The sequence below is a fragment of the Paenibacillus sp. EZ-K15 genome (genome assembly GCF_002573715.1).
GTDB lineage: Bacteria > Bacillota > Bacilli > Paenibacillales > Paenibacillaceae > Paenibacillus_AQ.
In genome coordinates, this window is sequence record NZ_PDHM01000012.1 from 347,397 (window position 1) to 578,082 (window position 230,686).

The window sequence follows — 230,686 nt, forward strand, 5'->3', positions numbered from 1 at the left end:
CCTTGCAATCGTGGGCGGATCAAGGAGTACTGCTGCTCAATGCAGTGCTTACGGTTCGCGAAGGCGAGCCGAACTCGCATAAAGGGATCGGGTGGGAGAAATTCACTGATACGGTTATTGCGAAACTGAATGAACGTGATCAGCCAATGGTTTTTATATTATGGGGCAGTTACGCACAGAAGAAAGGTTCCTTCATAGACCGAAGCCGGCACAAGGTGCTTGAGTCCAGTCATCCGAGTCCGTTTGCAGCGCATAAAGGATTCTTCGGTAGTCGTCCATTTTCAGCATCGAATGCTTTTTTAATGCAAAAGGGTATGGATCCGGTGAATTGGGACATCCCGAGCACACCGGGCGATGGAGATGAATAATCCGCGAGAGGTGACCTTCATGAAGCATTGGATTGGTCGTCATGTTGTCATTCAGCGTTTAGACGGGGCGAAAAGCACGGTTGAAGGTGTGCTGAAAGGGTGGGATCCCGTTCAGGAAAAAGTGATTCTAGGTCCGGGTGAGCTTGTTATACCGTTTCGTGCCATTCATAGAATTATGCCGAGAAACGCATACCCGGCCTTGAACTCCATCGGTTATGTCGTGAATCATACCATTCAATTCGATAATGCCGTCTATTTTGGATCTTCCGTGATGATATGGAGGGGCAATCGACTGGTGTCATCACAGGCCATCCTGACTACTCACGATGAGGATACCGTTACCCTGTCAAATGGCATGATATTGCGCAAGGACGAGCATTATTTTGTGGTTCGATCTCTGCGCGGCAATGCGTGATTCGTTATATAAAGGATGTCCCCAGCAGCCATCGTGAAGTTGGCGGGGACATCCTTTTTTGTACAAATGGCAGTTGTATGTCTCCAGTAACTCGAGTTCATTATACGTCTTCTACTTTTTCGGCAAGGAACAGCTCGTAAATCCGTACCACGATAATTTTGACGATCATGTAGGCGGGAATGGCGAGCAGGATGCCAAGCAGCCCGAAGAAATCGCCGCCTACAAGAATGAGGACAATCGTAGTTAGCGGGTGAATATCCAGCTGTTTCCCGTAGATGACTGGTGTCAGAATATTATCTTGGATCTGCTGAGCGATGACAATGACGACAACAGACCATATCGCAATCGAAGGAGATTCGATAAATCCGATGATCACGGCAGGAATGGTCGCCAGCAGCGCTCCGATATACGGGATGAAATTCAAGAAGAAGGAGATCACCGTCAAGAGCAAAGAATAGGGCAGCCCGATGATCAGAAATCCGATATAGATCATTATGCTAAGTATAAGATTCAGGATCACTTTGCCGATAATAAAATGGCTGAGTGCTGTATCGATCTCACTCAGTACTTCCTTGCCGTCGCGGCGGTATCGTCTTGGCAGGACGCTGAGCAGCCTAGGCGGAAGCTTGCTGCCTTCCTTCAGCATGTAGTACAGAATGATCGGAATTGTAGCAATAATAACAAGAACGCTGGATACAACGGTAATCAGATTGTTGATGGAGTTGCTGATCCAGGTAATGATCCGATTCATGTACTCCGTTAGTGTGGTAGACAGCTCGGATTCCGTTGGTATAAAGCGTGACCAGTATGGATTCTGCTGCAGCTGGTCAATCTGTTGCTGCACACCCTCTACCAGAAAGGGGGCATTACTGATAAAATTTTCGATCTGCTCGCGCAGTGTCGGCCACACCACAATGCCGAAGATGGCACAGAGACCGGCAAACACGAAATACAGCATCAGGACGCCAATGGATCGTTTGATTTTCCGCCGCTCCAGGTAATCCACAATCGGTCTGAGCAGATAATAGAAGAAGCCGGCCATCGCGACGGGAACAATCAGCATATTGAACATGGAGACGATTGGCCGGAACAAGAAGCTGATTTCGGATCCGAGATAAATGATCAAGAGCAGTGCGATTATGCCAAAGCATGTCCTGAAATATTTGCTCTGCATCATGGGCAATCCCTCCATACAACGAATAGGTAAATACATAGGTACGATGTAACATTTGTATTTAACCAATTTTGAGGGATTTGAAATCACCAGTTTATGTTATCAGTTTCGTATGGTGACCCGGGTATGAATCGGCACGAGGGAGGCAAGCTCAATGACATCCTCGTTGTACATCCGAATGCAGCCATGGGAAACGTAGCGGCCGATGGATGAAGGGTCATTCGTGCCATGGATGCCATAATGGGGTTTGGACAACCCTAACCAATAGGCTCCAAAAGGCCCCCCGGGATTCGGCTGTTTGTTGACGATGGTGTAATTGCCGGGCGGCGTCTGCGTAGCCATTTTACCGATGGCGACCGGGAATGTACGTACCACGATGTCGCCGTCGAGCAGGTGCAGCTGAAAGTCGGATAAATCGACAATAATGCGGTATTGGGGCATCTTAATCCATCTCCTTCATGATTCATGCTATGAATCAGGGGGAAGGCCGGCCCCTAAATCAACCTAAAATAGGCAAATTACACCTTCATGACTTGGTAGAAATTTCATCCATTGATAACGGCCTGCCGATGTTATATTTAATATGTTAAGCAGTAACAACGTTTACATCAGGAAGGGGAAACCGATGTCTCCTGCTAGGTTTTATCAAAAATATATTAAAAATAATATGTTTACCAAAATGCTGCTGTTAATCTCCCTGATTGCGGTGGTTACCATTGTCACCTTATCTTTTCTCATGTATTACTTCTTGTTTCAATCGGCCGTTCGCAGCGAACTGGACATTCAGCGAAGCGCTGTTGAGCGGGTGGAACGGCAATTGAATCAAAAATATGAGAACGCGCAGTCCTATGTAAATGACTTATACCGCAACAGTTCTCTAGGCATTGACACTTCCTATTTCCTCATGAACTCGTTTAATGAGTACATGGCCAAGCGAATGGATCGGATCGCGGGCGGCGGACAGTCCAATTCAGACAGTGTGGTCGCATACTTCAAGCAGAGACTGGACGATGACCCGGATATTGAGAATATTATGCTGTACAGTGCCGAGAAGCAGTATGTGTATGTTTACAAGCAGGGCAGCATGACGAGGCTCTATCAGGCGAACGCCACGCATTCTTATATCCCGGACGTGATGGCGATGGAGAGCCAAAGTGTCACGTTGCCGAATCTATGGGTACGTAAGCTAGCCGGAGATGTAAATTTGCCGTTATTTTCGATCCGAAGCCCGATTAATGATATGACCACATACAAGAACCTGGGGCAGCTGGTTATTTTATATCGAACGGAAGCGCTGAATGCCGTCCTGAACAGCGGGGATGATCCATTGAAGGGGTCCGTACTGGTTCTGTCGGGTGAGGGCCGGGTGATGTTTGATTCCTCTGGTAAATATTACGGCCAGAAGTATCCTTATGCCGACCGCCTGCTGAATTCCAAAGAAACTGTGAACCTAGACGAGGAATCGTATATTACAACGGCAGCCCACAGCCAGGCAGGTTATACGGTAGTTGGCATTACACCTAAACGTGAGATCGCTGAATCTTTCCATGGCGTGCAGAGCACCATCATGATTGCTGCCCTGCTGTGCATCGTGATTGCGGTATCCATTCCTTCGCTGATGATCGTCAACTACTCCAAGCGCACCGATAACATTATCCGTTTTATGCGCAAGGTAGAGAAGGGGGAATTCGTTGCACGGATGCAGGATACCAAGGAGGATCAGCTTGGGCAAATTGCGGGCAGCTTCAATGAAATGCTGGATGAACTTTCCCGGTATATCGACAAGGTGTATAAGGCAGAGATTAACCAGAAGAACGCGGAGCTGTCTGCACTGCAAGCGAGAATTAACCCGCATTTTTTATACAATACGCTTGAAGTGATTCGGATGAGAGCTCTCTCGCAGGGGGCTCAGGATGTCGGTGATATGATCTACAGCTTGTCGATGCTGTTCAAGAATATCGTTCAGCATAAGTCCCACTACACATTGAAGGATGAGCTGGAGGCGTGCAGGCTCTACCTGGAGCTGTTTCGAATTCGCTATAAGGACAAGTATATTTATAAAATGCACTGTGAGGAACAAATCAAACATGTGCCGATGATGAAAATGTCGCTGCAGCCACTGATTGAAAACTACATCGTTCATGGGCTGCGCAGCGACCAGGATGATAACTGGCTAATGGTTAACGCGACGCAGCAGGATGATGATGTCGTAATCGAGATCAAGGATAACGGGAAAGGGATCGAGCCAGAGCAGCTTGAGGAGATCAAATCCCGGCTGGAAATGGCCGAGTCGAGTGAAGAATCATTTGGACTGCGGAGTGTGAATGAGCGATTAAAGCTGACGTTTGGAAGTTCGTACGGAATGGACATCCAGAGTGAGCCGGGCAGCGGTACAACGGTGACAGTCAAATTTCCGGTGACAGAAGGGAAGCTGAATAAGGATGTATAAAGTGTTTATCGTGGACGATGAACCATTTATTATAGAAGGATTGGTTGACGTCGTGGATTGGTCGAAGTATGGCATTGAGGTGGTGGGGCATGCGGGGAATGGCCGTCAGGCGCTGGAGAAGATGGCGGTCATTCCGGTTGACATTCTCATCACGGATATCTCGATGCCTGTCATGACGGGACTTGAATTGATTGAAGGCGCACGAAAATTGAACCGCAATTTGAAGGTAATCATCCTGAGCGGCTTCGACGATTTTGCCTATTTGAAGGAAGGCATGCGTCTGGGGATCGAGAATTATTTGCTCAAGCCGATCAATCTGAAGGAATTGGAAGAAACGATTGCCAGCACAACGGATAAAATGAACAAATCCAGAAGAGAAATGAGACTGGACGAGTACGACATTAACGTATTGCGGAGCAATATTCTGTACCGCTGGATCACGGACCGGATTGAGCCGGAGGAACTGGAGGAGCGCACGACCCTTCTGGGGCTGAACCTGAATTTGCCGTATGTCATGGCGTCTATCCTGAGAGCGGATTTCACGCCGCTTGCGAACAGCCTGTATCAATTAATGGATCAGGAGCCGGGTGTCCTGTATTTCCGGGACAACGACGGCGATCACGTGGTGATTTTTATGATGAAAGATCCGGACACGGAAAAAGCGAGAGCCATTCGGCTGCTGCAGCAGGTGCGCGAGCAATGCTATGAAGAGGAGCTGTCCATCTCACTTGGCAGCGTGGAAAGTCTCGGCGGAAATTATAAGGACAGTTATCTTCATGCCAAGGAGGCGCAGGAATACTATCTTGTTCTGGAGCAGCCCTCCTACGTGGATTATGTTGATGTTCAAGCCAAGAAGGGGGAAGCGGCGGAATCCTATTCCGTGCAGTGGCCCGAGTATGCCAAAGGCATCGCCGGTAGGGACAAGCAGGTACTGTTTGATTTGATCGATAGTGATTTTGATGGGCTTCGCCATACGCAGGGGATGATCCCGACGACACTCAAGAGTATCGCCGTCGAGATGGTCATTCGCCTGAAACTGGAGCTGAACGATATCCAATACACGGCTGCCCCTGATTTTGTGAAAAATACGATTACTGATATTATGGATTCCGTATCGATCGACGATCTGATTACGGCCGTGAAGGACGGGGTCGGCGGGCTGGTTGATTCGCTCAACAATGATGTGAAGAGCCCTGTCATCCAGCAGATTCTGCATCATATCCAGCACCATTATAATGAGGATTTGTCGCTGAAGGTGTTAGGCGCTCAGTATCATATCCACCCCGTCTATCTGGGGCATCTGTTCCATAAAGAGACGGGAGAGAACTTTACGGAGTATATTAACCGGTACCGGATTGAAAGAGCGAAGGAGCTGCTCCGAAACTCTTCAACGAAAGTACAAGATATCGCAAAAAATGTAGGTTATTGGGAAACCGGTTATTTCTATAAACAGTTCAAAAAATTTGTCGGCGTATCGCCGAGGGATTTTCGAGGAATGCTCTGATTGATTTAATCAGAGTTTTTTTCTTTATTTTCACCATAATACCTTTAATTTTTCGCCTATGTGAAACTGCTTTCATGGGATAACCTTATAAGTGTAGAGACACAAGGATTCAAAAGGGAGGATAAACATGAGTAAATCGAAAAAGAAATGGCTCCTGCCCCTAACGCTTTTATTGTCCGCATCCATGCTGTTGTCGGCATGCGGGGGCAACAAAGAGAGTGCAGGGAACGGCGGGGGAACTGCCGAGAAACCGGTTGAGCTGATCTGGTACACCATCGGAACACCTCAAAAGGATGTTGACAAGGTTGAGGAAGAAATCAATAAATACACTGCTGAGAAGATTGGTGTAACCGTTGACATGAAAATGATCGACTTCGGTGATTACAACCAGAAGATGCAAGTAATGGCAGCTTCCGGCGAACCGATGGATATCTTGTTCACAAGCTCATGGGCGTTTGACTATGTGCAAAATGCACGTAAAGGCGCATTCATGGAAATGGACGAGCTGATTGAAAGTCATGGACAAGGCATTAAAGACGCGATTGACCCTGCGTTCCTGGAAGGTTCCAAGGTTGATGGTCACAACTATGCGATTCCTGCAAACAAAGAGCTTCCTGCTCAAGAAGCATGGCGCTTTAATAAAACATTGCTTGATAAGTACAACCTCGATATTTCGAACGTGAAATCGATGGAAAGCTTGGAGCCACTGCTGAAAACGATTAAGGAAAAAGAACCGAACGTCGTTCCTTTGGCACTTAGCAAAGACTTCGGTCCATTGCTTCCGTTTGACTACATCATCGAAAAAATGCCAATGGCCGTTTACCTGGATGACAAGGAAGATCTGAAAGTTGTGAACTTCCTCGAAATGCCAGAAACAATGGACATGCTTAAATTGATGAACAAGTACTACAAAGCGGGATACATTTCCCCAGAAGCAGCTACAACAACTTCGACGCAAGATCTGATGACTTCCGGCAACTGGTTCGCAGACCGTGCGGCAACGCAGCCGTTCGCAGACAATCTGTGGAGCCAAAGCTACGGCTATCCGGTAGTGTCCACTCCGGCTGGCGATGCAACGATCTTCAACTGGTCGGTAATGGGTTCGATGCAAGCGATTTCCGCTAACTCGAAATACCCTGAGAAAGCCATGGAGTTCCTGAACCTGCTGAACACAGACGTATATCTTCGTAACCTGGTTGACTCCGGTATCGAAGGCGTACACTACAAAAAGCTTAGCGAGAACGTAATGGAAAACTTGCCAGAATCGAAAAACTACGACATGCCTACCTTCGCGCTTGGTAATGTCATGCTGACTTATTTGAATCCTGAGGATCCTGAGAACAAATGGGAAGAGTTCAAGAAGTTTAACGAGTCCGGCCAGCCTGCTCCGCTTCTCGGTTTCAACTTCGATCCAACCAAAGTATCCACAGAGCTCGCAGCAGTCAACAACGTAAAAGAAGAGTTCTGGGCGCCGCTGATGACAGGTACCGTCAATCCTGAAGAGTTCCTGCCAAAAGCGAATCAAAAGCTGAAAGCCGCTGGTCTGGACAAGATCATCGCTGAAGCACAAAGCCAAATTGATGCTTGGAAAGCAAGCAAGTAATAACAATGCATGAAGCGGTCTCTCTTGTCCCAAGGACAGTAGATACCGCTGCAGCATGAACAAGGACGGGGCGGCGGATGTTCACCGCCCTTCTTTTGTTCATTCATGCACATCACGAGGAGGGGTAAGCGTGAGAGCGATCGGACAGTTTTTCAAAAATATTATGACGAATAAGGCCATGCTGTTCATGGTTTTGCCGGGGACCCTATGGTTTCTCTTATTCTCATATTTGCCCATGTTCGGGACCATTATTGCATTTAAGGAATACCGCTTTAGCCGGGACGGCTTCTGGGCAAGTATCGTTAATAGTGAATGGGTAGGATTCCAAAACTTTAAATTCCTGTTCAGTACCAACGATGCTTACATCATTACGCGCAACACCGTACTTTATAATTTCGTGTTCATCATTTTGGGTCTCATTCTATCCGTAGTACTGGCTATCGTGTTGTCCGAAATTGTGAATAAGAAATTGGCGAAAGTCTATCAAACGGGTATGTTTCTGCCGTATTTCTTGTCCTGGGTTATTGTAGGTTATTTTGCATTCAGTTTCCTGAGCATGGATAAAGGGATGCTCAATCAGATCCTGGGATGGTTTGGCATGGAGCCGGTTCAATGGTATTCCGAAGCCAAGTATTGGCCGATATTCCTGACGTTAATCAGTTTGTGGAAATCCGTTGGTTATAACAGTGTCGTTTATCTGGCGGCAATTATGGGGATCGACAAATCCTTGTACGAAGCGGCGATGATTGACGGCGCGAACAAATGGCAGCAGATTAAAGCCATCACGCTTCCGATGCTGAAACCGCTGATGACCATTTTGACTCTTCTTGCGATCGGTAAAATCTTCTACGCTGACTTTGGTCTCTTCTATCAAGTGCCAAGGGATTCGGGAACCTTGTATTCCGTAACGAACGTTATCGATACCTATGTATATCGTGGTCTGAAGACTACAGGCGAGATCGGAATGAGTACTGCTGCGGGTCTGTACCAGTCGGTAGTCGGATTTATTCTCGTTATGGTATCGAACTATATCGTTCGTAAATATGACAAGGATAATGCATTGTTCTAATCGATCAATCTACCAAGAAGGGGGTATGTGACGTGTTCAAATCTAAAAGCAAGATGAAAGATTTCCATCAGCTTTCATCCGGGTGGAATGTCGTGTTCAACCTGATTGCCGGTATTTTCTCGTTCCTGTGTGTATTTCCGTTTTTGTTCGTCATGATCATTTCATTTACGGATGAAGGCGCCCTTGCCCGCAACGGATATCAAATCTGGCCGGAAAAATGGAGTCTGGAAGCCTATAAATATGTATTCCAAACGGGCGATACACTCCTTCGTTCCTATGGCGTTACGATCTTTGTAACGGTAGTGGGGACGTTGATCAGCTTGTTTATTATCTCGTTGTATGCTTATGCCATCTCTCGTAAAGGGTTCAGATATCGGAACTTCTTCGCGTTCTTTGCATTTTTCACGATGCTGTTTAACGGGGGTCTGGTACCGACTTATATCGTTGCAACACAATTGCTCGGTCTGAAAGATTCCATCTGGGCTTTGATCCTGCCATTGGCACTCAACGCCTTCTATATTATGATACTTCGTACGTTCTACAGCACCAGCGTTCCGGATGCCATCATTGAATCCGGTAAAATCGACGGTGCGAGCGAGTTTAAAATTTTCTACAAGCTGGTATTGCCGCTATCCTTGCCGGGTCTGGCAACCATCGGGTTGTTCAGCACCTTGGGTTATTGGAATGACTGGTTCAACGCATTGCTCTACATTGATGATCCGAACCTGGTTCCACTGCAATCCATGCTCATGCGGATTGAGACCAGCATGCAGTTCATCTTGCAGAACTCTCAGAATTCATCCCTTAGCATGGCCGCTCTGCAGAGCATGCCGCAGGATACTTCGAGGATGGCGATGGTCGTTCTGGCAACCGGACCGATTATTCTGGCCTATCCGTTCTTCCAGCGCTATTTCATTCAAGGTCTGACCATCGGCGCGGTTAAAGAATAAATTCTTCATGTACCGGAGGGTATGAGATGACTTATAAAGATTCCAGTAAACCCATTACGGAAAGAGTGGAACATCTTCTTGGCCTGATGAACCTGAAGGAAAAGGTTGGGCAGCTGATTCAGCCGTTCGGCTGGAAGACCAATGAAGTGAATAAAGGTCGGATTACATTAACGGATTCATTTAAAGAGCAAGTGAAAAATGGCGGCGTCGGATCCCTTTACGGGACCCTGCGCGCCGATCCATGGACCGGTGTAACACTTGAGACCGGTCTTTCTCCGCGTGAAGGAGCAGAAGCCGTCAATCACATCCAGCGGTACGCCATTGAGGAATCACGTCTGGGTATTCCGATTCTGATCGGGGAGGAATGCTCGCATGGGCACATGGCCATCGGCGGCACGGTTTTCCCGGTCCCGCTGTCCATTGGAAGCACATGGAACGTGGATTTGTACCGGGATATGTGCCGTGCCGTGGCGCTCGAAACGCGCAGCCAAGGCGGTGCCGTCACCTATTCCCCGGTCCTCGACGTCGTGCGCGATCCAAGATGGGGCCGTACCGAGGAATGCTTCGGCGAAGATCCATACCTGATCAGCGAATATGCGGTCGCATCGGTTGAAGGCCTTCAAGGCGATTCATTGGACAGCCCGAACAGTGTTGCGGCGACATTGAAGCATTTTGTGGGTTATGGGAGTTCCGAAGGCGGGAGAAATGCGGGTCCCGTGCATATGGGAACACGTGAATTGATGGAAGTGGATATGCTGCCTTTCAAGAAAGCCGTGGAGGCAGGAGCTGCATCCATTATGCCGGCCTATAACGAGATTGACGGCGTGCCTTGCACCGTCAATACCGAGCTCCTTGACGGCATTCTCCGCAAGGAGTGGGGCTTTGACGGCATGGTAATTACCGACTGCGGTGCCATCGATATGCTGGCCAGCGGCCATGATACTGCTGAAGACGGAATGGATGCCGCTGCTCAGGCACTTCGTGCCGGTATCGATATGGAGATGTCAGGCGAGATGTTCAGTAAGCATCTCCTGAACGCGATCGAGTTAAACAAACTTGAGGTTGCCGTACTGGATGAGGCTGTTCGCCGCGTATTGACCTTGAAGTTCAAGCTCGGACTATTCGAGAAGCCTTACGTGGATCCGCAGGTAGCGGAAGAAGTTATCGGCAGCCAGCAGCATATCGAACTTGCCAGACAGCTTGCGGCGGAAGGCATCGTCCTGCTCAAGAATGAAGGCCAGGCGCTGCCGTTATCCAACGAAAGCGGTGTGATTGCCGTCATTGGACCTAACGCCGATCAAGGATACAATCAGCTCGGAGATTATACGTCTCCGCAGCCGCCGGCAAGCGTGACCACCGTACTGGGTGGAATCCGCGCGAAACTGGAAGATGAAGCTGAACGTGTATTATATGCACCGGGCTGCCGCATTAAGGATGACTCCAGGGAAGGCTTTGATTTCGCATTAGCTTGCGCGAATCAGGCAGATACCGTGGTCATGGTACTGGGCGGTTCCAGCGCACGCGACTTTGGCGAGGGCACGATCGATTTGCGCACAGGGGCATCGAAGGTTACGGACGACGCTTTAAGTGACATGGATTGCGGTGAGGGCATCGACCGGATGACACTGCAGTTATCCGGCGTTCAATTGGAGTTGGCCCAGGAGATTCATAAGCTTGGCAAGCGGATGATCGTTGTGTATATCAATGGCCGGCCAATTGCGGAGCCGTGGATCGACGAGCATGCGGATGCCATCCTGGAAGCATGGTATCCGGGCCAGGAGGGCGGACATGCAGTAGCGGACATTTTGTTCGGCGATGTGAATCCGTCCGGTAAGCTGACGATGTCGTTACCAAAGCATGTCGGACAGCTTCCGGTTTACTATAACGGCAAGCGGTCGCGCGGTAAGCGTTACCTCGAAGAGGATTCCCAGCCGCGTTATCCGTTCGGATACGGGCTCAGCTATACCGAGTTCAGTTATTCGGATATTCAAATTACACCAGAAGTGATCGGAACTGGCGAAACAGCTGTTGTCTCCGTGAATGTTACAAACAGCGGCGACAGGGAAGGATCCGAGGTTGTACAATTGTATGTGAGCGACGTGGCCAGCAAATATACGAGACCGGCTCGTGAGCTGAAGGGCTTCCGCAAAATTTCGTTGCAGCCTGGAGAGCGGTGCAAGGTGGAATTTACCGTCGGTGCGGAACAGCTTCAATATATCGGTCAAAATTACAAGCAAGTGGTTGAACCTGGCTTGTTCCGTATCATGGTTGGCAGACATGTGAACGATACGCTGAGTGCAGATCTGACTGTACAGGAGGGTTAAGGAATGGAACGCATTCGACGTTTTATACGCGAACTTTCGGAGCGGCAGTGGCTTGAGTCAGTAGAGCTTGGAGAGTGGAACATTACCCGAGCCACGTACATGGTTCCGGGCGTGTATGAAGATAAAGCCCCTTATACGGAAGGACAAGACTTCAACCGATTCCCGAGCACACAGGGGACAACCTATTTCTTTCGGAGGAACCTTGAATGGCCCACGCACTGGGTGGACGGAGCGATCGGACTTGTGTTCCACTCCGGGGGCGAGGGCTTACTGCGCATAAACGGAGTATCTTATCAGGGTTTGGATCGTAATCATACCTTCGTCAAGCTTGATCCGAAACGCACCGGCTTGAATATGGAGCTTGAGATCGAGTTGTACGATCCGATTCCGGAGCCGGTGGACCCGCTGAATCAGCAGGCTGTCATTCAGCCTCCGATTACTAAGGTGCAAAGCTTGCTTGTCAAGGTGAACGTGTCCGTTCAGAGCCTGATGTACACCGCGACCGTGATTCGGGATTCACTTATCCTGTTGCCGGATAGCGATATGCGGCGCATCCGCTTAATGGAGGCGCTGTATCAGGCGATGGACCGCTTTGTCAGCCTGGATGACGCCGCCATCCGGGACGGCGCTCAGGTAACCGGGATTGAGCATGATCTGAAACGGACCGTTACTGCCATTGGCGGCCATGCTGAAGGCACGGAGTTTATGGTGGGTCAATCGCATATTGACATTGCTTGGCTGTGGCCCGTCCGGGAAACCGTACGTAAAACAAGCCGGACCTTCTCCACCATGGATGCGCTGATGAATGAGTATCCCGAATTTAAGTACGCGCAGAGCCAGCCTTTGCTATACCAATTCCTGAAGGATCATGATCCTGAGCTGTACGAGAGAGTGAAGGCTAGAATCAAGGAAGGACGCTGGGAGCTTGTCGGCGGGATGTGGGTCGAACCGGACCTGAACATTCCGAGCGGGGAGTCCCTCATGCGTCAATTGCTATACGGGCAACGCTTCTATCAAGAAGAGTTTGGGCGGACATCTCATATTGAATGGCTGCCGGATACATTCGGATATTGTGCATCGCTGCCTCAGATCTTGAAGCATGGCGGCATTCGTTATTTCATGACAACAAAACTCGGCTGGAACGATACGAATGTGTTTCCTTATGACCTGTTCCATTGGGTTGGGATCGATGGAACACCGATGTTATCTTATCTCAATCACGGCGTGAACGAGAACACGCTGCCCAAAGATGTTCACGAGCATTGGCAGTCATACCGCCAAAGAGCCGTTCATCCGGAGCAGATGCTGCTGTATGGACACGGTGACGGTGGAGGCGGCGTAACCCGCGAAATGTTGGAATATATCGACCGTGCCGAGCTTATGGTCGGTCAACCGGCCAGCAAGTATAGCACAGCTGCCGAGTTTTTCGGCGGGATTGAGGATGCACAGCCGAAGCTGCCGAAATGGCGCGGGGATTTGTACCTCGAGCTTCATCGCGGCACCTATACAACGCATGCGCGGAACAAGCGTCATAACCGGAAAGCGGAAATCCTGTACCGCGAGGCGGAGTTATGGAATTCGGTGGCATTTTCGTCGATGAGCAATGAGCAGCAGCAGGCGATTATGAGGGAGCTGCATGACGGCTGGAAGTTGATTTTGCTGAATCAATTTCATGATATTATCCCGGGCTCTGCCATTACGGAGTCTTACGTCACCTCTGAGAAGGAATACGCAGAGGTGTTCCAAAAAGGAAATCATAGCCTCCGTCTTGGGCTTCAGGTATTGGCGGATCAGGCCGATACAGAAGGGGAAGGCATTCCGTATGTCGTCTTTAACGGACTTGGATGGAGCAGAGATGCCGTCATTTCGATTGAAGGAGAGCATGGCCTTGCGCCGTATGATTCGGATGGAGCGCTGCTGCAGTACGATGCGCAAACAGAAGGAAACAGTAAAACCACTCACCGCTTGAATGTTCATGTTCAAGGCATCCCGGCTTTGGGATACAAGACCATTTGGTTGAAGCCTTTGGCAGGAAACAAGGCGGTGGCGGAGAATTCTACTACAGTGTTCGCAGATTCCTGGGAAACGGATTATTATAAGGTCAGCTTTAATGGGCGCGGGGAAATCACGAGCCTGTGGGATAAAGAGGCCAATCGGGAAGTGGTCAAGCCGGGCGAAGCCGCGAACCGCTTCCACTTCTTCCATGACCGTCCTACGCTGTGGGACGCATGGGATATCGATACCCGTTACGAGGAGCAATTAGCCGGAGAGGCGGAGCTGATCGAGAAGAAGCTCGTGCAAGCGGGTGAGGTGCAGGATGTGCTGCGTTTCCGCTGGCGTATCCATAACTCGGAGATTATCCAGGATATGATTTTTTATCATCATGACCGGCGGATCGACTTCAAGACGCAAGTCAGCTGGAACGAATCACACAAACTGCTGAAAGTCGGCTTCCCAATCGGGGTCGTTGCCGATAAGGCTACGTATGAGATTCCGTTCGGAACCATCGAGAGACCGACCCATCGCAATACAAGCTGGGAACAGGCGCAATATGAAGTCTGTGGCCACCGTTTCGCGGATGTGTCGGAGCATGGATACGGCGTCAGCCTCATCAACGACTGCAAGTACGGGTATGACATTCAGGATAGCACGATCCGGTTATCCCTGCTGCGCGCACCGAAGTGGCCCGATGTCACGGCAGACTTGGGTGAGCATGAGTTCACGTATTCCTTATACCCGCATAACGGAGACTGGAGAAGTGCCGGAATCGTCCGTAAAGCAGCCGAGCTCAATCATGAGCTTCCTTACGTAAGAGCTAGATCGAATCAGGGTTCTCGGCCTGCTGTTCATTCATTTATTCCGTTCGAGAGCCATCATGTAATCCTGGATACCGTCAAACGCGCAGAAGACGGCTCAGGATATATCCTTCGGATGTACGAATCCGCGGGAGGCAGAGATGAAGTTGCACTGAGCTGGCCTTATCCTTATGAAAGCGTCCATTTATCCAACGCCTTGGAAGAAGAACTCGAACAACTGGATACCGCGGAAGGAAGGTTAACCCTTCCATTCATGCCGTATGAGATCAAAACCATCAAATTGACTACACATCATACTTAATTAAAGGAGCCAGAACAACCATGGAACAATTCAGACTCCCCAAAATACCAATGCCGGAGCTTGAGCTGCCGCAATCGATTCAGGCGGTTCTGCAAGAGGCTGAAGAAAAGCTTGCGCACCGTCCCAAGCTGCTTCAGCTGTTCAAGAACTGTTTCCCGAACACGCTGGAGACAACAACCAAACTGATGGAGGATGGCACAACATTTGTGATTACCGGTGATATCCCGGCCATGTGGCTGCGCGACTCGGTAGAACAGGTGATCCATTACATTCCGTTTGCGAAGAATGATCTGCAGCTGCAGCGGATTTTAAGCGGATTGATCAAACGCCATTTTCAATATATTCATATCGATCCTTATGCCAATGCCTTTAATGAATCGGCGAATGATTGGCATTGGAACACAACCGACGAAACTGAAATGTCCCCATGGGTTTGGGAGCGCAAATTTGAGATTGATTCGCTATGCTTCTCTGTTCGCTTGGCCTACCTGTACTGGAAGGAAACCGGCCTTACGGATGTGTTTGACGCCAACTTCAAGTCGGCTATGATCAAGATTATTGAGCTGTTTAAAACCGAACAGTACCATTTCGAGAAATCACCTTACCGATTCACGCGGGATAACGGAATTCCAACGGATTCCTTGCGCAATAACGGGCTCGGCATGCCTGTGAATTATACGGGCATGATCTGGTCCGGCTTCCGTTCAAGTGATGACGCTTGCGATTTCCACTACAATATTCCAGGCAACATGTTCGCCGTTGTCGCCCTGCGTCAAATGCAGGAATTCGCGGAATGGGTATTCCGGGATATGAAGCTGCTGGATGAACTGAAACGACTCGAAGCCGACGTGGATCACGGAATTCAGTTGTACGGCATTTACCGTCATCCGGAGTTTGGACCGATTTACGCCTATGAAACAGACGGTTACGGAAATTACTGCTTGATGGATGATGCGGGAACACCTGGATTGATGTCCATTCCTTATCTGGGGTATTGCTCTGCAGATGATCCGATCTACCAAAACACCAGACGGTTTGCACTCAGCAAAGAAAATCCTTTCTATTACGAAGGCGCTGTTGCCAAAGGAATCGGCAGTCCGCATACGCCGCCGGATTATATCTGGCATATGGCCTTGTCCATGCAGGGAATTACGGCACAGACGGCAGAAGAGAAGCTGCAGATGATTGCATTGCTGGAAGCAACCGATGCCGATACCGGATTTATGCATGAAGGCTTCCATGCCGACGATCCGAAAGTTTTCACCAGATCTTGGTTTGCCTGGTCCAACAGCCTCTTCTCGCAATTGGTGTATCAGGCGATGAAAGCAGGGATTCTATGAGCGGGCGTCTGATTGTATTTTATGATCCGTCCTTTCCGGCAGCAGAAGCTGCCGGTTTGCCGGCTAGCGCGGCGGCTCTGAATGCATTCGATGTCGTGTGCCGCGCTGAGAATTTGGCTGAAGCACTGGAATCTGCAGGAGGACAGGGCGCAAGCTTTGTCAATTTGCATGCGCCTTACTTCCCGAAAAGCGCCTGGAGAGCGATCCTGGACTTTCTGAGAAATGGCGGCGGCTTGGTCAGCATTGGCGGCGCACCTTTCAAGCGTCCTGTCCGCATGGAGGACGGCGCTTGGGTGGTGGAGCACGAACAGACGGCATACCATCAGCAACTCCACATACATGAAGTGCTGCCAGTGGACAGCGGACGCGTCGACCATTTGACTTCCAGTGACGTTATTCCGCTTATGGAGAGCAGCCGGGAGCGGTTATCCATAAGCGATACGTGGAATCTGGTTCCGCATGTCACCAAAAGCAGTGATTTGCCGCATCAGATGGGATCGGCCGGGCCGATGGATACGCGGATTTATCCGCTCCTTAAGGGGAGCACGGCGAAGGGAAGAGAAGTCGCGGCTCCTGTCGTTCTGTGGGAAAATGTCGGCGGGCCATTCTTGGGCGGACGCTGGCTGTTTGTGAATCAGCCTCTCTCTGCTTCTTTCTGGGAACAGGATGGAGGCGAAGAGGTGCGCAGCTGGGCGGCATTCTGTGCGAAGGGGATTACCGAGCTGTGGATCAAGCCGAATTATGCGACCTACGAGTCCGGCGAGCGTGCGATCCTGACCCTGCAGGCACAATGGCTTGGCCGGAAACTTTCCGAACAAGAGCCGCAGAGCTGGACGTTCCGCATCTCCGTCCAAAACGACCAAGATGAATCCTTATCATGGAATCATTCCGTGAAGGTGGATGTGACCGGACAATTTCATGTACAGCGCATTCCGGTTATGCTGGATATCAAGCCGGGGTCCTATCGGGTAGTGTGTGAAGCCGAAGGGCCGGATGGAGAAATCCGCAGGCTGAAACAAGGGTTCTGGGGAGCAGATTCCGAGCTTTTGCAGGCGGGTACGCCTGTAACCTGCAATCGGGATTACTTCATCAAGGATGGTCGCCCACTGCCTGTTGTCGGGATGACTTACATGACGTCCGATGTCGCGCGTAAGTTCCTGTTCCTTCCGAATACGGATGTGTGGGATCGCGATATGGCGCAAATGCGCAATGCGGGCATCAATTGGATTCGTACCGGGATCTGGACCGCGTACCGCAATATTATGCAGGTGGACGGGCATGCATCCGAAGAGGTTTTGCGTTCGATTGACGCCTTCCTGTTAACGGCGAAGAAGCATGATTTGCAGGTAACATTCACGTTCTTCTCCTTCACGCCGGAGACTTGGGAAGGCCAAAATCCTTACCTCGATCCGCGAAGCGTGGAAGCGCAGAAGCGTTTCATACGTTCCATCATTAGTAGACATAAAGATACGAAGAATGTGGACTGGGATCTGATTAATGAGCCATCCATGTTCGATCCGCCGCAGATTTTCTCGGACGGCCCGCGTTCCGCCAAGGATCCGTTTGAGAAACAAGCTTATATCGACTGGCTGAAAAAGCGTCATGGGTCGATTGAGCGTCTGCAGGAACGATGGAATATGACAGCGGATCAGCTGCCGGGTTTTGACTCCGTGGTTCCACCGGAACCTCAAGTCATTAATTTTGATGTTCAAGACATGCATCAAGGGAAAAAAGGCACGCAATGGCTCGATTATGTCCTGTTCTCGATGGACATGCATAACCGCTGGGCCAAGGAATTATATGACGATATCAAAGAGGTATGCCCGGATCATATGGTTACCGTTGGACAGGACGAGGCACTTGGGGCACAGCGTCCATCTCCGTTCTTCTATGCCGAAGCCGTAGACTATACGACGGTTCACTCCTGGTGGTTCAACGACTATTTGATCTGGGACGGCATATTTGCCAAAACGCCGGATAAACCGAACCTGATTCAGGAAACAGGCATCATGTACGTGGAGACACCGGATGGCCGAGCGAAGCGAAGCGAAGCCGAGCTTCGGAATCTGCTGGAGCGCAAGTATGCTTACGCCTTCTCCACAGGAGGGGCAGGAGCCATTCATTGGATCTGGAACACGAATTTCTACATGGATAATGCCAATGAATCGCATATCGGAGCTGTCCGCGCTGACGGCACGGAGAAACCGGAAGCGGATGTGTCGTATGATTTCGGTGCCTTCATGGAAGACATCCGGGACATGTTTAAAGGCCGGAAGCTGGAAGAAACCGCGGTAATTTTCCCTTATTCGAACGATTTCTCGAACCGGAAGCTTGCTTTTGAAGCAACGACCAAGGCGACGCGCGCGCTTGCTTACGAGCTGAACGTGCCGTTCCGTGCTGTCGGGGAGTATGATTTAAGCTCGCTGCGTAACCATCCGGTGAAATTCATCATTCTGCCGAGCGCGCACAATGTCGATGACCAGGCGTTTGCTGAGTTGATGGATATCGTGAAGGAAACGGGAGCTACATTGCTTCTGACGGGTCCGATCGGTCTGGACGCATATTGGCATCAGGTCGATCGAATGACAGAGGAGCTGGGCGAGCGGAAGCTGGCGAATGTGCGCCGGGAAGAAAGCTTGCGCATTGGGGACCGTACATGGTCTGCATCGTATGGGCATCGGAAGATTGCCGAGCTGAGCAAAGAAATTCAGACAGGCAGCGGGGCGAAAGCGGCCGATATGGCTGGCGATTCCATCGTGGACGTGAAGCTTGGGGCAGGACGTCTTCTCTGGAGCCCGCTTCCTGTTGAATTGAATGATCGAATCGACACCATTTCGGCTCTATATCGGTATGCATTGGAGCTATCTGCTGCCGACACAGGGCTGATCTGGAATCAAGGCGGAGAACATTCCGGCGTATATGGACGCAAGGTAACGTTTGAAGAAGGAGCTCTCTTTGTATTCGGCTCGGAGCAATCGTGGGATACGAACGTTGAGGTGAAGGATCCTTCCACAGGACTCATCTATTCATTCGTGCTGGAAGCGGATCGTTCGATCTTGTTTGCAGTAGATGCAAGCGGTGACCTGTTATCGGTGTACCGTCCGGATGAGGTCGAAATCACAGTATCGAAGGGCTAACATAAGGGGGACTAAGCAGAGATGGATCAATCCAGAAAAGCACATATTATTTCGCATACTCACTGGGACCGCGAGTGGTATTTACCGTATGAAAAGCACCATGTGCGGCTGATCGAGCTCATGGACAGCTTGCTTGAGACGATGGAGAAGGACTCGGAATACCGCAGCTTTTTCCTTGATGGCCAGACGATTATTATCGAAGATTATTTGCAGGTAAGACCTGAGAAAAAGGAGCAGCTTGAGAAGCTGATCACGGACGGACGCATCATTATCGGTCCATGGTACATTCTGCAGGATGCCTACCTGACGAGCAGTGAAGCTAACGTGAGAAATATGCAGATAGGACACCAGGATGCCGAGCGATATGGCACGGTTGCCAAAATCGGTTATTTCCCGGATACATTTGGACTTACAGGCCAAATTCCGCAGTTGATGCTGCAGTCCGGCATTGATAATGCCTTCTTCGGCCGGGGCGTAAAGCCAACGGGCTTTAACAATACCGTCTCCGACAGCGGCTATGAGTCTTCATTCTCAGAGCTGATGTGGGAAGGTCCGGACGGCTCCAAGGTGCTGGGCATCCTGTTTGCCAACTGGTACAGTAACGGTAACGAGGTTCCCGTTGATGAAGCGGAAGCGAAGGCATTCTGGGACCGCAAGCTGGCGGATGCCGAGAAGTATGCTTCCACACCAGAACTGCTCTATATGAACGGGTGTGACCATCAGCCGATACAGACCGATCTTCCGGAAGGCATCCGTACAGCGAAGAAGCTGTATCCGGATACGGAGTTCATTCACTCCAATTTTGACGATTACCTGACAGCCGTTCGGGAGAAGCTGCCGCAAGATCTTTCCTCCGTAAAAGGAGAGCTGCGCAGCCAGCGTACCGATGGATGGGGTACGCTTGTGAATACCGCTTCGGCACGCGTATACCTGAAGCAGATGAACCAGCGCGGCCAGACCTTGCTGGAAAAAGTGGCCGAACCGCTTGCATCCTACGCCAGCCTGCTCGGCAAGGAGTATCCGCATCATCTGTTCACCTATGCGTGGAAGACGCTGATGCAGAATCATCCGCATGACAGCATCTGCGGCTGCAGCGTGGACGAAGTTCACCGCGAGATGGTGACCCGCTTTGAGAAAAGCGCACACGTGGCTGAAAATATCGTGGACGATAGCGTTCGCGTCATTGCCGATGCGGTTGACACAACGGCCTTCGAACAATGGGGATCCGATCCGCTGCCGCTTGTTGTATTCAATACGACGGGATGGAACCGCAGCGGTACGGTCAGCATCGAGCTGGATGCGAAACGCCTTTATTTCCGGGAAGGTTACTCTTTGGAGGAAACCAGCCGCCGGATGAAGGAAATCGACTTGTCCGGCCGTGTGCTGGTTAACGCTCAAGGCCAAGCTGTACCTTGTACCGTTGAGGATTTGGGTCTTCAGTTCGGATACGATCTGCCGGACGACCGTTTCCGCCAGCCGTATATGTGCCGCCGTGTGAGACTCACCTTCGAGGCAAACGCGATCCCAGCAATGGGCTTGACTACTTATGCTTGGGTGAAGAGCGAAGTGAAGCCTGCCGAGGTAGCATCCTTAATTAGCAAGGCCAATGTGATGGAGAATGAGCTGATCAAGATCGAGATCGCTGAGGACGGTTCCTTCTCCTTGACGGATAAAAAGAACGGACAAGTATACCGGGATCTGGGCGTCTATGAAAATACCGGAGATATCGGTAACGAATATATGTACAAACAGCCGGATGGCGAAGCAGCATTGACCACGAAAGGTCAAACCGCCCAAATTTCGGTTCTGGAAGATACGCCTTACCGCGCATCGATTGAAATCGTTCATAACTGGTCCATTCCGGCTATGGCGGACAGCAAGCTGGATGAAGAGCAGCATGAGCTCATCTATTATCCGAACCGCAAGGCGCAAAGATCGAGCGATATGGTGCCATTGCGTATTCGTACCGTTGTCAGTCTGAACCGTAGCGGTAAAGGCGTGGAGATCGAAGCGACAATGGATAATCAAGCGAAGGATCATCGGGTGCGTGCATTGTTCCCGACGGATCTGCAGGCATCGTCCCATAACGTGGATTCCATGTTTGAAGTGGCAACGCGGGATAATGAACCTGCTGCCGAATGGGAGAATCCAAGCAATACGGCTCATCAACAGGCATTCGTTGATGTCTCGACGGCTACTGCAGGATTGACGGTAGCTAACCAGGGCTTGAATGAATATGAAGTCCTGCGTGACGGCCGGAATACCATCGCTGTTACATTGCTTCGTTCCGTAGGCGAGCTCGGCGACTGGGGGTACTTCCCTACGCCTGAAGCTCAGTGTATCGGCGTTCATACCGTACGTATGGAGGTCATTCCGCATCAGGGAGACGGCATGAAGTCAGGCGCATACGCCGAGGCTTACCAGTTCCAAATCCCATGGACGGTTGCACAGACCGGGGTCCATGCCGGCGCTGTCGCATCGACTTCCGCACCGTTTGAATGGAGCCATGAAGAACTTGCGTTCTCTTCCCTGAAAGTGAATCCGAAGACCGGGGATCTGATGCTGCGCTGGTTCAATATGGCAGGCACGGACACAGAGCTGAAGCTGAAATCTTCTCTACCTTCCCAGGGCGCGTATAAGAGCTCTATTCTGGAAGTAGAGGGAGCGGTTCAAAGCTTTGATGGCGATGGAAACTTCACGCAGCCGGTTAAGCCTCACGAAATCGTAACACTGGGCGTTAAAGTTTCGGTCAAGTAAGCATTTATTATGATATAGTGCTGGGAATGTTGTTGTACATCCCGGTCCAGCAAAGCCCGATTCCGAAATTACAGGGATCGGGCTTTACTGTCTTGCCTAATGATAGGCAGATTCCTGAACGTTCTGAAATATATAATGAAAAGGCTGCTCTCCCCAGGTCTTTGCGGACGGCTGGAGGGCAGCTTTTTATTTTACTCGGCTTTAATTATTGATTTCTCCCTTGGGTTTGGTCTTTCTCGTAAGCAATCAGGGTGATATCTTTGCCTGTAAGCTCGGCAATCTTGGTCTCGGCGTCTTCAATCGCTTTCAAGGTACCTTCATTCCCATTGAGTGAGGCAATTTTATATTCCTCCGAATGGATGTCCATGTGAACTCCCCCCCTTAGATGGTTGATAACAAATATAATGATAAGTTATCCTATACAAGATGGTTACATACCTGGTATTCAAGGAATTGGAATGAAATTGAGGAATGGAGCGGAGTATGGTTCCTAAACTCCAAATTTAAAAAAGCCAGACACATGAAATGTGTTTGGCTTTTTGCGCTCTTATTTTTGGATGAGGACGGGCGTGCTCATTTTCACCTTGTCGTAAAGCCAGCGTACGTCTTTATTATGCATCCGTATACAACCTGCCGACACGTACTTGCCGATCGAGTTCGCGTTGTTGTTTCCATGAATGGCGTACGCGTAGCTAACTCTGCCGTTCACTTTCACATTAATGCCGAGCCAGCGGTCCCCAAGCGGATTGCGCGGGTCTCCTCCCTTGATGCCTTCCTTGTAGTAAGGTCTGTTCTTCACTTTTTCGTGGATTTTGAACAGGCCTTCCGGCGTATAGGAGGGCTTTTTGCCTGTAGCGACGGGAAATGTTTTTATGACCTTACCTTTTTCGTAATACGTCAGTTTGTTGGTGGATTTATCAATGACGATAAACTGTGCGTACTTGGTGTACTTACTGTCCAGCTTCTGTCCGGAAGCGCCTTGGGATACGGCGGGGAAAAAGAAAACCAGCAGTAAGGTGAAGATTAGTATGCGGCTGATGCCCTTAATGATGTCCGATCACCTCTTTTCGTTCTCCCCCATATATATGCAGCTATTCGCGAATGTTGACGGAAATGTGCATAAGATGAAAAATAGAACAAGTTGTTTTCAAAGAGAGATATAAGGGCGCGGAGGGGACATTCTATCGAATACCGGGTCGTGGCTTGGCTGTACGCAAATGACCTCCTGAAGGGATTTCTTCAAGAGGGTTTTCGTGTTCATTATGGCAACCGCTTGAAAACGACACTAATGTTGTTTATGATGAAATGAGTTAAAAAACGACACTTATGTCGTTTATATTGAGGTGAAGTTCGTGGAATCGATATTGATGTTAAAGGGCGGAAAGAGGGATGACTTATGTGTCCACGGGTTAGTGAGGAATATAAACGGGAGAAGAAGTTTGAAATATTGACGGCAGCCAGGCGTGTCTTTATCAGAAAGGGATACACCCGCACCGTGATGCAGGACATTATGGATGAAGCGGGCATGTCCCGCGGAGCCGTGTATGCGTATTTTGATAATGTGGAGCATGTGTTTATAGAGGTTCTGCGTTTTGACGACCAAGAGACGCTCGGTTTTTTTGAACCGGATCCGCAATATCCGATATGGAATCAGTTGATGGACTGGGTTCAGAAACAGCAGGGTGATATTTCGCAAATCCAGCATTCGCTTGTATTGGCCAGGGCGGAATTTTTCCTGTCTTCCTCTTATGTTCATGCCAAGAAGGAGTATCCCTATATAACCGAACGTTATCAGCTGACCGTTGCGGCCATGGGCCGGGTCATTCGGAAGGGCAAGGAGCAAGGGGAGTTTCAGCCACGATTGGAACCGGAAGCCATAGCACGTTATATGATTTCGTTTCTGAACGGACTGATGCTGGATACCTTCCAGCTCGGACCGACGGTGACTTGCGTGCCGGAGCAGCTGGAAACCTTTATACATTCTCTTAATGCAATGTTAAATCCGATAACACTAGAACCATGATGATGGAAAGGGTGCTTTTTGAATGCTATTTGATTCTGCTAGACTTGCTTGTCGAAAAATGACGATGAACGACGCGGAGCTGTACCATTCCTGGCGCAATGACCTAGAAGTGATGCAATCCACCAGTCCCTGCCTGGATACTTACCAACTGGAGGAGACAAAGGACTTCGTTCAGCATGTGATCCTGGGTTCTTCCTCCTCGAAGAGCTATCTGATCCAGTTGAAGGAAACCGGCAGACCGATTGGCATCATGTCATTGATTCATATCGATTACAAGAACCGGAACGCGGAATGTATCATCGACATTGGCGAAAAGAACTATTGGGGCAAGGGGTACGGCTTTGAAGCGATGACGCTTTTGCTTGATTATGCTTTTTTGGAGCTGAATCTGCACCGGGTAAGCTTGCGGGTATTTTCTTTCAACCATAACGCGATCAAACTGTATGAAAAAATCGGATTTGTCCAGGAAGGCAGCTCCAGACAGAGTTTGTACCGGAATGGCGTCTGGCATGACATCGTGCATATGGGTATATTGCAGAGCGAGTATGCGTCAAAAGGTTGATTTTCCTTCCCTTCCATAATAAGGTAGGTATGTGAAGACAATGAGGGAATGGGAGAATAATATCATGTCTGAAAATGAAGTGTTATTGATTCAAGACCTGCGCATGAAATATGATAATCGTTATGTGCTGAACGGTATCGACTTGGAAGTACGCCGCGGCGAGATGATTGGATATATCGGACCGAACGGGGCGGGGAAGAGCACGACGGTCAAGATTATGCTTGGGTTGGTTGAGGGGTACACGGGGATAGTCCGCATATTCGGTCAGGATATTTCCGATGGGAATATCGATTATAAACGGAGAATCGGATATGTGCCCGAGGTGGCGGAATTGTACGATCAGTTAACGGCTGCCGAGTATTTGACTTTTATAGGCGAGTTGTACGGACTTACATATGATGCAGCGGATTATAAGGCGAAGCAATTGATGGATTGCTTTGATATGGAAAAGGCCTATCACTCACGGATTGCTACGTTTTCAAAAGGAATGCGGCAAAAGGTGCTGCTGATCTCGAGCCTGCTGCATGACCCTGATCTATTGTTTCTGGATGAGCCCTTAAGCGGGCTGGATGCGAATAGCGTGATGGTGGTCAAGGAAGTATTGGCCCAACTGTCGGCCCAGGGCAAGACGATTTTTTATTCCTCACATATCATGGACGTCGTTGAGAAAATCAGCAGCCGGATCATTCTGCTCGCTGACAGCCGGGTAGTGGCGGACGGAACGTTCAAAGAATTGCAGCAGCATTCCCATGAGGGGTCCCTGGAAGAAGTGTTTAATCAGCTGACGGGGTTCCATGACCATGCCCGTATTGCGGAACGGTTCGTATCGATCGTTCGGGAGGGAAGCTGATATGGCGGGATCGGAATCATCGTTTCGGATGCTGAAGATACTGGATCGATTTCAAGGAATCATCTCGAGAATGGGTGTCGACTATGAAACGCTGCGCCGGATACTCCATGTCAAATTGCTGATGGATTCGAGGCGCGCACCTGTCATATTATCTTCAAGCAACCGGAAGAAAGAAGAGCAGGACAAGAACCTGTTTGTCAGCTCCCTCTGGCTGTATGGCTTAATCGGGCTTGTCCTGACGCCGTTTGTGTTCTGGAGCGATCCGGAATATTTAATGCCGATGAGTATCCTGTCTGCGATCCTAATGTTCCTGATTATGAGCTCCATGATTTCAGATTTCTCTTCCGTGCTGCTGGATGTGCGCGACCGCAGCATTTTGATGACGAAGCCGATCGACGGTCGAACGGTCGGATTGGCGCGATCGATTCATGCAGGAATTTATTTGCTGCTGCTAACCGGGGCTCTCTCAGCAGGCTCACTGGTCGTGGGATTGATCAAGCATGGCGTGCTGTTCTTTCTGATCTATATCCTGGAGTTAATACTGATGAATATGCTCATTCTGGTGAGCACCTCCTTGGTTTATCTGTTGCTGCTCAAGTATTGGGATGGAGAGAAACTGAAGGATCTGATCAATTATGTACAGATTGGACTTTCCGCCACGCTGGCCATCGGCTATCAGTTTGTGATACGTTCCTTCGATCTGATTGATTTCAATTTGGTATTTAAGCCGGCCTGGTGGCAGATTCTGCTTCCGCCGGTGTGGTTTGCGGCTCCGTATGAGTGGTTGTTTGGCGAGGGGAGCGGGTGGCTGGCTGTTCTCTCGATGCTGGCTGTATTTGTCCCGATAGTGCTTATGATCGTCTATGTCCGTTATATTCCTTCGTTCGAGCAGCATCTGGAGAAGCTGGCTCACAGCGAAGCGGGAAAAGGGCGGGAGCGCGGGCGATTAGACAGATTCTTAGCCAAAATGGTATGCGGGTCGCGCACGGAGCAAGCTTGTTTCCGATTATCTGCCAGCATGCTGAAGAATGAGAGAGAATTTAAGCTTAAGGTGTATCCTACACTCGGATTGTCCGTGTTACTGCCTTATTTATTCTTTGTCTCCACGATGCGTAACTCCTCATTGGCGGAAATCAGCCAGGGATCGTCGTACTATGTACTGCATAGTATGCTTATCATGATTATCACCGTCGTTATGATGCTGAAATTCTCCGGCAAGCCCAAGGCCTTCTGGTTATTTGGCGCAGCCCCGATGCAAAGCATGAATCCTTTGTACAAAGGGGCTTTAAAGGCTTTTGCCGTCAAAATGTTCGTGCCGCTGTTCATTGTGAACGCGATCGTGTTTCTGATCGTATTCGGTTTCCGTATAATACCGGATATTCTCATCATACTCCTTACCGGATTGGTGTTGATTCCCTTAACAGCCAAGACAATTCTGCGCAATCCACCGTTCTCTCAAGCGTTTAATATGGCGCAGCAGAAAGACGGCTGGTGGGTGTTGTTATTCTTTTTTGTTATTGGCGGACTCTGTGGTTTACATTATGTAAGCAGCACGATTCCTTATGGTATGTTGGCATATATCCTCACGCTGCTCGTTGCGAATGGCTTGGCATGGACCAAGCTGTATAAGTAAATTGGGGAAGGCATCCGATTGGATGCCTCTTCTTTTATTTTGTTGGATTGTATACTTGCGTTTAAAAGCGGTTGAACAAGAACGTAGGTTCGTATATAATGGAGATATAGCAAATTAACTTCCTATTTCACTCTTCACTTCATAAATCCATGATGGATTCCCCCACTAATGTATTTAATTACCTGTTGTTATGCCTTCCGGGCCTTATATAATCAACTTAGATGATGTCAGGATGTTAAATAGTAGGATCTGAGTTTATTCTGGCTTAGTCATATTCACAAGGTCGTGGATTCTTGATAACTAATGCTTGGTTTTCGTTTGGTATACGGATTGAACGTTTCAGTGGTTTAATTCGTTTTGGTGTATAAGAAGTTCTAAGCTGCTCTGTTTTAGAATTTTTGAGCCAAACCGGAGCTATAAACGACGTTTAATGTTTTTGCATTTTCCATCACAGTTTCCAGACATATAAGAAGTGGCAGGCGCCATCGGAATTGACCTCAAGAACATGCATCATTAGGACGACTCGATAGAAACTGAGGGTCTGTCGGTATAGCGTTTATTTATGGACGTTATAACCATCAGTGTAATCAGGTTACATCGGGAAGTGGCGTAGCACACATTTAACCATTTCTTATGGTGCAGGGAGGAAATCTTTGAATGGAAGTTATTTGGTTTATGGTGTTTTCAACATTTGAAACACTGGCGATTTATTCACTAATCATGACATTGCTTAGATTTAAGACAACAGAGTACATATGGCAGGCGTTGATTGTCATGATCCTTGCCAATTTGCAAAGTTTCGTTATGCGCAACGAGCTTCAATTGGATTTTCTCGCCCCTCTCATTACCGTGCTGATCTTCGTTTTCTTGTTTTCTGCCATTATTAAGATCCCGGTTATCTGGTCGGCGATATGTACCATCATTGGATACATGCTTTATGCGTTGATACAAACGGCCTATTTGACAACGATATTCGGATCGATTGACTCCATTCAGACTGATCATGCTAATGGTTATATTCTTCAAATCCTGTCAGGAGCGACAGGACTATTGATCTCCTGGATTATGTACAAATTTGGTATTGGGTTCAAGTACGATCTGGAAAAGCTGCGCATTAAATTTGAACATATTCTATTGATCGTTTTAATTATCGTGGTGTTGATATTAATTGCCATTCTGTTTTATCTCAATCGTTTATGGCTGCATCTTCTCTTCTTTGGAATAACATTTGGAATCTTCTTGTATTATGCCATCAATACAGAGGAGCGGGATTCTTATGATCATAGAAGGATTATCAAAACGGATAGCGGAGGGGATCAAACGCCAGGTACCTGACCATAAGTCCTCTGTTCCTGTTTTGAAACATGCGATCGCCATCATTTTAAATGTATTGTTTATAGTGGTCTTCACGCTGCTTGTTTCGATATTCACGGGTAACGTGAAGCAGGCGGTCATTGCCTTGACGGGTTTTGCGGTACTCAGGCAATTTTCCGGAGGATATCACCTCAAGACAGGGGCTGGCTGCATTGCATTCACGACCGCATTATTCACTTTGGTGTCTTTTGTGGAGATGGAAATTGCAGGTGTTCTCATTATCAATGTCCTCAGTCTGTTGCTGGTGATGCTGTTTGCTCCTAGCCGAATCGAGAGGCAGTCCCGAATACCGAGGAAGCATTACGTAAAACTCCGCATAATTAGCAGTGTCATCGTTATGTTTAACTTTGGACTTCAGTCCCCAACATTGGCTGTCATATTTTTCGTCCAGGCTATCAGTTTATTACGCTGGAAAGGAGGACAAGCCCATGTTATGGATCCATAGGATTAGACATCGGTTGTTTTCGTTTATCGCATCTGCACTGACGATGGTAGCCGTATTCGTAGTGAATACAGCAAGTCCCGTATTTGTATACAGCGGAGAGACACCGGAAGAACTTTTAAAATAGTCTTCATTTAATTGTAAGGGGACTGGGGTAATTTAAGGTTATGGAATAGATAAACGGTGGATGAATGTGGGTTATGGTTTCCGGTGCCTGTCCAGGTACCGGTTTTTTATATGGATAAATGGAAGATAAGCCTGTAATGTTTCGTTTGATTTTTCGTTAGTATAATCTGTCCTGGAGGCCCGAGAAAGGAAGGGGACGCCTGTTTCTTGATCTCGAACGAAAATTGCTGAGAAACTTGGTCAACCATCTGGTGCTTCGCATCCATATGACTTTGTCCCCCAATCCGTCCCCAACGGGACCCCATGAACCCAAATAGACAATAGTATTAGAAAATGAAAAACCCCTGACGCCAATGGCATCAAGGGTTTTCCGCTATGATCTGTAGTGGGCTCGAACCACTGACCCCTACCCTGTCAAGATAGTGCTCTCCCAGCTGAGCTAACAGATCATGAAATATTTAAAAAGGTAATTCATATATTACCAGCAGACAAGGTGGCTGTCAATGGTTTTCTCGTTATAAAAAATCACATTCCGGTTCAGACTAAATATAGCATGATTATGCCAATGGAGGAGCGTGAATGGCATGGCAGGTGGGAAATCCCATCATTTTAAACGAGCCGGACTAGTACTCTCGTTGCTGGGGGTATCTGTACTGGGGAACGGTTGCAGTATCCCGGAGAGAACGTCGGTGCAGCTGGAGCCGCTCCATGGGCCTGCAGCGCCTGTAATGCTTGATGTTTACGGACGTTCAATAGATCAGGACGTATATTCTAAGAAGGGAAGCGGGGCACTGGAGCCGATATCCCCGATGGATTCGGTGGATACCTTACGCGATCTCCAACCATAAAGGGATGCAGTAACGATCTATAACAGATCGGTCATACCAATGTCCTTACTTTTTGCTCGAACAGCGAGCAGAGCAAACCGCCGGCAGGCAAGCTGGCGGTTTGCTGTAAAACGGCTGATGCTATTCCTCATCCCACTTGCGGGAATAACCTTTTTTAATCGCCCAAAAGATTGGGTAGATGATGATGGCTGAGATGATAACAGCCCAAAATATCGTGGTTCCCATGCCCATAAAGGCCATGCTCCTTTCAAGAAAACGTTAGCTTATACTATACAGGAAAATGAATATTTTGTATAATAGCTCGATCTGCGATATTACAAGGAATTGATTCTACATAAAGAGGTGTTGAAATGGCAGCAGAAATCATAAATGTATCAACCGAAGAACAGTTGCAGCAGGCGCTGGATATCCGGAAGGATGTTTTCGTGCTTGAACAGAAGGTTCCGATTGACCTGGAGATTGATGATTACGATCGTCTGGACTCCGATGCGCATCATGTCCTAATCAAGTCGGAGGGACAGTACGCGGCAACCGGACGTATCACCTATTACAATAAGGATTCCGCCAAAATGCAGCGCATTGCGGTACGTAAGCCATTCCGATCCAAAGGGATAGGGCGTGTGCTGATGATGGCATTGGAAACGCAGGCTCGTGAATTGAAACTGCAGTATTCCGTGCTGGATGCGCAGGTGCAAGCGGAGGCATTCTATCGCAAGCTGGGGTATGAGACGATTTCGGACGAGCCGTTTGATGATGCTGGCATTCCCCACGTTCGTATGAAAAAGGAACTGTAGGCTTCTTAACTATAAAGGTGGACGATGATCCCATCGTTCTAAAAAGGAAAGACCTCGAGTATCGACTCGAGGTCTTTTTAGGCATGAATTAAAAGCTTGGCATATTATCCAGGTTGTTGCTGGGATCGCCATCCGCATTGGAACGAAGATGTTCATCTCCGTCACGTCCACGGAATACGTTCACGTTTTTGATTTCTTTATTCTTGGCCATCTGTTGTGCTGTCTTGTAGTCCACGACACTACCGTTATCCAGCTTAAGTTCGATGATGTCGCCGTCGCCATTTTTACGGACGCCTACGACTTCTTGTTGTGTATTATCCATATAAATCGCCTCCCGGAATTAGTGTTCCCGGGAACCCTCATAAACTATTCATCTATATTGAACTACAATTCGTATACCCGCTGCTGCTCCACAAATTCCATGATTCCGGTCTTGCCAATGAAAGCTTCGACCTCATCACTGTAATGCATGAGATAGGTGCGTTCCTGAATTTCTTCAGGCAGGCTGAGCAGCTCATCCAGCGTCGTATGAACCTCACCCGGGCCTTGCAGCTGACATTCATGCAGAATCACTTCACAATCCCGCTCATTTACCAGTTGGTTGAGCAGGATCGGATCGAATACCATATCAGCACTGTAAAATATCCGATCATTCAGATAAAGCGAATAGCTGTCCTTGCCGGGAATATGCTGCGTATGGATCAGCTCTACCGAGATGCCTGATGAAATATGGGCCTTCACTCCCGGTTTCAGAGGGTGTACGTCAAATACATCATGCAGGGAGGAGATATGTCCCTGTTGATATAATCCACCTTTGAGTGAATGTTCCCATATCGGTTCCACCAGCGATTCAGCAATGTAAAGCGGGAGTTTGCGGTTGTATTTCATTTTCATCATAAAGGCAAGCTCTTCGAGTCCGCCCACATGGTCGGCATGAATGTGCGTGATAAGCACGGCATCGATATCGTTAAATGTCTTATTCAGCTGATGAAGTGCCATTGGAGCGGTGATGCCGCAGTCGATGAGAAGTGTGAAATTCCCGTCATGTACCAGTGCGTTATTGTTATAGTAGTTCTTGGCAAACGCACTGCCAGTGCCAAGCATTTGCAATTTCAGTGTCAATGGATGAAACCTCCTGATGATATGATGTGTAGTCCAGTATGCTAATGTATATTTTAACGAATTCCACATTGATTTACACGGATTATATGATCGAATCAGCCCTGGAATGCAGTATAATTCGTGATAGGCACAAACCTTACAGCATGAGAAAAAATTTTACCACAAAGTGCAAAATTGTCCGCAACTTGTTTTTTGACATGTAGTATACACATATAACAACAAGATGAGCCAATGGAGGGAAATGATTATATGAAGTGGAAAAAAGTGATGGCATGTATGTTAATGCTCTCTTTAATGGGTGGCAGCACCCTTTTGTTTGCAGATTCCGTCAATGAGCGAGTCCGTGTCTGGCTGAACGGTCATGAATTGAAGGATGGTGGATATTTAATTGATGGCAAAACCTATGTGCCGGTTCGGGAATTCGACGGGGCTGTGGATTGGAATCCCGCGAATGGACAAGTTCAAGTCATCAAGCCGAACGTGCATATTTTTCTGTTTAAAGGAGATACTGTATTCGGCAACGTGAACAAGGGTAAGCTGAAATTCAATGTTTTTAGCCAGGTGGACAGCTTAAACAACGATATACACTCAGTGAAAGTAGCGATTGAAGATCCTTCGGGCAATATCAAAGATATTCAATCCGAGGTTGTAAAGGACCGCAAGGATAACTTTTGGTTCCGAACCTATGACTTCACGTACGATTTTAAAACAACAGGTAAGTATTCGGTTGGTTTTTATGTAAAAGTAAAAGCCGATTCGGATTTTGTGAAAATTGCTGAAAAAGTCATTACAACGCTCAATTAATGGGTTCTTTGGCTGTCTGGCAGAAATTGACCTGGAGAAGCTATCCGTGATACGATACGAAAGTATGATAATTTAACCGAAGTGAGGTTTTTTCAATGAGTGAACACAAACATGAACACGGAGATGCTTGCGGCTGCGGTCACGATCATGACCACGACCACGAACATGAAGAGTTTGTGCTGACATTGACGGATGAAGAAGGAAAAGAAGTAGAGATGGTTCTTGTGGAGACATTTGATGTCGGCGAGAAACTCTACGCGCTTTTGCTTGAACGCGAAAATCCGGAAGCGGACGGCGTCATTCTACGTATGGAAGAAGAGAACGAGGAAATGGTTCTTTACAATATTGAGGACGAAGAAGAATGGAATGAAGTAGAGGCGGTTTACAACGAACTGGTCGCTGCTGCAAACCAGGAATAAGACTCCTAAGCAATAAACCCGGTGCGAACCTCTCGCACCGGGTTTATTGTATTTACAGCTGCCATTTTAGAATATAGGATCCGTTTCCACGATGACTTTAACATTTTGGATACTACGGTCCTCAGGACCTTTCACCGGAAGGCCTACCTCGACATGATCGATAATGTAATCGATGTTTTCCTGGGAAATCACTTCGCCCGGAAGCAGAATCGGAATGCCTGGCGGGTAGACATAGATGAATTCGGCAATAATGCGTCCTGCCGATTCCTTGAAAGGTACAACCTCTGTATCCCCGTAAAATGCATCGCGAGGGATAAGCGACAACTGCGGAATTTCTGGTGTTTTCACAACCAGCTCGTTAATCTCATTCACATGCATGTACTGATCCGAAAGCTCGCGGAGCGCTGTCAGCAAAATATCGATGGCCTCCTGATTGTCTCCCGGTGTAATGAGGCACAGAATATTGTACATATCACTGAGCTCAACCTCAATATTGTAGTGATCCCGCAGCCAGTTCTCGGTTTCATATCCTGTAATGCCGAGATGGCGTACATGGATCGTCAATTTGGTCGGATCATAGGAGTATGTTGCTTCTCCGCCTAATATTTCTTCACCGAAGCTGTACAAACCTTCGATTTTATTGACTTCCTGACGTGCATATTGCGCCAATTCAATCGTCCTTGCTGCCATTTCCCGTCCATGCAGCGCCAAACTGCGGCGTGAAGTATCAAGCGATGCCAGCAGGATGTAGGAGGTGGAGGTTGTGGTCAGCATGCTGATGATCGTCTGTACGCGATAAGGATTGATGTATCCGTTCTTGGTATTCACGTTCAGTACGGAGCTCTGCGTCATCGAGCCGCCGAGTTTGTGCACGCTGGTCGCAGCCATATCGGCCCCGGCTTCCATTGCCGACATCGGAAGATCTTCATGAAAATGGATCAATACGCCGTGCGCCTCATCCACGAGAACGGGTACGTTGTAGCTGTGAGCCAAATCCACGATTTCCTTCAGATTGGCGCTTACGCCGAAGTATGTCGGGTTAATGACCAATACGGCTTTGGCGTCAGGGTGACGTTTTAATGCTTTCCGGACCGAGCTGATGGTGATGCCGTGATCGATCCCCACATTGGCATCCTGGGCAGGCGATACGAATACAGGCTTGGCCCCGGTAAAAATGATGGCGGAAAGCACGGATTTATGGACATTGCGCGGTATGATGATTTTATCGCCAGGCGAACATACCGACATGATCATAGTCATGATCGCTCCACTTGTTCCTTGGACACTGAAGTAGGTGTGATCGGCACCGAATGCATCGGCGGCCAGCTTTTGGGCTTCCTCGATGACGCCTGTAGGTTGATGTAAATCATCCAGCGGTGCAATATTGATCAAATCTATAGAAAAGGCGTTATCCCCTATAAATTCCCTAAATTCGGCATCGGTGCCGAGGCCCTTCTTATGTCCCGGAATGTGAAATTGCACGGGGTTTTTGGCCGCATGTTCTTTAAGTGCGGTGAAGAGCGGTGTACGACTGTGGTCCATGGACGTTGTCACAACCTTTCCCTATGTTTATTTTCTTATGATTTGTTGATTTCTGTTTTTATATAAACAAAATTGAGTATAGCAAAATAGGGGGGGAATGCAAGGAGAATGAACGGCTTTTTTTGCTTTGTCCCGCAACGCTTCATACTTTAGACATATTAAGGAGGAGCAACAAGATCTTCATCGTTCCTTCATTAAAATATCATCCATAAAAAAAACGTCTATCGACGTACTTTCTCAGAAGACAGACCGCGGTTAAAGGAAGTTTTTCTTGCGATTATAGAATTGTTCAGCTTCGCTGAAAATTTATAAATTCTATAATCTTAAAAAAAGAGCTGCACCAGCAGCCCTTTTCATCAATATATCATGCTCATTAAAACGCCATTTTATAAAGCGGCAGCAGCGACTCAAACGTCTCCTGCACCTTCTGCACCAGCTCGTCCCCTTCAAGCTTGACGGCTTCCTCGCGCGGGATGCGCAGTCCGCACATGACTTCAGCTTTTTTCACCTGCTTCAGCTTCTCAATCAGACGCGTGAAATCCTCCTCGCTCATATCCTGATGAGGGGTGCCGGACGGGTTCATGTGATCCATGGACCAGTAGAAATTCTTGGGCAGCGCCTTTGCTGTTTTCTTCAGCTTGGCTTCCAGGTTGCTGGCAAACACGGTCTTATTGGGACTTTCGTAAATAATCGCGAAGATGACAAACAGATGGGTTCCGAACATGCCTACCTCAAAATGAGGCAGTGCTTTGTACCCGCGTTTGCTTGCAGCCCAAGCGACCCAAGTGTCAATGGGAGGATTGACAGTGCGTCTTGCATGCTTGGCGACATGCACAAACATCTCTTCCCCAGCCAAGACGGATACATAGGGTGCCAACTCAGCCCCTAGCGCCTCCAGCTTGGGTCTTACCCGTTCAATGAGAACCTCCATACGGGCCTCAAGCCCGGGAACGGAGAATACGTCGAAATCTTGATCTGTAAATCCGGTAACCGTCATTGGATGTGATGGCCTCCCTGTTGTAGATAATATCGTTACTAAACTCGGTTTTTGGATAACTTATTATACCATAAGGCGAATGGACATCACGCATTACCCAGAAAAGCTTCACCGTATGTTCATGTGGGCTAAAAATAGTCAATAAACCAAGTTACCGTTACATAAGATGGAGTATAAGATATAGATAAGACAACATCAAAAGCAGCCATGGGGGAAATCTTCACCGCCGTTTAATGATCGGTAGTAAACCGGAGGAGGGAGTGCCGTGAATAAGAGCGAGGAAGTGGAGTATTGCAACCTGGAGCTCCGGTTTGATCGCCGGCATATCCAGGACCTAATCAAGGAATTGATCCAGGAAGGATATTCTCTTTATTGGAGCGAGAATGATACGCAGTTTGTCATCTCAATCCGAACAGGTCGCAAGCTGGTAAAGCTGCGGTTTCAACGAACAGGAAGCGGTTTTAAACTAGTAGGCGATTATATGATCCGTGATCCCAAACTCGCGGAATGGATGGAGAAATTGATCGAGAATACCCGTGGCCATGCTGTCGTCAAACGTTTCAAGGACCGGCAAATATTGATCGAGAATATTTTGTTCGGTGAGGTCATAAGGCTCGTGGAAATATCTGGTTACCGGCAGCGGGTGCTGTTTCAGAAGGGGACGCCGATGACGGAGCAGGAAATGCTGCGGTTGTTTGAATCGGATGTAGGGGAACAGCGATTGCTGCTGTCCAGACTGGAAACCGACGATGAGCTTGAGAAGCTCCATGCGGCACTGCAAGAGGGGAACGAAGACAAAATTTTGGCTTGCAAACAAAGACTCCGTGAGCTTTCCTTGGAGCTGATGAGGCTGGAGTGGTAACTACTTCAATCCGGATACAAGTTTAAAGCACGAACAACACTCCGAAACAGAAGGGGTGTTTTCGCGCGTGTTCTGATTTTGTGACAGGGGTTCACTTGTCAAATGAAAAACGTTAATATAAGATTATTGCAAATCATCTCGGATAGGGATGGGTTGTTTAAAAATATATTGGAGCAAAGGATGGAGAACCAGATGTCAAAACAACAAATCGGTGTGATTGGCCTTGCTGTAATGGGAAAAAACCTGGCCCTGAACATCGAAAGCAAAGGCTTCACCGTTTCTGTATATAACCGCTCTCCGCAAAAAACGGAAGATATGCTGAAGGAAACCGAAGGCAAGCAAGTGAAGGGGACATTCTCGATCGAAGAATTCGTGGATTCCCTTGAGACTCCTCGTAAAATCCTGATCATGGTACAAGCGGGACAAGCTACCGATGCTACGATTGAACAGCTGATTCCACATTTGGACAAAGGCGATATCATCATCGACGGCGGTAACGCTTATTTCCCTGATACACAGCGCCGCAGCAAAGAACTGGCTGAAAAAGGCTTTAACTTTATCGGTGCTGGGGTTTCCGGCGGCGAAGAAGGCGCGTTGAAAGGCCCGTCGATCATGCCTGGCGGACAAGAAAGTGCCTACAAGCTGGTTGAGCCTATTTTGACAGCCATTTCCGCTAAAGTTAACGAAGAGCCTTGCTGTACATATATCGGACCAGACGGTGCCGGCCATTATGTAAAAATGGTTCACAACGGTATCGAGTATGGCGATATGCAGCTTATTTGCGAAGCTTACCAATTGCTGAAGGACGTACTTGGCCTTGATGCGAAGGATCTGCACGGAATCTTCACAGAGTGGAACCAAGGTGAACTCGATAGTTACCTGATCGAGATTACGGCTGACATTTTCTCCAAATATGACGAAGAAACCGGCAAGCCGATGGTTGACGTGATTCTGGATACGGCGGGTCAAAAAGGAACAGGTAAATGGACAAGCCAAAGCTCCCTGGATCTGGGTGTGCCGCTGTCCATGATCACCGAATCCGTATTCTCCCGTTTCCTGTCCGCGATGAAAGAAGAGCGTGTGGCAGCAAGCAAAATCCTGAACGGTCCTAAAGCAGCTGCATTTGACGGCGACAAAGCCGAGTTCATTGAAAATGTGCGCAAAGCGCTGTTTGCAAGCAAAATCGTATCCTACGCTCAAGGCTTTGCACAGCTTCGCGTGGCATCCGATGAGTACGGCTGGAACCTGCAATACGGCAACCTCGCTAAAATTTGGCGCGGCGGCTGCATTATCCGTTCCCGTTTCTTGCAGAACATCACGGATGCATATGAGAACAATCCTGAGCTGAAGAACCTGCTGCTGGATCCGTTCTTTACCAATATTATTGAATCCTATCAAGATGCATGGCGTAAGGTTGTTGCTTCCGCAGTATCCTTGGGCATCCCGGTTCCTGGGTTCTCCAGCGCGCTTGCATACTACGATAGCTATCGCACAGCAAACCTGCCAGCGAACCTGCTGCAGGCTCAGCGTGACTACTTTGGAGCTCACACGTTTAAACGTGTGGACAAAGAAGGAACCTTCCACTATAACTGGATGGATTAATCCTGCCTTTTATGGCAGTATGAATCCCATCCTCCCTGGATGGATTAATCCTGCTCTTTTACGGGAGTGTGAATGCCAATCCCCCTGGATGGATCAATTTCACTCTCGGATGTAGGATGAATTCCGTTCGCCGGAGGAGTAGCCGGAGATTCAACCGTGCGGGCTTGAGAAGGGGAGTGCGCCTCCGCCAGCTCAGGGAGTCCGTGCATGGCTTCTAAGAGACAGGTGCGGATGTCGTGGTTCTTCGTATGGATGTGGTTTCCGCTTCCGAGCAAGAGCAGCGCGGCTTCGCAATAACTGTTGTAATTTTGCAGCAAACGTGGCTTTGAAAGATCCAGCAGTGCAGGATCCTTCAGAGCCACTTTTTTTTGGACAAAATGAAGCACCCAAATTACATCTTCGCGGCATAGCGGGTAGGATGGGTCGAGGATCAGGCGGATGCGCTTAGCAGCCGAAGAGAGGCCGGTTGGACGAAAAGACATAATGGATTTCACTCCTTTCTTCTAATCTTGTATTCTTGTAATTAGTATATGACAATAGGGAACCAGATAGACTCGATAAAATTGGAGCATTACTTGGGGTTACTCGCATAAGAGCAACATAACAGTAATTTAGAGAGTTAGGTCCATTGTCGAAAGATTTGGGGCTGTGGTATGATATGAGCAACCTTTACAGTGAAGCAGCAAATGGGGTGTCAAATTGGATAAGATAGGTAAGAACATTATTCTGATCGGGATGATGGGCACGGGCAAGTCAACCGTAGGTCGTCTTCTGGCAGAAACGCTCGGCTACACCCTGATCGATCTGGATGCGGAAATTGAGAGGATGGAAGGCAGAACGATTTCCGAGATGTTTGAAGCGGATGGAGAGCCGTATTTTCGTGAGGCTGAATCTGTCGCACTTCGCAGCGTGTTGCAACGAAAAGGCATTGTTGTAGCGTCCGGCGGAGGAGCTGTGCTTCGTTCCGAGAATTGTGACCAGATGAAACGTGATGGCTGGGTCGTTGCTCTAACAGCGGATGCTGCTAGCATCGTCGAACGGGTACGGGGTGATGCCAATCGGCCGCTGCTTGCGGGTGATGTCGAAGATAGAGTTCGGCGTATCCTGGATGAACGAAAGGACAAATACCTGTTTGCGGATGTCATAGTGGATACGGTTGGCCGATCTGCAGGGGAAGTGGCGACTGACATTTTAACGCATTACCGCGGCTAAGATGGTCAGCAAACGGGTTTGGCGTGATGATTTTGAATCAGTCTCTATGGGTGAATCTGGGGATCGCATTCGGATTGGAATAAGCAAAAAAAGGCGGGGATAACGATCATCCCTCACCTTCCATAGCTGGTTTATTCTTCATCGTCATGCCACTGAAGCATGCCGCCCTTCATGTTGATTATATTAGTCAAGCCCTGGTGATTCAAAAATTCGCATACGTGTTGACTGCGTCCGCCGCTGCGGCAGATGAAGACAACCTCTTGATCGCGTGGAATTTCGTCCAGGCGATTCGGGATCTCGCCCATCGGAATATGCTTGGCACCGCTGATCATGCCGGCGGCAACTTCCTCATCCTCGCGGACATCAATCATGTATACATTTTCGCCGTTTTGAAGCCGGCTTCTAAGCTCCGTTGTTTCCATTTGAGGGATCGGTTTCATCATATAGACCTCTTTTCTGATAATTAATGATTAAGATCGTAACGATCTGAATTTCCAGTTCACATGAACTATGATAACCAAGCGATTCTTTCCCTGTCAATTTATCCAAGGGAGATTTCAAGGTTGGTTTATCGTAACATAATATATACAAGGAGAGATACATACGATGGATGTAATCGTCAAGCCTACGCCTATACTAAACGGAGAGATTGGAGCGTTATCCTCCAAGAACTATACAACCCGTTACCTGCTGGTGGCTGCACTTGCGGAAGGAACGAGCACGATCTATTACCCAGCTCATAGCGAGGATAGCGACGCCATGAGACGCTGTATCCGGGATCTCGGAGCCGTGATCGAGGAGGACGAGGAGAAGGCGGTTATTACGGGCTTTGGCAAATCGCCCCGGGATGTGAAGGAACTGAATGTCGGTAATGCCGGTGCCGTATTGCGTTTCCTGATGGGCGTTACAGCATTATCTAAAGAGGTTACTTTCGTCAATACCTACCCGGATTCACTGGGCAAACGTCCTCACGATGATCTCATTGAGACGCTTGGTCAATTGGGTGTGGAAGTGGAGCATAACGAAGGCAAACTGCCGATCACGATTCGTGGCGGTCAGCCTATGGGCGGAAAGCTCACTGTTTCTGGCGAAGTGAGTTCGCAGTACTTAAGCGCATTGCTGTTCTTAACGCCACTGCTTGCTGAAGACAGCGAGATTACCGTTACCGGAGATTTGAAATCCAAGGTCGTTATCGGTCAGACCCTGGAAGTGCTGGAGCAGGCGGGCATTACCATTCACGCAGCGGATGATTATACATTCTTCCGGGTTCCTGGTGCTCAATCCTATGAAGCGAAGACTTATACGGTTCAAGGTGATTATCCGGGCTCTGCTGCCGTCCTGGCGGCGGCTGCGGTTACGCAGTCGGATGTAACCATCCGCAATCTGTCAGAGGACAGCAAGCAGGGAGAGAGGGCCATTATTGACGTCCTCCGGATGATGGAGGTTCCGCTCACACATGAGAACGGAAATGTCCATGTACAGGGCAATCGTACCCTGAAGGCATTGGAATTTGACGGAGATGCAGCGACGGATGCGGTGCTTGCGATGGTGGCGGCAGCTGTGTTTGCGGAAGGGACCTCCCGATTCTACAATGTGGAGAATCTCCGCTATAAGGAATGCGACCGGATTACGGATTATTTGAACGAATTGCGGAAAGCCGGAGCCAACGTTGAGGAACGCCAGGCTGAGATCATCGTTCACGGTCGTCCGGAAGGCGTCGAGGGTGGCGTTGAGATCAATGCCCATTATGATCATCGGGTGATCATGGCCCTGACGGTGGTCGGGCTTCGCGCACATCAGCCGATCCGGATTAAGGACGCGCATCATGTGGCCAAGTCGTACCCACAATATTTTGATCACATGAAGGCGCTTGGAGCCAACGTGGAATGGGTAAAATAAAGAAATAGCCAAGCAGCTCGTCTATTACGAATGGAGAGGTGGTCATGAAGCGTGGCATTTGAAAATCCTCCGCGCGAAGAAATCGCGGATATTTTGCGAAACGCAGGCAATATTGCTGTTGTCGGTCTGTCTGATCGGCCGGATCGTACATCCCATATGGTTTCTGCTGCTATGCAAAAGCGCGGGTACCGGATTATCCCGGTTAACCCTAGTGCAACAGAAATACTCGGGGAGAAAAGTTATCCATCCCTGAAGGACATTCCGGAGCCGATCCATATCGTCAACGTATTTAGACGCAGTGAATACTGTGCCGATGTGGCGCGGGAAGCTGCCGAGATTGGCGCCAAGGTGCTTTGGCTACAGCAGGGAATTATCAGTGAAGAGGCGGCGGCCATCGCGGAGAAGAGCGACATGATCGCCATCATGGACCGCTGCATTAAGGTGGAGGATTCCATCGCTTTGGGCGGGCGTTAAGATTTAATTGGTGAATTGGAAGTATGGGCAAGCCTTATGTTGAAGCAGCCATGGCAGACTGGACACGATCCGGCTTGCCGAGGTATTGCTTGTGAGGCTTGCTTTTCTTTGTGGCATTTGCCCTGATTTCTTTTTGACAAAAACAGGCGCAGCGCTTACCATCAAGGATAGAAAGGAGGGCTCGCCTTGAATTGGTTGGGATCATTACAACAGCTGGGCAGAGCAGTTATGCTCCCTACAATGGCGCTTCCAGCGGCAGCTCTCCTGCTTAGCGTGGGAAGTCTGCCATGGTCGGCGTGGGGCTTCGGAACCTTGGGCGAGATTGCTCAGGCTGCGGGGCACGGCGTGTTTTATTACATGCCGTATTTATTTGCCATTGGTGTCGCGTGGGGACTTTCGAATCAGGGAGGACCCGCAGGGCTTGCCGCTCTGGCTGGCATGTTCATCTATGATCAGGTTATATCCCGTCTGGGAGACGGGAGTGTACAGCCCTCGACCTTGATTGGTATTATTTTTGGGGTAATGTCCGGTTACGTTTACAACCGGTTCAAACATATTAAGCTTCCCGAAGCGATACAGTTTTTTGGAGGCTCCCGATTTGTACTTTTATTCATGGGATTGTTCTCCACGATATTTGCATGGGTCATGCTGGGGATGGCCCCCATTGTACAGCGCGGATTAGATGTTTTTTATGATCTGACCGTACATATGGGCGCGTTCGGATTATTCCTTTACGGAATTTTGTACAGGGTGCTGACGGCATTCGGTCTGCATCACTTGTTGAATAACGTGTATTGGTTTCAGTTGGGCTCGTACGAGACGGAAGACGGAACCGTCGTTCAAGGGGATCTGCCCCGATTCTTTGCGGGTGATCCAACAGCAGGCGACTTCATGGCCGGGTTATTCCCGATTATGATGTTTGCTCTGCCGGCGATTGCATTTGCCATTATTCAAGAAGCACGTGAAGATTTGAAGCCGAAGGTAAAAAAAACGTTTATGCGGTCCGCGCTTGTCTGTTTTTTGACCGGGGTATCAGAGCAGATTGAATTCGCGTTCTTATTTGCGTCTCCTTATCTGTATGTGCTCCACGCCTTGATGGCCGGGTTCGCGATGGTGCTTACCTATGCATTTGATATCCATCACGGGTTCTCGTACTCGGCGGGATTTATCGATTACGTACTCAATTTTCACTTGTCCAAGAATGCCTGGATCATCATACCGATCGGGGCTGTATACGGCATCGTTTACTATTTTCTGTTCCGATGGGCCATTCGCACCTTCGAAATCCCGACACCGGGGCGTGAAGAAGGTTCGGCGCTAGAAGGCCGGGCAGGAGACATTCCCTATCAGGCACCGCTTATTCTGGAGGCGCTTGGGGGAAAAGACAACATCGTTCAGGTTCAATCCTGTATGACGCGTCTTCGATTAACCGTATATAATGACCGCCAGATTGATTCGGACGCACTGAAATTGCTCGGTTCAGCCGGTATCATCAAGCTGGGCGGCGGTAACGTTCAGGTGGTGTTCGGGACGTATTCCGAGCTCATCCGCGAAGAGATAAATAAGCTGATGCAGCAGGATTTACCGCGCGTTCTGTTCAGCGCGCCCGTGCAGGGACGCATGCTTCCGATTGACGAAGTGCCGGATGATATTTTTGCCGCCAAGCTTGTCGGTAACGGCGTGGCGTTCATTCCGGAAAAAGGAGAACTTGTATCTCCGGTATACGGTACCGTGATGCATGTCTATCCGACGATGCATGCCATTGGCATTTCAACGCCGGATGGACTCGAGGTATTGATTCATATCGGGATCGATACCTCTCAACTGAAAGGACCGTTTTCAGCTGTGGTAAGCGAAGGGGATACCGTTGAGCCGGGGCAATTGCTGGTCAAGTTCGATCTGGCTTATTTAAAGACACATGCCGCATCACTGGCCACACCCATGGTGATCACGAATCCCGATAAAGTAAGATCTTGGAGCTTTGCTCCATTCAAGTCCGTTAAGAGAGGACAGTCATCTGTCATGTCCGTCGTATTAAATGAGAGTAATGCTGGGGGTAGAGAATCATGATACAAGGCATTGGCGCAGCAACAGGCGTAGCGATTGGTAAGGCTTTCGTACTGCCGCACTGGGAGTTGGACCTTCCAGATTCCGAAATGGATGCTGTCGATTTAGCCAAAGAGTTCGAGCGCTTATATGAAGGCATACGAACCTCCAAGAATGAAATTGAATATATCAAGAACGAATTCAAGGAAATGGTGGGACACGAGGAGTCGCAGATCTTTGATGCGCATCTGGCCATACTGGAGGATCCCGTGTTCATGAACGAAATTCAAGGGATCATCGAGCGCCAGTACAAAGCTGCCGAGGTAGCGGTTAAAGAGGCGATCGATCATTTCGTATCCATGTTCGATTTGCTGGACGACGAGTATATGAAGGAGCGGGCGCTGGATATTAAGGATGTTGGCAATCGGCTGCTCAAGCATCTTCTCGGTGCTCCGGAAGTCAAACTTCCGGCTGATACGCAGCCTTATATTTTGGTTGCGAAGGAGCTCTCTCCGTCTCAGCTCGTGCACCTTAACCCTTCCCACGTTCTTGGCATTGTGACGATGACGGGTGGCAAGACCTCTCATTCGGCGATTATGGCCCGCGCTCTCGGCATACCGCTCGTATCCGGGATTGAGAACAAGCTGGATCATCCGATCCAGACCGGACAGCATTTAGTTGTAGATGGAGATGAAGGCTTGCTGTATTTGGAGCCTGACACGCTGATCGTGGAGCGTTATGAAGGGATCCGAGAGCAACAACGGAAAAAGAAAGAACAGCTGCAACTCCTGGCGACGGTTGATGCGGTTACGAAGGATGGAACATACTTTAATCTGGCCGCGAATATGAACTCCATAAAAGAAATGGAGATTGCGCTCAAGAACGGCGCGCAGGGAGTTGGATTGTTCCGGACGGAATTCTTATATATGGATCGCCACAACTTTCCTTCGGAAGAAGAGCAGTTTGAAGTGTATAAGCTGGTTGCCGAGAACGCAGGTCAGGCTTCGGTCGTGATCCGTACGCTGGACATTGGCGGCGATAAGCAGCTGGATTATTTCGGGCTGCCGGAAGAAGAGAACCCCTTCTTGGGGTATCGCGCCATTCGAATCAGTCTGGATCGCACAGAGCCGTTCCAGACCCAGCTGTCCGCTATTCTGAGGGCCAGCGCTTTCGGTAACGTCAAAATCATGTATCCGATGATATCCTCGGTAGAAGAAGTCAGGCAGGCTAATGCCGTGCTGCGGCGTGCGATGGCCGATTTGGACCAACGCGGCATAGCATACGATCCGAACATTAAGGTTGGCATCATGATTGAGGTACCGGCAGCAGTCACCATTTCGGATTTGTTGGCAGAGGAAACTGATTTCTTCAGCATCGGGACCAATGATCTGGTTCAGTATGTGCTGGCGGTGGATCGCATGAATGAGCAGATCGCGCACATGTACCATCCGTTTCATCCAGCGGTTTTGCGCATGCTTCGGACGACGGTGGAGGCTGCGCATGAGGCAGGCATACCGGTCAGCGTGTGTGGAGAAATGGCAGGGGACGAGCGGGCGATTCCAATATGGCTGGAGCTTGGCGTTAAGGACCTAAGCATGTCTCCGCAATCCTTGCTTCGCGTGAAGCATCGCATCTTGAATACCAATGCGGCAGAAGCGAAGGGGGAGGCAGCGGATTGCTTCAAATTGCGTACCAGCGACGCTGTCGAAGAGCGTCTTAGCGCCTTTGCCGAACGCAGCAGTTATCTGAACGGAAAGAATGGAACGGACAGCACGGCCTCTTAAAAGGCTTCTAGTAATGAGATAACGTTCCAATTTTTCATGTTTCTTTTTTTGAGTGGACAAGCTATATTCATATAAAAAAACAGCTGCCTATCTCACCAGGAGCACTTCTTGGTGAAATGAGCGGCTGTTTTTGTGTGGTGCAGGGGAGCTTTAGCCTTGCTGTGCCAGAGCATCGCAAAAGGCTTTGCCGTACGGCGGCAGATCCGGAGGACGGCGGGCGGAAATAATATGGCCATCGGTTACGACCGCTTCATCCTTCCAGATTGCACCGGCATTTTCCATGTCGTCCCGGATTCCCGGTGTGGAAGTCACCGTAATGCCGTCCAGGATTTTGGCAGAGATGAGCACCCATCCGGCGTGGCAGATCTGTCCGATCGGCTTTTTGTCCGCATTCATCTCTTTAACGAGTTGCAGCACTTTATCATAACGGCGCAGCTTGTCCGGCGCCCAGCCGCCCGGAACGAGAATTCCATCATAATCCTCGCTGTTCAGCTCTTCAAACGAATACTCAGCTTGAGCGGGAACACCATATTTACCTGTGTAAGTTTTTCCTTTTTCCAATCCGGCGAGATGGACTTCGGCCCCTTCTTCCCGGACTCGGTAAACGGGATACCATAGTTCCAGATCCTCAAATTCTTCGTCTACAAGCGCTATCACTTTTTTTCCAGCCAATCTCATGATCGATTTAGCCCCTTTCTCTGCAGATTTCTTGATATATCCGTAACATGATCGAATAGGTCTCTTAAGACTGTACTCATTGTAACAAATATGGACAGGGGTTTCATAGGAGCGACCAAAGAACAAACATTTGGAAACATATCTGGTAAATAAAGCATTATCACAAATTAGCAGGATTCTCTGGTATGATAGTCGAATAGAACTAGTTCAGGTGACGGATTTGTGACATAGGGCTGTTAGTATTAGATTACGTGATAGGATTTGGGGTGGGCATTTTGTTCAAAACCTGCAACTGCGGACAATGGATGAAGTTGGAATTAAGGAAGCTGATTCATGAAAGAAAGACTCGAATATGTCATGTTCCTGTTTATGCCTGTCAGGCTTGTATGAAATATGAGCTTCTACCTCTTATTAAACCGGATTTACTTCGCTATCTCGCATCGATTAGCAATGAAACCGGACGAATACGCGTTTCGTTCGCAGATGTTAATGAGTCTGCATACGTACTTCGAGAAGTGTTCCGTACATACGATGATGATTCGTCGGTAGAATGGCAGGCACGCTGCATGGAAGTCTTTGACGAGCGAATTAATTTGCTGTTGGATCTATTTCGTTATGCCCAGAGCATGGGCGACGGTGACTGGATGAGACAAATTGAGGGGCGTCTTGAGCAATTAAGCACCATCAAATCTCTCATTCCTGAAAATTCGGGCAATTATGCAAGATAATTTTCAGAAAATTTTCGCGGTTGTTGGATTTTTCACGCACTTTTTGTTAGGATAGAGGATAGGAACTTCAATACAATGAAGGGAATGTATATCCTATGGCGACGTTGACGAAAATGACTACTATAGAAGAGTTACGCAACACGCTTGAATCTTCGGAGCAGAGGCCCTTGCTGTTGCTCAAACATAGTACCAGATGCCCAATTAGTGCCGGAGCTTATAAGGAAGTGCAAACTTACCTGGAGGACCAGCCGAACGAGCGGATTGACTATGTATGGATCGATGTCATTGCCGACCGTCCGGTGTCGAGTCAGGCTGCGGAAACTCTAAGCATACAGCACGAATCGCCACAAGTTATTCTTGTAAAAGAAGGAGCGCCAGTCTGGCATACATCCCATTCCCATATTACGGCTGAAGCGCTGAAAGCTCAATTGGACGGCATCTAATGCCGTGTCGTTGCACAAAGCAGTAATTTGTCGTATCATAAATTCAATTGGTATTGAACGAATGAAAATCTATTGGCAATGGAGAGAAGGAATTTGACGGTAACCATTTACGATGTTGCGCGCGAAGCAGGCGTTTCCATGGCGACGGTATCACGGGTTGTAAACAATAACCCGAACGTTAAGCCTCAGACCCGGAAAAAAGTATACGAAGCGATTGAACGTTTAGGGTATCGTCCGAATGCGGTAGCCAGAGGTCTGGCCAGCAAGAAGACCACAACCGTCGGCGTTGTGATCCCTGATATTTCGAACTCGATCTTTGCGGAGATTGCCCGTGGTATTGAGGATATTGCTAACATGTACCACTATAATATAATTTTGTGTAATGCCGACAAACGTAAGGAAAAAGAAATCCGCGTTATCAACACCTTGCTTGAGAAGCAAGTGGACGGGCTGTTGTTTATGGGTGGAACGGTGACGGACGAGCATATCCAGGCGTTCCAGACATCGGCTGTGCCGATTGTTCTTTGTGCGACAAGTGATGAGAGAGGTTCTTATCCTTCGGTCGACATTGATCATGAACAAGCTGCGTTTGATGCGGTAAGCACACTGATCCGGCACGGGCATCGTGAGATTGCCATGATCAGCGGAACGCTGCAGGATCCGGCGAACGGTTATGCACGCTTCCAAGGCTACAAGAAGGCACTGGAGACAGCTGGCATTGAGTATCAAGAGGACCTGGTGCGGATTGGTAACTATCGCTATGAGTCCGGCGTGGAAGCTATGAAATACTTCTTGGGACTTAAGAAGAAACCGACGGCTATTTTTGCTGCTACCGATGAGATGGCGATTGGCGCTATTCATAGCATTCAGGATGAAGGCTATAAAGTGCCGGATGATTTCTCTATTATCAGCGTTGATAATATCCGGATGGCTTCAATGGTTCGTCCACAGCTGACAACGGTAGCTCAACCGATGTATGATCTGGGAGCTGTAGCTATGCGTTTGCTTACCAAGCTAATGAAGAAGGAGAATGTGGAGAATCCTCGCGTGATTCTGCCGCATGAAACGATTCTTCGGCTTTCGGTTAGTCATGTGAACGAGTAAGAAGTGTGAATAAAAGCTGTTTAGACATCTATTGATATGAAGAAAGCTCCTGATTTTAAGGGGCTTTTTTCTGGTGGGATTTATGTGTGGTCTTGAATTCAGGAGGGATATCGGTATGACAACACAGGTTATCGGCCTAATCGGGGCCATGGACGAAGAAGTGGAATTGCTGCTCAGTCAACTGGAGAATAAAGAAACAGCAGTCCGTGCAGGGGTTACATATGCTTCAGGAACGATTCATGGCAAGAGAGTCGTTGTATGTAAGAGCGGGGTGGGTAAAGTGAATGCTGCGGTTACCACGCAAATCCTGATTGACACCTATGGCGTTTCCAAAATATTGTTTACCGGCGTAGCGGGTGCGCTGCATCCGGAGCTGAATATTGGCGATATCGTCATCTCTTCCTCCTGTATGCAGCACGATATGGATGTGACGCCGCTGGGCTTTGCGCGCGGGGTGATTCCGTATCAGGAAGTGTCTGATTTTCCTGCGGATCCGTCGTTGATCGAGCTGGCAGAGGAAGCGTGCAAAGAGCAGGCGGTGAATCATTACGTCATCGGGAAGGTTCTGTCCGGCGACCAGTTCATTGCCAGCCGTGAAACGGTACGGACGCTCTACGAGGAACTGAACGGGGCTTGCGCGGAAATGGAAGGTTCTGCTGTTGCCCAGGTGTGTTATATGAACATCGTGCCATATGTGGTGATCAGATCTATGTCAGATAAGGCTGACGGTTCTGCCCATGTCAACTTCCCTGAGTTTACAGTGAAAGCTTCCAAGCGTTCACACGAAATCGTGAACTACATGCTAGGCAAACTCTAGTAACAAATTTGAGCAAGCGGTCTGTATGCATATTCAGTTATGCGCCCGCAGATAACAAACTCCCCTGTGGTAAATTCTCGGGGAGTTTGTTTTTTTGTTTATTTTATTGGGTATCGACTTAATACATAAACCGCTGTCTGAAACGGATGCGATCGAATTGTTCTTGTGATGAAAGCGGCACGTTCCGTCCGATTCTGACCATGAGACAGTTGGCAGGATGGGAGCAGATTTCCGGATCATCGGTTGCGTACCACTCCATATTCACGATTTTCATTAACCGTTCCATCATTTTGCGGTAATCCCATACGTTAAGGCCGCTTCCTTTAAGATCCCAATGCCAGTAGTACTCGGTCGTAAACACGATGTAACGCTCCATCTGTTCTTCTTCAAATGCAGTCTTGATCATCTGCTGCCCAAGTCCCAGAGAACGGTAGTCTTTCGCTACCTCGATGGCACCAAGTTCAATCAAATCTTCCATATTGCCCTCAGACCAGCGTTCCTGCTCATCCGGGTGATGAAATGTTACATACCCAACGATCATATCTTGGTCTCTCGTGATGATGATTCTGCCTTCAGGCAGGCCTGCAATTTCCACCAATGCCTCATGCTGCTCCGCAGGACGACGAAAAGCCTTGAGATCAGGGTGCATGGTTAGCTCGGATAGTTGCTCGGGAGGTACAGGTCCTTCGATGATCAGGCGGCGGTCTTCAGGGAACAAAACATGAGACTGGTATACCTTGCAGTGTTCCATCCGTTACGCTCCTTTCAATTCCATACCCTACTTATAGCAAAAAAATAAAAAAATGAAAAGCAATGACAGGCAAACAAGAGCTATGATATAATCTTTTCGACATAAAATCTTCACATTTGTGTTGTACTTAACGATATGTTTCCTTGCGAATTCTAAGGGTTAATGACTCGATGACTGCGACAACGTGACGACCCACCGCAATGTGTAAAATGTATGTTTCATTCAATCATTTTGTAAGCGCTGTCCACTATGAGGAGACCGATTTGAGAATGAGGAGGATGTTATCATGAATCAAACGCATAGCGAAATATTGCCAAGTGAAGTTTCACATTCCAATATGAAGAGTTACGAGCAGGCGCGCTCCGAGTTTTCATGGGACGAAATCGAGAGACATTTTACTTGGTATGAGACGGGCAAAGTAAATATGGCGTATGAAGCTATTGATCGTCATGTAGCAGAGGGGCGAGGAGACAAGGTAGCTCTCCTGTACAGTGACGCCAATCGCGAGGAATCTATTACTTATGCGCAGTTGAAAGAGAAATCCGACAAGTTCGGTAATGTACTCCGCAAATATGGCGTTGGCAAGGGTGATCGGGTATTTATCTTTATGCCGCGCGGCCCTGAGCTCTATGCCGGTTTGCTGGGCATTCTGAAGGTTGGCGCCGTGGTCGGCCCATTGTTCGAGGCGTTTATGGAAACGGCGGTAAAGGACCGTCTAGAGGACAGTGGTGCTGTTGCACTGATTACGACGCCTGCACTGTTATCACGTGTGAAGCGAGACGAGTTGCCTGAATTGAAACATATTTTTGTTGTTGGCGAGATTGAGGAGGAGGACCCGCGGCTAGTAAGCTACCACGAGGAAGTAGAGGCTGCATCAAGTGAGCTGGAGATTGAATGGCTTGAGCGTGAAGATGGATTGATCATGCACTATACATCAGGCTCTACCGGGAAACCGAAGGGCGTGTATCACGTGCAGAATGCCATGATTCAGCATTATTATACGGGCAAGGTTGTTTTGGATTTAAGGGAAGATGATATATATTGGTGCACGGCGGACCCGGGCTGGGTAACCGGTACGTCCTACGGTATTTTTGCACCGTGGTTGAACGGGGTTACCAATGTCATTCGCGGAGGCCGTTTCAGTCCACAGGATTGGTACAGCACGTTAGTGAACAACAAGGTAACGGTATGGTACAGCGCTCCGACCGCTTTCCGCATGTTGATGGGTGCCGGTTCCGATCTTATCGACCAATATGATTTGAGCCATGTACGGCATATTCTATCTGTTGGTGAGCCGCTTAATCCCGAGGTGGTACGTTGGGGACACAAGGCTTATAAGCATCGTATCCATGACACATGGTGGATGACAGAGACCGGCGGACAGCTGATCTGTAATTACCCGGGCATGGCGATCAAGCCAGGATCCATGGGGCGTCCGGTGCCGGGCATTACAGCTAAGATTTTAGATGATCAGGGGAGAGAAGTGCCTCCGTACACGATGGGTAATTTGGCCATCAAGACACCTTGGCCGTCCATGATGAGAAAAATTTGGAACAACGAGGCGAAGTATGAAGAATACTTCCGAATTCCGGGCTGGTACATTTCAGGTGATTCGGCATATATGGATGAAGAAGGATACTTCTGGTTCCAGGGCAGAATAGATGATGTGATTAATTCGTCCGGTGAGCGAATCGGACCGTTCGAAGTGGAGAGCAAGTTGGTTGAGCATCCCGCTGTCGCTGAAGCCGGCGTGATTGGTAAGCCTGATGTAACCCGTGGCGAGATCATTAAAGCCTTTATCTCCTTACGTGAGGGGTATACACCTACTCAGGAGCTCAAGGATGAAATCTACCGTTTCGTAAAGGAAGGACTTTCCGCTCATGCCGCACCTCGAGAAATTGAGTTTAAGGAAAAACTTCCGAAGACGCGCTCCGGTAAGATCATGCGCCGCGTACTAAAAGCGTGGGAACTGGATCTTCCGACAGGCGATTTGTCCACGATTGAAGATTAAACCGTGATCAAGAACCGGGCTGACAATGGAGATGGTGACCACCATTTCCATTGTCAGTCTTTTTTTAGAGAAAGCTTAAACTTCCGAGGTTAACCTCCTTATCTCGCAAGTGGAATATATGTATAAGTATCTGCTTTACCTAAAAAATAAAGCCAGCCCTTCTAACAGATGATCTCTGTAGAGGGGCTGGCTTTTTATTAGTATACCAATCTATTTTTTCTCGAAATATACGGCCGGTGAAGCAGCAGATTCACCGATTGGATTAACGGCAGTTACTCTAAAGGTACCGCCGATTGGGTTACCCGAGGAGTAGTAGAACTCCGTGCTCTTGCTTGAGCCAAGAAGCTGGTAATTGCCATCACTGTTCGGACTGATGTAGATGTTGTAGACCATTACTTCTTCCTCTGGAGCATTGCCGCTCCAGGTGGCCTGGAAGCCCTCAGGGGTAGCCGCAAGGGTCGGCTGACCTGGTGCAGACGGTACGGTAGTAGCACCTTCATTCCCAAGTTCCAGGTCGTCATTGGGATCTCCCTCCGTGATGCCGTCACCAGGATTATCGATGTCGTCATCCGGATTCGTGTCGTTATCGCCTGGAACTTCGAATCCAGGTGCTGTACCGCCCACAATAGCGCTTGGTTCAGATGTTTTGCCGGCTACGTCAACGGCAACAACGTAATAGGAAGTAAACATTCCGTCAGCTCCAAGTCCCGAGAAGACAAGGCTCTCGTCGCCGAGCACCACCTGCCCTTGATGTGTAAACGGACTGCCGTTAACGGACTTAAAGAGCCGGTATCCGACAACATCAGGAGATCCGCTGGCATTAAAGCTGATGGACCCGCTGCCCATCGAATAATGTACGTTTTTCGGTGGGGTAGGGGCTTTGCCATCATCTGTTCTTGGGTCAACCTTGCTTGGCATCCCTTTCTTCGCGTCCTGCGGAAGATAAGATTCCAGCGATCTCTTTTCACCTTTCATGACCTTCAAGGCGTTCTGCAGTTCTATAATCAGCTCATCAAGGGGCTTCTCACGCTTGATTACGATTTGTTCTCTCAACATATCCAAAGGCGTCGCTTCCTGTGGAATGTAATTTACGCCCCGATAGGTGATATATTTCGCTTTTGCGATACCGTCATCGCTTTCGGTAGGCACAAACTTCACATTAAACAGATCCGTTACGAATCTGTCCGTTAAGGCCGTCGGCAGCTTGCCGCTGTAAGCGGAAACCGTCTTGGACGTTATGCCTTCAGGCTTCTCGAACGTTTTGGTCGGGAACAGCTCCGGTTTCACGTCCGTCACTTCGTTCATGATTTTGGCCCAAATGGCCTGGGCGTGCTTGCGCTGGTCTCCAACAAGCGTATTTTTTTGTTCCTTATATCCGACCCATACGCCTAGCGTAACGTCAGGCGAGTATCCCATGAACCAGACATCCCCATAGTTCTGGGTGGATCCGGTTTTACCAACAACCGGAACTTCATTGAATTTCTTGTACGTGTCTCTGACCTTGCTGCCTGTTCCGTTCGTAATGACGGTACGGAGCATATCCGTCATGAGATACGCGGTTTGTTCAGAGAATACCTGTTCCGGTTTTACTTCGTGTTTATAGACAATATTACCTTTGGAATCCACGATTTTCTCAATCATGAAAGCGTCCGTGAATTTGCCTTGGTTGCCGATGGCACTGTATGCATTGGTGAGTTCTTCCACTGTTACCCCGTAATGCAGCCCCCCCAGTACACCGGTGGAAGCATTATAATCGTCTTTCTCCAAGGTAGTGATACCCAGCTTCTTGGAAAACTCCCAAGCCTTCTCGATGCCGACCGTATTGTTAAACAACTTGAGCGCCACCGTATTGGTTGAATTGTTCAGTGCCTGTCTTGCCGTCATCAATCCCCTATACCCGCTGTACGAGTTTTTAGGAATATGGAACACTTTGCTGTAGTCCTTTAAGATGATCGGTGAATCGTCCACCACGCTGGCAGGCTGAATCGCCCCCGAATCAAGTGCCGGTAAATAGGCGGCTATAGGTTTCATGGCAGATCCAGGTTGTCGTTTCATTTGCGTAGCGTAGTTCATTTGTTCTGTGTTAAAATCCCTGCCCTCAATCATACCGAGAATGGCGCCGGTTTTGTTGTCGATCATCATCGCGGCGGTTTGCTCCATTCCTTTTTCCGCGCTGTCAGGCACGTAGTTGCTGTCATTCTCTGCGATGGAGCGCATGGTTTTGTATAATGTCCGGTCGATGGTGGTGTAAACACGGTAACCGCCTGTGCTGAGCTGAGCTCGGGATGCATCCATCAGATCGGAGTTCGCTTGCGTGCCTTTTGCGTTCTCTTCGGCTTCCTCGCTCAGTTGCATCAGGATATTCGATGCTTGGCGTTCTACTTCCATCATGAGATAAGGATAAGTCACATAGGCCTTCTGCGTCCGAGGAGCAAGCGATTTTTTGACATCGAATGCCTTGGCCTCTTCATACTCGGCTTGCGTTATTTTACCTTCTTCCAGCATGCTTGCCAGCACGCGGTGCTGGCGGTTTATTGCACGGTTGAATGATTTCTCGTCAAATTCCCCCTTGCCGTTGAAGGCAGAGTAGGAGGACGGTAGCTGCGGAAGACCTGCCAAATATGCAGCTTGAGCCACATTCAGATCATTCAGATTGTTAATGTTAAATATACCTTTTGCTGCAGCCTTGATCCCGAACAGTTGGTATCCGCTGGAACCGTTGCCGTAAGGAACCTTGTTCAAGTAGGCTGTTAAAATTTGGTCTTTACTCAAAAAGCGTTCCATACGCATGGCCAGCAGCATTTCTTTGACCTTGCGGTTATCGGTTTTGTCGCGACTTAAAAAAGTGAGCCTGGCCAGCTGTTGCGTCAACGTGCTGCCGCCGGTTTGAACCGACTCGTTCAGCACGCGTTCCTTCACGGCGCGAGCGGTACCTTTTATGTCAACACCCTTATGTGTATAAAAACGGTTATCTTCTATGGATACGACGGCATCCTTCACAAGCTGGGGAATATCCTTGAATTCCACAGGTCGTCTGTCTTCTTCGGTTCTAAGCTGCCCGATCGGTGAGCCATCCGCGAAGTAGGCGAAGCCCGTTATAGCATTGTCGTTCACCGTATTCTCGATGAGAGCCCTGGATCTTACTGGCTCATTCTCAACAATAGAGGTTACGTAGCCACCTATGGCTCCTCCGGCGAACAAAACGCCCATCAGACCTACCACAAAGAGCCATCCGATGACGGATCCGAGCACCCGCAGAAAGGACCGTTTACGCGGTTTCTTCTGTTTTTCAGGCTCTTGTTTTTTCTCCTCAACCATGAATGTATACTCCTCCTTTTAACGCACCTATTATAGCATAAATCGAAGGTTTTGAATCATGTGTCCCTACATAGCGTGTCCTTTTTTGAGGAAGATTGACTTTTTCGGGAAGCATATGATACAAATAATGCAAAGTTCATATCGTGAAAAGCTTTGAAGGACCCCAGTAGAAGGCGGAACCTTTCGTTTCCAGAGAGTCGGTGGGTGGTGTAAACCGATAACGAGCCCCTTTGAATTACCGTCCGGAGCTGACCGGGGGAAACAGAGCCGTGCACCTGTACGGTTGTTACAGTAGTCCGGTTCCGGGATGACAACCCGTTATGGCAATGAAGTGAAAATCCGTTCCTGAGGTAACGGATTTTAATTAGGGTGGTAACGCGAGCGCTCCTACTCGTCCCTTGGGATGAGTGGGAGCTTTTTTGCGTTCAAAATTAGAGGGAGGTGTATGGAAACATGAAATGGGATGTGTTATCGAACGTCCAGCAGCAGGAGGTGGAACGCCAGATGGAGGTGATCTCCCGTGGAGCGGTGGAGATCATTCCGGAAGAAGAGATGAGGCAGAAGGTGATGACATCGGTTGTAACCGGCGAGCCGCTGCGCGTGAAGCTGGGAATGGACCCGTCAGCGCCCGATCTTCACGTCGGGCATACCGTCGTGCTGCAGAAGCTGCGTCAGTTCCAGGAACTCGGACATGAAGTACAGCTCATCATCGGGGACTTTACTGGCAGGATCGGAGATCCGACAGGCAAATCCGAGACGCGCAAGCAGTTGTCGGAAGAGGATGTGAGGCGTCATGCGGAAACGTACAAGAAACAAATATACAAAGTATTGGATCCTGAAAAAACGAAGGTATATTACAACTCCGAGTGGCTTGCGCCGATGACTTTTGCTGATGTGGTCAGCTTATCGGCAAAGGTTACGGTGGCACGGATGCTGGAGCGAGATGATTTTACTAAACGTTACCAGGGCGGGCGTCCGATCAGCATCCACGAGTTCTTTTACCCGTTGATGCAGGGTATGGATTCCGTGGCGCTAAAGACCGATGTCGAGCTTGGGGGAACGGACCAGAAGTTTAACTTGCTGATGGGGCGAACTCTGCAGAAGGAGTATGGTACAGAGCCTCAGGTTGCGATCACGATGCCGCTTATCGAAGGACTTGACGGTATACAGAAGATGAGTAAGAGCTTGGGGAATTACATCGGTATCGATGAAGAACCAAATGAGATTTACGGTAAATCCATGTCCGTTCCGGACGAACTCATGCTTAAGTACTTCGGCTTGGCCACCGATATGGCAGGTGAGGAGGTAACCAGACTGGAGAAGGGGCTTCGGGACGGAAGCGTTCATCCCCGGGATGCCAAGATGAGTCTCTCGCACACTCTCGTTCGGATGTATCATGGGAGGGAGACTGCGGATGCCGCACAGCAGCATTTTGTGACCGTGTTCCAGCAGAAGGCACTTCCCGAAGACATTGAGGATTATATTGTACCTGAAGGAGAACTGGATGAAGGAAAGATGACACTTATCAAATTGCTGACACTGCTCGGTTTTGCCGCTTCAAATGGTGAGGCCAGACGCAGTATCCAGCAGGGGGCCGTAAAATGGAATGGAGAAAAGTGCAGCGACACCCACGATGAGATCGTTCCTCAAGACGGGGATGTGGTTCAAGTGGGCAAGCGTAAATTTGCCAGACTGAAGCTTTCTTAAGAAGATTGAACTTGCGGAGGATTCAGTTAGATATCAAAAAAAACCTGAAGGCCGAGGCCTTCAGGTTTTTTGGGTTCCGAGTTAATCTTAACGGTTGTAGAATTCGACGATTTGTTTCTCATCGATATCTTGGGAAAGTTCGGAACGTTCTGGAAGACGGATGTATTTCCCTTCCATTGCTGCTTCATCAAACTCAAGGTAAGCTGGAAGATGTACGCGGTTAGCCAAAGCTTCCTTGATGGAAGAGAGGCTGCGGCTTCTTTCACGAAGACCGATTACATCGCCAGTGCTTACAGCGTAAGAAGCGATATCGACTTTCTTGCCGTTCACAGTCACGTGACCGTGAGCTACCAATTGACGAGCACCCGCACGGGAGTTGCTGAAGCCAAGACGGTAAACCAGGTTGTCCAGACGGCTCTCAAGCAGGAACATAAAGTTCTCACCAGCGATACCTTTCATGCCAGTTGCTTTGTTAAACAGGGTTTTAAATTGCTTCTCGCCCAAGCCGTACATGTGACGCAGCTTTTGCTTTTCTTGAAGCTGCATACCGTAGTTGCTAATTTTTCTCCGTTGGTTAGGACCATGCTGACCTGGAGGGAAAGGGCGTTTAGCCAATTCTTTACCTGTACCGCTCAGGGAGATTCCCAGACGACGGCTTAATTTAAATTTAGGACCGGTGTAACGTGCCATGTTATATAGACTCCTTTTTAATTAAAGTTTCATTAGGGCTCTATTTGCGCCGTATTTGTTTGCTCTAACCGTAATCTCCGGAAGATCTGCCAGGAAAGTTCAGCCGCTGTCCTGTCAGTAACAAATAACGTGAGGGTGACACAACCCGCCCAAATTCATGGAATGCATTGCATTCTTACTCAACAATAAATATTATATGAAGTAATGATATAAAGTCAAGTTCAACCTGTAACTTACTATAACTTGGTTTTTGTCTAATTTTGTCGATAGGACCATGGACCTAAAAATATTGTGAAAAACGCATAAATTTTAATGCAAAAATGGGTAGAAAAGAGTAAGATGATATTGGATTAAGTAGTCTCATTTATCTAGTTACATATCGTAACATCTTTTTGGTGTTTATCATGACCCTCCCAATATGTTGAACAGCTGGGTTACCGCTATTCATGCGGCAGCCAAATGGATCCTTACATTATGAATCGGAACGCCAGTCTTGGATAGGCCTTTTATAATGGTGCAAAGGAGCGCCCAATATGTCAGAAGATCAACGGAAAGTGTATGAAAGCTCTCCCGGTTCTGCAGTTATGTTTAATGATGCTGGGCCAATTCCTGGAAACGAGCCGTGTTTTTGGCTTCAGAGCTTGGATATTACACCTCATGATTTCCCTTATATTCAGCCTCTCATATCAGACAGCTATCTGGAGTGGCTAAGAGAAAGCGCAGGCACACAGGCGATGAAGAAATTCAGCTGGGCCCTTCTTTCTCATGAGGGAGCTTGGCTGACAGGGGCGTCCGAAATAACGCAATACCTTAACGCAAGTGAAGATGAGACGTTATCGCTTACTTTGAACTCCAAAGAAGCCGCCCAAGGGATGGGAAAGGGTTCTTTGGAGGGAAGCGTGCTGTGCGCTGTCCCGCTCTTCACTCGAATTCATGGCGATGTATTTGCGGTGATGGTCAGTGTTTCCTCGCATGCGATGGAGCCGGAACAGTCACTTATGCTGACAGAAACTCACGCGTTATTGTTTCGTTCCTGCTTCTATCGGAAGCTGGAATACGTATTTGCCGATGATCTTGAGAAAGTCCACAACCAAGCTGAGCGTGAGGTGCACAGACGTTCCATCATGTTTCAGTATGTAAAGCGGATGCATGTGCAGATTAATGTGGACAGTGTGTTGGTGGAGGCTATCGACAGTGTTCTGGCACTGTATCCCAAGGCCAAAGTCGAATTGTTTATGTCTCAGGACCATGAGAGCGGACATCCGCTGGTGCGTCCTCTGCTGCTTCATCATTGGCAGAGAGAGGTTTATGTCCGCACATTTATGGAGGGTACCCTCACGATTGATGAACATGAGGAACCCGATTCAATCGTGGAAATCGGGATTCCCATGGGAGGCAAGCAGGGCGTTTATGGCGTGCTCCATGTCGAAGTGGACAAGTCTGAGCTGCCCGATATGGATCTGGAATTGCTCGGGATGATGGCCGATGCTGCAGGCACCGCCTTTGAGAATGCGAAACTGTACGAGCAGTCCAATCTGATGATTCATGAGCTCCGTATGATTAATGAACTGACACAGCGGTTGAACAAAAGCTTGCATTTGGCGGAGATATTTCAATTTGCCAACCATGAGCTGCTAAAGATTCTTGAGGCCGATTACTGCTGCATTTTGATTTATAACGAGGAGCTTGGCGGTCTTGAAGTGGTATCCTGCAACGCCGAATGGCTTGCCAAGGAGGTCTTTGAGAAGGATTATGGTTTGGGCGGCCTAGTCTACCATTCGAAGGAACCGCTCATCCTGTCAGACTATAACGAAGAACGTCCGGCGGAATCCCGGCTAATGGAGAGCACTCATTCCAACTCGATGATTGCTACTCCGCTTACCGTAAACGGTGAGGTGCGGGGGGTTGTCCTTCTCACCCATGCGAAGCGGCATTATTTTTCGTATGACAGCTATCGGTTGCTTCAAGCCCTGACAAGCCATATTGGTCTGGCTATCGGCAATGCCTTTCTGCATGCGGAAGTGAGAAGAATGGCGAACCGGGATATGCTGACTGAACTGTATGCGAGACATTATCTTGATGAAATGATCCATGAATGTCAGACTCGCGATTTTTGCGGTTCTCTCATTGTTGTGGATATTGATGCATTCAAGCAGGTTAATGATACGTTCGGTCACCAGCGGGGGGACAAAATTCTGAAACAGGTCAGCAGTATCGTGAAGACAACGATTCGCCACAGCGATATTCCAGCCCGCTGGGGCGGCGAGGAACTTGCCGTGTATTTGCCGGGACTCGGCATTCAGCAGGCGATGCAGGTCGCCGAACGGATTCGCATAAGGGTATCGGAAGAAACCGACCCGCGCGTAACGGTGTCCTGCGGAATTTCCGAATGGAACTGGACCAATGACAAGATTAGCGTGGAGTCCCTCTTTTATCGAGCGGATATGGCTCTTTACGAAGCGAAGAATGGCGGCCGCAACCGGATTGTCGTGGAGAGGGCCGAGGCTGAAATCGGATTAGATTAAATACCCTGCAGCTATTTAGTGGCTGCAGGGTTTTTTCTGTCATCTGCATAATGTCATGGACCGCGGATAGCCTAAGAGAAAGATCAACGAGGGGCTGATGATTATGAGAATAAGAAGATCACGGAGCGTCATCGGAATGGTTTTGTTTGTCTTTTGCTTAACCGGATGTGCCTGGCAAGATCAATTGTCTGCCGAAGAGTCGTTTAACCGCGCCCTGTCGGGGCTGTCTGGCGTTGATAATTTCTCATTTCGGGGAGAAGCGGCGATTCGGAGCGGAGAAAACGGACCGTTTCAGCAAAGTTTAGCATTTGAAGGCAATCTGCAGCATCATACGGATCTGACACTATCCTCAAGGAACAAGGGCACAACCATACCTAATGATAAGGATAAGGTATCTGCCGATTCGGTATATCAAGCGGATGGACTTACCGTGTCCCTGAAGCGCAAGGAAGGCAAGTGGAGCACGCTCTCATCAGGACATGTCGAGGAAATGTGGATAACCCGCTTGAATCCGCTAGAACTGCTGGAGTATATCGGAAATTCGGAGAAGACGGTGACCCAGGAGTTGGGGGCGGCAAGAGGAACCAAGGTGCTGCGCATCGAGCTGTCTCCCGAGGCGGCAGCCCATATGGTCTATGGATCGCTGGATAAGCAGATGAAGACGCTGGCGGAACGGATCGAACGCAAAGGGGATCCGCTGTACAGTGAAGATCCGAAGGTACGCAAACGACTGAAGGCCGTGTGGGAGCGGGACTATAATGAAATGAAGAGCATGTTGAGCAAGGCGGACACTGTTTCGGTTTCTCATGTAACGATTAACAAAAAAAAACAGCTTCCTACCAAACTGACTATGGAACGAACGTTGTTTTTTGTTGATGAACAAGGCAAAACCCGCACGGAAACGCTGCTGTCCGATGTTACATTTACTGGTTATTGAAGGGATCGCCATGAAAATTTTTTTAACGATGAACGCTGACTTAAGGCTGTTCGCATGCTACAATAATGAATAAATTTACCGCTGTTCAATTCATAACGTAGGGAACAGTCATCATAAGGAGGATATGACATATGCGTGATCCCAGAATTCAAAAATTGGCTCAAAATCTCGTGAACTATTCGGTAGATATGCAGCCGGGCGAAAATGTGCTCATCGAAATGATTGGATCGGAGCGCGATCTGCTGAATGCCATCATTGAGGAGGTTTCGAATCAAGGTGGCCGCCCGTTCGTGCAATTGACAGATCGCACGGTTCAACGTGCCATGCTGAAGAACGCAAATAAGGAGCAGCTTGAGCTGTGGGCTGAGCTGGATCTTGAGCGAATGAAGAAAATGGATTGTTACATCGGTATCCGCGCAGGCGAGAACGTCAACGATATGGCTGACGTGCCTGAGGAAAACATGAAGCTGTATAATGCACTTTATTCGCACCCCGTACATAGCGAAGAGCGCGTCAAGCGTACGAAGTGGGTGGTTCTCCGCTATCCGAACGCCAGCATGGCGCAGCTTGCCAACACCAGCACCGAGGCGTTTGAGGATTTCTACTTCGATGTGTGCAATCTGGATTACTCCAAAATGGACCGCGCCCAGGATCCTTTGGCCGAGCTGATGAGAAAGACCGACAAGGTTCGCATCGTGGGACCGGGAACGGATCTCAGCTTCTCGATCAAAAACATCGGTGCGGAGAAATGCTCCGGTCAGAAAAACATTCCGGATGGCGAGGTATATACAGCGCCTGTTCGTGATTCAGTTAACGGAACAATCGCTTACAATACACCGACTCTCTACAATGGCGTAACCTTCGAGAATATTAAATTCCGCTTTGAAAACGGGAAAATTGTTGAAGCAACCGGCAGCGACACCAAACGTTTGAACGAGATTTTGGATGCGGATGAAGGTGCAAGACATATCGGCGAATTTGCCATCGGCTTCAACCCATACATTTTGACACCGATGAAAGATATTCTGTTTGATGAGAAAATCGCCGGAAGCCTGCATTTTACGCCAGGTCAAGCATATGATGTAACAGACAACGGCAATCGTTCCTCGATTCACTGGGATCTCGTTTTGATCCAGCGTCCGGAGTACGGCGGCGGGGAAATCTACTTTGATGATCGCTTGATTCGGAAGGATGGTATATTTGTTATTCCAGAACTGGCAGCGTTAAATCCGGAAAATCTTAAATAGATTGGAAAAAATGTTGCATAAGAAAACGGATTCAATGTATCATGAAGGTGCAGTGATGAGCTTTATTCAGATCCTAAAGTTACGGAGGGATTCGTATGTCCAATAACAATCAATCTATCGTAGAAATTTCGCAAACCGCTAGCCAGTTCTCATCCTCCATCGTTTTGCAGGCCGAGAACAAGTACATTGATGTTAAGAGCATCTTGGGTCTGTTCACAACGCTTGTCAACAGCCAAAGCTATGAACTGCATGTTCATGGACCTGATGCTGATGCAGCTAAAAAAGCAATGATCGACGTATTCACCAAGCATGGTTTGAATGTATCCGTCGTGGCTGAATAACAGTCGCCAAAAACACCCTTCCATAGAATGGAAGGGTGTTTTTTCGTAGAGAAAGGGTCTATTTTGTTCAGGTCCTTGTATTGAGAAACGATTTCGACTAATATTAAAGGTAGTAACTGTGCTGTGATTTTTGACATAGGGGGGAAGATCATGACTTCATCTGATTTACAGGAACAGCTGAATTTAAAAGCGATCAGTCTTCTTCATGAAGATGCAGATAAAATCCTAAAGCTTATTGAAGTACAGATGGAGAATCTGGCGACCCGTTATTGCCCTCTCTATGAGGAAGTGCTGGATACCCAAATGTACGGTTTTTCAAAAGAGGTTGATTTCGCGGTGCGGGCCGGGCTTCTTCCGGAAAGTACGGGAAAGCAGCTGATCAGCAAGCTTGAACGCAATCTGGCGGTCCTGTACGAAGCCATGAATCAATCCAAATAGCCTGTATTCGTACAGGCGCATACATAGAGAAACGCATGTCGCACTCAGGCGGCATGCGTTTTTTTCTTGTGAATTATCGCACACGTTGTAGGCAGCTGTGTGGGCTTACCTTTCCTTACATTACATTTAGACGAGGAAGAACGAGACGCCCAGTATGACGTATACGGCGAGCAGCAGAAGGCCCTCATACCAGTTAGATGCACCGTCTTGCGTAATGGATCTGGCAATGAATACGGCGACACCGATAGCAACCAGCTCCAGCGTGGTAAACACGAGATCCATCGTATCCCCAAGGAAGAAGCTGATGAACACGAGCACGGGAGCAACAAACAGGGCAATCTGCAGGCTGCTGCCGACGGCAATTTCAACGGCGGCGCCGATTTTGTTCTTCATGGCGAGCATAATGGCTGCACTGTGCTCGGCTGCGTTACCGATAATCGCTACAAGGAATGCCCCGATAAACAGCTCGCTGAGGCCATACTCGTGGCTGATAGGCTCAAGCACCCCGACAAGCCATTCACTGACAAATGCAACCATCACCGTAGCGACAACGAGGTACAGTATTGAGCGTTTCTTGGACCAGATGGGACCGTGCTCATGCGGCAGCGCATCCTGATCATTATCGTCGCTGACATCCGCCAAATAGTTCTTGTGGGTGATCATCGAGAACCCCAGCCATGCGATGTAGGCCACGATAAGAATTCCCGCCACAATGAGGCTGAGCGTCTTGGTCTCACTCTCCGTAATGGAGTGGGTATTCAGAAAGACAGCAGGGATAAACAGCGCAATAATCGCCAGTGTCATCAGGGATCCGTTCAGACCTGCCAGCGTCACGTTGTATTTTTGGATTTTAAATTTGAGGCCCCCGGCAAACAGGCTGAGTCCGAGGACGAGCAGCAGGTTGCCAATAATGGAGCCGGTGATGCTTGCTTTCACCATATCGTACAAGCCTTCCTTGATCAGCAGGATGGCAATGATCAGCTCCGCCGCGTTACCGAAGGTGGCGTTCAGGAATCCACCGAGCCGTTGACCGGCGTAATGCGCGACGCTTTCGGTTGCTTTGCCAAGGAAACCGGCGACAAAAATAACTGAGATGGCAGACAGAATGAATTGGAGCGTGAAGTTCCAATTCGCAAAATGCCCCAGCGCACTAAGCAAAAAAGTGAAGATGAGCAGCGCGGGGTTTAGCCATTTTTTCATAATCGACACCTACCTTATGGTTTATGTATTGATGAGTTCTTGCGAGCGGAAACGACGATTCTCGTATCGCTTTTTACAATATACCCAAATTTTTCGGAAAATTATCCTTCTTTTCAGAAAGGAGCATTTGCTTTTTAGGCCCGTTACCATTTACAATAACGGATAATGAGGTGAAGGAGGAAATGGCATGACGGAACAACTTCAACTGGATAACGGTTTGATTCGAATATCGGATGATGTCGTCTCGAAAATTGCCGGATTGGCTGCCTTGGAAACCCCAGGTATTGCAGCAATGTCCGGTGGATTGTCCGAGGGCTGGGCTAAGCGACTGAGCGGCAAAAATGTGCAAAAGGGTGTTACCGTAGAAGTAGGTCAGCTGGAAGCGGCGATTGACCTGCGGATTATCGTGCTTTATGAGACACCTATACATGAAGTGTGCCGCATGCTTCAACAGAATGTCCGCGAAGCTGTCGAGAGCATGACAGGACTTCGTGTGGTTGAGGTCAATGTGAAGGTCGAAGGCGTAGCTTTTAAAGACGATGAAATCGACGATATTCAGCTTCGAGCCAAATAAGACGTACCATAGGGGATTCGTTCCCCGCTGATGATGAAAAAAACCGAGAAAAAAGACTACCCGATTGCCCGGTAGTCTTTTTTAATTACGGATTTAACTTGCTCCTCTTTCATCGGACGGTTGCTGTCCCTGGATATGCTAAGCACGATTCCCATGCTCAGCATCATAACCAGCAGCGAGGATCCGCCATAACTGATGAATGGGAGGGTAACGCCCGTTATCGGGATGGTATTGGTAACCCCACCGATATTGATGAAGGCCTGTATGGCGATTAGTCCCATGATGCCGACGCCGGTCAAGGTTCCGAACGGATCCGAGCAGCGAAGCGACACAATGATCCCTCGCAGGATAAAGTATAAGTAGAGCAGGAGGAATATCGCAGTTCCGATAAAACCGAATTCTTCGCCGATGACCGAAAAGATAAAGTCATTGTAAGGATTCGGCAGGTAATGAAGCTTCTGCACGCTCTCCCCGTAACCAGCTCCAGTGACACCGCCCTGTCCGATGGCGATCAGCGATTGCACCAAATTGTAGCCCGTGTCCGACTCATCGTGGAACGGGTCCATGAAAGCCTCGATCCGGCCCATCTTGTAGTTCTTGGAAGCCTGCTCCTGATCTCCGCTGGAGTTAAAGAGTGCACCGACGCCCAGAGTGAGTACCAGGCCAAGCGCGACAAGCGAGATACATCCCAGGATATGCTTGAGGCTGGCGCCGCCAGCATAGATCAGCAGCCCGCTCGTAGCCACGAGGATGAAGCAGGAGCCTAAATCCGGCTGAAGCATGATAAGTCCCGCTACGACCCCTACAATAATGAGTACGGGGAAGAAACCGCCCTTCCATTGACGGATTCGTTCCCCTTTTTTGGTAATCAGCGCTGCCAGATAGACAATGGTCGCAATTTTGGCCAGTTCGGTCGGCTGGATGCCGAATTTCCCCAGGTTAAACCAGCTTGTGGCTCCGTTGGTTGCGGAACCGATGATCACCACAAGAATCAGCAGCATCAAGGTTAGAAAAAACACCGGTATGAATAGCTGCTTGTATTTCTTATAGTTGATATTCATGGCAACAAACATAACCAACGTGCCAAGGACGGCAAACGCGACTTGCCGCTTCGTAAAATGCAGCGGATCGTTATTGAATTTTTCATTGAAAACGGCCAAGCTGGAGCTGGAACTGAACACCATGATCAGTCCGAATCCCACTAACAGCAAGGTAAGGATCAGCAGTTGAAAATCAGGCGTCCCTCTCTTCGGCTGAGGTTTGGTCGTATTCATAATGTTCGACCTTACGCTTCCAGAAGAGCTTTGAGCTCTTGAAGCTTCTTGGTAGCCACATTCATAACGGGCTGTGGAGCCATGGATTCATACTCAAGTCCGTGCGGGAACGTGGCTCTACCCAGGTATACCGCTTCGATTTTGAGGATGGCGTCCGGTTTTTCGAGCTTGCCTTCAACAGCGCGGGTGTTAATGCGCAGGAAGTATTCAGCCTGATTTTTTTTATCTTCGATTTTCAAGTCATATGTAGCGCGGTAGTATTCCCACTGCCAACGAATGAAGCCTACTTTCTCGGCACATTCATCAAGGTAAGCTAAATCGCTGTGCAATCCGTCCAAGCCTGTATTTTCAAAAATCATGTGGTTGTAACCCCCTTAATAGTCCTTGCAAAGTTCTTTAATATGATAGTATGTTTCAGGAACTTGTGCAAGCCTGTACGGCCCGTCACGCTTCAATTGAGACCTTTTATCCAGGGTGAGATTTTGATAACGACAGGCATTCTTCTTTTCTGCTAAAATAAATGGAAGTGAAAACGCTGTGAAATGTACGCTTTCCATCCTGGTGGTTATATATTCATAGGACTTCACTTTAAGCGAAGGGTGGATATGGCCGATGAATCGCGTCGTTTACCGCACGGATTATTATGTAGTGGAAGAGAACGGGCAGAAGGAAATTGTCGTGATTGACCGGATTCCGGAATCGGCAGCGGTTGTGGCCGTTCATCAAGGGTATCTGCTCTTGGTATGCCAGCACCGGGAAGCGGTTCATGAGATCACCTGGGAGCTCCCCGGCGGAACGGTGAAACCGGGTGAGGAACGGAAGCTTGCCGTGAAGCGGGAGCTTGAGGAAGAGGCAGGCGTGCTGTGCAAGGACCTGTCCTACATGGGCAGTGCTTATCCGATGGCTTCTCTGGCCAACCGGAACGTTCATTTTTATTTCACCGACGATTTGAAGGTGTCCGGCAGCCAAGAGTCGAATCAAGATGAGGACGAAGATGTTAGAGCTGTGTGGGTCCCGCTCAGGGATGTATATCGCAAGATCAAGGAAGGCGGCCGAATGGATGCCATGGTTGGGCACGGACTGCTGCTGAGCAAGCTTTACGGATTTCTTGCGATCGATTGAGCCGCATATGGCGGGGGAGGATGATGGAACTTGACGAAGGAAGCATTTTGGGAACAATGGTATCCACGGATGGTGGAGTGGCGTCGTCATTTACATATGCACCCGGAACTTTCATTCCAGGAGAAGGAAACTTCGACATTTATAGCAACCCGGCTGCAGGAGCTTGGCTTGGAGGTCAAGACAGGTGTGGGCGGGCATGGCGTTATAGGAATTCTAAAAGGGGATAAACCTGGCAGGACTGCTGTGCTACGTTCCGACATGGATGCGCTGCCGATTGAAGACGGCAAGAGCTGCGAGTACAAATCTCGGGTGCAAGGCGTGATGCACGCTTGCGGGCATGATGGGCATACCTCCATGCTGCTGGGGGCCGCTGCTTATTACAGCACGTATCCGGAAGAAGTTCGGGGCGAAATCCGTTTTATGTTCCAGCCGGCGGAGGAAGTCTGTCCCGGCGGTGCGATAGAGATGATCAAGGATGGAGCGCTTGACGGAGCCGACGTCGTTTATGGTCTCCACTTATGGACGCCGTTTCCGGTAGGGACCGCAGCGAGCGCGCCGGGTCCGCTGATGGCTGCGGCGGATGAGTTTTTCATTGATATTACAGGGCGCGGGGGACATGGCGGTATGCCGCATGTGACAGCCGATGCTCTGGTAGCGGGGGCAGCGCTTGTTATGCAGCTCCAAACCATTGTAAGCCGCACGGTAGATCCACTGCAGCCTGCCGTGGTTACGGTAGGAACGATGCAGGCCGGAACGGCGCAAAACGTAATTGCTTCCTCTTGCCGGATCACGGGAACGGTGCGCACCTTTGACGAACCTACCCGGACATTGATCCGGGAGCGGATCGAACATATGACCCGGACGGTTTCGGAAACCTACGGCACGAAGGCAGCGGTCCGATATCTCGTCGGTTATCCACCCTTGGTGAATGATGAGACCGAAACCGCGCGGTTCTTCCGTACGGCACCGAAAGTATTCGAAGCGGATCAGGTCAAGGTCTCGCCCAAACTGATGCCAGCGGAGGATTTTGCTTATTACTTGATGGAAATTCCAGGCTGCTTCATTTTTGTTGGAGCCGGTAACCCGGACAAGGGGGCAATCTATCCGCATCATCACCCGATGTTCGACTTTGATGAAGATGCTATGCGTTATGGGGCGAAGCTGCTGGTCGAGATGGTGTCGAGTTATCAGAACGGGGACTAGACTTTAAGAAAATCGCCATCATCGCGCATGAACGCTCGTCATTTGGAAATCCTATTGATCATAGGGGAAGTTCAAATCCATGGATATGGATGTGGGCTTCTTTTTTTTAACCTCCGCTATATGCGGTCTGTCTTCTGAGAAAGTACGTCGATAGACGTTTTTCTTAACCCAGGCCATGAAAAATAGAGAACCAAATGTTACGAGGAGGGATTAGAGTGAATAACAAGCCATGCATCGTCCAGCGGGATCGGACCATCTTGCTTGAGACCGCTCATGCGGATGCTGAGGCCGCACGCGAACAACTGGCCCAGTATGCGGAATTGATCAAAAGTCCTACGTCTTTTCATACATATCGCCTGTCCCCGTTATCCTTATGGAACGCCGCTGCCGGAGGATTGACGGCTGAGGCGATTTGTTCGAGCCTTCAGTCGCTATCACGTTGGGATGTACCGGCAGCCCTGCTGGAAGAGGTTATCCAGCTCGTTGGGCGTTACGGACAGCTGTCGCTGCTCCCGCATCTCACACAGGATCGTTCATTGCTGCTACACAGCAATAGTGAAGCCCTGATGCAGGAGCTCATGTCCAAGCGTTCCCTGATGGAAATCGGCGTTCGGTTGATTTCGGCAAACGAGGCAGAGGTGCCCTCAGACCGGCGTGGCCTATTAAAGCAGGAGTTGACCCGGCTTGGCTATCCTGTGCTGGATCAGGCGGGATATTTGGACGGGCAATATCTGAACATCCTTTGGCGAGGAGAAACACCGGGCACGGAGAGAGGCGAAGGTTTAAGCGGCGGCTCAAACGATCAGCGATTCAAGCTTCGCGACTATCAGCAGAAGGCTACCGAGTCCTTTCGGGATATCGGCGGAGAAGGAGGGAACGGGGTGCTTGTCCTGCCCTGCGGTGCCGGGAAAACGGTGATTGGCATCGCTGCCATGCTCGATCTGCAGTGCGAGACCCTGATTCTCACCTCCAACACAACGTCTGTAAGGCAGTGGATCGACGAGCTGCTGCAGAAAACCACGCTCTCCGCGGAGGAGATCGGTGAATACTCCGGTCAGCGCAAAGAGGTGAGGCCGGTAACGGTCGCTACCTATCACATCTTGACCCACCGACAGGGCAAGGGCGATGAACAACAGCATATGAAGCTGTTTAATGAACGTCGCTGGGGCTTAATCATCTATGATGAAGTCCATCTCCTCCCCGCCCCGGTATTCCGTGCGACGGCCGATATTCAGGCAACCCGCAGGCTTGGACTGACCGCCACCTTGGTTCGCGAGGATGGAAGGGAGCATGACGTGTTCTCGCTGATCGGCCCCAAACGATATGAAATGCCGTGGAAAAGGCTGGAGGAGCAGGGCTGGATTGCTTCGGTGGACTGCACGGAGATTAAGGTGCCGCTGCCGGATGAGATAAGAGAAGCCTGCAAGACGGTAGGCAAAAGGGAACAGTATCGGCTGGCTGCCGAGAATCCCTCCAAGCTCCGTGTGATAAGGCAGCTCGTAGAACTCCACAGGGATGCACAGACGCTGATCATTGGGCAATACCTGGATCAGCTTCATGCCATTGCCGAAGAGCTGCAGGCCCCTCTCATTACGGGGCAGATGACGCAGGATCAGCGCAATGAATGGTATAAGGCTTTCCGGGAAGGAGCCGTCCGTGTACTTGTCGTTTCGAAAGTGGCTAACTTCGCGGTTGATCTGCCCGATGCTTCCGTCGCGATCGAGGTTTCGGGCAGTTACGGCTCACGGCAGGAGGAGGCGCAACGCCTTGGACGCTTGCTGCGGCCGAAGCAGGGGGAGAATCGGGCTTATTTCTATGCGTTGGTGACGGAGGACAGCCGAGAGGAGATGTTTGCGATCCGGCGCCAGCTGTTTCTGATTGAGCAGGGATATGAATATCACGCGATTCAAGCGAAGCATCCGGCCACCCTTGACCTCATAGTGATGCGGCATACGCATCGCTTGCAGATTCCTGACGGGAAGGAGGCCTCGTGGAGATGATGGAACGGCAGGACGTGGCGGAAGCCACAAGCTTAGAGCATCTTCTTCCGAAGGAGCGATCGGTCCTTCATCATATTTGGAACCGCTTTGCCGGGCAGAGCTTTGATGACGACAAGCTTCGCTCGCTTCGCGTTCAACGCCTGAGCGGTGTGGAAGTACAGCTCGCCTTCTTATCCTTGAGGCAGCAGCGATGGGTTCAAGCGGTCAAACAGGGCTGGGGCGAGAGGCTGTATTTCATTCCTTTTGATAAACTTCAGATTCTCCAGGAGGCCTTTGGCAATCTCGAGGCGGATTCCGTTCCCGCTGCTGCCGTGAAGCTCCAGCATGAGGGAAGAAGCTGCATAGCAGTTGACATGTTCAATGTGCTTGTCTATATGGCCAAGAACCAGGTGGCTATAACCGCTAAAGGGGTTCTACATAAGAAGTTTATTCAGAAGCTGGGGAGCATCGTGGGATTAACGCCATCCGATGTCGAGGGGCTTACTCTCCAATATGATCACGCTGATGTTTACCCGCCGCATGTTGTGATCGTATTGGATCTGCTATTTTCATTTGAGCTGGTCGCCCTGGAGCAAAGGGAGCTTAGGCTGAACATGACCGCGTTGCGTCATTGGCTCGCACTCTCACGCGAAGCGATGGACCGATTGGTTCTTTTGCACATGATGGAACGCTATGTTCCGGGTTCGGCCGAGTATCAGCATTTCACATGGCAGATTTGCCACTCATCACGGATCGGAGGGATGTGGTATTATGCTCAGCACATGTTAGCAAAGGGCGAGGAACCACTGAACGGGGATCCTCTTAGGGGAAGGGAGTTGTCCGCGGGGGATGCGGCTTCATGGCTCCGTTTATTGACCGGTTGCGGTTACACCGATCTTGGGATGGATCACGATGGTCAATTCCTGTTCCGGTGGCGTTTGGATCCCTGCTCCTTGTTGAGTGGAAGCAGTAAGGATGACACCGGATCTTCGCGGCTGTTTATTCAGCCGGATTTTGATATATTGATTCCGCCTGACGTGCCTTATATGGTCAAGTTTACGGCTGCCCTATGCACGGAGCGCATCTCGGATGACGTAATGACGGTTTATCGTCTGACCAGGGATTCGGTAGCTCAGGCGGCGACTGCAGGAATGGGGCCGGAAGCGATCACGGCTTTTTTCACGGAGCATGCAGCGGCAGGAATTCCAGAGAATGTGTACGCGGCCCTTTGTCAGTGGGGCAAGGAGCTTGAGCGCGCGGGGAGGAATGAGTCTTTACGGTATGCCGGCGCAGCTCCGAAAGATGAAACGGAATTCGGGGCCGGTGATGAAGGAGATAACCGTTACGCTTTGCCGCGTTATCCAGGCTGCCCTTCCAGCGGATTGATTCGCCCAGCTCGCAGTGAGCTTGTTCTTGAATGGGACGACAGCCTTCCGGATAAAGCGTCAATCGTTCCGGATTTAAACCGGATTCCCATCATGTGGACACGGGATTGGCGCTCTTATCACGGTTCGACGGCCAAGCAAATGATGGAGCAGGCGCTTGAATTGTCAGCCAAATTAGAGATTGCGGTCGATGGAAGCCGGATGGAGTTTATTCCATTTCAGCTCGAGCGGCAGCCATGGAAAATTTCGGGAGCATTATACGATCTGGATTCCGATTCCGAAATGACGGGAATTGTGGTGCAGTTAGGCGAAGGGGAATGGAAGGAAATGCGGCTTGTGATTCCGTAAAAGCGTATGAATTCCCCCTTCTTAAGATACGAGCGTTATGCTATGATGAAAGAGTCCACAAAAATAAAGCGTGGGCCAAACTATTAGAAAAGCGGGATGAGTTCATGAGCGTATCGGAAATAAACACGGTCGATATGGCCGAGGTGCTCACCTATGCCTATGAAATAGGCGACATGATTAATGCTTCCGTCGAAGTGGCGGATTATCTATATTGGAAGCAGGCAGTTGAAGGTGATCCTACGATTCAGGCTTTGATCAGAAAGCTTGATTCCAAGAAAGAGCTGTTTGAAGAGACTCAGCGGTTCGGTCACTTTCACCCGAATTACCATTCGGCCAAGGATGAAGTGGCCGCAGTGGAGGCGGAGCTTGAGGCTTACGAGCCTGTAGCCCGGTTTAAGCAGGCGGAGAAGAATCTGGACGATCTGCTGCATTCGATGTCGGAGAAGATTGCTTTTTCGGTTTCGGAGAGCATCAAGGTACCTGGCAACGATCCTCTTCCCAAGAAGGGGTGCGGCAGCGGCGGAGCTTGTTCGTGCGGATAATAGGCATAGACTAGAGATAGAGACGAAAGTGAGGCGAGGAGCTTAGGATGTTGGCTGAACGGACCGGTTTTATTATATGGGTCAGCGATGTGAAGGCAGCAAGAAATTTGGAGAAATACGGCAGCGTGCACTATATATCACGCCGCATGCATTATGTTGTCATGTACGTCAATGCTGACCGCGCCGAGGAAACAATGAAGAACATCCGGAGATTGTCCTACGTTCGTAAGATCGAGCGCTCCTTCCGGAATGAGATCAAGACGGAGTACAGCAGCAAAGGGCCGGATAAAGCGAAGTTTTACGGTCCTTAGCATGATGTGCCTGATCAAGACTCTAACGTTAACGCATAAGTTAGCATAAAGAGCGTAAAGCGGCCCCCACGGGGGCCGCTTTTTTTAAGATATTGGAAGGTGTAAAATTGGAGCATGGGACTTCCTGGTATCGCAAGGGAAATCCGCTTTTTTATAAAGTTTATTATGGATTGATGGCGATAGATTGGCATAAATCGGAATCTTGTTTGATAAAATAGTAGAAGTAAGGTACAATTTACATTTTAATCAAGCCATCATTCCAGGCGACGTCAGCGCCTAACGCACAGGATACAACTAGAGATATTTCTAAATTTTCGGTGATTGTTCACAAGAAGCGAGGTTTCAATCTTGTGAATGCCAGTGGAATGATGTAATATGTTGGGTATATATACATAGATACAAAGACCCATTTGGTGGAGAGTGATATTCCATGCGCGACAAAGGGACTGAGCGGTGGAGCACCTATGAGCCGTTTTATATTACGTTAAATGATAAAAAGGTAGCCGACATCGTCATTACCAATCATGCGAAGAGCCGTTATACGGACCGGGTTCAGGGTAACGACACCTCCCATGAGGAAATCGGGACTTGGATGTGGGAGTGCCTGAAGCAGGACCGGATCGTGCCGTATTACCGCAACGAACAGGATGTCTATCTGATTGACGACGACCTGGTGGTTGTGGCGGAGTTTTCGGAACTGGAGCATGAACGTGATTTGATTGGCAACCCGCTGCATCGGATGATTATTGTAACTTTTTTGGGACGTATGTCAGAAACCATTGAGCTTCGAGACCTGAAGTCGTATTACTCATGGCTTCGCCATTCACGTCGTATGACACTGATTAAGAATAGCCGGAAACGTAAATAAAGAAATAGAGTCATCATATGGCATGCGAGCGTAAGCGCGGATGTCTTTTTTGTATGCTCCGCTCTGATCCGTTACAATGATAATAACAAAGAGAGGCAGCGAGAGGGGAATCGATGCTATGAACTTTCATCAGCTACATATTTTTTACACGGTAGCAGAGCGTGGGAGTTTTTCCGCTGCTGCCCAGGCGCTTCATATGAGCCAGCCCGCTGTGACGATGCAGGTACAATCGCTGGAGGAATATTTTGGGACAAAGCTCCTCATTCGTTCCACCAAGCGCATGGAATTGTCCGAGGCCGGGAGGACGCTGCTTCCTTTTGCCCGCAAGAGCCTGGAGCTGTCGCAGGAGACGGACGCAGCGATGGCGGCATTCTCAAATAAGCTTCAGGGAAGACTGCAACTGGGGGCTAGCCTGACCATCGGGGAGTACGTGCTGCCTCGATTGCTGGGGCCCTTCGGCCGGGAGTATCCCGATATATCCATCATGCTTAAAGTCATGAACACCACGCAGATTCTCGAGGAAATCGCTGGCCATCAATTGAATTTTGGGCTGATTGAGGCACCTGTCGAGCATCCGGATATGGTCCTGGATTCGGTTATGGAGGATGAACTGAAACTGATCGTTCCTTCCAGCCATCCTTTAGCGACAAGGGAAGATGCGATATATTTGGAGGAGGTGCTGAAGTATCCGTTTGTCCTTCGTGAGAAGGGGTCTGGCACCCGGAAGGTGATGGAGGATGTGCTGCTTATGCGGGGGTACGATCCCGAGAGCATCCGGACGGTGATGGAGCTTGGGAGTACGGGAGCGGTGAAATCGGCGGTAGAGGAAGGGCTCGGCATTACGATGCTGTCGACCTCAACGGTCAAGCATGAAACCGCGCTCGGGTTAGTCAAAATGATCGATATTGCGGATGCCTCATTTAAACGGAACTTTTATTCCATTCAGTTGCGGTCAGCGCTGCTGCCGATGTCGGCGATGACGTTTTTGGCCTATTTAAGGGAACGCCAGCGAAACCAGCGATAAAGCACACCCGCACATACAACGAAAGGGGATTGAATATCATGGATACATCGATGGATCGGACAGGCTGCGACCTTCATTCCCACACTCAGGCTTCGGACGGGATGAACACACCTTCGGAGAACGTGCAGCTTGCCTTCGAGCGGGGACTTGGGGCGCTAGCTATAACGGATCATGACACCGTAGCCGGTGTCGAGGAGGCGCTGCAAGCCGGAGAACGCCTGAACATGGTCGTGGTCCCTGGCGTAGAAATCAGCACCATGGCAGGCGGGACGGATATTCACGTCCTAGGCTATTACATAGATTACCGGGACCCCGTATTTCTGGAGCGGCTGGCAGAGCTCCGTCGCACGAGGGAGAAGCGTAATGAGAAGATCATGAGCAAGCTAGGAGAACTTGGCATCGAGCTTACGATGGAGGAAGTCATCGCCGGCTTGGGACGGCCGCTGGAACCCGATGAGAGCATCGGCCGCCCGCATATTGCGGATGCGCTGGTCCTGAAGGGCCATGCTCTCGATCTCAGGGATGCCTTCGACCGTTATCTCGCACAGGGCGCAGCTGCTTATGTGCCGCAGCCGCGGATTCATCCCAAGGAAGCCTGCGAATGGATACGGGAAGCCGGGGGTGTGCCGGTGCTTGCACACCCTGGGCTCTACGGCGATGACGAGTTGGTGAGAGCGGTCATTGAAGAGGCTGCATTCAAAGGGATTGAAGTCTATCATTCGGACCATGGGGCAGCGGAGGAGAAACGCTACTTGGCCATGGCCGAAGATTACGGCTTGATCGTGACCGCCGGATCGGATTACCATGGTGAGAGGCAGGGCCAGGTATTCCATGGGGATATCGGAAGCCGCCAGGTATCTATCCAGGTGTTGGATCAACTTCAACAGGCGCAGGCAAGGAGCTGAGAACCCGACAATACTGCCCGGTTTCGAGCGGATTAAGTTTGTGCGGCTCCGGCGGATTCGTATAGGAGAATCCTGGCATGAGAATAAGAAAAAACGGGCATCCCGGCTGGTCATACGACCTTTCGGGGTACCCGTTTTTTAGTTGAATTAACGATATATCGATGTCTTAGATTATCTTAATTGCGATTGTTTTTTACCGAACTGGGCATCGCTTTGATCCGCTGCTCGTCCGGCGTGACAAACAGCGTTTTCTGATTGTCATAAATGACAAATCCGGGCTTGGCTCCATTCGGCTTGCGTACATGGCGAATGAGAGTGTAGTCGACGGGAACACTGCTCGATTCTTTCGCCTGACTGTAATAAGCAGCCAGCTGTGCCGCTTCCTGCAGCGTTGCATCCCCGTACTCGCTACTGCGGATAACCACGTGGGAGCCCGGGATATCCTTGGTGTGCAGCCATGTATCGTTAGAGGAAGCGAGGCGGTTGGTAACGTACTCGTTTTGAAGGTTGTTTTTGCCTACGTAAAGCTCGATGCCTTCGGATGAAGTATAGACATGCAGCGTCGGCTTGTCGTTTTTCTTCTTTTTCTTCGCTTTACGATTGCGGTCTCTTAAGTATCCCTGCTGGATCAGCTCTTCCCGGATTTCATCGATGTCGCTCAAGGAAGCATGCGACAGCTGCTGCAGAAGATTCTCGATATAGTTGATCTCTTCGCGGGTTTTGATTAATTGTTCGTCGATGACCGCGAGGCTGTTCTTGTACTTGTTATATTTTTTGAAATAGCGCTGTGCATTGTCCGACGGAGTCAGGAGCGGATCCAGCGGGATGGTGACGGTCGCCTGCTCTTCATCATAGAAGTTAACCAGTTGGGCTTCACGGTCGCCCTTCTGAATCTGATGGAGCGAGGCGAAGAGAAGCTCGCCAAAGATACGATACCGGTCGGCATCCCCGGCTTCTTCCAAGTCCTTATTCAGATTATCCAGTTTCTTGATGTTCTTCGTCCGTTCATTCTGCAGGAATCGGAGGAGATCGCTTACCTTCTGTTTAACCGTATCCCGCTGCGCCTTATCCCCGTAATAATCCTCCATGCATCGACTGACCGACTCGTAGGTTGTGGGTGCGTCCACCAGCAAGGTCAGCGGAATGACGGAGAACACCGATTTCCCCTTGACATTGACGCCTGTAACGGGCGTATATTGATGGTTACGAACTTGTTCCATGAGCTCATCAAAAACGCTCCACAGGCTGCCGCAATCTTTTTCCCCTTCAACCCCGCCAGCACTGCTTTCCCCTGCGCGGTGGGCAATTTCCTGGGCCGCGAGCGGACTGAGGCCGCTGAACGCGCCGACCAACCATGGAACGGCCTGCTCCTCGTTCATCAGACAAGATTCCCGGAAGGCTTCCTGCAAGGTTTCGAGCGGATTCAGCTTGTGCTGCTCCGGCGGATTCGTATAGGAGAATCCCGGCATGACCACGCGATAGCTGCTGATGGCGGGTGTCACATGGTTGATGCCGTCCAGAATGGTGTCGCTTGCTGGGTCGAGCAGAATGATGTTACTGTGTCTGCCCATCAGTTCGACGATGATTTTCTTGGAGGAGATATCCCCAAGTTCGTCGCGCTGCCGGATCGTAAAATGGATAATTCGTTCCATACCGACCTGCTGGATGTCCTCGATGATGCCGCTCTCGCAATGCTTGCGCAGAATCATGCAAAACATAGGGGCTTCGGCCGGATTCAGAAAGGTCTCCTGCGTCAGATGAACCCTGGGATACGTGGGGTTTGCGGATAGCAGCAGCTTGGCGTTTCCCTGCTGGGTGCGTATATGAAACACGATGTCCCGATCGTTCGGTTGATATATTTTATTGATCCGTGCGCCCCGGCATGATTGAAGCTCATGCACGATCGCACGTGTGACAATGCCGTCTAATGCCATCCTTCATTCTCCTATCTGTCTGTTACCCTTCCTATCGTACTTCTCTATGATGCCATATTTCCCTTAAAAACTTAAGGCCCCTTCTGTGATAATTCAGGACCTGTCCGAATACATTTACGTAGAAAGGGTGGAAAAGCTGTCATCCGCCGGAGGAAAACAACCGGGAGGGAAAGGAAGCATGGAACAAAAGCAATGGCATCAGATGGATACGGATGAATTGCAGCAAGCGCTGCATATGCATCCGGAGCAGGGCCTCACGGAAGAGGAAACCGGGGAGAGACGAAAAAAAAGCGGCTATAATGAGCTCTCCGAGGGCGTTAAAATTTCTCCATTTGTTCTGTTTCTGAATCAATTTAAGGATTTCATGACGTTGGTGCTCCTTGGAGCCACCCTGGTATCGGGTCTGCTGGGCGAGTATCTGGATGCCGTAACGATTGTAGCCATCATCCTGATCAACGGGATCCTTGGTTTCGTTCAGGAATTCAAGGCGGAACGCTCGCTTCGGGCCTTGAAGCAGCTGTCCGCGCCAATGTCCAGGGTCATTCGGGACGGTAAAGTGGTACAGGTTGCGGCCAGAGAACTCGTCCCTGGCGATGTCGTGCTCGTCGAGAGCGGAGACCGCATTCCGGCCGATGTTCGCTGGCTTGAGATCAACAGCTGCAGCGTCGAGGAATCGGCCTTGACCGGCGAGTCCCTGCCGGTGAACAAACATGCCGAGCCGATCCGCGATGCGGATGTTCCGCTGGGTGACCGGAAGAACATCGGGTTCATGGGCACGATGGTGGTCCGCGGTACGGCGAAGGGTGTTGTCATCCGAACCGGAATGGATACGGAGATGGGCAAAATCGCCGATTTGATCCAGAACACGGAATCTCAGGAGACGCCGCTGCAGCATCGACTGGAGCAGCTGGGCAAAATCCTGATCGCCGTTTCACTGGGGCTTACGATTCTGGTCGTCGTAGCAGGCATTCTGCATGGACAGCCTGCCGCAGGCATGTTCCTTGCAGGAGTCAGCCTTGCGGTTGCGGCCATCCCGGAAGGGCTTCCGGCCATCGTCACGATTGCGCTCGCTCTAGGCGTGCAGCGGATGATTAAGCGCAAAGCGATTGTACGCAAGCTGCCATCCGTGGAAACGCTGGGCTGTGCATCCGTAATCTGTTCGGACAAAACCGGGACGCTCACGCAGAATAAAATGACCGTAACCCAAGTTTGGCTGGGAGGGCGCTCATTGGAAGTGACCGGGCACGGTTATGACCCGACGGGTCAGATCCTTCATAGAGGCAAACCGGTCGAGCTGCGGTCCGACCAAGGACTGCGCAGATTATTGCAAATCAGCGGTCTGTGCAACAATGCCGAAATCTATGAGAACGTTCAGGAAGAAACGCGGAACAAGCGGAAGAGCAAGGAAGAGCCGACAGCTGCTGCCTGGGAATTAAAAGGGGACCCGACCGAAGGAGCGCTGTTGACGCTATCGTCCAAAATGGGATTGACAAAGGGAAGCCTGAACTCCATCTACCAGAGAGACAAAGAGTTTCCGTTTGATTCGGAGCGAAAGCTGATGTCCGTCATTGTCAGCCATCAGGGCGGACGCTTGCTCTGCACGAAAGGCGCGCCGGATGTGCTGCTAGATGCATGTGCTTATATTATGTGGGACGGCAACGTTGTTCCGCTTACCGCTACGCTCCGTCAGAAGGTGTTTGCCGCCAATGAAGGTATGGCCTCCGATGCGCTGCGCGTGCTTGGTTTGGCTTATCGGGATTTGCGTTCCTATGACAAGCCGGAAACGGAGAAAGAGGCCGAGAGCCAGCTTATCTTTGTCGGGCTGGCCGGGATGATCGATCCGCCGCGCCGTGAAGTGCGCGATGCGATTGCGACATGCCGCCGCGCGGGCATCAAGACCGTCATGATTACGGGCGACCACCGGACGACGGCGGAAGCGATCGCCGCCCAGCTTGGCATCCTGCCAAGGAACGGCCTGTCGTTATCAGGCCAGGAGTTATCCCGGATGGATGACAAAGAGCTGGATGCGAGAGTGGATCAGACCTTTGTTTACGCCCGCGTATCCCCTGAGCATAAGCTCCGCATCGTAAAGTCGCTTCAACGTAAGGGGCATGTGGTTGCCATGACGGGGGACGGCGTGAACGATGCTCCGGCCATCAAAGCGGCGGATATCGGAATTGCCATGGGGATTACCGGAACAGACGTAACGAAGGAAGCGTCTTCGCTGGTGCTCAGTGATGATAATTTCTCCACAATTGTTTCAGCGATTGAGGAGGGGCGCAGCATCTATGAAAATATTCGCAAATTTATCCGCTATTTGCTGGCTTCTAATGTCGGCGAAATTCTGACGATGTTTTTCGCGATGATGATGGGTCTGCCGCTTCCGCTCGTTCCGATCCAGATTCTGTGGGTCAACCTCGTGACCGACGGACTGCCGGCTATGGCGCTCGGGGTGGATCAGCCGGAGAAGGATCTGATGGAGCACAAGCCGCGCGGAGCCAAGGAAAATATTTTTGCCAGACGTCTTGGTTGGAAAATCATCAGCCGCGGCATATTGATCGGCCTGTGTACCCTTGGCGCATTTTGGATTACGCTGCGCATCGCGCCGAATGATCCGGGTCAGTTGGCCAAGGCACAGTCCGTTGCCTTTGCGACACTCGTCATGGCGCAGCTGATCCATGTGTTTGACTGCCGCAGCTCGCGTTCGATTTTCCATCGCAATCCGCTTCAGAATAAAGCGCTGGTGCTTGCTGTGCTGTCCTCGGTATTGCTGATGCTTGGCGTCATGTACATCGAGGCGTTCCAGCCGATCTTTAAGACGGTTCCATTGAATTTGAAGGAATGGGCACTGACACTCGTGGCCGCCGGCATTCCTACCTTCCTGATGGGAGCGGGAAGCGTGTGGGGTGGCAGACGAAACCGCAACCGGAACCGCCGCAGCATGATGCCGAAGAGTGCAAATATTTCGGCATAAATTGAATGGATAGCCCATCACCTCTGCGATATGCTAAGCACGAGCATAGCAATTGCAGAGGAGATGGGTTTTATGATGGAATTTACGAAAATGCATGGACTTGGCAACGACTTCGTTGTCGTATACGGCGAGCAAGAACTTCCATCCCATGCATCCGAATGGGCCGTGAAGCTGTGCAATCGCTTTTTCGGCATCGGTGCAGACGGACTTGTATATATTTTGCCTTCCACGAAGGCTGACTTTAAGATGCGCATCATGAACTCAGACGGTTCCGAAGCGGAACAATGCGGCAACGCCATTCGTTGTGTCGCGAAGTATGTGTATGATCACGGTTATATTGACCGCGAGGAGATTACCATTGAAACTATCGGAGCCGGCGTGCAGCAAGTACGCCTTACGGTGCAGGATGGTCAAGTGAGCAGCGTGCGGGTCGATATGGGTGAACCGGTCCTGAATGGACTGAGCGTGCCTACGACGATCGATCTTCATCCGGTGGTGAATCATCCCATTGAAGTGGACGGCGAGGAGTTCCGCTTCACCGCGGTGTCCATGGGCAATCCGCACTGCGTCATTTATGTGGACGATGCCATTAACTTCGATCTCGGCGTATGGGGGCCCAAGCTTGAGGTACATCCGCTGTTCCCGAGAAAGATTAACGTGGAGTTTGCGACGGTGAGTTCACGGGGGCAAGTGGACATGCGGGTATGGGAGCGCGGTGCAGGACCGACTTTGGCCTGCGGCACCGGCGCCTGCGCAACATTGGTATCCTCGGTGCTGAACGGTTTGACAGACCGCAGCGCGACGATCTCTCTTAAAGGCGGGGACTTGTTTATCGAGTGGGATGAGTCCGACAATCATGTGTACATGACAGGGCCGGCCGAGGTAGTGTACGCAGGGAATCTTGCCTTGTAGAGCATTCGCCAGCCGTGACAATCCTGCCCGCAAAAGTAAAAAAAACAGTATGATCTAAAGTTTGTCCATTAGGGGTGGACACGTTAGGGAGGCCTTCTGAAGGCCTCCCTTTTGTCTCTTTATCTTTTGAGAGGTTTTATGATACATTAGTTGAAAATAAACGTCGGGTGGAGGAGAAACGCGATGAAACCGAATCTTCGGCAGGCATGGGAGAATCAGGTACTGGTCGGTGACGGCGCGATGGGTACTTATTTATATCAAAAAGGATTTCCTGTAGGCATATCATATGAAGAACTGAATTTAACCTCCCCGGAGGTCATCGGGAACGTTCATCGCCAGTATGCTGAGGCTGGTGCCCAGGTCATTGAGACGAACACGTTCTCTGCCAATTATGACAAGCTGTCCAAATACGGTTTGGAGGCGAAGGTAGGAGAGATTAACCGCGCAGGCGTGAGAATTGCGCGTGAAGCTGCCGGCGATCACGGATATGTAGTGGGTGCGGTAGGCTCCATTCGTGCAGGCAAAAGAAGTAACATTTCCACGAGCGAGCTCAAGCGTTACTTCGAAGAACAGCTGTCGGTACTCATATCGGAAGGCGTTGACGGCATTCTGCTCGAAACGTTTTATGACGTGGACGAAATTCAATTGGCTTTGGCGCAGGCTCGGATGCTTAGCGACCTGCCGGTGATCTGCCAGTTTGCGGTAGAGGATATTGCCCGCACTCTGGACGGCTTCACGATGCCGGATGCCTACCGCATCCTGAGTCAAGAAGGCGCGGACGTGATCGGCTTTAACTGCCGGACGGGTCCAAACGGCATCATGCGCGCGCTGGAAACCCTGAACGGCATCATGAATCTTCCGGCTTCGGTCTATCCTAATGCGGGGATCGCCGATTATGTGGACGGGGAATACCGGTATGGTGCGAGTCCCGAGTATTTCGGCAAGACGGCCTTGGAGTTTGCGAAACGTGGTGCCCGGATTGTCGGCGGCTGCTGCGGAACGACACCGGAGCATATCGCAGAAATATCATCGGCGTTGTCCGATTACGTACCCGCGCCGCTTCCTGCCGTCGATGAGGCTGAAGTCAACCGGATCGTGATTCACGAGACAGCCCAAGAGCAATTTTACGAGCGCATCGGGGAGCCGACGATTGTCGATATCGTGAAGGAACGTCATACCGTTATCGTCGAGCTGGACCCTCCAAGGGATCTGGATATCACCAAGTTCATGAAGGGTGCGGAAGCTTTGAAAAAAGCGGGAGCCGATGCGCTGACCCTTGCAGATAACTCGCTGGCCGTAACCCGTATGAGCAACATGGCGCTCGGCCATCTAGTACAAGCACGCACGGGACTGCGGCCGCTGATCCACATCGCTTGCCGTGACCGAAACCTGATCGGCACGCAGTCGCACATGATGGGCTTTGATGCGCTCGGCATCGACCATGTGCTTGCGGTGACGGGTGATCCGGCACGCTTCGGGGATTTGCCGGATTCCAGCTCGGTGTACGACATGACCTCATTTGAAATCATCCGCATGATCAAACAGTTGAACGACGGCATTGCTTTTTCCGGAAAGCCGCTCAAGCAAAAGGCCAAATTCGTTGTCGGCGCAGCGTTCAATCCCAATGTAAGGCATCTGGACAAAGCGGTTGCCCGCTTGGAGAAGAAGATTGCGTCGGGTGCGGATTATGTGATGACACAGCCTGTGTACGATCCCGAGTTAATGGTTAGGCTGAGGGAAGCTACGGCACATCTGGATATTCCGATCTTTATCGGCATCATGCCGCTGGCAAGCGGACGGAACGCGGAATACCTGCATAATGAGGTGCCGGGCATTCAACTGTCGGACGAAGTCCGCAGCCGCATGGCCGGGCTTGAAGGTGAAGCGGGCCGGGCGATGGGTGTCAAGATCGGCAAGGAGCTGCTGGATGTTGCAACAGAGCATTTTAACGGCATATACTTGATGACGCCGTTTATGTTCTATGAAATGAGCCTACAATTAATGGAGTATGTCTGGGAGAAATCAGGCCGCCGATTGACCCCCTTGTTTCATTAATAATTATCAATTACAATAGTGTAATGGATGTGATTCCGATGTCATTGAGCATGACCGGATATGGGCAATCCGTTGTCGATTTTCAAGGTTACAGTATCTCTTTCGAAGTGAAGTCAGTCAATCATCGGTATTGTGAAATCGTCTTTCGTATGCCCCGTGAGTGGGCTTGCTTCGAGGATTCACTTCGACGGGCGGTACAGAGCCGAATTGGACGCGGGCGGATTGATGTTTATATTAACAAGGAAAACAACGGCGAGTCCCAGGGTGCTGTGCTGAACCACGCCATGGTTCAGGCGTATTTACAGGCAGCCGAGGATTTGAAGTCATATGGAATCAAGGGAGATCTGGCGGTGCGGGATATTTTGTCGCTGCCAGATGTTCTTGTTAGTCCGAGCGGACTTCCCATGGATGAAGCGCAGCAGAAGTTATGGAATGATGCGCTTCTTCAAGGTCTTGAACAAGCGCTGGAGGGTCTGATTCAGATGCGCAGCAGGGAAGGTTCTTTTCTCGTGAAGGATATCGGGCAGAGGCTTGACCGATTGCAGCTGCTTCACCGAGAGATGACCGAGCTTGCTCCTGAAGTTCCGGAAGAGTACCGGAAGCGTCTGCGGCAGCGCATAGAATCTCTTGATGACGGGTCGCTTGCTGTTGATGAACATATATTCGGAATGGAAGTCGCCCTGTTTGCTGAACGTTCCAATGTGGACGAGGAGTTGATTCGACTTCACAGTCATTTGGAACAATGCAGAGAGCTGCTTCATCAGAAAAACCCTGTAGGCCGTAAACTGGATTTTCTGATTCAAGAAATGAACAGAGAAGTCAATACGATTGGATCGAAAGCCAATCATCTGACTCTGGTAAACCGTGTTGTCGAAATGAAAGCGGAACTGGAGAAGATTCGTGAACAAGCCGCTAATGTGGAATGACCGCAGCTTCATCGGCAAGTAAGAGTCAAATGTATAGGGGGAGCAACCGCACTATGGCAATCAAACTTATTAATATTGGCTTCGGAAACATCGTATCGGCCAATCGGATCATCTCAATCGTGAGTCCTGAATCGGCTCCGATCAAGAGGATCATTCAAGAAGCACGGGACCGTCATATGCTGATTGATGCTACATATGGCCGAAGGACACGGGCTGTTATCATTACGGATAGCGACCACGTGATTTTATCGGCTGTGCAGCCAGAAACGGTGGCTCACCGTCTGTCCAGCAAAGATGACGACAACGACGAATAAGATGAGGAGTACTATGTCTAGAGGATTATTGATTGTATTGTCCGGTCCTTCCGGGGTGGGAAAAGGAACCGTCTGTACGGCACTTCGCAGCCTGGTTCCAGAGCTTGTGTATTCGGTGTCGGCTACGACACGTTCGCCGCGGCTCGGCGAGGTACATGGTATGAACTATTTTTTCAAAAGTCGGGAACAATTCATGGATATGATTGAGAACGACCAGCTTCTCGAATATGCGGAATACGTCGGGAACTATTATGGAACGCCGCGTGATTTTGTGGAAGAAACTTTAGCCTCCGGCAAGGATATTATACTGGAGATCGAAGTGCAGGGTGCACTGAAGGTCAAGGAGAAGTTTCCGGAAGGTATCTTTGTGTTTCTGATGCCGCCGTCGCTGGATGAACTGAAAGATCGGATCCGGGGCCGTGGGACAGAGAGTCAAGCTACCATCGACCACCGCATGTCCGTAGCGGTTGACGAAATCAATTTACTGCAGCATTATGATTATGCGGTAGTGAACGATGAAATCAATCTCGCTTGTGAGAGAATACAATCTATCATTATTGCCGAACATTGTAAGGTGAGAAAGTAACATGTCTTTTCATAGACGGCGTTAACTTTCAAGTAAAAGAAGAAGAGGTGCTTCGACCGTGTTATATCCATCCATTGATGAAATGATGAATAAAGTAGACAGTAAATATTCTCTTGTGGTTGCGGCTTCCCGCCGTGCACGCCAATTGCGAGAAGGCGGAGTCAGCGAGTTGAAGAATCCGAAATCCCATAAGTTTGTCGGTGTCGCTCTGGAAGAAATCTATGGCGATTACGTGAAAATCGAGCGGGGAGAGGACTAAGACCTTTTTCAATATTTGAATATCATGCGTAGCGCGCGAAAATGTGACAACCGAAAGGTTGTTATTTTTTTGAGAAGATATGAGAATGTAGCCTTTACACTATGGAAAGCGGGGGATTGTCATGTTGAACGGAAAAGTCATTGTGCTTGGCGTTACAGGTGGCATTGCCGCGTATAAAGCAGCGACTTTATGCAGCAGGCTTGTCCAGAGGGGAGCGGATGTGCATGTCATTATGACGGAATCCGCGAAGCAGTTCATTCCGGAATTAACGCTTCAAACGCTGACTAAAAACCCGGTTTATAGCGATACCTTTGATGAACGGGATCCATCGGTCGTCTCGCATATCCATTTGGCTGATTTGGCCGACTTGGTATTGATCGCTCCGGCCACAGCCAATGTCATCGGCAAGATGGCACATGGCCTGGCGGATGACATGCTGACCACGACGCTGCTCGCGACCACGGCTCCTGTCATGATCTCGCCGGCAATGAACGTGCATATGTACACGCACCCGGCCGTCATGGCGAATATGGAGACGCTGGTCTCCCGCGGGGTATCCATGATTGAACCCGGAGAAGGGCTTCTGGCTTGCGGATATGTCGGTAAGGGACGGATGGAAGAGCCCGATACGATTGTTGACGTGGTTGACCGGTTTTTCCGAGATCGTGCCGCACAACCTGTGGCGTTGAATGAGGAAATGGCGAGCAGCTCGACAGGTATATTGCATGGTAAAAAGGTAGTTGTCACGGCCGGCGGCACGATCGAACGCATTGATCCGGTCCGGTATATAACGAATGATTCTTCCGGAAAAATGGGGTTTGCGATCGCGAAAGTGGCCAAGCAGTTGGGAGCGGATGTTCACCTCATTGCCGCTCATACCGATGAAGCTCCGCCAGAGGGAATCAAGACGGAAAAGGTGGAATCGGCTCAAGATATGTACGATGCGGTGCAACGCGTGTTCGATCATAGCGATATCGTGGTCAAGGCAGCAGCGGTTGCCGATTATCGCCCTGCTGAGGTAGCGACATCAAAGATCAAAAAGCGCGGGGAGACGATGACGCTGGATCTTGTCAAGACAACGGACATTCTGGAGAACCTTGGACGCCAAAAAACCACCCAGTTCTTAATCGGATTTGCTGCTGAGACCGATACGGTGGAGCAGTTTGCCAGAGAAAAGCTGAAACGCAAAAATTGCGATCTGATCGTTGCTAACGATGTTACACAGGAAGGAGCAGGCTTCCGCACGGATACGAACAGCGTTCATATCTTTGATACAGAAGGGCTGGTCCTGCAGCTTCCCGTGATGTCCAAGGAGGAAGTGGCCCAGAGGCTGTTAACGCTGGCGGCTGATCGGTTGTCCGGGAGGTCATCCTGATGGAAATGGCACGAGTGATTGTGGACGTGCCGTCCAAGGATACGGACCGGCCTTTTGATTATTTAATCCCTGAGGAACTCCGCCCATGGGTCGAGGTAGGCAGCCGGGTCGGCGTGCCGTTCGGGCACCGTACGCTTCAGGGGTTCGTGGTCTCTCTGCATCCCCGGCCCGAGATGGATACGGCCAAAATGAAGCCGATTCAGGAAGTGCTCGATGTGATGCCGCCGCTTTCGCCTGAACTGATTGAGCTTGGAGAATGGATGAAGGAGCGTTACGCATGCCGTTATATATCGGTTCTGCAGTCGATGCTGCCAACGGCGCTGAAAGGGAAGGCTGAGCGGTACATTTCCATTGGCGATTCAGACACGTCCCTGACGGATGAAACCGACGGATTATTTGCGCTCCTGCCCGAAAGTGAGTTGGAACAGGAGATCATCCGCTTTGTCAGTCAGAGAGGCGAGGTTTCGCTCCAGCAGTTAACGCGGGCATTTCCGGATGGGGCTGCCAGCATCAAAGCACTGATCGGCCGTGGACGGCTGAGTGAATATCAGCAAATCAAGGATAAACTGCAGAAAAAAACGGTGAAGGCGGTAGAGCTTGCCGTATCGAGCGAGGAAGCGCATCTGGCGCTTGCTTCATTTCCGGCCAAGGCCCAGCGCCAGAAGGAAGTGCTCCAGTATATATTGGAAATGGAAGCATTTCTGCCGATATCGCAGAAGGATCTGCTGCAGACGCTGGGCGTCACCGCAGGCACCGTGAAGGCGCTGGCGGACAAAGGGCTGATTACCCTTGAGGATATCGAAGTGTTCCGCGACCCCTATCGGGGGCGGCATTTTACGCCTAGCACCCCATTGGCGCTCACACCGGAGCAGCAAGCGGTGTACCGCAGCATCGTGCACAAGCTGGATGAACGCAAGCATGGCGTGTTTCTTCTCCACGGGGTAACAGGTAGCGGCAAGACCGAAATCTACCTGCAGACGATTCAGCGATGCCTTGAACAGGAGCGCCAGGCGATTGTCCTGGTGCCTGAAATATCGCTGACACCCCAAATGGTGGAACGGTTTAAAGCCCGTTTTGGCGACCGTGTAGCTGTCATGCACAGCCGGCTTTCAGATGGGGAGCGTTACGATGAATGGCGGAAAATAAGGGAAGGTCGGGCATCCGTTGTGGTGGGCGCACGATCGGCAGTATTTGCGCCGTTTGACCGTCTGGGCTTGATCATTATGGATGAGGAGCATGAAGGCTCTTATAAGCAGGAAGAGACGCCGAAGTACCATGCCAGGGATGTTGCGATTCACCGTGCCCAGCTGACCGGTGCAGCCGTCATTTTGGGTTCGGCAACGCCTTCGCTGGAGAGTTATCATGCGGCGAGATCGCAAGCTCAGGATGATTTTGCGCCTCATCTGCTGGAGATGCCGAGCCGTGCGCTGGGCAACAAGCTGCCTGAGGTCCAGGTCGTGGATATGCGAGAGGAGCTGCGAGAAGGAAATCGCTCGATGTTTAGCCGCTCCCTGCATGCCGCGATTTCGGCAAGGCTGGAACGCGGGGAACAGACGGTGCTGCTGCTGAATCGGCGGGGCTACTCCACGTTTGTCATGTGCCGGAGCTGCGGATATGTGGCAGGCTGTCCGGAATGCGACATATCGCTAACCTATCATCAGAAATCGAATAATTTGCGCTGCCACTATTGCGGTTATGCCGCACAGGCGCCGGAGGTTTGCCCGGATTGCGGAAGTGAACATATACGCTATTTCGGTACGGGAACGCAGCGTGTCGAGGAAGAATTGGCCAAGCTGTTTCCCGGCATTCGCGTCATTCGGATGGACGTTGATACCACGACCGAGAAGGGCTCCCATGAGAAGCTGCTGAAGCAGTTTCGAGATAAAAAAGGGGACGTGCTGCTAGGCACCCAGATGGTCGCCAAAGGCCTGGATTTCCCCGATGTCACCTTGGTCGGTGTCATTACAGCCGATTCGGCGCTGAACCTCCCCGATTTCCGGGCGGCTGAGAAGACGTTTCAGCTGCTTACGCAGGTTGCCGGAAGAGCAGGACGCCATCATCTGCCGGGTGAAGTGGTTATCCAATCCTATACGCCCGAGCATTATTCGATTATTCATGCAAGCAGCCATGATTATTTATCCTTTGTCAAGGACGAGCTGAAGCACCGCAAAGCGCTCCATTATCCGCCATATTGCAGGCTGATCCTGGTGACGCTGTCGCATGAACAGCTGCCGCTGCTGGTAAGAATGGCGGAGAATTTTGCTGCGACCATCAAAAGCGAATCCGACCGCCGGGGATGGTTTGGAAGTCTGGACCGCTTCGACGCTAGCGCGCTCGATATACTGGGTCCGGTAGCCTCCCCTATTCCGCGGTTGAAAAATAGATACAGATTTCAATGTATGATAAAATGGCGGGGAACGATGGATGCTGTCTCGCTGGTGCGTTCGGTTGCCGAGAAGCTTCAGGATTCGGCGCGGGACAGCAAGCTCCAGGTCAGTATTGACGTAGATCCGCAAATGTTAATGTAATACAGCATATAATGATGAAAAGCACAAGGATGGTGTCATAGACATGGCGATTCGTATTATCGTTAAAGAACCGGATGAGGTTCTTCATAAAAAGGCAAAGGAAGTTACCAAAATTACCCCGAACGTTCAAAAACTCCTGGACGATATGGCCGATACCATGTACGATGCGGAAGGCGTTGGATTAGCTGCGCCGCAGGTCGGCATTCTGAAGCGTCTGATCGTGATTGATGCCGGTGACGAGCACGGTTTGATCAAGATGATCAATCCGGAGATCGTGGAGAGCGAAGGCGAGCAATTCGGACCGGAGGGCTGCCTGAGCATTCCGGGATGGAACGGGGATGTGCGCCGTGCGGAGAAAGTGACGGTTAAGGGGCTTGATCGTGAAGGCAAAGAGCTTATCATTACGGGTACCGGGCTGCTTGCGAGAGCGTTTCAGCATGAAATCGATCATCTGAACGGGGTGCTGTTTACGGAAATCGCTGATCGGGTGTATGAGTATGTTCCGGAACAGCCGAGAAAAGAGCTGGAGAATCGATGAATATTGTATTTATGGGCACCCCGGCCTTTGCAGTACCCAGTCTGGAAATGTTGATTGCCGAAGGTTATTCTATAGCTGCCGTCGTTACGCAGCCTGACCGTCCGCAAGGGCGTAAAAAAGTGCTGACCCCAACACCGGTTAAGGAAGCCGCTCTTCGTCACGGCATCCCGGTTCTGCAGCCTCAGCGGCTGCGGAATCCGGAAGCCGTGGCCGAGCTGGCCCAATATAAGCCTGATTTGATCGTCACGGCCGCCTATGGCCAAATCCTGCCAAAATCAGTGCTGGATATGCCGTCACTCGGCTGTCTTAATGTCCACGGCTCGCTGCTCCCCGCTTATCGGGGAGGAGCTCCGATTCAGCGCAGCATCATCAACGGAGAATCCGTAACAGGCATCACCCTGATGTATATGGCGGAGGGGCTCGACACGGGTGACATGATTGCCAAGGCCGAGGTTCCCATTGAAGATGACGATACGGCCGGAACGATGTTCGAGAAGCTGAGCCAAGCCGGTGCGGAGCTGCTGATGCGGGAGCTGCCGCGGCTCGTGAAGGGCAAGGTAGATGCGGAGTCCCAGGATGAAACGAAGGCAACGTATGCTCCGAATCTGACCCGGGATGATGAGAGAATCGACTGGACGCGCACTTCCCGCGAAATTTACAATCAAATTCGCGGTCTGGTTCCTTACTCCGGTGGATTTACGCTGTGGAACGGGGATGTGTTTAAAGTATGGGCAGCGGCTAAGCCGGACAGCGCACAGACCCCATCTAGCGATGCACAGCCCGGAACTGTGCTTGAGCTCCATGAAAAGGGGATCGTCGTGAAAACTGGCGACGGCACGCTGACGCTGTTAACAGTTCAACCCAGCGGCAAGAAGGCGATGGATGCGGCGCAATTCGTGCGCGGGAGGAGCCTGACGGTCGGGACGGTGTTGACGTGAGCGGCAACCGCAGCCCGAAGGGGCGCCAAGACTCCCCGAGAGAGCTGGCGATGAATGTATTAACACAGGTTGAGCAGGAGGGGGCGTACAGTAATCTTCTGCTCAACACCGCCCTGCAGAAGTCCTCGCTTGCGAAGAGCGACGCGGGACTTGCCACAGAGCTGATCTATGGCACGATCTCTCGGCTGAACACGCTCGATTATTTTTTGGACAAGTTTGTCAATAAAGGGGTACAGAAGCTTCAGCCGTGGGTAAGGGCACTGCTTCGCATCAGTCTGTATCAGGTCGTATATCTGGATCGGATTCCGGATCACGCGGTTGTCAGCGAGGCCGTTAATCTGGCGAAGCGCCGCGGGCATCAAGGGATTTCCGGTATGGTGAACGGGGTGCTTCGGAATATTTTGCGTCAGAAGGAAAGCTTGGCGATCCCTGGGAATATGCCGGCGGCCCAGCGCATTTCTCTGCTGCATTCCCATCCGCAGTGGCTGGTGGAGCGCTGGATATCCCAGTATGGGATCGAGACCGCAGAGGCAATCTGTGGCGCGAATAATGAACCGCCGGCTGTCAGCGTCAGGGTGAACACCACGATGATCAGCCGGGAGGACATGTTGGCATTAATGAGCAGCCACGGCCTCAATGCCACCCCTTCGTCGCTTAGCCCCTATGGGATTGTCGTAAAAGGAGCGGGCAATATGGCCTTGACCGATTGGTATCGGGACGGGATGATCTCGATTCAGGATGAAAGCTCCATGCTGGTCGCCGAGGCTGTACAGCCAGAGGCGGGAATGCGGGTGCTGGATTGCTGCGCAGCCCCGGGCGGGAAAAGTGCCCACATGGGCGAGCTGATGAAGGATGAAGGCAGCATTGTTGCCAACGACATCCATGCCCATAAAGGCAAGCTGATATCGGATCAGGCCAGCCGTTTGGGACTGGACAGCATTTCGATCGTGACCGGTGACGCGCTGGATTTGGTTGACCGCTTCGAGCCTGCGTCTTTTGACCGAATTTTGCTGGATGCTCCATGCTCCGGCCTTGGCGTAATCCGTCGCAAGCCTGATCTGAAGTGGGGCAAGTCACAGGAGGACATACATGAAATTGCGGAGCTGCAGCTAAGGCTGCTGGAGTCGGTCTCCACCTTGCTTCGTCCCGGAGGACTCTTGGTGTACAGCACGTGTACGATTGAGCCGCTGGAGAATGAAGGCGTTGTATCTGCTTTTCTGGAAAGCCATTCCGAGTTTGACATCGCGAAAGATGGCCTCGGAGCCTTAAGCCGGCTGGAAGAGAAATCGCTTCAGCGTGGAGGCGGGATTCAAATTCTGCCCCAGCACTATCATAGTGACGGCTTTTACATTGCAAGACTCGGCAGACGCCCCTCTTAGGGTGTCCGCCGCCATGACTATAGTCGTATCCCGCCAATGCCGGCGGGTTTTCCTCTTTTACCGTCTCTTTTATTTATGTTAGAATAGGAAGAATGAAAAAAGAGATGCATATGAATGTAATAGGGAGAGTTCGGAAGAATGCTGACTGGACTTCCTCTAAATTAGACAGGTGTGGTGAGAATGAAACCTTTTATATATGATTATTCACTGGAAGAGCTTCAAGCATGGGCTCAAGAGAATGGGGAACCGGCGTTTCGCGGAACCCAGATTTATGACTGGCTGTACGTAAAGCGGGTGAACGACTTTGCGGAAATGACGAATCTGTCCAAGGAGCTTCGGACGAAGCTGGAGCAGGAGTTTAGTTTCGTTACCCTGACGGAAATCACCAAGCTGGAGTCAAAGGACGGAACGGTCAAGTTTCTGTTCGGTCTGCATGATGACCATGCGATCGAGACCGTCATCATGAGGCATAATTACGGCAACAGCATCTGCGTTACAACGCAGGTAGGCTGCCGTATCGGATGTACGTTCTGCGCATCCACATTGGGTGGCTTGAAGCGGAATCTGACCTCCGGCGAGATTGTTGCCCAGGTGGTTCAGGCGCAGAAGATTCTCGATAAAACGGGAGAACGTGTCGGCAGCATCGTGATCATGGGCTCAGGCGAACCGTTTGAGAACTATGAAGCGACCATGAAGTTTCTGCGCACGATGATCCATGAAAAAGGATTGAATATCGGCCAGCGCCACATTACCGTTTCGACGAGTGGCATTGTGCCTAACATCTATAAATTCACGGAAGAGGATACCCAGATTAATCTGGCCATCTCCATCCATGCACCGAACGATAAGCTGCGCTCCAAGCTAATGCCTGTTAACCGCCGGTTCCCGTTTGATGACGTGATTGAGTCGCTTCGTTATTACCAAGCAAAAACCGGACGGCGCATTACGTTTGAATACGCCTTGATCGGCGGCGTAAACGATCAGGTTGAGCATGCCGAAGAGCTTGCGGATGTCATTAAGGATATGAACTGCTTCGTCAATCTGATTCCGGTTAACCATGTGCCGGAACGGAAATATGTTCGCACATCGCGTAACGATATTTTCAAATTTCAACGTGCGTTAGCAGACAAGGGGGTCAATGTGACCATCCGTCGTGAACAAGGCCATGATATCGCTGCCGCTTGCGGTCAGCTGCGGGCCAAGCATATGGAGTTGGGGTGAGAAGATTTGATCAAGACGGTTCATGTAAGCCATGTGGGACGCGTTCGTCCTGTTAATGAAGATTCGGTATTTGTTAGCACACTGGAGCATGGCTATACCTTGGGTGTGGTTGCTGACGGTATGGGAGGTCACCTTGCGGGTGACACCGCCAGCAGGCTTGCGGTAGATACCGTAGCCGAGGATTTGTCCTCTTTGGAACAGGACATGTCCATGGAAAGTATTCGGGCTGCGCTTGGTGATGCCATATTGCATGCCAATGCCGTTATCTATCGTGAAGCCTCGGCTGATGAGCGGCTTCACAATATGGGCACGACGATTGTAGCGGTGCTGCTGCGAGGTTCCGAAGGTTATATCGGACATATCGGGGATAGCAGGGCTTACAAAGTCGTTCCCGGACAAGTGATTCGACTCACAGATGACCACACATTGGTCAATGAGCTTTTTAAGAGTGGTCAGATTACGGAAGATCAACTGGAAACCCATCCCCGGAAAAATGTATTAAGCCGGGCACTTGGAACGGATGTGGATGTGACGGTTGAGCTAACACCGGTTACGATCGGAGAAGGCGAAGTGCTGCTGCTCTGCAGTGACGGGCTCAGCAACCGGGTCAGCCGAGAGCTGATCGGTCAGATTTCCGGTTCACTTGACCTTCCTCTGGAAGAAAGAGCGGATCGCCTGCTTCAACTGGCACTTCTTGCTGGCGGTGAGGACAACATCACGGTCGCTATGTTTGAACATCAAGAAGAAGTTGTCGGGCAACGTATAAAGGGGTGGGATTCATGATCGGACATGAATTGGCTGGTCGTTATAAAATTATAGAGCGCATCGGTGGCGGTGGCATGGCGCTAGTCTACAAGGCTCAGGATATTTTGCTGAACCGGAATGTAGCGATCAAAGTGCTGCGCCAGCAGTTTGTGCATGACGAGGAATTTATTCGCCGTTTCCGGCGTGAGGCACAGTCAGCGGCTTCGTTGTCGCATTCCAACGTGGTCAGCATCTATGATGTGGGCCAAGAGGAAGAAGTGCATTACATCGTCATGGAATATATCGAAGGTCAGAATTTGAATGAAATTATAAAAGAACGGGCACCGCTGCAGGTGGAAGAAGCTGTGCGGATTGCTATCCAGATCTGCGATGCACTGGGGCACGCCCATCATAACCAGATCATTCACCGGGATATTAAACCGCATAATATTCTGATTGGCCGGAATGGGAGGGTCAAAGTAACCGACTTTGGCATTGCCAGGGCGGTCACGTCGACAACCATTACGCAGACAGGCTCTGTTGTGGGCTCTGTGCATTATTTTTCGCCGGAGCACGCCAAGGGCGTCGTTACTGGCGAGAAATCGGATTTATACTCACTTGGTATTGTGTTATATCAAATGCTCACGGCCCGTCTTCCATTTCTGGGCGAGAGCCCGATTAGCGTTGCGCTGAAACATCTCCAGGAGGAATTTGATGAGCCTAGAGAAGTGAATCCGCTTATTCCTCAAAGCGTGGAGAACATCATCCTGAAGTCCATGCGCAAAAACCCGGAGGAGCGTTACCAGTCTGCGGAAGAGATGATGGACGATCTCGAGACGTGCTTGATGCCGATGCGACTCAACGAACCGAAGATGGAGTTCGAGGACGATGCCGATTCTACCCTGGTCATGCCGGCGCTCAAAACGATGCAGCGCAGCAGTCAGCATCAGCATAACCCGGACGATGACTCGGATGACGAGGAATTTGAGGAAAAGCCGACCGGTAAACCGAAGAAAAAATGGGTCAAGCCGACCATCATCATCGGTTCGGTGCTCCTGTTCCTCGGCATCATGGCTGGTGTCGTCATGTATGTGAGCAACATGCTGGAGGTACCTGAGGTTAAGGTGCCCCCAGTTGTAGGCATGACGGAAGAGGAAGCGATCCGCGAGCTTGAGGCCCAAGGTTTGACGGTGAATGAGGAAGTGATCCGGAAATATAAACCGGATGTCGATGAAGGCATCGTGTTTGCACAGGACAAGGAAGCTGAGACCATGCTGAAGAAGGGGTCTCCGGTTCAATTGTCGGTTGGGGATGCGAAGCCGCTTCCGGAAATGCCGGACCTTAATGGAAAGACGTTTGATGAGGCTGTTGCTGCGTTAAAAGAAATTGGCGTTAAGGAAACCTCCATTAAACGATCGTCCGAAAAAAATGATGAAGTTCCTCAAGGCAAGATCTTTAAACAAAGTCCAGAAGCCACTACAAAAATCGATCCGGAAACGGAAGTAATCAACGTAACGGTAAGCGAGGGCAAGAATTTTGTCCCTATGCCGGGCGTGGTTGGCTTAGAGCAGGAGAATGCCGTCAATATATTGGAGTCCAATGGCTTTAAGGTTGAGGCAATCAAAGAGAGATCCAGTTATGAAGTGAAGAAGGGCATCGTAGTAGAGCAGTGGCCGCATGAGGCCAATGAACAGGTTCCTCCAGGCTCCAAAATCACATTATTCGTAAGCTCCGGCTATCCTTCCGATGCGCTTGAGTATAATTACAGTGTACCGGTCTCGCCAAGCATGGAAGGCCAGGAAAGCAAAATTCGGGTCGTTTTCACCGATGCGCTGGGAGAAAACCAGGAAGCTGTGAACAAGGTCATTACAACCTCGGAAATGGTACCTGTGAAGCTGCTGCTGGCTCCTGACAAACATGCAACGGTCATGATCTTCCGTGACGGTCGCCAAGTGGATACGTACAGCGTAAGTTACAGCGATGTCAAGAATGGCACCGTGCCGCAGCCGACCTTTGAACAACCGCCTGTTGAGCCTGATGTACCGGTGGACACCAATCCGGATGAAGGAACTGGCGAGGAAGGTTCGAATGAGGAAGATGATGCAGCTTACCATTGGGATAACGGGAACAATGGAAATGGCAAGGGCAAAGGTAAAGATAACGATTAGAAACAAGTTGTGAGCACACTAAATTTCAACAAGAAAGGTGAGGCCTATTATATGCTAGAGGGACTGATCGTGAAGGCACTAAGCGGATATTATTATGTCAAACCAATGCAGGATGGCAACATTATATCCGGGGAGGACCCAGCGGTTCAATGCAGAGCCCGCGGCATTTTCAAAAAGAAAGGTATCTCTCCGCTCGTTGGAGATCACGTGATGTACTCATTGACTGAAAATGGGGAAGGGACCGTGGACGAAATTCTTCCACGGTCTTCCCAATTAATTCGCCCGCCTGTCGCGAACGTCGACCTGGCGGTGCTGTTGTTTTCGGTCAAAGAACCGAATCTGAGCCTGCATCTGCTGGACAAGTTTCTGGTACATATTGAGCATGAGAGCCTTGAGGCATTGATCTGTCTGACGAAGCAGGATCTTGTGGACGCCTCCGACGGTGTACTGGAGCAGGTGAAGCGCCAGTATGAAGAGATTGGTTATGAAGTGCTGATTACCAGCTCTCTGCAAGGGATCGGGACCGAAGAGGTGAAGAAACGCCTGGCCGGTCGAATCAGTGTCTTCTCCGGTCAATCCGGTGTCGGGAAATCGTCCCTGCTGAATGCGTTGATGCCAGGCCTCTCGCTGGAGACGAGTGAAATTAGTCTGCGTCTTGGCCGCGGTCGACATACGACACGCCATGTGGAGCTGATTGAGCTTGATAACGGAGGGTATGTAGCCGATACACCCGGCTTTAGCCAGTTGGATTTTCTGGAGCTGGGTGTCGAGGAGTTATCGACCTGTTTCAGAGAATTTGCTCCTTATGCTGCGGAATGTAAATTCAGAGGCTGCAGTCATCTGCAGGAGCCGGGCTGCCGGGTGATCCAAGCCAAAGAGGATGGAATCATCCTGGCTAGCCGTTATGAGCATTATGTGGAGTTTTATACAGAGATGAAAGACAAGAAGCGGAGGTACTGAATGATGATTAAAATTGCGCCATCCATATTGTCAGCGGATTTTGCGAAGCTGGGACAAGAAATTAAGGAAGCCGAGGCTGGCGGAGCCGACTGGATTCATGTGGACGTCATGGACGGACACTTTGTACCTAATATTACGCTGGGACCGCCGATCGTCCAAGCCATCAGACCCCATACAAGCCTGCTGCTTGACGTACACTTGATGATTGAACAGCCTGAGCTGTATATTGCGGACTTTGTCAAGGCTGGAGCCGATCTGATCACCGTTCATGCCGAGACCTGCCCGCATCTTCATCGAGTCATCCATCTGATCAAAGAGTTTGGCGTGAAGGCCGGCGTCGCGATCAATCCGGCTACGCCGGCCAATGTCCTTCAGGAAGTGCTGCCTGACTTGGATTTGGTGCTGGTGATGACCGTGAACCCGGGGTTTGGCGGACAAGCATTTATCGAGCGGACTGTAAACAAGATCTCACAGCTGCGTGAATGGATTTCAAACTCCGACTACCCGAATATCCATATTGAAGTGGATGGCGGCATTACAGCGGAGACAGCGCCGCTTGTAGTGGAAGCGGGAGCGGATGTCCTGGTTGCGGGCAGCGCCGTATTCAGCAAGCCGGATCGCGCGGCAGCCATTGCAGTAATCCGTGACAGCGTAACATCTTGACCAGAACGTGAGCAACGGGATGCATAGGGCGCGGGGTTCCCGCATAAATATGGTTACATGAGCTGGGTTCTCATGTAGCCTTTTTTGTCTGTGTTCACATCTATGGGCTTGGTGCATAACATAATCTAGGAAGGCATGAGAATGATGGGGAGGGTGAGACATGAAATTCTATACGTTCAAGCTGCCGAAGTTTTTGGGAGGTTTTGTGAAGGCCATCTTAAATACGTTTCACAAGAGCTGACAGCTTGTCCCGGCGTAACAAAACCTCCGCCTGGGACTGACGCCGCCTAGCCGGTTCTGGGGAAAGAGGCAAGAACACTCCGATAGAGCGCGCATGGAGGACATACCGCATCTGTGTGCGGAGGTTTTTCTTGCGGTATAAGAAAGCCATAAAGTGCGGGAGTTCTCCTTCGCTTTCTTATATCAAAAGAAGAGTGTCTAGCGACGTACTTATCGAGGACAGACTGCGTTCGACCGGAAGTTTTTCTTGCGATATAAGAAAGCGGAAGTTTTGCTCTTTCATTTTTCTTATATCTAAATAAAAAAAGCACCTGCTATCTGCTAAGGGTGCTTTTTGTTTAGAAGGAGAATATGTATCTAAACGCAAGAAAAACTTCCTTGTCCCGGATCGCCCACAAATGGTGCCTGGAGATTAAGAAGTTTTTCTTCATATAACACAAGATGATTATACGCGAGTCACTTTACCGGATTTCAAAGCGCGAGTGCTGACGTATACACGTTTTGGCTTGCCATCCACCAAAATGCGAACCTTTTGAACGTTGACACCCCAAGAACGCTTGTTGTGATTGTTAGCGTGAGAAACATGGTTACCACTGCTTGGTTTCTTGCCAGTTACATAACATTTGCGAGCCATTTATTACACCTCCTTGTTCCTAACCCTGCATGAAACAATACTTAAATATAATATCACAGTAAAAATTGCTCCGTCAACTGTCTTAAAAACATTTATTTCTCTTTGCCATTATAGTACAATGTTGATTAGTCCATAATATTTCCGAAGAAATAGTTCGTGGGCTTGTCGGCATGGCTCTCAAAAGGCTTGGGAACCGCCGGAAAGCGTAGAGGACGAGAGGATAGCCCATCATAGATTTATGATCCATTAATCATGGTAAGTCTTTTATTTACTGCCTGGGCATTTCGTCAGCTATAAGCTATGAAATAGATATGAAATTTACAACAAGAAGTGTTATGGGTATCAAGCCAGGAAGGGGAATTCTCATTGAGTAAGCGTTCTTTGAATGGAACAGAATTTACCGCGATGGTCCTAGCCGGAGCGGAGCAGCTGCAGCAGCATGCAGAACACGTCAATTCCCTGAATGTATTCCCGGTGCCGGACGGCGACACGGGGACCAACATGAATTTGACGATGACTGCAGGTGTGGCAGAACTGAAGAGTAAGTACTCGGAGTCCGTCGGGCATAGTGCCGGTGTGCTGTCCAAGGGGCTTCTGATGGGAGCCAGAGGGAACTCGGGGGTTATTCTGTCCCAGCTGTTCCGTGGTTTCAGCCGATATGCTGCACCTTATACAGAACTAAATTCTCATCAATTCGCCGCAGCACTGCAGACAGGCGTAGAAGCTGCGTATAAAGCTGTCGTGAAGCCTGTTGAAGGTACCATTCTTACCGTAGCTAAAGAAGCGGCCAAGCATGCGGTCTATTTCTCCCGCCGCAACAACGATATCGTGGAATTGATGGAGCAGGTGTTGGCCAAAGCCAAAGAAACACTGTCCCAGACCCCGGATATGCTTCCTGTTCTGAAGCAGGTTGGCGTCGTGGACTCGGGTGGCCAGGGCCTGGTTTACATTTATGAAGGTTTCTTGCAGGCGCTGAGAAAAGACGCTCCGTTCGGATCGCTTGCTGTTGCCGAAGGACAAGCTGAACAGAGCAACACGGCACCGGCCTTTCAAGCAGTCCCTGACTTCTCGGCGGTTCAAGCTCCGGCTTCTGCCCAGTCCAGACTGTCCACAGAGGATATTGAATTTTTATATGACATGGAATTCTTTATTAATCGGCAGCTCGGAGAAGGAACGAACGCAGACTTTGATGAAGATAAGTTCCGGAAAGCGCTTGCAGTGAATGGTGATTCCATCATTGTCATCGCCGATGACGAGACCATCAAAGTTCATGTGCATTCCAAGGCTCCGGGCGAAGTGTTGAATTTGGCGCTAATGTATGGAGAGATCACTCAGATCCATATATTGAATATGCGCGAGCAGCACCGTGATTTGCTGACAACGGGAATGGATATCGCACCGATGCCTGAGTTATTTGCGGATATTCCGGCAGAGACCGTGACTCCGGAAGCTCCGGCTGTTCCTCCGGCAGACGAGATCGCACCGTACGGTTTCATTGCGGTATCGTCAGGGGAAGGCATATCCGACATATTCAAAAGCCTTGGCGTTGACGTCGTTCTCTCCGGAGGACAGACAATGAACCCGAGCACCGAGGATTTTGTTAATGCGATTTCTTCGATCTCGGCGCAGCAGATTTACATCCTGCCGAATAACTCCAACATCGTGCTGGCTGCCCAGCAGGCAAGAGAGCTTCTCGAAGGCGAGCGCAGCGTAACGGTTATTCCGAGCAAGACGATTCCGCAGGGGATCGCGGCAGCATTTGCTTTCCAGGAAGACGAGAATGCGGATATGAATACCGACAATATGCTGGATGCGATCACTCGTGTGCAATCGGGGCAGGTAACCTATGCCGTTCGGGACACAACGATCGATGATCTCGAGATCAAGGCTGGCCAGTTCATCGGTATTCGCAATTCCAACATCGTTGCAGCAAACGCGGATCTGATTACGACCTCCCAGGATTTGCTGAGTAAAATGCTGGAATCCGGGGATGAAATCGTGACTCTGCTTACCGGCGCGGACGCAACCGAGGAATCGACCAACGCACTCACGGAGTGGCTTGGTGAGCAGTACCCTAACGCAGAGGTTGAGGTACACTACGGCGGACAACCGATCTATTCCTATCTGTTCTCCGTGGAGTCTTGATATACAACGCTTTGACATTATGCAAGGTACATTTATAGGAGGGGTTCCGGTGAATAAGACCGTTATTGTGACAGACAGCACAGCGGATATTCCGGCAGACCTGGCGAAGCAACACAACATTCATATTGTGCCGCTGAAACTCATGTTCGGGGAAGATTCGTATTTGGACGGAGTCGAAATCACGCCGGGAGAGTTCTACAAAAAGCTGGTTGAGTCGCCGCAGCTTCCGACGACCTCTCAGCCTTCACCCGCAGATTTTGCGGCTGCGTATGAGTCCATCTTGGAACAGCACCCAGGCTGCTCTATTGTGTCGATTCACATCTCATCCGGCATGAGCGGGACGTATCAGTCCGCGTTGCTTGCCACCTCTCTAATCGAAGGAGAAGCGGATATAACCGTGTGGGATTCCAAATCGGCCTCCTATGGTTTCGGATTATTGGTGGTCCATGCAGCGAAGCTCGCACAAGAAGGAGCCTCTGTTTCTGATATTATTTCGTCACTCGAAGACCTTCGTTCCAAGCGCCGCCTCTACTTCTTGGTAGATACGCTGGAATATTTGCAGAAGGGCGGACGGATCGGTAAGGCTTCGGCTGTGCTGGGCACGCTGCTTAACATTAAGCCGATCTTGTCCATTGATGGCGAAGGAATCATATTTCCGGTAGACAAGGTCCGCGGTCGCAAGAAAGCGACAGCGAAAATTATTGAACTGTTTCAACAGGATTTAACCGGTGTGAAAAATATTAAAGTGGCTGTGGGTCATACGGCTGACCCTGCTCAGGTTGAGGATTTTCTGCAGCAGCTGTCCGCTGTGTTTACGATTGAGGAAACCGTATTTTCCGAGATCGGTCCGGTTGTCGGTACGCACGTTGGACCGGGAACCATTGCAGCATATATATGGCCTGCTTAAGTGAGGTAGATGATATGAGTCTCAAACTCGATCAAATATCCGTCAGACAGATCAACGGCGTGAGCGCCCTGAAAGAGGGGGAGCTTCACGCCTTTGGCGTCTCTACGGTCAAGGATCTTTTGGAGTATTACCCTTTCCGATATGAGGATTACCGGCTCCGTTCCCTAAGTGAAGTCAAGGACGGTGACAAAATCACCATTCAAGCCAAGATAGCCAGCGTACCGGTACTGCAGCGCTACGGGCGTAAATCCCGTCTCACCTGCAAAATGCTGGCTGAAAACTGGATGTTCACCGCGACCTGGTTTAACCGGCATTTTCTGAAGGACCAGCTTGCGGCTGGCCGGGAGATTGTGCTGACAGGCAAGTGGGATCAACGCAGAATGCAGCTTACGGTGTCCGAATCCGAATTCCCGGATAAGGGTGCCTTCCGCAGCGGGACGCTGCAGCCGGTGTATTCCATCGGCGGTAAGATCACGCAATCGTGGATCCGAAAAACGATGGGACAGGCATTGGAGCAGTACGGGGAGATGATCCCCGAGATTTTGCCGCAATCCCTGCTTAGGAAATATGATCTGATGCCCCGTAAAGCGGCAATCATGACGATCCATCAGCCTGTCGATTCCCGGGAAGGTCAGGAAGGGCGGCGCCGGATGGTGTATGAGGAGCTCTTCTTGTTCCAGTTGAAAATGCAGGCGTTCCGCGCGCTGAACCGGAGTCGGATGGACGGTGTTGTACATACGACTGACAATGCAACGATCCGGGAGTTCGTGCGCAGCTTCCCTTTTGAGCTCACTGATGCGCAGAAGAAGGTGGAGCTGGAGATTTTGCATGATATGCGTTCCCCTTACTGCATGAACCGTTTGCTTCAAGGGGATGTCGGCTCGGGAAAAACGATTGTTGCCGCCATCGCACTGTTTACAACGGTGCGCTCAGGCTTTCAAGGGGCCTTAATGGTGCCGACAGAGATTCTCGCCGAACAGCATATGCGTTCGCTGCAGAAGCTGTTTGAGCCCTTTGGCATTACCGTTGGCCTGTTGACAGGCAGTGTCACGGGTAAGAAGCGCAAAGACCTGCTGGCTTCCTTACAGATGGGGTTGACGGACGTTGTCGTGGGCACCCATGCTCTCATTCAGGATGATGTATACTTCCGGGAGCTGGGACTCGTCGTGACGGATGAACAGCACCGTTTTGGCGTGAATCAGCGAAGCGTACTCCGCCGTAAAGGCTACAACCCGGATGTGCTAACGATGACGGCGACGCCGATTCCACGGACGCTGGCCATTACCGCCTTCGGGGATATGGATGTATCCACGCTGTCGGAGCGTCCGAAAGGCCGTATTCCCATTACGACCTATTGGGTCAAACATGAACTCATGGACCGTGTGCTCGGATTTATTTCCCGGGAAGTAAATCAAGGACGTCAGGCATATCTGATTGCTCCTCTGATTGAAGAATCGGACAAGCTGGACGTTCAGAATGCGATTGATCTGCATGTTCAGATGCAGCAGGCCTTTCCTACGTATGCTGTGGGTCTGCTGCACGGCCGTATGACGCCTGCCGAGAAGGATGAGGTTATGCGCCAATTCTACAGCAATGAGGTCCAGCTGCTGATTTCCACGACGGTTGTTGAGGTTGGCGTCGATGTGCCGAATGCCACGTTGATGATCATTATGGACGCCGATCGCTTCGGTCTGTCCCAGCTGCACCAGCTTCGGGGCCGCGTAGGCCGTGGGCAGCATGCATCCTACTGTGTTCTTGTGGCCGATCCGAAATCGGAAGTGGGCCAGGAACGGATGCAGGTGATGACCGAAACCGAAGACGGCTTCGAGGTATCCCGGAGGGATTTGGAGCTTCGGGGCCCTGGCGACTTTTTCGGTACGAAGCAGAGCGGACTGCCGGAGTTCCGGCTGGCCGATATGGTCGCCGACTTCAAAGTAGTGGAAGAGGCTAGGGGCGATGCAGCGGCCCTTGTCAGCGACAGTTCCTTCTGGACGTCTCCTGAATATGAGCCATTGCGCGACTTTCTTCAGCAGGAGAAGATCTTCCAGGGCGATATCATGGACTAATAACATGAATCTGTTGGCACAATGGACAGACCTTCGTCATATACTCAAAAAAGGTAGCAGCATTTATGACTGGAGGTGCTTCAACATTGAGTTATCAGCAGTACGGGATTAGTCCGCAGCTGGTAGAACGAATCAAGCTAAAAATGAAAAACCCGGCAGTCAAGGAAAGAATCAAAGGGCTGACTCAGGGTTTAACCAAGGCAGATCTTCAAAATAGCGCAAAAGTGCATCAAATGATCCGGACGGCCAGCGGCATCTTGAATGAAAAGCTGAGCTCCACGCAGGAGCAGCAAATGGTTCAGTTTGTGCTTGCACAGCGCATCGATCCGAACAACACCTTCCATTTGATCAAGCTGTGGGGGATGTTTCGATAACAATTGGATGACATCAAGGAATTACTTTGCATAGAAGAAGCCCCTCTCGGGAGTGTTTTCTCCTTATGAGCAGGGGCTTTTGATTTCGCGTATGCAGGGATGCAACATTCCTGGCGGACTCCCGTAAAAGGAATCCCTTAGTTTGTGGTCAACGGATTTAGCTGCCTGTAATAGAACGGATGCAATCTTCCGTGTCATTTTTAACGGAATTTACGGTTGTGCTAACCGGAATGGCTTGCATGTCCTCCGCGGGGTAAGGCCTCAGAAGCTCTTTGAGGGATTGCAGGAGGGAGGGGCTACCTTCATGGGTATGGGAAGACGTCTGCCGTTCAAGCCATAACGCTTCGTCTGCGGGTCTCAGAATGACCGGCATCCGGTTATGGATCGGCACCATGAGTTGATTGGGTTCGGTTGTAATGACGGTGCAGGTGCTAAGCTTATCTTCGCTTGGGGTAATCCAGGTATCATACAGACCTGCCATGCTGAATACTTCGCCGTTCTTCAAGCTGATGCGAAAGGGCTGCTTGCCATTGCCGTTTTTTTGCCATTCGTAAAAACCGTCTGCAGGAATTAGGCATCTTTTCCGATAAAAGGGCATCCTATAAGCAGGCTTGTCTTCCAGCGTTTCACTACGCGCATTGATCATTTTGGCTCCGGCTGAGGAATCCTTGGCCCAGGATGGGACAAGCCCCCATTGCAGCTGACCGATCCGATTGGTGCTGCCGTCGTTGATAATAGCCGTGACCATCTGCGTAGGCGCGATGTTGTACCTAGGAATGTGAAAGGGAGAGACCGATTCGGGATCGATGAGATACCTGGTCATCAGTTCTTCCCAAGTGACCGTGAGTGTAAAGCGTCCGCACATCGTTTCAAGCCTCCTGTCATTTGCTGTCGCTTAAGATTTAAATATATCGTTTTATCGAGTTCAGAAATAAATTGCTACGTAGAGATTTACAGTACATTTGTGTTTGAGTATATCAAATATTGCGTAACTAACCAAAAGGGCCTAGCGCATAGCCAGGCCAAGCATCATGAATGGAGGATTTTTTGTGTTTGATTTAAAAGCTAACGGGACCTCGGTTAAGACAGAAGTTGTTGCCGGGGCGACGACGTTTTTCACGATGGCGTATGTGACAGTTGTGAATCCGCTGATTCTGTCACAAGCGGGTGTGCCTTTTGAGCAGAGCTTCACGGCTACTATTATTGCCGCTGTGATTGGTACACTGCTGATGGGGCTCGTAGCCCGCTATCCGATCGCTGTCGCACCGGGGATGGGCTTGAATGCCTACTTCACCTATTCCGTTGTTCAAGGACATGCCGGACTTGGGTATATTGAAGCTTTCTCGGCCGTTTTTATAGCCGGTATTCTGTTTCTGGTGTTATCGATGACTTCCCTGCGGCGCAGGCTGATCGAGATGATCCCGGCGAATTTGAAGCATGCGATCACGGTCGGAATCGGCTTGTTTATTGCTTTTATCGGTCTGCGCATGAGCGGCATCATTACAGCGCATCCGGACAATCTGGTAGCGCTCGGTGATCTGCACCAGCCATCGGTTGTGCTTGCCTTGGTAGGACTTGCGGTTACGCTTGTGCTGCTGTCGCGCGATGTGAAGGGTGCCTTGTTTATCGGGATGATTATTACCGGGATTATCGCTTATTTTGCCGATATGCTGTCTTTTACGAACGGGATTATGTCGCTTCCCACGTTACCGGAAGGCATTCTGGTATGGAACCCGATTACCGCTGCCTCGGATGTGATCAGTCATGGACTCTATGCTGTTGTGTTCTCGTTCCTCCTGGTGACCCTGTTTGATACCACAGGTACGGTAGTTGGTGTGGCAGAACAGGCGGGGCTAATGAAGGATAACAAGCTGCCTCGTGCGGATCGTGCCATGTTCTCCGATTCGGTGGCAACCGTGGCCGGATCCATGGTCGGTACAAGCCCGACCACCGCTTATGTTGAATCTGCAGCCGGCGTCGGTGCAGGCGGTCGGACAGGATTAACGGCGGTCGTCGTTGCCGCATTGTTTGTGGTTGCTGCCTTCTTCAGCCCGCTGATCGGCGCGGTTTCCGGGTTATCCGCCATCACCGCACCTTCGCTCATCGTAGTGGGTTGCCTGATGCTAAGCAATGTTCAGCATATCCGGTGGAATGATTTTGATGAAGCGTTCCCCGCGTTTCTCGTGATCTTGACCATGCCGCTTACGTCCAGCATCGCGACTGGGATCGCGCTCGGTTTTATCTCATATCCGCTGATGAAAATCGTGAAGGGCAAGTGGAAGGCGGTTCACCCGCTGATGTATATTTTTGCTGTGCTGTTCGTACTGCAGCTTGTCTTTGTCCCGCATTGATTCAGGAGCATTAGAAGCATGACAATCCCCTGCAAGGTCTAAGGAGACCCGGCAGGGGATTGTCATGTCGATAAACCCGCGTATAAGCTTAAACATTGTTTGTGCACGGATCGAGAAATGCTGCAACGGCTACAAGTTGTTAATTTTCGCCCGGTTAAAGGGACATGCCTTCTTATGGCCGTGTAGATGCACCGAGCTTAGCGAGTTCGGCTCCATACGTCCGCGTACCTCGTGACGAGGCCGTGCTCGTCAACCTCCAGATCCGCTTGATAAGCTCCATTGTTACTCTCATAAAGGTAGGCATACTCGCTCGTACGCGTATATTGTTGGGCAAGGGGGGCGATGGTTAGACTCGGGAACTGAATCCAGACTGCCGTCATGGACGCGCTCTGACCAGGCTTCAGCTTCAAGCGTCGAATCGGGAGCGTGTTGGTGGATGGGGTGATCCCTAGATCAATGTCGGTCATACCAGCAAATGCTGTAAGCTCGGTATTGCCGTTCCACCAGTGACCATCATCATCCCGCTCCAGGTGAAGGGACCGTTCTTCCGTGCCGCTTGTGAGCTTAATCTTTACCATCCGGGTCTGCCAGCTGCTGGTGGTTTCAACCTCATAGGAGCAGTGGAGCTGCCGGCCTTCCAGGCTGGCTACGACCGTTCCGGTGAGCGTAAATCCTTCATGATGCTGATAGAGCCGGCCATGCTCCAGGGAAGGAAGATCGTGCCTGTTCCATAGCAGCGATTGCAGAAGCTGACCTGGGCTTGAGGTCTTTTGTCCGATGGGCTGTTTGTCTGCTTCAGCATGGATATGGTCGTTCAAAATGAAATCACGTCCTTTATCAAAAAGAGTATGAATAGATACTACTCCTCTACATTATATAACGAACATATGTTTGTTATAAAGTGATAAATACCGTGTGTGATAACCGATGATAAATCGGGGACTTCCACATAATACGCTTATTCCATATATGGACGCAAAATCGTTTGTGAAGTAATATGTAAAGATCATATACTAATCCGGCAGTATTTTTCATCAAGAGTAGGGGTGCAGCGGTCATAAACATACCTAAACAACGCATCAAAATCAGTCTAGCCATGCTCATGCCTGCGCTGGTTTCCTTATCCATTCTCATGACGATGTCCATTATGATCTACATTCAGTATAAAAATGAGAAACGATCCCTATACAACAATACCATGTCACTTAATTTATCCTCCGCACAAAAAATGGCGGTTACCATTGAAGCGCTTTTCTCAGGGATGCGCCAAAGTCTTCGCGCCTCTGCCAACAACCCGGCAATTGAGGCTAGTGCGACATCCGATGAGAGGGAGTTGCAGGTCATTTTTGATCTTATGCTTCAGAGCAGCCCTTACTTCAACTCCGTATTTTGGGCCGATCAAACGGGTACCATTCGCGTGGTTTCTCCTGTGGGAAACAATTTGAATCAGGCCCGATTAAAAACGGTGGGGACCACGGAGGCGCTAAAGGAGAGGAAGTCCTATATATCGGCACCGTATAGAAGCCCTACCGGCCGCTGGATTGTTCTTGCGAGTGAGCCGATTTTTGACAGCTCCGGTAAGTATCACGGGATGATTGCCGGCACAATCTACTTGGAAGAAAATAATATATTGCATCGGATTTTCGGAAGCGGCGCGGGGAATATCGAAGACTCATACTCGTATATCGTTGATTCCGGCGGGAAGCTGCTCTATCATCTGGATAAAAGCCGGGTAGGGGAAGATGTAAGCTCTAATGTCGTGGTACAGCAGCTCATGAGCGGCGAGAGCGGTATGCAACGTGTCATGAATACGCAAGGTGAAGATTACTTAACAGGGTACGCCAGTGTTTCGATGAATGGCTGGGGGATTGTCATGCAGACATCGGTAAGTTCCATTCTGGCCGATGTCGATCGCAACTTGCGTGACCAGCTGAGAAGTATGCTTTTTCCGATCGTGATCATGCTGGTCATTGCCGCATATATGGCTGCAAGAATTGCTGCTCCATTTACCCAGCTGTATAAATTAACAAAAGCGGTAGCAGCCGGCCAAACGGTGTCTCCCGAGGAATTCCAGCCGCATTGGAATCGGGAAGCTGATCAATTGAACCAGATTATGGGGGCAGCTGCCGAAACGCTTGCCAAACAGGCCTATTCGTTACAGCAGGAAGCCAGCACGGATCCATTGACAGGGCTGACCAATCGCAGAGAACTGGAACGCTGCCTTGATTCGTGGGATTTGCTTGGGGATCCGTATGCCGTTTTAATGCTGGACATTGACCATTTTAAGAACGTTAACGATACATATGGCCACCAAACCGGCGACCAAGTCCTGAAACTGGTAGCGGTGGTCATGAGCGATTGTGTTCCTGAGGGTGCAGTCTGCTCCCGTTTTGGCGGGGAGGAGTTTGTCATTCTTCTTCGCAAGCATCGTATGGATGAAGCCTACCGAATGGCTGAGCGGATACGCAACGCGATTCTGATATCCAAAACCCCGTACTCTCTAACACTTACCGTATCGATCGGCGTATCCTTATATCCTGAACATGGCAGAAACCGCGAAGATGTATTCCAGGCAGCGGATATGGCGTTATACCAGGCGAAGGCCGAAGGCCGTAACCGGACGATCGCGGTAGAGATATCGGCGTAATGGTATAAGGCATTGGTATGGCAAAGGTCCCTGTTGGATGAAGCTGTACTATTTTATAAAAGTCATTTTCCTTAGCAATTGTCTCAAGGCGTTGAAGCAGCATGCTTCCAATTCCTTTGCTTCGGAATGCTCGATCGATTTATATAGATAGGTCGGCAATACCATCATAGGCGCAACGCTGTGAATAAGGGTTGAGGGAAGCTCAGCCGACCAATGGGCCGCATCATTGATGCTTGACGTGTCAATGATGGCTTGCTACAATCAACACATCAAAATAATTTGATGGAAAGTTGTGGTGTCAACATGAGGGTCTCTATTATACAAGATGACGTATTAAGCCTGTATGAACAGAAATTTAAAGCGTTATCCGATAAGAATCGCTTAAGAATCATCTATGAATTGAACCAGCGAGGGAAAGTGTGTGTATGTGACCTCACCGACTTGCTGGATCTTCCTCAATCAAAACTGTCTTACCATCTAAAAATGTTGCTGGATGCAAATATTATAGTGATGGAACGCATCGGAAAATGGAACTATTATGAGCTTAACGATGAAGAGGTTAAAGGACTGTTATCCGAGAAGCTGTGCTGCGTTTTTTATCCGAATTCAAAAGCATAATTTTTTAACTAATGCATCAAGAAAAGTTGATGGATTATAAATTATTCTATTAGGAGGGCATATGTATGAAAAACATTGAATTTAAGGTGGCTTCAACTTCCTGCTGTACACCCCAAGCGCCGACAATTGCTGAGGAAAAAGTGAAGGAAGAGTATGTTCGGTATAACGGGACCCTTCCAGTCGCGATTATCGGTGGCGGACCCATTGGCTTGGCTGCAGCAGCTCATTTGGCCGAAAGAGGGCAACAATTCATTCTATTTGAAGCCGGACCTAGTATAGGTCAAAACATCCTGCAATGGGGACATGTACGACTTTTTTCACCATGGCAATATAACATTGACAAAGCAGCTGAGCGTCTTTTGCTTAAGCATGGATGGCAGCCACCCGTCCTAAAGGAATTACCTTTTGGTCAAGAGATTGTTCATCAATATTTAGAGCCTTTAGCGAAATTGCCTGAACTGAATCCTTATATTATGTTGAATGCTAGAGTGGTTTCCATATCGAGGAAGAACACAGATAAAATGAAATCCCCTAATCGCGCAGCTGCTCCGTTTGTACTTTATGTTGAAAGAAACGGCAAAACCGAACGTTTTGAAGCCCGGGCAGTGATTGATGCCTCCGGAACGTGGGCACATTCGAATCCGCTGCATGCTGACGGGATATGGACTCGTGAAGAGCGTGATCTGAAAGATCGCATCTATTACGGGATTCCAGACTTATCTGCAGCAGAACAAAGGCAGAAGTACGCAGGGAAGCGTATCGCAGTAGCAGGAGGCGGTCACTCGGCAATAAATACATTACTGGATTTAGTGAACCTCAAAAAAAGCGATGCAAACACAGAGATTCTCTGGTTGATGAGAAAGCGAAACGTGGAGGAAGCGTACGGCGGGGAAGAGAATGATCAACTCGAGGCTCGCGGAGCCTTGGGAAGCCAGATTCATCAATGGATTGATGCTGGGCAAATCCAAGTGGTTACTCCATATATGATCGAGGGGCTCTCCCATAAGGATGGGAAAATAAACATCAAAGGGACAATTCATGGTGAGGACAAGGAAATCCAAGGAATCGATGAAATAATCGTTAATACGGGAAGCCGGCCTGATTTTTCATTTCTAAGTGAGATCAGACTTAGCATTGACCCTGCAACCGAGAGTGTCGAGGCGCTAGCTCCACTAATTGATCCCAATGTTCACAGCTGCGGTACCGTGAGACCTCATGGCGAGAAAGAACTTCGTCATGTAGAGAAGAACTTTTATCTTGTTGGGATGAAGAGTTATGGCCGGGCTCCTACTTTCCTCATGGCAACAGGGTATGAGCAGGTGAGATCCATTGCCGCATATTTGGATGGCGATATGGAAGCTGCTATAAAAGTTGAATTAGAGCTGCCGGAAACCGGTGTATGTGGTATTAGCAGTGCCCCGAATGCCAACGATTGCTGCATGCCCACTGACTCATCTACTTCGAGATGCAACTAATATATATGAAGGGGGAATGAAAAACTGGTTCTCCCTGATATATCAATGAGTTGAGCTCTATCCACTTGTAATCAGGACCATTTTCCATTAACATATAAGCATTAGGTTATATGGGGATGATATCGCAAGATGTATTTTTTAGTAAAGGGATGAATTTGAATGGAGCAAATGAACGAAATGGCCGAGAAACTCAAATTGCTTGGGGATAAAACAAGGCTTACCATGTTAACGCTCCTTAAGGAAAGAGAATGGTGCGTTTGCGAGTTCGTGGAAATTTTCGACATGTCACAGCCCGCAATCAGCCAGCACTTAAGAAAGCTTAAATCTCAAGGCATCGTAAATGAGGCCAGGCGAGGTCAATGGGTTTATTATTCATTGCATGTTAAGGATAAACCGTATCTTCAAGCAGTGTTGAATGAGATGCCAAGCTCTCAAGAAGTACTGTCATCGTTAAATAAGAAAATAAACTGTTCCTGCGAATAACCGGTAACCTGCCAGAAATATCATAAGGTTCGAGGCCATAGGTAATCGCTGTTCATCATATAAGGATATAGTTATATATTGATTGAAAGAAAGCAGCCATGACTGTATTCAAGTTCAACACGTAATTGGAGGGTTTATACATTGGTTTCTGTTGTTTTGGCCAGCATCATTTTTTTAATTACATTGGTCTTTGTCATTTGGCAGCCTAAAAATCTGTCCGTTGGATGGTCCGCTTGCGGAGGTGCGGTACTGGCACTGCTCGTTGGCGTCGTTGACTTTCAGGATGTGTGGGATGTCACCCAGATCGTATGGAATGCTACGCTTGCCTTTGTCGCGATTATTATTATTTCGTTGATTCTGGATAAAATCGGTTTATTCGAATGGGCTGCATTACATATGGCGAATGCCGCTCGAGGCAACGGTATCCGGATGTTTGTGTATGTATCCGTACTTGGAGCTGTTGTCTCCGCATTTTTTGCAAATGACGGTGCCGCTCTAATCTTAACGCCGATTGTGCTTGCCATGGTGCGGGCGCTCCATTTCGACGAGAAGAAGGTATTCCCGTTTATCATCGCAAGCGGCTTTATTGCGGACACGACTTCACTCCCGCTTGTGGTCAGCAATCTGGTGAATATCGTCTCGGCCGATTTTTTTGGCATTACTTTTACCGAATACGCGAGCCGAATGCTGGTTCCCAATCTATTCTCGTTAGTAGCGAGTGTCCTTGTGCTTTACTTGTTTTTTCGCAAAAGCATTCCGCGGAAGTTTGACGGGACCGAGCTTAAGCAACCGTCAACGGCAATACAAGACCCTGCCATGTTCCGTTTATCCTGGATCGTATTGAGTATGCTGCTGATCGGTTACTTTGTGTGTGAATTTGTGGGGATTCCAGTATCGATCGTGGCGGGAGTTATCGCGATTCTGTTTCTGTTGATGGCGAGAAAAAGTCCAGCAGTGCAAACCAAAGAAGTGCTCAAGGGTGCACCATGGGCGATCGTATTTTTCTCGATTGGCATGTATGTCGTGGTCTATGGCTTGCGTAACGCAGGTCTTACTGATCTTCTGGCTAGCGTCATACAGAGCATAGCGGATCAAGGTCTGTTTGCCGCAACCATGGGGATGGGATTTATTGCTGCGATGATTTCTTCCATCATGAACAATATGCCGACGGTGATGATTGATGCGTTAGCGATCGATGCGACAAACACTACAGCTGCCATTAGAGAGGGATTAATCTATGCGAATGTCATTGGTTCAGACTTAGGTCCCAAAATCACGCCGATCGGTTCGCTGGCAACCCTGCTATGGCTGCATGTCCTTTCGACCAAAGGGGTGAAGATCAGCTGGGGGACTTACTTGAAGACAGGGATTATATTGACTATCCCGACATTGTTTATAACCCTCTTAGGTTTATATATTTGGTTAACTGTACTGTAATTCAAGCGATAAGGGAGAAAGGAGAGGACCAATATGACGAAAAAGACGATGTACTTCTTGTGCACAGGCAACTCCTGCCGCAGCCAAATGGCCGAGGGATGGGCCAAAAAACATTTAGGTGATGATTGGAACGTCTACAGTGCCGGCATTGAAGCTCATGGCCTAAACCCGAATGCCGTCAAAGCGATGAATGAGGTTGGTATTGATATATCGAAACAAACTTCCGATATCATTGATCCGGAGTTGTTAAATCAATCCGACCTGGTGGTCACCTTGTGCGGCGATGCAGCCGATCGTTGCCCGATGACGCCTCCGCATGTTCGCCGAGAGCATTGGGGCTTTGACGATCCAGCCAAGGCACAGGGGACCGACGAAGAAAAATGGGCTGTTTTCCAGCGCGTTCGTGATCAAATCGGCGAGCGCATTCAACAATTCGCTGAAACCGGCGAATAATATCAAATAGTCAAGTCGGGACCTTTCCCGGCTTTTTTCATTAGAATGAGGAAAAGGTTAAACCGATCCAAGGGAATCCAAGGAGTGAAGGTACATGAATAATGTTTTAGGTGAATTATGGGCTAACAGGCTTCTTATGAGCCACTTGGTTCTTGTAAGTTAAGGGCGTCATGTTCATGGAATCTCGAAACTTGTCTATAAAATAGCTTGTGCTGTTAAAACCGACTCGATAACCGACATCTGTCACATTCGATTCAGGATCGTGAAGCAGCACCAGACTTTGTTTGATCCGATATTCGATGACATATTGCATCGGCGATGTATTTAGTATTTGCTTGAAATAACGGCAGGTTTCGGAGCGACTCAAGTTCCCCGCTTTTGCAATATCCTCCAATTTGATTTTCTCCGCATAATGCATATGGATCCAGTTCAGCATTTCCTTCATACGCTGGTTCTTTATTATTTCGGTCTGATTGTATTCCAGCTGAATTCCATTAAGCGTGAAGTTTCTCCATATGGATGCCAGATGTTCAACGATATGGATTTCATAGCAGGGTGGTTGTTGCTGGATGCATGTGTTAATGGTCACAATGGAACTTAGAATATTATGCGCCCATGGTTCGGAGGGGGCAAGAAACAGAAAAGGCAGGTTTGTTGCATTGACGTAAGGATATACATAGGTTGTAAATAATTCTTGGGGAAGGACAAACAAAGGCGCAACATTTAAACAAAGGTAAACACAGCCTGAATGATGCTGATCTTCGGCCATATGCAAGCTTCCGCTGTTTATAAATATGCCTTCGCCTTGTTTGACCACCTGCCGGTCTTCGTTGACGTGAAAGACAGCTGCTCCTTCAACAACATAAACAAACTGCAACTCGTTATGCCAATGAAGCGGTATATGACCGTGTATGTTTTGCTTAATGATGGTTTCATAGCAGGCAACGGGCAGCACAACGGTACGGTGGTCCGTAAGCTCTCTTAAGTTGTTCGTATCGATCATAATCTCTTTATGCTGCAAGTTACCACCTCAATATTCTTATATTTTTATATCGTATTTTAATATCATAGCAGCAGACCAACATTTACAATATCAATATTATTATATTTTGAATGGGGTCATCAACATGGAAACAACTGAACGGAGGACGGGATTATTTCTTGTCATAATCGGAGCATTATGTTGGGGAGTAGGAGGGACCGTAGCGCAAAAGCTCATGCAGCATTACGCTATAGATGTGAATTGGCTCGTGACGACCCGTCTATGGTTAGCCGGCATTTTGTTGTTAGTCATACAGTTTTTAATAAAAGACCGTTCCCAGATATGGAGTATTTGGAAGAATGGTAAGGCCGCGATGCAATTGATTGTTTTCGGATTGCTTGGCATGCTAGCGGTTCAATATACATATATGGCATCGATTAAACATGGAAATTCTGCTGTTGCGACACTATTACAGTATTTAGCACCTGTAATGATCATCATGTACCTCTCTTTAAAGAAACGGACGCCGTTAACCGGACAAGATATGATTACAGCTTCGCTTGTTTTAATAGGTTGTTTCTTGTTGTTGTCCAATGGCTCCATCTCACAGCTATCTGTGCCGACACTTGCGATCGTATGGGGAGTCCTATCCGGTCTTGCATTGGCCTTTTACACGATTTATGCAGTTCCTTTACTGGAAGAATACGATTCGCTTGTAATTGTTGGCTGGGCCATGTTGATTGGAGGAAGTGCTCTTGCTTGGTTCCATCCGCCTTGGAGGATAGATCTGGAAGGTTTACAATTTGACGCTTATTTATATTTATTCTTCGTGATCGTATTCGGTACGATGATTGCATTTTGGTTCTACATCGAAAGTTTGCAAAGTCTTTCACCGAAAGAAACAAGCTTGCTCGGAAGTCTCGAGCCGCTGGCGGCTGTATTAACAACCGTTTTTTGGTTGAAAGAGCCTTTCGGAGTTTTTCAGTGGGTTGGGACGGCCTGTATTATCGGAATGATTTTGTTATTGGCACTGAACAAAAAAACGATTGTAAAAGAAAAAACAAGCAAGGAGCCGTTTAACATGACAGAGCGTTGAGGCTAAGCGAACTTGAGAAGCCGGGAATCCATGCCGGGCTTCGTGCAATAACTTGAATAGGATAAAAGACAGTTTCAAGGCCAGATTTGATCCTGCATCCATGTATACCAAGAACGCCCTTAACCGGGGCGTTCTTTTTTTTGTCAACAACGTGAAGCGGATGGCCGGAAACAGCCCCATAATGGAGGGTCACGGATCATGTGTAATTCTTTATCCTGTGCAATGGGATAGGTCTTGAACCTTGTACCTGTTCCAACATTAAATTCAGACACAAGAGGTGGATGATATTGTTCGTAGTAGCCTTAAAGCACCGTTTGCTGGTATGGTCCTCATTTCTCGGTATGTTCTTAGTATTGCTGGCTGGGGCGCTTGTAACCAAGACTGGATCCGGCCTTGGTTGTGGCGATGATTGGCCGCTTTGCAACGGGAAATTCATCCCGGCTTATACACTGGAATCCATGATTGAATATTCGCACCGGATGATAACCGGCGTGGTCGGAATTCTGGTGCTTGCCACTTATATCGTGATCCGGAAATATTACCGGGGCCATAGGGAGGCGAGTTATTATGCTGGCGGTACTTTATTGTTCACCGTGATTCAAGCTCTAATGGGGGCCGCGGCTGTCATGTGGCCGCAGCAGCCGGCGGTCATGGCACTTCATTTTGGGATTTCCTTGTTTGCAGTGGCCAGCAGTATGCTGCTCGTGGTATGGATGCGTGGACTCCATAGAGCACAGGATTATCGTACTAACGTTACGGTTCCGCGATCTATCCGCTTCTTGGGCTGGGGGATCTGGCTGTATAGCTGCGGCGTGGTATACCTTGGTGCCTATATCCGGCATACGGAGTCAGAGGCCGGCTGTATGGGCTGGCCGCTATGTAATGGCCAGGTCATACCGTATCTGGGCGGAGCTTCCGGCATTGTCTTTCTTCATCGGGTCGCCGCAGCGGTTTTACTAATATGGCTGATTCTTCTGCTTGTAGCTGTAAGAAGTTATGAGACAAGGGTGCGTTCAACAGGTCTGACAACGCTGGTAACCGGTCTTAATCTCGTAGTGCTAGCACAAATTTTAAGCGGGGCGTGGCTGACGCTAGCCATGAACAATCATCATATTTTTATTTTTGCAAGTCTTGTTCACAATGTGTTAGCGACCTTGCTCTTTAGCATGCTCACGGTTTTTGGGATTCGTACATGGAAGAGAAGATGAGACGTAAAGACGAAAAATCTGAATTTGTATGTGAAATTTGTTACAGAATCTTGAACTTGGCCTGCATATTTAGTGAACGAACGGCTGGTGACACCAACTGCCTTGTCAACTAAAGTAAGTCAGGACAAGTGAGCAGATTGGAGCTGAATGTAATGAAACGACCCAAAACACTTCGAATCATGGGGTTAGCGGTTCTGCTGACCATCATGCTGCTGGCCATGACCGGATGCAGCGAGAACATCATTATTTTGAATCCGAAAGGACCCATTGCCGAGCAGCAGCGCGATTTGATGATCATCTCGACCTTGCTGTGCAGCATTGTCATCGTTCCGGTGTTGATACTGACAGCCGTCATTGTGTGGCGGTACCGGGACAAAAAGGGAAGGAAAGCAGCGTATACCCCGGAGTGGGAGCATAGCACAAAGCTGGAACTGATTTGGTGGGGAATTCCCATCTTGATCATATTGACGCTGGCAATTATCACGGTAAAAGCAACGTATGCACTGGAACCGTCGAAGCCCATTGCTTCCAGTGAGAAACCGCTGACCGTACAGGTAACCTCCTTGAACTGGAAATGGCTGTTTCAGTACCCCGAGCAGGGCATAGCATCGGTCAATGAGTTGAAGATTCCGGAAGACGTGCCTGTCCGCTTCGAGATTACGGCCGATTCGCCAATGAACTCGTTCTGGATTCCGCAGCTTGGCGGCCAGATGTACGCGATGTCGGGGATGGCGATGACGCTGTATTTGCAAGCCGATGAGGCTGGGGATTATTGGGGGTCCGGCGCGAACTTTACGGGCACGGATTTTGCCAAGATGTATTTTGATGTGGAGGCCACCTCCAAGGAGGAGTTTGACGCATGGGTGGAGGAAGTGAAGGCAGAGTCGCCCAAGCTGACATTGGAGGGCTACAAACAGCTGAGGGAGCCGTCCGCATCCGAGGTTCATACGTATTCCGCTTTTCCGGAAGGGTTGTTCGAGATGACGGTGACAAAATATGCCGCTTCCCACAACCATGGTTTGTCATGGAAAAACACGCAAAACTTCAATTTCGAGGACCAGGTGACTAGGTAAGGAGAGAGCTTCTAATGTGGGAAAAGATAAAAGAATTTGCTTCCGGATTTTTCGTGACGGGCGATCCGTTAATCTATGGCGCGGATGTCACCATCGTTCTAACGTTGATCGCCATTGTAAGCGGCTTGACGTACTTCAAGAAGTGGAAGTGGTTATGGCGGGATTGGCTGACCACTGTCGATCATAAAAAAATCGGCATTATGTACATTTTGTCCGCATTCCTGATGCTGTTTCGGGGCGGAGTAGACGCGCTTCTCATGAGGGCGCAGCTGGCAATGCCGGAGCTTGATTTGTTGCCGCCGGATCATTATAACCAGATCTTCACCACGCATGGGGTGATCATGATTCTGTTCATGGCCATGCCGTTCATGTTCGGTTTGTTTAACATCATGGTGCCGCTGCAGCTCGGAGCTAGAGACGTAGCCTATCCGTTTCTGAATTCGCTCAGCTTCTGGCTGTTCTTCTCAGGGGCGATGCTGTTTAACCTGTCGTTTGTCATTGGTGGCTCGCCCGACGCCGGGTGGCTGGCGTATCCGCCTTATTCGGGTTCCATGTACAATCCGGGTGTAGGGCAGGACTTTTATATATGGGGAATCCAAATCTCGGGGCTCGGCAGCTTGATGACCGGGGTTAACTTCCTGGTGACGATTCTGAAAATGCGGGCGCCGGGCATGAAACTTATGAAAATGCCGATGTTTTCCTGGTCGGTCCTATCCAGCTGCATCGCCATTATATTTTCGTTTCCGATTTTGACGGCAACGCTGGCACTGCTATTCCTGGATCGTTATGCCGGGGCGCATTTCTTCACGCTTGACGGCGGGGGGAACCCGATGATGTATATCAACCTGATCTGGATGTGGGGACATCCTGAGGTGTATATCATTGTCCTGCCGGCCTTCGGCATATTTTCAGAGATCGTCTCCACGTTCTCGAAGAAAAAGCTGTTCGGCTACAAGTCCATGGTGTGGGCGATGATGATCATCAGCGTCCTGTCTTTTCTGGTATGGGCCCACCATTTCTTTACGATGGGGTCAGGCGCGGACGTCAATGCTTTCTTTGCTTTAACAACCATGCTGATCGCAATCCCAACTGGCGTGAAAGTGTTCAACTGGCTGTTCACCATGTTCCGTGGAAAAATCACGTTCGAAACGCCGATGTTATGGACGATTGGATTCATTCCATGTTTTATCGTAGGGGGGTTGACCGGGGTTCTGTTATCTGTAGCTCCGGCGGATTTTCAGTTCCATAACAGTTACTTTCTGGTCGCGCATTTCCATCAGGTGATTATTGGGGGTGTCGTATTCGGTTACTTTGCCGGGCTGTACTATTGGTGGCCGAAAATGTTTGGCTTCAAGCTGAACGAACGCATCGGGAAGTGGGCATTCTGGTTCTGGAACATCGGTTTCTATTGCTGCTTCATGCCGCAGTATGTGCTCGGTCTGATGGGAATGACCCGCCGGGTCGTTTCGTATAGCTGGGACAAAGGCTGGTGGGAGCTGAATCTGGTGTCCACGATCGGTGCCGTGCTCATGGCGATTGCCTTTCTGTTTCAGGTTTGGCAGATCGTGGATGGGTTTAAGCACCAGGCAAAGAACCGGGATACCACGGGGGATCCGTGGAATGGCCGTACGCTCGAGTGGTCCATTCCTTCGCCGGCACCGGTCTACAACTTTGCCGTATTGCCGAACGTCTCCCATCAAGACGAATGGTGGGAGCAGAAACAAGCGTCAGGGGAACATCGGACCAAGAAACAGCACCTGGAACCGATTCATATGCCTAGAAATTCCGGTGTTCCGATTGTTATGTCGGCTTTCTGGTTTATAGCAGGGTTTGGCTTCATATTCGATTGGACCGGATTTATCTATACCGGATTGGCAGGCGTGGTAGGCTGTTTACTATATCATTCCTTTAATTATGACACGGATTATTATATTCCGGTTGACGAAATCGAGCGAACTGAAGCTGCCATAAGGAAGGTGAATATCTAATGGCTGAGTCCCAAATATCAGAACCCATAACTGAAGCACACTTGCAGGAAGCACATCATGACCATCCGGATATGGAGGAAGTACGAACGTTCGGCTTCTGGATTTATCTCATGACCGACGTTATTATATTTGGCACATTGTTTGCCACCTACATTGTTCTGCAACGCAACACGGACGGAGGTCCGGGACCCGCAGACCTGTTTCAGATGGGCGGAATTATAGCCAGTACGTTCATATTGCTTGCGAGCAGTTATACTTGCGGCCTTGCGCTGCTATCGATGCACAAGCATAACGTTAAAGGCCTCATATCCTGGCTGGCGATTACAGCTGGGCTGGGCGCCATATTTATCGGGATGGAGATTGCTGAATTCAATCATCTGGTACATGAAGGCGCGACGATAGGAACCAGTGCATTTTTATCCGCCTTCTTCACGTTGGTGGGAACGCATGGATTGCACGTATTGTTCGGACTGGTCTGGATGATCGCCCTGATCCTTCAGATCGCCAAGCGGGGAATTACCCCCGTGACCAAACGGAAGGTCAATGTGATCAGCTTGTTCTGGCATTTTCTCGATGTGGTATGGATCTTTGTATTTACAGTCGTGTACTTAATGGGGGTGAGTTAATATGGTGCCGTCCAATACGCATCAAGCCCCGGAAGGGCACGGTTCTTTCAAATCGTATACCATCGGATTCATCTGCTCGATCATTCTGACACTTATTCCTATCATAATTGTCATGAATGACTGGTTGGATGGAACCTGGAACACCGTTGTGTTGATGATTGCGGCCGTGCTGCAGCTCATGGTTCAGCTCTTATTCTTCATGCACTTACGTGAAGAGAATAAGCCGAGGTACAACCTGATCTCGCTGGTTCTGGGCCTGGTCATTTTGCTGGTCATCGTAGCAGGGTCCATGTGGATCATGCTGTACAACATGGTGGCTGTATGAGGAAGCGCACCGTACTGGGAGATTGGATACAGCTCGTCAAACCGCGCATTATCCAGCTAAATCTGGTTGCAGCATTCGGAGGCTACTGGCTGGCTTCTAAATGGGTCATAGACTGGGGATTGTTATGCTGGATGCTGCTTGGTACAACGCTAACGATGGCATCTTCCTGTATCTTCAATAATATTTGGGATCATAAATTGGACCGCAAAATGGTTCGAACGAACGGCAGGCCTCTTGCCACGGGGCGGATTCAGTTAACCCATGCCTTATGGTGTGCTCTGGTCCTTGGTATCTTAGGAGAATGGATCCTGTTCTTAAACGTGAACCGGATTGCAGGTTGGCTCGGTTTGCTGGGGATGTTCTTTTATATTGTCATATACACGGTGTGGCTTAAACGGAAGTCAACCTGGAGTACCGCTGTCGGTGGCGTATCGGGAGCGGTTCCGCCGGTTATCGGATACTGTGCCAGTACGGGAACGGTAGATATCGGAGCTGTTTTGTTATTCTGCTTGCTGTTTTTGTGGCAGCCCGCGCATTTTTGGTCGCTGGCCATCCGGCGGGTGGAGGAGTACAGAGCGGCTGGTTTTCCTTTACTTCCTGTACGAAAAGGGGTCAGGCGCACCAAGCTGCAGATGATTCCTTATGTAACGCTGCTGCTCCCAACCGTCATTTTACTGTACGTTACCGGTTTTTCCGGTCCCGTATTCCTGACAGTGTCTGTGATCGGTGGCGTTATATGGCTATGGCATACGCTGCGCGGAATGATCGTTTCACTGGATGAACGCTGGGCCAGGACCAATTTTCTGATTTCCGTGAATTATTTGATGATTGTGTTCATTGTTATGATTCTGGATACGCCTGCGATTTAATGAAAAGCATTGCAAAAACGAGGTGAGGCTTATGAGGAGACTAGGGTTATTTGTCCTTTTGGCGTGTGTACTTCTGTTAGTGTCGTGTTCTCCGGCTCCTGCGTCCGATCCAGAGGTTGAAGCATTGATTCAGGTTGATCTGATTTTACCGACCGGCCCGGTGGAGACCTTGCAATCGGTTCCCTTTGAGGCGCGAGTGACGCAAGGTGAAGAACCGGTAGCAGACGCGCAAGAGGTGAGTTTTGAATTCCGGCTGGTCGGTCAGGACGAACATGATTTGATCGACGCTAATCATGTTGAAAACGGCAGTTACCGGATCGATAAGACATTTGAAGCGGAAGGGACCTATGAAGTGACTGCGCATGTTACGGCAAGAGGCATGCATGTGATGCCGAAGAAAGAGATCGTTGTAGGAAATCCGGGGAAAAAGTGAACTTAAGGTTGCCATGATCCGGTAAGAAGGGTGGCAGATGAAGTTGATCCGAAAATATATATGGATTGTTGTCATGCTGGCTATGCTGACGTTGTCTGCATGCAGTGAACGGACCGAGGATGATTCGGTGCTTCGTGCCAGCATCGCCACAACGGAGGATGAAGAGGCGGTTGCGCTGTACAAGAGCCAGTGCCTGTCATGCCATGCCGTCGACTTAAGCGGAAGGGTTGGCCCAAGTCTGAAGGATGTCGGGACGAGGCTATCTGAGGATCAAATCGCGGATATCGTAATGGAGGGTTATCAAGGCATGCCATCATATAAAAAGATTCTGGAGGAGAGCGAGATCAAGTCCATTGCGATGTGGCTTTCGAACATGAAGGAGCAACAGGAGGGGGATACATGAAAAAGATTGTGTTTATAGGCGTAATCATGGTGTTCATGTTGGTGGCAGCCGCATGCGGCAACTCTAAACCAAGTCAGCTGAGCATTCCGATCCAGCCTTTTGAATATATCAACCAAGATGAAGAGCCGATTTCTTTAGCCGATCTGGAAGGCAAGGTATGGATCGCAGACTTTGTGTTCACGCGGTGCATTACGGTATGTCCGACCATGACCGCTAATATGGCCGAGCTGCAGCAGCGGCTGGATGACGCGGGGCTTGAAGCCACGCTGGTATCTTTTTCGGTGGATCCCGAGCGGGATGACCCTGCAGCACTGAAGGGCTATCTGAGTAAATTCGATGCGAATTTCACGAACTGGCATGCGTTAACAGGCTATACGTTTGATGAAATTAAAACGTTTGTGCTGCAATCCTTCAAAGCGCCTATCGCCATGGATACTGCAGCGGATCAGGTCATCCATGGGACGTCCTTCTACTTGGTCGATCCATCAGGTACAGTCGTTGCAAAGTATGATGGTAACACGGATCCTCCATATGACAAGATCCTGAAGGACGTCAAATCGCTGCTGAAGTAGCGGCGAATATCGTGAGGTGGAGTGAGATGAACTTTATCGCTCGTTCAACATGGGTCCGAGGGCTGATTCTGGCAATTCTTCTGGCAGCCGCTGCATATGCACTCTTTCAATCCATGATGAAGGATGGTCAGAGTACAGAGATTGGGCATGCCGCGCCTGGCTTTGAAGCGGTGAATCTTCAGGGTGAGCCGGTCCGGCTCTCCGATTATAAAGGGCAGGCCGTGCTGCTGAACTTCTGGGCGTCCTGGTGCGGTCCCTGCGTGAACGAAATGCCGATTCTGAACGAAGCGTATGCACAGGAGCCAGGTGTTGAGATAATTGCCGTTAATATAGGCGAAAACCGCGAGAAAGCAGAGGCATTCGTTCGGAAGCATCAACTGGATATACCGATCGTGTTGGACCAACAGAATAAAATCAAAGGGAAATACGGCATAAGCGGCCTGCCGGTAACCGTGTTGATCGATGACCAAGGCAACATCGTGGATCGCGTAACCGGTGAGCTGCCGAGCCTTGAATTTATCAGAGAAATGATGGACAGGATTCGATAGGATGGAGCCTGTCGGGATACGAAAAAAGGTTAGCTTCTGGTAAGCTAACCTTTTTCTTGATTCCGGGGAAGGGGGCTGTTCCTGTTCCAGCTGGTTTGCCCTATTGGATCGTGGCGTGCAGAGCTTCAGCGAACCTGGATATTCCGGATGGAATATCCTCGGCCCTGGCACGAGCATAAGTGAATCTCACATAACCTGAAGCTGAACCGTATACGCTGCCCGGTGCAAAAATCACGCCTTTTTGAATGGAGCTTTCCAGCAGCTTGCTGTCATTCACGTCCGGAACGACTTTGCACCAGAGATGCAGGCCGCCCTCGGGCACATGGAAATGGACCAGGCCTTGCAGTTCCTTCTGAAGGGCCTCGATCAGTAAATCCCGCTTGTATAGCAGGCTTGCTCTCAGCCTGTCCAGGTGCGGAGCAAAATGGGAAGAATTGAGGAACTGTCCGGCCAAGCTTTGGGGCACTACGCTCAATCCGAAATCCATCTGCTGCCTGGCGTCCGCAAGCCGCTCCACCACCGAATTAGGGGCGACCATCCAGCCTACGCGGAGACCGGATGCGGCTATTTTCGAGAAAGACCCGATGTACACCACCGACCCGACAGAATCCACGGATTTCAAAGGGGCAGGCGGAGAACATTGATAGGCCGTTAAACTGAAGGGGTCATCCTCCACGATCGGAAGCCCGAGCTCACTTGCCGTATCCAGCAGCTGGGCCCTTCTCTCATGATCCATGACGGTGCCTGTCGGGTTCTGAAAATTCGGATTAATGAAAATCATCTTGATCCGGTGTTTCTTGTACAGGGAGCGGATGTCTTCCGGTTGTACCCCTCGTTCATCGACCGGGAGTCTGAACAATCGCAGACCTGCGGATTGAAACATCGGCAGTGAATAACAATAGGATGGATCTTCGATGGCAACCGCGTCACCAGGTGACAGCAAGCACTGAGTAATGAGATACAGCGATTGCTGGGATCCCGACGTGATCAGGATGGACGATTCGGTAGTATGAATCCCGCGATATTTTTTGAGATACGTAACCAATGCTTGTCTAAGTGGTTCATATCCTTGTGGATTGTCATAACCGAAATAGGACATATTGGGTTTCTGACTCATCAACGTATTCATCTCTTGGATCGGCGCCAAATCCCCGGCGAGCTCCCCGCTGGCAAAATCAATCAAAGAAGGATCATGCGCCAACGCCTCCCGAATCCGGCGGAGAAAAGGGGGATTAGGCAGAAAATTTCCTCCCTCAGCGTAACGGCGCCAGTTCGGCGTATGTTTTGGCGTGGCGCCCCACTTGAAACTGCTGACCCGCGTACCGCTCCCGGAACGGCTCTCTATGATTCCAAGCGCCCGAAGCTCCGAGTAAGCCAGAACCACGGTGCTTCGATTAACTCCGATTTGCTCCGCCAGTTTTCGTTCGGAGGGGAGTAAGCTGCCTGGTGGAAATTCTCCATACGATATTCTTTGCTCCAGATCATCAGCAATTTGCTGATATAGAGGTTGTGTGCTGTTGCGATCCGGCTTCCACACCTTCCTCATCCTTTCATGAACATATTCAGGCTGTTTCTGTCTGTAATGTTAATCATATCATTATGCATAAATGAAGGGTTTTCATAATTTTATCATTACGATGACAAATATCCTGCAATCCGTTGAACATGGATGGTGTATCTGATTGTAAATTGGATGGGTCAACGTAATTCCCCTTACTGGGATGTGGCTGTAATTCGCTTGCGCTTTCGGTTTCTTGACAAAATTTAAAAAGAGGAATAAAGTATGGTTTGACACTAATCGTAATTGTTACGATTAAACAAACGCAAGAATAGGAGGTGCTGACTATGCGAGTGACGGTAACATTGGCATGCACGGAAACCGGCGACCGTAACTATACAACGACTAAAAATAAAAGGAATCACCCGGAGCGAATGGAATTGCGCAAATATTGTCCACGGTTGAAGCGGGTAACGCTTCATCGGGAAACCCGATAGTGAATACGGACCGTAAGCCGGACCTATCATCCGGCTTATTTGACTTCAGGCGAAATGGGATTACACTAAAAGTAGCAGTAGTGCAGCCATGTGAATGAGGGGGATGGATGGGATGAACCAGGAACGACATGATTCCAGCGGTGAGCTGCTCCTGAGCACACATACCCCGGAACAGTGGAAACGGAGAAGACAGGAGCTAAATGAGTGGATCAACAGACCTAAGGTGCGCAAACAGCCCAAACGGACGAGGATATTCGTCAATACCCCTGTCGATGAGCAGTTATACCCGATATTGATTCGGCTGCAGCAGGCCGGATTGGAGACCGAGTTTTCCTGCGCGGGTGTAAGCCCGCTTGATGAACCCGTTGATCATTCCCTGTACGCCTACCTAACTTTTTTCTCGAGTGGTCCTGCGGAGCAGTTCGCTAACATTTTGAAGGAAAACATGAGGCATCGAGCGCTGATTACCTATGAGCCTGCCCGTCACCGCTATGACGTCTCATCGTTCTTTATCGGACATAACCGTTCCTTTTGTCTACTTCTTCAGCACAGTGCGGATCAGTTACTGAAAGATTTAGTCCAGTAGAAAATGGGGATTTTACATAAAATAACATTGCTTTGCCGGCCTAGAGTCCCTTGAGCAGCTTAGCTTCGAACAACCCTATTAGGGGAAATAAGGAGTTGTGATCGAATGACGAAACGGAGAATTGCTTGGAATTCAGGTCAATGGACAACCGAACCGGTATCGATGGCAGAGGAAGGGTTGCATCTGAAGGTTGAGTCCAGAGAAGGCAGTGATTATTGGGAGAAAACCCTGTATGGGTTTCAACGTGACAGCGGTCATTCACTGCTTGCGGCGTGGGATAAGGATGCGGCCATAGAGGTCACCTTTGAATTGGATGCCTTTACGGAGCTATATGATCAGGCCGGGCTTATGCTAATGAATGCTCCGGGACAGTGGATCAAAGCTGGGATCGAAATCAATGACGGAATCCCCCAGCTGGCCACGGTTGTCACCCATGAATATTCGGATTGGTCACTCGCACCCGTGCCGGAGTGGGTTGGCGAGCGTGTCACGATCCGTGCCTCCAGGCTGAATGATGCGGTCATCATTAGGGCGAGAACCGGGAAGCATCCTTGGCGCACCGTTCGCGTGGCACCTTTTCCCGCCCGAACAGCAAGTCAGGCAGGGCCTTTTGTCTGTTCGCCTACCCGCTCCGGTCTGATCGTGACCTTTACGCGTTGGGTGAGCACGCTGCCGGACAGCGACATTCATGTTGACCCGCCGGTGGAAGAGTAAAGGTAGGGCCTAGACTCCTGAGATTAACCAACAGTCATAGAGGTAAAGAGACTTCACCCATCATTTCGTGATCGGTGAGGTCTCTTTTTATATGCAGACCGTTTCTGTATCAATTGCCACAGCGGCCATGCGGCGTGTGGTGGTATATTGAGGCTGGATACACACTAATCTGCCATATATTGATCACGTCCAGCAAAGGGGATAAAACCATATGCCGAGCAAAGAAAGTTTTGCTATAAAGGAACTGCTGACCGCAGAGGGATTCAATCATAAATGGGAAAATGCCGGAACGATTCGGCAATATATCGAAACGCTGCCTCCATATCCTGCACTTTCAGTGGAACAGGAGGGATTTGAAACCCGCTGTTTTGAAAGTGGATCCGGCTTGAGTATGAATTATTATATATCGCATGGTGCGATGGAACAGGGGATTGTTGTTTATTTACACGGTGGAGCTTATATCGAAGAGATTCTACCGCCCCATTTTGCTTTTGCCAAACAGTGGACGAAGCGAACCGGATTCACCGTAATTATACCCAATTACCCTACCGTCCCGGCTATTGATGCGAAGAAGCTGACAGGGCTAATGCGCGAATTTTACAAGTACATCTGCGCCGAGGCGGGGAGTGCTGTATTTCTAATGGGCGATTCGGCCGGTAGTGCGCTGGCTCTCGATATGGCCCAATCGGTAAAAGAAACGCCGCTTGCACCAAAAGGGTTAATCCTCCTCTCGCCATGGGTGGATGCAGCTACGGACAATCCCCAGATTGCTGCGCTCGGTATACCGGAGCGTGACGTCTTTCTGCAGCCGGCCGGGCTCGGTGAGGTTGGAAGGATGTATGCAGGAAGTCTTCCTATGGACGACCCGGCGGTCAGTCCGTTGTTCGGCGAGATGGGAAGCCTTCCCCGCACGGTCATTCTCGTCGGAACCGATGATTCCCTGCTGCCGGACGCTCGTCTGCTGCGCGATAAACTGGTCCGAGAAGGCGTTGATTCCGAGTACTGGGAATACGAGAACATGATGCATGTGTGGCCTCTGTTTCCGATGCCTGAAGCCGTAGAGGCGCTGGAGCGGCTGCATCAATGGGTGGCGTGCGGTGGAGGATAGCCATGATGGAGGATGACGGACGAGCCAATTGGATGGTCACAACTGTCGCGCAATTGGATGGTGTGCATTAGCCGATTGTTCATTATAATGAGGCAGAAATGACAAATGAATGATGATTACTGTTGATCCTGATGCCTCAGGTTCTATAATAGAGTGTATATAATGAATAATCGAATGGGGTTGTTTGTGGTTGGTTATGTATATTATCGTCATCGCGCTGGCATTAATTGGAGGAGTTTCAACGCTTCTAGTAGGATTATCTCAGGAGAATAAGAAGGCAAACCCGAACTATGAGCGAAAAACAAAAACCAATCTTACGAAGCTGCTCATCATTTATCTTGCATCGTTAATTGTGTTTATTGTGATATGGATGATTTTTAGATAACTATAAAGGCCGTTTCCTGGAACAATGACCGGGGAGCGGCCTTTTTTATTCAGATAAAGTACTCGGGGGTGTCCAAATGACCATCTCGTGATAGGTGCTTCTAAAGTTCAAACCGAGTACACACGATGTACACAGCACTTCTCTATACTAGGTCTTGAACTTAGAGACGAAAGGTGTGGAGGACAGATGCTCGGTATGGCGAAATATGGATCGCTTGTCGGTCATACAGGATGAACGTGATTCGCAGTTCATTGTGTTAACATGAGGGTATATGGAAACTTCAGCTTATGACAGATGCGGAGTGTTATGCAATGAAACGGAGTCTATTGTTGGTCGAGGATGACCTGCTGATGCGGGAATTCATAACGGACTATTTCAAAAAGGAACAATGGGAAGTGCATGAAGCGGAGAATGGAAGGATTGCGCTTGAAATTTTCGAGCAGACCTCCATCGATCTGATGGTACTGGATATCATGATGCCGGAAATGGATGGGTGGTCGGTATGCCGACGCATTCGAGAGAAGTCGGACGTGCCGATCATCATGATTACGGCAAGGGCCGAGGACGATGATCACATTATGGGGTTCGAGCTAGGGGCCGATGAATACGTGACAAAGCCGTTAAGCCCAAGAGTACTGGTAGCCCGTGCCGCTGCTTTAATTAAGAGAAAGGAAGGCACGGTTGGACGTGAGGGAGATCGTCTGGTCTACGGCGATTTATACGTGAACAGAACGGCGCATACCGTCTCGGTTGCGGGCAATAAAGTTAATCTGTCCCCGAAGGAGTATGACCTGCTTCTCTTTCTGATCAAGCATTACGGGAAAGTTCTGTCCCGTGATTATATTCTGGATGCGGTCTGGGGTTACGATTATTTGGGCGATCTGCGTACCGTTGACACGCATATCAAAAAGCTAAGAGCCAAGCTCGGGGATGAAGGCCGCTATATAGGCACGGTTATCCGTTCAGGATACAAATTCGAGATGGAATCATGAGAAGAAGCAGCGTTGTTTTTAAATTGTTTATGGTGACGTCTGTTATGATATTGATCGTTTTTTCACTGGTGATGGTAGCGGAAGGACTGTTTTTCGAGCGGTTCTACCGGACTTCCAAGATCCATGCATTAGAGCGGAATATGAATCAATTCGCATTGCAGCTTAAAGAGACAGAGGCGGGAGAAAGACAGACCGCACGGCTGCTCGGTCATTTCATGAATGAGAATGATGCCAGCATCTCGATGCTGAACGAACGGTTTGCGCGCCTGCATATCAATCCATATTTTCTGGAGATGCAGGCAGACGGCAAGACGTTAACGATTCCTCTTCCAATGGAAGGCATGGCCCTGGAGGATATCCCGCAGGGAATCAAGGTGGGGGATATGCTGGTGGTCGATGGAATCTTTATGGACGAGGAAGACACGATTATGCAGCCCGTGGTCTTACAGCAAACAGATTCGGAAACGGAAGAGGGATTGGTGCGGGTCAGAGGGAAGGTCACGGACCTGATGCTTCCGGAGAAGCGGTCGTATAACCCGTTATATCAGGATGCGCTCATTGACGATGCCCTTTTGGATTGGATGCAGGAAGCCGAACAGGATCTTACTCGCTTGCAAAAGGGTTCGCCGGTTCAGATGTCATGGACCGACAAGTGGAGCGGGGTCGATTATGTGGTGCTGGTTCGCTTGCTTTCAGAAGAGGGGCAGAGGGATCGTTATTTGTTTGTCATGACCTCGATGCAGCCGGTCGGGGAAGCCGTTGGAACACTCAAGCGGTATTTTATCTATATAGCGCCGATTATAGTGGTGCTTGTCATCATCCTGTCCTTGATCTATTCCCGAATGGTCTCACGCCCGTTGGTGCAGTTAAACCGTTCGGCGGCACGTCTGGCGAAGCTGGATTTTTCCGCGCAGGCGGAAATCCGTTCCAAGGATGAATTCGGGGAGCTGTCACGCAGCATGATTGCATTGTCGCAGAATCTGGATGAAGCACTGAAGGAGCTTACCCGCGCGAATACCAAACTGCAGGAAGACGTAGAGGAGAAGCTGAGGTCCGAACAGCTCCGCAAAGAGCTGATCGCGAACATTTCCCACGAATTAAAGACCCCGCTGGGGATTGTCAAAGGATTTGCGGAAGGGCTGCAGGATAGCGTGGCGGACGATAAAAGAGAACGGTACCTTGCCTTCATCGTCAATGAAACGGATCGAATGAATGCGCTGATTATGGATATGCTGGAGCTTTCCAAATTCGAAGTGAAGGCTATAAGGCTGCAGCCCCGAAGTTTTTCGCTCACTGATCTTATCCAACAGGCAGCGGATTCGTTTACCCGGCAGTTGGAGGACAAACGTCTGCTGGTTAACATCCATTACGGTCAAGAAGAGGCGATCGTTCAGGCGGATTCCAGACGGGTTGAGCAGGTTGTGCTCAATTTATTGAGCAATGCCATCCGGCATGCCGAGGAAGACAGCGCTGTTACCATTAGGATACTGCGGATGTCTCCCGGAAAGGTTACCACGATGATTGAAAATGCAGGCTCTCCCATTGCAAAAGCGGATATGGGGCGGATATGGGACCAATTCTACCGGGCGGAGCGTTCCCGGGATCGCAAATCGGGAGGTACGGGCCTTGGACTCGCGATTGTCAAACATATTCTGGAGCTTCATGAAAGCGAATATGGCGTTATGAATACAGACCGAGGCGTAGCTTTTTATTTTACTTTGAACGAAAGCAGAGGGGACATTCATGTTCATGAATAACAAAAAAACCATCTATCTTATGTCGGCACTGCTTGTGCTGCTTCTGACCAGCGCGTGCGGCGTAAAACCGGACACGGAGTCTCCGGCGACCCAGACGGGTTCGCCGATTGGAACGGATCAAGGCGGCGAGGTTGGTCCTGAAACGCCGTCTGCTCAAGACGGGACCGATGCTTCAGCGGAGTCCGAATCGGATCAAGAGGGCACGGAAGCGGCCAAAGAGTCGGATAAGGATCAGCAAAGCAACGATACCAAGGATCCGTCCGCCGATGAGGATCAGGTGATCCTCATCGTGATCGATCAGACACCGAAGCCGATTACGGGCAACAGCTTCGATTTTGCGGTAAAGCAAGTTCCGGAGGGGTATTCCCTGAGTGAAATGCAGTGGAAATCGGACACAACCGAGATCAAGAGCACGTGGCAGGAAGCGATTGAACACGGGCAGACCGGAGAGGACGGATTTTATTTCAGCGGCAACGGCCAATTTTCCGGGTTTATCTATCCCGACGAGATGAAGGGCGAGGAAGGCCAGGTGATGTTTCGGTTCATCGATGAACAGGGGCACGAGTTAACTTGGGAGAAAAAATTGACTCTGAAATAGCGTGGAACAAGTAATACAGACAGAAGGGCGGCCGGATGCGGCTGCCTCTTTGTTTTCCAATCGCATAAAGGCATGATCTTCAGCATCGTCCGCTAACATCTTCTATAATAGGAATAGAATCATTCAGTAAGGAGTGAGGTTTTGGAGCTTTTTTTGAGAAAAAACAAATACAGCTTGATTGTATTGGCGCCGTTAATCGGAGGCTGGTTGTTTAATTCATTGATGGTGATGCTGCCCTTTTCTGGTTTTTTGCTCTGGACGGTTAATATAGGGTTCATGCTGTTCTGGTTCTGGGCCGGGCGGCAGTTCGCCCTGCTTCCGCGGCATAACATGTACAGCTTCCTGCTGGGCAACCTGGTCTGGCTGCCATCCTTCCTGCTCTACGTTTGGCAGTTCGTGCTTGTGGACGAAGCCTCCAGAAACATGATGCTCGCCGGTCTGTCCCAATACTATGTGTTATTCATGATTATCATTGGAACCCAGGTCCATTTGATGTATTCTGGAGACATCAGCTCCACGGAGATCGTCATCATCGCTTACGTCCTGATGCTGGTTGTGTTCGCTGCAGGATTTGTATATCAATGTCTGAGAAGAAAACCATAGCATCTCTAATCGAAGGGGAGGTCTTAGGATTACATGGCATTGCGAATTGGAATCATAGGCACAGGCTGGTTTAGCAAAGTACATGCAGATATATTATCCAACATGGACGGAGTACAAGTTGCTGCTTTTGTCGGGACAAGTCAGGAGAAGGCGGCACGAGCGGTGCAGGGCTATGCCTCGGCCAAGGCGTATAGCAACACTGAGCAGATGCTGGATGAAACCAAGCCCGATGCGGTTTATATCTGCGTTCCGCCGTTTGCGCATGGAGAGATCGAATCCCAGCTCGTGCAGAGGGGCATTCCTTTTCTGGTTGAGAAGCCGCTGGGCACTAACCTCGATACGCCAAGGCAGATTCTTCATGGGGTGAAGAAGGCCGGTTTGATTACGTCCGCAGGGTACCATTTCCGTTATACGGATGCAGCCATCAAGGCTGCCGAGCTGCTGGAAGGCAGGAAGATCGGGATGGCGCTTGGCTACTGGATGGGAGACATGCCGCAGGTATACTGGTGGAGACAGCAGGAAGGCTCCGGGGGGCAATTTATCGAGCAAACCACTCATATGGTTGACCTGCTTCGCTGCCTGCTGGGTGAAGTGGATGAAGTGTATGCGGCGTTCGCCTATAGAGCCATGAAGGACATTCATGAGGGGGTAACGGTACACGACGTGGGTACCGCGACGCTGAAATTAAGGAGCGGGGCCGTGGCAACGATCTCCAATACCTGCATGCTGCCGGAATCGGATAAGGTAGGCTTGGCTATCTATACGGAGCAGGGAGTCATTGACATTCAACCCGATAAACTCATTGTCAAAGAAAAAGGAAGATTGACGGATATTCGCAATGCAGCTAATCCTTATCTTCGAGAGAATGAAGCTTTCATCCATGCACTGCGCACAGGCGATGCTTCCGGAATCTTATCGACCTATGAGGATGCCGTCAAAACCATGGAAGTTACCTATGCGGCTTTGCGGTCAGCCGAAACGGGGATACCGGTGAAGGTCGGGGAATGATGAGGCTATCATCCTTATCTCGCAAGAAAAACTTCCATTATATGCGGTCTGTCTGAAAAAGTACGTCGATCGACGTTTTTCATATGTTCGTCAACCAGATTCATAATGAAAGCCATAGGAATGTCCCATAAGATCTTCAGGTCTTAGGGGCGTTCCTTTTTTTCGTTCCAAAAAACGCTCCGTGTACGACTCGTTCCTCCGATGGGGCGCTCTGGGGACAATCCACCAACCAAGGGAATTCTCGAAGGAATATAGGTGTTTCCCTAATAGGAACGAAAGAAGAGGCCACTCATAATTAAGTTATACGAAGGACGGCACATTGATTCCCCAATCATTGTCATTCAAGCAGAAGGAGTTGAACTGTCCTATGAAACGAAAGTCGGGGCTGAAGTTCTTCAAGAGGATGGAAAGCTATTCTGACAATTGGTCCGTTCTGGAGGAGAAAAGCAGGGAATGGGAAGATATGTACCGCAAGCGCTGGTCGCATGACAAAGTGGTACGGACGACGCATGGCGTGAACTGCACAGGCTCCTGCAGTTGGAAGGTTTTCGTCAAGAACGGAATCATCACTTGGGAAAATCAGCAGATTGATTATCCTTCCTGCGGGCCGGATATGCCGGAATTCGAACCGCGCGGATGCCCGCGTGGAGCTTCATTTTCCTGGTATGAATACAGTCCGCTGCGAGTGAAATACCCTTATATGCGCGGCAGGCTATGGCATATGTGGAAAGAGGCCTTAAGCCAACACAGCGATCCGATCGCCGCTTGGGCCAGCATCGTCGAAGATCCGGAGAAATCCGGGTCCTATAAACAAGCACGGGGTAAAGGCGGTCATGTCCGTGTGTCCTGGCAGGAGGCCACGAAGCTGATCTCCGCGCAGCTCATTTATACGATCCGCAAATACGGGCCCGACCGGATTGCCGGGTTTACGCCCATTCCGGCCATGTCGATGATCAGCTATGCATCAGGAGCCAGATTTATTTCCCTGCTTGGTGGAGAAATGCTCAGCTTCTATGACTGGTATGCGGACTTGCCGCCGGCATCTCCACAAATCTGGGGAGAGCAGACGGATGTGCCGGAATCCAGCGATTGGTACAATGCCGGTTACCTTATTATGTGGGGCTCGAACGTGCCGTTAACTCGCACGCCGGATGCTCACTTCATGACAGAAGTTCGATATAAAGGCACCAAGGTCGTGTCGGTCGCGCCGGATTATGCCGAGAACGTCAAATTCGCCGACAACTGGCTGGCTCCGAACCCCGGAACCGATGCCGCAATTGCACAGGCCATGACGCATGTTATCTTAAAAGAATTCTATCATGAGCGTCAGGAACCGATGTTCCTGAATTATGCGAAACAATATACGGATATGCCTTTCCTCATTCTATTGGATGAGTTTGAGGGAGGATACAAGGCGGGACGCTTCCTGCGGGCAAGCGATCTAGGCGATACCACGCAGCATGCCGAGTGGAAGCCGGTGATTATCGACGAGAACACCAATGAAATCACGGTTCCGAACGGCACGATGGGACAGCGCTGGGAGCAGGACAAGAAATGGAACCTGATCCTGGAGCGCGAGGACGGCTCGGTCATTGCGCCGGCGCTGTCCGTGGAGCCTCAGGGTGGGGAGCTACAGACGATTTCCTTCCCGTTCTTCGATAACAACGCCAACGGCACCTTCGAACGCCATATTCCGGCGAAGACCATTCAGCTGGCGGACGGGACGCAGCGTCTGGTGGTAACGGTATACGATCTGATGCTGAGCCAATATGGCATTGGACAGGCAGACAGCGGGCTGGATGCAGACGGATATAAGAATGCCGACTCCTTCTATACCCCGGCCTGGCAGGAAAAAATCACGGGTGTGAAGCCATCCATCGTGGTTCAGATTGCCCGGGAGTTTGCGCAGAATTCGCTGGAAACCGGCGGTCGCTCGATGATCATCATGGGCGCCGGGATTAACCACTGGTTTAACAGTGACACGATCTACCGTTCCATTTTGAATCTGGTCATTCTAACGGCGTCCCAAGGCGTAAACGGCGGTGGCTGGGCGCATTACGTTGGCCAGGAAAAATGCCGCCCGATCGAAGGCTGGTCTACGGTTGCCTTCGCTAAAGACTGGCAGGGACCGCCGCGTCAGCAAAACGCGACATCGTTCTTTTATTTTGCGACCGACCAATGGAAGTACGAAGAAATGGGAGCCGATTCTCTGAAATCGCCAACGGGCGGGGAGATCCGTTACCAGCATCCGGCGGATTACAATGTGCTTGCCGCGAGACTTGGATGGCTTCCATCTTACCCGCAGTTTAACAAAAACAGCCTGAAGTTTGCGGAGGAAGCAGCGCAGCAGGGGAAAACCACCCATGAGGAAATTGTGAAGCATACGCTTGCGCAAATTATCTCTGGAGAGACCCGGTTTGCGGCAGAGGATCCGGGTGCGCCGGAAAATTATCCGCGTTCGCTGTTCGTATGGCGCTCGAATCTGATTTCGAGCTCCGCCAAGGGTCAGGAATATTTCATGAAGCATTTACTGGGCGCTTCGGACAGCCTGCTCTCGACGCCGAATGAAGAGGATAAGCCGGAAGAAATGGTCTGGCGCGAAGAAGTCGAAGGCAAGCTGGATCTGCTTGTTGCCTTGGACTTCCGGATGACATCAACTCCGATGTACGCGGATGTAGTCCTTCCTGCAGCAACCTGGTATGAGAAAACGGACTTATCTTCAACCGATATGCATCCTTTTGTGCATCCGTTTAATCCGGCAGTGGATCCCCTCTGGGAATCCCGGTCGGACTGGGATATATACCGAACGATTGCCGAAGTTTTCTCAGACATGGCGAAGACCCATCTTCCGGGAATATATAAGGACCTGGTCACAACACCGCTCTCTCATGACTCCATAAGCGAGATCGCCCAGCCATATGGTGAAGTGAAGGATTGGCGCAAGGGGGAGATTGAGGCCGTACCTGGCAAAACGATGCCGAATTTGACGGTGGTCGAGCGGGACTATACGAAAATTCACGACAAATATATTACGCTCGGTCCGAACCTGGCTACAGGTAAAGTCGGAGCGCATGGCGTCAGCTTCTCGGTCGCCGAGGAGTATGAAGAGCTGAAGCGTTTGAACGGAACTTATTATGACGACACCATCAAGAATGGCCTGCCCAAACTTCATACGGCACGAAATGCGGCGGACGCCATTTTGAATCTGTCTTCGGCCACGAATGGCAGGGTATCGCAGCGAGCCTGGGAATCGGCGGAGCAAGACACCGGCGTGCAGCTGAAAGACATTTCCGCGGACCGCGCCGCAGAGCGCATCACGTTCCAGAGCATCACGGCCCAGCCGCGGGAAGTCATTCCGACGCCGGTATTCAGCGGATCGAACAAAATGGGCAGAAGATACTCCCCGTTCACAACGAATATTGAACGGCTTGTGCCGTTCCGTACGCTGACCGGCAGACAGCATTTTTATATCGATCACGAAATTTTCCTGCAGTTTGGAGAGGCGCTGCCGGTGTATAAACCGACGCTTCCGCCAATGGTGTTCGGACCGCGCGACAAGCAGATTACCGGGGGAAAGGATACACTCGTGCTCCGATATCTGACGCCGCATGGCAAATGGAACATTCACAGCACCTATCAGGATAATCTGCACATGCTGACGCTGTTCCGCGGAGGACCGACAGTATGGATTAACAACGATGACGCAGCGGCTCACGACATTCAGGACAACGATTGGCTGGAAGTATACAACCGCAACGGCGTCGTCACCGCCCGCGCCGTCGTCAGTCACCGGATGCCGAAAGGCACGATGTACATGTATCACGCGCAGGATAAACACATCAACGTGCCGGGCTCGGAAATTACGAAGGATCGCGGCGGCAGCCACAACGCGCCGACGAGAATCCATGTGAAGCCGACCCAGATGGTTGGGGGCTATGCACAGCTCAGCTATGGATTTAACTACTACGGACCGATCGGCAACCAGCGGGATGTGTACGTGGCTGTCCGCAAAATGAAAGAGGTGGATTGGCTTGAAGATTAAGGCACAAGTCGCCATGGTCATGAATCTGGATAAATGCATTGGCTGCCATACGTGCAGCGTCACCTGCAAGAGCACCTGGACGAACCGTCCGGGTGCGGAATATATGTGGTTCAACAACGTGGAAACGAAGCCGGGCGTAGGCTATCCGATCCGCTGGGAAGACCAGGAGAAATACAAGGGAGGCTGGACGCTGAAAAAGGGGAAGCTGCAGCTGAAATCCGGCAGCAAGCTGTCCAAAATCGCGCTCGGCAAAATCTTTTACAATCCGGATATGCCGGAAATGAAAGATTACTATGAGCCGTGGACTTATAACTATGAGCATCTAACGAATGCCGGAGAGAAGAAGCATCAGCCGGTGGCCCGTCCGAAATCGGCGGTAACCGGCGAGACGATGAATCTGGAATGGGGTCCGAACTGGGAAGATGATCTGGCAGGAGCCCATGTGACCGGCCCGAAGGATCCAAATATCGAAAAGATCGAGGAAGAAATCAAGTTCAACTTTGAGCAGGCATTCATGATGTATCTGCCCCGACTGTGCGAGCATTGCCTGAATCCGAGCTGCGTAGCGTCCTGTCCTTCAGGTGCCATGTACAAGCGGGATGAAGACGGCATCGTACTGGTAGACCAGGAAGCCTGCCGCGGCTGGCGGTACTGCATGACGGGCTGTCCGTACAAAAAGGTGTATTTCAACTGGAAAACAAATAAAGCCGAGAAATGCACCTTCTGTTTTCCGAGAATTGAAGCCGGGCTGCCTACGGTATGCTCCGAAACCTGTACAGGACGTATCCGATACTTGGGCGTGCTGCTGTACGATGCCGACAAGGTACAGGAGGCAGCCTCCACGCCGGATGAGAAGGATCTCTATCAGGCCCAGTGCGATCTGTTCCTGGATCCGCATGATCCGGCAGTGATCGAGCAGGCGCGCAAGGACGGATTAACCGAAGAATGGATCGAAGCTGCCCAAAACTCGCCCGTATATAAACTGGCCATTGAGTACAAGCTGGCCTTTCCGCTCCATCCGGAGTATCGGACGCTGCCAATGGTTTGGTACGTACCACCGCTCAGTCCGATCATGAACTATTTTGAAGGCAGGAATTCGATCGAGAATCCGGACATGATTTTCCCGGCGATCGAGGAGATGCGTACACCGATTCAGTATCTCGCGAATCTGCTCACGGCAGGGGACACGGTTACGGTGAAAGATGCCCTGCAAAAAATGGCGATGATGCGTTCTTATATGCGCGCGCAATCGTCGGGGACTGAGTTTGATGAGACACGGCTAGAACGGGTTGGGTTGACCGCCCATCAAATGACGCAGATGTATCGGCTGCTCGCTATCGCTAAATACGATGACCGGTTTGTGGTCCCGACTTCGCATAAAGAAAGCCATATGGATGTTTACCGTTCACAGGGCTCCGAAGGCTTTAGCGCAAGCTGCGGCGGCTGCGGTCCGGAAGGACTGCAGGGCAAAACAGGCAAAGAGCTGTACGAAGAAAACTTCTACGGGGGGATCTGGCGTGATTAATCTCGGAATGCTGCATGATTATAAACATGTTTTCGGTTTTTTCGCTCAGCAGCTCACGTATCCGGAAAAGCTGGATTTCCATCCGTCGGTCATGGAGGAGTCGCTTGGCTCCTCAGACCCGGCCTATGAATCAGTCAGAATGTACTGGACGGCCATGCATGAATACAGCATGGAAGAGATTGAAGAGCTGTATGTCCAGACCTTCGACTTTCAGGCGAAATCTACATTGTACATGACCTTTTATAAATTTGAGGATGGCCGGGAACGTGGCCAGATGCTCGCCAAACTTAAAGAGACGTATGAGATGTTTGGCCTGGGCATCGAGGGCTCGGAATTATCGGATTATCTTCCGCTGATGTGCGAGTTCATATATGCGGCGAATTGGCAGGGTCGCGAGAAGGAAGTGGCAGCGAGCCTGGATTTGATGATGGCTGTAATGGAAGACGGCACCTATCATCTGCTAAAAGCTTTGGAGAAGTATAAGAGTCCGTATCTTTATCTCATTCAAGGTCTGCGTGAGACGTTCAAAGCATGTTTCAATCAGGAGGCGGCAGATCATGAGCATGGTTAATCAGTTTCTGTGGGTCATCTTTCCTTATATCTGCCTTGCTGTGTTTATTGTCGGTCATATTTACCGTTACCGTACAGACCAATTCAACTGGACGGCAAAATCCAGCGAGTTTATCGAGAAGAAACATCTCAAGCTGGGCAGTCTCATGTTTCATTTAGGCATCATACCGGTTATCGGGGGTCACGTCGCAGGCTTGGCCATCCCTCAATCCTGGATGGAGTCGCTGGGCATCAGTGATCATATGTACCACATCGGGGCGGTGTATATCGGAAGCGCATTTGGCTTTCTAACCCTGGCAGGTATGGTATTGTTAACAGCCAGGCGGTTCACCATTCGAAATGTGCGAAAACTGAGCAGCGCTTCCGATATGATGGTTAATGTCCTCCTGCTGTTTATCGTATTTATGGGGATGTACAGCACGCTGGTTACGAATGCGGTACAGCCGGAATTCAATTATCGGGAGTCGGTCTCCGTGTGGTTCCGTGGATTGTTTATGCTCCGTCCGGATGCTTCGTTGATGTTGAATGTGCCGCTATCGTTTAAAATTCACATTTTGGCCGGATTTGGCATTTTTGGCTTATGGCCGTTTACCCGATTGGTGCATGTGTGGAGTGTTCCGTTGAATTATGTGGGTAGAAGATATATCCTGTATAGAAAGCACCGTAAATTTGAATCGTAGAGCGGAAGAAGGCTTTTTGGCCTTCTTTTCTACGTCAGAGGAGTAATGGAAATGAAGAATCAGCCGATCTTTAACTACCAAAGTGAAATGGATAAGCTTCGTGCCCGGTTTCAATTCGATTTCGTGTCCATGGCATTGGTGCAGCCGGCTGAAGACCGATTTGTATTAACCTGGCAGTATGCCTCGGGAAATATAAACGAGAGGTATAAGCGCATCGTTTTACATTCCGGCAAAGGCATCGCCGGCATGGTGTTTAAGACAGGAAAGCCGATGCTGATTCAAAACGTGAATGCTGATATTGAATCAAGGGACTTGTATAATTATCCGATTATCGTTGCCGAGCAGTTGAAGAGCCTTGGCGCAGTACCCCTGTGGGAAGGCTCTCGCGTCAAGGGGGTTTTGCTTGTTGGATATCGCAAGGAAAACGTGCTGGATCCAAAGTCCTTTGAGTCGTTTCAGGAAGGAATAGGAACGGAATTTGGTGCTTTTTATGCCAAGGAGGTATCACAGCCTTGATTCAGATGACGGATGAGCATTTAAGCGAATTGCTTAGAAACATGTATCATAATAGCATGGAAGCTATTTTTTTTATTGATGAAAAGGGCAGCGTGGTGGCTATGAATCCGGCCGCAGAGGACATTCTTGACATTGAAGTGATCGAGAGGATGCAGTCTGGTACGGATGGCTCCTTCTGCCAAACCTGCAAAGGGTACACCGATGATCAGGATCTCATAACCTGCTCCACATGCTATCTGGATTATCCGGATGGCGAGTTTTCGTCGTTCCAAGTCTATCTTAAGACACGCGGCGAAGGAATCGTTCCCTATGCGGCCAGTTACCATATCATCGATGAAGCTCGCGGCATCCGGGTGATGATGCTCCTCGATCTGACGAAGCAGCAGAAGACGCAGGAAATGCTGCAGCGGACGAATATGCTGAAATATGTCATCAAGGCACAGGAGGACGAGCGCAAGCGGATATCCCGCGAACTGCATGATAGCGTGGCTCAAGAGCTATTGAGTTCACTGGTCGACCTGCGTGTCGTTAAATATATGAATGTAGGCGAGGATGTGCTACAAAAGCTGCACCAGACCGAGGTGTCTTTAACCAGGCTTCTGGATGATATCCGTCATTTATCCGTTGAACTCAGGCCGGCTTCATTAGATGATTTGGGGCTTGAGGCTGCCTTCCGCTCCCATTTTAAATGGATCGGGAAGAATTATGGTATGCTGGTTGAATTCTCTGCCGAGTTAGCGGCAGCCCGCTATGGCAGCGAGATTGAAACGGTTGTGTACCGGGTTTGCCAGGAAGCGGTGCTGAATGCCATGAAATATTCAGGAACGGATGAGGTGCATGTACGATTATGCGAAGTGAATGGCTATCTTCAGTTAACCGTCCGGGACCTTGGAGTCGGGTTTAACAAAGTCATAGATGAAGCTAAGGGAACCGGACTGGGACTGTATGGGATGCGGGAACGCGCAGAGCTCGTTGGTGGTCAGTTTATTTTGCTATCCGCTCCCGGTGAGGGTACAACGATTCAGCTTAACATTCCGCTTACGAATGGTGACGACAAGCCGGAGGTGATGATTACATGAAAATTGTGATTGCGGATGATCATGCCGTGGTCCGCAGCGGATTTTCCATGATTCTGAATTACCAGGAAGATATGGAGGTCGTCGCGACGGCGGCAGACGGTATGGAGGCTTACACCATGGTGGCGAAGCACCGGCCGAATGTGCTGTTGATGGATTTAAGCATGCCTCCCGGCGAAAGCGGACTGATTGCAACCGGCAAGATCAGCAGTGAATTTCCGGAAACGAAAATTCTGATTCTAACCATGTATGATGATGACGATTACCTGTTTCATGTTTTAAAAAACGGTGCCTCAGGTTACGTACTGAAAAATGCGCCGGATGATGAATTAATCTCCGCCATCCGCATGGTGCATAAGGGAGGGACCTATATCCATCCCCAGATGGCTACTTCCCTGGTTCGGGAGTTTATTAAGAAAGATAGCGAGAGCGCGGACCAAGATCCGTTTAACAGTCTGTCCAAACGGGAGATTGAGATCCTGCCCCTGATCGCCAAGGGTTATGGCAATAAGGAGATTGCGGAAAAACTTTTTGTATCGGTCAAGACGGTGGAAGCGCACAAGGCCAAAATTATGGACAAGCTGAATTTGAAAAGCCGCCCGGAGTTAGTGGAATATGCATTGAAGAAAAAATTGCTGGATTTTTAGTCCTTACGTATATAAAAGGGCGCAATAAAGGGTTGTTGCTTTAAGGAATAGGGAAGTTCCCCGGAGAGATTCAGGGAACTTCCCTATTAGCATTGTGAATAGGTGCACGTACAATAGGAGCTGGGGATCAATTGCCATTCATTACGCTTTAGAAAAGGTGATGGAAATGATCAAAAAGCTGCAGCTTCCGCTGCAAACAATGAATCTGGTGCTTGGCTTTATGGTATGGGTCATCATCTCCGCGCTCCTGCCGTTTATTCGAGAGGATATCTCCATTCCGGCAGATCGGCTCGCTATTCTGACGGCTATTCCGGTGGTGCTGGGTTCGGTCCTCCGGATTCCGCTTGGCTATTACGCCAATGTGGTGGGAGCACGAATTGTTTTTATCGTCAGCTTTATCCTGCTGCTGTTTCCGGTTTATTTTATCAGCTCGGCTTCATCCTTTACGCATTTGGTCATCGGTGGCTTGTTTCTGGGGATCGGAGGGGCTGTGTTCTCGGTCGGTGTTACCTCATTGCCTAAATACTATGCGAAAGAAAAGCTAGGACTCGTAAATGGGATTTACGGGATGGGCAACATTGGCACCGCCATTACCACGTTTGCTGCACCGGTCATCGCGACTCAGATCGGATGGTCCAAAACCGTCCAGCTGTATTTAGTTCTGCTGCTGATATTTGCCGTGCTGAATGCACTCTTAGGTGACCGCAAAGAAATCAAGGTGAAGACACCGATTATGGAACAGATCAAGGGTGTATATAAAAATGAAAAACTGTGGTTTTTCTCTCTGTTTTATTTCATTACATTCGGTTCGTTCGTAGCCTTTACGGTGTACTTGCCGAACTTCCTGGTTACCCATTTTGAGCTTGCGAAGGTGGACGCCGGGATGCGGACGGCAGGGTTCATTTTGGTAGCCACTTTATTACGTCCTGTAGGCGGCTGGCTTGCAGATAAATTTAAACCGCTGTTCTTATTAATGGGCGTATTCATAGGGCTCACGGCTGCGGCCATCCTGTTGGCATTCTCTCCGTCCATTGGCTTGTATACGGCCGGATGCTTAACCATTGCCGTTGGTGCCGGTCTCGGAAACGGGGTTATTTTCAAACTCGTGCCCCTTTATTTCAACAAGCAGGCCGGCATTGTGAACGGTATCGTGTCCATGATGGGCGGCCTTGGCGGATTCTTCCCGCCGCTGATGCTTTCCTTTATCCATTCGGCTACGGGGCAGTATTCCATTGGATTCATGGCCTTATCGCAGGTTGCGCTTGCCAGTTTCGTTATTGTGGTATGGATGTACTACCAGGACAAACTTTCCGTGCAATCCGAGGTGTTTAACTCCACCGGCCAGGGGATTCTGGTTACGGATCCGAACGGTAGGATCAATGCCGTCAATCCGGCATTCACGAAGTTAACCGGATATTCGGAGGAGGAAGTGCTCGGCAAAAATCCGAGCGTATTGAAGTCCGGAAGACAATCACCGGCGTTTTATCAGGCGATGTGGTCTGAAATCAGGGAACACGGGAGCTGGCAGGGGGAGATTTGGAACCGCCGGAAAGACGGGGAAGAGTACTTGGAGCTGCTGACGATTAATTCGGTAAAGGACGAGTCGGGTGACATCGTGCAATATGTGGGTACCTTCAGCGATATTACTTATCATCCGCCTGGCCGTTGTTCGAATGACTGAAGATATGAATCATGATGGGTATGAGTCGATGGATTGGAGAGGGAGAGACGCATGAAAAAGACGAGGATTGTCATCCCACGGGAGCATGGTGGCTGGGCCATGGTCAGTGTACCCTATTTCATAGGAATGGCGGCAGCCAAGCCGGTTCTGCTGCACCTTCTGCTATTTTTGGCCTGGTTATGTTTATACATGGCGTCCTATCCGTTTCTGCAATCCTTAAAGAAGACGTCCCAACGTAAAACTTGGATATCCTGGGGGATCGTTTATGCCCTTGTCGCCGCCCCGTTTCTGATTCCGGTGCTTGTCTTCAAACCGTCGATGCTCTGGTTTGCACCTGTGCTGCTCATCCTGATCATGGTGAATGTTTGGCATGTCCTTCAGAAAGCGGAGCGTGCGCTGTTAAATGATATTTGCGCGATTCTGCTGTTCTGTACCGGCGGCGCTGCTGCTTATATGCTGGGGGGCGGTGGTTTCGATCCGATGCTTGCCGCCGTCGTTGTGTATAATTTCCTATATTTCACGGGCACCGTGTTCTTTGTCAAATCGGTCTTCCGTGAGCGGAAAAACAGGCGCTGGACGATATACGCAAGAATATATCATGCCGTCATGTTGGTACTGCCGGTAGTCTTCGGGAATCCATGGATGTGTCTGCCATTCCTATTTCCGTTCATCAAGACCTTACTGTATTCCGGAAAAGCAATGAAACCGATGAAGGTCGGAATGATCGAGATTGTGGGTTCCGTCCAGTTTTTATTGCTGTCAATGATCTTGATGTAGTTTGCCGTTTTCATAAAAATCGATTCCATCGTCCATTCTGTTATAATAAGTGAAGGTATACAGAAGGGAACGATGTTCATATGACATATACAGCGCAGCAGGTGGCCGAATGGATGGTGGAGGAAATCCGGTTTACGGGTAATTTGTATCAGACGGAGGCCATCCGCTATGTACGCGAGAACTTCGGGGAAGAGTTTGTTTTCGTTAACGAAAACGGTAATGCCTCGCTGTCCAAGGAAGTGAAGAAGGCATTCCGCAAACTGCATGGCGGTCGGATCGCTTGGGATCGTGACGGATTCATGTGGGCATGGACGTAGTCTTGCTGTGAAAAAAATAATAAGGGCGAAGAGGGGCCGGTTTGGGCCACCCTGCCTATCATAATGAGAACAGCTGCCCTGAAACCAGGGCAGCTGTTTTTTATCCTGACTTATTTGATTCGGTGAATCGTGAATTGACCGGTTGAAGCGTGCAGGGCTTTCACAGCCTGCTCCGGGTCCAGCTGGCGATGCCGCTCTACCGCATAACGGAACTCGTAGAAGCCGCCGAGCGTCGCCTTGAAGTTGGTTTCCCAGTAGTTGGTCAATATCCAGGCATACGTGGAAGGACGGCTGTCCGCAGGCTGCATGGTGTGGAGCAGCCGGGGCGCGTGCTCCAGCGTTCCCAGCTGTACGAGCGGTGTGTCTGTCATAGACAAGATGAGCGCTTCCCGTTCTTTGGCCGAGTGCCAGAATATTCCCTCTTGGACACTGGTATAATCCAGGCAGGTTCCGGGAATCTGATCCTTCCATGGCCGGACATGACAGCCGGCTTTTTCTACATATAGCTCGGCTTCAGTGCCCATAGTGAATGGCAAAGCCACGTATACATTTTCCGGCAGCCAGACGCTGTCCTTGTGGAAGCGGACGGACACCTCGACACGAGGCTGGTTCGCATACATCTTGATGTGGAGGGCATAGTAGCTGAGCCCTTTCACGTCAAAGACCAGCTCCACCAGGGCAAATAGCGGCCCGTTGTCCAGCACGGTGACTCGGGTCAAGCGTCCGGTATCCCGCTGGACGTTCGTGCCCTTCCGGTTGCGTCCCATGCGGCGGCGGGTTGAGCATATTTCGGACGGATTATGCTCATCCTGTGCCGGCGTTACCTCGTAGATGGGGGCGAAAGGGGCGTGCTCGCATGTGCCGTCCAGCAGGTCTGCTGAGCGCGTCTTATCGATCCAGGCCGTAATGCCTTCGTTCATCTCCCATTCGATCCGGAAGGATTCGGATTCGATCGAACGCTTGCCCACCACGATTGGATAAGGAGTTATGGGCTGAGTCTGGATATCGTCGATTCCTTCGCACGCAATCGGTTCGGTGTTGCGCGCAGTCACCATGTTCCCGGAAGCGGAGAGTGCATCCGGTGTTTCGTGCGGATGGATGTACAAGATCCTGGACTCATCCGGTTTAAGTGAGAGCTGCGTGACAAGCGCCCCCGTGTGTGCCAATTGGTACGGTAGCGCCTGCCCGGTCGTTTCGTCGATGAGCTCGAACCTTTTCTTCAGGAGCACATGTTCCCAACCATCCAGCGGGATGGCGACCTGCAGTGTCGCCGCGGCCGGCTCCGTGTTGATCACCTCGTAGCGCAAGGGACGATGAGGGGCAAGCAGTGCGCCCTGACGGGCAACAAGCGTTTTATCCAGCGCCCGGTAAGCCAGCTTGCTGGCTTCGGCCGCATAGGCTTGCTTCCGCACCTCCAGCATTTGCACCTGCGGGTGCCATGGCTCATACACGGAGGAATGATAGCCCCATGTATGCTCCGCGTACATGGTCAGTGCCTGTGAGGCATCCTCGATCTCGGTCAGGCTTGCCGCACCTTGGACCGGATCGAGCCGCTTGACCTTGCGAAGGGTGCGCTGGGCATCCCGGTAAATCTGGGTATGCATTGCTGTTGAAGCCACCCCATCGGTCCACCAGTCCGGCCAATCCCCCCGGTGTACCGGAAGTGCGGACAGGTCCTCCTGTTTCAATGCTGCAAAAAATTCGGACAGCGTAGCCATCTTAATGGTGATTTGATCGCCGTATTGTTCATTCCAATTCGTAATCCACTCCGCGATATCCGCATTCGGGGATGCATTGTCCGTGCCTAGGCCTGAGACCATGACCGGAACGAAGGAGTAGGGGTAGGATTCCTGCTCGAGATTCCATAAATACCGGTTAATCCGTAAAGCAGCGATGTCGTTATGACGTTGTTCAGGCTCCATCAGGTTATGCTGAAGCTCGTCCTTGATGATGTATTTGCCTAGTGCATCCGGACAGAACCCGAGCTCGTTGCCGAACATATAATGTTCGCCGTTCCAGACAAGCAGCTTGCCGCCATTGGGACTTTCCCACCAGAACGGCGTTTGTTTGCGGCCCAGTGGATACATGCCGTGATGCGTATGAATGCAGGAAAACAAATGCTCGATGTTATGTTGCAGCAGGCTTTCGGCATACCCCCAGCTGTACCCGTTAATGTCGGCGGTCATGGCGCTGTCGATCCGATGTCCGAAGGTCTCCGCGAACCTTTGCGCCTTGCCGTGATTCCGCAGAAGGAGGTCGAAATCCGGAAGCTCGGTCATATTGAGATAGGTTCCGGACAGTTCGATATCGCCACGTTTCACCGCTTGTTGAAAAGCTTCTTTCTCTGCCGGAGTTGCTGCTTCGAGAAATTTCTCAACGGCCCAGAAGGTCTCGCAGGTCCAGCGGAATGTTTTCCATTCCGGGCGCTCCCCGCGGTGTGCGGCTTCCGTGATGTCTAGTGCCTGGCGGATAAAATCCACATGGTACTGCTCAATTCTTTCTTGGCGCTCGGTGTAGCCGATATCTGTGTGGGAATGATGGATGACATAGATCGTCCAGGGGCGGGCGGGTCGATGACCGCCTTGAGTGGATAGGTTCATAATATTGGTGACCTCCTATAAATTAATTGGGAGCGGAAACATGATGATCCGGATCCCCGAATAACTTCTCAATGCCGTTAAACACAGCCGCCGTTCCATCTGCGAGACTGTGAACCGGAACGGCATGCCTGCCTAAAGCTAGCTGGATATCCCTTTCCCATAAGGGCAAGCTGTACGAGATTTGTCCGCCCAGCACCAGGCGGCTCGGTTTGAACTCGGATAGATAAGGGAGAAGCATCTCCCCTAGCTTGGTGCCGTATTCCCGGAATACATCCTGAGCTTGCGAGTTACCGCCCTTGGCTGCTTCAGCGAGGTCGGCTACATCGATCCCGTCGGTCAGGAGACCCCGCTCCGAAGCCATGTTCAGAATGCCCCTTCTCCCGAAATAGCTGTCCACGATGTGATCCCGGTAAGGCTCCGCAAATAGCATTCCGCTGCTTGGGATACCGTGTCTGCCGGCTACGATTTGACCATTCTCCACAAAGGCAGAGCCAAGGCCTGTACCGAGCGTAAGACATAGGAGACGCTCCGATGGGAACCGGACGCCGACCCCAAGCCCGAACATGAAGGCGTCATTCCCGAACCGGATATCGGCCGCAGTCAGACGATTCATCGTGACACCCGGGAAGGATGGCTTGAGTCTCTGAAATTCGAAACGGAGCAGATCCCGAACCGACAGCTTGAACAGGGCTTCATATTTGCCGATGCCTTGAAGAAGCGCGATGCCCTTTGCATAATCGAAGGGCCCCGGAAAAGCAAAGCCGATCCGGATCGAATCGTAATAATCCAATGGCCGGAAGGCCGAAGCGTAATAGGTGATCAGATCATGACAGGCTTGAGCAAAGCTGGCGATTGTATCCGCTGCGGCTCCTTGGGATTCTGAAGGCCGGGTTAGGAACGAGCCGGGGATCAGCTGCCCGTTCACGATGAGCGCTCCCTTCAAAGCGGTGCCGCCAGCATCGAGCGCGATCGTGATAGGGGCAGGGGAAGGCACGCTTTCTGGATCGGCGCTATCATTGCGGCTCATTGAAACTCCCCGCTTTCGGTTGCCCAGTGAGGCGGAAGAAGCGGAAGATTCCACTCCGGATTGACTCTGGCGGCGATCAAGGTGCACGGGGAGCCGGACAGGTTCTCCAGACGGTATTCTCCCACACATGCCGGGACAATGTAGGATTCCGCATAACCCCATTCAACGGCCGCACCCTCGTCCGCTGCCGGTACAAGGCGGACACGTTCACCTTCCACAAGGTTGTACATGACGAATTCTCCTTGTGTGTCTGCATTCCATGTTTCATGCAGGGTCAGCCTGCTGACCTGGAATAGCAGATCATCCCGTTGACCGAGCAGTTCCTCCGAACTGCTGCCTTGACGGCTTATGACGGTTGGCCGGGCGATAAGTCCGCTTTCTACCGCTGACGTATTCATGGCGTCATTGATATTGTGGCGTGCATGCTCAGGGTTCATCGGGCGCGGCTTGCCATCCGCGTCCATCCGTAAGTAATCGTAGATCTTGAACGTGAACCACCAGGTGGTTGAGGAGATTTCCAGCACCAGATTATCCCTGCCAGAGCAGTGGACCGTGCCTGGTGGAATGAGGTAAAGATCCCCTGTTTGCGAATCGTACTCGTTAACGTAGGCGGAGAGCTCAAGCGGCTCTTCCTGAAGCTGGGCGTCTTCCACTGCTTCAAGCAGACGTCCGCCGCTAATTCCTTCCTTCAGCCCGAGATACACCTTGGCTCCCGGGGCATTCCGCATGATGTAGTACGACTCTTGCTGCGTCATATGTTCATTGAACCGTGACTCGGCATATTCTTGCAGCGGATGCACCTGCAGCGATAGCTCGCCGCCCTGCATTGTATCGAGATAATCAAACCGGATCGGGAAATAATCGCCGAACAGCCGGACATTACGCGTTCCCATGATCTCCTGAGGCGCTGTCTCCATCAGCAATGTGAACGGAACCTCGAAGGTGATGTCCTGCACGCGCAGCAGAAGCGTATTCTCGGGAGCGATGGGCTCAAAGCTCCAGGCGCAGTTCGGCCATTCGTCGGGAAGGCCGCATAATTCCTTAAGGTATTGACCACCCCATATTCCCGGGGCAAAAAACGGCTTGACCCGAAACGGCTGCTGACTAGCTTTATGCAGTACGTTTGCTAAGGCTGCTGCCGGCAGCCACACCGGCTCTTCCGGACGATTGAAGTCCATGTAGAACGCTTTATTGTCCGAGCGTTCGGCATGGGTATAATGGGCTAACCAGTCACGACGATAAGTCTCCCAGACGGGCCATTCGAGAAATAAACAATTCTTGTAAGTCTCAACCTTGTCGTGGGAGACGCCCAAGCCGAAGCTGCCCATATGCTGGGCATGGCGCCGCTGCTGGTTTTCGCGGGAATAATCGGCGTAGAAACGAAGGTCGGGGGTCCGGCCTTCAAGCAGCGAAGCGCCGGGCCCCTGCAGTACGTATATGCCGCGCATTGCGTCAAATTCAAGCGCACTTTTTTTCAAGGCAGACCGTGCGTCCAGTTGAAAGTATTGAATGGGGCGGACATCGGTTGCTTTATAGCCGAATGCCCGGTTATCAGTCAGATAAGGAGCCATCTCGGCCCGGAGCTCGGCTTCGGGTTTGACATAATCGGACGTGGAATCGCATGAGAAGGTGATCCCTTCTTGCTTACAGGTTTGCTGAAGCTTTGCCAGAAGTTTATCGAAATCCGCGCCGTGTGTTCCGTCAAGCGTAATGAAGATACTGCTCTTTTCTTGCGCTTCATGCTGGGATTTTTGTTTGTAGGTCGATAGGATCAACGAACACCATGAGTCGATCCCGCTCTTCATGAATTGGGGTCCGTTTCGAAAGTCCAAGTGGTTGATCGGGTGTGATTGAAAGGCTGTTGCAGGTTTCATGGATAGATGGATCCTCCCTTCCGGAATGTCTGTTACGACTTCATTGTAGAAGGCAAGGGAGGATCCGTCTTTATAAAAAGAGGAAGTGTTTTTGTACGATCAGGACATCGACGTCTCTAGCCGCTAAAGCTCGGAGTCGTAACGACCTTCCGAAAACTGCGACCGCCGGAAGCGGGCCGGGGTTACACCAAGCTTGGACGTAAACACCCGGGTGAAGTAGTGCACGGACTCGAATCCGCAAGAGATGGCAATCTCTTTGATCTGCCGGTCTGTATTCAGAAGCAGGTGTTTAGCCTGCTGCACGCGCTGCTCCTGCACATAATGAACAAAGGATTGATGTCCGTATTTCCGGAACAGTCTTGTCAAATGACGGGTCGTAACGTGAAGATGGCCAGCCACCCGCTCCAGCGAGAGCGGCTCGCCCAGATTATCCTTGATAAACAATTCGGCCTGATGAAACATCGAAGCTCCTTCTTCGTTTGCTCCACCATCGGAAGGTTCTTGGTAGAAACCGGGGCCGTGGGCAGCCAGAATCGATAATATGAGTGAAATAGCCATGCTGTGCAGCATATGCGGCGGGTGCTGCTTACCGCCAGAGCCCGATTGAAACACGGATAACAGCGAAAGCCACAAGAGTCCGGGCGCTTGCCCGGCACCTTCCTGAAGCACGGGAATGCCTTGGCTTGCTAACCTTCGGAAAGCAGCCGTATGGAGATCATTGTTTGCCGATTCATCCAGCTCAAAGGCAACATAACATAAGGACAAGCCTTCCCTGCTCTTAATTTGGTGCTGGACCCCCGGCCTTGAGAGAAACAGGGTGCCTGGATGAAGATGGAACTCTGTCTCGTTTTCGATATAGGAGCCGCAGCCTGTCAACACGTAACAAGCTTCAAAAAAAGAATGCTTATGCTCTGTATTGTCGTAGTGGCGCGGCATAAATCCCCAGTAGTGGATCCGGATGCTCAGTTCCTGCTGATCGATACGGTTCAGGGTTCGGTTTAATATGGAATTGGCCCGTTTAAATAACGGGATGAAAGTTTCGTCATCGATTTGCATGGGAGATGGTGCTCCTTCTCGGAATTGGTGGATTTTCTCTAGCAAGAATATAGGGCTAAATGGGACTTATGATTACTCTCTATTGTATATCATAGATAAGTTTTATTGAAAAAATGGGTATAGTGATGTAATGCATAGACAGCTACACAAGTTCTTCATAAGTAGTTGTTATGCTATGAACATTCAATATAAGAGAGGAGTTCATTATATGTTAGCTAAGAAACGATGGAAGCCGCTTATTCTGGTTGCTTTAGCATCCCTAATTCTCATACTGGGAGCCTGCGGTAATACGAAGAGCGCAGACCCCGATAACAAGGAAAACACGGAGGCCACCGGGAACATGGATGGCATGGATCATGGCAGCATGAACCATTCCGGCTCGGGCGAGGTTCCGGAAGGGTTGAAGGCGGCAGAGAATCCAACCTATGCGGTGGGCACCCAAGCGATCATTGAATCCGATCACATGCCCGGAATGAAGGGGGCCAAGGCAACGATTGTCGGGGCGTACGATACGACGGTGTACACGATATCGTATACGCCGACGAGCGGCGGACCCGAAGTAAAGGATCATAAATGGGTGATTCATGAGGAGCTGGAGGATGCCGGGAAGGAGCCCCTTAAGCCTGGAACGGAAGCGGTCGTGAATGCGGATCATATGGAGGGAATGAAGGGGGCCACTGCCGTTATCGATTCCGCCGAACAAACGACGGTCTATATGGTGGATTTCACGACAACAACCGGCGAAGAAGTCAAGAACCATAAGTGGGTGACAGAAAGCGAGCTGGCCCCCTTACAATAGAAGTTTTATGAAAAAAAGAAAACAATCGTTCTCTATATCAAGAGAGCGATTGTTTTTTGTGCAATATGGCCGTAAGGCTCAGCTTTCTTTGATCTGCTGCAGTGCGTCCGTCACTTCCGGATATCGAAACTGGAAGCCATGACGCAGCGCTTTGGCCGGAAGGATTCGCTGGCCCTTTAGCAGAATGAGCGACATTTCACCCAGGATGGTTTGGAGCATGAAAGCAGGCAAGGGGAGCCAGTGCAGACGGTGGTAGACCTTGGCGATGCTCCTGCCGAATTCATCGTTCGTGACCGCATGCGGGGAAGCCGCATTCACGGCTCCGGATATGTCCTCGTGTCGGATGCAATAATCGATCAAATCCACGATATCGTCGATATGTATCCAGGAGAGCCATTGTTTGCCGCTGCCGATCTTACCGCCTACGCCTAGTTTATAGGGCAGCAGCATTTTGGGAAGGGCTCCGCCTTTACCGCCCAGAACAACGCTGATGCGCAGCTTGATTAACCGGTCGACCGGGATGCGGTCGGCCGCTTGCTCCCATCGCTGCACAACTTCGGACGGGAAATCCATAATCGTGGCAGGGCTTTCCTCATCAAACGTTTCAAACTCGGATGTGCCGTAAATGGCCATCGCTGATGCTTGAATAACGACCGAAGGTTTATGCTCCAGGCGGTCCATCAGTTCGGCTACGGAGGAGACGGTTCGTTGTCTTGATTGAAGGATTCTCTGCTTGCCTGCTTGCGTCCAGCGTTGACTAAGGGAAGAGCCTGCTAGGTTAACGAGGGCATCCAAATCCTCAAACCGCTCGGGATGGGACTTCATCTCATCCCAGGTCAGATAAGATATAGGCCTGTCTTGTTTGTGATGGGGAGGAACGTCCGGCTTCGATCTGGTGACGATGATAACGTCATGTCCGTCGCGCTGCCAACGCGAACACATTGCCTGCCCAATGAAACCGGTGCCTCCGCAAATGGCTATTCTCATATAAACCTCCTTATACTTATCATTGGATCTAACAAGGTCACTGCTGCAGCTAATTTCGCTACCTAGTTGCGTTCGCAACTCCGCTGAATCGTTTTTCCATAGCTTCGAGGTTGTCTTATACTTCAAGCCAATAGTGCTGAGGATCATTACCCGTAAAACGTTTAAATGAGTGGTGAATGCAACATTATACAATCCATTATACAAAAAATGCGGTATGATTCCGTTATATGATTTTTCGGTCATTACTTCATTTTGTCCATGATTTAAATGGTAAGGGGTGCGGGATGGGACTTATAGAGAAACTTCAAACTTTGGTCATCATGGGCGCGGTGGCGATCGGGCTGTTATTGGGGCAGCTTCCGATTGTTTCGGAATATGCAGACTACGGGATCGTTCCTTTTTTGCTGCTGATGTTGTATGGATTGTTCTTGACGATACCGCTGCAGCAGTTAAGAGAGGCGTTCAAGAATATCAAGTTTCTGGGGGCGAGCACCGCCATTAATTTTATCTGGACGCCGCTGCTTGCTTGGGGACTCGGTGCTGTCTTTCTGTCGGATCACCCGGCGCTATGGATCGGATTCATTATGTTGATGGTGACCCCATGTACCGACTGGTATTTGGTATTTACCTCGATTGCCAAGGGGAACGTGCCCTTGTCAACATCGGTGCTGCCCTTTAATCTGATCCTCCAGGTGCTGCTGCTTCCGCTATATTTGCTCTTGTTCTCCGGTACGATCGAAACGATATCGCTGGGAACGCTGGTCGAAAGCGTGCTGCTTGTGCTTGTAGTTCCGTTCACTCTTGCACATCTCACCCGTTTCTTGCTGAGAGCGAAGAAAGAGGCACTGGAGCACAAGGTGATGCCATTTTTTGGCCGGGCACAGATTGTCTTTCTATGTCTTGCCATTGTCGCGATGTTTGCGTCTCAAGGGTCATACTTATTGAATCATATGGACATGATTTATATTCTCATTGTTCCGATCTTGATTTATTTTATGATGAATTACATGCTGGGCAGCGTAGTGGGCAGAATGCTGCGTTTCTCTTACGAGGATTCGGTTAGCCTCCATTTAACAATCATTGCCCGGAACTCCCCGGTGGCTCTCGCGATCGCCGTGACGACCTTTCCGGAACAGCCGGTCATTGCCCTTGCCCTGGTTATCGGACCGCTGATCGAACTGCCCGTGCTTGCTGTTGTCTCTCAGCTGCTGCTTCTATCAAGAAGAATGAAGGCGAAGTCGATTAAATAACTGTGCTCAGGCCCTATCATGAAAGTGGCACGGTGAATCGCAGTATCAGGATAAGCTGCAAAGCCTGAGTGAGAGAGGAACCAGAAAAACAGTTTGTCGCACCCGTTGTTATTTGAGCCAGGGGGTGAACAAACTGTTTTTTTGTGCAAGCACGGCAGTGAATCGTCACGCAAACGCCTGCCTTACGATCCCAACGGCCTGGTCCAGTTCCGTTCTGGTGATGATGAGCGGAGGGGCGAAACGGATAATGGATTCATGGGTTTCTTTGCAGAGCAAACCGAGATCCTTTAGTGTCTCGCAGTAGGTTCTGGCTGGTACCTTCAGTTCCATGCCGATGAATAGGCCCCTGCCGCGCACTTCCTGAATATCGGGATGCCGAATGGATCGAAGCTGCTGAAGAAAATAGTCGCCGAGCTCCAGGGAGTTGTCTTCGAGCCCTTCCTCTATGAACACATCCATGGAAGCGATGGCCACCGCGCAGCCGAGCGGATTCCCGCCGAAGGTGGAGCCGTGGGACCCCGGCTCGAATACACCGAGAATATCGGCGTCCGCCGCCACGGCAGAGACGGGGAAAACGCCGCCGCCCAGCGCTTTTCCGAGGATGTACATATCCGGCACGACATCCTCCCAGTCGCAGGCAAAACGTTTTCCAGTCCTGCCGAAACCGGTTTGGATTTCGTCCGCGAGCAGAAGAACGCGATGCTGCTTGCACAGCTCCATTGCGCCGCTAAGGTATCCGTCAGGAGGGATGACGATACCGGATTCTCCCTGGATCGGCTCTACAAGAAAGGCGGCCGTATTCGGTGAGATGGCCTGCTTCAGCGCTTCCAGGTCGCCATAGGGGATTACTTTGAAGCCCGGCGTGAACGGGCCGAAGTCTTCCCGATATTCGCTGGATGAGGAGAAGGAGGTAACGGTGATCGTGCGGCCGTGGAAATTACCTTCGCAGACGATGATTTCAGCCTGATTGGCCGGTATGCCTTTCTTCCGGTAAGCATAGCGGCGTGCTGCCTTGAGCGCCGTCTCAACAGCCTCGGCCCCCGTATTCATGGGAAGGATCATGTCTTTATGGGTGAAAGCAGACAGCTTCTCGTAAAACTCGCCCAGTTGATCATGATGGAATGCGCGCGAAGTCAGCGTCACCTTATCTGCTTGTTCCTTTAAAGCGCCGATTATTCGGGGATGACAATGACCTGCATTCAGCGCTGAGTAGGCGCTTAACATATCGATGTACCGTTTGCCATCTGAATCCGTCACATGGATGCCTGCCGCTTCGGCAATGACGATGGGTAGCGGGTGGTAGTTTCTCGCGCCGTACCTCTCGGCTTTCTCGATATGCGGGTTTGAAGGGTCCATAGCGTTACCTCCTTGGGAGTCTTAAGAAACCTAACCGGCGGCTGGCATCGGATACCGCGCCAAAAAAGGCCTCTCATAATCAAGCATGAGGACGTGTCACAAGATGCTTTCGCCCAGCATGGAGCCGATTAAGCCGACAAGCAGCCGGGACGTTGTCTGTCCGCGGTCCAGCAGAGGGTTGTTCTCCACGAATTCGGCCGAGGTCAGAATAGCGGATTCCGACAGCATCTCCATGGCCAGATGCGCTTCCCGGTAACTGAGTCCGCCCTGAACCGGCGTTCCCGTTCCAGGTGCGATTTTCGGATCGACACTATCGATATCGAAGGAGAGGTGAACGCCATCCGTGCCCGTTGACGCTATTCGGATAGCCTCCTTCATGACTCGGAACATGCCCATGCGGTCGATGTCCTGCATCGTGAAGCAGGTAATGCCTTCCCGGCGGATGAAATCCCGTTCGCCCTGATCGAGGGAACGCGCGCCAATGAGCACCACATGCTCCGGCTTGATCGTTGATTTTACGCCGCCGATCGATGTTAGCCGCGCATCGCCTCTTCCCAAGCTGACAGCCAGCGACATGCCGTGGATATTGCCGCTTGGAGTTGTATCCGGCGTATTGAGATCGGAGTGGGCATCAATCCAGATGACGCCCAGGCTTTGATAGTGCCGGGTAAGCCCGGCTAGCGTGCCGATTGCAATGCTATGGTCACCGCCAAGGACAAGCGGGAAGACGCCCGATTGTGCCAGGGCAGACACATGAGCTGCGAGCTGCTCGTTAATCGTTATGACTTCTTTCAGATGTTTTAATTGAGGATGGTGCGTTTCATCCTTGTGTTCGGGGAGTCCAGCAAGGTCATCGACCTGGTAGGATACACCGAGCATGTCAAGCTTACGTTTCAAGCCGGCTCCGAAAATCGCATTCGGTCCCTGGCTTGCGCCGCGGCGGGTAGCACCCCGGTCAAACGGCACCGGGACGATGGTTACGGTGGACGGAAGATTTCTCATCATAGGTTCACCTCCACTTTGTAACAGTGTATTCAGGAGCCCGGCTAAGTGACTTGGGCAAACCCCTATACAAGCTGATCCAATATGGAAAGTTGAGGTGAAGCTGCCATCAGAAAAATACCCTTGATGCATGATTCACAGGGCACCGCAGGGGGCCTTATGATCCTGGATCAAGGGTTGCAAATCGTTCATATATGACAGTATATGCGGTCTGTCTTCCGAGAAAGTACGTCGATCGACGTTTATTTCACCGTTTTATTATAGGTTTCGATCTTGGAGCTAATCTCCTGGGCGGCTTTGTCCAGTGCTTCCTGCGCCGTTTTTTTGCCGTTCAGCACTTCTTCGATTGCTGTTTCCGTCAGCTGGCGGGCTTCAGGGAATACGCCCATGACAGCGCCCTGTGTTGCCAGATTGGCTTTCGTTTGATGCAATTGGTCCACGGCCGTCTGGAATTGCGGATATTTCTCCAGATTTTCTTTCACGAGGGCCTCTTCGTAAGCTTTTGTCGTTACTGGGAAGTAACCCGTGTTGATATGCCAGTAGGCTTGCGTTTGCGGCTCGGCCAAATATTTCATGAATTCCCAGGCTGCCTGCTGTTCTTCTTCCGATTTGTTGTTCATCAGCCACAGGCTTGCACCGCCGATAATAACGCCGCCTTCGCCGCCGTCAGCAGGCTTTGGAAGGAAAGCTGTGCCGACTTCGAATTTGCCTTCCGCTGCGCTGACGATACCGCGGAGCGAAGCCGTGGAGTCCAGCGTCATGGCGATTTGGCCGGCTGCAAAAGCTTTTTTGGTGTCATCCGTTTTACGTCCCAGGTTCAGCAGAACTTTATCGTCCAGCATTTGCTTCCACCATTCCAGCGTCTTCACGGCAGCGCCGTTGTTGACTTGCGAAGCGGTTGCCGGGGAAGTGCGGCCGTTGCCGTTGTTCAGCAGCTCAACGCCTTGGTTCGCAAGGAATTGCTCCATGAACCAGCCGTAGATCGCAAAGGATGCGCCGGCTTGGCCGCCTTTCGTTAGCGCCTTGGCCGCTTCGGCTACCTCTTCGTAGGTTTTTGGAGGATTTTCCGGATCCAGTCCGGCCGCTTTAAAGGCATCCTTGTTGTAGTAAAGGATCGGGTTGGAGGAGTTAAATGGCATCGAATACAATTGGTTGTCGAATGTATAGTAATTTTTAATATTCGGTTCCAAGGAGGAAATGTCGTATGCTTCAGCATCCATGAAGTCCTGAACCGGACGGATCGCCTTGGTGTCCATCATGAAACGACTGCCGATTTCGTACACCTGAATCATGGTCGGGCCGCTGTTCGATCCCAAGGAAGCCTTCAGCTTGTTCAAGCTTTCATCGTACGTTCCTTGAAACACGCCCTCTACCTGAATATCCTTGTGGGCCGCATTAAAATCGGAGATCAGCTTGTCCGCGACGGTCCCGAGCTCACCGCTCATGGAATGCCACCATACGACCTTAACAGGTTCTTTGGCCGGTTCGCTGCCGGCGGCAACGGTCGTTTCTCCAGCGGCTGGCGTATTGCTGCAAGCGGCGCTGATCAGCATGAAGCAGGAAAGCAGGAGCAGCGCGAAGGACCTTTTACCAAAACGTTTCATGATCGGTTAATCTCTCCCTTTTTGAAAATAAAGTATGGTTTGATCTATCAGAAATTGCGCGGCCCGTTTCTTATCGATAACCGGCACGCAAGGCTGATTCATTATAGTCCGACTAATATGGCGATTAGCCCTTCAACGCGCCTGCCGTGATGCCGCGGACAAGCGGCTTCAAACCGAGTGCAAGCAGCAGCAGGGAAGGAAGCAGCAGAAGGAGTACGCCGGACAGAATCAAATTCCACGAATTCATTTCTTCGAACTGCAGCATGCCAATCCCGATCTGAACGGTACGCATCTCTACGCGGTTGGTGGTCAAGAGCGGCCACAGGTACATGTTCCAATTGTTCAGGAACGAGTACACGCCCAGCGTGGCAATTCCAGGTACGGATAACGGCACCACCATGCTCAGAAAAATCCGGACATGGCCGCAGCCGTCCACGCGGGCCGCTTCAAACAGCTCCTTCGGCAGCTGCAGAAAGGCTTGTCTGAGCAGGAAGGTTCCGAAGGCGGTTGCCAGAAATGGAACGATAAGCCCTTGGTAGGTATCGAGCCAATTCAAGCTTTTGACCGTCAGATAGTTCGGGATCATGATCACTTCCCACGGGATCATCATGGTGGCGAGAAAGAGGCTGAACAGCAGTGTTTTTCCCGGGAACCGGAGGAAGGCAAAGGCGTATGCCGCCAGGCTTGCGGTCACGATCTGCCCGACCATGATGGCAATGGAGACGACCAGGCTGTTTCCGATAAAGGTAAGGACAGGGATCGTATCGATCACCTTGGCGAAATTGGACAGATTGATGGTTTCCGGAAGCAGAGGCGGAGGATAAACGGCCGATTCAGCCTCGCTCATAAGCGATGTCGACAAGGTGTATAGAAGCGGAAAGGCAACGACCAGCGAACAGAGCAGCAGCGCGAAGTAGATGAAGCTTTTGGGCATGAGACGCATGTTCATTGGTAATGCACCTTCTTCTCCACGAATTTAAATTGAAAGACGGTCAGCAGCAGAATGATCGCAAACAGGATGAGTGCTTGCGCACTGCCGATACCGAAGCGGAAGTTGACGAATGCATCCTGATAGATATTGAACACGATAACGTTGGTGCTGTTCATCGGACCTCCCTTGGTCAGGATGTTGATCTGTCCAAACGCTTGGAAGGCGCCAATAACTGACACGACGGATGTGAAGAATAACGTAGGGGAGATCAGCGGCATCGTAATCCGGAAGAAGGTTCTTAACGGACCGGAGCCGTCAATCTTGGTGCTGTCGTAGATATCCTCGGATACGCCCTGCATGCCGCTCAGCATCAGGATGTAATTAAACCCAAGATTCATCCAGACTGTCATAATGGCAACGGAGATCATGGCCCATTTCGGATCGGTCAGCCATTGGATGGGCTGCGTGCCGAGTTGCGACAGGAAATAATTCAGCATGCCCATAGTCGGATGGTAGAGGATCATCCAGATCATCGAGCCGGTACCGACGGACACGGCCATGGGCAGCGAGAATATAAAACGGAATATTTTCATGCCTTTCAGTTTATTGTGCGTCAGGGCTGCGAGCAGTATGGCGGCTGCCATGCCGGTCGGGACCGTCAGTACGATAAACAGCAGTGTGTTGCCGAAACTGGTATAAAACATCTCGGAGGCTAGTATCTCCTTGAAATTATCGAACCCTACGAATTCGGCTACCCGGCCTTGAGGATCGGTCAGGAACAAGCTCAGATAGACGGATTTGAGCAGCGGATAAAACAGAAACAGACCGAAAATGAGCAGCGAAGGTGCTAGACATGCATAAGCGAGCATGATTTCCCTGCGTCTTGTTTTCTTGATAGAGATCGGTTTCGCCGCTGTTGAAGGCTCAGCTTCGCTGACCGGCGGTGTCAGAGAATGACCCGGAGAAGGAAGCATAAATTCTTTTTCCATAATCATGTTTACCTCACTTTCCTGCTTGGCCTTACAGGTATTGAGTATAGGAGCCGGATGTAAACTCCAGTAAAGGTTTTTGTAAGAATACCGTAATTTATTGCTGGGCATGTTAGTTACTGCCGGCAACCTGACGGCTACCGTAGCCCAGCAGCCGGAGCTGATCGGTCAGCTTGCCGTCGGGGCAGCCAAAGACGTGCTCCAGGGCAAAGAGGTGGAAGAGAATATCGCCGCACCATTGAAATTGGTGGTGAAGGAGTAATCTAGCATGATTTAGAAGCGTTACCTTTTGCGATAGTAGCAGGGTAACGCTTTTTTTCCGGGAAATATATTGATCATTTCTTACAGGATGCGAAGTAACTCACAGCCTTGCGATAACGGCGGGAATACAATATCGTTAAAAGAGGACAGTTATTTCGCATATTATATTATAATGGATGTGTATGCGGTTACTTCTTAGATGTGATAAAGGAGCTATGTGACTATGATGATGGAGAAAAGAAAACATGCAATCGTGATCGTAGGTTATGGCGGAATGGGCAGCTACCATGCCAAGCTGATTAAGGACAATGCATTTCTTGAGGTTACGGGAACCTACGATATTTTGGAAGATCGCCGGGAGGTATCCCAGCAAGACGGGTATCCTGCCTACGAAAGCTATGAACAGGTACTAAACGATGCTGCGGTTGACGTGGTGCTCATTGCAACGCCTAATGACGTGCACAAGGAACTGGCGCTTCAGGCATTTAAAGCCGGTAAGCATGTCATCTGCGAGAAGCCGGTAACATTGTCCGTCAGTGACTTCAAAGAGATGGTGGCTGCGGCCGATGCTGCTGGCCGGGTACTGATGGTTCACCAGAACCGCCGCTGGGACGAGGATTTCCTGACCATTAAACAAATGTACAATGAGAAAACGATAGGCGACCTGTTCCGAATTGAATCCAGGGTGCACGGGGCGAATGGCATACCGGGCGACTGGCGTCATCTGGAAGCCCACGGTGGCGGCATGCTGCTGGACTGGGGCGTGCATCTTCTTGACCAGGTCCTGTTCATGGTAGACAGCCGAATGACCAGCCTGAGCAGTCGCTTGAGCTTTATTCTCGGTGATGAGGTCGATGACGGTTTTGAATCGACCATTGAATTTGAGAACGGCGTATCCGTTCTGATTGAAGTGGGAACGACCAATTTCATAACGCTGCCTCGCTGGTACGTCAAAGGAACCGAGGGAACCGGTATTATTGAGGACTGGTCGTTAAACGGAAGAGTCGTTACCCGGAACCAGGATGCCGTGAAGGTGGAGCCGAAGCCGATTCAAGCCGGGGTAGGCTTGACCAAAACGATGGCCCCTCCTTCCGAAGAAGCTACCATTACTGGAGCACTGCCAGAGCCATACCGTCAATCCAGCAGCTTCTTCGATAACTTTGCGGCCGTGATCCAAGGCGAGGCAGAACCGATTGTGAAGAACGAGGAAGTGCTGCGCGTCCTGAACCTGATCGAAGCGGTGTTTGAATCGGCCCGAACAGGGGAAACGCTGAAGGATTTCGATATTTACCCTGCGTAATCTATACAGATTAGCACTCATTATGATCATAGAAAAAGTACCGCGGCTGCCAAGCAAATTAGGCTTGAGGCTGCGGTACTTTTTATTTTTCATATTGTGGTTGCTGACAGCAAGTCTCGAAACTCGTCGAAAGTGTGATGTTATTTCGCATGATCAACCTTGCCGCTGCTCCCGCTTTGCAGCACCCGCCTGTAGTCACTGGGCGACCAGCCCGTATCCTGCTTGAACAGCTTTGAGAAATAGGAATAGTTGGCGTACCCCACCTTTGCCGCAATCTGGTACACCGACAATGGAGTCGATTCCAGCAGATGCTTGGCCGCCTTGATGCGGGACTGAATGATGTAAGTCCCCAAAGAGACGCCTGTCTCTTTCTTGAACACGCGGGCCAAATAATCCGGGTTGAGATAGACGATTTCCGCCAGGCTCGTTCGCGTCAGCTCATCCCCGTAATGGCCCCCAATATAATGCTTGATCTCCTCCACCACGGTATGCGAATGGTCGGCGTAGGCATGATATTCTGCTGCCGTGCTGACGAGATATTCCGTATATTTCTCCATATCTTCAATCGAGTTCAAGGATTGCAGGAACAGCTGGTCATTGGTTTTGCCGGTATACAGCTTATGAGCCTGGATCTCTTTGCCCTTCAGATAAGAATACACCAGCTGCACGATATCCAAGCGGAATAATCGCAGCACCGAAGCATTGTAGACGCCATTCTTGGCTAGGTTTTGCAAGTATTTGCGGGTTTCTGCCAGAAACCCAGCCGGATTGTTCCCGCTGAGAAGGACTTCCCAGTCTTGCAGCGGGGGAGGGGTGTACGTGGCTTCTTGCAGGGAATGGCGCTCCAGAAAAACAATCTGATTCCGCTTTTTGATCATATCCTCATTCATTTGCAGCAGCATCCGAATGGACTTATTGATCTCCTCCAACGCCACCGAAATCGATATGCTGCAGGAAGCATCGCTTCGGAGAAATTGATTGGCTTTTTCAATGAACGACGTGCAGATGTATTCCATGACGCGGGAGTCAGGAGGATGATTCCATTTCAGCATGACCATCCAATTGTAATCCTTATATTCCATAGCGGCTTCAACCGTGAAAAGCGGGTCCTGGAACAATTCGGACAGCACGTTGAGAAACGCATAATCAAACAGGTCTTTGTCTTCTTTACCCAAACTTTGATCATGCGGAAAAATAGTGATGAGCACAGGAAGAAATAGATCCGACATCTCATAGGAGAGTTTCTGTTCCGTGATATATCCTGCGATGGCGGCCCGGTCCGAAGAAGCTTTCCTTTCTTTTATCAGCTTGCTCCAAAAATGCTCCTGGAGCTTTTTTTGATTTTTTTTCCACAGCTGTCCGTCCTGTATCGCTTCCTGATCGCTTTGCTGTTCCTTTGCTTTATAGGCGGCCTTGGAGATGATGAGGCTAAGCTTATCGAATTCAATCGGCTTTAGAAAATAGTCAAAGCTTTGCAGCTCAATGGCTTTCTGCGCATAGTTGAAATCAGCGTAATTCGTCAGAAATATCGTCTGAATGCCGTATTGTTCCTCGCGTATCCAGGCGAGAAGCTCGAGTCCGCTGCCTTGCGGCATTTCGATATCGCAGATGAGGATCTGGACCGAATGCTGCTGCAGTATATCCCTTGCCTGCGCAACGCTGTAAGCGGTATGGACCTGTTCGATCGAAAGTGCCTTCCAATCGATTTTCTTCTCCAGTGCGGCCACGACAAAATAATCATCATCAACTAGCAATACGTTCATTGAATTTCTCCTCTCCGTTCCTGCACGGGTTGTGGAAGCGTTAATCTGACGCAAGCGCCGCCCTCTTCCGGGTTCGAAAATTCCACATGCGCCCGGCGATGATAGAGCAGCTCCAGCCGCTGAAGGGTGTTCATGATCCCGATGTGTTTTCCTTCGCTTTGATCGAGTGGTTTGCGAGCTGCCAATTTGTCCAATACTTCTGCGGGAAACCCGGGTCCGGTATCGGATATCCGGATGACCATGTAAGTTTTATCCCCCTCCATCCGTAGGCTAACGTCCAATCGAATTTGCAGCTCATGATCTCGGGATACGGCGTATTTCACCGCGTTTTCGATAAAGGTCTGGAGCACGAGTGGTGGAATGGTGAGACCGGTCAACTCCTCTTCAAAATCAATACGATAAGAAAAGGCATCGCGATAACGGTGCTTCTGAATCTCCAAGTAAATCCGGACATGCTCGATTTCGTCTTCCAGCCGTACGACATTATCTCCGCTTTGAAAGATGTAACGAAAGTATTTGGACGTGGACAGCGACATATATTCGATTTCCTTAAACATCTGCATTTGCGCCATGCTGTAGATGTTCGTCAAGCAGTTCAGGAAAAAATGGGGGTTGATCTGCAGCTTCATATAATCCAGCTGGATTCTCTGTTTATCCAGCTGCTGCTCGTAAATATCGATTTTAAACTTCTTGATCTGTTCGATCAGATGTTTGAATTGGGAGTTGACCTGCTCGAGCTCGATGATCTCGCTGCTCATGAAATCCAGATTCTCGCTATCCTCATGGATGCGCCTTACGTTTTCCGAGAAATTCTGAATCGGCTTTAACACCTTCTTCTTGAAATACAGCATAACCACGCTGAGCGTGCACGTCAGTATAACAAACAGCAGCATAATGAGGAGCTGGGCGATCATAATGGTCTCAAATATGCCGAACTGGATGACCAGCTGCACGTTGAAGGAGGCGTTCGAGAATCCCTCAGTGACCGTTGTCCGGGGCTGTGACAGACTAAAGGGGGAGGCCTTGGCAGCTTCGATCTTGGCTCCCGGCTCGCCGATAACGGCGCTCGAAAGGGCTGCCCCTTGATGATCCACCAGAGAGACGTAACCATCCTGGCCCAAATCCAGCTGCTGGAGCGGCCGGATCAGATCGTCAGCGGAGATGAGACAGATCAGATACCGGTTGTGGTAAGGAACGATGTTGATGATGTAATGCGTGTTCTGAACAAGGATCGGATTCCAGTTGGAGTAGAACGTTTCGTATACGTTTTTGGAATCCGTGAGGGAGACGATCTGTTGCTTGAGTTCCAGGAACTCTGTATATGACAGGGACATGGGTGCATAGTTCTGAAAAAAATCCTGTTCCTTTAAATAGAAGAAGAAGTTGTATTCCTGGCCGTAGTTTTTTTGAAGCTCGTTAAACCGTTTATGCACTCTTTCGCTTGACTTGATGTAATCCACGTAATCGGTGCCGGGGGTATCCATGATCTTAACGCTCTCATCATTCGCCAGTGTCCAGCCCATATAGTGGTTGATGTAGGAGAAGTCATGATTGATCTGCCTGATGTACAGATTCGCCGTATCCTGCAGATATCGGGTCGATTGCTGCTTCACGATGAAGATGGAAGCGAAGCTGATCACGAGATCCACCACGAGGGCAAAAATCGAGATAAAGAGCATGATTTTCACATAGTGGCGGATGGGATAGGGCTTGTTATTCAGTGCTTTAACCATAGGGATACCGTGATTCCTTTCAATTCGCCTAATCATGAAAGCGTTTTAATAGTGGTACTGATCATTATAAAGGGAAAGGACGAAAAAAACAGGAGCTAACGCTCGGGCATCTTCCATAAAGTCCGGATACCACATCGTAAAGTCCGGATAATAGCATGCTTGTATATGGAAATCGAGGATTCCTTGAAGGGGGACAAGGCGAAGGTCCGAATAACGCATGATGAGGTCCAAATAACGATTCCGGGCGGAAGTATACTTGAGTTGCTTACGCGACATGCCGGATTACGACGACGCGAACAGAAAGGGGAATCGATTTGAAAGCAGGCCAACTGAATAGAACCACGCACCCAACCCTCGGGCGGATCAAAAAGAACTGGGGCCTGTATTTGCTGCTGCTGCCTGCGGTTGTGCTGGTTTTGTTATTTTCTTACGTACCGATGTACGGGATCTTGATCGCATTTAAGGACTACAGTCCCGCCCTCGGGATTATGGACAGTCCATGGGCGGGTCTGAAGTATTTTGAGAAGTTTTTTAACTCCTATCAATTCTCGACAACGATCACCAACACGATTGTAATCAGCTTATACAGCGTTGCGACGTTCCCGATTCCAATCATGCTTGCACTGATGGTCAATCAAATGCGCCAGAATTGGTTCAAGCGCTTCTTCCAGACGGTAACCTATATGCCGCATTTTATATCCACGGTCGTGATGGTCGGACTCATGCTGATTCTGTTCTCGCCGGGCTCGGGATTGATCGGGAATATATTCCGTCTATTCGGTGCGGAAGCGCCGAACCTGATGGGATCGGCCGGCTTGTTCAGCAGTGTGTATGTATGGTCGGATGTGTGGCAGCATACGGGCTGGGACAGCATTATCTATATCGCGGCGTTATCTGCGGTGAGCCCCAGCTTGTACGAAGCGGCCACGATGGACGGGGCAAGCCGGTGGCAAAAAATCCGGTTTATCGATATCCCGATGCTGATGCCAACGGTCGTGACCCTGCTCATTTTGCGGATCGGCAGCTTGCTTGGTGTCGGCTTCGAGAAGGTTTATCTCATGCAAAACAGTCTCAATATTACCTCCAGCGAGGTCATCTCCACGTATGTGTACAAAATCGGCATGCTGAGCAGCCAATTCAGCTTCTCGTCGGCGATCAATCTGTTTAATACGGTCATTAATTTTGTTCTGTTGATTCTGGTCAACCAGATTTCGAAAAAATATAGCGAGAACAGTTTGTGGTAACGCAAGAGAGGAAGGGTTCTATGGGCGTAGTGGAAATAAGAGAGAAGACGGCGCCAAGGCAGAGGAATACCCGATCTTCCGACAGGGTGCTGGAAATCGGCCTGTATGTATTCGCCGTCTTGATGCTGATCGTGTTAATTTATCCGCTGTACTTCATCATCATCGCTTCGTTCAGCGAGCCGGCCGCGGTTGCGAATGGACAGGTATGGCTGTGGCCTGAGGATTTTACGCTGGCAGGCTATCAAGAATTGCTGAAGCACTCTAATATATGGATTGGGTACCGAAACACGATTGTGTATACGATTGTAGGTACCGCCATCGGCTTGGTGGTTAATATTTCTGCAGCTTACGCGCTCTCGCGAAAAGATCTCGTAGGTCGCAAATATATATCGCTGCTCTTTATTTTTACGATGTTTTTTAATGGCGGTTTGATTCCGACCTTTATGACGATCCGCGATTTCCATCTGTACGATACGTTTCTTGTCATGGTGCTGCCGTTCTCGGTTGCCGCCTTTAACATCATTGTGGCACGGACTTTTTTCCAGAGCAGCATTCCGGAGGATTTATGGGAGGCGGCTCAGCTTGATGGCTGCGGAAATCTGAGATATTTCATGACCATCGTAATTCCGCTATCGAAAGCAGTCATCTCGGTCATTGCCTTGTGGACGGCCGTGGGTCATTGGAACTCCTATTTCAATGCCCTGATCTATTTAAAAGATACGAACCTGTACCCGCTGCAGCTCATTCTGCGAAATATTCTGGTCACCAACCAGATGCAGTCCGCCATGGGTACCGGAGAGGCCGCGGCCATAGCGCTGCGACTCGCCAATATTATGCGTTATGCGGTCATTATCGTCGCAACGGTACCGATCATGTGCGTCTACCCGTTCGTGCAGAAGTATTTCAATCAGGGGGTGATGATCGGAGCCGTGAAGTCGTAAAGCCGGATGGATCTATTAAAAATAATAATTGGGGGAATGGTTGAATGGGAACAAATAAGGCAATGAGGAGACATCGTCTGAAGCTGGCTGCCGCCATCATATTGGCCGTAATCCTGCTGCTAAACTTGGCGGGCTGCAGCGGCGGCAAGAGCAATGACACCACGACGGATGCCGAAGCGGCTTTTAACAAAGAAGGTCTGCCGATTGTCAATGAGCCGATAACGCTGGACGTACTGACGGTTCGCTGGGGCAACATGGGGGATACATTCCTCCAGAACCAGTGGCTCAAGGATTTAGAGAAGGAGACCAATGTCAAAATCAATTGGCAAATCATGTCCTCCAATGACTGGGGCGAGCAAAAATCGATCATGCTGGCCAGCGGTACGCTGCCGGATATTATTTTCGGCGATATCGTATTCAGCGATTCCGACATCGTGAACAACCTGTCGTATTTCCGCCCGCTGGATGACTACATCGATCAATACATGCCGAACCTGAAAGCGGCGCTGGAAGAAACGCCCGAGATGAAGAAGATGAGCACATTCCCCGACGGGAAAATCTACTCCTTGCCGGCGCGGCTGCCGTCAAGGCCGAAAGCATCGATCCAGCCGATCATTAACAAAACATGGCTCGATCAACTTGGGTTGGACATTCCGGACAACACAGACGAGCTGTACGAGGTGTTCAAGGCGTTTAAAGAACAGGATCCGAACGGCAATGGCAAGGCCGACGAAATTCCGGTCAGCGGATCGGGGAACATCAGCATCGACCTGTTGAACCCGTTCGGGATCACGGACATCAACGGAAACAGCATGATGGTCATCGATAACGAGCCCGTGTTCTACCCGGTGACGGAGAACTACAAGGAAGCGATCAAGTGGGCACATAAGCTGTATTCGGAAGGCCTGATCGACCAGGAGATCTTCACGCAGGACAGCACCATGTCCACGGCGAAGCATCAGAATCCGGATGCGGCGCTGATCGGTTTCTCAAACCAATGGGTGCCGGATGCGGTGTTCGGGAAATGGAAGGATCAATATATTGCGATTCCGTCCATCGCCGGACCTGACGGAAACAGGTATCAGGGCGGCGAGCCGCAAGGCATGAGCCTGCGGAGAAACGAGTTCCTTATCACCACGTCGAACAAGTATCCGGAAATTTCGGCTCGCTTCGCGGACCAGTTCTACACCAATGAAGCGAGCATCCAAAATTTCTGGGGCGCCATCGGCACGGTGATTCAGAAGAACGACGACGGAACGTTTACGCTCATGAGTCCGCCGGAAGGCACGAGTGCGGATGCGTGGTACTGGGAGCAATCCGTAAGGGATTTCGGTCCCAAGTACGTAAGCCCGAGCTTCGAGAAAAACATCATACTGGATGAGACCACGGGCGACGGTTTGAAGCTGGTCATCGACAAGTTGGGCAGCGATTATGTAACGACGCCGTTCCCGAACGTGATGTACAGCGCCGAAGAATTCCAGGAGCTGCCTACGCTGACAACGGATATCGACGGTTATGTCGGCACCACCCGCGCGAAGTGGATATCCGAAGGCAATATCGATGCGGAATGGGACGCTTACGTCAAGCAGCTGAACGATATGGGCCTTGAGCGGCTGGTACAAATCCGCAAGGAAGCCTATCAGCGGTATATCAGCGTGAAATAGTGACTGCTATGTTACATCTGACTGCCCTGCAGATCGACACGCTGCGGGGCAGTAACATTTCGAACGATGACGAAACTGTGATTTATTTTATACGATCAGCTTCAACGGAGAAGGCGGAATTGTTTTGGAGAAGCGAAGCGTTCCCCTGAAAGCTTTCCATCGGAAAGCTCGCAACGAAAGCATATGCTATCCCCGGATTTCAACAATTATTCATTTCATTCCGAAAAAATCCGGGGGTAACAGGGATCGGAAAAACAATCCGCATGCGCAGTGATGAGTTTCGGTTCATCCCTAAAATCTACACGAGCAACATCCTAGTGATAGATAGATTTATAAACAAGGAGTGTTTCGATGATGAACAAATTTCGAATCGGCTTAATTGGTCTGGGTGGAATGGCGCAGGAGCACATCCGCTGGATGAATGAAGAGAATACGTATCAATTTGTGGCCGTGAGCGACGTCAATGGCGAAGCCGTGGACAGAGTAGGCCATCAGCTGGGGATTGAGGGTGGCAAGCGCTATGCGGACTTTAAGGATTTAATTGAGGATCCTGACGTCGATGCCGTCATTTCGGTTACGCCTAACAACGTGCACGCGGATATTATCAGCGCATGCTTGCAAGCGGGCAAACCTTTTTTGACGGAAAAACCATTTACGCGAGTGCTCGAAGAGGCCATCCCCTTGCTGGAGTTATATGAGAAGTTGCCCGTTCCGGCTATGATTGGCTTTACATACCGTTATACGCCGGCTTTTCGTTATGCCAGGGAACTCATCCGTACAGGCAAACTCGGGACGATCCGTCACTTCTCTATTCAGTATTTGCAAGGGTTTGGCGTGCCGAACCAGCAGGTTCCCTACATGTGGAGATACAACAAAGCCATCACAGGGACGGGGACCCTGGGAGATTTGGGTTCGCATATGATCGATATGGCCCGATTTCTGTTTGGAGAATTTGAAGAAATTACGGCCCAGCTACATACCATCATTCCAGAACGTAGGGACCCGGTAACGGGAGCGATGGCCAAGATCGAAGTTGATGATTTTGCCAGCTTTCAGGCACGGATGGCCGATGGCATGATGGGCGTGTTCCAGACATCACGCAATGCGTTCGGTTCAAGCAACCAGCATGAGGTGTCCATTTACGGCGATCATGGCACGGTCCATGCCAGCACATTGGACCCGGAACGGGTGGTATGGATTCGCGAAGAAGAGCCCGGGCAGCTGGCTAGAACGACCATGGAAGTGCCGCAGCATTGCAAGGTCAAGCAGTATGCCGATTTTGCCGCGATATTGCGGGGGACGCCTGCCGATGGAGTCCCCGGGTTTATGGACGGATACCGGAATCAAGAGGTGCTGGATGCGGTCGTTAGAGCAAGCGAGACCAAGGCGGTGGTAGAGCTTCGAAATACGGGCCAACGAATCCAGAGTTTGTCATAACGTCTTGCCCATCCAGATATACAGCGCCATCAAAGTGAACAGAAACAGGCAAAAGTTAACGCTTACAAATAATCCGCGAAGGAACGCGGAGCGGTGGAATTGAAATGGAGTTTTAAGCTCACCCGTACCTTCGATTAGGAATAAGATCAGTACCGTGTGAATGATCGTATGGCCAATGACTTCTTTGTAACCGAATACAAGGCTTGTCATAATAAAAATGCCAGATACCAGCAGAGCGGTGAATCGGCTCATGATGCCCACGATAAATGCCCACGCCAGTCCAATTTCGACAAAAGCGCTGATCATGACGAAATGCTCAATGGTAAATCCGAAGGTAGGAAGTCCGTAGCTGCCCATTACGGTGCAAGCGAGCTCGGGGATGGTCAGTTTTTCCATGGCAAGCCAAGCAAGGGACATGCCCGTGCATATATACATGACGGGAGCAGCCGTTCTTTTTATTGGAGTGCCGCACACAAACAGATAATATACAATACCGAGATAGATTAAATAATCGATGGAATGAAAAATGCCGTAGGTTAATGAAGCTTGTAGATAGAGCAAGAATAGGATGGCACCGCTCACCGGCAATGTGCGTTTATAGAGCAGGCAGGCTGCGGCGGCGGAGAGACCGAGGATAATCCACATGGAATTGGTTTTGAACTCGGGTGCCAGGTAAGAGCCGCTCAGAAGCTGCAGCACCAGGCCGATGGCCAGCCCTATGCGCAGAATGACTTCGGTATGGGGCCTTAGTCTGTGCAGCCATTGGTGAATTTTCATGACGGGCCTCATCTTACCCAAGGGATCGTGAAAGGCGCAGGTGAGTAATAGGATCAACAATGTAAACGCTAACCAAAACAGGAACGTCAGCGTAACGATACGCGGAAAGGGCAGGGGGACCCATTCAAAGTTGTCCGTAAACCATTTGACATGAATATAGATGTTGCTAATATTGGAGAAATGCATTACCATTCAATCAGTTCCTCCCTTAACCAACTCTAGTCACCTATCCAAGATAATACAATATTAGATAAAAAAGTATATTGTTGGATGAATATATCCCCCATTTTGAAAATATTATCCCTTAAGAGCATTGCTAGGCAGTATTTGACTTTACAGTCATAGTGTCACCAAACAAGCCGATCCATCCGGATCGGCTTGTTTTTTTATGTCCCATGTCCTTAGGATTCCTTATTCTATATAGTTAACATTTCGGCCAGACCAAGTTCAAGCATATTAATCTGGATTTCATGCGAGAAGAACTCCTTTAGCGATGCGATGGTTTTGCTATAATGATGTGAGCAAGCGGTTTAAGTCAGGGAAAAGGGTGAAGAAGATGAATGAAACGCAATACATAAGGGATACACCCACGAAGATCAGGAAGGGGCAGGGAGCGGTACTTATGCTGCAGGGCACGGCCTCGGACGTGGGCAAGAGCATTGTAACGACGGCGCTATGTCGCATATTTCTACAGGACGGTTATCGCACAGCTCCATACAAATCGCAAAATATGGCTCTTAATTCCTACGTGACGCTGGATGGCAAAGAGATCGGCAGAGCACAGGGCGTACAGGCTGAAGCCTGCGGCATTGCCGCAACAACGGACATGAATCCGATCCTGATCAAGCCGATAAAGGACATGCATTCGCAAATCGTGGTCCACGGCGTTCCCCACATGCAGATGAGTGCGATGGATTACCGGACGCAGTTCCTGCCGAAGGCCAAAGAGATTGTGCTGGATGCACTGGATCGACTACGGGAGAGCTACGATATCGTTGTCATGGAGGGCGCGGGAAGTCCGGCGGAGGTCAATCTTAAGGATCGGGACATTGTTAACATGAATTTGGCGGGATGGGCGGATTCGCCGGTTATTCTGGTTGCGGATATCGATCGCGGCGGCGTGTTCGCTTCCATTGTAGGTACGCTTGAACTGCTTGAGCCCCATGAGACGGCCAGGGTCAAAGGGTTCATCATTAACAAGTTCCGTGGGGATCTGGCGCTGCTTCAGCCGGGACTGGACTGGCTTGAAGAGCGGACAGGGATTCCCGTGCTGGGCGTACTCCCTTATATTCAGGACATGCGAATCGAGGCCGAGGATTCGGTTGTGCTGGATGAGCTTCAATATCAGAGACAGGAACAACGCGACCTCGATATTGTCGTGATCCGGTATCCGCGTATTTCGAATTTTACGGATGTTGAAACGCTGCGCTGGGAGCCGGATGTTGTCGTTCGTTTCGTTCAATCGGTGGATGAACTTGGCACGCCGGACGTCATTATTTTGCCTGGCACCAAGGATACGATCAGTGACCTCGGGTTCCTTCAGGATCGGGGCCTGGCCGATGAGATTTTAAGGCTGACGCAGCAGCGGGATGTGCAGTTGGTTGGCATCTGCGGAGGATATCAAATGTTGGGCGAGCAGCTGTCGGATCCGCATGCGGTCGAAGGCAGCGTTCGGGAGGCGAAGGGGCTCGGCCTGCTGCCGATTCGGACTTCTTTTTTAAAGCATAAAAGGACGGTTCGGGTGAAGGGGGAATTATTACAGCAACATCCGCTGAGGTTCGTTATATCGGATACAGAGGTCGATTCGACGATTACGGCCTATGAAATCCATATGGGCGTGACCGAATGGAGCGCCGTGTCTGACGGCTCAGGACACCGCCCGCTTTTTTCGATTGAAGCAGATGGCACAGATTCTTTAAAGGCAATAGAAGATATTCAGCCGCACCTTGAAGGGATTGCTACTTCTGATGGCCGCATATGGGGAAGCTATTTGCATGGCTTGTTTGACAATGATGTCTTCCGCAGGTCCTGGCTGAACGGCATTCGGATGAAGAAGGGGCTGATTCCAATTCCGGAAACGTTCAAAGCAGAAGAACGCAAATTCGCGGAATTTGACCGTATAGCGGACGTCGTTCGTAATCATGTGGATATGAAAAAAATATATGAAATCATCGGGTATATGCATTGAGATACAAGGAATGCATCCGACCATTCGGGTAATAATGATGAATAGGAAGATAACACCATGCACATGGCATGGTGTTATTTGCGTGGAGCGAAAAGAAAAAAGTTGATTAATTATAGGATAGGGGGGTATACTAAATATAGAGGCGGATGAAAATTCATCTTGCAGTATATCCCATGATTGGAGTGATAGCCCATGTTGAATAGGAAGGGCACCATACTAACCTTAACGGGCATACTTGCTTTTGGATTGTTGACAGCATGCGATAACGCGAAGCAGGCCCCTGATACGGGCGGTCATGGCGGAAACCATGAAAAGGAAAGCGAAAGCCAGGAAACGAACGGGCACAGTGAACACGCTGGCGGTCATGAAACGGCCTCAGATCATTACAACGCTGCATTTACATGGAATGAACCGGCAAGAGCAGGCGCCGAATCTGAGCTGACGATCCAAATTACGGATAAAGACGGTGGACCTGTCCAGGATTTTGATGTCAATCATGAGAAACTCCTGCATCTGATCATAGTGAATCGCGATTTGTCCTTCTTCAACCATATTCATCCGGATTACAAGGAGAAAGGCGTATTTACCGTGAACACCACATTCCCGGCTGGCGGCGAGTATAAATTGTTCGCAGATTTTGTGCCTAAGGGTGCTGGAGGGACCACGCTTAGCGAATGGGTTCAGATTGAGGGAGAAGCAGGGAAACCTTCGGCGATTCAACCGGATTCCAGCCTGATCAAACAAGTAAACGGCAAGGAAATTGAGCTGAGTTTAAGCAATACTTTATCGAATGAAGAGGTTGTGCTCACCTATCATATTCAGGATGCGCAGACGAAGCAAGGCATCAGCAACCTGGAGCCTTACCTGGGTGCAGTCGGGCACGTTGTCATTCTGTCCGCAGACGCCGAGCAGTACATCCATGTGCATCCCCTGGACGAGCAGAGTACAGGACCCCAAGCGGAATTTGCTACTACCTTCCCCCACAGCGGTATCTACAAAATCTGGGGACAATTTCAGCATCAGGGTGAAGTGATAACCGTGCCTTTTGTCGTTGAGATACAATAATTTCAGTTGAAGGAGTGATCGATATGACAGAACCATTAAAAATCTACACCATCCCGACTTGCAGCGATTGCCATCATGCCAAGCGTTACTTCAAGGAGCAGGAGGTTCCGTATACGGAGTATGATTGTACGCAGAACCCGGAATATCCGGAAGAAGTGCGACGGCTGACGGGGAAACAGATTGTGCCTACGATCGTTATTGGTGACAACGTATTTATTGGATTTGCCGATAACTTTCAGGAAATCCGGGAACTGATTAAATAAATAAATGTTCATGGAAATGAAGAAGAAGCATGGATCGTTCCCGCGGGAGGATCTATGCTTCTTTTAACGTGCGTCTATTTTCACACCGCACCAATGGCCATAATTGCAACTCGGAGACGATGTTCATGAAATTTGATGCTACACCATATAAAACGTAAATAATCAGGTATTGTACGGCCAGAATGTTCGTTTTCATCAGTTTTTTAATGGTAATTCGCAGGTGTAAATAATCAGTAGCGGTGTTATTATATGGGTTGCGTCTTTTGGAAAAGATCACTGTGGCAAGCGTTGATAGCCCATTGTAAATTTCTTGAAACGATTCGGAATATAACACGTATCAATACTCACTGCTTAGATGGAAGGGGTAGACACACAGTGGATAATGGGATGAACGTTATTTTGTTTGAAAAGAGGCCGGACGGTGAGCTGGTGCAGATCGAAGAACGGTCATGGACGATGAACATGGTTGCTGCACTAGAGCATGTGAATTATATCGTTGTTGGTGGCCGGGAATATGAAACGATTGAAGGCAGATTAAATGTAGACACGGGTACACTTGAGCTTCTGCTCGTTCCGATGCGGAACGATTAATCCTGTCCGAAAGGAGAAACCATCTTGAGTAATGAAAAAGACAAAAAAGATCAGCCTGCATCCAAATGGCTGACGCCGGAAGGCAAACCGATTCGGGTCCTGTCGAGCTCGCTGGGCATTGCCTTGTTGGCGAACGCATTTCTGGTATCGGGCGCGGCAGCGAAAGACCTTGCTTCGGAAGCGGTTACCTCATCCGAAGAGCCGCAGCTGGTGTCCTGGTCGACAGAAGAAGTGAAGAAGTATTTTGACAAAAATGTGGATTGGAACATTCCGTTTCCTAGTGAGGAAAAATTCCAGGAAGAGCCGGTAGAAGGAGCCGCTGCAGGATCAGGTTCGGGCGGCGGAACAACGATTGTCAACAACTATGGCGGGTACAATTCCGGTTTCGGCTGGGATGACTTACTGCTCTATCACATGTTGTTTAACAATGGTTCCTATTATTCATCCAGCGGATGGTACAACAATCATCGCGGTTATTATGCGAATAACGGCAAGCCTTATAAACCCCGCACGTATTCGAGTGGTACGTTCCAGAATAAACCGGTGGTGAACTCCAATGTTCGCCCGAAAACCTCCACTTCATCGTCGGGTACGATTACGCGCCGCTCCACGTCGTCTAAGTCTGGTGGCATCGGCGGTAAATCCAGCGGGTTCAGTTCCTCGGGTTCGAAATCCAGCTCCAGATCCGGCGGTTTTGGAGGATGAGTCACGACAGCGTATTCACCGTATCGGGACAGCCTGACCCTAATCGGGATGGGCGGGTATCGGAGCTCGCGGAGCTCGGCTTTACCTGGGCGGATCTGGAAGGGGAAGCCTACTGGATTGACCAGATCGTCACCATACGTCAAGAGACCTATCGTGAGCTGGAAGAAGCAGCTGCGATATTATGGGCCATGCTGGACAAAACCGTTCGTTATATTCATCGCAATCATCATATATACAGCTTGATTGGCATTCCGCCTATCCTGTGGCAGATGCTGGATGAATGTCCGCTGCCGGAAGAGGGATTGATCAGCCGGTATGCCAGGTTTGATTTTGCTATTGCCCATGACGGCAGCATCAAGCTGCTGGAGCTGAATGCGGACACGCCTACAGGTTATGTTGAGGCTTCCATTGCAACGCCGTGGATGTGCCGTCAGGCCGGTAATGTCTCTCCCAACGAACGGATGCAAGAGCTGATTGCACAAGCGTGGGGAGCAGAGCGTCCGGATACGGCCGCCTGCATCGCATACGGCGAGCATAAAGAGGACTCCGGGACGATCGAAGCGTTGGTTCGGCACAGCGGGCTGGATATCCGATTGGTGGATTGTCTTGATCTGTGGGTGGACGAAGGTATGCTGAAGGACGGCGATGGCCGGGAGATTCACAGGATGTTTGCCCTATACCCGAAGGAATGGATGTCCGTCGATGATGGCGGAGATGCGCTTGCTTATGCCATCGAGACGGGACGCCTGCAGCTGTTCAACTCGCCGCACAGCATTTTACTGCAATCCAAAGGACTGCTTGCCGCCATGTGGGGGATGTATGAGCTGGGTCTTTTGTTCGATGAGAAAGAACGGGAAGCCATCGTCAATTATATGCTGCCCACTTACAACAAACCGGTATTCTCCGGTAATTTTGTGTCAAAGTCGATGTTCGGCCGCGAGGGTGGTTCTGTCAAGCTGTACGACCAGGCCGGACAACTCGAGGTAGAGGATCAGGACGGATATGATACAAGTGTCATGTTTCCGACGGTCTATCAGCGGAGGGCAGATCTGGCTCGCATCGAGACGGCGGAAGGCCATTTTCATTTACTGACAGGATTGTTCGTCCTGAATGGCATCCCTTGCGGTTTGCTGGGACGGGCGGGCGGTTTGATTACGGGTAATTCCAGCCATTTTATCGCAATGGGAGTGAAATAAATGCAGTTGAAACAAGATAGAAGGCAGCATAGCGGTGCTCCTAAGGGAAAGAGGAAACCTCCGGTCGTTCTGGCGGTACTTCTATTATCCCTCATGATCTTGGCGCTGAGTGCATGCTCCAATGGGTCCACGGTATTTCATACCGGATCGGAGGAAGTATCTTCAACCTCTGCTCGCGTGCCTTGGGACTACCGGATCATTGAAGGAACCGTTGGTGATTTGATTGGCGGCGATATGACCGTGCTGCCGGATAACGAGCTCCTGCCGAACGATAACAACTATGCTACCGGGGACAAAATTTGGACGCTTCAATTCATGGATGCGGAGCTTACCACGGATGCGAATCAACGCAATGATATCCGGTTATCGTCTTGGCAGACCCTTAAGTCGTTCAAGGACAAAAAGACGGCAGAATCGGATTTAACCAACCTGAAAGTCACGGTCAAAACTGATGTTAAGCTGGTTGGGGTTTATAAAACAACGTATAAAAAGGACACCAGGCACTTTGCTGTCATCGAACTGCCGACGGGCAATCGGATCAAGCAGCCGATCGATGAGAAGCGTTATGCCGCAATGGAAAAGAAGGACAAGGTTGATGTTGTATTGGAGGAAGTGCATGATTTCGCCGATTACGACTTGGCCTATGCAAAATTTCGGGGGTGGGCGGATTGACGGTCGTCATTAATATTGTAGTAAGTGTAATCTGCATTATCGTGCTTCAATTACTGGGTATGTTGATTTTCAGCTGGATGACCCGGTTTAACGACATGGAAGAACTGAAGAAAGGCAATGTCGCGGTTGGTCTTGCCTTTGGCGGCAAGTTTATGGCAACAGCCATTATTCTGGGCATATCGGCGTATACGAATTCATCGATCTGGCACATGATACTGTGGTTTGTCGTCGGGTATGTATGCTTGATCGTTGCCTATTGGGTATTCGAGCTGGCTACGCCGGGTCTGCGAATTTCCGAGCACCTGCAAAAGGGGAACGTAGCGATCGGCATCCTGCTTGCCATGGTGTTCATCGGTACGGCTTTTGCGATCAGCAGCCTGATTATTTAGAACGAATGGCACCATGGAGGAGAGGAGCAGGTACGTGCACTTTTTTCTGAGATTATCTTTGAAAATGATGCGTCTGCGCAAAACAACGATCAGCGTCCTTGTGGTACTGTTTGTGGTGCTGTGCTCGACCCTGGCATTTCTGCTGGAGCCCAAAACCTTTCACCATTGGTTTAACGCCCTTTATTGGGTGCTTACCACGATGGCAACCGTAGGTTATGGCGATTACTATGCAGCTACCGTGCCAGGTAAGATATTAACGATATTCATCTATATCTTTGGCATTGGGCTGTTGAGTTTGGTGATCGGTAAGGTGATTGAATCGTTTGGAAGCATGCAGCGGCAGAGAGGAGCGGGCAGGTTGAATTTTAAGGGTAGTGGTCATGTCATCATAATCAATTGGAGCAAAAAAGCAATGTCCGCGATCGATGAGATTTTGTCGTATTCGCCGGAGTCCGAGATTGTGGTCATTGATGATACCAGTCAGCATCCTGTCGAACATCTCGAACAGGTTCATTTTGTAAGCGGCGATCCTGCAGCGGATGACGTGCTGATGAGAGCCAACATCCTGGAGGCCAAATCGGCCATAGTCTTTGCGGATGCTCGGATTGATGAATCGGCTCTCGTGGACGGCAAGTCGCTGCTGATCGTTTCCAGCATTGAACGGATTGCGCCAAATGTACATACCACGGTGGAGATCGTGCAGGAGAAGCATGTTCAGAATTTCCGCTACAATCATGTGAACGAGTTTGTGCTCTCGCACGATGCCGTGTCCCGATTGGCCGTACGCGCGGCGCTGCAGGAAGGAAACTCGGATGTGCTGATGCAACTGCTGAGCCGCCAGCATGGCGATGATATTTACGAAGTGGCTTTAAATCCTGCATGGAATACCTACGGCGATGCCTTTCAGGATCTGCTGCGGCAAGGAGCGACGCTTATATCCGATCGCAACGACCTCAGCATTAACCGCAAGCTGGATGTGCCGATTCCGCGGGGTGCCAGATTGTATGTGGTCTCGGACGAAGCGACCTATAAGCGGATTACCGGCAAGCTTGCCTGACGGGCAGATCAGTTAAATTAAACGGCAATGCTGTTTCACTTGAGTGGTGAGGCAGCATTTTTTTCGTCTGGCTTCCAATTAAGAATTGACATTCCGATTTCCCTTGGGTTAATATGGCTTAAATATTACGAACACATGGAAAAGCAATGAAGAGAAGAGTAGTTAAGATACGTTGTTTGCAGAGAGCTCCTGGCTGGTGGGAATGGAGCAGCAATATTCTTGATGAACAAAGACTCGGAGCTGTGTAAGGAATTGGGCGGTAAGCTCAAGGATGGTACGCCGGGCCTCTCCCGTTACAGAGATAGGGTATAAGCATCGTGATGCCGTACCTGAAGAGGTGAAGATGGCGACATGTTCACAAACCGGGGTGGTACCACGAAGCGATTATTAAGCTCTCGTCCTCAAGATGACAATCTTGCGGATGGGGGCTTTTTTGGTTGTTACTAAAATTGTGAAAGGCAGGAGATCAGGTTGCATTGGTCAGAACAAATCGCGGAACAATTACTGGAGAGGTTTCAGGGCAAGCATACGTTCGTATGCGCAGCCGGCATCAGCCCTTCCGGGGCTGTGCATATCGGCAATTTTCGGGAGATAGTGACAGTCTATTTCGTGACGAAAGCGCTGAGAAAGCGGGGCAAGGACGTTCGTTTTATTTTTTCATGGGACGACTTTGATCGATTCAGGAAGGTTCCGGCCGGGCTGGATCCTGGTTATGAACGGTATATCGGCATGCCGTACGCAGAAGTGCCTTGTCCTTTCGGGTGTCATTCTTCCTATGCGGAGCATTATGAGCAGGAGTTTGAGCTTTCCCTGGCGGCATTCGGGATCAAGCCCGAATTTATCTATCAGAGCCGGGAATATCAGTCTGGACGATATAATCCTTACATTCTGCATGCAATTAAGCACAGGACCGAGATTTATGATATACTGCAAGCCTTTAAAACGGGCGGAATTCATGAGGATGAGCGAAATGCTTACTATCCCGTTCACGTATATTGTGAAATATGCAGAAAGGATACAACCACCATACAACACTTCGATGAGCCTGGAGAGAGCCTGACCTATGCCTGCCAATGCGGACACCGAGCCGCCTTGCCGATCCTTCAGGCAAACAACATGAAATTGCAGTGGAAAATCGATTGGCCTATGCGCTGGATGATGGAGGGCGTGTCATTCGAACCCGGGGGCAGGGACCACTCATCCGAAACGGGCAGCTATAACGTAGCCAAGGTGATTTCGGAGAGCATCTTCGGGAATCCGCCACCCTCATATGCAGCATATGAGTTTATTCGGATCAAGGGGAGTCAGTCCAAAATGTCCAGCTCGACAGGAAACAATTACACTCCCGGCGATTTGTTGAAGATTTACGCGCCTGAAACCATCCTGTTTATGTTTGCCAAATACCAGCCGGACGCTTCCTTCCATATTGGACTTGATGAAGACGTGATCCGCAACTACACCGAATACGAGCGCTACCGGGATCAAGATGGTTCTAAGGACCTGAGCGGCGATATCCAAGCTGCGCTAGAGCTCTCCGGGACAGACGGCAACCCGGGATCAATGCCGAAATTCGGTCAGATTTCCGGCATATTGCCGCTTGTGGATTTTGACCGGCAGCTTCTGCATGAGCTTTTGCGCCGAGCGGGTGAAAATTACACTCGGGAGTTGCTTGAACCTATCGCGCATCGAGTCGAGCATTGGATTCAACACTATCATCCACAAAAGCTGATTTCTGTGCGCGAACGCCAGGATCACGCGCTGTATGGGACGCTGGATTCATTGGAGAAGCAATGGATCCAGCGCTTCTGCGATTTGTTGAAGGACGACCAGCTCGATGATGCCAGCCGAATGGAGAAGATCTATGCGATCTGCCATCATGCGGACAAAAAGGTGATGAGGAGAAATCAGAAGAGGTTGTTCAGCCTCATCTATCAGTTCATCCTTAATCGAGAGGAAGGTCCACGCATTCCCATCTTGATTCAGATCGTCGGCGTAAACCGAATGCTCGATCTGATGGAATTTCGGCAATAAGCGTCTGCCATCCCTATATGCTGCATAACTAATCACCCATTTGATCTCCAGTCATAACGCATCATGCAAGAAAAAAACGCCCCTGTTTATAACACAGTGGGCGTTTTTTTCCTATAGGATTCAGATCATCTCTCTTAGCATGCTTTCACTGCTCTTCTCCAGCTTCATGGGAAACAGTTTCACTTTTTCAGGGAATAAAGCTCGAACCTCTTCATATGCGGCAGCAGATGCATAGACCTGGTCGGATTCCTTGATCCGCTGCAGTAGGTCCTCTCGATTATCCAGCCCAGCCAAGCTGGTGCGAACCCCCTCAATGCCGGCTTCTTCCATACGGCTGGCCATCCATTGTGCACCTGCCTTACCCAAGCAGACAAAGCTGATATCGCTTCCCGGTGCAAGCTGGGCAATATCAAGCAGGACCGATGTTTCCACGCTGGCGCCAATGACAGTAACCTTTTTGTCATATTTGCTGCACAAAGCCTTTACCTCGGCCTCGTGATTCAATGTCGTGACCAGGAGGTTTGAGTACTCCAGCGCCTCGAATAAGGCCTGTTTCCCCGTCAACAGATCCTCCAAAAATACCGTTTTCACTTCGGCACGCGTCATTTGCTCAATCGCTTTCTGATAAAAGGGATAATCATGCTCTTTACATTCGATGAACAAAATCCGCTGTTTCGTGTTCAGGACAGGCTCCTGCAGCAGCGTATAGGCGAGGGATGCGGCAAAGAACTCGCTCGCCGGGATGTTAACGGAAATAAGCTCCTCCGTCGTTCGCCTTACCAGCTCATGCATGAGCTTTCTGCGGGTTCTGAGCTCTTCTACCTGTGCGTTGTTTAATACCTGCGTTCCTTTGCCCTTATGCATGGAGACGATCCCTTCATCCTTCAACTGGTTATAGACCAGATTTACGGTGTTGCGGTTCAGTCCCAGCAGATCCGCCAGCGCACCGGCCGGAGGCAGCATATCAAAGGGTTCGATCTGTCCAATCCCAATCAACCACTTTAATTGCTCTTTGACCTGTGTGCTGACATTAAGGGTAGCGTGCGGGTCGACTCGAAGCATGAGTTTATGCGGCATAACGATCCCTTCTTTCCTAGTCAACTAGTAATTTAACTTTACATAATTATTCGTCAATTATCAAGAAAAGTATTGACATATATGGCTGTGAGTCATTATTTTATATATAACTAAATTACTAGTTAAATATGAATATTGGAGGATTACGATGAAGGATCGGGCAGCAGCATATGTACAGAAAATGAAAGGGGGGGCTAGAAGTCCGTTGACCGTTCGTCCCATGAATATTGCCATTGGCTTTATCGGCGGTGCTATTTCCATCGGATTGCTGGCTTTTCTGACGACCCTAGCAGGGAGTGTTTGGATCATGGCACCTTTTGGTGCGAGCTGTGTGCTTGCGTTTGCGGTTTGGGACGCGCCGCTATCACAGCCTAGGAACGTCATTGGAGGGCATTTGATTTCCACATTCACGGGACTTGTAACGCTTGAGGTTCTGGGGGACGGAATCTGGGCTATGGCCATCGGTGTGGGAGCGGCGATCAGTTTGATGGGCATAACCAAGACGACCCACCCTCCGGCTGGTGCAGATCCCTTAGTTGTCATCATGGCTGGCAGCGGCTGGTCATTCTTATTTACGCCGGTTCTTGCCGGCTCGGTCATGATCGTGGTTGTGGCTCTGCTCGTCAATAATGCGGTAAAGGAGCGAAGATATCCGACTTTTTGGTGGTGAAGGCAGTTTTTTCTTTGATGAATAAACGGTAATCATGGTAACTTCTTCAATCTTATATCGTCATAAACAGACTCGGATCTACAAAGGACCGGGTCTAATTTATGTTGTTTGGCCGCGGATCTGAAATTTCTTAAACTAATTTATATACCACAATGCGAGGAAATCCAAACCGAAATCATAAAAAATAGGAGATACTTACCACTTGATCCCGGGTGTCAAATCTATAGAATATTACACAATCCCGGTACAGGACTCTATTCTTATTTTGTATAAAAGGTTAATATTGCCAAACCTTTACAGAATGCGGTTCTCGGCCGTTTTTTTATACGACTTTGGTATCAAATTTGTAATAACTATGGATAATGATGTAAAAATGACCGGAACTTTAGCAATTTTTCTGCGTTTAAACTTATGATTCACGAAAATTTTCTGAAAATCTTCGTCATCTCGCTGCGTTCCTCTGATGGACTGATGTCGTGCGGGTCCAGCCTTATCGGGTTGCGATACTTTCCACTGCACATAACTAACATCAGGCTGTGAAGTTGTCAAATGACAGGGACGAGGAGGCAGCCGAACACTTTATCGGGGGAAAAATGTGAAAGAGGTTTGTTTTACTTCTTTTTGACTACTATCGTTATTGGAAAAGTTGGTAAAGAAGGAATATGGTATCGGGAACGCATCGGCTATACAATGACGAGTATGGCTCAGTCGTCGACGAGTATGGCTCAGTCGTCATATGTCGGTGCAGCAACAAGCATGTCATAGAAAGGGCAGGTGAGCAACGAAGACGATGAGCAGGCGAAAATGGTGGGTGATCGCAGCACTTTGCACTATAGTGCTTCTCTGCGGTGCTGCTGTAATTCTAGGATATCTACGGCCGTCATTAAAAACGTATGCGGATGCGGACGGCGTGAAAATGAAATTCAAAACAGAGGGAACCTCCTTTCTGGAATATGAGGATGACGAAGTTTGGAAAGAGGTTTTTGCCAAAGGCGTGAATCTTGGGGCAACCGTACCTGGACATTATCCCGGTGAGCTTCCGGCAACGGAGGAGGATTACCTTCGCTGGTTTAAACAGATTGATGACATGGGAGCGAATGTAATCAGGGTCTACACCGTGCATAATCCGGTCTTTTATTCTGCACTGGTGAAATATAACCGGGATAAAGGCGATGACCCCTTGTACTTCATGCAGGGCATTTGGTCACCGGAGGAGCAGCTAATCGAGCGTAAGGATGCGTATGACGAAGAAATCATCCAGACGTTCAAAGCGGAGATATCGAAGGCCGTTGCTGCTGTCTACGGTGATATCAACGTTGAGCCGAAGCATGGACAGTCGAGTGGCAAATATAAGGTCAATGCAGGCAAGTACCTCATGGCCTGGCATGTGGGAACCGAATGGGACCCTACCATGGTCGATAACACCAACACGGTACATAAGGATGTTCCTCAGTATGAGGGGTCCTATTTCTCGGGGACGAAGGACGCAAGTCCCTTCGAGAATTGGCTGGCATCTTTATTGGACTTTACGGCTGCCGAGGAGCAGAAGTATGGGTGGCAGCATCCGATGACATTTACCAATTGGGTCACAACGGATGTGCTTGAGCATCCGGGGGAACCGCTGTTCGAGGAAGACCTGGTGTCTGTTGATGCGAGGCATGTAGAACCGGTGAACTGGGATGCAGGATATTTTGCCGCATACCATGTGTATCCGTACTATCCGGATTTTTTCCGTACGGACAAAACGTTACAGACCATTCCCGATGGGGATGGGGGATACAACACGTACAAAGCCTACTTGCGAAAATTGAAGGCAGCGTTCGAGGATATGCCGATTATGGTCACCGAATACGGCGTGCCGTCATCCATCGGTATTTCCCACCATGGTCCTGGAGGCAAGGATCAAGGGGGACATGACGAAGCTGAGCAAGGATCGGTCAACGTCTCGCTGACCCAGGATATCTACGACGAAGGTTATTCGGGAGCCATCTTGTTCATGTGGCAGGACGAATGGTTCAAGAAGACATGGAATACGATGCCTTTTGAAATACCGGCAGACCGCCGGGCATTCTGGTTGAATGTGCTGACGAATGAGAAGATGTTCGGCGTTCTCGCTATGCAGCCGGGCAAGGCAGAGCAGATCAAGATCGACGGGGATCTCAGCGATTGGGATAAGGTCCCCGAAGGGGAAGTCAAGACCTGGTCCGGAACGGCTCCGGGCGTCAAGAGCATGAAGTTGACGCATGATGAGGCCTACCTGTATATCGGGATGGAACTGGAAGAAGCATTTGATCCCGAACGTTCCAAGCTCTTTATCGGTGCAGACACGATCCCTGGCGGCGACATCCCCAAGAAAGAGCTGGCTGGACGAACGCTCAAAGGCGGGGCTTTGGAAACTTTAATTCAGTTAGGTCAAGAGGATGAGTCCCAGGTCACCATAGCACCATCATACGATTTCCACAGCCGGTTGTACGGTAAAGAGGGATATTGGATGCTGCCAGGAGAGGAAGCGAAGGGGACCAAGGATGATCCTGTGGTACCTGGTGGTTCGTTTCATGCCTGGAAGCTGGCCATCAGCCTGCTGATGAATCCGCCGGATACCCGCTTCTCCCATCCGTTTGTGGATGAGAGAGTAGGGATGCTGAAACGGGGGACCAGTGATCCGCAATCTCCGGATTTTAATTCTCTTACAGCCTGGCAGTATCAAGGCAGATTCGTTGAGATGAGGATCCCTTGGATGCTGCTCGGATTCGGGGATCCGAGTTCGCTGCAGGTGCTGGATTATAGTCCGCTTCAAGACAAGCGTACATTCAACACGATCACAGCGGAAGGGATCCGGCTGGCTCCGTGGATCGCACAGCGATCTAAGAACAACGGGGGTTCAGCGTCAGGATCGGCGGAATCCATCAACCTGGATGAGATCGAACCCTATACTTGGGAGCTGTGGGAAGCAACCAAGTACAGTGAACGATTAAAACAAAGCTATTATGATATGCAGGACATATTCACCCGTCTGCCTGAAACGGAGCGGGAACCAGATGCTAAATAAAAGGAGGAGCCATCGGATATGTTTTCAAATTTAGAAATGGCATACGTCTTCGCCTATGTATGTCTCGGCCTTATTGCAGCCGGCATTATCCTGTTGTTCCAAATGAAGATCAAGCACAATGCCATACAAAGAGAAACGGAACGCTTAACAGAAAAACATCATGATTATTTTGTGTATGTGCAGAGTCATCTGCATGATGATACGACGCTGGAGCTTCCGCCGGGCAAATTGACCTCGGCAGACCGCCGAGTCATTCAAGCCAAGTTCATTGAGTGGATCGAGCAATTCAAAGGGGACGCCAGAGAGAAGCTCCTGCGCTTATGCCGGGAAGCCGGATTTGTGGAAGAGGAGATTCGGGCATTATCCAGCCTGCGGAAAGACCGCCGTATTGAAGCGGTCTACCGCCTTGGGGGGATGCGTGCGGAAGAGGCCGTGCCGCAGCTTCAGCATCTGATGAACCGTACGAAATATGGTCCGATGACCATCATCATTGCACGGGCGATTGCCAAAAGCGCAGTCCAGTCACAGCAGATTCGAGAGATGTTGTCCAAGCTGCTGTCCTACGATAAAGCCATACATCATATGGCTGCCGATATTTTGCTTGAAACCCGGCTGGATTCGGCCAGCCTCATGCGCAAGCTCTTGGATGATCCCGATCCTGGCCTGGTCAAGGTTTCGCTTGTAGCCATGTGGGGGCAGGCCATTCCGGCTGTCGTGCCGGCACTCGATCGATTGGTTGGATCTGAGGAGAAGGACGTGCGTGCGGAGGCGGTCAAGCTATATCTTGGCTCCTACCCGGCCCTGAAGGATGATACCATTGCGGAGCTCATGAATGATCATGAGTGGGAAGTACGCGCAGCAGCGGCAAAAGCGCTGGGACGGCTTCATGCCGCAGGCAGCATTCCGATTTTGGCTTCCGCCTTGAAGGACGAGAATTGGCATGTGCGCAACAACAGCGCGGAGAGCCTTGCCATGTTGGGAGAACAAGGCTTCGAGACATTGTGCCAAGCCGCGCTGACAGGTGAAGGCCCGGCCAGGGAAACGGCCTTGTACCGGATCGAACGGATCATGTCCAACGAAGGCGAATACAAGCAAGTTGAGCAAATGGTGGCCTTTAATAAAAAGAAACTGGTGTACGATCGTTATTTCGGTGTTCAAACGAACAAACGGATCGGCACAGTTGCAGGAGTAGGAGGAGATTACACTGCTTAGAGATATCCTGCTCACTTACGGTATGGTGGCGATATATTACGTCATGATCGTTAGCGCGCTTTATTTTGTAATTCTGATGTTTTCTTTCAGAAATATTAAAGATATTTTCAGACGCGCAACGTATTCCAAATACAATACGCTATCAGGTTCGGAACTGGTTCCATCGGTATCTTTGCTGGTTCCGGCCTATAACGAAGAGCTAACCATCGCGGAGAATGTCCGCTGTCTGATGACGCTGAACTATCCAACCTACGAGGTCATCGTCATCAATGACGGGTCCTCCGACGAGACGCTGAAGGTGCTGATTGAGGAGTACGGTTTGACACTGCTGCCCAATCCGGAGGTCCGCGGCAACATCAATACGAACACGGTTCGCGGCATTTATTATAATCCGCAGTACCCGCAGCTATACCTTATTGACAAAGAGAACGGCGGTAAGGCGGATTCATTGAACGCGGGCATTAACCTGTCCCGTTATCCGCTGATTTCTTCCATCGATGCCGATTCATTGCTGGAGAAGGATGCGCTGATTCGGATGGCCCGCATGTACATGGAGAATCCCGAGGAAACGGTGGCCATCGGCGGGGATGTTCGGATCGCCAATGGCTGCGTGATTGAGAACGGAGAGGTTAAGGACGTATCCTTGCCGCGCCGGATATGGCCGATGTTCCAATCAATCGAATATATGAAAGCTTTCCTGGGAGGACGAATCGGGTGGAGTCATTTCAACGGACTCATCATCGTGTCGGGAGCCTTCGGCTTGTTCCGCAAAGATTATGTCATTGCGGTGGGCGGCTATCGAGGAGGCTACCCCGGGGAAGATATGAACATCATTATCAAGCTGCACCGCTATATGCTGGAAAATAAAATCAAATATCGCGTTTCCTTTTGCCCGGAAGCGGTGTGCTGGACGCAAGCGCCGGACAGCTACAACATTTTGTCCAATCAGCGCAAGCGCTGGGGACGGGGAAACTTGAAGAACATGATCGAGAACCGCGATATGGTGTTCAATCCGAAATATAAAGTCATGGGCTTGTTGACGATGCCCTACAACGTTATTTTTGAAGCGTTAAACCCTTACTTCAGAATTACGGGCCTTCTGGCTCTGCTTGGATATGTATTGCTGGATATGACAAATTGGCATGTGCTGGTCGTGTTTGGACTCGTCAATTTTTTAAGTGGGTACCTGCTCAGCGTGGGCGCTCTCATCCTGGAGGAGATGGCCTTCCGCCGGTATACCAAATTGTCCGATCTGGTGAAGATGCTCCTCTTCTCGGCACTCAAATTCGTGGGTTACCACCAGTTAGGTGTGCTGTGGAGAGTGCAGGGGCATATTCAATATCTGCAAAACAACAATTCATGGGGTACCATGACCCGGCAGAGCTGGAAAGATAAGAACAAGGCTGCCTGACTTCAAGGCCCGGTTCATATGTAACAGCATCAAAATATAAAGAGAGGTGGGACCGACAGTTATGTCTCAATCCGCAACATTGCAACGCGTGCAGGCCGTTGATTTTTACGGCCGCCTGGAGGAGGAAGTGAGAAACCATAGCCATGGGACAGCATTGCTGTTTCTGTACTGTGCAGGCAATCCGTCCGAGACGGAGGCTGGGCTGGCGGAGGTTCAAAACTTTGTGGACCAGCTGTCCGGCGTGAATGGTGAGGTACTGCAAGACACCAATACCGGTGTATTGGCTGTTACCTTGCCTGGATATTCGCTGGATGCCGCCCATTATCAGGCGCTGCTCCTGAAGCAGCATCTGCAAGGCCGTTTGGAGCAAGCAGATCCGCGTATTACGCTTGCAGCGCTTACTGAAGCGCCGTCAGCGCTGACGCTGAAGCAGATGGCGGAAGCGGCCAAGCTCAGCACCTCTTCGGATATTCATATATTTACGCAGGAGGAAGCAGACAGCGGTCAAAACCGCATACTCATCGTGGATCAAGATGCCACGGTGAGGGAGTTTCTACAGATCCGCTTGACCATGCAAGGTTATGAAACACTTGAAGCGGTAGATGGTCTGGAGGCACTGGATCTTATCCCGAAATGGGAGCCGGATCTTGTGCTGACCGAGCTCAATCTGCATGGCATCGATGGACTGCCTTTCATTCATCATATCCAGCAGCTGGATGTGAAAGAACCGCCGAAAATTGTGGTATTAACCGAAAAACGTGTGGAGCAAACGATCAGCCAATGCTTCCAAAACGGGGTGGATGATTACGTAACCAAACCGTTCTCGCCGGTGGAGCTGGATGCCCGGATCCGCCGCTGCCTTCATTAAACACATCGTTATTAACGCTTTTAGTTTGATCAGAATTGATGAATGATACGTGATTACTTGAGCTGAGAGGTTCTTTAATCGCAAGGAGAGAGTTCAACAAAACGAGGTCTGTCTTTTGGCGAATGGGCAAAAGAAATAGACAAATAGACTATACATCCGATGGAGGTTGAATACTTGTGAATGAGGAATATGAAACTTTATTGAGTGCCATTGAGAATAAGAAAGCCGTTCTGGGTGTTGTGGGACTGGGCTATGTAGGATTGCCGCTGGCTGTAGAAATGGTAAGACAGGGATTCACGGTCATCGGTATCGATCTGGATTCTGACAAAATTGACCGAATTTACCGCGGCGAGTCCTATATTACGGACATCTCGTCCGAAGAGCTTGCGGCATGCATGGAAACCGGACGCTTTAAGCCGACAACGGATTACAGCATGATTGCTGTGATTGACGCGGTCAGCATCTGCGTGCCAACGCCGCTCAGTGAGAATCAGGACCCGGATACTTCCTACATTACAATGGTAGTCGATCAGCTCAAGCGCTTTATGAAGCCTAATCTGTTAATTACGCTGGAAAGCACGACTTATCCGGGAACCACGGAGGAACTGATTCAACAGCCGATTGAGAAGCTCGGTTATAAGGTTGGCCAAAACTTCTATCTGTGCTTCTCGCCGGAACGGGTCGATCCATCCAACAGCCGGTTCAATACACGAAATACGCCGAAGGTCATCGGAGGAACGACGGAAGCCTGCCTAAAGCTGGGCGAAGCGTTGTATAAGCAATACGTGGAGACGGTGGTACCCGTCAGCAACCCGAAAGTGGCGGAAATGTCCAAGCTGCTGGAGAATACGTTCCGCAGCGTGAATATTGCCTTTGTCAACGAGATGGCCATGATGTGTGACCGCATGGGCATTGATGTATGGGAAGTGATCAATGCAGCGGCAACCAAGCCGTTCGGATTCATGCCGTTCTATCCGGGACCTGGCATCGGCGGCCATTGCATCCCGCTGGATCCCATGTATTTGTCCTGGAAGGCCAAGGGCTTCCGCTTCTACAGCAAATTCATTGAGCTGGCACAGTCCACCAATGATAATATGCCTTACTACGTGATCAACAAGACGGCTACGATTCTGAATGAATATGCCAAATCGATCAAGCGCTCCAATATCCTGCTGTTAGGCATGGCTTACAAACCGGATATCAGCGATTTGCGTGAATCTCCGGGTCTTGAAGTATATGAACAGTTCAAGGAAAATGGTGCCTATGTGGATTATTACGATCCGTATGCCCACAGTTTTGTAGATAAGCAAGGCGGGACGATTCACAGCGTGGAGTATGATCTTGCGAAATTCAGCCGTTACGATTGCATTGTCCTCATCACAAACCACAGCAATCTGGATTATCATTCAATCGCTTCGACCGGCGTGCCGATCTTAGATACGCGAAATGCATTTAAAGCGTTCGCCGAGCCTCATATTTACAAGATCGGCCATTCTGTTCAGCATGTAGCTGAGCCGGGTGAGGCTGTCTTGATCTAATGAAATGGACGAGAAGAATGAGGCCTATACATGCAAAAGCGAAGTGGATCATCCTGGTTGCCGGCATCTGTCTTTTGCTGCTGATCCTTTTTCTTCTCCCCTCAGGCAAGGTGAATCAGAACAAGGCTACATGGCTGTGGGATGCAAGTCTGATCCGGAGTGAAACGGAGGAGATTGTAGCCTTTAGCGGCAGGGAAGGCATTACAACGATCTTTTTGCAGATTCAACAAGAGGTGACGGACGAGGAGTACCGCCATTTTGTGGCCGCAGCACATCAGCAGGGCATCAGTGTTCACGCCTTGAACGGTCAGCCGGATTGGGCTTATGAAGAAGGCCGGCGAAAAGGGATGGAGCTGCTGACCTGGCTGGAAGCGTACAATCGTACAGCTGCCCCCGAGGAAAAATTCGAGGGCGTGCAGTTCGATGTCGAGCCCTATGTGCTCCGGAGATGGGGCCGCGAACAGGCACAAGTGGTGGAAGAATGGAGCGCAAACATGGAGGTTTGGGTGCAGGAGGCGAAGCGTCAGGGGCTCTCGTTCAGTGCCGCCGTTCCATTCTGGCTGGACAAGGTGCCTGGACCGCGCAGCTCGGATGTCGACTCCTTCAGCCGCTGGATGATCCAGAACACGGACGCGATTGCCGTAATGGCGTACCGGGACAGCGGGGAGCAGATGTATGAGTTGTCCAAGGAAGAGCTGGAGCAGGCGGATGAACTCGGCAAGTCCGTCTGGATCGGCATGGAGCTCGGGGATACGGAGGAAGGCGAGCATCTGACCTTCTTTGCCAAGAGCGAACAGGAGATGGAGGACGAAGCCCTGCGTGCCGCCAAACTTGGCAGCGACCATTCCTCCTTTGCGGGAATGGCCGTCCATCACTACCAGGCTTGGGTTCATAAACGAACCGCGATGGCTGGGGAAGAGCCTTGATTTGCATGAGATTCCATTACGATTTCCAGGTTAAATGGTAACAGCATGAACAACATGAATCATTCACTATTCAACATACCTTCGAAGGGTCTTTATAGACTTTCGGAGGTATTTTTTTTGTCTGTTAAGGGCGGTGGTAACGGAATTGTTTAGAAATTGTATAGAACTGAATTCTATAATGTGAATCATCAAGCGGCAAGGGGTAAGAGTCGGTTTTGAAAAAACATGGGACAACGGATTACATAAGCTGGACGACCGGGGTTCGTTATTGTAATTCAAAGATATGAAAATGATGAAAATTCATGAATTTTTCAAAAAAGTAATAGCAATTATGATATGTTGGTGTTATATTCTATTGGTTTATTCAGGAAGGGCTTTAAGAAAAACCCTGTTTGAAATTTAAAAGGAGTATCCAGATGAAAAGAGATTCTAGTAAAACCCGAAAGTTATACATGCTTACGAGAATGACCGGACTGTTGTTATCCCTGACGTTATTGGGTGGCTGCGGTCTTTTTGGAGGTAAGCAAGCTCCCAGTGATGAGACGGGCGGTTCGACAGCGACTGTTCAACAAGTGGAACGGTATACGGGGGAGAAGAGCAGGGAAATCCCGTTTGTTTACACGGCCAGGAAAGAACTGGCGCTTACCTTTAACGGCATGGGCGATAAAGCGACCATGATGGCCCTGATCGATGAGCTGGATACGTACGGAATCAAGGCGACCTTCTTTCTTCCGGGCATCAGAGTGGCGGAGGAACCGGACATTGCCGATGCCATTTTGTCCAGAGGCCATGAAATTGAGAACAATACGCTCAATCAGCTCGATATGAGTCAGCTTGATTACGATCAGATCTATAAGGAGATCAAGCTTGCGAACGATGTCATTGAACGGGAAACGGGCGCCCAGCCCCGCTATGTTCGGACACGCTCCGGCGATTATCCGGAAGAAGTGCCACTGGCAGCCGCGCATCTCGGGATGAAGGCTGTTGTAAGTTATAACATTAATCCCAAGGATCGCAATATGCAGAGTGCTGAAGAGATTGGAGAGTATGTGACCAGGTTCATCTCCAGAGGCGGCATTATTTCCATGAATACCGACGTCAATCCGGAAGTGATATCTTCTATTAAATACATTGCCCAGGCCGTGGACGATATCGGATATCGATTGGTAACGCTGGATGAGCTGGTGCGAAATGGCGGCGAGCGAAAACCGCTCGAGTTAATTCCGGGATACGACGCTGCGAGAATGAACCCGGATTATCAACAGGCGAAATATGAACTGGTTTATAAAGTCAATACCAACAAAAAAGAAATTGCCCTGACGTTTGATGATTTCGGAAGTGACAAAACGGTTACCCGCATCCTTGATATTTTGGCGGAGCATGATGTGAAAGCCACCTTCTTCCTGCGGGCCAAAGGAGTGGAAAGTAACCCGAATTTGGCGCGGGCGATGGTGGAAGGCGGACATGATGTGGCTAATCATTCCTACAGTCATCCCGTCGTGACATCGCTAACGCCCGAAGAACTGCAGAAGGATGTCGTCAAGGCCCACCAGGTCATTACGGAGGCCATACAGCAGCAGCCTGTCATGCTGTTTCGTCCGCCGACCGGCGTGGTTGATGATGAACGGGCCAAAGCGCTGGCGGCTACCGGTTACCCGGTCATTGCGATGTATGATGTGACGACGCTGGATTGGGATGTTTCCAATAGTGCCGACGATATTGTGAACGGGGTAATGACCAAGACACAACGGGGAAGCGTCATTTTGCTACATATGCTGGATGACATTCATACCATTGAAGCTCTGCCCAGAGTACTGGAAGGGCTGAAGGATAAAGGATATACGTTTGTAAAAATGGCGGACATGATGCAGCTGCAGGACAAAGCCGCAATGGAGATGGAATAAGATGGAATTATATGAAAACATGCTGGACCGCGTGGACAGACTGGCGGTCGTCGGTCTTGGATATGTGGGCCTGCCGCTGGCGGTCGCATTCTCAAGAAAGCTTGATGTCATCGGCTTCGATCTGAGCGAGGCCAAGGTGCAGCAATATCGGAGCGGATTCGATGCTACTGGTGAGATCGGAGATGCTTTGCTTACGAACTGCACGGCTGCCTTCACTTCGGATCCGGACAAGCTTAAGGAGGCTCGCTGCTTTATTGTGGCCGTTCCGACACCCGTAAAAAGCGGAAATGTCCCGGACCTGAAATTTGTGCGCAATGCCAGCCGGTTGGTCGGCCGCGCATTGACCCGGGGAGCGGTTGTTGTGTATGAGTCAACGGTGTATCCGGGCGTTACGGAGGAAGTGTGCATTCCGATTCTCGAAGAGGAGTCCGGCCTGCGCCTGGGCGAAGATTTCAAGGTGGGGTATTCCCCGGAACGGATCAATCCCGGAGACCAGGTGCACCGGCTCGAGACCATCGTGAAAATTGTGTCCGGCAATGATCCGGAGGCGCTGGAAACGGTTGCCAGTCTATATGAGCTGATCATTGATGCGGGGGTCCACCGGGCGGAAAGCATCCGGGTGGCGGAAGCGGCCAAGGTTATCGAGAATGCCCAGCGCGATATCAATATCGCCTTCATGAATGAGCTTTCCATGCTGTTCAACCAGATGGATATCGATACGAATGCCGTGCTGCGGGCAGCGGAAACGAAGTGGAATTTCCTCCCGTTCCGGCCGGGGCTCGTTGGTGGTCATTGCATCGGAATTGATCCTTATTATCTGACGTATAAGGCCGAGGACACGGGATATCATTCCAAGATTATTTTGGCCGGGCGGCATATCAATGATGGAATGGGGAAATACATCGCCCAGCATGTCATTAAACTTGCGGTTCGCCATGGTATTGATCTAATGAGGGCGAAGGTGGCGGTAATGGGTCTGGCCTTTAAGGAGGACTGCCGGGATATCCGCAACTCCAAGGTCATCGATATTATCCGGGAGCTGCAGGACTACGGGATCCAGCCGATGGTGGCGGACCCGCACGTGGACCGACATCAGGCATATGAGGAATATGGTATCGAGCTGTCGGACATGAGTGAACTGAGAGACATCCAGATTGCGGTGGTCGCTGTTGCTCACCGGGAGTTCAAGCAGCTTGGGGTTGCCGAAGTCAAGGACATGTTTAGCTCTGCAGAGGCGAAGCTTCTGATCGACGTGAAGGGAGCTTATCCAAAAACCGAATATGAAGCGAATGGCTTTCATTATTGGAGTTTGTAGATAACGATGGGAGAAAGCAATGAGGATTATAAAAAGAAAGCAACCGAAAATCACCAAGGAAGTTCTTGCGGTTCCGCGGACAGATAGACGTACTCTTTCCTATGTACCCGATCCGGAGCAGATCCGTTTGAACGCGGACCGAAGAGGCAACCGAGCACAGCAGCCTGGGGATGATGTGTCCAGCTCTGAGTATTTAAATAAGCTGCGCATGCTCAGCTTGCGTTATGAAGCGGAATTTGAAGTATGGATCGTTCCCAAGGGGAAAAAGAAAAAAGCAGGATTTAAGGGACAGGCTGCCGACATTTCGGCCACCGGCCTGCTGCTCAGGCTGCCGGACGCCGCTTCAGGTCTTGAAGTGGGTGACACAGTAAAGGCCCGATTCCGTATCCCGCCGGGCGCCATGCCCGAAGGTTTCGAGTCGGCCGTAAGGATGGATGCAAGCGTCGTTCGTCGGGCCACGAATTCGGCAGAATCCGGTGAAGTGCATATGCTGGCCTTAGAATTTGAGAAGCCGCTGACGGAATACTTTCAGCGCAAACGATGGGGCTATTCCGTGTATTCTGCCAGCGCGTTGATGTTCATGGCGGTGCTCTTCATCATGCTGATGCGGGCCGAGAGCATTATCTATTTCAAATACAACATGGTGCTGTATTTGTACAGCTTAATCGCAGCTCTGTTTCTGCTGACACGCTACCTGTTCGGGGCGTTGTATCGCGATGTGCCGATCAATCCGGATTATACACCAGGGGTTTCGATTATCATCCCCTGCTTCAATGAAGCGGATTGGATCAAACGTACGATTCTCAGCTGTATTAATCAGGACTATCCGGTAGATAAGCTGGAGGTCATTGTCGTGGATGACCGATCGACAGACCAATCGGTACAGCAGATCAAGGATATGATTGAAGTGATTCACTCCGAGGCGGAGCGTTACGCTACCCGCGAACGCTTGTCCTATACGGTGCTGCCGGAGAATGCGGGCAAGCGGGTCGCGCTTGTCAAAGGTGTGGAGATGGCGAAGCATGATTTGGTGGTCTTCGTGGATTCCGACAGCTTTCTGGACCCGATGGCGATTCGCCACCTCGTTCAGCCTTTTCAGGACCCTAAGATGGGCGGCGTTGCCGGCCGAACGGACGTCGAGAATAAATATACCAATAACATGACGAAGCTGCAGACCGTCCGTTATTATATTGCATTCCGGATCATGAAAGCGGCAGAGTCTTGGTTTGACAGCGTGACCTGCCTGTCCGGCCCGTTATCCTGCTATCGGAAAGAGCTCATCATGCAGCATGCGGACGCCTGGCTGAACCAGAAGTTTTTGGGCAGACCCGCCACCTTCGGGGATGACCGAAGCATGACAAACTTTATTTTGAAAACACATCGTACCGGTTACCAGGATTCCGCCATATGCTCGACGATTGTCCCTTCACAGATGAAGGTGTTCCTGAAGCAGCAGATGCGCTGGAAGCGCTCCTGGCTGCGCGAGTCGCTCCGGGCCGGAAGCTTTATTTGGCGTAAGGAGCCGTTTATGGCATTGTTTTTCTACATAGGCCTGATCGTGCCGATTGCCGCGCCTGTCGTGGTTGCCTATAACTTGATGTACGTGCCGATCGTTCATGGCATTTTCCCAGGGACCTTCCTGATGGGCTTGCTGCTGATGGCGCTGCTGATGAGTCTTGCCCACCTGCTGTTTCGCAAGAGCAGGCTCTGGGTGTTCGGCTTCGTGTTCTGTCTGTTCTATGAATTTGTCCTGTTATGGCAGATGCCGGTGGCCTGGTTCACCTTCTGGAAGTCGACATGGGGGACCCGGGAAACGCCGCAGGATATTGAAGCGAGAGAGAAGAAGGAAGCACGCAAGCGCAAAGGCAAAAAATTCGGATTACCGTTCTGATCGTGTCAAAGCGGTTGAAGTGAGGATGACAAATGGGTAAAAAACGAAATGCAGCCCTTAATGTTCAGCGAAAAAACCGCCGCAAAATCATCAAAGTTACGGCACAGGTTGTTGTATTGGCCGTAGTTGTCGTGCTGCTGGCGAATGCAATTTTCGATTTTCGCACCTATAAGGAGCCGGACAAATCAGCCTGGCGTCAGGATCAGGGCTTTATTGCGCTATCCTATTTTGGAGTCGGTCGAACCGGGACATCCAAGCTCGTATCCAAGAGCCAGCTGGACGCCCAGCTGAGAGCTTTATATGAACAGGGCTACACTACGATTTCGCAGCAAGATATTATGGATTATTATCGTAATGGCAAGAAGCTGCCGGATAAAGCGCTGTACCTGTCCTTTGAAGACGGACGGAATGACTCCGCGCTGTTCGCGCAGCCGTTGCTGGAGAAATACAACTATAAGGCCACCTTCCTGTCTTATGCCAACAAAATGGGTAACAGTGAACGGAAATTTCTACAGCCGAAGGATATGCTGAAGATGACCCGCACCGGTTATTGGGAGCTTGGGACCAACGGCAACCGGCTGACTTATATTAATATTTTTGATCATGAAGGCCGTTATATCGGCGTTAAGGACGAAAGTGAACTGACCAGCAAATCCAACGTGGAGTATTACAACCACTATTTGATGGATTTCATACGTGACGAGAATATGATTCCGCTCGAGAACCGCACGGAGATGGAAGAACGGATCCAAGCGGACTATGAAGCGATGAATCAGGTTTACACGAAAGCGCTTGGTTACGTTCCAGGCACGTATATGATCATGCACGCCAATGCGCTGGGCGGAGGCATGAATCAGCTTGTAGCCAATGCCAATACGGAGCAGATTCGGCAGTTGTTTGGGATGAATTTCAACCGGGAAGGAATGGCCTTCAACTCGAAGGATAGCGATCTTTATAATCTGACTCGGGTCCAGCCTGCTCCTTACTGGTCTACCAATCACCTGTTGATGAAGCTGCACAAGGACCAAGGACAATCTATGCAGTTTGTACGAGGGGATAAGCAGCAGGCTGATAAGTGGGAGCTGCTTGGCGGAGCGGCTGAATTTGCGGATAACCGTTTCGTGGTCACATCGCCTCCGGCCCAGGCAGGGATCGTTTATTTGAAGGGCAGCGAAGAGTCTGACATAACCGTCTCGGCGAAGGCACTCGGTAATGTGGTAGGACAGCAGTCCATCTATGTCCGTTACGACCGGACGAAGGGCTCTTACTTAAGGCTTCTTCTGGAGAACAATAACGTGGTGGTAGAACAGAAGAGAGCGGGTCAAGCACCCGAGGAGCTGTTCACCTATACCTTGCCGAAGGTCGAATGGGGGGAAGAGGACCTGCAATTCGATAAGGCATCGGTATATACTAAGGAGCAGACGCAGTCCGGAGACCGGGATGATGAGAATGAGTATCCGGTCAACATACTTGGCAACCGTTGGCTGGAGATTTCGGTGAAAGGCCATTCCCTGTCCGTGAGTGTCGATCAACAGTTAATTCTGGATCAGCAGCCTGTGGATGCATCGATTGGTGCAGGAGGCGTGGCGTTTGAATCGCAATATCATGAGCAGAATGAGAAAGATGATATTTACGACGCTATTTTTGAAGATGTCACCATTGCATCCGAGCCTGCGGGCGGTGATATGAAGCTGCTGTTTACGAACAAGCCGTCCGGACTGACCGGTGTCCTGACAGGCGTGCAGAGAAGTTTGAGCCGGGCGGTTGACTGGGCTGTGGAGACTTTTTAAAATTCGGATGGCGTAGGACGTGAACAAGAATGAAGAATCCCAGGAGGAAATGGGCAGGAGCTCTGGTACTGATGGCTTTGTGTGCTGCTGTCTCTTTCTGGTGGCTGCGCACCGAAGAGCAGGAGAAAGCACTGCAGGTTCAGTTACCGCAAACGGGAGTGAAGCTGTCTGCCTGGATTACGGATTGGCAGTGGAGGACGGGCATTACGGATCTGAAGCAGCTTGGTAGTGAGCTTGAAGAAATTCATTTTTTTGCAGCTTACTTCAATCATAAAGATGAACTCCATTTTACTTCGGATTTTCGGGAGGGGCTGCCTGAGTTTCTGGAGATTTCCCGGAAAGGGAAGCAGCTTCGCCGGGTCCTGACCATCGTAAACGATCGCTTTGATACCAATGGGACGGCGGACCAGAAGGATCCTGAGCTCATCTCCCGGATCGTGGCTACTCCGGAAAGCCGCAGCCTGCATATCGGGCATATTCTGGCTGTGGTATTCCAGCATGGCTTTAGCGGTGTGGAACTGGATTACGAGAAGGTACGCAAGGAAGATTGGGCGAATCTTTCCAATCTGTACAAGGAGCTGTATGAACGTTTACAAGCGGAGGGTTTCTCTCTTCGAATCGTGCTGGAGCCGGGGATCTCCCAGTCATCCTTTGAGTTGTTGCCGGCAGGTCCGGATTATGTCCTGATGGCATATAACTTGTACGGAGGGCATAGCGGACCGGGGCCAAAGGCGGATCACGCCATGATAAGGAAGCTGGCAGATAAACTGCAGGGGATTCCGGGAGAACATGCCATCGCATTGTCGGTTGGCGGGTTTGACTGGGCTAATAACGGCAAGGTTGTCTCTTTAACGGAAAAGCGTGCGGTGGAGCTGGCGCATTCCATCTCGGACAATCCGAAGCGGGATCCGTCAAGCGGTGCCCTGTATTTTGAATATACGGACGACCAAGGCATCGGCCATACCGTATGGTATGCGGATGGAATGACCATTGCCGGCTGGATGGATACGGCGAGAGACGCGGGTATATCGAAGATTGCGATCTGGCGGCTTGGGGATATGGAAGAGGATACGTTGCAACAACTGCAGGAATATCACCAGCACTCCCAACATAAGTGAATCCTATACGGAAAAAGGACATCCCATGGCTCTAAGAAGCCGCTCGGGGTGTCCTTTTGCATAAAATGACTCATGTTGTAGTCCAACAGTCTTTCTGTGCGAGTATACGGACCGAAAGGAGGCTGGATGGCCGACCGGCCATCCAAGCATGCCCCGAACAAACGCATCGTGCGCACAAGGAGCAGTGCGCACGATGTACAAATTAATGGATGAGCTTCGAGGCTTTCGCTTTGCGGACGAGACCGCCGCTGGCCCGGTTGATCGGCTTCTTGAGTGCAATCCCGATCATCAACGCAATTGCCGCGAAGATCAGCATGAACAGGACATCCCGGACGACAATATCCCATAGAATGCCGCCAACGGCTTCCCGCATCATGCTAATGGCGTAGGTGAATGGCAGATACGGATGCAATGCTTGGAAGAACGGCGGTGTCATCTGGATCGGAAACGTTCCGCCTGCGCCTGCAAGCTGCAGCACGAGCAGTACGATGGCCATCGCTTTTCCGACATTACCGAATACGGACACCAGCGTATATACAATCAGCATGAAGATGGTGCTGATTAGCAGCGCAAACAAGATGAACCAGCCCGGATTCACCACATAGGTTCCCAGCAAATAGATATCACCCAGGGTGACGAATAGCGCTTGGAACAGGGCAATGGTCAGAAAGGTTAAATAGCGTCCGAAGTAAACCTCGATGCTGCGGAAGCTTCTCTCTTCATCATGAACCTCAACGGAGAGCAGGGAAACAAGCAGCAGGGCACCTACCCACAAGGATAGCGTCGTGAAGAAGGGAGACATGGCGGACCCGTAGTTCGGGATAGGGTAGAGTCGATTCTCTTCCAGCGTAACAGGCTCGGCAAAAAACTGGCTTTCGAGCTCGAAATTATTTTGAAGCAAATCGATTACCTCTTGGATATCCCCTGCAGCTTCCATCTCACGCAGCCGATTCGCCAGCTGTGTAATTCGAAGCTCGGCCTCCGGCAGACGGCTTTGGGCCAGCTGCACTTCTTCGCCGCCTACCTTAAGCCCTTTCCAGGCATCTTTGAGCAAATGCTGAATGTCGGGGACGCTGGCAAGCGCCTGGGTCAGCTCCTGCTGAACACGCTTGGCCGTGCCTGCGCCCTTGGTGAAGGCTTTGCTTATCGCTGGACCGATCTCCGTATCGTATCGGCTTAACACCGTGTTGGTTAGTCCCGTAATGTCATCGTTTAGCTTCTTCAGCTTATCGATGGCATCTGCAGGTGTTTCTTCTCCCCGTTCCACGGCTTGGGCTATGGTTTGGAGCACGGTTTGGGCTGAGGTCCATCGTGCGGCAATATCCTCAAGCTTCGCCGCCCCGGAAGCTGCCGCCGGGGAGATCGAGCCCAGTCGCTTGAACAATTGACCCAGCCGGGCCGCGGCTTGCGCTGCTGTCTTTGCGCGTTCCTGCGCAGCGTTCAGGCGGCTGGCAAGCTCCTTCGGATCGATGTCGGCTTGTCCTAGAGCGTCCAGCACTTGCGAGAGCGCTCCGGTGGTTGCAGCCAGTACCTCCAAGTCCTGACGCAGAGCAGGCTCCAGCGATTTCGAGGCGCCAGCGGCCTCATTCGCGAACTCCGCCAGCGCACCGGCAATGGCCTTGCCGTCCGTTGCAATCTCTTCAAGGCGAGGCAGAGCGGTGCCGGCTTGCTGAACCAATCGGTTGGCCAGCTTAATATCCTTTGCAGCTGTGCCCACCGCTTCATTGAGCTCCGGAAAGCTTTTTTCAAGCCGGAACAGAAGATTTCGTACTTTATTGATGGCCGGGAGCTGGTTCTCGATCTCAATCCCGAGTGTGTTGAAAATCTCGAAGATGGTGCCGTTGGCGGTTTTGATGAAATTTTTGCTGATTTCCTCTACAACACCGGATGCGCCCTTGGCCGTCACTTTGGGAGAAATGGCGTTGATTTTCTCGTTTGTATAATAGAGGATCTGAGCTTTGACAGGCTCATTGCTCAGCACGGTGCCGATCCGGGCAGAGAAGTTCTCCGGAATAATGATGGCGGCATAATCATCACCGTGCCGTACACCCTGAATGGCGTTCTCACTATCCTCCGTAAACCGCCACCCCAGCTTCTCATTGTGATGGAGGGACTCCACGATTTCTTTACCCAGGTTAATGGGCTGGTCGCGAAGAGTGGTGCCTTTATCCAGGTTGGCAACGGCAATGGATACGCCGGAGGTCTGGCCATAGGGATCCCAAGAGGCCTCAATGTTAAACCAGGCATACAGAGAAGGAAGAATAGCAAGCCCGGTTATGATGACTCCTGCAGCCCAATTACGGATGATTCTATGGATATCGGCAGAATATATGTGGAGGATATTCTTCATGCGCGCTCCTGTCTTGTACGTAGTTGGTGCTAGTATGCCGCAAAATCCGTGCCAAGATACGAAACGAGCCGATCCTTTATCTCTTCCTTCAGGGAGTGCCATTCGCAGAGCAGACTGCATTCATATCCGCGGCACAAATACTGAACCTGCAACCCTTCCGCGGCTGTACGGCTCTGGCTACGAATCCGGATGCCGCGCCGCCTCATCTGCTGCTGCATGATCCAGGCATGATCCGAATCTTCTTTTTTAATTAGCTGCAGATTTAAGATATAGAGGTCAGCCATTTTGAGTGTAAGGGTCTTGAGAATTTGAATATCCCGCTCGAGAACAGACTGAATGAAGTGATGCAGCAGATAATCTCGGATCAGGACTTCGTCTTCTAGTGAAGGCGGAGGAGGCGTGGAAGGCTTCATCATGAGAGACACATCCTAAGACATGAAATGAATAAGAACATATGTTCTATCATACACATAGTATGCCAACAATATACGGCGTGCAACCATTAAATATTGGCAATTGTTTATTGATCCCAGTGGATTCATGGCGGCATATGGTTTACACTCCTGATAACTGCATTATCAGGAGGCGATTCATTAATGATTCTTCATAAAGGCGAAATATTGTTCAGGCAAGGGGATAGCGGGGACCATCTATATCACATCCGGAGCGGATTGTTCAAGGTGACCCGTCTCCATCCGAACGGCAATATAGTGCTTTTCAATATTTTATATCCTGGTGAAACGGTGCCGCATCATTCGTTGATCAGCCCGAAGGAGACACATGGAACGGCGATCGCTCTGATCCAGAGCGAAGTGGAGCTCATATCGGCTGAAGCTTGGTACCGCCAGCTCGAGGAGGATCCACAGAAACCGCTCGAGGTCGCCAGATTGCTGCAGGAAAAGGTGCGGTTCATGCAGATGAGGCTCGATCATTTGACGGTGGGAGGTCCTGCGGAGCGGCTTGAACTGCTGATCCAGTGGCTGGATGAGTATTCACAGGGAATACACTTGACCGAGTATCTGACTCAGGAAGAGATCGGACAGCTGATCGGCGTGAGAAGAGAAACGGTAAACCGGCTGCTGCGGGAACAGGGCAAGCACATCTAGCCCGAAATTTGCGGACGATATAAACGGGGCAGGATACATAGGAACTTCTTCGCAGAATAATCGTTGACAGCAAGTATGTTCAACCCAAAAAGGGTGCCTGTCTTTATGCAAGACAGGCACCCTTTGATTAGGTTTGACTCCGTAATATGGTTAATTAATCTTCCAATGTACCTGCCGGGCCAAAGAATTCATAATGAATCCGGTCGGAAGGTACCTCCATGGATTTCAGTTGACTGTTAACGGCACGCATGAACGGAACCGGACCGCAGAAGTAGAAGTCGGCTTTCGCATCGACGGTTTTGCGAAGGAAATCAAGATCAATATAGCCTGCTTGGTGGCACTGATCCTCCGATTCCGGCTGTTCATAAATGACGTAAGAGGTTAGCTGCGGATGCTTGGAGGCGAGTGCATCGATATGAGACTTCATTGCATGCTGACTACCGCACTTGGCCGCATGGATAAAGGTTACTTTCCGGCCGGGTTGATTCAGCAGCACGGTTTCCAGCATAGCCACCATCGGGGTCAAACCGACACCGCCGCTGATCAAGGCAAGCGGAAGGTCACTGTCCGTATCCAGGGTAAATGTACCGGCCGGAGCCGTGACCTCGAGAACGGTCCCAACCTCAGCCTGACGGTGCAGCCAAGTGGAGACGATGCCGGCAGGTTTTCCTTCTAACTCATCCTCACGCTTGACCGTTATTCTGTAGTAAGGCTGACCCGGTGCGGACGAGAGACTGTAATGACGATTATGATAATAGGTTTCACCTTCAGGTTTTACCCGGAGCGTAATGTATTGACCGGGTTCATAAGCGGAAATCTCACCGCCATCCTGTGGGAGCAGATAAAAGGAAGTGATGACAGAGCTTTCTTCCACCTTCCGGTCAATCACGAAATTACGGTATCCGCTCCAACCGCCGGTCTCGTTCGCGGCTTGTTGGTACATATCTGCTTCAATGCCGATGAAGACATCGGCAATGGCGCCGTAAGCTTCGCCCCAGGCCTCGATAATTTCGGGTGTTGCGGCATCTCCCAGCACTTCCTTCATGGCGGCGAGCAGTGTTTCGCCGACGATTGGATAATGCTCGGGCAAAATGTTTAATGCCCGGTGCTTGTGTCCGATCTGCTTAACAACCGGCACGATCGCTTCAAGACGGTCGATATGGGCTGCGGCGGCGTACACGGCATTGGCAAGGGCAAAGGGCTGTTTTCCTTCTCGTTGATTCGCATGGTTGAATATGTTAAGAAGCTCCGGATGATGATGAAATAATTTTTGGTAAAATGCAGTCGTGATTGCCGTTCCATGAGTTTCAAGAACAGGAACGGTCGATTTAACGACTTCAATCGTATGCTGGCTTAACATGTGGACTCCCCCTGATTCATAAGTCGAATTCGTGTTCAATTTAAGTATAGACAAGGGAAGAAAGGGTACTTGTGATTTTGGTCACATCGGATTTAGCGAATATGTGAACAGAACAGCGATATTTTTATGGGGGAGAGTTCTGAAAGCGAGTTTTTTTACATATTTCATATATATATTCCAGTTCATTCTAGCCAGCTGTTTAGCTTGTATGCCAACTGTGTTATAATAATATTAGCAGTCTAATTAAAACGAGAAAGGATCAGGATACCATGTGTCCCCGAAGGACGAATCCCCAAAGGACGATTTGGAAACGTTATGATCTCTCATACACATAGCTTCCTTCGTAGAGCGAAGTCGGACGTCTGAAGACAAGGACGGTCTCTCACGAAAGGATGGGAACTATGGTTCGAAGGATGAACTCCTCCAGGTTGCCTCTATGTAGAGATTGGCCTATGTCTGACCAATCTACTACGACAAGAGGGATCCTGTATGAGGAAAAGACAAAACACAATTATCACGATGTCGGCGATGTTGTTCGGAACGTTTTTAATGGCTTTTACGTATTATCACATTAATTTTCACAATCATTTAACTGAAGGCGGCTTTGTCGGCCTTGCGCTGCTTGGCAAATATGCGCTTGATATTCCGCCTGCATTAAGTATGGTCCTCATGGACATACCGGTTCTGCTGATTGCCTTGTTTATCAAAGGTCGGAAGTTCATTATCAATACCGTTGTTGCGGCGAGCATGTTCACGTTGTTCTACGCATTGATCGAGCGGTATTCCACGCTTGTGATCGATCTGAATCATAACTTGCTGGCAGCCGCGCTGCTGTCCGGTTTATTGACGGGCTTTGGCGCTGGTATCGTGCTCCGCTATGGCGGGGCGACAGGCGGTGACGACGTGATCTCCGTGCTGTTCAGCGAGTGGAGCGGGCTTAAGGTAGGGACGGTGTTTTTCCTGATGGATGCCGTAGTTCTGCTATTATCGCTATTCTACATGCCATTGGTTGAAACCTTATATACTATATTAGCCGTATCGATTGCCGGACAAGTGATCACCATCACAGTGACGTACGGTACCGAGAAAACGGAAAAGAAACCGATTCGGAAGGCGGTCCGTGCCCCAAGCACTCCGGTTACTCCGAAGACAGCGCAGCCAACTGTTAGCGGCCGTTCATAATACGGTCCAACTAAGAGAAGCTCACCCGCATGCAGGGTGAGCTTCTTTCGTATATCTATGATGTTAGGTTACTCCTCGTCTTTGGGATGATTCTCATCCCATTCCTGTGCCTTGGCGGTGGCGATAGCGATGGCACGTCCTTCGTCGTAGTCTTCCTCCAGCAGGGCATTGGCAATTTCCACGGCTTTATTCCTCACCCGCGGCTCTAGATTTTTCATGGATGGCGGATAATCATGTTTGTTCCAAGGCATATTGCGATCCCTCCAGTTCAACTGTTATTCGTATGTAGTGTATATTACCCCGTGTAACCAAATTGAATAAGCGTGTTCAATGGCACAAAAAAAGTACATTGCCCCCTGAAGGACAATGCACTTGGGATACTTCGATTTATTCAAACAGCTGCAAATACTCGCCATAACCTTCCTTTTGCATCTCTTCCTTCGGTACAAACCGCAGTGCCGCGGAATTGATGCAGTAACGAAGTCCGTTCGGTCCAGGACCGTCGTCAAATACATGGCCGAGGTGCGAGTCTCCTTTTTTGCTTCTTACCTCGGTACGGACCATCATATGGGTGAGATCCATTTTTTCCTTGATGTTGTATTCGCGAATCGGACGGGTGAAGCTCGGCCATCCGCAGCCGGCATCATATTTGTCCGTAGAGCTGAAGAGCGGCTCACCGGATACGATGTCCACGTAAATGCCTTCTCCGTGATGGTCCCAGAACTCATTGTGGAACGGAGGTTCGGTTGCGTTATTCTGGGTTACTTCATATTGGATCGGTGTCAGGCGCTGTTTAAGCTCGGCGGGGTCTACCGAATCCGACCAGTGCTGCTCAATGAAATCCTCGCGTCCTGAGCCTTTGCGATAGCGTTTGTAATGGCTCGGATTTTTCTTGTGATAATCCTGATGGTATTCTTCAGCTTCATAGAAAGTGCTGGCTGGTATGATGGGCGTCACGATCGGCCCGTCGAATCGTCCGCTAACAGCTACCTCTTCTTTGGATTGTTCCGCAAGCTTGCGCTGCTCCTCCGTATGGTAAAAAATAGCGGTCCGGTAAGATGTCCCCCGATCATGGAATTGTCCGCCCTCATCCGTAGGATCGATTTGCTGCCAGAAGAGCTCAAGCAGCTTTTCATAAGGGAACACTTCCGGGTTATATGTGATTTGAACGGCCTCGTAATGACCCGTTGTATCAGAGCATACCTCTTCATAGGTCGGATTTTCCTTATGGCCGCCGGTATAGCCGGAAACGACCTTCAGAATGCCCGGCAGCTCATCAAAAGGAGAGACCATACACCAGAAGCAGCCTCCCGCAAAGGTAGCCAATTCACTTGGGGTTGAACGATTATTCATCTATTATCCCTCCATCGTTATAACAATCTAAATGTAAGTCTTACTCTATATTATAATCATTTTGGTCAGGGAAACCAAAACAATGCTCCATTTATGTCGGTCTCCCTTTATACCACCGGATAGCGGCCAGGCACAGAACGGTAATCAGCATGAGTCCGCCCGCGATACTCGCAAAGAGGAGCGGATGATCGGCAAACCCGCTGCCTAGCCAAGCATACAGGAGAATCGCAGGGATTTTACCGATGGCTGAGGCGGTTGTGTACGTCCAGAATGGTATGGAGGCGACACCAGCATAAATATTGACGGCCATTTGCGGTATGATGGGCAGTAGGCGCGCGAGCAGGATCGACTGAAAGGGGCGCCGTTCCACCACGGCTGTGAACCTATGGACAGCCGCATATTTGCTGAGCAGTCGCCTGCCGGGCTCCTGGTACAAGGACCGTACAGCCGCGTACAGTATGACGGCCGCTATCGTGGTTCCGAACCACGAAATGGCAGCAGCCCAGACGGTTCCATATGCATAGCCAAGAATAGCGATGATGACTTTGTAGGGTGCAATGGGAAATAAGGCAAGCAGGGTTGCCAGTAGGATCATCAGGTAGAGTGGGGGATTTCCTCCTAGCCAGTCCATGATTTCTTGTCTGTATGCAAAAGCCAGCGTCAGTGCTGTTGTATAAATTGCGGGTATGATCCATCTCTTCATGAAGAATCCTCACTTTGCGAAATTCAACCAGAATAGCACCATGATAGCAAAAAAACAGGAATACTGCCCACATTTCGGACAGCTAAGCATCGTATCTAGGGTGGAAAAAATTGAATATACAAGCGATTTTTCATATGTTATAATATGTCCAACCGAATAGTTCCCAAAGGGGAGTAGCTTCATAAGTAAAGTCGTCATTACGGGATTAACCATCCCCGGCTTTATTGGCAACGATTATGTTGTTTAGCGAGACCTTTGCCTGATTTATTTATGAATGAGGTGGAGGTCTATTTTTGCGCCCAAAAAACGCTGTAGACCTTATTAACTAAGGCAACAGCGTTTTTTTTGGATGGAGGACATCGGTAGGTAAATCTAAAGAAAATGAAGAAAGGATGGGAGAAGCATGGATTTGATGTCGATGGAATTTTGGACGGCGCTGCTATCGATTGTCCTCATTGACCTTGTGTTGGCAGGCGATAACGCGATTGTTATCGGGCTTGCCGCTCGTAATGTCCAGAAAGCGGACCAGAAGAAGGTCATCCTGTGGGGTACCGTCGGAGCGATTATCATTCGTATCGTGGCCACCCTCCTCGTTGTACAGCTCTTAATGATCCCTGGCTTACGCTTGATCGGTGGGTTTGCTCTGTTGTGGATTGCCTACAAGCTGATAGTGGATGAGAAGCAGCATGAAATTTCCGCTGGCAACCAGATGTGGGCGGCAATCCGCACGATTATTATTGCGGACGCGATGATGGGGCTGGATAACGTTCTTGCTGTAGCTGGCGCTGCTGGGGAAAGCTTCATGCTGGTTATTATCGGACTTGCGATTTCGGTTCCAATTATGGTGTGGGGCAGTACCATTATCCTGAAGTTGACGGATCGCTTTCCAATTATCATCACGATCGGTGCTGCGGTGTTAGCCTGGACCGCATCGAAGATGATTGTGGAAGAGCCGATGATTCACAGCTGGTTTGCCAATGGCGTTCTGAAGTACGGTTTTGAAATTCTCGTTATCGCCATAATCATCAGTCTTGGAACTTGGATGAAGAAGAAGAATGACCAAAAAGCGAAGAGCAACCCGGTACAGGTCAAGATGGTCGACTAATCTAGACTTTGTATGAGCTCAAAGTAAACGGTATAATGTCTTCATGAACGAAGAGAGCGCCGAAGCCCTTTTCGCATGAGGAGGGGTAATACATGGAATTTACGGAAAAATCCGTAGAAGAACGGATTGCGGAGTCGTACCGCCAGGACGAGGATATGATGATCCTCGTGTTTGCCCAGTGGTGTGTGAATCACGGACTGGACCCAGCGGAACTGTACCGTAAGGCATATCCGAATCAGCCGGATAATGAGCGGCTGGCGCGGGTGCTGGAATTAACGGTGCCCAAGGAAGAAGCTGGTGAAATACCGGATCAGACCCTACTTGGTGTCCTGTCGTTATTTGGTAATGAAGACTTGGCTATCGTTGTAGCCGAGGCAGCGGCCACGCTAGGCCCTGATAAGAAGTAAATGTGGAATCATGGCATATCATACATGTGATTCAAGAGAGAAGCGGGTCGAACAAGGAAAAACCTTGGTCGACCCGCTTTTTATTGCATAGATGGCACGGCTCAATTTGACGTTCGACTGGCCATGCGGAATTGTTTAGGCGAAACGCCGAATCGGGAGCGAAAAACGCGGTGAAAATAAGTATAGTTGGCAAAGCCGGAAGTTTCGGCGACATCCTCCAGCGAGAGGGGGCTGAACACAATTCGTTCCTTGGCCATGCTCAGGCGAACGTCCATGGTGTATTGCATGATGGTGGTGCCAAACGCTTCTTTGAACAGATGAACTGCCCGGGAAACACTGATGCCGACATGGGCGGCGACATCCTCCAGCTTGAACATCGAGGAGGCATTCTCTTCAATGTAATTTTTCATGCGGTAGGCTAAATACGTCTTGGGCGTGGTCGATGGCTGCTCCGATAACAGGCGGTCCACTTCGAGGCACAGAATCCGTACCGTGTAATCCGAAATCTCCGGATAAGGATCCGATACACGACGCTGCTCCAGCAGAATTTGCCGAAACAGACTCAGGTAACGCTCTTCCAGTGGAACCCGAATTTTGGTTGGGCGTTTCTTGGAATTCCACCACGCGTCAGCCCATGGCCCCTTAAAGAAAATATGGTAATCTCCGCTTTCGATGGTTAATTCACCCAAAGCGTTATATTCGTCATCTATTCGTAGTTCATAGGGTTGTCCTGGCGTGAAGATTAACAGATCCCCTGCCTCAACGAGTGACAGCTTGTCATCAATTTTGGCACGGCATTTGCCGTCGGTCTGCCATCGCATCAAGTAGGTATCGAAACCGTCAGCCAGGGACATCTTGAAAGGTTTACGATGAAATGAGAAATCCGCTGCTACGACTTGGTTGGAAAGATTTGAATCCATTGCTAAAGTCCCCTTTGAAGAATAAGAAAATAATGACCAGATTGTTCATGTTTTAATCATATTCTTCATTTTAAACGAAAGCATAAAAGAATACCATGGTACTAGTCCGAGCACATCTAAACACTCAAGGAGTGACAGCGATGAAAAAAATGAAAGCAGGTATAATTGGCTGCGGAACCATCAGCGGCGTATACTTCACGAACTTAAAGAACAGCCCTTGGGTTGAAGTCGTGGCATGTGCTGACCTTATTCCGGACAACGCAAAGAAAAAGGCCGAAGAGTTCAACATCCCGAACGTGTATACCGTCCAGGAGATGCTTGCACAGACTGACATTGAGTTTATTATTAATCTGACCATTCCGGCCAGCCACGCCAATGTGGATATCGCTTCCCTGGAAGCAGGAAAGCATGTGTACAGTGAAAAGCCGCTCGCGCTTACGCTTGATGAAGCTCGCCGTGTGCTAAATATGGCAGATCAAAAAGGACTTCGCGTCGGCTGCGCACCCGATACGTTTTTGGGCTCCGGCGTACAGACGGCTAAAGCCGCTATCGAATCCGGGCTGATCGGCAGACCTGTTGCCGCAACGGCGTTTATGATGGGTTCAGGACCGGAAGCTTGGCATCCTAATCCTGAATTTTTTTACGCGTCGGGTGGAGGTCCAATGATGGATATGGGTCCTTATTATGTATCGGCCCTGGTAGAGCTGCTTGGTCCTGCAAGCCGGATCAGCGCATCCACAGGCATCCAGATTCCAGACCGCGCCATCGGCTCTGGCCCGCGCCAAGGACAACCGATCACGGTTCAGACCCCAACGCATTTGGCAGGGACGCTGGATTTTGAGAACGGTGCCATTGCAACCATGATTACCAGTTTTGATATCTTTGGCGGATCGAATCTGCCTTGGATCGAAATCTATGGCACGCAGGGAAGCCTGAGTCTCGGGGATCCGAACTTCTTTAACGGCGAAGTGAAGCTCCGGAAGCACGGCGCAGAGGAGTGGGAGCTGCTTGACCCTGCATTTGAATGCGGGAAGAACGAGCGGGGGCTCGGTATCAACGATATGATCCAATCGATTCATGAGCAGAAGGACCATCGCGTCAGTGCCCGTCTGGCATACCACGTGCTGGAGATTATGCAGTCGTTCCAGCAGTCTTCGCTGGAGGGCAGACATATCGTTCTGCAAAGCACATACCGCTACGGCAAACTTCCGGCGCCACAGCAGGCAAACGTGGTGGAGTAGCGAACTGGCAGCCCGGTTCATATTCTTGTACACTGGTTATGAACGACATGCAAACCAGCTTCTGACGGATCTGACAGGATGATGAGTTCTTGGCAAGGATCCGCATGAAAGCGTTGCACTAATATTTGGAGAGTTTCCAAAATGATCAAATGCCTATGGGGAGGAAATGGACATGTCGAAAACATTGAAGATCGGAATTATCGGTTGCGGGGGAATTGCCAATGGCAAGCATATGCCGAGCTTGAAGAAGCAGGCGCAGGCCGAATTGGTAGCTTTTTGCGACATCGCCCTAGAACGCGCGCAGAAGGCGGCTGCCGAATATGGAGTTGAAGGCGCAAAAGTATACACGGATTTCAGAGAACTGCTGCAAGACGGCAGCATCGATGTCATTCATGTGTGTACGCCGAACGATTCGCACTCCGAGATTACGGTTGCATCTTTGGAAGCAGGCAAGCATGTCATGTGCGAGAAACCAATGGCGAAAACCGTTTCCGAAGCCAAAGCCATGCTGGACGCCGCTAAGCGTACAGGAAAAAAACTTACCATCGGTTACAATAACCGTTTCCGAGATGATAGCATGTATCTGAAAGAGGTCTGCGAGGAAGGCGAGCTGGGCGAGATCTACTACGGTAAAGCGCTGGCTGTTCGCCGCCGTGCCGTTCCGACCTGGGGCGTATTCCTTGACGAAGAGAAGCAAGGCGGAGGTCCGTTGATCGATATCGGCACCCATGCACTGGATTTAACCTTGTGGTTGATGGACAACTACAAGCCGAAGAGCGTGCTTGGATCCACGTTCCATAAACTGGGTCAACGCGAGAATGCGGCGAATGCGTTCGGTCCTTGGGATCCGAAGGAGTTCAAGGTAGAGGATTCGGCATTCGGGTTCATTACGATGGAGAACGGCGCAACGATTATTCTGGAATCTAGCTGGGCTCTTAACGTCGTTGAGACGGGCGAAGCCAAAGCCGTCCTTGCGGGTACGGAAGGCGGAGCTGACATGAAGGACGGTTTGCGTATTAATGGCGAGAAAATGAGCAGATTGTATGAAACCAAAGTGGATTTGAATGCTGGCGGCGTCGCGTTCTATTCCGGTTCCAAGGAAAATGATGCGGACCGTGAAGCCAGAATGTGGCTGGAAGCCATTATTGAGGATAAGGATCCTGTGGTTAAACCGGAGCAAGCGCTTGTTGTAACGCAAATTCTGGAAGCGATCTATGAATCGGCGAAGACAGGAAAAGCGGTTTATTTCGATAACTAAATCTTACATCATTACTAATACTAAGGTAAACCAGGAGGTATACAATGAAATTAGGCGTATTTATGGTATTGCTGAGCGGACGTAAATTGGAGGATGCTTTGGACTATGTGGCATCCAAGGGGCTTAAAGCGGTTGAGATCGGAACAGGCGGTTATCCGGGCAATGCGCATTGCAACCCGGTCGAGCTGCTGGAAAATGAAACCGCGCTGAAGAACTTCAAAAATGCGGTGGAATCCCGTGGGTTGATTATTAGCGCACTGAGCTGCCACGGCAATCCGCTTCATCCGCAAAAAGCAATCGCGAAAGAGTTTCATGACACATACGTAAAAACGGTAGAACTTGCCGAGAAGCTTGAAGTACCTGTTGTTAACACATTCTCCGGCTGCCCAGGCGACCATGAGGATGCCAAATACCCGAACTGGCCCGTTGCGCCTTGGCCTAACGACTACCAAGAGATTCTGACTTGGCAATGGGATAACAAGGTCATTCCTTACTGGACCGAATGGGGTAAATTTGCCGCAGACCGCAATGTGAAGATTGGCTTGGAATTGCACGGCGGCTTCTCCGTTCATACGCCAGGCACGCTGCTCCGCTTGCGTGAAGCCGCAGGCGAAGTGATTGGGGCCAACCTGGATCCGAGTCATATGTGGTGGCAAGGGATTGATCCTGTTCAAGCGATTCAAATTTTGGGCCGCGAAGGGGCAATCCACCACTTCCACGCGAAGGATACAAGCATTGACCCGATCAACGTGAACAAGCACGGTCTGACCGATATGCAGTCTTATGCCAACATGCTGGATCGCGCATGGCAGTTCCGCAGCGTAGGCTATGGACATGATGTGAAGGAATGGGCTGATATGATGAGTGCCCTTCGTCTGGTTGGATATGATTATGTCGTAAGTATTGAACATGAAGATGGATTGATGTCCATCGAAGAAGGCTTCTCCAAAGCGGTGCAAAACCTTCAGCAAGTGCTGATCGAAGAGCCGCTTGGGGACATGTGGTGGGTTTAACAGCGTAGAGTAAGCCGAATAAGCAATTAGGGGGAACAGCAACATGCTTAACGTAACCATTTGGAATGAATTCGTGCACGAGAAAATCCATGACGAGGTTCGCAGCGTTTACCCGACAGGGATTCATACAGCATTGGCGGAGGGTCTGCAAAATCCGGATTTTGTCATCAGAACGGCAACGCTCGACCAGCCGGAGCATGGATTGACGGACGATGTACTGGATTCAACCGATGTGCTGTTGTGGTGGGGGCATATGGCTCATGACCAGGTTAGTGACGAAATCGTAAGCAAGGTCGTAAAGCGCGTGCAGGATGGGATGGGGCTGATCGTTCTTCACTCCGGACATTTTTCCAAGCCGTTCAAAGCGTTAATGGGTACGAGCTGCGATTTGAAATGGCGCGAAGCAGGGGAACAGGAAATTATTTGGAGCGTGAATCCAACGCATCCGATCGCGGCGGGAATTACAGGTCCGATCATCATCGAGCATGAGGAAATGTACGGGGAATTCTTCGATATTCCAGCCCCAGATGAGCTGGTATTTGTCAGCAATTTCGAAGGCGGCGAAGTATTCCGCAGCGGTTGCACGTTCAAGCGCGGTCATGGGAACATTTTCTACTTCCGTCCGGGGCATGAGACCTATCCAACCTACTACAACCCCGAAGTGCTGAAAGTGATCACCAATGCGATTAACTGGGCTTATTCCACGGCAGGCAAGCAAACCTTCGGCAACAGCCAGCCGGTTCGTGCGCTACCCGTTTTAGTCTAAGTTATGAGCAGCATTTTTTAAGAAGCAATGAGTTCACGAGTCGTTCAGGGTGTAGTCCTTGAGCGGCTCGTTTTATCGTTAACGATGAATGTTCACGGAAATGTTTTTGCCGGCTAGGGATAGAATATACCTAAGTATGGGGTATTGTATGATATACAAGAAGGGGGGCTGTACACATGAGTGAAGTACAAAGCGCACCTGTAGATCCAACAACCATCGCCATATGCCAGGCCATGCTGGCCCATCAACCCGTTGAGGGCTTCCTGCTCGGGAGAGGAGTCCGCTTCGCCAAAATTATGTTTATTGGAGAAGCACCCGGCGCCCATGAGGTTCTGGAAGGCTTACCTTTTGTAGGGCAGGCCGGACAAGAGATGAATGCCTACCTGGAACGCCTGAACCTGACCCGGGAGCAAGTGTATATTACCAGTGCCATGAGAAGCAGGCCTTATAAGGAAAAGGTAATCGTGAGGTCCACGGGCGAGAGTGTCATCAGCCGTTCCAATCGCACACCGACGAAGGTAGAAATATTGGCCCATGCACCTTTGCTTGATGAAGAGATTCGATGGGTTCGCCCGCACATTATCGCACCCATGGGAAATACGGCGCTGCACCGGTTAATCGGAAGCCATGAAACGGTGACATCGCTGCACGGCAAACTGATGGAGGGGCCGGTCCAGCAAGCAACCGATCCGGAGAATCCAGATAGGGGTTACATGTTCTCGGCGGAAACCTATAAGATATTCCCTCTATTCCATCCAGCGGCGGTACTGTATAATAGGAAATTATCCACTTGGATCGAGAAAGATTTGGATATTTTGGCTCGTATATTATGGGATAAGCGCTGATTTTATGGGAAAAAGGGGCTAGGTGGTTTTCAGTTTCTCGGAAATGTGCTAAAATGAAACATACTTACAATTCGTAAGTTTTCTAGATTTTTAATTAAGCTTATGAATTTCTATAAACAAGGTGACTTCGTAAAGAGGTGAAGGGATATGGAAGTTACAAATGTTACGATGTGTCCCCGTTTTGAATCTGCATTTTCTTTTCTGGGCAAACGGTGGAACGGTTTGATTATTCAAACGTTGATGAGCGGGCCTAAGCGATTTAAGGATATTTCGAATTTGATTCCGTCCATGAGCGATAAGATGCTCTCCGAGCGGATGAAGGATTTGGAATGCGAAGGCATTTTGATTCGTCATGTCTATCCGGAAACACCGGTACGTATTGAATATGAACTGACTGAAAAAGGTAAGGCACTTCGTCCGGTGATGGAGCAAATTGCATCCTGGGCAGAACAATGGGTCGAAAGATGAGTCATCTTAAGACTCCCCTTGATGATTAAACCCTGGCATGAGACATCCTCATTTCAGGGTTTTTTTTCTAAATGGAAGTATGATTCCTGTTTCTTTACGGCAAGAATAGGTGGACATGCACCAAGCGGACGCAGCTGCTATATGATGTAAATACCGAGAGCGGCATATCAAGGAGGCGAGCCCATGACCAAGCGAACGTATATCTCCCGTTTCCATTATGGACAAGAGGACATCTCAGAACTTGAAAACGCTTCATTAAAAGTGCTTCATATTTTTGAGAAGACCAAGCGGATGTTGAGCCAGTATGTGCCGGATTCCTTGTGGTTAGCTGCGTCTGGAACAAGCCCGGAATCTGCAGAATCCGTTAGCCATAGCGGTGCCGATGCTGTTGATATGTTTCAGAAATGGGTCAAAGCCCCCGGCGGATGGAAGTTCATTGGTTATGAAACCGATCGATTCAATGCGTCCACCGGGCAGAATATAGGACGCACGGGAAGATTTCTGCAGATGATCATCTGGTCACTCTATGAGAAAATCGTAATGCTGCATCCCTTCCTTGGCAGCGAGCCGTTTTTTGACGGGGAAGAGCTGGATGTGATCGCAAATTATTTTGTGCCAACGTATATCAGCGCCGTACCGTTGGTGGAACAAGGAAAAGCCTTTAAGACTATTCAGGCGGACATCGTTCTGTATCAGGAGCATATCCAGGCACCTGCCGTCATTATGCAATCGGATCGAGGCTTATTGGAGGGGAACTGGATGACCGGGGTGAACCTGGACGCGAAGGGATTTGCCGGGATTCGCCCTTATTTGAAAGTTCCTAGCGGCGAACGAGCCTATATGGAAGCCGATATTATATAGAGAGCATGCCTCCTCATAACCTTGTTCGATGCGGACAGGGTTATTTGGCATTTTTATTTTAAATTTTAACGATTTATGTGAAATATATCACAAAAATTAATGCGATCAGACGATATAATTTATGTGAAAGCAACGGAATACCACGATCTAGATAAACGTGTTGGGGAGGAATCAGATGATGTCCAATATAAAGAGAGAAAAGTTAGTTGTCATTGGCAACGGTATTGCCGGGATTAGTACGGTCGAGCAAATCATTAAATTGGGTGGGAATTTTGACATCACCGTCATTGGACAGGAGCCGCATCCGAATTATAACCGCATTATGCTGTCGTATGTGTTGGAAGGCAGCAAAACATTGGATGACATTGTATTGAATGATTGGAAATGGTACGAAGATAACCACATCACTCTGCACACGGATGCCACTGTAACTGCCATCGATGGGGAACGCAAGGTCGTGACCGCCGACAACGGATTGACGGTGCCTTATGACAAAGTCATGATAGCAACGGGCTCGAAGCCCTTTATTTTACCCGTACCGGGCAGTGACAAAGAAGGCGTTATCGGTTTCCGAAACATTGCCGATTGCACGCAGATGCTTCAAGCTGCTAAGGCGTACAAGAAAGCGGCTGTCATTGGCGGAGGACTTCTGGGTCTGGAAGCTGCCAAAGGATTGGTCAGCCTGGGCATGGAGGTGACGGTGGTTCATCTCATGCAGGATTTGATGGAGAGCCAGTTGGATTCGATGGCATCCGGCATGCTGAAAAGGGAGCTTGAACAGCAGGGTATCAACTTCTTATTAGGCAAACAAACAACCGAAATATTGGGAGATACCAGAGTTACGGGACTCCGCTTCAAGGATGGGGATGAGCTTGATGCCGACCTGGTGGTCATGGCAGTGGGCATCAGAGCGAACACCGAGATCGCTAAAGCGAGCGGGATCGAAGTGAACCGGGGAATCGTCGTTAATGATTATCTTCAGACTTCCTGGCCGGATGTGTATGCGGTTGGCGAATGCTGTGAGCATCGGGGCGCATGCTACGGCCTGGTTGCACCGTTGTTCGAACAGGGACAGGTATTGGCGAAGCATCTATGCGGTGTGGAAGGCAAGCCTTACGAGGGAAGCATTGTATCGACGAAGTTGAAAATCAGCGGTGTGGATGTATTCTCTGCCGGCGAGTTCATGGAGCAAGCCGAGCACTCGGTGATCACCGCGAAAGATGATTGGCGCAAGACCTATAAGAAAATATTAATTCGCGACAATATCATCGTTGGGGCGATATTGTTCGGAGATGTGAGCGATTCGGCAAGCCTTCAATCCATGATTCGGAAGAAGACAGCCATGACGGATGAGATTTACGATTCGATCATGGGCACTGACAGCGCAGGAACAGGAAACGGCAAGGCATTTTCACTGGAGAAGATGCCCGATGATGAAATCGTGTGCGGCTGCAACGGCGTAACCAAAAAAGCCATTGTGGATGCCATTACTCTACAGGGTTTTACGACAGTGGATGAGATCAAAGCTTGCACAGGAGCTACCCGCTCGTGTGGCGGCTGTAAACCTGTCGTGGAGCAAATACTCCAGAGCGTATTGGGCGATGGCTTTAAGGCGGCAGGCAAACAAGGAATATGCCCGTGCACAACCCTTGATCGGGACGAGATTGTCGCCGAAATCCGTGTCAAAGGACTCAAGACAACGAAAGAAGTCATGCATGTTCTAAACTTCAGCAATCCGGAAGGCTGCTCGAAATGCCGCCCGGCCATTCATTATTATCTGGCGATGCTGAACCCGGTAACCCATCAAGAGGAGAGGGAATCCCGTTTTGTCAACGAACGGATGAACGCCAACATTCAGAAAGACGGCACGTACACGGTCGTCCCAAGAATGTACGGCGGTGTTACCACACCGGAGGATTTGAAGAAAATCGCGGATGTATCGCTTAAATACAATGTGAAGGTTGTAAAGGTTACCGGCGGACAGCGTCTGGACCTCATCGGTGTTAAGAAGGAAGATCTACCGAGCGTTTGGGAAGAGCTCGATATGCCGTCGGGTTATGCTTATGCCAAATCGCTGCGGACCGTGAAGACCTGTGTAGGTTCCCAATTTTGCCGTTTTGGTACGCAGGATTCGATGGGCATGGGGGCATTCCTCGAGGAGAAATTCGAAAGACTGGATTTCCCGGCGAAATTTAAATTGGCAGTCAACGGGTGTCCGCGAAACTGTGCCGAGTCGTGTACGAAAGACATCGGGATCGTAGGCAATGACGGTGGATGGGAAATATTCGTTGGAGGCAACGGCGGAACGAAGGCACGTCTGGCGGATTCGTTCTGCAAAGTGAAAACGGATGAAGAGCTGGTCGAAATCTGCGGAGCCTTGATGCAGTATTACCGTGAAACCGGCAAGTACCTGGAGAGAACATCGGAGTGGGTAGAGCGCTTGGGACTGGAACAAATTCGAGCGGTTATCCTGGACGATACCAAGCAGCGTAAGGAACTGGTGGAGAGAATCGAGCTTGCATTGCAGCAAGTCGAGGATCCGTGGAAGAAAGTGCTGAACGACGAGAAGCTGCGCAATACGTTATTTGAGGATGCAAAACCGGTCAGCAGCAAATAAAAGAGGGAGGAATCTACTTCCCTCTTGCCGCCTGAACATAGAGAACTTTTCGCAGTATGGATGGGGATAGAAAAGAGAAGTGGAGGTCGAATGTTATGGAAATCAAAAAATTTATTATGGTAGGGAATGAACATGATTTTCTATCACAGATCGGAAGGGTGGTCCAACTCGAAGATCGGGAGATTGCCGTCTTCCGGACTTCGGATCATCAATGGTTTGCGCTGGACAATCAAAGCCCTCATCCCAAAGGTGGGCCACTCTCGGAAGCCATCGTATCCGGGCACTACATCTACGATCCGTTATACGATTGGAAAATCGAGCTTTCAACCGGGCTTGTACAGGCTCCGGATAAGGGTCAGGTTCGTGTATACCCGATTCGCGCCGTGGACGGAAAGGTTGAGGTAGGTGTTTAAGGCCAGCAATCACTTAATAAACAGACGAAATCAAGGGGTGGTATCCCATGTTTAAAACAGATGTGGAAGCCGTTGTCAATGCCGCCGTCGGTAAAAAAGAGCAGATGAATCATAATCTGCTGCGCTATATGGTATCGGCTATGCTGGCCGGCGCGTATGTCGGCATAGGGATTGTATTAATCTTTAAGCTGGGGGCGCCGCTCGCAGCGGCCGGTTCACCCTTCCAATCCCTCGTCATGGGAGCTGCATTCGGGATCGCGCTCACGTTGGTGGTGTTCGCCGGGTCAGAGCTGTTTACCGGAAATCACATGTTTTTCACGATAAGCACATTATCCGGACGAACGACGATGGGGGATACGCTGAAAAACTGGGTACTCGTGTTTATCGGCAATTTGGCTGGAGCGATTCTGCTCAGCTATCTGGTGTATGCTTCCGGCCTGTTCAAAGGCCTGCCGCCAGACCATCTCATCTTCACGGCTGCTGCCAAGAAAATGAATGATCCGTTTATGGAGCTGTTCTTCAGAGGCATCTTGTGTAACTGGCTTGTCTGTCTGGCCTTGTGGATGGGAATTCGGGCCAAGGGAGAAACGACAAAGCTGATCTTAATATGGTGGTGTCTGTTTGCCTTCATTGCAACAGGGTACGAGCATAGCGTAGCTAATATGACACTTCTGACACTCGCGACGATTTTACCGGGGCATCCCGAGACCATTTCCATCGGCGGATGGATCAGCAACATGGTGCCGGTCACGCTAGGGAACATCCTTGGCGGTGGATTGTTTGTGGGGATGGCTTATTGGTTTATCTCGTCGGGAAAAGAGAGCAAGCAAAAGTAGGTTTTGTAGGCGACATCGAAGAGTAGGAGCAGTTCCGTAAGCAGGTTTGCTCACTTGATAGACAGCCGAAAAGAAGCGGTCAACCAAACGGTTGACCGCTTCTTTAACTATATACGAACGAGATGATTTGGAGGCTTCGACCTCCAAGCCAATGGCAGATGAAGTGGAACCTAATGAGTATACAAAGAAACCGTTCCATTGGTAAATGGTGAGTTGTGCTTCCATTTACCAAGAAACGGTTTCTTTTCGTGTACCTTGTCTTCCAAATCCTTTACCGATGTTCCACCAGGTCAATCGCACCAAGCACAATGTGAGCAAGTCCGAAGCCGAGAATACCGGTTGCGGCAAGTTTATACTTGCTGCCAAGCAGAGCGGCACCCGAAGCAGAAACCACGGTTCCAAGAACAGCAGGAATCAAACCTTCACGCATGCTGAGCACTCCCTTTAATTTGGTTTGAAAGACAAGGTTTATTGTAAGCAGATGACTGTATATTATGCACAGCAGGGAACTGGCCGATTAAATCCGGCAGATTTCGTTCGGACACAGCTCGCAATGGCAGATTTCCTGCAGCATCGGAAGATCTTTAATGACAATCATTCCGCCGGCATATTCGATGGCATCTTTTTTGCGTAAGTCACTCAGCATCCGGTTGACGCTTTCGCGGGTCGCCCCAATCATGTTCGATAGATCGGTGTGGGTAATCTTCTTGTTGATGAGAATGGTATCATCCGCTTGATGCTGTCCGTAGGTATTGCTCAGACGGATCAATGTCGATGTTAAAGCACCGGGCTTTCCGTACATCATGAGATCACGGAATTTGGTCTGGGTGATGCGGTGATGAATGCCCATCCACTTCATAAAATCAATGGCAAAGTCGCAATGCTGACAGATCAGCAGCTCCAGATCCTTGTGCTCGATGACACCGACAACGCTATCCTCCAGCACCTCTGCCGAGAAACTGTGATTGTTGCTGAAGAATGGATCGGCTTGCCCGACCATGTCTCCTGGATGGTACATATATAGAATAAGCTCTTTGCCTTCATCAGTCGATTTAGTTAATTTAATTCGTCCTTGTTTAACGTAGTACAGCTTGTCGGCAAAGTCACCTTCCCAGAACAAATGGGATCCTTCAGGGAGTACCCTTTCCTTCATGCTGACCAGCAGACGGTTGCGGTTTTGTTCCGAGAAGCACTGCGTGTTCCCTAAGTTTTCGATTTCCATTACATGGTCTACAGTAGTATTCATGTTGGTATCCCCTAACATCCTAAAATTTGATCTGTTTAATCTTTAAATACATTATAACGTGAAAACATTCACTTTTGGGGGAGAATAAGAGGGAAATCGTGGCGAATTTTCAAACTTTGTGATCTCTTTCACTTAGAAGGAGGGAAAGACAGGTATAAATCACACAGAAAATATAAATTATTATATTGTGAAATATTTCACATGAATTTAGAGAAGGCTGTGTTACGATCAAAGCGTAGAGAAGAAAGAAACATGAACCATGGGAGGATGAGAGATATGGCTGTGAGCAAAGGAACGGTTGAAGTTAAGGGACAAACAGCATCGGAGTACATTCAAGGTCTGATTGACAAGGCGAATCGGGCCAAAGAAAGTTTTATGGAATTGAATCAGGAGCAAGTCGACGGGATTGTACAGGCGATGGCCATGGCAGGCCTTGAGAAGCACATGCAACTGGCGAAGATGGCGGTTGAGGAAACGGGACGCGGCGTGTACGAAGACAAGATTATCAAGAACCTGTTCGCCACAGAATATATCCACAACAGCATCAAGTACGACAAAACGGTGGGTATTATTGAAGACAACGCCTATGACAGCTTTCAAAAAATAGCAGAGCCGATCGGGATAATCATGGGGATAACACCGGTAACCAATCCGACCTCCACAACCATATTCAAGGCGCTGATCTCCATTAAAACAAGAAACCCGATCATCTTCGGATTCCATCCATCCGCGCAGGCATGCAGCCGGGAAGCCGCGCTGATACTGCGGGATGCCGCCGTGAAACAAGGTGCTCCTGCCGATTGCATCCAGTGGATCGAAGCTCCTTCCATGGATAAAACCAATGCACTCATGAATCATCCTGACGTCGCCTGCATTCTGGCCACGGGCGGTTCGGCGATGGTCAAAGCGGCATACAGCTGCGGCAAGCCGGCCCTAGGCGTAGGACCAGGTAACGTGCCTTGCTTTATAGAGAAGAGCGCGGATCTGGATCAAGCAGTGAACGATTTGATTTTATCGAAGACCTTTGATAACGGCATGATCTGCGCTTCCGAGCAGGCTGTCATTATCGAAGAGCCTATCTATCATACAGTGAAGAAAAAAATGATTGCCAGCGGCTGTTATTTTGTCAACAAGGAAGAGCTGGCGAAACTGACTGCGCATGCGATGGTATCGGAGAAATGTGCGGTTAATCCTTCCATTGTCGGAAAGCCGGCAGCTAAGATTGCTGAGGCTTGCGGTTTCGAGGTACCGGAAAGCACCAAGATCCTGATCGCCGAGCTGGAAGGGGTCGGTCCGGCTTACCCGCTGTCCGCCGAGAAACTGAGTCCGGTTCTGGCCTGCTATAAGGTGAAGGATGCCGAGGAAGGGATAACACGCGCTGAAGAGATGGTTGCTTTTGGCGGCATGGGCCACTCGTCGGTGATCCACTCGCACAATGAAGACATTATTATGAAATTCTCGGATCGGATGAAAACCTGCCGCATCCTGGTGAACCAGCCTTCTTCGCAAGGCGGTATCGGGGATATCTACAACACGAACCTGCCATCGCTGACGCTGGGTTGCGGCTCGTATGGACGTAATTCCACTTCGTCGAACGTGACGGCTGTCAATCTAATCAACGTGAAAAGGGTGAACCGCAGAACCGTGAATATGCAGTGGTTTAAAGTACCGGACAAAATTTACTTTGAAAAAGGCTCCACGCAGTATCTCGCGAAAATGCCGGAAATCACCCGTGTTGCGATCGTTACCGACCCCATGATGGTGAAGCTGGGTTATGTGGAGCGGGTAGAGCATTATCTGCGTCAGCGCAGAGTGCCAGTGGCCATCGAGGTCTTCTCGGAGGTCGAGCCGGATCCTTCAACAACGACAGTAGAACGCGGAACGGAGATGCTTGCCAGGTTCCAGCCGGACTGCATTATCGCCCTCGGCGGCGGATCGCCAATGGATGCAGCGAAAGCGATGTGGCTGTTCTATGAATACCCGGATACGGACTTTAACAATCTGAAGCAAAAATTTATGGATATCCGCAAGCGGGTCTATAAATATCCGAAGCTTGGACGGAAGGCGAAATTCGTTGCCATTCCAACAACGTCGGGAACCGGCTCGGAAGTGACATCGTTTGCCGTCATCACGGACAAAGGGCTGGGGAATACCAAGTACCCGCTGGCTGACTATGAGCTGACACCGGATGTGGCGATTATCGATCCGGAATTTGTATACACGCTGCCTAAAACAGCGGTAGCTGATACCGGCATGGACGTTCTCACACATGCTATTGAAGCCTACGTATCGGTGATGGCCAGCGATTATACGGATGGGCTTGCCATCAAAGCCATACAGCTGGTGTTCCAATATCTTGAGCAGTCGGCGCTGACCGGTGACAAACTCGCCCGCGAGAAAATGCATAATGCTTCGACGCTTGCCGGCATGGCTTTTGCGAATGCGTTCCTTGGCATCAATCACAGTCTTGCGCATAAGTGGGGCGGCCAGTATCATACGGCACACGGACGCACCAATGCGATCCTGATGCCTCACGTCATTCGTTACAACGCCAAGAAGCCAACAAAATTCGCGGCATGGCCTAAATACACCCACTTTGTGGCTGATGAGAGATATGCTGAAATCGCACGGATTCTCGGGCTGCCGGCAAGAACAACGGAAGAGGGCGTAAACAGTCTGATTGGCGCGATCCGGGAGCTGAACAGCAAGCTCGGTATCGAGGAGTCGTTCCAGCAGCTTGGCATCGATCCTAAAGATTTCGAGAAGAATGTTGAGCATTTGGCGGACCGGGCTTTTGAAGACCAGTGCACAACGAGCAATCCGAAGCTGCCGCTGGTGACAGAGCTCGCAGAAGTTTACCGCAACGCATTCTACGGTCGGTTCTAGATAGGATAGGCTCTGAATGCCGATCATGAAGATCCGTGAGGATGTTGAGGTAAGTGACGCAAGACCAGACTCAGAGTGATAAAAATCACGGGAAAAGATAACTTTGTGATTAATATCACAGATGCAAGGGATTAACAGGACTACAATAAAGGTGTAGCAAGAAGCTGAATCTCAGGTCTTTGATAAAGAAGCTTGAAGGTACAAGGCGGGGTAATGGCATCATTGATCGTGAAAATAATCACATTTAAAGATCTGAGATAGATCAAGGTGTGGCCTCGCCTGGCCTAGCAAGCCCCAGCAAATCTAGGAGGGATTCAATATGTCGGTGATTGAAAAAGAAACAGGCTGGAAAGGTTTTAAATCAGGTAAATGGACCAAGCAAATTGACGTTAATGATTTTATTGCAGAGAACATTACTCCTTATTATGGCTCTGATGAATTTTTGGCAGGACCCACGGATAACACCAAAGCACTGTGGGATATCGTATCGGATTTAACCAAGAGAGAACGGGACAACGGTGGGGTACTGGACGTGGATGTCCATACACCTTCAACCATCACTTCTCATCAACCTGGCTATTTGGACAAGGATAAAGAACAGATTGTCGGCGTTCAGACCGATGAGCCGTTCAAACGCTCGATCCAGCCTTTTGGCGGGATCCGGATGATGATTGATGCGTGCAACGCATACGGCTTTGAAATGCCGCAGGCCGTTGTGGATATCTTTAACGGCATACGCAAAACGCATAACCAAGGCGTGTTTGATGCCTATACTCCAGAGATGAGAGCAGCGCGCAAGGCCGGGATTATTACGGGACTTCCCGATGCGTACGGTCGCGGACGTATCATTGGCGACTATCGCAGAATATCGCTATACGGTGTAGATGCTCTTATTCAGGACAAATTGAGAGAACTCGGCGAGCTTGAAGTGGATGCCATGGATGAGCCGGTCATCCGTTTGCGGGAAGAATTGTCTGAACAAATGCGGGCACTCAAGGAACTTAAGGAAATGGCGGGTATGCACGGATTTGACATTTCCAAACCTGCGAATACGGCGAAGGAAGCATTCCAATGGTTGTATTTCGGTTATTTGGCCGCGATCAAGGAACAGAATGGCGCTGCGATGTCGCTTGGCCGAGTATCTTCTTTCCTTGATATTTATATTCAACGGGATCTCGCTGAAGGCAAGCTGACGGAAGAAACAGCTCAGGAACTAGTCGACCATTTCGTTATGAAACTGCGGATCGTGAAATTCCTGCGTACGCCGGATTATAACGAGCTGTTCAGCGGGGATCCAACGTGGGTAACGGAATCCATCGGCGGCATGTCGGTAAACGGTGAGACGAGAGTGACCAAGAACAGCTTCCGTTTCCTGCATACCTTGTATAATTTGGGACCTGCTCCAGAACCGAACTTGACGGTATTATGGTCGGAGAAGCTGCCGGAAGCCTTCAAAAAATATTGTTCGAAAGTTTCCATCGAAACCAGCTCGATTCAATACGAGAATGATGATCTCATGCGTCCGATCTACGGAGACGATTACGGCATCGCCTGCTGCGTATCCGCCATGCGCATCGGGAAACAGATGCAGTTCTTCGGAGCCAGAGCAAACCTTGCCAAAGCGCTGCTCTATGCGATCAACGGTGGTAAGGATGAGAAATCAGGCGCCCAGGTTGGACCGGAATACCCGGCTATCTCCGCCGAGGTCCTGAGTTATGATGAAGTCATGAAGCGATTCAAGCCGATGATGGAATGGCTCGCGAAGCTCTATATGAATACACTTAACGTTATCCATTACATGCATGACAAATACAGCTATGAACGGATTGAGATGGCGCTTCACGACCGGGATATCCTGCGCACGATGGCATGCGGCATCGCAGGCCTGTCCGTAGCAGCGGATTCACTGAGTGCAATTAAATATGCGAAGGTGAAGCCGGTACGCAATGAGCAAGGAATTGCAGTGGATTTTGAAATCGAAGGCGAGTTCCCTTGCTACGGCAACAACGATGATCGCGTGGACAGCATCGCCGTTGAATTGGTCGAGACCTTCATGAGCATGATTCGCAAGAACAAGGCTTACCGTGACGCCATGCCGACCCAATCGGTGCTCACGATTACGTCGAACGTCGTATACGGCAAGAAAACAGGAACCACGCCGGATGGACGTAAGGCAGGCGAGCCGTTTGCGCCGGGTGCCAATCCGATGCACGGACGCGATAAGAAGGGAGCTCTCGCTTCGCTGACTTCCGTGGCCAAGCTGCCTTATGAGGATAGTCTTGACGGCATCTCGAATACGTTCTCGATCGTGCCGAAAGCCCTTGGTAAAGAAAGTGATATCCGTGTGAACAATCTGGTTGCGATGCTGGACGGTTACTTTGGCAGCAAAGCGCACCATCTGAACGTCAACGTATTTGACCGGGAGCAGCTGATCGATGCAATGGAGCATCCGGAAAATTATCCACAGTTAACGATTCGCGTATCGGGTTATGCGGTCAACTTCGTCAAGCTGACGCGCGAACAGCAGCTTGATGTCATCAACCGTACGTTCCACGGATCGATGTAAGGATGGAAGACAACCATAGCGGATACAGAAAGGATGACGCACCATGCTAAAAGGTCATGTACACTCCATAGAAACGTTCGGAACGGTGGACGGTCCGGGTATCCGCTTTGTGCTCTTCATGCAGGGCTGTCTCTTAAAGTGTCAATACTGCCATAATCCGGATACCTGGGGACTGCATGAAGGACGCGAGATGACGGTGGAGGACGTGCTGGCTGAGATTGAACCTTATCTGAGCTACTACCGTTCATCGGGCGGCGGGTTAACCGTCTCCGGTGGTGAGCCGACATTGCAGTATCCCTTTGTCACGGAGCTGTTCAAGGAAGTGAAGCGCCGCTGGAATTTGCATACGACGCTGGACAGCAACGGCTATAATGAACCGGAGAAAATCTCGGAATTGCTGGAGTTTACCGACTTGGTGCTGCTTGATCTGAAGCATATCAACGACGAGAAGCATATCAAGCTTACCGGGAAGTCGAACGAAAGAACGTTGAAGACGGCCCGCTGGCTGTCTGACCATGATCGAAACATGTGGGTCCGCCACGTCTATGTGCCGGGCATCCATGACAGCGAAGAAGACTTGATTGCGCTCGGTCAATTTATTCGGACGCTGCACGGCGTCGAGAAATTCGAAATCTTGCCTTACCATCAGATGGGCGTATACAAATGGAAGGAGCTCGGCATGGCTTATCCATTAGAAGGCGTACCTTCACCGTCTGAGGAGGAAGTGGCGCGCGCTTACCGGTTGATTGGTGAGATACCGGAGAAAATACAGACTGTCCAGAACTAAAGATTTTTATCTAAATTCACATTTGCGTTACAATAATTGACAACAACCTTTCCCCATATGGAAAGGTTGTTGTTTTTTTGTAGAAGATTTTATCCCTTGGCAAGAAAAATATCGGCCTATCGAAAAATGGAATCGCTTTCTATAATGAAGATGTAAGGAAAACGCCTATCAAATAAACAAACACTTCGGGAGGGTCAAAGACAATGAAGAAAAAGGGTCTGGCATTATTAATGTCACTTCTGTTCGTCTCATCTGCACTTCTATCTGGATGCGGCGGTAATAAGGCAGCAGAAAAACCGTCAGGTGGTTCGGAAGGAACGGCCAGCAATGAGCCGTTTGAAATCACCATTCGCCATACGCAAGTAGGTGAATCCAAGAAATTCCGTCTCGCATTGCTGAACGATGTTGTCAGTAAAACCGAAGAGGCGGTGCCCGGGCTTAAAATCAAACTGGACGCTGTGGACTCTGAAGTGAACCGGAAAGAGAAACTGAGAGGCGAGATGGCAGCCGGTAAGCCGCCGGAAGTATTCGATGTGTTCGGCAGCCCGGATGCAGGCGTATATTCCAAAGAAGGTTTAATGCTTGATTTGACTCCGATTTTGGATGAACTGGGCATTAAAGACAAATTTACGACACTGGATCCATTTACACATGACGGCAAGATCTACGGATTGCCGATTGGGGGTTCCATTGAGGGTATTTTCTATAATAAGGATTACTTCACCCAAAAAGGTTTGAACGTTCCTAAAACATTGGCTGAATTGGAGCAAATTGCTGAAA

General features: G+C 50.0%; 203 protein-coding genes, 1 tRNA gene, 2 pseudogenes and 1 other annotated feature (2 of these 207 only partly in view). Of the genes and pseudogenes, 158 read left to right on the top strand and 48 right to left on the bottom strand.

Going from position 1 to position 230,686, the window contains the following annotated elements:
• Both CRG97_RS09635 and CRG97_RS09640 read left to right on the top strand, forming a co-directional pair.
• Positions 1-368 carry the 3' portion of a uracil-DNA glycosylase gene (locus CRG97_RS09635; protein ID WP_098743093.1) on the top strand. The gene continues 319 nt to the left of window position 1, outside the view, so only the last 368 of its 687 coding nucleotides appear in the window; its start codon lies beyond the left edge, outside the window; the stop codon is at positions 366-368.
• A 19-nt stretch (positions 369-387) separates the two neighbouring features.
• Complete coding sequence (locus CRG97_RS09640) at positions 388-783, top strand: hypothetical protein (RefSeq protein ID WP_098742780.1); 396 nt, start codon at positions 388-390, stop codon at positions 781-783.
• 100 nt (positions 784-883) lie between these two features.
• Here the strand turns inward: CRG97_RS09640 and CRG97_RS09645 are convergent, their stop codons facing one another.
• Together CRG97_RS09645 and CRG97_RS09650 are read right to left on the bottom strand one after the other, a co-directional pair.
• Positions 884-1,960, bottom strand: a complete 1,077-nt coding sequence (locus CRG97_RS09645; RefSeq protein WP_098742781.1) for an AI-2E family transporter — start codon at positions 1,958-1,960, stop codon at positions 884-886.
• Between the two features lie 99 nt (positions 1,961-2,059).
• Positions 2,060-2,398: a L,D-transpeptidase gene (locus tag CRG97_RS09650; RefSeq protein ID WP_098742782.1), complete on the bottom strand. Its 339-nt coding sequence runs from the start codon at positions 2,396-2,398 to the stop codon at positions 2,060-2,062.
• A 184-nt stretch (positions 2,399-2,582) separates the two neighbouring features.
• Between CRG97_RS09650 and CRG97_RS09655 the strand changes: the two genes are divergently transcribed.
• The 10 genes from CRG97_RS09655 (at position 2,583) to CRG97_RS09700 (ending at position 22,207) form a co-directional block, all read left to right on the top strand.
• On the top strand, positions 2,583-4,406 hold the full coding sequence (locus tag CRG97_RS09655) for a cache domain-containing sensor histidine kinase (protein ID WP_098742783.1): 1,824 nt from the start codon (positions 2,583-2,585) through the stop codon (positions 4,404-4,406).
• The gene (locus CRG97_RS09660; RefSeq protein WP_098742784.1) at positions 4,399-5,910 is read left to right on the top strand and encodes a response regulator transcription factor; all 1,512 of its coding nucleotides are present in this window, start codon (positions 4,399-4,401) and stop codon (positions 5,908-5,910) included. The genes CRG97_RS09655 and CRG97_RS09660 overlap by 8 nt, the downstream gene beginning before the upstream one ends.
• Before the next feature lie 127 nt (positions 5,911-6,037).
• The gene (locus CRG97_RS09665) at positions 6,038-7,513 is read left to right on the top strand and encodes an ABC transporter substrate-binding protein (protein ID WP_098742785.1); all 1,476 of its coding nucleotides are present in this window, start codon (positions 6,038-6,040) and stop codon (positions 7,511-7,513) included.
• 139 nt (positions 7,514-7,652) lie between these two features.
• Positions 7,653-8,582: an ABC transporter permease gene (locus CRG97_RS09670; RefSeq protein ID WP_179090580.1), complete on the top strand. Its 930-nt coding sequence runs from the start codon at positions 7,653-7,655 to the stop codon at positions 8,580-8,582.
• A 53-nt stretch (positions 8,583-8,635) separates the two neighbouring features.
• The gene (locus CRG97_RS09675; protein ID WP_076321299.1) at positions 8,636-9,532 is read left to right on the top strand and encodes a carbohydrate ABC transporter permease; all 897 of its coding nucleotides are present in this window, start codon (positions 8,636-8,638) and stop codon (positions 9,530-9,532) included.
• A gap of 26 nt (positions 9,533-9,558) precedes the next feature.
• Entirely contained in the window at positions 9,559-11,856 is a 2,298-nt protein-coding gene (locus CRG97_RS09680; RefSeq protein WP_098742786.1) for a glycoside hydrolase family 3 N-terminal domain-containing protein, read from the top strand.
• A 3-nt stretch (positions 11,857-11,859) separates the two neighbouring features.
• On the top strand, positions 11,860-14,973 hold the full coding sequence (locus tag CRG97_RS09685) for an alpha-mannosidase (protein ID WP_098742787.1): 3,114 nt from the start codon (positions 11,860-11,862) through the stop codon (positions 14,971-14,973).
• 20 nt (positions 14,974-14,993) lie between these two features.
• On the top strand, positions 14,994-16,313 hold the full coding sequence (locus tag CRG97_RS09690) for a glycoside hydrolase family 125 protein (protein WP_098742788.1): 1,320 nt from the start codon (positions 14,994-14,996) through the stop codon (positions 16,311-16,313).
• Complete coding sequence (locus CRG97_RS09695; RefSeq protein WP_098742789.1) at positions 16,310-19,450, top strand: beta-galactosidase; 3,141 nt, start codon at positions 16,310-16,312, stop codon at positions 19,448-19,450. The genes CRG97_RS09690 and CRG97_RS09695 overlap by 4 nt, the downstream gene beginning before the upstream one ends.
• 21 nt (positions 19,451-19,471) lie before the next feature.
• Complete coding sequence (locus CRG97_RS09700) at positions 19,472-22,207, top strand: alpha-mannosidase (protein ID WP_098742790.1); 2,736 nt, start codon at positions 19,472-19,474, stop codon at positions 22,205-22,207.
• 205 nt (positions 22,208-22,412) lie between these two features.
• Here CRG97_RS09700 and CRG97_RS33240 read toward each other — a convergent pair whose 3' ends face one another.
• Together CRG97_RS33240 and CRG97_RS09705 are read right to left on the bottom strand one after the other, a co-directional pair.
• Positions 22,413-22,574: a hypothetical protein gene (locus CRG97_RS33240; RefSeq protein WP_202618893.1), complete on the bottom strand. Its 162-nt coding sequence runs from the start codon at positions 22,572-22,574 to the stop codon at positions 22,413-22,415.
• Positions 22,575-22,754: 180 nt separating this feature from the next.
• Positions 22,755-23,258, bottom strand: a complete 504-nt coding sequence (locus tag CRG97_RS09705) for a L,D-transpeptidase (protein ID WP_343225191.1) — start codon at positions 23,256-23,258, stop codon at positions 22,755-22,757.
• Between the two features lie 345 nt (positions 23,259-23,603).
• Between CRG97_RS09705 and CRG97_RS09715 the strand changes: the two genes are divergently transcribed.
• The 7 genes from CRG97_RS09715 (at position 23,604) to CRG97_RS09745 (ending at position 29,218) form a co-directional block, all read left to right on the top strand.
• Positions 23,604-24,230, top strand: coding sequence for a TetR/AcrR family transcriptional regulator (locus CRG97_RS09715; protein ID WP_098742793.1), 627 nt, complete (start codon positions 23,604-23,606; stop codon positions 24,228-24,230).
• 22 nt (positions 24,231-24,252) lie between these two features.
• Positions 24,253-24,792, top strand: coding sequence for a GNAT family N-acetyltransferase (locus CRG97_RS09720; RefSeq protein ID WP_098742794.1), 540 nt, complete (start codon positions 24,253-24,255; stop codon positions 24,790-24,792).
• Between the two features lie 64 nt (positions 24,793-24,856).
• Positions 24,857-25,642, top strand: coding sequence for an ABC transporter ATP-binding protein (locus CRG97_RS09725; RefSeq protein WP_098742795.1), 786 nt, complete (start codon positions 24,857-24,859; stop codon positions 25,640-25,642).
• A gap of 1 nt (position 25,643) precedes the next feature.
• Positions 25,644-27,275 (top strand): hypothetical protein, encoded by a 1,632-nt coding sequence (locus tag CRG97_RS09730; protein WP_098742796.1) that lies wholly within the window; start codon positions 25,644-25,646, stop codon positions 27,273-27,275.
• Between the two features lie 657 nt (positions 27,276-27,932).
• Positions 27,933-28,610 carry a hypothetical protein gene (locus CRG97_RS09735; RefSeq protein ID WP_098742797.1) on the top strand — a complete coding sequence of 226 codons (678 nt, stop codon included), beginning with the start codon at positions 27,933-27,935 and terminating at the stop codon, positions 28,608-28,610.
• A complete protein-coding gene (locus CRG97_RS09740) occupies positions 28,552-29,094 on the top strand; it encodes an accessory gene regulator ArgB-like protein (RefSeq protein WP_098742798.1) in 543 nt (180 codons plus the stop codon). Before CRG97_RS09735 ends, CRG97_RS09740 begins: the two co-directional genes overlap by 59 nt.
• The gene (locus tag CRG97_RS09745) at positions 29,078-29,218 is read left to right on the top strand and encodes a cyclic lactone autoinducer peptide (RefSeq protein ID WP_098742799.1); all 141 of its coding nucleotides are present in this window, start codon (positions 29,078-29,080) and stop codon (positions 29,216-29,218) included. The genes CRG97_RS09740 and CRG97_RS09745 overlap by 17 nt, the downstream gene beginning before the upstream one ends.
• A gap of 375 nt (positions 29,219-29,593) precedes the next feature.
• Here CRG97_RS09745 and CRG97_RS09750 read toward each other — a convergent pair.
• Positions 29,594-29,666 (bottom strand) — tRNA-Val (locus CRG97_RS09750).
• Positions 29,667-29,801: 135 nt separating this feature from the next.
• On the opposite strand from CRG97_RS09750, the gene CRG97_RS09755 reads away from it, so the two are divergent.
• Positions 29,802-30,065, top strand: a complete 264-nt coding sequence (locus CRG97_RS09755; protein WP_098742800.1) for a hypothetical protein — start codon at positions 29,802-29,804, stop codon at positions 30,063-30,065.
• Between the two features lie 350 nt (positions 30,066-30,415).
• The gene (locus CRG97_RS09760; RefSeq protein WP_076320690.1) at positions 30,416-30,859 is read left to right on the top strand and encodes a GNAT family N-acetyltransferase; all 444 of its coding nucleotides are present in this window, start codon (positions 30,416-30,418) and stop codon (positions 30,857-30,859) included.
• A gap of 88 nt (positions 30,860-30,947) precedes the next feature.
• Here CRG97_RS09760 and CRG97_RS09765 read toward each other — a convergent pair whose 3' ends face one another.
• Together CRG97_RS09765 and CRG97_RS09770 are read right to left on the bottom strand one after the other, a co-directional pair.
• On the bottom strand, positions 30,948-31,181 hold the full coding sequence (locus tag CRG97_RS09765; protein WP_076320691.1) for a DUF3892 domain-containing protein: 234 nt from the start codon (positions 31,179-31,181) through the stop codon (positions 30,948-30,950).
• Between the two features lie 62 nt (positions 31,182-31,243).
• Positions 31,244-31,981 carry an MBL fold metallo-hydrolase gene (locus CRG97_RS09770; protein ID WP_098742801.1) on the bottom strand — a complete coding sequence of 246 codons (738 nt, stop codon included), beginning with the start codon at positions 31,979-31,981 and terminating at the stop codon, positions 31,244-31,246.
• 249 nt (positions 31,982-32,230) lie between these two features.
• On the opposite strand from CRG97_RS09770, the gene CRG97_RS09775 reads away from it, so the two are divergent.
• Positions 32,231-32,785, top strand: a complete 555-nt coding sequence (locus CRG97_RS09775; RefSeq protein ID WP_098742802.1) for a copper amine oxidase — start codon at positions 32,231-32,233, stop codon at positions 32,783-32,785.
• Positions 32,786-32,880: 95 nt separating this feature from the next.
• Positions 32,881-33,204 (top strand): DUF1292 domain-containing protein, encoded by a 324-nt coding sequence (locus tag CRG97_RS09780; RefSeq protein ID WP_071223049.1) that lies wholly within the window; start codon positions 32,881-32,883, stop codon positions 33,202-33,204.
• Positions 33,205-33,270: 66 nt separating this feature from the next.
• Here CRG97_RS09780 and CRG97_RS09785 read toward each other — a convergent pair whose 3' ends face one another.
• Positions 33,271-34,746 (bottom strand): aminotransferase class I/II-fold pyridoxal phosphate-dependent enzyme, encoded by a 1,476-nt coding sequence (locus tag CRG97_RS09785; RefSeq protein ID WP_098742803.1) that lies wholly within the window; start codon positions 34,744-34,746, stop codon positions 33,271-33,273.
• Positions 34,747-35,119: 373 nt separating this feature from the next.
• On the bottom strand, positions 35,120-35,743 hold the full coding sequence (locus CRG97_RS09790; RefSeq protein ID WP_076320695.1) for a DUF1054 domain-containing protein: 624 nt from the start codon (positions 35,741-35,743) through the stop codon (positions 35,120-35,122).
• Between the two features lie 265 nt (positions 35,744-36,008).
• Between CRG97_RS09790 and CRG97_RS09795 the strand changes: the two genes are divergently transcribed.
• Both CRG97_RS09795 and gndA read left to right on the top strand, forming a co-directional pair.
• Positions 36,009-36,605 (top strand): hypothetical protein, encoded by a 597-nt coding sequence (locus CRG97_RS09795; protein ID WP_076320696.1) that lies wholly within the window; start codon positions 36,009-36,011, stop codon positions 36,603-36,605.
• Positions 36,606-36,797: 192 nt separating this feature from the next.
• The gene (gndA, locus tag CRG97_RS09800; RefSeq protein WP_202618894.1) at positions 36,798-38,207 is read left to right on the top strand and encodes an NADP-dependent phosphogluconate dehydrogenase; all 1,410 of its coding nucleotides are present in this window, start codon (positions 36,798-36,800) and stop codon (positions 38,205-38,207) included.
• Between the two features lie 44 nt (positions 38,208-38,251).
• Here gndA and CRG97_RS09805 read toward each other — a convergent pair whose 3' ends face one another.
• Complete coding sequence (locus CRG97_RS09805; RefSeq protein WP_237566346.1) at positions 38,252-38,689, bottom strand: hypothetical protein; 438 nt, start codon at positions 38,687-38,689, stop codon at positions 38,252-38,254.
• Between the two features lie 217 nt (positions 38,690-38,906).
• Between CRG97_RS09805 and CRG97_RS09810 the strand changes: the two genes are divergently transcribed.
• The gene (locus CRG97_RS09810; RefSeq protein WP_272914358.1) at positions 38,907-39,419 is read left to right on the top strand and encodes a shikimate kinase; all 513 of its coding nucleotides are present in this window, start codon (positions 38,907-38,909) and stop codon (positions 39,417-39,419) included.
• A 131-nt stretch (positions 39,420-39,550) separates the two neighbouring features.
• Here CRG97_RS09810 and CRG97_RS09815 read toward each other — a convergent pair whose 3' ends face one another.
• Positions 39,551-39,859 carry a rhodanese-like domain-containing protein gene (locus tag CRG97_RS09815; RefSeq protein ID WP_179090581.1) on the bottom strand — a complete coding sequence of 103 codons (309 nt, stop codon included), beginning with the start codon at positions 39,857-39,859 and terminating at the stop codon, positions 39,551-39,553.
• A 166-nt stretch (positions 39,860-40,025) separates the two neighbouring features.
• On the opposite strand from CRG97_RS09815, the gene aroA reads away from it, so the two are divergent.
• The 4 genes from aroA (at position 40,026) to ptsP (ending at position 45,622) form a co-directional block, all read left to right on the top strand.
• Positions 40,026-41,318 carry a 3-phosphoshikimate 1-carboxyvinyltransferase gene (gene aroA, locus CRG97_RS09820; protein ID WP_098742804.1) on the top strand — a complete coding sequence of 431 codons (1,293 nt, stop codon included), beginning with the start codon at positions 40,026-40,028 and terminating at the stop codon, positions 41,316-41,318.
• 51 nt (positions 41,319-41,369) lie between these two features.
• Complete coding sequence (locus CRG97_RS09825; protein ID WP_098742805.1) at positions 41,370-41,792, top strand: CoA-binding protein; 423 nt, start codon at positions 41,370-41,372, stop codon at positions 41,790-41,792.
• 186 nt (positions 41,793-41,978) lie between these two features.
• Positions 41,979-43,862, top strand: coding sequence for a glucose PTS transporter subunit IIA (locus CRG97_RS09830; RefSeq protein ID WP_076320700.1), 1,884 nt, complete (start codon positions 41,979-41,981; stop codon positions 43,860-43,862).
• Positions 43,859-45,622: a phosphoenolpyruvate--protein phosphotransferase gene (gene ptsP, locus CRG97_RS09835; RefSeq protein WP_076320701.1), complete on the top strand. Its 1,764-nt coding sequence runs from the start codon at positions 43,859-43,861 to the stop codon at positions 45,620-45,622. The genes CRG97_RS09830 and ptsP overlap by 4 nt, the downstream gene beginning before the upstream one ends.
• Positions 45,623-45,772: 150 nt before the next feature.
• Here the strand turns inward: ptsP and CRG97_RS09840 are convergent, their stop codons facing one another.
• Entirely contained in the window at positions 45,773-46,300 is a 528-nt protein-coding gene (locus CRG97_RS09840; RefSeq protein ID WP_179090569.1) for a type 1 glutamine amidotransferase domain-containing protein, read from the bottom strand.
• Positions 46,301-46,566: 266 nt separating this feature from the next.
• Here CRG97_RS09840 and CRG97_RS09845 point away from each other — a divergent pair, with 266 nt between their 5' ends.
• The 4 genes from CRG97_RS09845 to CRG97_RS09860 all read left to right on the top strand — a co-directional run bounded on the left by CRG97_RS09845 (position 46,567) and on the right by CRG97_RS09860 (position 49,392).
• Complete coding sequence (locus CRG97_RS09845; RefSeq protein WP_098742806.1) at positions 46,567-47,028, top strand: hypothetical protein; 462 nt, start codon at positions 46,567-46,569, stop codon at positions 47,026-47,028.
• Between the two features lie 95 nt (positions 47,029-47,123).
• Positions 47,124-47,471, top strand: a complete 348-nt coding sequence (gene ytxJ, locus CRG97_RS09850) for a bacillithiol system redox-active protein YtxJ (RefSeq protein WP_098742807.1) — start codon at positions 47,124-47,126, stop codon at positions 47,469-47,471.
• Between the two features lie 93 nt (positions 47,472-47,564).
• The gene (ccpA, locus tag CRG97_RS09855) at positions 47,565-48,575 is read left to right on the top strand and encodes a catabolite control protein A (RefSeq protein ID WP_098742808.1); all 1,011 of its coding nucleotides are present in this window, start codon (positions 47,565-47,567) and stop codon (positions 48,573-48,575) included.
• Positions 48,576-48,690: 115 nt separating this feature from the next.
• Positions 48,691-49,392 (top strand): 5'-methylthioadenosine/adenosylhomocysteine nucleosidase, encoded by a 702-nt coding sequence (locus CRG97_RS09860; RefSeq protein ID WP_098742809.1) that lies wholly within the window; start codon positions 48,691-48,693, stop codon positions 49,390-49,392.
• A gap of 118 nt (positions 49,393-49,510) precedes the next feature.
• Here CRG97_RS09860 and CRG97_RS09865 read toward each other — a convergent pair whose 3' ends face one another.
• Positions 49,511-50,143 (bottom strand): GNAT family N-acetyltransferase, encoded by a 633-nt coding sequence (locus CRG97_RS09865; protein WP_098742810.1) that lies wholly within the window; start codon positions 50,141-50,143, stop codon positions 49,511-49,513.
• Positions 50,144-50,429: 286 nt separating this feature from the next.
• Between CRG97_RS09865 and acsA the strand changes: the two genes are divergently transcribed.
• Positions 50,430-52,154 carry an acetate--CoA ligase gene (gene acsA / locus CRG97_RS09870; protein ID WP_098742811.1) on the top strand — a complete coding sequence of 575 codons (1,725 nt, stop codon included), beginning with the start codon at positions 50,430-50,432 and terminating at the stop codon, positions 52,152-52,154.
• Positions 52,155-52,364: 210 nt separating this feature from the next.
• Here the strand turns inward: acsA and CRG97_RS09875 are convergent, their stop codons facing one another.
• Positions 52,365-55,472: a transglycosylase domain-containing protein gene (locus CRG97_RS09875; protein ID WP_098742812.1), complete on the bottom strand. Its 3,108-nt coding sequence runs from the start codon at positions 55,470-55,472 to the stop codon at positions 52,365-52,367.
• Positions 55,473-55,616: 144 nt separating this feature from the next.
• Positions 55,617-55,874, top strand: a binding site (T-box leader).
• A gap of 51 nt (positions 55,875-55,925) precedes the next feature.
• On the opposite strand from CRG97_RS09875, the gene tyrS reads away from it, so the two are divergent.
• A complete protein-coding gene (gene tyrS, locus CRG97_RS09880; protein ID WP_098742813.1) occupies positions 55,926-57,179 on the top strand; it encodes a tyrosine--tRNA ligase in 1,254 nt (417 codons plus the stop codon).
• Between the two features lie 87 nt (positions 57,180-57,266).
• Here tyrS and rpsD read toward each other — a convergent pair whose 3' ends face one another.
• Entirely contained in the window at positions 57,267-57,869 is a 603-nt protein-coding gene (gene rpsD, locus CRG97_RS09885) for a 30S ribosomal protein S4 (protein ID WP_076320710.1), read from the bottom strand.
• Positions 57,870-58,402: 533 nt separating this feature from the next.
• Here rpsD and CRG97_RS09890 point away from each other — a divergent pair.
• The 5 genes from CRG97_RS09890 to CRG97_RS09910 all read left to right on the top strand — a co-directional run bounded on the left by CRG97_RS09890 (position 58,403) and on the right by CRG97_RS09910 (position 63,357).
• Positions 58,403-60,394: a sensor domain-containing diguanylate cyclase gene (locus CRG97_RS09890; RefSeq protein ID WP_098742814.1), complete on the top strand. Its 1,992-nt coding sequence runs from the start codon at positions 58,403-58,405 to the stop codon at positions 60,392-60,394.
• Between the two features lie 103 nt (positions 60,395-60,497).
• Complete coding sequence (locus CRG97_RS09895) at positions 60,498-61,331, top strand: hypothetical protein (protein WP_098742815.1); 834 nt, start codon at positions 60,498-60,500, stop codon at positions 61,329-61,331.
• 131 nt (positions 61,332-61,462) lie between these two features.
• Complete coding sequence (locus tag CRG97_RS09900) at positions 61,463-62,578, top strand: aminopeptidase (RefSeq protein ID WP_098742816.1); 1,116 nt, start codon at positions 61,463-61,465, stop codon at positions 62,576-62,578.
• 95 nt (positions 62,579-62,673) lie between these two features.
• Positions 62,674-62,919: an HPr family phosphocarrier protein gene (locus CRG97_RS09905; protein ID WP_071223684.1), complete on the top strand. Its 246-nt coding sequence runs from the start codon at positions 62,674-62,676 to the stop codon at positions 62,917-62,919.
• Positions 62,920-63,069: 150 nt separating this feature from the next.
• A complete protein-coding gene (locus tag CRG97_RS09910; protein ID WP_009589686.1) occupies positions 63,070-63,357 on the top strand; it encodes an Fpa/YlaN family protein in 288 nt (95 codons plus the stop codon).
• Between the two features lie 126 nt (positions 63,358-63,483).
• Here the strand turns inward: CRG97_RS09910 and cax are convergent, their stop codons facing one another.
• On the bottom strand, positions 63,484-64,557 hold the full coding sequence (gene cax / locus CRG97_RS09915; RefSeq protein ID WP_098742817.1) for a calcium/proton exchanger: 1,074 nt from the start codon (positions 64,555-64,557) through the stop codon (positions 63,484-63,486).
• 187 nt (positions 64,558-64,744) lie between these two features.
• Here cax and CRG97_RS09920 point away from each other — a divergent pair, with 187 nt between their 5' ends.
• Entirely contained in the window at positions 64,745-65,131 is a 387-nt protein-coding gene (locus tag CRG97_RS09920) for an Asp23/Gls24 family envelope stress response protein (protein WP_009589611.1), read from the top strand.
• A gap of 56 nt (positions 65,132-65,187) precedes the next feature.
• Here the strand turns inward: CRG97_RS09920 and ftsW are convergent, their stop codons facing one another.
• Positions 65,188-66,405, bottom strand: a complete 1,218-nt coding sequence (gene ftsW / locus CRG97_RS09925; RefSeq protein ID WP_098742818.1) for a putative lipid II flippase FtsW — start codon at positions 66,403-66,405, stop codon at positions 65,188-65,190.
• Between the two features lie 11 nt (positions 66,406-66,416).
• Complete coding sequence (locus CRG97_RS09930) at positions 66,417-66,764, bottom strand: YugN family protein (RefSeq protein WP_076320716.1); 348 nt, start codon at positions 66,762-66,764, stop codon at positions 66,417-66,419.
• 253 nt (positions 66,765-67,017) lie between these two features.
• Here CRG97_RS09930 and CRG97_RS09935 point away from each other — a divergent pair, with 253 nt between their 5' ends.
• The 9 genes from CRG97_RS09935 to CRG97_RS09975 all read left to right on the top strand — a co-directional run bounded on the left by CRG97_RS09935 (position 67,018) and on the right by CRG97_RS09975 (position 76,092).
• Positions 67,018-67,527: an NUDIX hydrolase gene (locus CRG97_RS09935; RefSeq protein WP_098742819.1), complete on the top strand. Its 510-nt coding sequence runs from the start codon at positions 67,018-67,020 to the stop codon at positions 67,525-67,527.
• Between the two features lie 30 nt (positions 67,528-67,557).
• Positions 67,558-68,730: a M20 family metallopeptidase gene (locus tag CRG97_RS09940; protein WP_098742820.1), complete on the top strand. Its 1,173-nt coding sequence runs from the start codon at positions 67,558-67,560 to the stop codon at positions 68,728-68,730.
• 194 nt (positions 68,731-68,924) lie between these two features.
• Positions 68,925-70,730 carry a DNA repair helicase XPB gene (locus CRG97_RS09945; RefSeq protein WP_481856188.1) on the top strand — a complete coding sequence of 602 codons (1,806 nt, stop codon included), beginning with the start codon at positions 68,925-68,927 and terminating at the stop codon, positions 70,728-70,730.
• Positions 70,727-72,442: a helicase-associated domain-containing protein gene (locus CRG97_RS09950; protein ID WP_098742822.1), complete on the top strand. Its 1,716-nt coding sequence runs from the start codon at positions 70,727-70,729 to the stop codon at positions 72,440-72,442. The genes CRG97_RS09945 and CRG97_RS09950 overlap by 4 nt, the downstream gene beginning before the upstream one ends.
• A gap of 104 nt (positions 72,443-72,546) precedes the next feature.
• Entirely contained in the window at positions 72,547-72,984 is a 438-nt protein-coding gene (locus tag CRG97_RS09955) for a YlbF/YmcA family competence regulator (RefSeq protein ID WP_098743096.1), read from the top strand.
• A gap of 47 nt (positions 72,985-73,031) precedes the next feature.
• Positions 73,032-73,295, top strand: a complete 264-nt coding sequence (locus tag CRG97_RS09960; RefSeq protein ID WP_076320721.1) for a YlbG family protein — start codon at positions 73,032-73,034, stop codon at positions 73,293-73,295.
• A 430-nt stretch (positions 73,296-73,725) separates the two neighbouring features.
• Positions 73,726-74,163 (top strand): hypothetical protein, encoded by a 438-nt coding sequence (locus tag CRG97_RS09965; protein ID WP_071223691.1) that lies wholly within the window; start codon positions 73,726-73,728, stop codon positions 74,161-74,163.
• Between the two features lie 118 nt (positions 74,164-74,281).
• A complete protein-coding gene (locus CRG97_RS09970; RefSeq protein ID WP_098742823.1) occupies positions 74,282-75,187 on the top strand; it encodes a selenium metabolism-associated LysR family transcriptional regulator in 906 nt (301 codons plus the stop codon).
• A 38-nt stretch (positions 75,188-75,225) separates the two neighbouring features.
• Positions 75,226-76,092: a PHP domain-containing protein gene (locus tag CRG97_RS09975; protein ID WP_098742824.1), complete on the top strand. Its 867-nt coding sequence runs from the start codon at positions 75,226-75,228 to the stop codon at positions 76,090-76,092.
• Positions 76,093-76,268: 176 nt separating this feature from the next.
• Here CRG97_RS09975 and CRG97_RS09980 read toward each other — a convergent pair whose 3' ends face one another.
• Positions 76,269-78,026 (bottom strand): Rqc2 family fibronectin-binding protein, encoded by a 1,758-nt coding sequence (locus CRG97_RS09980; protein ID WP_098742825.1) that lies wholly within the window; start codon positions 78,024-78,026, stop codon positions 76,269-76,271.
• A gap of 178 nt (positions 78,027-78,204) precedes the next feature.
• Here CRG97_RS09980 and CRG97_RS09985 point away from each other — a divergent pair, with 178 nt between their 5' ends.
• From CRG97_RS09985 to spoVM, 18 genes are all read left to right on the top strand, one after another.
• Positions 78,205-81,000, top strand: a complete 2,796-nt coding sequence (locus CRG97_RS09985; protein WP_098743097.1) for a calcium-translocating P-type ATPase, SERCA-type — start codon at positions 78,205-78,207, stop codon at positions 80,998-81,000.
• A 75-nt stretch (positions 81,001-81,075) separates the two neighbouring features.
• Positions 81,076-81,912 carry a diaminopimelate epimerase gene (gene dapF, locus CRG97_RS09990; protein ID WP_098743098.1) on the top strand — a complete coding sequence of 279 codons (837 nt, stop codon included), beginning with the start codon at positions 81,076-81,078 and terminating at the stop codon, positions 81,910-81,912.
• Between the two features lie 183 nt (positions 81,913-82,095).
• Entirely contained in the window at positions 82,096-83,967 is a 1,872-nt protein-coding gene (locus CRG97_RS09995) for a bifunctional homocysteine S-methyltransferase/methylenetetrahydrofolate reductase (protein ID WP_098742826.1), read from the top strand.
• Positions 83,968-84,005: 38 nt separating this feature from the next.
• Complete coding sequence (locus tag CRG97_RS10000; RefSeq protein ID WP_098742827.1) at positions 84,006-84,893, top strand: YicC/YloC family endoribonuclease; 888 nt, start codon at positions 84,006-84,008, stop codon at positions 84,891-84,893.
• A 53-nt stretch (positions 84,894-84,946) separates the two neighbouring features.
• Positions 84,947-85,207, top strand: a complete 261-nt coding sequence (remA, locus tag CRG97_RS10005) for an extracellular matrix/biofilm regulator RemA (RefSeq protein WP_006209218.1) — start codon at positions 84,947-84,949, stop codon at positions 85,205-85,207.
• Positions 85,208-85,220: 13 nt separating this feature from the next.
• Positions 85,221-85,793: a guanylate kinase gene (gene gmk, locus CRG97_RS10010; protein ID WP_098742828.1), complete on the top strand. Its 573-nt coding sequence runs from the start codon at positions 85,221-85,223 to the stop codon at positions 85,791-85,793.
• Between the two features lie 58 nt (positions 85,794-85,851).
• Positions 85,852-86,052, top strand: coding sequence for a DNA-directed RNA polymerase subunit omega (gene rpoZ / locus CRG97_RS10015; protein WP_098742829.1), 201 nt, complete (start codon positions 85,852-85,854; stop codon positions 86,050-86,052).
• Positions 86,053-86,173: 121 nt separating this feature from the next.
• Positions 86,174-87,427, top strand: coding sequence for a bifunctional phosphopantothenoylcysteine decarboxylase/phosphopantothenate--cysteine ligase CoaBC (gene coaBC / locus CRG97_RS10020; protein WP_098742830.1), 1,254 nt, complete (start codon positions 86,174-86,176; stop codon positions 87,425-87,427).
• Entirely contained in the window at positions 87,427-89,955 is a 2,529-nt protein-coding gene (gene priA / locus CRG97_RS10025; RefSeq protein ID WP_098742831.1) for a primosomal protein N', read from the top strand. The genes coaBC and priA overlap by 1 nt, the downstream gene beginning before the upstream one ends.
• Before the next feature lie 43 nt (positions 89,956-89,998).
• On the top strand, positions 89,999-90,493 hold the full coding sequence (gene def, locus CRG97_RS10030) for a peptide deformylase (RefSeq protein WP_076320731.1): 495 nt from the start codon (positions 89,999-90,001) through the stop codon (positions 90,491-90,493).
• A complete protein-coding gene (gene fmt / locus CRG97_RS10035; RefSeq protein WP_098742832.1) occupies positions 90,490-91,431 on the top strand; it encodes a methionyl-tRNA formyltransferase in 942 nt (313 codons plus the stop codon). Before def ends, fmt begins: the two co-directional genes overlap by 4 nt.
• On the top strand, positions 91,428-92,810 hold the full coding sequence (gene rsmB, locus CRG97_RS10040) for a 16S rRNA (cytosine(967)-C(5))-methyltransferase RsmB (protein WP_098742833.1): 1,383 nt from the start codon (positions 91,428-91,430) through the stop codon (positions 92,808-92,810). The genes fmt and rsmB overlap by 4 nt, the downstream gene beginning before the upstream one ends.
• Positions 92,811-92,990: 180 nt before the next feature.
• Positions 92,991-94,031, top strand: a complete 1,041-nt coding sequence (rlmN, locus tag CRG97_RS10045; RefSeq protein ID WP_076320734.1) for a dual-specificity RNA methyltransferase RlmN — start codon at positions 92,991-92,993, stop codon at positions 94,029-94,031.
• Positions 94,032-94,037: 6 nt separating this feature from the next.
• Positions 94,038-94,814, top strand: a complete 777-nt coding sequence (locus tag CRG97_RS10050; protein ID WP_076320735.1) for a Stp1/IreP family PP2C-type Ser/Thr phosphatase — start codon at positions 94,038-94,040, stop codon at positions 94,812-94,814.
• Positions 94,811-96,943, top strand: coding sequence for a Stk1 family PASTA domain-containing Ser/Thr kinase (pknB, locus tag CRG97_RS10055; RefSeq protein ID WP_098742834.1), 2,133 nt, complete (start codon positions 94,811-94,813; stop codon positions 96,941-96,943). The genes CRG97_RS10050 and pknB overlap by 4 nt, the downstream gene beginning before the upstream one ends.
• Before the next feature lie 51 nt (positions 96,944-96,994).
• Entirely contained in the window at positions 96,995-97,903 is a 909-nt protein-coding gene (gene rsgA / locus CRG97_RS10060; protein WP_076320737.1) for a ribosome small subunit-dependent GTPase A, read from the top strand.
• 3 nt (positions 97,904-97,906) lie between these two features.
• Complete coding sequence (rpe, locus tag CRG97_RS10065) at positions 97,907-98,566, top strand: ribulose-phosphate 3-epimerase (RefSeq protein ID WP_098743099.1); 660 nt, start codon at positions 97,907-97,909, stop codon at positions 98,564-98,566.
• A 160-nt stretch (positions 98,567-98,726) separates the two neighbouring features.
• Positions 98,727-98,807 carry a stage V sporulation protein SpoVM gene (spoVM, locus tag CRG97_RS10070; protein WP_034273235.1) on the top strand — a complete coding sequence of 27 codons (81 nt, stop codon included), beginning with the start codon at positions 98,727-98,729 and terminating at the stop codon, positions 98,805-98,807.
• A gap of 444 nt (positions 98,808-99,251) precedes the next feature.
• Here the strand turns inward: spoVM and rpmB are convergent, their stop codons facing one another.
• Positions 99,252-99,440, bottom strand: a complete 189-nt coding sequence (gene rpmB / locus CRG97_RS10075; RefSeq protein WP_006209230.1) for a 50S ribosomal protein L28 — start codon at positions 99,438-99,440, stop codon at positions 99,252-99,254.
• A 366-nt stretch (positions 99,441-99,806) separates the two neighbouring features.
• On the opposite strand from rpmB, the gene CRG97_RS10080 reads away from it, so the two are divergent.
• From CRG97_RS10080 to CRG97_RS10095, 4 genes are all read left to right on the top strand, one after another.
• Positions 99,807-101,585: a DAK2 domain-containing protein gene (locus CRG97_RS10080; protein ID WP_098742835.1), complete on the top strand. Its 1,779-nt coding sequence runs from the start codon at positions 99,807-99,809 to the stop codon at positions 101,583-101,585.
• Between the two features lie 49 nt (positions 101,586-101,634).
• Positions 101,635-102,492: a DegV family protein gene (locus CRG97_RS10085; protein WP_098742836.1), complete on the top strand. Its 858-nt coding sequence runs from the start codon at positions 101,635-101,637 to the stop codon at positions 102,490-102,492.
• Between the two features lie 14 nt (positions 102,493-102,506).
• Positions 102,507-104,558, top strand: a complete 2,052-nt coding sequence (recG, locus tag CRG97_RS10090) for an ATP-dependent DNA helicase RecG (RefSeq protein WP_098742837.1) — start codon at positions 102,507-102,509, stop codon at positions 104,556-104,558.
• An 86-nt stretch (positions 104,559-104,644) separates the two neighbouring features.
• Positions 104,645-104,932 carry a stage VI sporulation protein F gene (locus CRG97_RS10095; protein ID WP_098742838.1) on the top strand — a complete coding sequence of 96 codons (288 nt, stop codon included), beginning with the start codon at positions 104,645-104,647 and terminating at the stop codon, positions 104,930-104,932.
• 157 nt (positions 104,933-105,089) lie between these two features.
• Here CRG97_RS10095 and CRG97_RS10100 read toward each other — a convergent pair whose 3' ends face one another.
• Positions 105,090-105,797, bottom strand: coding sequence for an SOS response-associated peptidase (locus CRG97_RS10100; protein ID WP_098742839.1), 708 nt, complete (start codon positions 105,795-105,797; stop codon positions 105,090-105,092).
• A gap of 184 nt (positions 105,798-105,981) precedes the next feature.
• Here CRG97_RS10100 and CRG97_RS10105 point away from each other — a divergent pair, with 184 nt between their 5' ends.
• The gene (locus CRG97_RS10105; RefSeq protein ID WP_076320743.1) at positions 105,982-107,283 is read left to right on the top strand and encodes an NCS2 family permease; all 1,302 of its coding nucleotides are present in this window, start codon (positions 105,982-105,984) and stop codon (positions 107,281-107,283) included.
• 197 nt (positions 107,284-107,480) lie between these two features.
• Here the strand turns inward: CRG97_RS10105 and CRG97_RS10110 are convergent, their stop codons facing one another.
• Positions 107,481-108,101, bottom strand: coding sequence for a putative glycolipid-binding domain-containing protein (locus tag CRG97_RS10110; RefSeq protein WP_098742840.1), 621 nt, complete (start codon positions 108,099-108,101; stop codon positions 107,481-107,483).
• A gap of 329 nt (positions 108,102-108,430) precedes the next feature.
• Between CRG97_RS10110 and CRG97_RS10115 the strand changes: the two genes are divergently transcribed.
• Positions 108,431-109,930: a sensor domain-containing diguanylate cyclase gene (locus tag CRG97_RS10115; protein ID WP_237566347.1), complete on the top strand. Its 1,500-nt coding sequence runs from the start codon at positions 108,431-108,433 to the stop codon at positions 109,928-109,930.
• A 46-nt stretch (positions 109,931-109,976) separates the two neighbouring features.
• Here CRG97_RS10115 and CRG97_RS10120 read toward each other — a convergent pair.
• Positions 109,977-110,132, bottom strand: a pseudogene (locus CRG97_RS10120) (N-acetyltransferase family protein); the annotation flags it as partial.
• A gap of 101 nt (positions 110,133-110,233) precedes the next feature.
• Between CRG97_RS10120 and CRG97_RS10125 the strand changes: the two are divergent.
• The 5 genes from CRG97_RS10125 to arsC all read left to right on the top strand — a co-directional run bounded on the left by CRG97_RS10125 (position 110,234) and on the right by arsC (position 114,396).
• Positions 110,234-110,548, top strand: coding sequence for an ArsR/SmtB family transcription factor (locus CRG97_RS10125; protein WP_098742842.1), 315 nt, complete (start codon positions 110,234-110,236; stop codon positions 110,546-110,548).
• 65 nt (positions 110,549-110,613) lie between these two features.
• Complete coding sequence (locus CRG97_RS10130; RefSeq protein WP_098742843.1) at positions 110,614-112,023, top strand: FAD-dependent oxidoreductase; 1,410 nt, start codon at positions 110,614-110,616, stop codon at positions 112,021-112,023.
• A 159-nt stretch (positions 112,024-112,182) separates the two neighbouring features.
• The gene (locus CRG97_RS10135; protein ID WP_098742844.1) at positions 112,183-112,506 is read left to right on the top strand and encodes an ArsR/SmtB family transcription factor; all 324 of its coding nucleotides are present in this window, start codon (positions 112,183-112,185) and stop codon (positions 112,504-112,506) included.
• Positions 112,507-112,647: 141 nt separating this feature from the next.
• On the top strand, positions 112,648-113,943 hold the full coding sequence (locus tag CRG97_RS10140; RefSeq protein WP_098742845.1) for an arsenic transporter: 1,296 nt from the start codon (positions 112,648-112,650) through the stop codon (positions 113,941-113,943).
• Between the two features lie 33 nt (positions 113,944-113,976).
• The gene (arsC, locus tag CRG97_RS10145) at positions 113,977-114,396 is read left to right on the top strand and encodes an arsenate reductase (thioredoxin) (protein WP_098742846.1); all 420 of its coding nucleotides are present in this window, start codon (positions 113,977-113,979) and stop codon (positions 114,394-114,396) included.
• 115 nt (positions 114,397-114,511) lie between these two features.
• Here arsC and CRG97_RS10150 read toward each other — a convergent pair whose 3' ends face one another.
• Positions 114,512-115,417: an AraC family transcriptional regulator gene (locus CRG97_RS10150; protein WP_237566348.1), complete on the bottom strand. Its 906-nt coding sequence runs from the start codon at positions 115,415-115,417 to the stop codon at positions 114,512-114,514.
• Positions 115,418-115,523: 106 nt separating this feature from the next.
• Here CRG97_RS10150 and CRG97_RS10155 point away from each other — a divergent pair, with 106 nt between their 5' ends.
• The 11 genes from CRG97_RS10155 (at position 115,524) to CRG97_RS10205 (ending at position 124,519) form a co-directional block, all read left to right on the top strand.
• Entirely contained in the window at positions 115,524-116,474 is a 951-nt protein-coding gene (locus tag CRG97_RS10155) for a DMT family transporter (protein WP_098742847.1), read from the top strand.
• Between the two features lie 281 nt (positions 116,475-116,755).
• Positions 116,756-117,682 (top strand): COX15/CtaA family protein, encoded by a 927-nt coding sequence (locus tag CRG97_RS10160; RefSeq protein ID WP_202618895.1) that lies wholly within the window; start codon positions 116,756-116,758, stop codon positions 117,680-117,682.
• Between the two features lie 152 nt (positions 117,683-117,834).
• Positions 117,835-118,755, top strand: a complete 921-nt coding sequence (gene cyoA, locus CRG97_RS10165; protein WP_098742849.1) for a ubiquinol oxidase subunit II — start codon at positions 117,835-117,837, stop codon at positions 118,753-118,755.
• 14 nt (positions 118,756-118,769) lie between these two features.
• Positions 118,770-120,743, top strand: coding sequence for a cbb3-type cytochrome c oxidase subunit I (locus CRG97_RS10170; RefSeq protein WP_098742850.1), 1,974 nt, complete (start codon positions 118,770-118,772; stop codon positions 120,741-120,743).
• Positions 120,743-121,369, top strand: a complete 627-nt coding sequence (gene cyoC, locus CRG97_RS10175) for a cytochrome o ubiquinol oxidase subunit III (protein WP_098742851.1) — start codon at positions 120,743-120,745, stop codon at positions 121,367-121,369. Before CRG97_RS10170 ends, cyoC begins: the two co-directional genes overlap by 1 nt.
• A gap of 1 nt (position 121,370) precedes the next feature.
• Positions 121,371-121,694, top strand: coding sequence for a cytochrome o ubiquinol oxidase subunit IV (gene cyoD / locus CRG97_RS10180; protein ID WP_098742852.1), 324 nt, complete (start codon positions 121,371-121,373; stop codon positions 121,692-121,694).
• A complete protein-coding gene (cyoE, locus tag CRG97_RS10185; protein WP_098742853.1) occupies positions 121,691-122,563 on the top strand; it encodes a heme o synthase in 873 nt (290 codons plus the stop codon). The genes cyoD and cyoE overlap by 4 nt, the downstream gene beginning before the upstream one ends.
• 31 nt (positions 122,564-122,594) lie before the next feature.
• On the top strand, positions 122,595-122,996 hold the full coding sequence (locus CRG97_RS10190) for a FixH family protein (RefSeq protein WP_098742854.1): 402 nt from the start codon (positions 122,595-122,597) through the stop codon (positions 122,994-122,996).
• A 37-nt stretch (positions 122,997-123,033) separates the two neighbouring features.
• The gene (locus CRG97_RS10195) at positions 123,034-123,399 is read left to right on the top strand and encodes a c-type cytochrome (protein ID WP_237566349.1); all 366 of its coding nucleotides are present in this window, start codon (positions 123,034-123,036) and stop codon (positions 123,397-123,399) included.
• Positions 123,396-123,971: an SCO family protein gene (locus CRG97_RS10200; protein ID WP_098742855.1), complete on the top strand. Its 576-nt coding sequence runs from the start codon at positions 123,396-123,398 to the stop codon at positions 123,969-123,971. Before CRG97_RS10195 ends, CRG97_RS10200 begins: the two co-directional genes overlap by 4 nt.
• A 26-nt stretch (positions 123,972-123,997) precedes the next feature.
• Positions 123,998-124,519, top strand: a complete 522-nt coding sequence (locus CRG97_RS10205; RefSeq protein ID WP_098742856.1) for a TlpA family protein disulfide reductase — start codon at positions 123,998-124,000, stop codon at positions 124,517-124,519.
• 100 nt (positions 124,520-124,619) lie between these two features.
• Here CRG97_RS10205 and pdxR read toward each other — a convergent pair whose 3' ends face one another.
• Positions 124,620-126,056 (bottom strand): MocR-like pyridoxine biosynthesis transcription factor PdxR, encoded by a 1,437-nt coding sequence (pdxR, locus tag CRG97_RS10210; RefSeq protein WP_098742857.1) that lies wholly within the window; start codon positions 126,054-126,056, stop codon positions 124,620-124,622.
• Between the two features lie 308 nt (positions 126,057-126,364).
• Here pdxR and rpmG point away from each other — a divergent pair, with 308 nt between their 5' ends.
• The 19 genes from rpmG (at position 126,365) to CRG97_RS10310 (ending at position 146,096) form a co-directional block, all read left to right on the top strand.
• Positions 126,365-126,514: a 50S ribosomal protein L33 gene (gene rpmG, locus CRG97_RS10215; protein WP_098742858.1), complete on the top strand. Its 150-nt coding sequence runs from the start codon at positions 126,365-126,367 to the stop codon at positions 126,512-126,514.
• Positions 126,515-126,626: 112 nt separating this feature from the next.
• The gene (locus tag CRG97_RS10220; protein WP_098742859.1) at positions 126,627-127,100 is read left to right on the top strand and encodes a hypothetical protein; all 474 of its coding nucleotides are present in this window, start codon (positions 126,627-126,629) and stop codon (positions 127,098-127,100) included.
• 105 nt (positions 127,101-127,205) lie between these two features.
• A complete protein-coding gene (locus tag CRG97_RS10225; RefSeq protein WP_098742860.1) occupies positions 127,206-127,814 on the top strand; it encodes a DUF1349 domain-containing protein in 609 nt (202 codons plus the stop codon).
• A gap of 211 nt (positions 127,815-128,025) precedes the next feature.
• Positions 128,026-128,922: an alpha/beta hydrolase fold domain-containing protein gene (locus CRG97_RS10230; protein ID WP_098742861.1), complete on the top strand. Its 897-nt coding sequence runs from the start codon at positions 128,026-128,028 to the stop codon at positions 128,920-128,922.
• Positions 128,923-129,618: 696 nt separating this feature from the next.
• On the top strand, positions 129,619-130,299 hold the full coding sequence (locus CRG97_RS10240; RefSeq protein WP_098742862.1) for a response regulator transcription factor: 681 nt from the start codon (positions 129,619-129,621) through the stop codon (positions 130,297-130,299).
• A gap of 44 nt (positions 130,300-130,343) precedes the next feature.
• Positions 130,344-132,056, top strand: coding sequence for a sensor histidine kinase (locus CRG97_RS10245; RefSeq protein ID WP_237566350.1), 1,713 nt, complete (start codon positions 130,344-130,346; stop codon positions 132,054-132,056).
• A complete protein-coding gene (locus CRG97_RS10250) occupies positions 132,049-132,654 on the top strand; it encodes a hypothetical protein (protein ID WP_098743103.1) in 606 nt (201 codons plus the stop codon). Before CRG97_RS10245 ends, CRG97_RS10250 begins: the two co-directional genes overlap by 8 nt.
• A gap of 153 nt (positions 132,655-132,807) precedes the next feature.
• A complete protein-coding gene (locus CRG97_RS10255; protein WP_153047486.1) occupies positions 132,808-133,257 on the top strand; it encodes a hypothetical protein in 450 nt (149 codons plus the stop codon).
• Positions 133,258-133,290: 33 nt separating this feature from the next.
• Entirely contained in the window at positions 133,291-134,265 is a 975-nt protein-coding gene (locus tag CRG97_RS10260; protein ID WP_098742865.1) for a Gfo/Idh/MocA family protein, read from the top strand.
• 367 nt (positions 134,266-134,632) lie between these two features.
• Positions 134,633-138,307: a nitrate reductase subunit alpha gene (locus tag CRG97_RS10265; RefSeq protein ID WP_098742866.1), complete on the top strand. Its 3,675-nt coding sequence runs from the start codon at positions 134,633-134,635 to the stop codon at positions 138,305-138,307.
• Positions 138,297-139,832 carry a nitrate reductase subunit beta gene (gene narH, locus CRG97_RS10270; protein WP_098742867.1) on the top strand — a complete coding sequence of 512 codons (1,536 nt, stop codon included), beginning with the start codon at positions 138,297-138,299 and terminating at the stop codon, positions 139,830-139,832. The genes CRG97_RS10265 and narH overlap by 11 nt, the downstream gene beginning before the upstream one ends.
• Entirely contained in the window at positions 139,825-140,403 is a 579-nt protein-coding gene (gene narJ, locus CRG97_RS10275) for a nitrate reductase molybdenum cofactor assembly chaperone (protein WP_098742868.1), read from the top strand. The genes narH and narJ overlap by 8 nt, the downstream gene beginning before the upstream one ends.
• Entirely contained in the window at positions 140,390-141,082 is a 693-nt protein-coding gene (narI, locus tag CRG97_RS10280) for a respiratory nitrate reductase subunit gamma (RefSeq protein WP_098742869.1), read from the top strand. Before narJ ends, narI begins: the two co-directional genes overlap by 14 nt.
• 51 nt (positions 141,083-141,133) lie before the next feature.
• Positions 141,134-141,598, top strand: a complete 465-nt coding sequence (locus tag CRG97_RS10285) for a GAF domain-containing protein (RefSeq protein ID WP_098742870.1) — start codon at positions 141,134-141,136, stop codon at positions 141,596-141,598.
• A complete protein-coding gene (locus tag CRG97_RS10290; protein WP_098742871.1) occupies positions 141,595-142,677 on the top strand; it encodes a sensor histidine kinase in 1,083 nt (360 codons plus the stop codon). The genes CRG97_RS10285 and CRG97_RS10290 overlap by 4 nt, the downstream gene beginning before the upstream one ends.
• Positions 142,674-143,321, top strand: a complete 648-nt coding sequence (locus CRG97_RS10295) for a response regulator transcription factor (RefSeq protein WP_098742872.1) — start codon at positions 142,674-142,676, stop codon at positions 143,319-143,321. Before CRG97_RS10290 ends, CRG97_RS10295 begins: the two co-directional genes overlap by 4 nt.
• Positions 143,322-143,487: 166 nt before the next feature.
• Complete coding sequence (locus CRG97_RS10300) at positions 143,488-145,002, top strand: nitrate/nitrite transporter (protein ID WP_098742873.1); 1,515 nt, start codon at positions 143,488-143,490, stop codon at positions 145,000-145,002.
• Positions 145,003-145,053: 51 nt separating this feature from the next.
• On the top strand, positions 145,054-145,779 hold the full coding sequence (locus CRG97_RS10305; protein ID WP_098742874.1) for a YwiC-like family protein: 726 nt from the start codon (positions 145,054-145,056) through the stop codon (positions 145,777-145,779).
• An 80-nt stretch (positions 145,780-145,859) separates the two neighbouring features.
• Positions 145,860-146,096 (top strand): DUF6953 family protein, encoded by a 237-nt coding sequence (locus CRG97_RS10310; protein ID WP_076320777.1) that lies wholly within the window; start codon positions 145,860-145,862, stop codon positions 146,094-146,096.
• A gap of 110 nt (positions 146,097-146,206) precedes the next feature.
• On the opposite strand, the gene CRG97_RS10315 is transcribed toward CRG97_RS10310, so the two are convergent.
• From CRG97_RS10315 to CRG97_RS10330, 4 genes are all read right to left on the bottom strand, one after another.
• Positions 146,207-148,696, bottom strand: a complete 2,490-nt coding sequence (locus CRG97_RS10315) for a glycoside hydrolase family 38 N-terminal domain-containing protein (protein WP_098742875.1) — start codon at positions 148,694-148,696, stop codon at positions 146,207-146,209.
• A gap of 22 nt (positions 148,697-148,718) precedes the next feature.
• On the bottom strand, positions 148,719-149,723 hold the full coding sequence (locus CRG97_RS10320; RefSeq protein ID WP_098742876.1) for an ROK family protein: 1,005 nt from the start codon (positions 149,721-149,723) through the stop codon (positions 148,719-148,721).
• Positions 149,720-151,597, bottom strand: coding sequence for a class I mannose-6-phosphate isomerase (locus tag CRG97_RS10325; protein WP_098742877.1), 1,878 nt, complete (start codon positions 151,595-151,597; stop codon positions 149,720-149,722). The genes CRG97_RS10320 and CRG97_RS10325 overlap by 4 nt, the downstream gene beginning before the upstream one ends.
• Positions 151,598-151,720: 123 nt before the next feature.
• The gene (locus CRG97_RS10330; protein ID WP_098742878.1) at positions 151,721-152,653 is read right to left on the bottom strand and encodes an AraC family transcriptional regulator; all 933 of its coding nucleotides are present in this window, start codon (positions 152,651-152,653) and stop codon (positions 151,721-151,723) included.
• Positions 152,654-152,861: 208 nt separating this feature from the next.
• Here CRG97_RS10330 and CRG97_RS10335 point away from each other — a divergent pair, with 208 nt between their 5' ends.
• Positions 152,862-153,452 carry a YdhK family protein gene (locus CRG97_RS10335; protein WP_098742879.1) on the top strand — a complete coding sequence of 197 codons (591 nt, stop codon included), beginning with the start codon at positions 152,862-152,864 and terminating at the stop codon, positions 153,450-153,452.
• Between the two features lie 78 nt (positions 153,453-153,530).
• Here CRG97_RS10335 and CRG97_RS10340 read toward each other — a convergent pair whose 3' ends face one another.
• Entirely contained in the window at positions 153,531-154,439 is a 909-nt protein-coding gene (locus CRG97_RS10340; RefSeq protein ID WP_098742880.1) for a TIGR01777 family oxidoreductase, read from the bottom strand.
• Between the two features lie 284 nt (positions 154,440-154,723).
• On the opposite strand from CRG97_RS10340, the gene CRG97_RS10345 reads away from it, so the two are divergent.
• Positions 154,724-155,689 (top strand): arsenic resistance protein, encoded by a 966-nt coding sequence (locus CRG97_RS10345; RefSeq protein ID WP_098742881.1) that lies wholly within the window; start codon positions 154,724-154,726, stop codon positions 155,687-155,689.
• A 165-nt stretch (positions 155,690-155,854) separates the two neighbouring features.
• Here the strand turns inward: CRG97_RS10345 and CRG97_RS10350 are convergent, their stop codons facing one another.
• The 5 genes from CRG97_RS10350 to CRG97_RS10370 form a co-directional block, all read right to left on the bottom strand.
• The gene (locus tag CRG97_RS10350; protein WP_098742882.1) at positions 155,855-157,045 is read right to left on the bottom strand and encodes an ornithine--oxo-acid transaminase; all 1,191 of its coding nucleotides are present in this window, start codon (positions 157,043-157,045) and stop codon (positions 155,855-155,857) included.
• A 96-nt stretch (positions 157,046-157,141) separates the two neighbouring features.
• Positions 157,142-158,047: an arginase gene (gene rocF / locus CRG97_RS10355; protein WP_098743104.1), complete on the bottom strand. Its 906-nt coding sequence runs from the start codon at positions 158,045-158,047 to the stop codon at positions 157,142-157,144.
• Positions 158,048-158,289: 242 nt separating this feature from the next.
• A complete protein-coding gene (locus CRG97_RS10360; RefSeq protein WP_098742883.1) occupies positions 158,290-159,651 on the bottom strand; it encodes an ABC transporter substrate-binding protein in 1,362 nt (453 codons plus the stop codon).
• A 124-nt stretch (positions 159,652-159,775) separates the two neighbouring features.
• Positions 159,776-160,600 carry a carbohydrate ABC transporter permease gene (locus CRG97_RS10365; RefSeq protein WP_098742884.1) on the bottom strand — a complete coding sequence of 275 codons (825 nt, stop codon included), beginning with the start codon at positions 160,598-160,600 and terminating at the stop codon, positions 159,776-159,778.
• Positions 160,597-161,577, bottom strand: a complete 981-nt coding sequence (locus tag CRG97_RS10370) for a carbohydrate ABC transporter permease (RefSeq protein ID WP_076320789.1) — start codon at positions 161,575-161,577, stop codon at positions 160,597-160,599. Before CRG97_RS10370 ends, CRG97_RS10365 begins: the two co-directional genes overlap by 4 nt.
• Before the next feature lie 109 nt (positions 161,578-161,686).
• Between CRG97_RS10370 and CRG97_RS10375 the strand changes: the two are divergent.
• Positions 161,687-161,833 (top strand): annotated as a pseudogene (locus tag CRG97_RS10375) (D-ribose ABC transporter substrate-binding protein); the annotation flags it as partial.
• A gap of 222 nt (positions 161,834-162,055) precedes the next feature.
• Positions 162,056-163,132 (top strand): Gfo/Idh/MocA family protein, encoded by a 1,077-nt coding sequence (locus CRG97_RS10380; protein WP_098742885.1) that lies wholly within the window; start codon positions 162,056-162,058, stop codon positions 163,130-163,132.
• A 140-nt stretch (positions 163,133-163,272) separates the two neighbouring features.
• On the opposite strand, the gene CRG97_RS10385 is transcribed toward CRG97_RS10380, so the two are convergent.
• On the bottom strand, positions 163,273-164,895 hold the full coding sequence (locus CRG97_RS10385; RefSeq protein ID WP_098742886.1) for a response regulator: 1,623 nt from the start codon (positions 164,893-164,895) through the stop codon (positions 163,273-163,275).
• Positions 164,892-166,628 carry a sensor histidine kinase gene (locus tag CRG97_RS10390; RefSeq protein ID WP_098742887.1) on the bottom strand — a complete coding sequence of 579 codons (1,737 nt, stop codon included), beginning with the start codon at positions 166,626-166,628 and terminating at the stop codon, positions 164,892-164,894. Before CRG97_RS10390 ends, CRG97_RS10385 begins: the two co-directional genes overlap by 4 nt.
• 314 nt (positions 166,629-166,942) lie before the next feature.
• Here CRG97_RS10390 and CRG97_RS10395 point away from each other — a divergent pair, with 314 nt between their 5' ends.
• From CRG97_RS10395 to CRG97_RS10410, 4 genes are all read left to right on the top strand, one after another.
• Positions 166,943-167,872: an ABC transporter permease gene (locus tag CRG97_RS10395; RefSeq protein ID WP_098742888.1), complete on the top strand. Its 930-nt coding sequence runs from the start codon at positions 166,943-166,945 to the stop codon at positions 167,870-167,872.
• A gap of 20 nt (positions 167,873-167,892) precedes the next feature.
• On the top strand, positions 167,893-168,813 hold the full coding sequence (locus tag CRG97_RS10400; RefSeq protein ID WP_098742889.1) for a carbohydrate ABC transporter permease: 921 nt from the start codon (positions 167,893-167,895) through the stop codon (positions 168,811-168,813).
• A 44-nt stretch (positions 168,814-168,857) separates the two neighbouring features.
• A complete protein-coding gene (locus CRG97_RS10405) occupies positions 168,858-170,477 on the top strand; it encodes an extracellular solute-binding protein (protein WP_098742890.1) in 1,620 nt (539 codons plus the stop codon).
• Positions 170,478-170,828: 351 nt separating this feature from the next.
• Positions 170,829-171,914, top strand: a complete 1,086-nt coding sequence (locus CRG97_RS10410; RefSeq protein WP_237566351.1) for a Gfo/Idh/MocA family protein — start codon at positions 170,829-170,831, stop codon at positions 171,912-171,914.
• On the opposite strand, the gene CRG97_RS10415 is transcribed toward CRG97_RS10410, so the two are convergent.
• Positions 171,909-172,883 (bottom strand): hypothetical protein, encoded by a 975-nt coding sequence (locus tag CRG97_RS10415; RefSeq protein ID WP_098742891.1) that lies wholly within the window; start codon positions 172,881-172,883, stop codon positions 171,909-171,911. The two genes, CRG97_RS10410 and CRG97_RS10415, sit on opposite strands and share 6 nt — an antisense overlap.
• A gap of 364 nt (positions 172,884-173,247) precedes the next feature.
• On the opposite strand from CRG97_RS10415, the gene CRG97_RS10420 reads away from it, so the two are divergent.
• The 10 genes from CRG97_RS10420 to lysS all read left to right on the top strand — a co-directional run bounded on the left by CRG97_RS10420 (position 173,248) and on the right by lysS (position 182,848).
• A complete protein-coding gene (locus tag CRG97_RS10420; RefSeq protein WP_098743106.1) occupies positions 173,248-174,879 on the top strand; it encodes a cobyric acid synthase in 1,632 nt (543 codons plus the stop codon).
• A gap of 192 nt (positions 174,880-175,071) precedes the next feature.
• Positions 175,072-175,944, top strand: coding sequence for a hypothetical protein (locus CRG97_RS10425; protein WP_098742892.1), 873 nt, complete (start codon positions 175,072-175,074; stop codon positions 175,942-175,944).
• 23 nt (positions 175,945-175,967) lie between these two features.
• A complete protein-coding gene (locus CRG97_RS10430) occupies positions 175,968-176,207 on the top strand; it encodes a glutaredoxin family protein (RefSeq protein WP_076320803.1) in 240 nt (79 codons plus the stop codon).
• 375 nt (positions 176,208-176,582) lie between these two features.
• Positions 176,583-176,798: a hypothetical protein gene (locus CRG97_RS10435; RefSeq protein ID WP_098742893.1), complete on the top strand. Its 216-nt coding sequence runs from the start codon at positions 176,583-176,585 to the stop codon at positions 176,796-176,798.
• Between the two features lie 24 nt (positions 176,799-176,822).
• Positions 176,823-177,503: a hypothetical protein gene (locus tag CRG97_RS10440; protein WP_098742894.1), complete on the top strand. Its 681-nt coding sequence runs from the start codon at positions 176,823-176,825 to the stop codon at positions 177,501-177,503.
• A complete protein-coding gene (locus CRG97_RS10445) occupies positions 177,500-178,699 on the top strand; it encodes a glutathionylspermidine synthase family protein (RefSeq protein ID WP_098742895.1) in 1,200 nt (399 codons plus the stop codon). Before CRG97_RS10440 ends, CRG97_RS10445 begins: the two co-directional genes overlap by 4 nt.
• A complete protein-coding gene (locus CRG97_RS10450) occupies positions 178,700-179,371 on the top strand; it encodes a hypothetical protein (RefSeq protein ID WP_098742896.1) in 672 nt (223 codons plus the stop codon).
• Positions 179,368-179,760, top strand: a complete 393-nt coding sequence (locus CRG97_RS10455) for a DUF350 domain-containing protein (RefSeq protein ID WP_098742897.1) — start codon at positions 179,368-179,370, stop codon at positions 179,758-179,760. Before CRG97_RS10450 ends, CRG97_RS10455 begins: the two co-directional genes overlap by 4 nt.
• A 34-nt stretch (positions 179,761-179,794) precedes the next feature.
• Positions 179,795-180,817: a potassium channel family protein gene (locus CRG97_RS10460; RefSeq protein WP_098742898.1), complete on the top strand. Its 1,023-nt coding sequence runs from the start codon at positions 179,795-179,797 to the stop codon at positions 180,815-180,817.
• A 471-nt stretch (positions 180,818-181,288) separates the two neighbouring features.
• Positions 181,289-182,848, top strand: coding sequence for a lysine--tRNA ligase (lysS, locus tag CRG97_RS10465; protein WP_098742899.1), 1,560 nt, complete (start codon positions 181,289-181,291; stop codon positions 182,846-182,848).
• A gap of 120 nt (positions 182,849-182,968) precedes the next feature.
• Here the strand turns inward: lysS and CRG97_RS10470 are convergent, their stop codons facing one another.
• Positions 182,969-183,925: a GntR family transcriptional regulator gene (locus CRG97_RS10470; protein ID WP_098742900.1), complete on the bottom strand. Its 957-nt coding sequence runs from the start codon at positions 183,923-183,925 to the stop codon at positions 182,969-182,971.
• Positions 183,926-184,073: 148 nt separating this feature from the next.
• Here CRG97_RS10470 and CRG97_RS10475 point away from each other — a divergent pair, with 148 nt between their 5' ends.
• From CRG97_RS10475 to CRG97_RS10535, 12 genes are all read left to right on the top strand, one after another.
• Complete coding sequence (locus CRG97_RS10475) at positions 184,074-184,595, top strand: HPP family protein (protein ID WP_098742901.1); 522 nt, start codon at positions 184,074-184,076, stop codon at positions 184,593-184,595.
• Between the two features lie 790 nt (positions 184,596-185,385).
• Positions 185,386-187,644, top strand: a complete 2,259-nt coding sequence (locus CRG97_RS10485) for a hypothetical protein (RefSeq protein ID WP_098742903.1) — start codon at positions 185,386-185,388, stop codon at positions 187,642-187,644.
• 18 nt (positions 187,645-187,662) lie between these two features.
• On the top strand, positions 187,663-188,856 hold the full coding sequence (locus CRG97_RS10490) for a HEAT repeat domain-containing protein (protein WP_098742904.1): 1,194 nt from the start codon (positions 187,663-187,665) through the stop codon (positions 188,854-188,856).
• Between the two features lie 43 nt (positions 188,857-188,899).
• On the top strand, positions 188,900-190,267 hold the full coding sequence (locus tag CRG97_RS10495) for a glycosyltransferase family 2 protein (protein ID WP_237566352.1): 1,368 nt from the start codon (positions 188,900-188,902) through the stop codon (positions 190,265-190,267).
• Positions 190,268-190,328: 61 nt separating this feature from the next.
• A complete protein-coding gene (locus tag CRG97_RS10500; RefSeq protein ID WP_098742905.1) occupies positions 190,329-191,135 on the top strand; it encodes a response regulator transcription factor in 807 nt (268 codons plus the stop codon).
• Between the two features lie 176 nt (positions 191,136-191,311).
• On the top strand, positions 191,312-192,673 hold the full coding sequence (locus CRG97_RS10505; protein ID WP_098742906.1) for a nucleotide sugar dehydrogenase: 1,362 nt from the start codon (positions 191,312-191,314) through the stop codon (positions 192,671-192,673).
• A gap of 17 nt (positions 192,674-192,690) precedes the next feature.
• Complete coding sequence (locus tag CRG97_RS10510) at positions 192,691-193,599, top strand: hypothetical protein (protein WP_237566353.1); 909 nt, start codon at positions 192,691-192,693, stop codon at positions 193,597-193,599.
• A gap of 416 nt (positions 193,600-194,015) precedes the next feature.
• Positions 194,016-195,503, top strand: a complete 1,488-nt coding sequence (locus tag CRG97_RS10515; RefSeq protein ID WP_098742908.1) for a polysaccharide deacetylase family protein — start codon at positions 194,016-194,018, stop codon at positions 195,501-195,503.
• Between the two features lies 1 nt (position 195,504).
• Positions 195,505-196,818, top strand: a complete 1,314-nt coding sequence (locus CRG97_RS10520) for a nucleotide sugar dehydrogenase (protein ID WP_098742909.1) — start codon at positions 195,505-195,507, stop codon at positions 196,816-196,818.
• A gap of 19 nt (positions 196,819-196,837) precedes the next feature.
• Positions 196,838-198,709: a glycosyltransferase family 2 protein gene (locus CRG97_RS10525; protein ID WP_098742910.1), complete on the top strand. Its 1,872-nt coding sequence runs from the start codon at positions 196,838-196,840 to the stop codon at positions 198,707-198,709.
• A gap of 32 nt (positions 198,710-198,741) precedes the next feature.
• Positions 198,742-200,499 carry a polysaccharide deacetylase family protein gene (locus CRG97_RS10530; RefSeq protein ID WP_098742911.1) on the top strand — a complete coding sequence of 586 codons (1,758 nt, stop codon included), beginning with the start codon at positions 198,742-198,744 and terminating at the stop codon, positions 200,497-200,499.
• A gap of 29 nt (positions 200,500-200,528) precedes the next feature.
• Positions 200,529-201,617, top strand: a complete 1,089-nt coding sequence (locus tag CRG97_RS10535; protein ID WP_098742912.1) for a glycosyl hydrolase family 18 protein — start codon at positions 200,529-200,531, stop codon at positions 201,615-201,617.
• Between the two features lie 202 nt (positions 201,618-201,819).
• Here CRG97_RS10535 and CRG97_RS10540 read toward each other — a convergent pair whose 3' ends face one another.
• Together CRG97_RS10540 and CRG97_RS10545 are read right to left on the bottom strand one after the other, a co-directional pair.
• Positions 201,820-203,967 carry a YhgE/Pip domain-containing protein gene (locus CRG97_RS10540; protein ID WP_098742913.1) on the bottom strand — a complete coding sequence of 716 codons (2,148 nt, stop codon included), beginning with the start codon at positions 203,965-203,967 and terminating at the stop codon, positions 201,820-201,822.
• A gap of 29 nt (positions 203,968-203,996) precedes the next feature.
• Entirely contained in the window at positions 203,997-204,383 is a 387-nt protein-coding gene (locus CRG97_RS10545) for a YhjD family protein (protein ID WP_098742914.1), read from the bottom strand.
• Positions 204,384-204,563: 180 nt separating this feature from the next.
• Here CRG97_RS10545 and CRG97_RS10550 point away from each other — a divergent pair, with 180 nt between their 5' ends.
• Positions 204,564-205,073 (top strand): Crp/Fnr family transcriptional regulator, encoded by a 510-nt coding sequence (locus tag CRG97_RS10550; RefSeq protein WP_098742915.1) that lies wholly within the window; start codon positions 204,564-204,566, stop codon positions 205,071-205,073.
• 154 nt (positions 205,074-205,227) lie between these two features.
• Here the strand turns inward: CRG97_RS10550 and hmpA are convergent, their stop codons facing one another.
• Complete coding sequence (hmpA, locus tag CRG97_RS10555) at positions 205,228-206,433, bottom strand: NO-inducible flavohemoprotein (protein WP_098742916.1); 1,206 nt, start codon at positions 206,431-206,433, stop codon at positions 205,228-205,230.
• 489 nt (positions 206,434-206,922) lie between these two features.
• On the opposite strand from hmpA, the gene CRG97_RS10560 reads away from it, so the two are divergent.
• The gene (locus tag CRG97_RS10560) at positions 206,923-207,615 is read left to right on the top strand and encodes a YitT family protein (RefSeq protein WP_076320829.1); all 693 of its coding nucleotides are present in this window, start codon (positions 206,923-206,925) and stop codon (positions 207,613-207,615) included.
• Between the two features lie 68 nt (positions 207,616-207,683).
• On the opposite strand, the gene CRG97_RS10565 is transcribed toward CRG97_RS10560, so the two are convergent.
• The 3 genes from CRG97_RS10565 to CRG97_RS10575 form a co-directional block, all read right to left on the bottom strand.
• A complete protein-coding gene (locus CRG97_RS10565; RefSeq protein ID WP_076320830.1) occupies positions 207,684-207,866 on the bottom strand; it encodes a DUF2188 domain-containing protein in 183 nt (60 codons plus the stop codon).
• 136 nt (positions 207,867-208,002) lie between these two features.
• Positions 208,003-208,968 carry a peptide-methionine (S)-S-oxide reductase MsrA gene (msrA, locus tag CRG97_RS10570; RefSeq protein WP_098742917.1) on the bottom strand — a complete coding sequence of 322 codons (966 nt, stop codon included), beginning with the start codon at positions 208,966-208,968 and terminating at the stop codon, positions 208,003-208,005.
• A 91-nt stretch (positions 208,969-209,059) separates the two neighbouring features.
• Positions 209,060-209,671, bottom strand: a complete 612-nt coding sequence (locus CRG97_RS10575) for a TVP38/TMEM64 family protein (RefSeq protein WP_098742918.1) — start codon at positions 209,669-209,671, stop codon at positions 209,060-209,062.
• A gap of 403 nt (positions 209,672-210,074) precedes the next feature.
• Here CRG97_RS10575 and CRG97_RS10580 point away from each other — a divergent pair, with 403 nt between their 5' ends.
• Positions 210,075-210,776 (top strand): TerC family protein, encoded by a 702-nt coding sequence (locus CRG97_RS10580; protein WP_098742919.1) that lies wholly within the window; start codon positions 210,075-210,077, stop codon positions 210,774-210,776.
• Between the two features lie 92 nt (positions 210,777-210,868).
• Complete coding sequence (locus tag CRG97_RS10585) at positions 210,869-211,183, top strand: hypothetical protein (protein WP_076320834.1); 315 nt, start codon at positions 210,869-210,871, stop codon at positions 211,181-211,183.
• A gap of 101 nt (positions 211,184-211,284) precedes the next feature.
• Here the strand turns inward: CRG97_RS10585 and CRG97_RS10590 are convergent, their stop codons facing one another.
• Positions 211,285-212,103: an AraC family transcriptional regulator gene (locus CRG97_RS10590; RefSeq protein WP_098742920.1), complete on the bottom strand. Its 819-nt coding sequence runs from the start codon at positions 212,101-212,103 to the stop codon at positions 211,285-211,287.
• Positions 212,104-212,243: 140 nt separating this feature from the next.
• Here CRG97_RS10590 and CRG97_RS10595 point away from each other — a divergent pair, with 140 nt between their 5' ends.
• The 10 genes from CRG97_RS10595 (at position 212,244) to CRG97_RS10640 (ending at position 222,421) form a co-directional block, all read left to right on the top strand.
• On the top strand, positions 212,244-213,344 hold the full coding sequence (locus CRG97_RS10595) for a Gfo/Idh/MocA family protein (protein WP_098742921.1): 1,101 nt from the start codon (positions 212,244-212,246) through the stop codon (positions 213,342-213,344).
• A gap of 172 nt (positions 213,345-213,516) precedes the next feature.
• Positions 213,517-214,602 (top strand): Gfo/Idh/MocA family protein, encoded by a 1,086-nt coding sequence (locus CRG97_RS10600; RefSeq protein WP_098742922.1) that lies wholly within the window; start codon positions 213,517-213,519, stop codon positions 214,600-214,602.
• A 44-nt stretch (positions 214,603-214,646) separates the two neighbouring features.
• Positions 214,647-215,615 (top strand): sugar phosphate isomerase/epimerase family protein, encoded by a 969-nt coding sequence (locus tag CRG97_RS10605; RefSeq protein ID WP_076320838.1) that lies wholly within the window; start codon positions 214,647-214,649, stop codon positions 215,613-215,615.
• Between the two features lie 43 nt (positions 215,616-215,658).
• Positions 215,659-216,381: a ThuA domain-containing protein gene (locus tag CRG97_RS10610; protein WP_076320839.1), complete on the top strand. Its 723-nt coding sequence runs from the start codon at positions 215,659-215,661 to the stop codon at positions 216,379-216,381.
• Between the two features lie 176 nt (positions 216,382-216,557).
• Positions 216,558-217,226, top strand: a complete 669-nt coding sequence (locus CRG97_RS10615; protein ID WP_098742923.1) for a uracil-DNA glycosylase — start codon at positions 216,558-216,560, stop codon at positions 217,224-217,226.
• A gap of 147 nt (positions 217,227-217,373) precedes the next feature.
• On the top strand, positions 217,374-217,694 hold the full coding sequence (locus CRG97_RS10620) for a winged helix-turn-helix transcriptional regulator (protein WP_071223811.1): 321 nt from the start codon (positions 217,374-217,376) through the stop codon (positions 217,692-217,694).
• A gap of 183 nt (positions 217,695-217,877) precedes the next feature.
• On the top strand, positions 217,878-218,555 hold the full coding sequence (locus CRG97_RS10625) for a hypothetical protein (RefSeq protein ID WP_098742924.1): 678 nt from the start codon (positions 217,878-217,880) through the stop codon (positions 218,553-218,555).
• Between the two features lie 178 nt (positions 218,556-218,733).
• On the top strand, positions 218,734-221,172 hold the full coding sequence (nirB, locus tag CRG97_RS10630) for a nitrite reductase large subunit NirB (protein WP_098742925.1): 2,439 nt from the start codon (positions 218,734-218,736) through the stop codon (positions 221,170-221,172).
• Positions 221,173-221,267: 95 nt separating this feature from the next.
• A complete protein-coding gene (gene nirD, locus CRG97_RS10635; RefSeq protein WP_098742926.1) occupies positions 221,268-221,585 on the top strand; it encodes a nitrite reductase small subunit NirD in 318 nt (105 codons plus the stop codon).
• Between the two features lie 47 nt (positions 221,586-221,632).
• Positions 221,633-222,421, top strand: a complete 789-nt coding sequence (locus tag CRG97_RS10640) for a formate/nitrite transporter family protein (RefSeq protein ID WP_098742927.1) — start codon at positions 221,633-221,635, stop codon at positions 222,419-222,421.
• 271 nt (positions 222,422-222,692) lie between these two features.
• On the opposite strand, the gene CRG97_RS10645 is transcribed toward CRG97_RS10640, so the two are convergent.
• Both CRG97_RS10645 and CRG97_RS10650 read right to left on the bottom strand, forming a co-directional pair.
• On the bottom strand, positions 222,693-222,851 hold the full coding sequence (locus tag CRG97_RS10645) for an asparagine synthase (protein ID WP_071223816.1): 159 nt from the start codon (positions 222,849-222,851) through the stop codon (positions 222,693-222,695).
• An 87-nt stretch (positions 222,852-222,938) separates the two neighbouring features.
• Positions 222,939-223,667: a Crp/Fnr family transcriptional regulator gene (locus tag CRG97_RS10650; protein WP_098742928.1), complete on the bottom strand. Its 729-nt coding sequence runs from the start codon at positions 223,665-223,667 to the stop codon at positions 222,939-222,941.
• Positions 223,668-223,943: 276 nt separating this feature from the next.
• Here CRG97_RS10650 and adhE point away from each other — a divergent pair, with 276 nt between their 5' ends.
• The 4 genes from adhE to CRG97_RS10670 all read left to right on the top strand — a co-directional run.
• Positions 223,944-226,553 carry a bifunctional acetaldehyde-CoA/alcohol dehydrogenase gene (gene adhE / locus CRG97_RS10655; RefSeq protein WP_098742929.1) on the top strand — a complete coding sequence of 870 codons (2,610 nt, stop codon included), beginning with the start codon at positions 223,944-223,946 and terminating at the stop codon, positions 226,551-226,553.
• Between the two features lie 319 nt (positions 226,554-226,872).
• Complete coding sequence (gene pflB / locus CRG97_RS10660; protein ID WP_098742930.1) at positions 226,873-229,119, top strand: formate C-acetyltransferase; 2,247 nt, start codon at positions 226,873-226,875, stop codon at positions 229,117-229,119.
• A gap of 43 nt (positions 229,120-229,162) precedes the next feature.
• A complete protein-coding gene (gene pflA, locus CRG97_RS10665) occupies positions 229,163-229,906 on the top strand; it encodes a pyruvate formate-lyase-activating protein (protein ID WP_098742931.1) in 744 nt (247 codons plus the stop codon).
• Between the two features lie 203 nt (positions 229,907-230,109).
• Positions 230,110-230,686, top strand: the start of a protein-coding gene (locus CRG97_RS10670) for an ABC transporter substrate-binding protein (protein ID WP_098742932.1). Its footprint extends 779 nt past the window's final position; 577 of the gene's 1,356 nt are visible here — the first part of the coding sequence; it begins with the start codon at positions 230,110-230,112; the stop codon falls past the right edge of the window.

Excerpts from the sequence above, each read along its gene's own strand:
- CRG97_RS09640 (WP_098742780.1), top strand. The coding sequence starts at position 388 with ATGAAGCATTGGATTGGTCGTCATGTTGTCATTCAGCGTTTAGACGGG.
- CRG97_RS09645 (WP_098742781.1), bottom strand. The coding sequence starts at position 1,960 with ATGATGCAGAGCAAATATTTCAGGACATGCTTTGGCATAATCGCACTG.
- CRG97_RS09650 (WP_098742782.1), bottom strand. The coding sequence starts at position 2,398 with ATGCCCCAATACCGCATTATTGTCGATTTATCCGACTTTCAGCTGCAC.
- CRG97_RS09655 (WP_098742783.1), top strand. The coding sequence starts at position 2,583 with ATGTCTCCTGCTAGGTTTTATCAAAAATATATTAAAAATAATATGTTT.
- CRG97_RS09660 (WP_098742784.1), top strand. The coding sequence starts at position 4,399 with ATGTATAAAGTGTTTATCGTGGACGATGAACCATTTATTATAGAAGGA.
- CRG97_RS09665 (WP_098742785.1), top strand. The coding sequence starts at position 6,038 with ATGAGTAAATCGAAAAAGAAATGGCTCCTGCCCCTAACGCTTTTATTG.
- CRG97_RS09675 (WP_076321299.1), top strand. The coding sequence starts at position 8,636 with ATGAAAGATTTCCATCAGCTTTCATCCGGGTGGAATGTCGTGTTCAAC.
- CRG97_RS09680 (WP_098742786.1), top strand. The coding sequence starts at position 9,559 with ATGACTTATAAAGATTCCAGTAAACCCATTACGGAAAGAGTGGAACAT.
- CRG97_RS09685 (WP_098742787.1), top strand. The coding sequence starts at position 11,860 with ATGGAACGCATTCGACGTTTTATACGCGAACTTTCGGAGCGGCAGTGG.
- CRG97_RS09690 (WP_098742788.1), top strand. The coding sequence starts at position 14,994 with ATGGAACAATTCAGACTCCCCAAAATACCAATGCCGGAGCTTGAGCTG.
- CRG97_RS09695 (WP_098742789.1), top strand. The coding sequence starts at position 16,310 with ATGAGCGGGCGTCTGATTGTATTTTATGATCCGTCCTTTCCGGCAGCA.
- CRG97_RS09700 (WP_098742790.1), top strand. The coding sequence starts at position 19,472 with ATGGATCAATCCAGAAAAGCACATATTATTTCGCATACTCACTGGGAC.
- CRG97_RS33240 (WP_202618893.1), bottom strand. The coding sequence starts at position 22,574 with ATGGACATCCATTCGGAGGAATATAAAATTGCCTCACTCAATGGGAAT.
- CRG97_RS09715 (WP_098742793.1), top strand. The coding sequence starts at position 23,604 with ATGTGTCCACGGGTTAGTGAGGAATATAAACGGGAGAAGAAGTTTGAA.
- CRG97_RS09720 (WP_098742794.1), top strand. The coding sequence starts at position 24,253 with ATGCTATTTGATTCTGCTAGACTTGCTTGTCGAAAAATGACGATGAAC.
- CRG97_RS09725 (WP_098742795.1), top strand. The coding sequence starts at position 24,857 with ATGTCTGAAAATGAAGTGTTATTGATTCAAGACCTGCGCATGAAATAT.
- CRG97_RS09730 (WP_098742796.1), top strand. The coding sequence starts at position 25,644 with ATGGCGGGATCGGAATCATCGTTTCGGATGCTGAAGATACTGGATCGA.
- CRG97_RS09735 (WP_098742797.1), top strand. The coding sequence starts at position 27,933 with ATGGAAGTTATTTGGTTTATGGTGTTTTCAACATTTGAAACACTGGCG.
- CRG97_RS09740 (WP_098742798.1), top strand. The coding sequence starts at position 28,552 with ATGATCATAGAAGGATTATCAAAACGGATAGCGGAGGGGATCAAACGC.
- CRG97_RS09745 (WP_098742799.1), top strand. The coding sequence starts at position 29,078 with ATGTTATGGATCCATAGGATTAGACATCGGTTGTTTTCGTTTATCGCA.
- CRG97_RS09755 (WP_098742800.1), top strand. The coding sequence starts at position 29,802 with ATGGCAGGTGGGAAATCCCATCATTTTAAACGAGCCGGACTAGTACTC.
- CRG97_RS09760 (WP_076320690.1), top strand. The coding sequence starts at position 30,416 with ATGGCAGCAGAAATCATAAATGTATCAACCGAAGAACAGTTGCAGCAG.
- CRG97_RS09765 (WP_076320691.1), bottom strand. The coding sequence starts at position 31,181 with ATGGATAATACACAACAAGAAGTCGTAGGCGTCCGTAAAAATGGCGAC.
- CRG97_RS09775 (WP_098742802.1), top strand. The coding sequence starts at position 32,231 with ATGAAGTGGAAAAAAGTGATGGCATGTATGTTAATGCTCTCTTTAATG.
- CRG97_RS09780 (WP_071223049.1), top strand. The coding sequence starts at position 32,881 with ATGAGTGAACACAAACATGAACACGGAGATGCTTGCGGCTGCGGTCAC.
- CRG97_RS09785 (WP_098742803.1), bottom strand. The coding sequence starts at position 34,746 with ATGGACCACAGTCGTACACCGCTCTTCACCGCACTTAAAGAACATGCG.
- CRG97_RS09790 (WP_076320695.1), bottom strand. The coding sequence starts at position 35,743 with ATGACGGTTACCGGATTTACAGATCAAGATTTCGACGTATTCTCCGTT.
- gndA (WP_202618894.1), top strand. The coding sequence starts at position 36,798 with ATGTCAAAACAACAAATCGGTGTGATTGGCCTTGCTGTAATGGGAAAA.
- CRG97_RS09805 (WP_237566346.1), bottom strand. The coding sequence starts at position 38,689 with ATGTCTTTTCGTCCAACCGGCCTCTCTTCGGCTGCTAAGCGCATCCGC.
- CRG97_RS09815 (WP_179090581.1), bottom strand. The coding sequence starts at position 39,859 with ATGAAACCGATCCCTCAAATGGAAACAACGGAGCTTAGAAGCCGGCTT.
- aroA (WP_098742804.1), top strand. The coding sequence starts at position 40,026 with ATGGATGTAATCGTCAAGCCTACGCCTATACTAAACGGAGAGATTGGA.
- ptsP (WP_076320701.1), top strand. The coding sequence starts at position 43,859 with ATGATACAAGGCATTGGCGCAGCAACAGGCGTAGCGATTGGTAAGGCT.
- CRG97_RS09840 (WP_179090569.1), bottom strand. The coding sequence starts at position 46,300 with ATGAGATTGGCTGGAAAAAAAGTGATAGCGCTTGTAGACGAAGAATTT.
- ytxJ (WP_098742807.1), top strand. The coding sequence starts at position 47,124 with ATGGCGACGTTGACGAAAATGACTACTATAGAAGAGTTACGCAACACG.
- CRG97_RS09860 (WP_098742809.1), top strand. The coding sequence starts at position 48,691 with ATGACAACACAGGTTATCGGCCTAATCGGGGCCATGGACGAAGAAGTG.
- CRG97_RS09865 (WP_098742810.1), bottom strand. The coding sequence starts at position 50,143 with ATGGAACACTGCAAGGTATACCAGTCTCATGTTTTGTTCCCTGAAGAC.
- acsA (WP_098742811.1), top strand. The coding sequence starts at position 50,430 with ATGAATCAAACGCATAGCGAAATATTGCCAAGTGAAGTTTCACATTCC.
- CRG97_RS09875 (WP_098742812.1), bottom strand. The coding sequence starts at position 55,472 with ATGGTTGAGGAGAAAAAACAAGAGCCTGAAAAACAGAAGAAACCGCGT.
- tyrS (WP_098742813.1), top strand. The coding sequence starts at position 55,926 with ATGAAATGGGATGTGTTATCGAACGTCCAGCAGCAGGAGGTGGAACGC.
- rpsD (WP_076320710.1), bottom strand. The coding sequence starts at position 57,869 with ATGGCACGTTACACCGGTCCTAAATTTAAATTAAGCCGTCGTCTGGGA.
- CRG97_RS09890 (WP_098742814.1), top strand. The coding sequence starts at position 58,403 with ATGTCAGAAGATCAACGGAAAGTGTATGAAAGCTCTCCCGGTTCTGCA.
- CRG97_RS09895 (WP_098742815.1), top strand. The coding sequence starts at position 60,498 with ATGAGAATAAGAAGATCACGGAGCGTCATCGGAATGGTTTTGTTTGTC.
- CRG97_RS09900 (WP_098742816.1), top strand. The coding sequence starts at position 61,463 with ATGCGTGATCCCAGAATTCAAAAATTGGCTCAAAATCTCGTGAACTAT.
- CRG97_RS09905 (WP_071223684.1), top strand. The coding sequence starts at position 62,674 with ATGTCCAATAACAATCAATCTATCGTAGAAATTTCGCAAACCGCTAGC.
- CRG97_RS09910 (WP_009589686.1), top strand. The coding sequence starts at position 63,070 with ATGACTTCATCTGATTTACAGGAACAGCTGAATTTAAAAGCGATCAGT.
- cax (WP_098742817.1), bottom strand. The coding sequence starts at position 64,557 with ATGAAAAAATGGCTAAACCCCGCGCTGCTCATCTTCACTTTTTTGCTT.
- CRG97_RS09920 (WP_009589611.1), top strand. The coding sequence starts at position 64,745 with ATGACGGAACAACTTCAACTGGATAACGGTTTGATTCGAATATCGGAT.
- ftsW (WP_098742818.1), bottom strand. The coding sequence starts at position 66,405 with ATGAATACGACCAAACCTCAGCCGAAGAGAGGGACGCCTGATTTTCAA.
- CRG97_RS09930 (WP_076320716.1), bottom strand. The coding sequence starts at position 66,764 with ATGATTTTTGAAAATACAGGCTTGGACGGATTGCACAGCGATTTAGCT.
- CRG97_RS09935 (WP_098742819.1), top strand. The coding sequence starts at position 67,018 with ATGAATCGCGTCGTTTACCGCACGGATTATTATGTAGTGGAAGAGAAC.
- CRG97_RS09945 (WP_481856188.1), top strand. The coding sequence starts at position 68,925 with ATGTTACGAGGAGGGATTAGAGTGAATAACAAGCCATGCATCGTCCAG.
- CRG97_RS09950 (WP_098742822.1), top strand. The coding sequence starts at position 70,727 with ATGATGGAACGGCAGGACGTGGCGGAAGCCACAAGCTTAGAGCATCTT.
- CRG97_RS09955 (WP_098743096.1), top strand. The coding sequence starts at position 72,547 with ATGAGCGTATCGGAAATAAACACGGTCGATATGGCCGAGGTGCTCACC.
- CRG97_RS09960 (WP_076320721.1), top strand. The coding sequence starts at position 73,032 with ATGTTGGCTGAACGGACCGGTTTTATTATATGGGTCAGCGATGTGAAG.
- CRG97_RS09965 (WP_071223691.1), top strand. The coding sequence starts at position 73,726 with ATGCGCGACAAAGGGACTGAGCGGTGGAGCACCTATGAGCCGTTTTAT.
- CRG97_RS09970 (WP_098742823.1), top strand. The coding sequence starts at position 74,282 with ATGAACTTTCATCAGCTACATATTTTTTACACGGTAGCAGAGCGTGGG.
- CRG97_RS09975 (WP_098742824.1), top strand. The coding sequence starts at position 75,226 with ATGGATACATCGATGGATCGGACAGGCTGCGACCTTCATTCCCACACT.
- CRG97_RS09980 (WP_098742825.1), bottom strand. The coding sequence starts at position 78,026 with ATGGCATTAGACGGCATTGTCACACGTGCGATCGTGCATGAGCTTCAA.
- CRG97_RS09985 (WP_098743097.1), top strand. The coding sequence starts at position 78,205 with ATGGAACAAAAGCAATGGCATCAGATGGATACGGATGAATTGCAGCAA.
- dapF (WP_098743098.1), top strand. The coding sequence starts at position 81,076 with ATGGAATTTACGAAAATGCATGGACTTGGCAACGACTTCGTTGTCGTA.
- CRG97_RS09995 (WP_098742826.1), top strand. The coding sequence starts at position 82,096 with ATGAAACCGAATCTTCGGCAGGCATGGGAGAATCAGGTACTGGTCGGT.
- CRG97_RS10000 (WP_098742827.1), top strand. The coding sequence starts at position 84,006 with ATGTCATTGAGCATGACCGGATATGGGCAATCCGTTGTCGATTTTCAA.
- remA (WP_006209218.1), top strand. The coding sequence starts at position 84,947 with ATGGCAATCAAACTTATTAATATTGGCTTCGGAAACATCGTATCGGCC.
- gmk (WP_098742828.1), top strand. The coding sequence starts at position 85,221 with ATGTCTAGAGGATTATTGATTGTATTGTCCGGTCCTTCCGGGGTGGGA.
- coaBC (WP_098742830.1), top strand. The coding sequence starts at position 86,174 with ATGTTGAACGGAAAAGTCATTGTGCTTGGCGTTACAGGTGGCATTGCC.
- priA (WP_098742831.1), top strand. The coding sequence starts at position 87,427 with ATGGAAATGGCACGAGTGATTGTGGACGTGCCGTCCAAGGATACGGAC.
- def (WP_076320731.1), top strand. The coding sequence starts at position 89,999 with ATGGCGATTCGTATTATCGTTAAAGAACCGGATGAGGTTCTTCATAAA.
- fmt (WP_098742832.1), top strand. The coding sequence starts at position 90,490 with ATGAATATTGTATTTATGGGCACCCCGGCCTTTGCAGTACCCAGTCTG.
- rlmN (WP_076320734.1), top strand. The coding sequence starts at position 92,991 with ATGAAACCTTTTATATATGATTATTCACTGGAAGAGCTTCAAGCATGG.
- pknB (WP_098742834.1), top strand. The coding sequence starts at position 94,811 with ATGATCGGACATGAATTGGCTGGTCGTTATAAAATTATAGAGCGCATC.
- rsgA (WP_076320737.1), top strand. The coding sequence starts at position 96,995 with ATGCTAGAGGGACTGATCGTGAAGGCACTAAGCGGATATTATTATGTC.
- rpe (WP_098743099.1), top strand. The coding sequence starts at position 97,907 with ATGATTAAAATTGCGCCATCCATATTGTCAGCGGATTTTGCGAAGCTG.
- spoVM (WP_034273235.1), top strand. The coding sequence starts at position 98,727 with ATGAAATTCTATACGTTCAAGCTGCCGAAGTTTTTGGGAGGTTTTGTG.
- rpmB (WP_006209230.1), bottom strand. The coding sequence starts at position 99,440 with ATGGCTCGCAAATGTTATGTAACTGGCAAGAAACCAAGCAGTGGTAAC.
- recG (WP_098742837.1), top strand. The coding sequence starts at position 102,507 with ATGAGTCTCAAACTCGATCAAATATCCGTCAGACAGATCAACGGCGTG.
- CRG97_RS10100 (WP_098742839.1), bottom strand. The coding sequence starts at position 105,797 with ATGTGCGGACGCTTTACACTCACGGTCACTTGGGAAGAACTGATGACC.
- CRG97_RS10115 (WP_237566347.1), top strand. The coding sequence starts at position 108,431 with ATGATCTACATTCAGTATAAAAATGAGAAACGATCCCTATACAACAAT.
- CRG97_RS10125 (WP_098742842.1), top strand. The coding sequence starts at position 110,234 with ATGAGGGTCTCTATTATACAAGATGACGTATTAAGCCTGTATGAACAG.
- CRG97_RS10130 (WP_098742843.1), top strand. The coding sequence starts at position 110,614 with ATGAAAAACATTGAATTTAAGGTGGCTTCAACTTCCTGCTGTACACCC.
- CRG97_RS10135 (WP_098742844.1), top strand. The coding sequence starts at position 112,183 with ATGGAGCAAATGAACGAAATGGCCGAGAAACTCAAATTGCTTGGGGAT.
- arsC (WP_098742846.1), top strand. The coding sequence starts at position 113,977 with ATGACGAAAAAGACGATGTACTTCTTGTGCACAGGCAACTCCTGCCGC.
- CRG97_RS10155 (WP_098742847.1), top strand. The coding sequence starts at position 115,524 with ATGGAAACAACTGAACGGAGGACGGGATTATTTCTTGTCATAATCGGA.
- CRG97_RS10160 (WP_202618895.1), top strand. The coding sequence starts at position 116,756 with ATGATATTGTTCGTAGTAGCCTTAAAGCACCGTTTGCTGGTATGGTCC.
- cyoA (WP_098742849.1), top strand. The coding sequence starts at position 117,835 with ATGAAACGACCCAAAACACTTCGAATCATGGGGTTAGCGGTTCTGCTG.
- CRG97_RS10170 (WP_098742850.1), top strand. The coding sequence starts at position 118,770 with ATGTGGGAAAAGATAAAAGAATTTGCTTCCGGATTTTTCGTGACGGGC.
- cyoC (WP_098742851.1), top strand. The coding sequence starts at position 120,743 with ATGGCTGAGTCCCAAATATCAGAACCCATAACTGAAGCACACTTGCAG.
- cyoD (WP_098742852.1), top strand. The coding sequence starts at position 121,371 with ATGGTGCCGTCCAATACGCATCAAGCCCCGGAAGGGCACGGTTCTTTC.
- cyoE (WP_098742853.1), top strand. The coding sequence starts at position 121,691 with ATGAGGAAGCGCACCGTACTGGGAGATTGGATACAGCTCGTCAAACCG.
- CRG97_RS10190 (WP_098742854.1), top strand. The coding sequence starts at position 122,595 with ATGAGGAGACTAGGGTTATTTGTCCTTTTGGCGTGTGTACTTCTGTTA.
- CRG97_RS10195 (WP_237566349.1), top strand. The coding sequence starts at position 123,034 with ATGAAGTTGATCCGAAAATATATATGGATTGTTGTCATGCTGGCTATG.
- CRG97_RS10200 (WP_098742855.1), top strand. The coding sequence starts at position 123,396 with ATGAAAAAGATTGTGTTTATAGGCGTAATCATGGTGTTCATGTTGGTG.
- CRG97_RS10205 (WP_098742856.1), top strand. The coding sequence starts at position 123,998 with ATGAACTTTATCGCTCGTTCAACATGGGTCCGAGGGCTGATTCTGGCA.
- rpmG (WP_098742858.1), top strand. The coding sequence starts at position 126,365 with ATGCGAGTGACGGTAACATTGGCATGCACGGAAACCGGCGACCGTAAC.
- CRG97_RS10220 (WP_098742859.1), top strand. The coding sequence starts at position 126,627 with ATGAACCAGGAACGACATGATTCCAGCGGTGAGCTGCTCCTGAGCACA.
- CRG97_RS10225 (WP_098742860.1), top strand. The coding sequence starts at position 127,206 with ATGACGAAACGGAGAATTGCTTGGAATTCAGGTCAATGGACAACCGAA.
- CRG97_RS10230 (WP_098742861.1), top strand. The coding sequence starts at position 128,026 with ATGCCGAGCAAAGAAAGTTTTGCTATAAAGGAACTGCTGACCGCAGAG.
- CRG97_RS10240 (WP_098742862.1), top strand. The coding sequence starts at position 129,619 with ATGAAACGGAGTCTATTGTTGGTCGAGGATGACCTGCTGATGCGGGAA.
- CRG97_RS10245 (WP_237566350.1), top strand. The coding sequence starts at position 130,344 with ATGATATTGATCGTTTTTTCACTGGTGATGGTAGCGGAAGGACTGTTT.
- CRG97_RS10250 (WP_098743103.1), top strand. The coding sequence starts at position 132,049 with ATGAATAACAAAAAAACCATCTATCTTATGTCGGCACTGCTTGTGCTG.
- CRG97_RS10260 (WP_098742865.1), top strand. The coding sequence starts at position 133,291 with ATGGCATTGCGAATTGGAATCATAGGCACAGGCTGGTTTAGCAAAGTA.
- CRG97_RS10265 (WP_098742866.1), top strand. The coding sequence starts at position 134,633 with ATGAAACGAAAGTCGGGGCTGAAGTTCTTCAAGAGGATGGAAAGCTAT.
- narI (WP_098742869.1), top strand. The coding sequence starts at position 140,390 with ATGAGCATGGTTAATCAGTTTCTGTGGGTCATCTTTCCTTATATCTGC.
- CRG97_RS10285 (WP_098742870.1), top strand. The coding sequence starts at position 141,134 with ATGAAGAATCAGCCGATCTTTAACTACCAAAGTGAAATGGATAAGCTT.
- CRG97_RS10295 (WP_098742872.1), top strand. The coding sequence starts at position 142,674 with ATGAAAATTGTGATTGCGGATGATCATGCCGTGGTCCGCAGCGGATTT.
- CRG97_RS10300 (WP_098742873.1), top strand. The coding sequence starts at position 143,488 with ATGATCAAAAAGCTGCAGCTTCCGCTGCAAACAATGAATCTGGTGCTT.
- CRG97_RS10305 (WP_098742874.1), top strand. The coding sequence starts at position 145,054 with ATGAAAAAGACGAGGATTGTCATCCCACGGGAGCATGGTGGCTGGGCC.
- CRG97_RS10310 (WP_076320777.1), top strand. The coding sequence starts at position 145,860 with ATGACATATACAGCGCAGCAGGTGGCCGAATGGATGGTGGAGGAAATC.
- CRG97_RS10315 (WP_098742875.1), bottom strand. The coding sequence starts at position 148,696 with ATGAACCTATCCACTCAAGGCGGTCATCGACCCGCCCGCCCCTGGACG.
- CRG97_RS10320 (WP_098742876.1), bottom strand. The coding sequence starts at position 149,723 with ATGAGCCGCAATGATAGCGCCGATCCAGAAAGCGTGCCTTCCCCTGCC.
- CRG97_RS10325 (WP_098742877.1), bottom strand. The coding sequence starts at position 151,597 with ATGAAACCTGCAACAGCCTTTCAATCACACCCGATCAACCACTTGGAC.
- CRG97_RS10330 (WP_098742878.1), bottom strand. The coding sequence starts at position 152,653 with ATGCAAATCGATGACGAAACTTTCATCCCGTTATTTAAACGGGCCAAT.
- CRG97_RS10335 (WP_098742879.1), top strand. The coding sequence starts at position 152,862 with ATGTTAGCTAAGAAACGATGGAAGCCGCTTATTCTGGTTGCTTTAGCA.
- CRG97_RS10340 (WP_098742880.1), bottom strand. The coding sequence starts at position 154,439 with ATGAGAATAGCCATTTGCGGAGGCACCGGTTTCATTGGGCAGGCAATG.
- CRG97_RS10345 (WP_098742881.1), top strand. The coding sequence starts at position 154,724 with ATGGGACTTATAGAGAAACTTCAAACTTTGGTCATCATGGGCGCGGTG.
- CRG97_RS10350 (WP_098742882.1), bottom strand. The coding sequence starts at position 157,045 with ATGGACCCTTCAAACCCGCATATCGAGAAAGCCGAGAGGTACGGCGCG.
- rocF (WP_098743104.1), bottom strand. The coding sequence starts at position 158,047 with ATGAGAAATCTTCCGTCCACCGTAACCATCGTCCCGGTGCCGTTTGAC.
- CRG97_RS10360 (WP_098742883.1), bottom strand. The coding sequence starts at position 159,651 with ATGAAACGTTTTGGTAAAAGGTCCTTCGCGCTGCTCCTGCTTTCCTGC.
- CRG97_RS10365 (WP_098742884.1), bottom strand. The coding sequence starts at position 160,600 with ATGAACATGCGTCTCATGCCCAAAAGCTTCATCTACTTCGCGCTGCTG.
- CRG97_RS10370 (WP_076320789.1), bottom strand. The coding sequence starts at position 161,577 with ATGATTATGGAAAAAGAATTTATGCTTCCTTCTCCGGGTCATTCTCTG.
- CRG97_RS10380 (WP_098742885.1), top strand. The coding sequence starts at position 162,056 with ATGATGATGGAGAAAAGAAAACATGCAATCGTGATCGTAGGTTATGGC.
- CRG97_RS10385 (WP_098742886.1), bottom strand. The coding sequence starts at position 164,895 with ATGAACGTATTGCTAGTTGATGATGATTATTTTGTCGTGGCCGCACTG.
- CRG97_RS10390 (WP_098742887.1), bottom strand. The coding sequence starts at position 166,628 with ATGGTTAAAGCACTGAATAACAAGCCCTATCCCATCCGCCACTATGTG.
- CRG97_RS10400 (WP_098742889.1), top strand. The coding sequence starts at position 167,893 with ATGGGCGTAGTGGAAATAAGAGAGAAGACGGCGCCAAGGCAGAGGAAT.
- CRG97_RS10405 (WP_098742890.1), top strand. The coding sequence starts at position 168,858 with ATGGGAACAAATAAGGCAATGAGGAGACATCGTCTGAAGCTGGCTGCC.
- CRG97_RS10410 (WP_237566351.1), top strand. The coding sequence starts at position 170,829 with ATGATGAACAAATTTCGAATCGGCTTAATTGGTCTGGGTGGAATGGCG.
- CRG97_RS10415 (WP_098742891.1), bottom strand. The coding sequence starts at position 172,883 with ATGGTAATGCATTTCTCCAATATTAGCAACATCTATATTCATGTCAAA.
- CRG97_RS10420 (WP_098743106.1), top strand. The coding sequence starts at position 173,248 with ATGAATGAAACGCAATACATAAGGGATACACCCACGAAGATCAGGAAG.
- CRG97_RS10425 (WP_098742892.1), top strand. The coding sequence starts at position 175,072 with ATGTTGAATAGGAAGGGCACCATACTAACCTTAACGGGCATACTTGCT.
- CRG97_RS10430 (WP_076320803.1), top strand. The coding sequence starts at position 175,968 with ATGACAGAACCATTAAAAATCTACACCATCCCGACTTGCAGCGATTGC.
- CRG97_RS10445 (WP_098742895.1), top strand. The coding sequence starts at position 177,500 with ATGAGTCACGACAGCGTATTCACCGTATCGGGACAGCCTGACCCTAAT.
- CRG97_RS10450 (WP_098742896.1), top strand. The coding sequence starts at position 178,700 with ATGCAGTTGAAACAAGATAGAAGGCAGCATAGCGGTGCTCCTAAGGGA.
- CRG97_RS10470 (WP_098742900.1), bottom strand. The coding sequence starts at position 183,925 with ATGCCGCATAAACTCATGCTTCGAGTCGACCCGCACGCTACCCTTAAT.
- CRG97_RS10475 (WP_098742901.1), top strand. The coding sequence starts at position 184,074 with ATGAAGGATCGGGCAGCAGCATATGTACAGAAAATGAAAGGGGGGGCT.
- CRG97_RS10485 (WP_098742903.1), top strand. The coding sequence starts at position 185,386 with ATGAGCAGGCGAAAATGGTGGGTGATCGCAGCACTTTGCACTATAGTG.
- CRG97_RS10490 (WP_098742904.1), top strand. The coding sequence starts at position 187,663 with ATGTTTTCAAATTTAGAAATGGCATACGTCTTCGCCTATGTATGTCTC.
- CRG97_RS10495 (WP_237566352.1), top strand. The coding sequence starts at position 188,900 with ATGATCGTTAGCGCGCTTTATTTTGTAATTCTGATGTTTTCTTTCAGA.
- CRG97_RS10500 (WP_098742905.1), top strand. The coding sequence starts at position 190,329 with ATGTCTCAATCCGCAACATTGCAACGCGTGCAGGCCGTTGATTTTTAC.
- CRG97_RS10510 (WP_237566353.1), top strand. The coding sequence starts at position 192,691 with ATGAGGCCTATACATGCAAAAGCGAAGTGGATCATCCTGGTTGCCGGC.
- CRG97_RS10515 (WP_098742908.1), top strand. The coding sequence starts at position 194,016 with ATGAAAAGAGATTCTAGTAAAACCCGAAAGTTATACATGCTTACGAGA.
- CRG97_RS10520 (WP_098742909.1), top strand. The coding sequence starts at position 195,505 with ATGGAATTATATGAAAACATGCTGGACCGCGTGGACAGACTGGCGGTC.
- CRG97_RS10525 (WP_098742910.1), top strand. The coding sequence starts at position 196,838 with ATGAGGATTATAAAAAGAAAGCAACCGAAAATCACCAAGGAAGTTCTT.
- CRG97_RS10530 (WP_098742911.1), top strand. The coding sequence starts at position 198,742 with ATGGGTAAAAAACGAAATGCAGCCCTTAATGTTCAGCGAAAAAACCGC.
- CRG97_RS10535 (WP_098742912.1), top strand. The coding sequence starts at position 200,529 with ATGAAGAATCCCAGGAGGAAATGGGCAGGAGCTCTGGTACTGATGGCT.
- CRG97_RS10540 (WP_098742913.1), bottom strand. The coding sequence starts at position 203,967 with ATGAAGAATATCCTCCACATATATTCTGCCGATATCCATAGAATCATC.
- CRG97_RS10545 (WP_098742914.1), bottom strand. The coding sequence starts at position 204,383 with ATGATGAAGCCTTCCACGCCTCCTCCGCCTTCACTAGAAGACGAAGTC.
- CRG97_RS10550 (WP_098742915.1), top strand. The coding sequence starts at position 204,564 with ATGATTCTTCATAAAGGCGAAATATTGTTCAGGCAAGGGGATAGCGGG.
- hmpA (WP_098742916.1), bottom strand. The coding sequence starts at position 206,433 with ATGTTAAGCCAGCATACGATTGAAGTCGTTAAATCGACCGTTCCTGTT.
- CRG97_RS10560 (WP_076320829.1), top strand. The coding sequence starts at position 206,923 with ATGAGGAAAAGACAAAACACAATTATCACGATGTCGGCGATGTTGTTC.
- CRG97_RS10565 (WP_076320830.1), bottom strand. The coding sequence starts at position 207,866 with ATGCCTTGGAACAAACATGATTATCCGCCATCCATGAAAAATCTAGAG.
- msrA (WP_098742917.1), bottom strand. The coding sequence starts at position 208,968 with ATGAATAATCGTTCAACCCCAAGTGAATTGGCTACCTTTGCGGGAGGC.
- CRG97_RS10575 (WP_098742918.1), bottom strand. The coding sequence starts at position 209,671 with ATGAAGAGATGGATCATACCCGCAATTTATACAACAGCACTGACGCTG.
- CRG97_RS10580 (WP_098742919.1), top strand. The coding sequence starts at position 210,075 with ATGGATTTGATGTCGATGGAATTTTGGACGGCGCTGCTATCGATTGTC.
- CRG97_RS10585 (WP_076320834.1), top strand. The coding sequence starts at position 210,869 with ATGGAATTTACGGAAAAATCCGTAGAAGAACGGATTGCGGAGTCGTAC.
- CRG97_RS10590 (WP_098742920.1), bottom strand. The coding sequence starts at position 212,103 with ATGGATTCAAATCTTTCCAACCAAGTCGTAGCAGCGGATTTCTCATTT.
- CRG97_RS10595 (WP_098742921.1), top strand. The coding sequence starts at position 212,244 with ATGAAAAAAATGAAAGCAGGTATAATTGGCTGCGGAACCATCAGCGGC.
- CRG97_RS10600 (WP_098742922.1), top strand. The coding sequence starts at position 213,517 with ATGTCGAAAACATTGAAGATCGGAATTATCGGTTGCGGGGGAATTGCC.
- CRG97_RS10605 (WP_076320838.1), top strand. The coding sequence starts at position 214,647 with ATGAAATTAGGCGTATTTATGGTATTGCTGAGCGGACGTAAATTGGAG.
- CRG97_RS10610 (WP_076320839.1), top strand. The coding sequence starts at position 215,659 with ATGCTTAACGTAACCATTTGGAATGAATTCGTGCACGAGAAAATCCAT.
- CRG97_RS10615 (WP_098742923.1), top strand. The coding sequence starts at position 216,558 with ATGAGTGAAGTACAAAGCGCACCTGTAGATCCAACAACCATCGCCATA.
- CRG97_RS10620 (WP_071223811.1), top strand. The coding sequence starts at position 217,374 with ATGGAAGTTACAAATGTTACGATGTGTCCCCGTTTTGAATCTGCATTT.
- CRG97_RS10625 (WP_098742924.1), top strand. The coding sequence starts at position 217,878 with ATGACCAAGCGAACGTATATCTCCCGTTTCCATTATGGACAAGAGGAC.
- nirB (WP_098742925.1), top strand. The coding sequence starts at position 218,734 with ATGTCCAATATAAAGAGAGAAAAGTTAGTTGTCATTGGCAACGGTATT.
- nirD (WP_098742926.1), top strand. The coding sequence starts at position 221,268 with ATGGAAATCAAAAAATTTATTATGGTAGGGAATGAACATGATTTTCTA.
- CRG97_RS10640 (WP_098742927.1), top strand. The coding sequence starts at position 221,633 with ATGTTTAAAACAGATGTGGAAGCCGTTGTCAATGCCGCCGTCGGTAAA.
- CRG97_RS10645 (WP_071223816.1), bottom strand. The coding sequence starts at position 222,851 with ATGCGTGAAGGTTTGATTCCTGCTGTTCTTGGAACCGTGGTTTCTGCT.
- CRG97_RS10650 (WP_098742928.1), bottom strand. The coding sequence starts at position 223,667 with ATGAATACTACTGTAGACCATGTAATGGAAATCGAAAACTTAGGGAAC.
- adhE (WP_098742929.1), top strand. The coding sequence starts at position 223,944 with ATGGCTGTGAGCAAAGGAACGGTTGAAGTTAAGGGACAAACAGCATCG.
- pflB (WP_098742930.1), top strand. The coding sequence starts at position 226,873 with ATGTCGGTGATTGAAAAAGAAACAGGCTGGAAAGGTTTTAAATCAGGT.
- pflA (WP_098742931.1), top strand. The coding sequence starts at position 229,163 with ATGCTAAAAGGTCATGTACACTCCATAGAAACGTTCGGAACGGTGGAC.